The following is a 230686-nucleotide window of genomic DNA, read 5'->3' as shown; positions in this document are numbered from 1 at the left end:
ATCGCCGGCAAAGACAAGGGTAAGCGCGGTAAGGTGCTTAAGGTTCTCGCTGACAACCGTCTGGTTGTTGGTGGTCTGAACCTGGTTAAGCGTCATACCAAGCCTAACCCGATGTCGGGCGTACAGGGCGGTATCGTCGAGAAAGAAGCGCCACTGCACGCTTCCAACGTCGCCATTTTCAACGGCGAAACCAACAAGGCTGACCGCGTTGGTTTCAAAGTAGAAGACGGCAAAAAAATTCGTGTCTTCAAGTCGACCCAAAAAGCGGTTGATGCTTGAACACTGCTAGGTAGAAGACCATGGCACGACTACAAGAGATTTACCGGAAGGAAATCGCTCCGAAACTTAAGGATGAACTTAAGCTTTCGAACGTGATGGAAGTTCCGCGCGTTACCAAAATCACCCTGAACATGGGTCTGGGCGAAGCGATCGGCGACAAAAAAGTCATCGAGCACGCTGTTGCTGACCTGGAAAAGATCACCGGCCAGAAAGTCGTTGTGACCTACGCTCGGAAATCCATCGCTGGCTTTAAAGTCCGTGAAGGTTGGCCGATCGGCGTCAAAGTGACACTGCGCCGTGAGCGTATGTACGAGTTCCTGGATCGTCTGCTGTCGATCTCCCTGCCTCGGGTTCGCGACTTCCGCGGCCTGAATGCCAAGTCCTTCGACGGTCGTGGCAACTACAGCATGGGCGTGAAAGAGCAGATCATCTTCCCGGAAATCGACTACGACAAGATCGATGCTCTCCGCGGTCTGGACATTACCCTGACCACCACTGCCAAGAACGATGATGAAGGCCGCGCTCTGCTGCGTGCTTTCAAATTCCCGTTCCGCAACTGATTGGAGTAGGAAAATGGCCAAGAAGAGCATGAAAAACCGTGAGCTGAAGCGTCAGCTCACCGTTGCCAAGTACGCCACCAAGCGTGCAGCGCTGAAAGCTATCATCGTCGATCTGAACGCAAGTCCAGAAGCGCGTTGGGAGGCTACCGTAGCTCTGCAGAAGCAGCCACGTGACGCAAGCGCTTCGCGCATGCGTAACCGCTGCCGCCTGACTGGTCGTCCGCACGGCGTTTACCGCAAGTTCGGCCTCGGCCGTAACAAGCTGCGTGAAGCTGCAATGCGTGGTGACGTACCAGGTCTGGTTAAAGCCAGCTGGTAATAGCTATCAAAGTCGCGGTGTTCGGGGTCGCAAGATCCTGACCACCGGTGGCCTTGAACATGAATCAAGCCCCTTTTGGGGCTTGATTCATTTCTGGGGTGTGTCTAGAATGACCGGCTCGCCTGAGCCCGTGTTTTTTGCCCGGAATTTCTCGGCGACAAGCTGTAGCCGCAAGGCTCATTTTTTTTGTATCAGGAGCGTCTAGCCCATGAGTATGCAGGACCCGTTAGCGGACATGCTAACTCGAATCCGTAATGCCCAGATGGCTGAAAAGTCCGTCGTAAGCATGCCGTCTTCCACGCTGAAGGTGGCTGTAGCAAAAGTCCTGAAGGACGAAGGTTACATCGCGGGTTATCAGATCAGCAGCGAAACCAAGCCACTGCTGTCCATCGAGCTGAAATACTTCGAAGGCCGTCCGGTCATCGAGGAAGTGAAGCGCGTTAGCCGTCCAGGCCTGCGTCAGTACAAGTCCGTTGAAGATCTGCCGAAAGTTCGTGGCGGTCTCGGCGTGTCTATCGTCTCCACCAACAAAGGTGTGATGACTGATCGTGCTGCGCGCGCTGCCGGTGTCGGCGGCGAAGTTCTTTGCACTGTGTTCTAAGGGGGGATAAGCATGTCTCGCGTCGCTAAGAACCCCGTTAAGCTGCCAGCTGGTGTTGAAGTTAAATTCGCCGGCCAACAGCTTTCGGTGAAGGGTGCCAAGGGCACTCTCGAACTGAACGTACACTCGTCCGTTGAAATTGTTCAGGAAGCTGGTGAGCTGCGTTTCGCTGCTCGCAATGGCGACCAACAAACTCGCGCAATGGCCGGTACCACTCGTGCGTTGGTAAACAACATGGTCCAAGGCGTAAGCCAAGGCTTCGAGCGCAAGCTCCAGCTGGTCGGTGTTGGTTACAAGGCACAAGCAAAAGGCACAGTGCTGAACTTGGCCCTTGGCTTCTCGCATCCAGTGGACTACGAGCTGCCGGAAGGCATCACCGCTGAGACTCCTAGCCAGACCGATATCCTGATCAAGGGCATCGACAAGCAGCTGGTAGGTCAAGTGGCCGCTGAGATCCGCGACTTCCGTCCGCCAGAGCCTTACAAAGGTAAAGGTGTGCGCTACGCGGACGAAGTCGTCCGTCGTAAAGAAGCCAAGAAGAAGTAGGGCATAGCAAATGACCGACAAAAAAGTTACTCGACTGCGTCGCGCTCGCAAAGCACGCCTGAAAATGCACGAACTCGAAGTCGTGCGTCTCTGCGTGTTCCGCTCTTCGCAGCACATCTACGCCCAGGTCATTTCGGCCGACGGCAACAAGGTCCTGGCAAGTGCCTCGACTTTGGATAAAGAACTGCGTGATGGCGCCACTGGCAACATCGACGCGGCCACTAAGGTTGGCCAGCTGGTCGCTACGCGTGCAAAAGCCGCTGGCGTCTCGCAGGTGGCTTTCGACCGCTCTGGCTTCAAGTACCACGGCCGCGTCAAGGCGCTGGCTGATGCTGCTCGTGAAGCTGGGCTGGAGTTCTAAGTTATGTCAAATAACGACCAAAAGCGCGACGAAGGCTACATTGAGAAGCTGGTTCAAGTTAACCGCGTAGCCAAAACCGTAAAAGGCGGCCGTATCTTCACTTTCACCGCGTTGACCGTGGTTGGTGATGGTAAAGGTCGCGTTGGCTTCGGCCGTGGCAAGTCGCGTGAAGTGCCTGCTGCGATCCAGAAGGCAATGGAAGCTGCTCGCCGCAACATGATCCAAGTTGATTTGAACGGCACCACCCTGCAGTACGCAATGAAGTCCGCTCACGGCGCTTCGAAGGTGTACATGCAGCCTGCTTCTGAAGGTACCGGTATCATCGCTGGCGGCGCTATGCGTGCTGTCCTCGAGGTTGCTGGCGTTCAGAACGTTCTGGCCAAGTGCTACGGCTCGACTAACCCAGTAAACGTGGTTCACGCCACTTTCAAGGGTTTGAAAGCAATGCAGTCCCCTGAATCCATTGCCGCCAAGCGTGGCAAAAGCGTCCAGGAGATCATCTGATCATGGCTACCGTTAAAGTAACGCTGATCAAAAGCATGACCGGCCGTATCCCTAACCACAAACTGTGCGTTAAGGGTCTGGGTCTGCGTCGCATCGGTCACACTGTAGAAGTCCAGGATACTCCCGAGAACCGCGGGATGATCAACAAGGCTTACTACATGCTGCGTGTCGAGGGTTAATCGATGAAACTCAATGATCTGAGTCCAGCGCCGGGTTCCCGTCGCGAAAAGCATCGTCCGGGCCGTGGTATCGGTAGTGGTTTGGGTAAGACTGGTGGCCGTGGTCACAAAGGTCAGACTTCCCGCTCCGGTGGCACCATTGCTCCAGGCTTTGAAGGCGGTCAACAGCCGCTGCATCGTCGCCTGCCAAAGTTCGGTTTCGTATCCCTGAAGGCCATGGATCGCGCAGAAGTGCGTCTGTCCGAGCTGGCTAAAGTGGAAGGCGACATCGTCACCGTGCAGTCCCTGAAAGATGCCAACGTGATTAACCAAAACGTACAGCGTGTGAAAATCATGCTGTCCGGCGAAGTTACTCGCGCTGTGACTATCAAGGGCATCGCAGCCACCAAAGGTGCGCGTGCGGCTATCGAAGCAGCTGGCGGCAAGTTCGAGGAATAAATGGCTAAGCAAGGTGCTCTCTCTGCGCTCGGCAAAGGCGGTATGTCTGAACTCTGGGCTCGTCTGCGTTTTCTGTTCTTGGCGATTATCGTCTACCGAATAGGCGCACACATCCCGGTTCCAGGTATTAACCCTGACCGACTCGCAGACCTGTTTCGACAGAATGAGGGGACCATTCTTAGCTTGTTCAACATGTTTTCCGGCGGCGCGCTGGAACGGATGAGCATCTTTGCACTGGGGATCATGCCGTACATCTCGGCATCGATCATCATGCAGCTGATGACCGCCGTCAGCCCGCAGCTGGAGCAGTTGAAGAAGGAAGGTGAAGCTGGCCGTCGCAAGATCAGCCAGTACACCCGCTACGGCACTGTCGTTCTAGCTCTTGTTCAGGCCATCGGCATGTCCGTTGGCCTGGCGGGGCAGGGCGTTGCGTTCACTGGTGACTTTGGCTTCCATTTCGTCGCGGTATCCACTTTTGTGGCTGGTGCGATGTTCATGATGTGGCTGGGTGAGCAGATTACTGAGCGTGGTGTTGGCAACGGTATCTCGATGTTGATTTTCGCAGGTATCGTCGCCGGTCTTCCGAGAGCGATCGGGCAGTCTTTCGAGTCTGCGCGTCAGGGTGATATCAACATTTTTGCCCTGGTTGCCATCGGTTTGCTGGCAGTAGCGATTATCGGTTTTGTGGTGTTCATTGAGCGTGGCCAGCGTCGTATTGCTGTTCACTATGCCAAGCGTCAGCAGGGCCGCAAGGTGTTTGCTGCGCAGACTAGCCACTTGCCGCTGAAAGTGAATATGGCAGGCGTTATTCCTGCTATTTTCGCGAGCAGCATTTTGCTGTTCCCGGCTTCGTTGGGTGCCTGGTTCGGTCAGTCTGAAGGTATGGGCTGGTTGCAGGACATCTCGCAGTCGATCGCTCCTGGTCAGCCGTTGAATATTCTGCTGTTTAGTGCAGGGATTATTTTCTTCTGCTTCTTCTATACGGCGTTGATGTTCAATCCGAAAGACGTAGCGGAAAACCTGAAGAAGTCCGGTGCCTTTATTCCGGGCATCCGTCCAGGTGAGCAGTCTGCGCGCTACATTGATGGCGTTCTGACCCGCTTGACCATGTTCGGTGCTCTATATATGACGGCCGTCTGCCTGTTGCCCCAGTTCCTGGTGGTTGCAGCAAACGTTCCGTTCTACCTTGGCGGGACCTCGTTGCTGATCGTGGTCGTGGTTGTTATGGACTTTATGTCGCAAGTACAATCGCACCTCGTTTCGCACCAGTACGAATCCCTGATGAAGAAAGCCAACCTGAAGGGTTACGGCAGCGGCATGCTGCGCTGACCCATAAGGTTCGAGGAGTTGGTGATGAAAGTTCGTGCATCGGTGAAAAAGCTGTGCCGTAACTGCAAGATTATTCGCCGCGAAGGTGTTGTTCGAGTAATTTGCAGCGCGGAACCGCGTCACAAACAGCGCCAAGGCTGAGTGTGATTGTGCTTCAAGCCCAGCAGCTAGTGCGCTGCTGGGTTGATTATTTGTTATTACAGCGATATTATCTCGCGCCCTATTTCTTGGCTTCCGGGGCGTAGGTAGCTGTCAATTGGAGTCCCACTGAATGGCCCGTATTGCAGGCGTTAACATTCCAGATAACAAGCATACTGTTATCTCGCTGACCTACATCTATGGTGTTGGTCGCACGACTGCGCAGAAAATCTGTGCAGAGACTGGGGTCAACCCAGCCGCAAAGATCAAGGATCTGAGCGACGAGCAAATTGAACAGCTGCGTGGCGAAGTGGCGAAGTTCACCACTGAAGGTGACCTGCGTCGCGAAATCAACATGAAAATCAAACGCTTGATGGATCTGGGCTGCTACCGCGGTCTGCGCCATCGTCGTGGTCTTCCAGTGCGCGGTCAGCGTACCAAGACCAACGCGCGTACTCGCAAAGGTCCGCGTAAGCCGATCCGCAAGTAATCGCACCAGCGAATCGACAGGAATTTAGTCATGGCAAAACCTGCTGCTCGTCCTCGTAAAAAGATTAAAAAGACAGTGGTTGATGGCATCGCCCACATCCACGCGTCTTTCAACAACACCATCGTGACCATCACCGACCGTCAAGGTAACGCTCTTTCCTGGGCAACCTCCGGTGGTTCGGGTTTCCGCGGTTCCCGCAAGTCCACCCCGTTCGCTGCTCAAGTAGCTGCTGAGCGTGCTGGTCAAGCTGCGCTGGAATATGGCCTGAAAAACCTCGACGTTAACGTCAAGGGCCCAGGTCCAGGTCGTGAATCCGCAGTCCGCGCTTTGAACGGCTGTGGCTACAAGATCGCCAGCATCACCGACGTGACGCCAATCCCGCATAACGGGTGCCGTCCGCCGAAGAAGCGCCGCGTGTAATCCAGGAGATTGTAAAGAATGGCTCGTTACATTGGTCCAAAATGCAAACTGGCTCGTCGCGAAGGCACCGATCTCTTCCTGAAGAGCGGCGTGCGCGCTATCGAATCCAAGTGCAACATCGAAGCAGCACCTGGTATCCACGGCCAGCGCCGCGGTCGCCAGTCCGACTACGGCACCCAACTGCGTGAAAAGCAGAAGGTCCGTCGTATCTACGGCGTTCTCGAGCGTCAATTCAGCGGCTACTACAAAGAAGCTGCTGGCAAGAAGGGTGCAACCGGTGAAAACCTGCTGCAGCTGCTCGAATGCCGTCTGGACAACGTTGTATACCGTATGGGCTTCGGTTCGACTCGTGCCGAATCCCGTCAGCTGGTATCGCACAAGTCGATCAGCGTAAACGGTCAGACCGTTAACGTTCCGTCCTACCAGGTTCGTGCTGGTGACGTGGTTGCTGTTCGCGAGAAAGCAAAAAACCAACTTCGCATTGTCCAAGCTCTCGATCTGTGTGCCCAGCGTGGCCGCGTAGAATGGGTAGAAGTAGACACTGAGAAGAAGTCGGGCGTTTTCAAGAACGTTCCAGCTCGCAGTGATCTGTCCGCCGACATCAACGAAAGCCTGATTGTCGAGCTCTACTCCAAGTAAGGGCTAGAAAATAGGTGCATCCATGCAGATTTCGGTAAATGAGTTCCTGACACCCCGCCATATTGATGTGCAGGTTGTCAGTCCAACCCGCGCCAAGATCACCCTCGAGCCTCTCGAGCGTGGTTTTGGCCACACCCTGGGCAACGCGCTGCGCCGCATCCTGTTGTCCTCAATGCCCGGCTGTGCAGTAGTCGAGGCCGAGATTGACGGTGTGCTCCACGAGTACAGCGCCATCGAAGGTGTACAGGAAGACGTAATTGAAATCCTGTTGAACCTTAAAGGTCTGGCTATCAAGCTGCACGGCCGTGACGAAGTTACGCTGACCTTGTCGAAGAAGGGTTCGGGGGTGGTTACCGCTGCCGATATTCAGCTGGATCATGATGTCGAGATCGTTAACCCCGATCACGTAATCGCTAACCTGGCGTCTAACGGCGCCCTGAACATGAAGCTCGTAGTAGCTCGTGGTCGTGGTTATGAACCGGCAGACTCGCGTCAGAGCGATGAAGACGAAAGCCGCAGCATCGGTCGCTTGCAGCTTGACTCTTCGTTCAGCCCGGTTCGCCGTATCGCATACGTGGTGGAAAACGCCCGTGTCGAGCAGCGTACCAACCTGGACAAGCTGGTTATTGATCTGGAAACCAACGGTACCCTGGATCCTGAAGAGGCTATCCGTCGTGCTGCAACCATCCTGCAACAGCAGTTGGCTGCGTTCGTCGACCTCAAGGGTGACAGTGAGCCAGTGGTAATCGAGCAGGAAGACGAGATCGATCCGATCCTGCTTCGCCCGGTTGACGATCTGGAACTGACTGTACGTTCGGCTAACTGCCTTAAGGCGGAAAACATTTACTACATCGGCGACCTGATTCAGCGTACCGAAGTAGAACTGTTGAAGACTCCGAACCTTGGCAAGAAATCCTTGACTGAAATCAAGGACGTTCTGGCCTCCCGCGGTCTGTCCCTCGGCATGCGCCTCGACAACTGGCCGCCTGCAAGTCTTAAGAAGGACGACAAGGCGACTGCCTGATCGTCGTAATCACCGAACGTTGTGTTTGGTAAGGAATGAACCATGCGTCATCGTAAAAGTGGTCGTCACCTGAGCCGCACCAGCTCGCACCGCAAGGCCATGTTCCAAAACATGGCGGTGTCGCTGTTCGAGCACGAGCTGATCAAAACTACACTGCCGAAAGCTAAAGAACTGCGCCGCGTTGCTGAGCCGCTGATCACTTTGGCCAAGACAGACAGCCTGGCTAACCGCCGTCTGGCTTTCGACCGTACTCGTTCGAAAGCTATCGTTGGTAAGCTCTTCAACGACCTGGGCAAGCGTTACGCTACCCGTGAGGGTGGCTACCTGCGCATCCTCAAGTGCGGTTTCCGCGCTGGCGACAACGCGCCTATGGCGTACGTCGAGTTGGTTGATCGTGCTGTCGGCGGTGAAGCTGTATCCGCTGAGTAAGACGTCAAATACAAAGAACCGGGCCTAGTGCCCGGTTTTTTGTGTCTGCTGTATTAGAAAATTTCTATCGATAGCAATCATTTAATGCATTTGATGCTGTCATCTTGATGGTCGATACTCCTCGTCAGCCGATTAGCCGGCAGTTCCAAGACTGACAGAGGAAGATTGAGCATGAGCCAAAACAAAACGCTTACCACCGCAAGTGGCGCTCCAGTCGCCGATAACCAGAATTCCCGTTCTGCTGGCCCTCGTGGCCCGCTGCTGCTCGATGATTTTCATCTGATCGAGAAGCTTGCCCACTTCAACCGTGAAAACATTCCTGAGCGTCGCGTACACGCCAAGGGCTCGGGTGCCTACGGCACTTTCACTGTGACCCGCGACATTACCGAATACACCAGCGCCAAGCTTTTCGAGTCCGTGGGTAAGCAGACTCCTACTTTCCTGCGGTTCTCCACCGTAGGTGGCGAGCGTGGTTCGGCTGATACCGAACGCGACCCGCGCGGTTTTGCCCTGAAGTTCTATACCGAAGAAGGTAACTGGGACATCGTCGGCAACAACACGCCTGTGTTCTTCATTCGCGATCCACTGAAGTTTCCCGACTTTATCCACACCCAGAAACGTCTGCCGCAGAGCAACCTGAAGAGCGGCCAGGCTATGTGGGACTTCTGGTCACACTCTCCCGAGGCGCTGCACCAGGTCACCATCCTGTTCTCGGATCGCGGGATTCCGGACGGCTATCGTCATATGCACGGCTTCGGTAGCCACACCTACAGCTTGATCAACGCCAAGGGCGAGCGTCACTGGGTGAAATGGCACTACAAGACCCGGCAGGGCATCAAGAACCTGGCACCGGCCGAGGCTGCCCGCCTGGCGGGTACCGATCCGGATTACGCCCAACGTGACCTGTTCAACGCGATCGAACGCGGCGACTTCCCGAAATGGAGCGTATGCATTCAGATCATGACCGAGGCTGAGGCGGCCGCTCACTACGAGAACCCGTTCGACGTGACCAAGACCTGGTCGCAGAAGGAGTTCCCGCTGATCGAGGTCGGTGAGCTGGAGTTGAACCGCAACCCGCTGAACTACTTCGCAGAAGTCGAGCAGGCTGCCTTTGGTCCTAGCAACATGGTTCCAGGCGTCGGCCTGTCGCCGGACCGCATGCTGCAAGGCCGCGTATTCGCTTACGCCGACGCTCATCGCTATCGTGTCGGCACCAACCACCAGCAACTGCCGGTCAATGCCCCGCGCAGCCCGGTGAACAGCTACCAGCGCGACGGCTCTATGGCCTTTGGCAGCAATGGTGGCGCGGCGCCGAACTATGAGCCGAACAGCTACGCCGATGCGCCGAAGCAGGCTCCTCGCTACGCGGAGCCGGCGCTGGCCCTCAGCGGTGCGGCGGACCGTTACGATCACCGCGAAGACACCGACTACTACAGCCATGCGGGCGCTCTGTTCCGCCTGATGAATGATCAGCAGCAAGCCCTGTTGATCAACAACATCGCCGGCGCAATGGCGGGTGTCAGCTCGGACGTGGTCCAGCGTCAACTGCAGCATTTCTTCAAGGCTGACCCGGCTTATGGAGAAGGAATCGCAAAGGCGTTGGGCGTACAGCTTAACTAAGTCTAAACGAGAAGCAGAACCGCCCTCATTTGGGCGGTTTTTGCGTTTTTTCGGCTACTTTTCTCTGAAAATCTTCACTTTGTTAGCGTTTTTACAGTGACCTGCAAGTCAGCTTGGTTCAAAATACAGACTTTCAAGCAGGGAGATGTAGGGCGATGCAAGGTCACCCGGACGTAATCGATTACCTCAACACGTTGCTGACGGGCGAACTGGCGGCGCGTGACCAATATTTCATCCACTCGCGTATGTATGAGGACTGGGGCTTCAGCAAGCTCTACGAGCGCATCAATCACGAGATGGAAGAAGAGACTCAACATGCCGATGCATTGATGCGTCGCATCCTGATGCTCGAGGGCACGCCACGCATGCGCCCTGACGATCTGGATATCGGTACCACCGTGCCGGACATGTTCGCCGCCGACCTGCGCCTGGAGTACAAGGTCCGCGCTGCACTGTGCAAAGGCATCGAACTGTGCGAGAAGCACAAGGACTATGTCAGCCGCGACATCTTGCGTGTGCAGTTGGCCGATACCGAAGAAGACCATACCTACTGGCTGGAAAAGCAGTTGGGGCTGATCAAGTCGATTGGTCTGGAAAACTACCTGCAGTCGCAGTTCTGATGTTCTAGCCCGCGTCTGCAGGCAAATGCGGGACTGACGAGCACAAAAAAGCCCCTGCCATTTCACAATGGCCGGGGCTTTTTCATTGGGCTCAGGCCCGGTCGCGGGTCAGCAGTGGCTTGAGGTAGTAGCCGGTATGGGATTGCGGCATTTCTGCCAGTTGCTCCGGCGTACCTTCGGCAATGATCTGTCCGCCCTTGGAACCGCCTTCCGGCCCCAGGTCCACCAGCCAGTCGGCGGTCTTGATCACGTCCAGGTTGTGCTCGATCACCACCACGGTGTTGCCGTGGTCACGCAGACGATGCAGAACGTCCAGCAACTGTTGGATATCGGCAAAGTGCAGGCCGGTGGTCGGTTCGTCGAGGATGTAGAGGGTCTTGCCGGTGTCACGCTTGGACAGCTCGCGAGACAGCTTGACCCGCTGCGCCTCACCGCCGGACAAGGTCGTCGCCGACTGCCCCAGCTTGATGTAGGAAAGCCCCACGTCCATCAGCGTCTGCAGCTTGCGCGCCAGCGCCGGCACCGGGTCGAAGAACTCCCGCGCTTCCTCGATGGTCATTTCCAGGACCTCGTGGATGCTCTTGCCCTTGTACTTGATCTCAAGGGTTTCGCGATTGTAGCGCTTGCTCTTGCACACATCGCACGGCACGTAGATGTCCGGCAGGAAGTGCATTTCCACCTTGATCAGGCCGTCGCCCTGGCAGGCTTCGCAGCGTCCGCCCTTGACGTTGAAGGAGAAGCGGCCCGGACCGTAGCCGCGCGAGCGCGATTCGGGTACCCCGGCAAACAGTTCGCGGATCGGCGTGAACAGCCCGGTGTAGGTCGCCGGGTTGGAGCGCGGGGTGCGACCGATCGGGCTTTGATCGATATCCACCACCTTGTCCAGGTGCTGCAGGCCATTGATGCTGTCGTGCGCAGCGGCTTCCAGCGTGGTCGCGCCGTTCAGCGCCGTGGCGCTGAGGGGGAACAGGGTGTTGTTGATCAGGGTCGACTTGCCCGAGCCGGAGACACCGGTCACGCAGGTCAGCAGGCCGATCGGAATCTCCAGATCGACGTTGCGCAAGTTGTTGCCGCGAGCCCCTTTTAGGGACAGTGAAAGCTTTTTGTTACGCGGCGTACGCTTGGCCGGCACGGCGATTTTCACGCGCCCTGACAGGTATTTGCCGGTCAGCGAGTCGGGATGGGACATCACCTCGTCGGGAGTGCCCTCGGCGACGATCTGTCCGCCATGCACGCCAGCGCCCGGGCCGATGTCCACCACATAGTCGGCCAGGCGAATGGCGTCCTCGTCGTGTTCGACCACGATCACCGTATTGCCGATATCCCGCAGGTGTTTCAGGGTGCCCAGCAAGCGATCGTTGTCGCGCTGGTGCAGGCCGATGGAGGGTTCGTCGAGGATGTACATCACCCCCACCAGGCCGGCGCCGATCTGGCTGGCCAGACGAATACGCTGCGCTTCGCCGCCGGACAGGGTATCGGCGCTGCGATCCAGGGTCAGGTAATCCAGGCCGACATTGACCAGGAACTGCAGGCGCTCGCGGATTTCCTTGAGGATCTTGTCGGCAATCTCGCCACGGCGTCCGGTTAGCGACAGGGTGCCGAAGTAATCGGTGGCATCGCCGATCGGCAGACTGGTAACGGCCGGCAACGTCTTCTCGCCGACCCACACGTGGCGGGCTTCGCGACGCAGGCGGGTGCCGCGGCAATCCGGGCACGGCTGGGTGCTGAGGAACTTGGCCAGCTCCTCACGCACGGTGGCCGACTCGGTCTCGCGGTAGCGGCGTTCCAGGTTCGGCACTATGCCTTCGAACGGGTGGGAGCGTTTGACGATATCGCCACGATCGTTGAGGTACTTGAAGTCGACGTTCTGCGTGCCGCTGCCGTTGAGAATGACCTTCTGCTGGTCGGCCGGCAGCTGGTTGAACGGTACTTCCAGGCTGAAGCCGTAATGCGATGCCAGCGAGCCAAGCATCTGGAAGTAATAGACGTTGCGCCTGTCCCAGCCGCGAATCGCCCCTTCGGCCAGGGTCAGCTCGCCATTGACCAGGCGCTTGATGTCGAAGAACTGCTTGACCCCCAGGCCATCGCAGGTCGGGCAGGCACCGGCCGGGTTGTTGAAGGAGAACAGCTTGGGTTCCAGTTCGCTGATGGCATGGCCACAGATCGGGCAGGCGAAGCGCGCGGAAAAGATGATTTCTTCACCGGGTTCGTCGTCCATCGGCGCCACCAGGGCGATACCGTCGGCCAGCTTCAGCGCGGTCTCGAAGGACTCGGCCAGACGCTGCTGCAGGTCGGCGCGGACCTTGAAGCGGTCGACCACCACATCGATCGAGTGCTTCTTCTGTTTATCCAGCTTCGGCAGCTCATCCAGCTCGTAGAGCTTGCCGTTGACACGGGCGCGGACGAAGCCCTGGGCGCGCAGTTCCTCGAAGACCGACAGGTGCTCGCCCTTGCGCTCGCGAATCACCGGCGCCAGCAGCATCAGCTTGCTGCCTTCCGGCTGGGCCAGCACCAGGTCGACCATCTGGCTGACGGTCTGAGCTTCCAGCGGGATGTCGTGATCCGGGCAGCGTGGCGTACCCACGCGCGCATACAGCAGGCGCAGGTAGTCGTAGATCTCGGTGATGGTGCCCACGGTGGAGCGCGGGTTGTGCGAGGTGGATTTCTGCTCGATGGAAATTGCCGGCGACAAACCTTCGATGGTGTCGACGTCGGGTTTTTCCATCATCGACAGGAATTGCCGGGCATAGGCCGACAGCGACTCGACATAACGGCGCTGCCCTTCGGCGTACAGCGTATCGAACGCCAGGGACGATTTGCCGGATCCGGACAGGCCGGTGATGACGATCAGTTTGTCCCGTGGCAGGGTCAGGTCGATGTTCTTCAGGTTGTGGGTTCGGGCCCCACGAATCAGGATCTTGTCCAAAGTGGCCTCGCTCGGCGGGCGTCGAAAACGTAGGAGTATAAGGGCAAATACTGGATGGATGCACACTATCAAATGAGGTCTGTGCAGCCGTAGATGAAACCTGCGCGGCAAAGCGTCGCCATATACCCCGTCAATCGATCGGACTGGTAGAATCGCCGCCGGTTCACACGAGGTTTTTCCATGCATGATCCCCACAGCGAGCGCATGAGTGGCGCCGAGACCCGCGCGGCAAGCGGTCTGGCCCTGGTGTTCGCCTTCCGTATGCTTGGCATGTTCATGGTGTTGCCGGTCCTGGCGACCTATGGGATGGACCTGGCGGGAGCGACCCCGGCCCTGATTGGATTGGCGATCGGCGCTTACGGCCTGACCCAGGCGATTTTCCAGATCCCGTTCGGGATCATTTCCGACCGCATCGGCCGTCGTCCGGTGATTTACCTGGGGCTGATCGTCTTTGCCCTGGGCAGTGTGCTGGCGGCCAACGCCGATTCGATCTGGGGCGTGATCGCCGGGCGCATCCTGCAGGGCGCCGGGGCGATTTCCGCGGCGGTCATGGCGCTGTTGTCGGACCTGACCCGCGAGCAGCACCGGACCAAGGCCATGGCCATGATCGGCATGACCATCGGCCTGTCCTTTGCCGTGGCCATGGTGGCCGGCCCGCTGATGACCCGCGCTTTCGGCTTGCCCGGGCTGTTTTTCGCCACCGGCGGCATGGCGTTGCTGGGCATTTTCATCGTCGCCTTCATGGTGCCGCACTCGACCGGCCCGTTGCAGCACCGCGAATCCGGGGTCGCGCGCCAGGCCCTGTTGCCGACGCTCAAGCACCCGGACCTGCTGCGCCTGGATCTTGGTATCTTCGTGTTGCACGCGATGCTGATGTCGAGCTTCGTCGCCTTGCCGCTGGCCCTGGTGGAAAAAGCCGGCCTGCCCAAGGAACAGCACTGGTGGGTCTACCTCACCGCGCTGTTGATCTCCTTCTTCGCCATGATCCCGTTCATCATCTACGGCGAGAAGAAACGCAAAATGAAACGAGTTCTGCTGGGCGCGGTCAGTACGCTGCTGCTCACCGAGCTATTCTTCTGGGAGTTCGGCGACAGCCTGCAGGCGCTGGTGATCGGCACGGTGGTGTTCTTCACCGCGTTCAACCTGCTGGAAGCTTCGCTGCCGTCGCTGATCAGCAAGGTTTCACCGGCCGGCGGCAAGGGCACGGCCATGGGGGTCTACTCCACCAGCCAGTTCCTCGGTTCGGCGCTGGGCGGCATTCTCGGCGGCTGGTTGTTCCAGCATGGCGGTTTGTCGGTTGTATTCCTGGGTTGCGCAGGGTTGGCTGCACTCTGGCTGGCCTTTGCTGTTACCATGCGCGAACCACCTTACGTGACGAGCCTGCGCTTGCCGTTATCGCCCGAAGCGATCCGCGAAGCCGGTCTGGTCGAGCGCCTGAAGGCCGTTGTTGGGGTAACAGATGCAGTGATGGTGGCCGAAGAAGCCGCCATTTACATCAAATTGGACACCGAATTATTGGATCGCGCGACCCTCGAGCAGCTGGTCAACCCAGCCCGATCGGCGTGCGAAGCCTAGGAGAACGTTATGGCCCGTGGGGTTAACAAAGTCATATTGGTCGGCACTTGCGGCCAGGATCCTGAAGTTCGCTACCTGCCTAACGGTAACGCCGTGACCAACCTGAGTCTGGCCACCAGCGAACAATGGACCGACAAGCAGACCGGCCAGAAGGTCGAGAAGACCGAGTGGCACCGTGTGTCGATGTTCGGCAAGGTTGCGGAAATCGCCGGTGAGTACCTGCGCAAAGGTTCGCAGGTCTACATCGAAGGCAAGCTGCAGACCCGCGAGTGGGAAAAAGACGGCATCAAGCGTTACACCACTGAAATCATCGTCGACATGCAGGGCACCATGCAGCTGCTGGGCGGCCGTCCTCAGGGCGACCAGGGCCAGGGCATGGGCAACTCCGCGCCACGTCCGCAGCAGTCGCGTCCGCAGCCTTCGCAGGCGCCACAACGCGAATCGCGTCCAGCGCCTCAGCAGTCCTCGCCGCAGCCGGCGCAGAACTTCAATGACAGCTTCGATGACGATATTCCGTTCTAAGAGAGCCCTCTTGGCAACGGCATGAAGAAAGCCCGTAGCGCGTAAACGCTACGGGCTTTTTGCTTTCCATCTATCGCGAATTCGGTGCTGGGGACGAGGTCCCCAGCAAGGTGCTGCCTGGCAGAGTCAACGGCTGCCCGCCAGAAACTCATCGGTGGACACCAGGCTGGCGTAGGCGAACCCCAGGGACGACATGAACGCGGCATGCACCTGGGCCGCCGGCACTACCACACCATTGAATTCGAGGTCGCGGGTGGCACAGGCGTCATGGATCACCGTGACGTCGTAACCCAGGTCGGCGGCGGCGCGGGTGACGCCGTCGATGCACATGTGGCTCATGCTGCCGACCACCACCAGTTGTTCGATGCCGTGCTGGTCAAGAATGGCCTTGAGCTCGGTTTCGCGGAACGAGTTGACGAAGTGCTTGAGCACCACCGGCTCGTCGGCGCGGTTGCTGACCTTCGGATGCAGTTGCGCGCCGCTGGAGCCGGGGGTGAAGAACGGTGCGCTGTCGGAGGTGAATTCGTGGCGGATGTGCACCACCTGCTGGCCGCTGTCGCGGAAGGCCTGGATCAGCCGCGCGGCGTTGTCGGCGGCGGCTTCGGCGCCGACCAGGGGCCACTTGCCGTTGGGGAAGTAGTCGTTCTGGATATCGACTACGATGAGCGCTTGCTTGGCCATGGGTGTTTCCTCTGAAGTAGTGGTTGGCTGTGGAGTCCAGTATTGGCTCCGGCGGGCCGGTCGAGGATTGGCCGCACCGACAATAGAAGGGGGAAAACTGACAATGGGTATGGAAAGCGCAGTCGCCGAACTGGGCGTGCTGATCTATCCCGGCGCACAGATGGCCGCGGTGCATGGCTTGACCGACCTGTTCGAGGTCGCCAACCGCATTGCCGCCGAACAGCGCAGCACACAGTTGCCGCTGCTGCGCATCAGCCACTGGCAGGCCCAGGCCGACCAGGCGCCCGTACGGGTGTACGACAGTCACTCGGGTGCTGACGGTCCATTGCTGGCGGTGCTGATCCCACCCTCGGTGGCCGGTTTTTCCCAGGCGCAGGCACCGCAGGCGCTGATCCAATGGCTGCGCCAGCAGCATGCCAATGGCGCGACCCTGGGCGGGGTCTGTGTCGGTTCGATCCTGCTGGCCGAAAGCGGCCTGCTCGACGGCCGCAGCGCCACCACTCACTGGAGCTCGGCGAAGCAGTTCGCCGAGCGCTACCCGAACATCCGCCTGAACGCCGACAAGCCGATCGTCGACGACGGCGACCTGATCACCACCGCCGGCCTGATGGCCTGGTCCGAGCTGGGGCTGCGCATGGTCGACCGCCTGCTGGGCCCGAGCATCGCCAGCGGCACCGCGCGTTTCCTGGTGATCGAACACAGCGACAGCGCCAGCCAGTGCGGCAGTAACTTCGCGCCGATCCTAGGCCATGGCGACGCGGCGATCCTCAAGGTGCAGCACTGGCTGCAGGCCAATGGCGCGGTGGACGTTTCCCTCGCCGTCATGGCACAGCAGGCCGGGCTGGAGGAGCGCACCTTCCTGCGGCGCTTTCGGACCGCAACCGGGCTCAAACCCACCGAATATTGCCAGCACTTGCGGGTAGGCAAGGCACGGGAAATGCTCGAGTTCACCAACGGCACCATCGACCATATCGCCTGGACGGTCGGTTACCAGGACCCGGGGGCGTTCCGCGCCACCTTCAAGAAGATCACCGGGCTTGCGCCCAGCGAGTATCGCGCGCGTTTCGGCGTGACACCGCCGGCGCGGGCCGGGCAGGGCTGACCCCGCGGGTCGTGCAAAATACCGGGCGTCGCCGGCCGATCGTGCAAAATAAAACAGGCGCAATGCCAGCAGCGATGGCCTGGAGCGCTTATTCCATGGGGGCATTCGGCTTCCCCCTGGCCTTGGCGTGATCCCTGCACCCTGTCTTGTACATTCATCACGCCGATGACGAAGGGGGACGCATGACCCCGACGCAACGCAAGAAACGGGTGGTCGCCCACTCGGTCCATCCGGGGGCCTCGCAGCATGTCGTGGAGACCAATCGCGCGCTGGCTCGCTGGCTGGCGCAAATCCTCGGGTTGCAGTTCGCCGGTGACTACGACCCGCTCGTGCATGGCCAGGACGAGCTGTACCTGTTGCCGACGCAGACCATCGTCGGCCCCGCCGCGGCCCGGCAATTGCGGCTCAAGGGGCCGGACGACCTGTGGGGCGGGTATGTCGAGCATGACTTTATCTGCACCAAGGCCATTACCCATGGTCTGTTGAACAGGAACGCCGTGGCCCCGCCGGGCTGGGCGCCGCTGTTCTCCCAGCGGGTGCGCAATGTGGTGCTGGACGGCCTGAGCGTGTTTTCCCTGAATGACGCCCGGCCAGCGGCCAGTCATTTGCTTTACAGCGGGCCGATCCGCATGAAACCGATCCATGCCTGCGCCGGTCGCGGCCAGCAGGTGATCGAGAGCCTGGAGCGCTTCGACGAGATGCTGGCGCAACCGGACGTCGCCCGGCAGTTCAATCAAGGCGTGGTCCTGGAGCAGGATCTGCAACAGGTGGCCACCTACAGCGTCGGCCAGTCCTTTATCGCCGGCCACGTCCTCAGTTACTGCGGCCAGCAGTACCTGACCGAAGACTCCGACAGCGAGCAGGTCTACGGCGGTTCCGAGCTGTTGGTGGTGCAGGGTGGCTACCCTGAGTTGCTGGCGCTGCAACTGCCGCAGCAAGTGCGCCTGGCGGTGCAACAGGCGCGGGTTTTCGACGCCGCCGCCGATGAGGCCTATCCCCGATTCTTCGCCTCCCGGCGCAACTACGACATCGCCCAGGGCCTGGACGCCGAAGGCCGGCAGCGCAGCGGCGTACTCGAACAATCGTGGCGCATGGGCGGTGCCAGCAGCGCCGAAGTGGCGGCTTTGCAGGCCTTTATCGATCATCCGGACATGCGCGCGATTCGTGTGTCCGCGGTGGAAACCTATGTCGACCGGCCCTTGCCGGCCGATGCCATCGAGGTCTATCGCGGGCCCGCGGAACACAGTGACTTTCTTCTCAAATATGTAACGGTCCAATCCTATGACGGCTAGAAGCGAAAGCATTCAAATCGACATCGATGACGAGCAGATGCGCGGGACTTTCCTCAGCCCCAAGTCGAAAGTCCCTGGCGTACTGTTTGTCCACGGCTGGGGTGGGAGCCAGGAGCGCGACCTGGACCGCGCCCGCGGCATCGCCGGGCTGGGTTGCGTGTGCCTGACCTTCGACCTGCGGGGCCATGCCGGCAGCGGCATCCCGCTGAACCGGGTGACCCGCGAAGACAACCTGCGCGACCTGTTGGCGGCCTATGACCGCCTGCTGGCCCATCCGGCTCTCGACACCTCGGCGATTGCAGTGGTGGGCACCAGTTATGGCGGCTACCTGGCGAGCATCCTGACCTCGCTGCGACCGGTGCGCTGGCTGGCATTGCGGGTGCCGGCGCTGTACCGCGACGAAGCCTGGAACAGCCCCAAGCGTGACCTGGACAAGGCCGACCTGCTGGATTACCGCAGCAGACTGGTGCGTGCCGACAGCAACCGGGCGCTGCATGCCTGTTCGACGTTCACCGGGGATGTGCTGCTGGTGGAATCGGAAAACGACGAGCATGTGCCCCACGCCACGTTCATGAGCTACCGCGCGGCCTGCCAGCAGACCCATTCCATGACCCACCGGATCATCGACGGCGCTGACCATGCCCTGAGCGATCCCGTGTCGCAGCAGGCCTACACCTCGATCCTGGTGGACTGGATCACGGAAATGGTGGTGGGAGAACGCTTGAGCATCATTCAGTCGCGATAGTCGCAAGCGCTGGTTGAATGAGGCGCGCAAGCTCGCTCCTGGAGAGGAACGCGCGCGTGCGCGATAGCCTCAGCTGCCTTTGCGCGGATTCTTCTCCACGCGCAACGCCTTGGCCCTGGCCTCCACCACCAGGTACATCAGCAGCGCGATCAGCAGCGGCAGGATGAAGTAGATCGCCCGGTAGGCGATCAACCCGGCCAGCAGGCTGCCGCGGGACACCTCATGTTGCAGCAGGGCGATAAACACCGCCTCCAACACCCCGAGCCCCGCCGGAATATGGGTGATGACCCCGGCGATGCTGCTGATCAGCAGCACCCCGAGCACCACCGGATAATCGAGCTTGCTGGGCAGCAGGGTAAAGATCACCGCTGCCATCAGCGACCAGTTGAGTGCGCCCAGGGCCAGTTGCAGCAAGGCCATGTGCAACGAGGGCAAGTTGATCTCGACCCCGTGTATCGACCACTCGCGCCGTCGGGAAAACCGACAGGCCGCCAGGTAACCCACACCCAGCACCAGCAGCAGGACGCCCACCCCCTGCAACGCGCCGTTGCTGAGTTGCCAGCCGGGCGGCAACTTCATCAGGCCACTGGCGAATACCGCGCCGGCCAGGGCCATGTAGCCGAACCAGTTGGTGGCCAGGCTCAGGCCGAGGATCTTGGCGATATTGCCGGTGCTCACCCCGAGCCTGGAATACAGCCGGTAGCGCATGGCGATCCCGCCGACCCAGGCGCTGAGGTTGAGGTTGAAGGCGTAGCTGATGACCCCCACCGGCAGGATCTGCCGCCAGCCGAGGTTCTGCCGGATGTAGGTGCGACCGATCAGGTCGAAGCAGGCATAGACCAGGAAGCTGGCCAGGGTCAGGCCCGCGGCGATGACCAGGGTGCGCACCTTGAAGTCGGCCAGGGTGCCGAGCACTTCGCTCCAGTCGATGCGCCGGGCCAGCAGGGTGAACAGCACGATCAACAGCAGGAAGAAGGCGATGGTCAGCGGTTTCTTCAGGCGTTGCCAGCGCGACCGGGAGTGCGACGCGGCGGGCGTCGAGCCATGGGCGTCAGTGCGGCTCATGGGGCGACTCCCGCGGGGTGGCGGCCTGGCCGAAGGGTTTCAATTGTGGCTTGTGGGCGGGCAGCCAGCCGGACCAGGCCGGGAAGTGACGCAGGATGTGAAACACCAGGAAACCCACGGTCAGGCGCCACAAGCGGCCGCGCCCGGAGCCCTTGGCCGGCATGGCCTGGCAGTGGTCGCGACTGAGCCGGTCGAGGCGCTCGAACAGGTCGCGATTGAATGCGCGGTCGCGGATCAGCACATTGGCCTCCAGGTTCAGCGACAGGCTCAGCGGGTCGAGATTGCTCGAGCCCACGGTGCTCCAGTCGTCGTCCACCAGCGCCACCTTGCCGTGCAGTGGCCGTTCGCAATATTCGTAGATGGTCACGCCGTCCTTGAGCAGGTAGTCATAGAGCATGCGTGCCGCCAGCCTGGCCACCAGCATGTCCGGCTCGCCCTGCAGGATCAGCCGCACCTCGACGCCACGGCGCGCGGCGTTGCGGATCTCGCGCAGCAGCCGATAGCCGGGGAAGAAGTAGGCATTGGCGATCACCACCCGCTGGCGGGCCCCGCGCAGCACCAGGCGGTAGACCTCTTCGATATCGCTGCGGTGCTGGCGGTTGTCGCGATAGACCAGGCGCACCTGGCCGTCATGGTCGGTCAGGGCCAGCTCCGCGCGGCGCTGCCGGCGGCGTTGCCACCAGTAGCGGGCGCGGGCCGGGCGGTCGCCTTGCAGCAGGGCGAAATGGTGGATATCCACCACCGCCGGCCCCTGGATCTCTACCGAGTAATCCTGCTTGGCCTGGGGGCCGAAATCGGCCAGGTGATCGGCGGAGAAATTAATCCCGCCGACAAAGGCAATGGCGCCGTCGACCACCACGATCTTGCGATGCAGGCGGCGGAACCAGTTGGTGCGCACCCCGAAAATCGGCTGCGCCGGGTCGAATATCTGCAAGCGCACCCCGGCGTTGCTCATGGCGGCAAGGAACTCGGTGCTCAATTCGCCGCAACCGAAGCCGTCCAGGCTGACGATGACCCGCACGCCACGCTGTGCAGCCTCGATCAGGATACGGTGCAGCTCGTGGCCGACCTTGTCCTCGAAGAGGATGAAGGTCTCCAGCAGGATCTCGTTCTGCGCCTGGCGCAGCACTTCGAACACCCGGGGAAAATACGCCTCGCCATTCTCCAGCAGCACCACCCGGTTGTTGCTGTGCCAACCGTATTCGAGGTCCATCCGTAGCGGTTCGTGGGCCAGCCCCGCGTCAGGCGGGTGGTCCACCGTGGTTTTTTCCAGGGGCATGTCGTTCATAACTCGACCTCGACCGACAGCGGTGCGTGATCGGAGAGATGGGACCAGGGATGGGTGTCCAGTACCTGGGGCCGGTGGATTTTCAGGTGACGCACGTAGATCCGGTCCAGCCGCAGCAGCGGCAGGCGCGCGGGGAAGCTGCGCGCCGGTTTGCCGTGCTGGCTGACAAAGGCCTCCTGCAAGCCACTGGGGGCGAGCTGTGCACCGGCGCGCAGCCGCCAGTCGTTGAAGTCGCCGGCGACGATCAAGGGCGCGTCGGCGGGAAGCTCGGCGATCAGTTGCAGCAGCAGATCCAGCTGTTGCTGGCGATGGCTTTCGCGCAATCCCAGGTGCACGCAAATGGCGTGCACTTCCAGGGCATCGCCGGGCAGGCGCAGCACGCAATGCAACAGGCCGCGGCTCTCGTGCCCGGACAGGGAGATGTCGAGGTTGTCGTAGCGAATGATCTGGAATTTCGAGAGCAACGCATTGCCGTGGTCGCCGGCCGGGTACACCGCATTGCGTCCATAGGCGAACTGCGGCCAGATGCTGTCGGCGAGGAATTCGTATTGCGGCATGCTCGGCCAATTGTTGTAGCGCTGCGGGTGCTGGTCGTGGGCGCCGTGCACCTCCTGCAGGAACACCACGTCGGCGGCCACGCTGCGCACCGCCTCGCGCAGCTCGGGCAGGATGAAGCGCCGGTTCAGGGCGGTGAAACCCTTGTGGGTATTCACCGTCAGCACCGTGAAGCGGCGCGCGGCGGCGAGCCCGATCGCGGGCGGTATCGGGTTGTTGGCCGACTCGTCATGGCTCATGGCAGCACCCCGGGCGCGGCAGGCTCGCCGGGCGCCGTCGCCAGTGCCACGCCGTGCTGGCGCAGCAGATGAGTGAATTCGGGCACGGCAAAGCTTGCGTGGCGAATTTCCACGGCATGGCGCATGGCTTTTTTGCCGTAGGCCTTGGTGCTGGCGTGGCCGTTGAGGCGTGGTTCGTGCTGGCGGGCGAGGGTGGCGGCCTGTTCGGTATCGGCGGGCAGTTGCTGAAGAAAGGCGCCGAACAGCTCGGCGTCGAACTGAAAACTTGGCGGAAACTGCCACAGGATCGGCCCGAGCTTGTTCTTGAGCTCCAGCACGCCCGAGGCGAAGAAGTGGGCGATCGGCTTGTGCACATCCCGCAGCCGCAGGATATGGGCGATGTAGCGCGGCGTCTTGACGCTGAACACGAAGTCCTTGGGCGTATCGGCATACCAGTCGGCATAACGCTCGGGGGGCTGCAGCGCGTAGAACGAACCGTTGATTTCGATGCTGTTGACTGCGCGCGAAGCGAATTGCAGCTCGCGCTTGTGCGTCAGCCCCTCGGGGTAGAAATCTCCACGCCAGGGCTTGTAGCGCCAGCCGGAAATACCGATATGAATCGCCGCCATGTCCGCTCCCGTCTTGGGGCCTTCGAACCACCTCTGTCTTTTGATGACTGCCCGGCTGACGGGAAAGTTTCGACCTTCCTACGGACGGTGTTTTCGATCCTCTAGGAGCCGACCCTGTAGAAGCGCAGCTTGCGCGCGAAGAACGACAACGCGGTGGAGCAGGCATTGCGCGGCGTGGCGTTCGCGGGCAAGCCTCGCTCCTACAGGGGAGCCAATCGTTTAACTGATCGGCATTAGCCGGCCAGGGCTGCGCTTTTCTGGTTGGGGCCTGCTGGTGGGCTCAGTGCCCGACCACCACCCGGCTCGACCCCTCGGCCGGCTCGGCGTATACCGGGCCGAGGCGATCCAGGCGGCCGCTCCAGGCGGTCAGGGCCAGGGCGGCCAGTACCACCAGGCCACCGATCCAGGCGGTGTGGATCAGCCCCAGGTGGGCGACGATCAGGCCGCCGCCCCAGGCGCCGCCGGCGATGCCGAGGTTGAAGGCGGCGATGTTCAGGCCCGAGGCCACGTCTACCGCTTGCGGGGTGTGGTGTTCGGCCTGGCGCACCACGTAGACCTGCAGGCCCGGTACGTTGCCGAAGGCCACGGCGCCCCACACCAGTACGGTGGCCAGCGCCAGCCACGGGTTGCCGGCGGTGAAGGTGAGCAGGAACAGCACGCCGGCCAGCAGGGCGAAGATGATCTTCAAGGCGCTGATCGGGCCGCGCTTGTCCGCCAGCTTGCCGCCCCAGATGTTGCCTACGGCGACCGAGAGGCCGTAGACCAGCAGCACCAGGCTGACGGTGCTGGCGCTGAAGCCGGAAATGCCCTGGAGAATCGGCGCGAGGAAGGTGAAGGCGATGAACGAGCCGCCGTAGCCCACCGCGGTCATGGCGTACACCAGCAGCAGGCGCGGTTGTTTCAGCACTTGCAGTTGTTGCAGCAAGGACGCTGGTTTGCTGTGAGCGATGTTTTTCGGCACGTAGACCAGGCTGCCGATAAAGGCGATCACACCCAGGGCGGATACCGCGAGGAAGGTTTCGCGCCAGCCGAAATGCTGGCCGATAAAGGTCCCCAGCGGCACGCCGGTGACCAGGGCCACCGTCAGGCCGGTGAACATGATGGCAATCGCGCTGGCGGCTTTTTCCTTGGGCACCAGGCTGGTGGCGATGGTCGAGCCGATGGAGAAGAACACGCCATGGGCCAGGCCGGTGACGATTCGCGCCAGGACCAGGGATTCATAGCTGGGCGCTTGCCAGGCCAGCAGGTTGCCGAGGGTGAACAGCACCATCAGCGACAGCAGCAACAGCTTGCGCGGGACCTTGCCGGTCAGCGCGGTGAGCACCGGCGCGCCGACGGCGACACCCAGGGCGTACAGGCTGACCAGCAGCCCGGCGGACGGCAGGCTGACGCCAAGGTCGGCGCCGATGGTGGGTAACAGGCCAACGATGACGAACTCAGTCGTCCCGATGGCGAAGGCGCTGAGGGTCAGCGCGAGCAAGGCAATGGGCATGGCTGCAACTCCGGTGGATTTGACAATGGAGCGCAGTGTCCGGATTTGAATCGTGCGGAAAAATAGCGGTTCCGGTATTTGATATTTGACCTGAAGGCAAATATCGAGCTGAGCGCGATCACTGCGCTTCTGTAGGAGCGAAGCTTGCTCGCGATAAGGCCGACGCGATGCACCAGGCCGCCCGCGGCCCGATATCAGTGGCGAATCAACCGGGTCCGCAGCTCAAGGCTGGCCTGCGGCTCAAGGTCCAGCCAGACATGCGCTTTGCCGGCGATCTCGGCGGCCGCGGGCAGGCCGTCGCGGTACACCAGCCGGTTGCCGGCCAGGGCCGGAACCTTCGGCCCGGGCAGCAAGGTGCCGGCGAGGTTCAGCGGGTCGACGCCACACACCGCGATCAGGCTGCCATCCAGCGGGCGGCGGCGCACTTCGCGCAACAGGGCGATGGCCTCGGGCAGGGCGAACTGCTCGCCGGCCAGGCCGCTGACAAAACGCCCGCCGCGAATTTCGCCGCGGGCCTCCAGCCGATGGAAGGTGCGCAACAGTTCGCGCCAGCTCGGCAGCCAGTCGGCCTCGCGCTCCAGCAGGCGCCAGAACACCACGCCATAACGCCGCAACAGGGTCATGGCGATGTGTTCCAGGGTGGCCGGTGGGGTTGCCTGCCCATGACTGTCGACGCCCTCCGGTACTGGCGACGGACGCCGTAGCAGGGCCCAGCGCCCCGCATCGTCCATGCCGCCGACCACGGCCCCGCGCCCGCGTCGGCCGCTGCGGGCCAGACGCTTGCTGGCCGGGGTGATCAAGGCGCGCAGGCCGGCAAAACTGTCGGCATTCACCCACCCTGCGGCCACCAGTTCCTGCAGGGCGATCTCCAGCTCGGTGCGCAGGACATGGGCTTCATGCTGCAGTTCATCGAAGAACAAGGCGCCGTGCTGGCTCAGGGCCTCATGGACCTTCTGCGCCTTGGGTGACAGCGCGCTGCTGTCGGGCTGTGCGCCCAGCCCGCTCCACAGCGCGACCTGGTTGCGCGGCAGCAGCACGATCGGCGTATTGCGCAGGGTCGCGCTGGCGGTTTTGTGCGGCGCGCTGAGCCGGCTCCAGACCACCTTGCCGTTGCGGCACAGCTCATCCAGCCAGGTGGCGGAGTAATCCTTGATCCGCGCCGGCAGCAGGTCGCTGTCCCAGGCGCCGGCCGCGGCGGCATAGCCTTCGAACTGGGCGACCGTCTGCGCCAGCATGGCACTGCCCTGGCCCAGGGTGGCGCTGGACAGGTGCTGCCAGTCGAACAGAAAACGCATCAGGTCCTGCAGCGACACCGGTTCGATTTCCCGACGCAGGCGTTTGACGGTGTAGCGATGAATCCGCGCCAGCAGATGCCGTTCGCACCATTCCTCCCGGGCCTCGCCGGGGCTGAAGCGGCCGCGCAGCACATAACCTTCGCCTTCCAGCTGCGCCAGGACCTGGGTGACCTCGCTGGCGCTCAGGCCCAGGGGCATGGCGATGCTCTCCAGCGGCAACGGGCCGAAGCCACTGAGCCGGGCTCGAATCACTTCGACCACCGCTTCATCGCGCTGCCATCGCTCATCGAAGCCGGGCGGCGCCTCGAGGAGCGGTTGCAGCAGCGCCTGTGGATAAATCGCCCGCAGGCAGCCCAGGCGCTCGATGGCCAGCCACAGGGCTTGTCCGCCGCCGATCTGCAAGCGGCTGGCGCGCCCGCTGTCCGCCAGGGTTTGCAGCCAGTCGGTCCACCGCGGGTTGGCCTGGACTTCGTCCTCGCCGATACAGGCCAGGCTCATCAGCGCTTCATGCATTTCGTCCGGGTTGCCGGGGGCGGGCCAGGCTTCCTCGCGCACCGACTGGATGGCCTCGGCGTCCAGGGCGCCGAGGTCGTCGCTGGACTCGGGGTCGCTCCAGCGGCGGCTGAGCACGGCCTGGGTGCGGCGCTCTTCCAGCGGTGCGTCGTCGAGGAAGGTGTAGGGCCGGGCGCTGAGGATTTCCGCGGCCAGGGGCGAGGGCGCCGGCAGGTCGCGGCTGATCAGGCGCAGCTCGCCGCGCTCCATGCGCCGCAACAGCGTCAGCCAGCCCTCGCTGTCCATGGCTTCGTGCAGGCAGTCGTCGAGGGTCTGTTCCACCAGCGGGTGATCGGGAATCTGCCGCTCGCCGGCGAGGTTCTCCAGGCAGGCGATCTGGTCGGGAAACACGCTGGCGATCAGGTCTTCGCTTTTCATCCGCTGGATCTGCGGCGCTACCTTGCGCCCGCCGACAAAGCGCGGCAGCGCCAGGGCCACCCCGGCATTCCAGCGCCAGCGCACGCCGAACAGCGGCGCCTCCAGCACGGCCTGGACCAGGATGTGTTCGGCGCTGTTGCTGTGCAGGTAACGCCAGACGTCGTCGAGCTCGAAACTGTGGCCGGTGGACAGCGACAGCACGATGGCGTCTTCGCTGGCGGCGGCCTGCAATTCGAAGTTGAAGGTGCGGCAGAAGCGCTTGCGCAGCGCCAGGCCCCAGGCGCGGTTGATCCGGCTGCCGAACGGCGTGTGGATGATCAGTTGGGTGCCGCCGGACTCATCGAAAAAACGCTCCATGATCAGCGTGTCCTGGGACGGCAGCGCGCCCAGGCTCTGGCGTGCGCGGGCCAGGTAGTCGACCAGTTGTTCGGCGCTGGCGGCGTCCAGGCCCAGGCTGTCGCCCAGCCAGTCGAGGGCGGGCTGTAGTTGGCCGGGGGGGGCGCCGAGCAACTCGTCGAGCCGGGCCAGCAGGCGCGCCACGGCAAATGACAGTTCGGCGCTGCGCCCGGGGGCTTCGCCGAGCCAGAACGGAATGGTCGGCGGCTGGCCGTGGGCGTCCTCGACCCGCACCCGGCCGGTTTCCACCCGCAGGATGCGGTACGAGGTATTGCCCAGCTGGAACACATCGCCGGCGATGCTTTCCACCGCGAAGTCTTCGTTGACGCTGCCGATATTCAGCGCCTGGGGCTCCAACAGCACGCTGTAGTCGGCGTTGTCGGGGATGGTGCCGCCACTGGTCACTGCCGTCAGCTGGCTGCCCCGCCGACCGCGCAGGCTGCGGTTGACGGCGTCGCGATGCAGATAAGCGCTGCGCATGCCCTGACGCCCGTTGTAACCCTCGGCGAGCATGCGCAGCAGCGCCTGGAAATGTCCTTCGTCGAGGTCGCTGTAGGGCGAGGCGCGACGGATCATTTCCAGCAGCGGCTGCTCCTGCCATTCTTGGTTGCTGACTTCGGCGACGATCTGCTGCGCCAGCACATCCAGCGGCGCCCTGGGGATCTGCAGGGTGTCGAGTTCGCCGCGATGCACGCAGTCGAGCAGGGCGGCGCATTCGATCAGGTCGTCGCGGGTCAGGGCGAACAGGCGGCCCTTGGGCGTGCCGCCGACCTGGTGCCCGGAGCGCCCAACCCTTTGCAGAAAGGCCGAGATCGAACGCGGCGAGCCGATCTGGCACACCAGGTCGACATCGCCGATATCGATGCCCAGCTCCAGCGAGGCGGTGGCGATCAGTATTTGCAGGTCGCCGCGCTTGAGACGCTGTTCGGCGTCCAGGCGAAACTCCTTGGCCAGGCTGCCATGGTGGGCGGCCACCGCGTCCTTGCCCAGGCGTTCGCTGAGGTGGCGGCTCAGGCGTTCGGCCAGGCGCCGGGTGTTGACGAACACCAGGGTGGTACGGTGCTCCCGCGCCAGTTCGGCGATACGTTCGTAGACCCGTTCCCAGACGTCGTTGGCCATCACCGCCGACAGCGGCACGGGCGGCACTTCGATGGCCAGGTCCCGGGGGCGAGCGTGGCCGATGTCGACGATCTCGCAGGGGCGTTCATGGCCGACCAGGAAACGCGACACCGCTTCGATGGGTTTCTGCGTGGCCGACAGGCCGATGCGCGTCAGCGGCTCGGCGCAGAGCGCTTGCAGGCGCTCCAGGCTCAACGCCAGATGGCTGCCGCGTTTGCTGGCGGCGATGGCGTGGATCTCGTCGACTATCACCGTGCGCGTGCTGGCCAGCATCTGCCGGCCGGAGGCCGAGCCCAGCAGCACATACAGCGATTCGGGGGTGGTCACCAGGATGTGCGGCGCGCTTTTGCGCATGGCGCTGCGGTCTTTCTGCGGGGTGTCGCCGGTGCGCACCGCGGTGCTGATGCGCAGTTGCGGCAGGCCCATGCGTTCGAGTTGCGCGGTGATCCCGGCCAGCGGGTCCTGCAGGTTGATCTGGATATCGTTGCTCAAAGCCTTGAGTGGCGAGACGTAGACCACCAGGGTCTGTTCCGGCAGCGTGCCGCCGTTTTCCAGGCCACGATGAACCAGCTCGTCGATCACCGCGAGGAAGGCGGTCAGGGTCTTGCCCGAGCCGGTGGGCGCGGCGATCAGCGTCGAGCGGCGCTGGCGGATCAGCGGCCAGGCCCGGGCCTGGGCGGCGGTCGCCGCCGGGAAGCAGCTGTCGAACCAGGCGCTGACCGCGGGATGAAAACCCGGCAGGGCGTTGGCGGGGATCTGGGGAAGGTTCATGCACAACGTTATGCGACCGCCGGAGTGAAGTTGCAAGCCTGCCTTGTCGCCGCTGGCGGCAGCAGCCCTGAAGGGCTGTGTGCTTTGTTGCTCTACACTTTCTCAGTGACGGTTGCGCCGGAAACCCGCAAAATGCAACGATTCTGAGCAATATTCATGGCCAAACCCGCGGGTCTGGCCGATTCAAACCATCGTTCCGAACAGATTGGGCCTGCTGACTCTATGCGAATGCGCCTTATGTTACTGGGCGGCGGAAATGCCCTTGGGCAGGCGCTGATTCGCCTCGGTGCGGAGGAAGACATCGGTTTCCTCGCCCCCCGTCCGCCGCAAGACGGCTGGGATGCCGCGAGCCTGACGCAACTGCTCGACGACACCCGCCCGGATGCCTTGATCAACCTTGCGTACTACTTCGACTGGTTCCAGGCGGAGAGTGTCCCCGAGGCACGCCTGGCTGGCCAGGAACGGGCGGTCGAGCGGCTTTCCGAGCTGTGCCAGCATCACAACATCATTCTTCTGCAGCCTTCCAGCTACCGGGTGTTCGACGGTTCGCGGGCCACCGCCTACAGCGAAAAGGACGAACCGGTACCGCTGGGCCTGCGTGGCCAGGCCTTGTGGCGGATCGAGCAAAATGTGCGCGCCACCTGCCCGCAGCATGTGCTGCTGCGTTTCGGCTGGCTGCTGGACGATAGCGCCGAAGGCACCCTGGGGCGTTTCCTGGCCCGTGCCGAGCAACCCGAAGAGCTGCTGCTGGCCGACGACCGTCGGGGCAACCCGACGCCAGTGGACGATGCCGCCCGGGTGATCATCTCCGTGCTCAAGCAACTCGATTGCGCCGCGCCGCTGTGGGGCACTTACCACTACGCCGGCCATGAGGCGACCACGCCGCTGGCGCTGGGCCAGGCGATCCTCACCGAGGCCCGCAGCCTGCATCCGCTGGCCATCGAAGCGCCGACCGCCCAGGCCCACGCCGCCCGGCCGGACGCTGCCGAAGAACCGCAGCACGCGGTGCTGGCCTGCAAAAAAATTCTGCACACCTTCGGGATCAAGCCTCGCGCCTGGCGCGCGGCACTCCCGGCTCTACTGGATAGGTTTTATCGTCATGGCTGATGGCCCAATCTTGATCACCGGCGGTGCCGGCTTCATCGGTTCGCACCTGACCGACGCTTTGCTCGCCAAGGGCTACTCGGTGCGGATCCTCGACGATCTGTCCACGGGTAAACCCGGCAACCTGCCGCTGGATAACCCGCGGGTCGAACTGATCCAAGGCGACGTCGCCGACGCGGCCCTGGTGGCGCGGGCCATGAGCGGCTGCCAGGCGGTGGCGCACCTGGCGGCGGTCGCTTCGGTACAGGCTTCGGTGGACGACCCGGTGCGTACCCACCAGAGCAACTTCATCGGCACCCTCAACGTCTGCGAAGCCATGCGCCAGGCCGGCGTCAAGCGCGTGCTGTTTGCTTCCAGCGCGGCGGTTTATGGCAACAACGGCGAGGGCGAATCGATCGACGAAGACACGCCCAAGGCACCACTGACGCCCTATGCGTCGGACAAGCTGGCCAGCGAGTACTACTTCGATTTCTATCGCCGCCAGCACGGGCTGGAGCCGGCGATCTTCCGCTTCTTCAACATCTTCGGGCCGCGCCAGGATCCATCCTCGCCGTACTCCGGGGTCATCAGCATCTTTTGCGAGCGCGCGCAGAAAGGCCTGCCGATCACCGTATTTGGCGATGGCGAGCAAACCCGTGACTTCATGTATGTCGAAGACCTAGTGGACGTGCTGGTGCAGTCCCTGGAAACACCGCAACTGGAAGTCGGCGCGGTCAATGTCGGCCTGAACCAGGCCACTACCCTCAAGCAGTTGCTCGAGGTCCTGGGCGAGGTGGTAGGGCAGTTGCCACCGATCAGCTACGGCCCGGCGCGCTCCGGGGACATTCGCCATTCGCGGGCGAACAACCAGCGCCTGTTGCAGCGCTTCAAGCTCCCCGAACCGACGCCGATGAGCGTCGGGCTGGCACGTTTGCTGGGCCGCTGAGCTTTCCCCAGCGATGAAAAAAGGCGCCTTTGCAGGCGCCTTTTTTTGTCTGGCCGATTTAGAACTTGTAGCCCAGGCCGACCATGTAGACCCATGGATCGACGTCCACGTCGACCTTGGCCCGGGTGCCGCCGGCGACCGCGTTGTTGTTCACGTAGGCGGTGGTGTCGATGTCGACGTAGCGCACCTGGGCGTTGATCATCACGTTGTCGGTCAGCATGTAGTCGGCACCGACCTGCCAGGCCAGGCCCCAGGAGTTCTTCGCCCGGAAGTTGTCGAAACCGGCGGCGCTGGCGCGGCTGCCGACGTGCTCGTCATAGATCCAGGTGTAGTTGATGCCGGCACCGACGTAAGGCTGGAAGGCGGCCTTGTGGTCCAGCGGGTAGTACACGACGCTCAGGGTCGGCGGCAGGTGCTTGAGAGTACCGAGCTTGCCGTTGGCGGCGTCCAGCGAGGTGCCCTTGAGCTTGACGTCATGCTCGAACGGGGTGGCCGCGAGCAGTTCGATACCGACGTTGTTGGTCAGCATGTAGGCGAAGTTCAGGCCCAGCTGGGTGTCGCTGCTCATGGTCGCCTTGCCGCCGAGGTTGGCACCGGCCAATGGACCGCGGTCGACCTTGACGTCACCGCTGTCGGCTTTCGGATTGACGGTGATGGCACCGGCGCGAACGATGATGTCGCCGGCTTCGTGGGCGTGGGCGATCGGGGCGGCGAGCGCGAGCGCGAACAGGGAGGCGCTGAGCAGGGACTTGTGCATGGGAGCTCCAAAGGACGATTCGAGTTGGCTAGGTCCAATGGTAAGGATCGTCAAGGAACAGGCTTTGACTCAGCTCAATGAAAACCGGATCAGCGTGGAGGCAGTGGAACTGCGGGTGTTGTGTACGCTGTGCAACTGATCGCGGGCAAACGTGCGGCTACAGGGAACTGTGCTGTTTTGTGGGCGCAGGCTTGCTTGCGATGAGGTCATGAATGGCACTGCGAAAAACGCGGTTTCACTCCTGCAATTCGTACATGTAAATTTTCTCTGCCTCCATCTGGTAACCCGCGTCGGCGATGTCGCTGGTGGACGCCTTGACCTGCATCGGCCCCTCGATCCAGTACGGCTGATACAGCTCGTCGAGCTTCACGCCGACGGCGCTTTTCACATGCACTATCTGGTTCGACGGCGGTGGCGGCACGTGGATGCAGGCGCCGAAATACGGCACCAGCAGAAACTCCGTGGTGCGGCCTTCCTCGCTGACTTCCAGCGGCACGATGTAGCCGGGCAGACGCACCGACAGGCCGTCCAGGCTCTGCACCACCGGAGCGTTGGGCATGTCCTGCTTGGCTGCCGGGGCGGACTCGGCGGCCAGGGCATCGCTCATCTGCGACAGGTCGTGCAGCGGCTGCATGTTCGGCACCTCCGCCGGCGCGTCCGGCGGAATCATTTCCGACCAGGCCAGGTCACGGGGTTCGGCGGCCCATAGCGGCAGGGCGACCAGCATCAACAGCGCAAGCAGGGCACGGGGCATGCCGGAGCTCCTCATAACCAGAAGTTCCTCATAAACGGATGGACAGGCCATCGGCCAGCGATTGTCGGTAGGCGCGCCAGGCCGGCACGCTGCCCATCAGCAGGGCGGCGATCAGGATACCGCCGAGCAGCGTCCACTCATACTCGCTTGGCCAGGACAGCGGCAGGTACAGGCCGTAGCTCGACTGCACATAACCCTGGGCCAGGGCGATGCCCAGGTACAGCAGGCCCAGCCCGGCGAGCACACCGGACAGCGCCAGGGCGAAGGCTTCCAGCACCAGCAAGGTCGCAATATGCCAAGGCCGGGCGCCGACCGAACGCAGGATCGCCATCTCCCGGCGGCGCTCGTTGAGGCTGGTGAGGATCGCCGTGAGCATGCCGATCAGGCCGGTCAGCACCACGAACAGCGACACCACGAACAAGGCCTTTTCCGCGGTGCCCATCAGGCTCCACAGCTCCTGCAGGGCGACCCCGGGCAAGATCGCCAGCATCGGTTCGCCGCGGTATTCATTGATCTCGCGCTGCACCGCGAAGGTGGCGATCTTGCTGTTCAGGCCAAGCATGAAGGCAGTGATCGCTTGCGGCGTCAGATCCATGTTGCGCGCCTGGTCGGCGCTGATGCGGCCGCTGCCCTGGGCCGGCACGCCGTTGTGCCAGTCGATATGGATCGCCTCCATGCCACCGAGGCTGATGTGCAGCGTGCGGTCCACCGGGGTGCCGGTGCGCTTGAGGATGCCGACCACGGTGAAGGGTTTGTCGTCATGCTTGACCAGGCTGATGGCCGCCACGCCGTGGGCCAGCACCAGCTTGTCGCCGAGCTTGTAATGCAGGGCCTCGGCGACTTCGGCGCCCAGCACCACTTCGAACGGATCGCTGGCGAACTCGCGGCCGCTGGCCAGTTGCAGGTTCTGCTGGTGGCCGTACTGGTAATGCTCGAAGTAGGCCGCGGTGGTGCCCATCACCCGGTAGCCGCGATGGGAGTCGCCGAGGGAAATCGGGATCGCCCATTTCACTTTCGGGCTGTTGGCGAAGTGCTCGAAGCTGTCCCAGCGAATGTTGTTGGTGGCGTTGCCGATGCGGAACACCGAGTACAGCAGCAGGTTCACCGAACCGGAGCGGGCGCCGACGATCAGGTCGGTACCGCTGATGGTGCTGGCGAAGCTGGCGCGGGCTTCGGTGCGCACCCGTTCCACCGCCAGCAGCAGGCAGACCGACAGGGCGATGGCGAAGGCGGTGAGGATCGCGGTGAAGCGGCGGTTAGCCAGGCTGGCCATGGCTAGACGGAACAGATACATCTCAGACCTCCGCGGGCGTGGCGGCGCGATTGAGTTCGGCCAGCGACAGGTTGCGATCGAACAGCGGCGCCAGGCTCTGGTCGTGGCTGACGAACAGCAGGCTGGCCGCGGCCTCGCGGCATTCGGCGAACAACAGGCGGATAAAGGCTTCGCGGGCGTCGTAGTCCAGTGCCGAGGTGGGTTCGTCGGCGATCACCAGTTCCGGTTGGCCGATCAGCGCGCGGGCGGCGGCGACCCGTTGTTGCTGGCCGATGGACAGCGAGTCGGCGCGACGGCCGAGCAGGCCGGGGTCTTTAAGCCCCAGGTGGGCGAGCAGGGTGGCCGCTGCCTGGTCGACACTGCCGTGGCGCTGTACGGCGCGGCTGGCGCGCAATTTGGAAAAGTGGCAGGGCAACTCGACGTTTTCGCGTACCGAGAGAAACGGCAGCAGGTTGAACTGCTGGAAGATGTAGCCGGTGTGATCGACCCGGAAGCGGTCGCGGGCGCCGGCGGAGAGTTCGGTCAGCTCCTGGCCCAGCAGGCGGATGCTGCCGCGGCCGGGTTTCTGCACACCGCCGAGCAGGCCGAGCAGGGTGGTCTTGCCGCTGCCGCTGGGGCCCTTGAGGAACAGCGTTTCACCCGCTTCCAGGCGAAAGGCCGGGATATCCAGCAACTGCGGATGGCCGGGCCAGCTGAAGCCCAGGTCGGACAGTTCGATAAGTGCTTGGGTCATGTTGGGCCGATCATGGAGTGAGTTTTGTAGCCGCTGCCGAAGGCTGCGATAAGGTCCGCAGGACCTTGCGAAAACCTCAAGAGCAACGACCCCTTCGGGCTCGATCGCAGCCTGCGGCAGCGGCTACAGGAGTTGCGGTCAGAATTTCAGGCTGGCGGCCTTGGAGGTCGCTTCCACGCCTTGCTGGCCACTTGGCGAGATGAGTTGTACCTGAATTTTCTGAGTGGCGGGGAAGGTCTTGAACACGTCGGCCAGGTCCAGGTTCTTCAGCGCACCCGGCGTGGCACAGGTGAACTGGTAGTGCGCATGGATCTCGCTGTGTTCGTGATGATGCTCGTGGCCGCCGGCATTCTTCGCGTCGTCATGGTCTTCGTCGTGATCCTCGGGCTTGTCGCCGAACAGCGGGCTTTCCAGTTCCTGTTGCGCCACCACGCAACCGGCGGCGGGCGGCAGGCTGAACAGCGCCAGCGGTTTTTCCAGCTGGGCGCGCACGGCGGCGACCTTGGCCTTGTCCGCGTCGGTGCTGGCGGCGTGCTCGAAGCCCACCAGGTTCATCGCCGGGCTTTCCAGTTCCAGCTCCAGGGTCTGACCGTCCAGCGCGGCGTTCAGGCGGGCCACGCCATGCTCGTGAGCACCGAGGCTGCCGTGCTCATGGTCGTGGTCGTGTTTTTCGGCCGCGTGAGCGATGGCCAGGGGCAACAGAGCGAACGGCAGGGCGAGCAGCAGACGACGCATGGCAAGTCTCCGGGAGCGAACATGAAAATAATGTTATGTAATCTTATAACGAAAGTGGCGTGAGTTTGACCGTCTGCTTGGCGTTGCGCAAGACGCATGGGAGCATGCTCGTCAGAAATTTTCGGGAGCAGAGCGATGGTGCGGATTCGTGGAAGCATCGGCGAATGGCCGGTGGATTTGACCCTGGAACTGGACGAGGCCGACTGGGATCAGTTGAGTGCCCGGCTGGGGACGCCGTTGCAGGCGGCCAAAGCCGAAAGCGGCGCGCCTGTGGCCAAGCCGGCGAGTCAGGACGATGCGCTGTGGCAGATCACCCAGGACCTGCTGCGCAAGGCCGGGCAATTGAGCGGCCCGGATCTTTTGGAGCAACTGGAAGGCCTGACCGGCAGCGCCGCGGCGGGCAAGCGGCTATTGGTGCGTTTGCGCCACAGCGCACAGGTCAAGGTGGTGAGCGGCGGTGATACGCCGCTCTACAGCTGGATCGAGTAGGCGAGGGCTGCGCCGGCTTGCGATAAACCGGCGCGGCTATCAGCTATGAATCAGTACAGCGCGGCGAACAGCTTGCGACGGTAGGTGGTCACCAGCGGGTGGTCGTTGCCCAGCAGCTCGAACACTTGCAGCAAGGTCTTGTGCGGCAGGCCTTCGTTGTAGCTGCGGTTGCGGATGAACAACTTGAGCAGGGCATCCAGCGCCGCGTCGTACTGCTGGCGCGCCAGTTGCTGGATGGCCAGCTGATACACCGCCTCGTCATCCTGCGGGTCCTGCGCCAGGCGGCTTTTCAGCTCGGCGCTGTCCGGCAGGTCGGCAGCCTGCTTGAGGAAGGTGATCTGCGCCTTGGCCCCGGCCAGCGCCGCCTTGTGTTCATCGCCGGTGACTGCGTCGAGTACGGTCTGGGCTTCGCCCAGTTCGCCGCGTTCGGCCAGGCAGCGGGCGTAGAGGATCAATGCCTTGGCGTTGCTGTTGTCTTCGCCCAGCAGCACTTTGAGCGTGGCTTCGGCATCGGCGATGCGCCCTTCGGCGAACAGCGCTTCAGCCAGCTCCAGCGGGTCGGCGGCCTTGGGCGGCGGCATCTGCACATGGGGTTCGAGCATGGCGCGCACCGCGGATTCCGGTTGCGCCCCGGCAAAACCGTCCACCGGCTGGCCGTCCTTGAACAGCACCACGGTCGGCAGGCTGCGAATGCCGAAGCGGGCAACGATGTCCTGCTCGATATCGCAGTTGACCTTGGCCAGCAGCAGTTCGCCCTGATAGCTCTCGGCGATCTGTTGCAGCATCGGCATCAGCGCCTTGCAGGGCGCGCACCATTCGGCCCAGAAATCCACCAGCACCGGCTTGTGGAACGAGTTCTCGATCACCGACTGGTCGAAGTCGGCGGTGCTGGCGTCGAAAATGTACGGCGTGTCCTGACTCATGGGGGATCTCGAAGAACGTGAATGGGCCAACTATAAGGCTTGGCGGGGGGCGGCTGAAAGCGGGGTATCGGGTGGCCGGTAGATTGTTTCCCGGGCAAGCCTCGCTCCTGCAGATGCTGCTGGACGTTGCTCGATAGAGCACAAGGTGATTTGTCCTTCATCAATCGCGCTGCGCGTGATACAGGCTCACTTCGCGGAACTCCCAGGGCTCGGCCAGATCCGGTAGGGTCAGGGCGTGGAGCATTTCCAGGCGTTGGTACAGCGGATGTTGGAAGTCCTTGACCCGGGAGTCCGCCACCAGTGCCTGGCGTCCGCGGCTAAGGAATTCATCCAGCAGCGGCAGGTTGGCGCGGTCGTAGAGCACGTCGGCTACCAGGATCAGGTCGAAGCGATCCGCTTGCGCGAAAAAGTCCGTGGAGTAACCCAGTTCAACCCCGTTGAGCGCCGCATTCGCCTTGCAGGCGGCAATGGCCAGCGGGTCGAGGTCGCAGGCCACCACTTCCAGCGCGCCGGCTTTCAGCGCCGCGATACCGGCCACGCCGGAGCCGGCGCCGAAATCCAGGACCCGCTTGCCTTGCACCCACTGCGGATGCTCGGCCAGATAGCGTGCCAGGGCCAGGCCGCTGGCCCAGCAGAAACTCCAGTACGGCGGTTCGTGGAGAATTCGCTGGGTTTCTTCCGGGGTGAAGGCGCGGTCCATGTTGTCGGCATCGATCAACCACAGCTTCAGCTCGGTGTCCGGCAGTTCGCAGGCCACCAGTTGGGCGTCGCCCAGCAGTTCGCTCAGGGCGCGTTGCAGGTCGAGCGGTGGGGTCATGGTGCTTTGACGAATTGCAGCTGGCCCACGGCCTGGGTGGTCGGCTGGGTGATGAGTTGCGCCGGCAGGTGCAGGATCAACTGGCCGGACTGGCTGGCACGGCCGCGCAGTTCAACGCGGGCGCCTACCGGGAAGACATCGGGATTGAAGCGAAGGCGAAACGGCAGGACCTTGTTGTTGCCGATCAGGTTGCTGCTGGCCAGCAAACGTTGCGGCCGGCCGCGCTCGTCGATCACCAGCAGCGCCAGTTCCACCTCGGCACCGCCTGGTACGCCCTGCAGGGTGCCGCTCAGTTCACGCTGATAGGCCGGCAGAGGGCCGAGGTCAGTGGATTCCTGGGCTTTTTTCACACTCTGCTGGGGCGGCACGGTGGAGGCGGCCGGTTTAGGGGCGTCGCTGCTGCAAGCGACCAGCAGGCTGAAAAGGCTGAGCAAAACGAGCGGTCGTAGTGGCATGCGAAGCTCCAACAAGGCGAAATTCCATGTGCAAAACATAATAGTCGGTCTGTATACCGTAAAGGCTATGGCTTGTCTTGCCAGTGGGATGCGCTACCATGGCCCTCCCTTTTTTTGTTGCCTGCCACCATGCACTGTCCCTTCTGCGGTGCCAACGACACCAAGGTCATCGACTCGCGTCTGGTCGCCGAAGGCGAACAGGTGCGCCGCCGGCGTGAATGCCTGGCCTGCGGTGAACGTTTCACCACTTTCGAAACCGCCGAACTGGTGTTGCCGCGCCTGATCAAGACTGACGGCAGCCGCCAGCCCTTCGACGAAGAAAAACTCCGCGCTGGCATGCAGCGTGCCCTGGAAAAGCGCCCGGTCAGCGTCGAGCGCCTGGAAGCCGCGCTGGTGCATATCAAGCACAAGCTGCGCGCCACCGGCGAGCGCGAGGTCAAGTCCCTGGTCGTCGGCGAACTGGTGATGGCCGAGCTGCAAAAGCTCGATGAAGTGGCCTATATCCGCTTCGCCTCGGTCTACCGGCGCTTCCAGGATCTCAACGAATTCCGCGAAGAGATCGACCGTCTCGCCCGCGAGCCGGGCAAAGAATGAACACCTCCAGCGAACAGGCGGTACTCGACGCCCACTATATGGCGCGTGCGCTGGAGCTGGCCGCAAAAGGCCGCTTCAGCACTCATCCCAACCCCCGAGTCGGTTGCGTGATCGTGCGCGACGGCCAGGTCGTCGGCGAGGGCTGGCATGTGCGGGCCGGCGAGCCCCATGCCGAAGTCCACGCCCTGCGTGCCGCCGGTGCCAACGCCCGCGGCGCCACCGCTTACGTGACCCTCGAACCCTGCAGCCATCACGGCCGTACGCCGCCGTGCGCCGATGCCCTGGTGGATGCCGGCGTGGCGCGGGTCGTGGCGGCGATGCAGGACCCCAACCCGGAAGTCGCCGGCCGTGGCCTGCAGCGCCTGGCCCAGGCCGGCATCGCTACCCACAGCGGGGTGATGGAGCAGCAAGCCCGTGCCCTCAACCAGGGTTTCCTCAAGCGCATGGAGCACGGCTTGCCGTTCGTGCGGGTCAAGCTGGCCATGAGCCTGGACGGGCGCACCGCCATGGCCAGTGGCGAAAGCCAGTGGATCACCGGCCCCGCCGCGCGTTCCGCGGTGCAGCGTCTGCGGGCCCAGGCCAGCGTGGTGTTGACCGGTGCCGACACGGTGCTGGCGGACAATGCCCGGCTGACGGTGCGGGCCGAGGAGCTGGGGCTGGATGCGGAACAGACCGCCCTGGCCATGAGCCGTCCACCCTTGCGCGTGTTGATCGACGGCCGTTTGCGGGTGCCGCTCGATGCGCCGTTCTTCAAGGCGGGGCCGGCGCTGGTCGCCACCTGCGCGGCGGTGGAAGAACAGTATGCCAACGGTCCGGAATGCCTGATCGTGCCGGGCGCCGATGGCCAGGTGGACCTGCGTCGGCTGTTGGGCGAGCTGGCTGCCCGCGGCGTCAACGAGGTGCTGGTGGAAGCCGGCCCGCGCCTGGCGGGGGCGTTCGCCCAGCAAGGTTTGGTGGACGAGTACCAGATCTTTGTCGCCGGCAAGTTCCTCGGCTCTACGGCCCGGCCGCTGCTCGACTGGCCGCTGGCGCAGATGAGCGAGGCGCCGCGGCTGAAAATCATTGAAATGCGCGCCGTAGGCGATGACTGGCGAGTCATTGCCATTCCTCTGCCAGCAGCGAGCGTATAATTTCGGGCCTTCGCCACGCGGCGACCCTGTTCTCGAGGAGGACTCCATGTTTACAGGCATCATCGAATCCATCGGCAGCATCCGTGCATTGACCCCCAAGGGTGGCGATGTGCGGGTGTATGTGGAAACCGGCAAGCTCGACCTGGGCGACGTGAAGCTGGGCGACAGCATTGCGGTGAACGGCGTCTGCCTGACCGCGGTGGAACTGCCGGGCGACGGCTTCTGGGCCGACGTCAGCCGCGAGACCCTGGACTGCACCGCTTTCCATCAGTTGAAGGCCGGCAGCCGGGTCAACCTGGAAAAGGCCCTGACCCCGACCACCCGCCTGGGCGGTCACCTGGTCAGCGGCCATGTCGACGGCGTCGGCGAAGTGGTGGCCCGGGAAGAAAATGCCCGCGCCATCCAGTTCCGCATCCGCGCGCCCAAGGACCTGGCCAAGTACATCGCGCACAAGGGCTCGATCACCGTCGATGGCACCAGCCTGACGGTCAACGCGGTCAATGGCGCCGAGTTCGAGCTGACCATCGTCCCGCACACGCTGGCCGAAACCATCATGGCCGACTACCGGCCGGGTCGGCAGGTCAACCTCGAAGTCGACCTGCTGGCGCGCTACCTGGAGCGCCTGCTGCTGGGCGACAAGGCCGCGGAGCCTTCGAGCGGTGGCATCACCGAAAGTTTTCTGGCCGCTAACGGCTACCTCAAATCCTGACTCAAGGGGGTGCCGCGTGGCGCTCAACAGCATCGAAGAACTGGTTGAAGACATCCGCCAAGGCAAGATGGTCATCCTCATGGATGACGAAGACCGCGAGAACGAAGGCGACCTGATCATGGCCGCCGAGTGCTGCAAGGCCGAACACATCAACTTCATGGCCAAGCACGCCCGCGGCCTGATCTGCATGCCGATGAGCCGCGAGCGTTGCGAGCTGCTCAAGCTGCCTTTGATGGCGCCGCGCAACGGTTCCGGGTTTGGCACCAAGTTCACCGTTTCCATCGAGGCCACCACCGGCGTGACCACCGGCATCTCCGCCGCCGACCGCGCACGCACGGTGCAGGCTGCCGCCGCCAAGGACGCCAAGGCCGAAGACATTGTCAGCCCGGGCCACATCTTCCCGCTGATGGCTCAGCCGGGTGGCACCCTGGCTCGCGCCGGCCACACCGAAGCCGCCTGCGACCTGGCGCGCATGGCCGGTTTCGAGCCGAGCGGGGTGATCTGCGAAGTGATGAACGACGACGGCACCATGTCCCGTCGCGCCGAGCTGGAAGCCTTCGCCGCCGAACACAACATCAAGATCGGCACCATCGCCGACCTGATTCACTACCGGATGATCCACGAACGTACCGTTCAGCGGATTGCCGAGCAGCCGCTGGACAGCGAATTGGGCCAGTTCAACCTGGTGACCTACCGTGATTCGGTGGAAGGCGACGTGCACATGGCGCTGACCCTGGGCAACATCTGCGCCGAAGAACCGACCCTGGTTCGCGTGCACAACATGGACCCGTTGCGCGACCTGCTGATGGTCAAGCAGCCTGGCCGCTGGAGCCTGCGGGCCGCCATGGCCACGGTGGCCGAGGCCGGCAGCGGCGTGGTGCTGTTGCTGGGCCACCCGCTGGACGGCGACGTGCTGCTGGCGCATATCCGCGAAACGGCCGAGCACGTGCCTGCGAAAAAACCGACCACCTACAGCATCGTCGGTGCCGGTTCGCAGATCCTGCGCGACCTGGGTGTACGCAAAATGCGCCTGATGAGCGCGCCGATGAAATTTAATGCGATATCCGGTTTCGACCTGGAAGTTGTAGAATACGTGCCCTCCGAATAAAAGCCGGTTGTTGCGGGCTTGAAATTCGCGGTTCAAATATCACTAGTGAGCGCGTAGTGAACGCGCTCCGGCTCTTTAAGAGATTTGTCGAATGACCCTGAAGACCATCGAAGGTACCTTCATCGCCCCCAAAGGCCGCTATGCCCTGGTGGTCGGCCGTTTCAACAGCTTCGTCGTCGAAAGCCTGGTCAGCGGCGCCGTTGACGCCCTGGTCCGTCACGGCGTGAGCGAAAGCGACATCACCGTGATTCGTGCCCCTGGCGCCTTCGAGATTCCGCTGGTTGCGCAGAAAGTCGCGCAGAAGGGCGAGTTCGCGGCGATCATCGCCCTGGGCGCGGTCATTCGTGGCGGCACTCCGCACTTCGAATACGTGGCGGGCGAATGCACCAAGGGCCTGGCCCAGGTGTCCATGGAGTTCGGCGTACCGGTCGCCTTTGGCGTGCTGACCGTCGACTCGATCGAGCAAGCCATCGAACGTTCCGGCACCAAGGCCGGCAACAAAGGTGCTGAAGCTGCCTTGTCCGCTCTGGAAATGGTCAGCCTGCTGGCGCAGTTGGAGGCCAAGTGATTAGCGACGATAGCGATCGTTTCAACCCGCGTGATCCGAAACCTGCGGACGCTGGCAAGCCATCCAAGAGCGCCAAGCGTCGCGAAGCCCGTCAGCTCGCGACCCAGGCGCTGTACCAATGGCACATGGCCAAGCACTCGCTGAACGAGATCGAAGCGCAGTTCCGGGTCGACAACGATTTCACCGACATCGACGGTGCCTACTTCCGTGAGATCCTGCACGGCGTTCCGGCCAACAAGAATGAGATCGACAACGCTCTCACCCCTTGCCTGGACCTCACCATCGAAGAGCTGGACCCGGTCGAACTGGCGGTTTTGCGCCTGTCCACCTGGGAACTGCTCAAGCGCGTCGACGTGCCGTACCGCGTTGTGATCAACGAAGGTATCGAACTGGCCAAAGTCTTCGGTTCCACCGACGGCCACAAGTTCGTCAACGGCGTACTCGACAAGCTGGCCCCGCGTCTGCGTGAAGCTGAAGTGAAGGCATTCAAGCGCTGATCCGCGCTTGCAGCTGCCATGGGCGAGTTTGAGCTGATCCGTAACTTCTTCGCTGCCGCGCCTTGTGCGCAGGGCGGCGAGGGCGTTGCACTGGGGATTGGCGACGACTGCGCCTTGCTGGCTGTTCCCCCTGGCGAACAGTTGGCGATTTCCACCGACACCCTGGTGGCCGGTGTGCATTTCGCAGATCCCTGCGACCCTTTCCTGCTCGGCCAGCGCTCGCTGGCGGTGGCGGTCAGCGACCTGGCGGCCATGGGCGCCGCGCCTGTCGCCTTCACCCTTGCCCTGACCCTGCCGACGGTTGACGCCGATTGGCTGCAAGCCTATGCCAACGGCCTGAGCGCCATGGCGCAGAGCTGCGGCGTGCGCCTGGTAGGCGGTGACACCACCCGCGGCCCGTTGACCCTGACCATGACCGTGTTCGGTCGCGTGCCCGCCGGCCAGGCCCTGACCCGCAGTGGTGCCCGTCCGGGCGACCTGCTGTGTGTCGGCGGCGAGCTGGGCAATGGCGCCGGGGCCTTGCCCCTGGTGCTCGGACAACGCAGCGCCGAGCCGGTGATCGCCGAGCCTTTGCTGGCCCACTACTGGTCGCCGCAACCGCAACTGGCCCTGGGCCAGGCGCTGCGCGGCAAGGCTACCGCGGCCATGGATATCTCCGATGGCCTGTTGGCCGACTGCGGGCACATTGCTGCCGCTTCAGCTGTCGGCTTGCTGATCGAAAGTGAAAAACTGCCGATGTCCCGGGCGTTGTTGAGCTTTCTCGGTGAGAATGGCGCCCGCTCGGCGGCACTCAGCGGCGGTGACGATTACGTGCTGGTCTTCACCTTGCCCGAAGCCGAGCTGGCGCCGCTGCTCGCCGCCGGCTGGCCGGTGCATGTGCTGGGCCGGGTCGTGGCCGGGCAGGGCGTGGTGCTGCTGGATGCCGAGGGGCGGGACATCACCCCGAACACTCGGGGCTATCAACATTTTCGGGAGACACCGTGACAGATCATCCCAAACAGGTTCCGGCAGAGTTCGTGCCACCCTCCGTCTGGCGTAATCCCTGGCATTTTCTGGCCTTCGGCTTCGGTTCGGGCACCTTGCCCAAGGCTCCGGGTACCTGGGGCTCGCTGGTGGCGCTACCGTTCATCCCGCTGTGGCAGATGCTGCCGGACTGGGGTTACTGGCTGATGCTCGGCATCACCATGCTGTTCGGCTTCTGGCTGTGCGGCAAGGTGGCCGACGACCTGCGGGTGCATGACCACGAAGGCATCGTCTGGGACGAAATGGTCGGCATGTGGATCACCCTGTGGCTGGTGCCGGAAGGCTGGCAGTGGTTGCTGGCGGGTTTCCTGATGTTCCGCTTCTTCGACATTCTCAAGCCCTGGCCGATTTGCTGGATCGACCGGCATGTGCACGGCGGTATCGGGATCATGCTCGACGACGTGCTGGCCGGTGTCTTCGCCTGGTTGGCGATGCAGGGGCTGGTGTGGTGTTTTACCTGAGGAATCAGCCATGCCGGCCGCTCGCGTTCTGCTGGTAACGCTCTGTGTCTTGACCGCCAGCCTGGTCCGGGCCGCCGAGCCGGCGGCGCTTCCCGGCGAAATCCGGGTGGCCAGCGAGGAGTGGGACAGCTACACCCAGGCCGATGGCCAGGGCATGGCCTGGGATATCCTGCGCGAGGTCTTCGAGACCCAGGGCGTGAAGCTCGACATGCGCAGCGTGCCGTACACCCGCTCGGTCGGGCTGGTGCAGCGGCGTGAAGTCGACGCCCTGGTCGGTTCCTATCGGGACGAAACCGATGGCGCCCTGTATCCGCGCTGGAATTACGACACCGACCATATCTACAGCCTGGGCCTGGCGACGAACCCGCCGCCGACCCTGGCCACGCTCGGCAACTATCGCCTGGTCTGGGTACGCGGCTATCGCTACCAGGACTACTTGCCCAATATTCAGCGTTTCAATGAGATCCGCCGGCGTGTCGGTATCTTGCCGATGCTCCAGCAAGGTCGCGCCGACTTCTATATCGATGCCCTGACCGAGGTCGATGTTGTCCTGTCCCAGGCCGGGGACCGCTCGCAGTTCCGGCGCAGCCATTTGGCCGAACTGCCACTGTTCCTGGGGTTTGCCAACAATGAACGTGGGCGGGTGCTGTGCGCGCTGTTCGATCGGCGGATGGCCGAGTTGGTGAAAAATGGCCGTTTGCGCCCGATTTTCCAGCGCTGGCAGCAGCCCTATCCGTTCGATACCGGGCGCCCGCCTGAAGACCGTTGATCTAACTTCTCGATCTTTATGTCCGATAATTCAGCCTAAGCGTCTGTCGGAAGCTGCTGTTACAATGCCGCCTCTGCGAATCTCCAGTCCCATACAGATCAGGAGCACAACGGTGCCCGTCGTTTTTGTTGCCGCTTCCAAGCTGCCTACCCCTTTTGCGCAATTCACCATGCACGGTTTTCTCGATGAAGCCACCGGCCGCGAGCACGTCGTGCTCAGCCTGGGTGATATTGCCGATGGTGCTCCGGTGCTCGGCCGGTTGCACTCCGAATGCCTGACCGGCGATGCCCTGTTCAGCCAGCGCTGCGACTGCGGTTCGCAACTGGAAGCCGCCCTGCAGGCGATCGCCCGCGAAGGCCGTGGCGTGCTCCTGTACCTGCGTCAGGAAGGCCGCGGCATTGGCCTGCTCAACAAGATCCGCGCCTATGAGTTGCAGGATGGCGGCGCCGACACCGTGGAAGCCAACGAGCGCCTGGGCTTTGCCGCCGACCAGCGTGACTACGCCATGTGCCTGCCGATGCTCGAGCACCTGGGGGTGAAATCCCTGCGGCTGATGACCAACAACCCGCGCAAGGTCAAGGCCCTGACCGAGATGGGCATAGTCGTTGCCGAGCGCGTGCCGCTGCATACCGGCCACAACCCGCACAACAAACTCTACCTGGCCACCAAGGCCAGCAAGCTCGACCACATGATGGGCAACGAGCACCAGGGCGAGGTAGACCGGGCGTGACCCGCGGTCAGGTCCGGCGGCGCCTGGCCGTCAGCTGGTGGCAATACCTGGCGCTGGCGCTGCTGCCGCTGTTCGTGATCAATCTGGTGTTTGGCCAGGGCGAGCCGTTGCTGCCGATCCTGGCGATGCCGTTTTTCATCGCTGGAGTGGCCTCGATGTTTGTCAGCCTGCGTTTTTTCGGCGGCTACAAACGGGCCCTGATCGCCACCCATAAAGCCCTCGATACCCCTGAAGAGCCAGCGGCCTGGATCGAGCTGGCGGCCCGTCGTCGCGCGGCGTTTCTGGCCGCGGCCCTGCCGGCCTGGGTCGGTGCCCTGGCGGTGTTCGTCGGCCTGGAAGCGGTGCCGCTGATCCTCCTGGCGCTGTCCACCGCGGTGCTGTTCTACCTCTACCGCATCCCGCGTCAGCTCGCTTGATGCACCGCTGGCTGGCAGTCCTGCTGCTGGCCCTCGCAGGCCCGGCGCTGGCCGTGGAGCGCGTGGTCAGCCTCGCGCCTTCGCTATCGGAAATCGTCGTCGAACTGGATTCCGCCGACCTGCTGGTCGGTGTGCTCGACGCCGGCGAGCGCCCCCCTCAATTGCACAACCTGCCGTCGGTGGGCCGTTATGGCCAGCTGGACATGGAGCGGCTGCTCAGCCTCAGGCCGGATCTGCTCCTGCTCTGGCCCGGCAGCGTCGGCCCGGCCCAGCGCGAGCAGCTCGCTCGCCTGGGTATCCCGACCCTGGTGGCCGAACCCCACAGCCTCGACCAGCTCACCACTCAAATTGCAACCATCGCCGCCCGACTAGGGCGCCCACAACGCGGCCTGGAGCGTGCCAGCGAGTTGCGGCAGCAACTGGCCGGCCTGCGTCAGCGTTATGCCCGCAGTGCGCCGATGGCGGTGTTTTATCAGGTCTGGGACCAGCCGCTGTACACCGTGGGCGGCGGGCAAATCATCAGTGATGCCTTGAGTGTGTGCGGCGCGCGCAATGTGTTTGCCGACTTGCCGCTGCCAGCGCCCCAGGTCAGCGTCGAGTCGGTGTTGCAGCGCAACCCTGAAGTGATTTTGGCCAGCACCCAGGCGCAACTTGACGCCTGGAAAGCCTGGCCGCAATTGAAGGCGGTGGCGCAAGGCAGGTTGTTGCTGATCAGCGATAAAGGCCTGGAGCGGCCGAGCGGGCAGATGATCGCTGCGACGGCCAAGCTCTGTGAGTTGCTTGATTCTGAGTAGCTGCGGCTAGCGCATCGCGGGCAAGCCTCGCTCCTACAGAAAAATGTGCAATCCCCGTGTAGGAGCGAGGCTTGCCCGCGATAGCGTTCTTACAGGACCGACCTGACTAAAGCTCCGGCGTCCAGGTCACCCCGAACATCCAGGCCCGGCCTTGCTCCCGATACCCGTACTGCGCGCCGTCATGGCTGTACAGCACCCGGCTGTAGGACTTGTCGAGCAGATTGTCGACCTTCAGTTCCAGCCGGACTTCGCGATTCAGCGCCCAGCTGCTGCGCAAGCCCAGCAGGGCATAGCCGCCGAGGCGTTGCTGATTGGCCAGGTCGTCATAGCTGCTGCTCACTGCTTGCCAGCTGGCGCCGAGGCCCAGGCGGTCGAACTGCCGATCCAGGTCCAGGCTCAAGGTGCGCCGGGCACGACGGGCCAGGGTGTGGCCGGTGTCGCGGTCGCGGGGATCGATGATCGCCAGCCCCAGATTGCTCTGCCAGCCGAACAACTCCTGCTGCAGCGTCGCCTCGAAGCCGTTGATGCGTGCCGAGGCGACGTTCTGCGGGCGCGAATTGCTGCCGAAGATAATCGCGTCTTCCAGGTCGGTGCGGTACAGCGAGGTCTCCAGGCGAGTGCTCTCGCTCAACTGGCTGCGCCATTGCAATTCGTAGCTTTTCGAGGTCTCGGGCTTGAGGTCAGGGTTGCTGAAGTCGGGGTAATACAGGTCGTTGAAGGTCGGGGCGCGAAAGCCTTCGCTGTAGGTCAGCAGGACATCGTTATCTGCATTCAACGGCAGGGTGAGGGTGCCGCTCCAGCTGTTCTGGCCGCCGAACTGCTGGTTCTGGTCGCGACGCAGGCCCAGTTCGGTGGAGAAACTGTCGGCCTTGAAGCGATGCTGGACAAAGGCCGCGCGGTTCCAGCGGCTGTCTTCGGCGAAGGCGGTACTGCTGTTGACCCGGTCTTGGTACCAGTCGCCGCCGACGATCAGGCTGTTGCGTTCGTCGAGGGTCAGGTCGTTCTGCCAGTTGACCGAGTCGCGGTAGGTGTTGAACACCGTGCGTTCGTCGCTGAGCTTGTCGAAGGTCTTCTCGCGGTTTTCGCTGTGGCCCAGCTCCAGGCGCGACTTCCAGACGTCGTTGATACGCCCGTCGACATAGCTGCTGAAGCTGCTGACCGCGAATTCGCTGTAGGGCTTCTGGGGGAGGCTCTCGAAGGCGCTGCCATTGAAATACGAACGCCCGAAGGGGTTGTCGAACTCGCTTTTACCGCGGTTATCCAGCAGGTTCAGACCGGCTTCCCAGTCGTCGTTGAAGGCGTGGCTCAGGCTCAGGCTGAGGGACTGGTTGCGGTAGGCGTCATTGTCGCGATCGCTGGCATAGGACTCATGGGTGCGATTGCTCCCGACCGTGTCGTCGAGGCTGGCGCCCAGGCTGAAGCGGGTCTGCTGGTCGCCGCCGGACAGGCCGATGCTGCGCTCCCAGGTCTGGTGGCTGCCGACCCCCAGGTGCAGGCGGGGTTGCAGGCCCTGCTCGGCGCTGCGCCGGGTGAAGATCTGGATCACCCCGCCGATGGCGTCGCTGCCGTAGATCACCGAGCGGGAGCCGCGCAGCACTTCCACCCGCTCGATCTGCTGGATATTCAGATGCTGCAGGTTGCTGTCGCCGGAGCTCGAGCTGCCGATGCGCTGGCCATCCACCAGTACCAGGGTCTGCGCCGACGAAGTGCCGCGGATATAGATCCCCGGCACGCTGCCCCGGCCGCCGCTCTGCGCCACTTGCACACCAGGCACCCGTTGCAGCAGGTCGGTGACGCTGGAGGGTTGCAGGCGGTCAATGTCGTCGCGGGTGAATACGGTGTTGGCGGCGCTGCTGTCGTTGCGTGCCTCTACCTGGCGGTTGGCGCTGATCAGCGTGTCGGGCAGCTTGAGGGCCTGTTCGCGGTCGAGAGTGTCGGCCAGCAGTTGGCCGGTGGGCAGCAGGACAAGGGGCAGGACGAGGAGGGCGGGTTTCATCGGCAATCCGTGGCGCTTGGCGAGCGAGGCGGGAGCGGGGGGATAACTCCTGTAGCCGCTGCCGAAGGCTGCGATCGGCCCCGAAGGGGCCGTCGCTTTTAAGGCTTACAGGTTACAGGCCGAGCCGTTGCAGGCGTGCCCGTACGGCGGCTTCGATACCGGCTTCGTCCAGGCCGCATTCGGCCAGCATCTGCGCCGGCTTGGCGTGTTCGACGTAGAGATCCGGCAGGCCCAGGTGCAGGATCGGCTTGAGGATCGCCTCGCGCGCCAGGAACTCGCCGACCGCGCCACCGGCGCCGCCCATGATGGCGTTCTCTTCGATAGTCACCAGCAGTTCGTGGCTGGCGGCGATTTCGCATACCAGGGCTTCATCCAGCGGCTTGACGAAACGCATGTCGACCACAGTGGCATCCAGCTTGTCGGCGACTTTCAGCGCCTCGGCCAGTTGCACGCCGAATACCAGCAGGGCGACCTTGCTGCCTTGGCGACGGACCACGCCCTTGCCGATCTCGATCGGCTGCAGGTCCTTTTCGATGGTGGCGTTCGGGCCGGTACCGCGTGGATAACGCACGGCGGCCGGGCCGTTGTACAGGTGGCCGGTGCTGAGCATCTTGCGCAGCTCGTTCTCGTCGCTTGGGGTCATCACCAGCATGCCGGGGATGCAACGCAGGAACGACAGGTCGAAGCTGCCGGCGTGGGTCGGGCCGTCTTCGCCCACCAGGCCGGCACGGTCGATGGCGAACAGCACGTCGAGGTTCTGCACCGCTACGTCATGCACCAGCTGGTCGTAGCCGCGCTGCAGGAAGGTCGAATAGATCGCCACCACCGGCTTGGCGCCTTCGCAGGCCATGCCGGCCGCCAGGGTCACGGCGTGCTGCTCGGCAATCGCCACGTCGAAGTAGCGCAGCGGGAAGCGCTCGCTGAAGGCCACCAGGTCCGAGCCTTCCTTCATCGCCGGGGTAATGCCCACCAGGCGCGGGTCGGCAGCGGCCATGTCGCACAGCCATTCGCCGAACACCCCGGAGTACTTCGGCCCACCGGCCTTTTTCGGCGCGGCGGCAGGGCTGTCCAGAGGGTCGAGCTTGGTGATGGCGTGGTAGCCGATCGGGTCGACTTCCGCCGGGGCGAAACCCTTGCCCTTCTTGGTCACCACGTGCAGGAACTGCGGGCCCTTGAGGTCGCGCATGTTGCGCAGGGTGGCGATCAGGGTCGGCAGGTCGTGGCCGTCGATCGGACCGATGTAGTTCCAGCCCAGCTCTTCGAACAGGGTGCCGGGAACCAGCATGCCTTTTGCGTATTCTTCGGTGCGGCGGGCGATTTCCCAGGCGCCGGGCAGGCGCGACAGCACCTTCTTGCTGCCTTCGCGCATGCTGGCGTAGGTGCGGCTGGAAAGAATTTTGGCCAGGTAATTGGACAGGCCGCCGACGTTGCGCGAGATCGACATGTCGTTGTCGTTGAGGATCACCAGCATGTTGGCGTCCACTTCCGGCGCGTGGTTCAGCGCCTCGAAGGCCATGCCCGCGGTCAGGGCGCCGTCGCCGATTACCGCGATGGCCTTGCGCTCGCTGTTCTGCAGGCGGGCGGCAATGGCCATGCCCAGCGCCGCGCTGATCGAGGTGCTGGAGTGGCCGACGCCAAAGGTGTCGTACTCGCTCTCGGAACGCCGCGGGAAGGCGGCCAGGCCGTCCTTCTGGCGCAGGCTGGCCATGCGCTCGCGACGACCGGTGAGGATCTTGTGCGGATAAGCCTGATGACCCACGTCCCACACCAGGCGGTCGTCCGGCGTGTCGAAGACGTAATGCAGCGCGATGGTCAGCTCGATGACGCCCAGGCCGGCACCGAAATGCCCACCGGTCTGGCCGACCGTATAGAGCAATTCCAGGCGCAACTCATCGGCCAGGGTTTCCAGCTCGGCTTCGCCTAACCGGCGCAGGCCGTCCGGCGTGTTGGCACGGTCGAGCAGGGGCGTGGTCGGGCGCTTGCGGGGAATCTCATGAAACGTCGTGGGCATCAGGCGAATCGTTATAGGTATAAAAGAGGCGGCAGTTTACCTTATGCATCGCAAGCTGCCCACGCAGAGCGCGGAACTTGGCCGATATGCGGTCTGCCGCGCCGGGGTCGATCAGCTGCGTCGTTCGACGATATAACGCGCCAGCTCCCGCAGGGGCTCGGCGTCCGCGTCAAAGGGTCGCAGTGCGTGCAGGGCCTGATCGCGCAGTTCCAGGGCATAGGCCTTGGCCGCTTCCAGGCCGAGCAGGGCCGGGTAGGTCGGTTTGTCCCGGGCGATGTCGGCACCCTGGCGTTTGCCGAGGGTCTCGGTATCGCTTTCCACGTCGAGAATATCGTCCTGCACCTGGAACGCCAGGCCGATGGCCTGGGCGTAGGTCTGTAGGGACTTGAGCTCGTCTTTTTCGGCCCGGCCGCTGGCCAGGGCGCCGAGCTTGACGCTGGCCTCGATCAGCGCGCCGGTCTTGTGCCGGTGCATGTATTCCAGGGCTTTCTGGTCGAGCTTGAGGCCCACCGAACCGAGGTCGATGGCCTGGCCACCGACCATGCCCGCCGGGCCCGCCGCCAGCGCCAGGGCGCTGACCATCCGCAGGCGGATCTCGGCGCTCGAATCGCTCAGGCGCGGGTCGAGCAGGGCGCTGAAGGCCAGGCTCTGCAACCCGTCGCCGGCGAGAATCGCGCAGGCTTCATCGAAGGCTTTGTGGGTAGTTGGCTGGCCGCGACGCAGGTCGTCGTCGTCCATCGCCGGTAGATCGTCGTGCACCAGGGAATAGGCGTGGATCAGCTCCACCGCGCAGGCCGCGCCGTTGGCCTGTTCTGGCCGTGCACCGAGGGCTTCGCAGGCGGCGTAGGCCAGCAGCGGACGCACGCGCTTGCCGCCGTTCATCACGCTGTAGCGCATGGCCTGGTAAAGACGGGCCAGCTCCGGGCTTGGCGCGTGGAACAGGGTTTCCAGTGCAGCATTGACCCGGGCCTGGCTGCTGGCCTGATAGGCCGCGATCATTCTGGTTGTTCCGCGTCGAAGGGTTCTTCGGCCAGCTCGCCATCGCGCTCCAGCAGGATCTGCACCTTCTGCTCGGCCTGGGCCAGGGCCGCCTGGCAATCGCGGGTCAGGCCGATGCCTTGCTCGAAGGCGGTCAACGAGTCTTCCAGCGACAGCTCGCCGTTCTCCAGACGCTCGACCAGCGTTTGCAGGTCGGCGAGGGATTGTTCGAAATCTAAGGCAGCTTTTTTGCGGGCCATGGCGGCTATCCCGGTTGACGTTAAACCGGCGCGACACTAGCAGACATGGGGTTTTGGGGCAAATGAGCGGCGGTTGCCGAACGGCTCGGCAGGGCGATTTTCTGCCCTGGGTCAGGGGCCGGTTGCGCGGGTCGACCTTCTGTCGCCATTTCTTGCTTTACGACAAGGAAAGTTGCGCGCACTTGCCTTGCAATGCCCCATCGTTGATTGGCAAGGAGAAGCTGCAATGAGTGTTTTTCGAAGTGTATTGGGGGCCTGGGTGCTGCTTGGCAGTTGTGCCAGCAGCCTGGTTCTGGCCGGTGGCGCAGAGGGTTTACAGCGGGTGCAGGTCGAGCTGGTTGCACCGCCGCTGGTTCATCCTCATGAGCAAGTGGTCAACGGGCCGCCCAAGGTGGTGCAGTTCCGCATGAGTATCGAAGAGAAAAAAATGGTCATCGACGACCAGGGCACCACGCTCCAGGCCATGACCTTCAACGGGTCCATGCCTGGCCCGACGCTGGTGGTGCATGAGGGTGACTATGTGGAGCTGACACTGGTCAATCCCGCGACCAACAGCATGCCCCATAACGTCGACTTTCATGCGGCCACCGGCGCCCTGGGCGGAGCGGGCCTGACCCAGGTGGTGCCGGGGCAGGAAGTGGTGCTGCGTTTCAAGGCTGATCGCAGCGGTACCTTTGTCTACCATTGCGCGCCGCAAGGCATGGTGCCGTGGCATGTGGTGTCGGGCATGAACGGCGCACTGATGGTGCTGCCCCGTGACGGTCTGCGCGATCCTCAGGGCAAGCCCCTGCATTACGACCGCGTCTACACCATAGGCGAATCCGACCTGTATATCCCCAAGGACAAGAACGGCCACTACAAGGACTACCCGGACCTGGCGTCCAGCTACCAGGACACCCGTGCGGTCATGCGCACCCTGACTCCGAGCCACGTGGTGTTCAACGGCCGTGTCGGCGCCCTGACCGGTGCCAACGCGCTGACCTCCAAGGTCGGTGAAAGCGTGCTGTTCCTCCATTCCCAAGCCAACCGCGACAGCCGTCCGCACCTGATTGGCGGCCATGGCGACTGGGTCTGGACCACCGGCAAATTCGCCAACCCGCCGCAACGCAACATGGAAACCTGGTTTATCCCCGGCGGCTCCGCGGTCGCGGCGCTGTACACCTTCAAGCAGCCGGGTACCTACGTGTACCTCAGCCACAACCTGATCGAGGCCATGGAACTGGGGGCCCTGGCCCAGATCAAGGTGGAAGGGCAGTGGGACGATGACCTGATGACCCAGGTGAAAGCGCCGGGGCCGATCGTCGAGAGCAAGTAATAGGTGGACGGGCGGGGATATTGCTCGGATCTTGAACATTTCGTAAAAGTCCGTAATATCCTCGCCATGCTCATCGACCAAATCAAAGCCCTGGCCAGCGACATCCGTATGCAGATGCTCGAATGGCTGAAGGACCCGGAAGGCAACTTCCCGCCCCAGGGGCATGACGCGCCGAAAGAAATCGGCATCTGCATGACTCACCTGCAGCACAAGGCCGCGCTTTCGGCGTCCAGCACGTCCAGCCATCTGGCGATCCTGCAGCAGGCCGGGCTGGTCGAGGCCACGCGTATCGGCAAATGGACTTACTTTCGCCGTAACGAAGCGGCCATTGCTGCTTTTGCCGAGCAACTGAAGCGCGAACTCTGAGTTTTTTTACTTGAACATTTCGTTATTTTTCGAAATGAAAAGGCAACCCAGGAGGATCTGTTCATGAAAGCAATCTACGTACAACCCGGTGGTGGCTACGATAAAGTAGTGGTCGGCGAGGCTCCGGCCGCGGCGCCACAAGCGGGCGAAATCACCGTGCGCCTGCGCGCCAGCTCCCTCAACTACCACGACTTCGCGGTGGTCAGCGGCATGTGGGGGCCGACTGAGTCGCGGATCCCGATGGCCGATGGCGCCGGTGAAGTGGTAGCGGTGGGCGAGGGTGTCAGTGAATTCGCCATCGGCGACTCGGTGGTCAGCACCTTCTTCCCCGAATGGCTGGACGGCCGGCCCAATGTCATAGGTTTTGCCACGGTGCCGGGTGATGGCCTGGATGGTTACGCCCGGGAAGTCGTCACCGCCCGCGCCACCGCCTTCACCCGTGCGCCCAGGGGCTGGAGCCACGCCGAAGCAGCGACCCTTACTACCGCCGGCCTTACCGCCTGGCGCGCGCTGGTGGACGACGGCCGCGTAACTGCCGGCGATACCGTGCTGGTGCAAGGCACCGGCGGCGTGTCGATCTTCGCCCTGCAATTCGCCAAGATGCTCGGCGCTACCGTGATCGCCACTTCGTCCAGCGATGCCAAGCTGGAACGGCTGAAAGCCCTCGGCGCCGATCACCTGATCAACTACCGCCAGGACCCGACCTGGGGCGAGACCGTACAGAAGCTCACCGCCGGCCGTGGCGTCGACCATGTGATCGAAGTCGGCGGCCCCTCCACCCTGGAGCAGTCGATGATCGCCGCGCGGGCCGGTGGCCATATCTCGGTGATCGGCATCCTGACCGGGGTTGCCGGCGAGTTCCCGATCGTCACCGCGCTGGTCAAGCAACTGCGTCTGCAAGGCGTGCTGGTGGGTAGCCGCCGGCAGCAGCAGGACATGGTCCGCGCGATCGACGCCAACGGCATGCATCCGATCCTCGACAAGCACTTCGCCCTGGACGCGATGGTCGATGCCTTCCGCTACCAGGAAAGCAACCAGCACTTCGGCAAGATCATTCTCGATATCTGATCCTGCCTGGCCGGCTACCGCGGATCACTCACTCTGATCCGTGGTGGCCAGCACCTCGTTGATCTTCCAGCAGCCTTTGTCCTTGACCAGCAGCAGGTCGACGATCTGCGTGGTGTCCGGCGTGTTGCCCAGGGTCACCGACTCACGCGCCGAGGTGCCTTGCACCTGCGGTTCGCTGACCTTGATCTGGGTCAGCCACTCATCCATGTAGTCCTGGGTCTTGAGAAAGTAGTCCTCTTCCAGACCCTCGGGGCTGCTCATCTGCTTCTTGATCCGTTCGATCAGCGTTTGCGTGACGTACTGCTGCAGGTGCGGCAGGTCATCGGTGATCGGGTCTTTTTCGTTGCTGAAACTCTGCAGGTACCAGTTGTAGAAGGCCTCGGCCACTGGCTTGGGCGAGCTGGCGCAGTCGGCGAGCGCGAGGGGTTGATGGAAAGCCGCGGCGAGGAGCAGCAGGGGGAACAGCTTTCTCATGGGGACGTCCTTACAGGAGTTAAGACATTGAACCGTTGAGACATCAGATTTATGACCGAGTGCTCGATTTCAACACGCTGTGGGCCGGATCGCTATCGGCCTGTGCGCTGGCAGCGCTTTGCAATACAAATACGCTTTCAAATACTGTAGTCTTGAAACTACAGTTGCGGGATGATCGAGATCAAACAGACCGCGACCTTTATGGAGTGGGAAAACAGGCTCAAGGATTCCAGAGCCAGGGCGTTGATTGCTGCGCGGATTTTTCGCCTGGCCAACGGTCTTGCCGGGGACGTGTCCCCGGTGGGCGAAGGCGTCAGTGAGTTGCGCATCCATTACGGGCCGGGCTACCGGGTTTACTTCCAGCAGCGCGGCTTGCAACTCGTCATCCTGTTGTGCGGCGGCGACAAGAGTCGCCAGAGCCGCGATATCGAACTGGCCAAATACCTGGCCCGTCGTTGGAGTCGATCATGAACGAACCGCTATTCGACTATGACCCCGCCACGGCCTTGCGCGACCCGCAAGCCATCGCCCTGTTCATGGCGGACGCCTTCGAAACCGGCGATGCCGGCTATATCGCCAAAGCCCTGGGTGTGGTGGCGCGGGCCAAGGGCATGACTGAGCTGGCCCATGAAACCGGGCTGTCCCGCGAGCAGCTGTATCGCTCGTTCAGCGACAAGGGCAACCCGACCCTGAAGACCCTGCTGGCGGTGATGCGTGCACTGGGGTTGGACATGACGGCGCGGGTGCATGGGGCGTCTTGATGGCTGGGCCGAGCCGCCAATGTCGGGGGGGCGGTCCTGCCTAACACGCCTGGCGGGAATTCATGGAGCACGGGGCGAATGAGCTTCGCCCCGTTCCAGCGTTCGCCGATTTTTAACGCCCCGCGCCAGCCTCGGCCGGCCGGTTAGTGTCGAGCAACGCGCTCACTACGGCATTGGCCATCTCCACAGAGTGGATCATCGACCAGATCAGCCCGCGCTCCACACCGCTGGCGCGTTCGCTGATCTCGTCGCTGACCTGTACCGCGCAATCCAGTAGCAGCGACACATGCACCAAGGCCTCTTCGGCGCTGACGCCGGGGCGGTGGCTTTCAGGTTGCCGAGGATTGAGGTTTCAGCTGTATTCGCGGCCAGGGCCAGGCGGATGCGCTGGGTGGCGAGATCGTGTTCGGGGGTTCTGAATTGCCCGGGCAGGGGCGGATCGGGAACAAGCTTTTTCATGGTGCATCTCCAACGTGAGTGGAGCTGCCAGATGTCGCTGCTAAACGATGGGGTGGCAGCTGTACGCAGGTTAGCAGGCCGGTCACATTGGAAAACCGACGCATCCGAAGATGCCCTGCGCACAGCCACCATGACAGGCAGAATAAAAAATCTACCGACCGGTGACATCGATGCGCCCGATGTGATGTTTCGAGCTGCTAAACCCGATCACTGAATAAGCAGTGACAGGCCGAGCCTAGACAGCAGGTTTCACAGGCGCAAGCGGGTGGGAGTTTCTAGGAAAAGTCGCTCAATAGAAAGCGAAGAACCTTACTTTTGCCGGGGCAGAAACGGGGGCCGATGACCTGTCCGGTCCCATCGGGTTACGCATTGAACAGGGTTTTCCAGGCATTAAAAAGCCGGCTTGTGGCCGGCTTCTCGGGGACTGGCTTGGTTCATTTTTGGTAAACCGCACCAGCCTGCAAAACGTACACCCAGCTCTTGCGGCTGGCTGTGGGACTTGGCGAGAAAATCATCTGCCGCGTCGGGCGGATCTGACCGGTTGAACAGGTCGATGCGCAAAGGTGGGGCGCAGCATACTGATATTCGAAGAGAATTCCCAGCGCAAAGCGTTAGCCGGAGCCTGTGACGAGGGTGAAAAGCAGAGGCGTTTTGTATCGGAGGGTGTGATTGGCGGGGGATGGAGTGTTGTTCTGGGGAGATCGCGGGCAAGCCTCGCTCCTACGGGGAGGGCATTCGACAGGCATAAAAAAGCCCCGGGTCAGCAGGGCTTTTTCTTGAAGCTTGGCGCTGGAAGCTTGCAGCTGCTTAGCCTTTGTAGGCGGCAACCGACTTCGTGATCGCGGCGCGGGCGGCGTCGGCGCCGTCCCAGCCTTCGATCTTCACCCATTTGCCTTTTTCGAGATCTTTGTAGTTCGCGAAGAAGTGCTCGATCTGCTGAATCAGCAGTGGCGGCAGGTCGGTGTACTCCTTCACGTCGACATACAGCTGGGACAGCTTGTCGTGTGGTACAGCGATGACTTTGGCATCGCCGCCGCCGTCGTCGGTCATGTTCAGGATGCCGACCGGACGGGCGCGGATGACCGAGCCTGGAGCCACCGGGTAAGGGGTCACGACCAGCACGTCGAGGGGGTCGCCGTCGTCGGCCAGGGTGTTCGGGATGTAGCCGTAGTTGGCCGGGTAGAACATCGGGGTGGCCATGAAACGGTCAACGAACAGGCAATCGCTGTCTTTGTCGATTTCGTATTTGATCGGCGCGTGGTTGGCCGGAATCTCGATTGCGACGTAGATGTCGTTCGGCAGGTCTTTGCCAGCCGGAATCTTGCTGTAGCTCATTGGGCGATGCCCCCGTTAGTTGACCAAAATGTCTTGGCCGGATTGACCAAAAAGTGGCGGCGATTATAGGCATATTCCAAGGGCTATGCCACGTACCGAAGGACGTATGGACGCCTTGGGCCAAACGCCGCGAACCCTGTGCAGGAGCCGTCGGTCGACGCTCGATTGCTTGCGAAAAGAAGAGTCGCCGCAGCCTGTTTAGTTCAGAGACACCCGTCAGGATCAGCGATTATTTCGCCAGCGGGCGCGTTCCGGCAGGACGCCTCAGTGTTGCTGGTAGTTCGGGTCGCTGGCCTGCAATTGCTGGAGCCGGGCCAGGGGATTCTGCCGGTAAAACAGCTGCAGTTGCTGGTAGACCTTCGGATAGGCCTCGTGCAGCAGATCCGGGGCGCTGAAGAAGTATTCGCTGGTGACGGCGAAGAATTCCGCGGGGTTTTCCGCGGCGTAAGGGTCGATGGCGGTTTCGGCGTCCGGGTTGTGGTCGAGCTGGCGGTTGAGGTCGTCGTAGGCCGCCTGCATCACCTGCGCCCAGTCGCTGATGCGCATGTCGCTGTGCAGCGGCGGCAGGCCGTTGGCGTCGCCGTTGAGCATGTCCAGCTTGTGCGCCAGCTCGTGGATCACCAGGTTGTAGGCTTCCCAGCCGCCGCTGGCGAGCACGCCGGGCCAGGCCAGGATGATCGGGCCCTGTTGCCAGGCTTCGCCGCTGTGTTCGCCGTCCCATTCATGTTCGACGCCACTGGCATCGCGATGGCGCTGGGGGCTGAGGAAGTCGTCGGGGTAGAGGACGATTTCGTGGAAGCCCTGGTACCAGTTCAAATCCCCCAGGTGCAATAGCGGCAACTGGGCCTGGGCGGCCAGCAGCAGGCGTTCGAACTGGTGCAACTCGACCCCGGGCAGGGCGCTCAGGTGCTTGTCGTCGAGAAACAGGACGCTGGTTTCCCGCAACCACTGATCCTCGGCATCGCTCAGGCCGTCGAGAAAGGGCAGGTGCTGGCGCACCCGTTGCCACATTTCATCGGCAACCGGGTGCTTGGCCAGCCGGCGGCGGCGCCAGGCACTGAGGGGCCACATAGCGATTAGTGGCTTTCAGCCTTTGCCGCCGAGCGGCCCAGGCGGCTGCGCACCACGCCGATGATCATCGGCACCAGCGACAGCAGGATGATGCCCACCACCAGCAGCGACAGGTTTTTCTTGATGAATGGCACGTTGCCGAAGAAGTAGCCCAGGGTCACCAGGCCGCCGACCCACAGGATGGTGCCGGCCACGCTGAAGGCGAAGAAGCGCGGATACGGCATCTTGGCCACGCCGGCGACGAAGGGGGCGAAGGTACGGATGATCGGCAGGAAACGCGCCAGGGTCACGGTTTTGCCGCCGTGCCGGTCGTAGAAGTCGTGGGTTTTTTGCAGGTAGTCGCGGCGGAAGATCTTCGAGTTCGGGTTGCTGAACAGTCGTTCGCCCACCGTTCGCCCGATGATGTAGTTGGTGCTGTCGCCGAGGATCGCCGCCAGCATCAGCAGGCCGCCGAGCAGCACCGGGTCCATGGCGCCACCGGCGGCGACCGCGCCGGCGATGAACAGCAGGGAGTCGCCAGGCAGGAACGGCGTCACCACCAGGCCGGTCTCGCAGAAAATCACCAGGAACAGGATGGCGTAGATCCATGGCCCGTAGTTGGTCACCAACATGTCGAGGTAAACGTCGAGATGGAGGATGAGGTCGATCGGGTTGAAATCCATTGGGGCACCTGTGGTGACGGCCTGACTCTGCGGGCCTGTGCGATGACTGGGGCAAAAAACTTACAGCTGGCGCAGATTCATCTTACGCCCCGAAAAGGTCGGCATTATAAGACCTGATAGGTGAAATGGGCGTTGAGTTTGTAGCGAGGGATGTCTTGACGGCGCTGGCTGGCCAAAGGCGAAAGATCGTGGCCTTCGGCAGCGTCTTCCCAGGCGCTGTCGAAGGTTGTGATCGGGCGGTTGCAGAGGGGTTTAGTCGTCGCTGATCGGCAATATGTAGTTCTTGAACTCGGTATCTTCGCGAAAACCGATGGATTCATAGGTTTTCTGTGCCACTTCGTTGTCACTGCTGGTGGAGACACGCATGCGTACGGCCTGGGTGTCCTTGGCCATTTTCTTCGCGGTGCGGATCAGGTTGTCGGCCACCAGTTGTCGGCGAGCGTCTTCGGCGACGTAGATATCGTTGAGGATCCACACGCGCTTCAGGGACAGGGAGGAAAAGCTGGGGTAGAGCTGACAGAAACCGAGGAGTTTCTTATCGTCATCGTCGGGCAGGGCCAGGTAGATCACCGATTCCTTGCGGCGCAGGCGCTTTTCCAGGAAGGCCCGGGACGAGTCCGGAAAAGGCAGGGCGCCATAGAACTCGCGGTATTTGACGAACAGGGGGGTCAACAGATCCAGGTGTTCGAGGGTCGCTTGAGTAATCCGCATGAGTTGTCCTCAACTTCGAATGGATACGACGGCAAACGGTTCATTACTCGGGCAGCCGTGTTTCGATGCTGCCTAAAGCCTGGAAAAAGCGCAATCGTCTCGAAAAGTCATGGCTTTGCAGGCCCCAGCAGGAAATTGCCCTTGGTGGTGTCGGGCGAGTCGCTGTCCAGGGTGTTCACCTGGGCCTCGTCTTTCAGGTTGACCCCCGAAAGCTGCCGCCTGCAGGCCTCGCGCATCAGGTACAGCAAGCGGTGGGCCGCCATGCCGTAGCTCAGGCCCTCCAGGCGCACGTTGGAAATGCAGTTGCGATAGGCATCGGTGAGCCCGACCTTCGGGTTGTAGGTGAAATATAGCCCCAGGCTGTCCGGTGAGCTGAGGCCCGGGCGTTCGCCGATCAGGATCACGGTCATTTTCGCCCCGAGCAGCTCGCCGATTTCGTCGGCCACCGCCACCCGGCCCTGTTCCACGAGGATTACCGGCGACAGCGACCAGCCTTCGGCCGCGGTCTGTTCTTCAAAACGGGCGAGAAGCGGCAGGGTATGGCGATGCACCGCCAGCGCCGACAAACCGTCCGCCACGACCACCGCCAGATCCACCCCGCCCGGATTGGCGGATGCGTGATCGCGCAGGGCCTGGGCCGAATCGTCGCTGAGCTTGCGCCCCAGGTCCGGGCGTTGCAGGTAGCTGTGACGATCGCTGGCGGCGCTGTGCAGCAGCAGGCTGTCGCGGCCGCGTTCGGCCAGTTGGCTGCTCAGCCCGGCATGGTCGAAGGGCAGGTGCACCGCATCGCGGGCCTGGGCGTGGGCGAACTGGAAGTCCAGCTGGGCGCCGGTGGGCAGGCTGGTGCCGGTGCGGCCCAGGGCGATACGCGCCGGGGTCAGGCGGCGCAGCTCCAGCCAGGGGTTCTGGCTGTCGGTCGGATGTTTGTCCATGAGCCTGTCCTTACTGAAGCTGTGCCAGTGCCTGGCGGAAGGCCGGCGGCAGGTTGTGGCCGAACTGCACCTTGCCGTCGGGCTGGGTGAAGATGCCGGTTTTCGCCAGCCACTGCTCGAACTCCGGCGCCGGTTTCAGGCCCAGGGTCTGGCGGGCGTAGAGCGCGTCGTGAAAGGAGGTGGTCTGGTAATTGAGCATGATGTCGTCGGAGCCGGGGATGCCCATGATGAAGTTGATCCCGGCCACGCCCAGCAGGGTCAGCAGGGTGTCCATGTCGTCCTGGTCGGCTTCGGCGTGGTTGGTGTAGCAGATGTCGCACCCCATGGGCACGCCCAGCAGCTTGCCGCAGAAATGGTCTTCCAGGCCGGCGCGGATGATCTGCTTGCCGTTGTACAGGTACTCCGGGCCGATGAAGCCGACCACGGTGTTCACCAGGAACGGCTTGAAGTGCCGGGCCACGGCATAGGCGCGGGTTTCGCAGGTCTGCTGGTCGACGCCGAAGTGGGCGTTGGCCGACAGCGCGCTGCCCTGGCCGGTCTCGAAATACATCAGGTTCTGCCCCAGGGTGCCGCGCTTGAGGCTCAGGCCGGCCTCGTAGCCTTCCTGCAACACATTGAGGTTGATGCCGAAACTGGCGTTGGCCGCCTCGGTGCCGGCGATCGACTGGAACACCAGGTCCAGCGGCACGCCACGGTTGATCGCCTCGATGGAGGTGGTGACGTGGGTCAGCACGCAGGCCTGGGTGGGAATTTCATAACGCTGGATGATGGCGTCGAGCATTTCCAGCAGGGCGCAGATCGAGGCGATGCTGTCGGTGGCCGGGTTGATGCCGATCATGGCGTCGCCGTTGCCGTAGAGCAGGCCGTCGAGAATGCTCGCGGCGATGCCCGCCGGTTCGTCGGTCGGGTGGTTGGGCTGCAGGCGGGTTGACAGGCGCCCGCGCAGGCCCAGGGTGCCGCGGAACTGGGTGACCACGCGGATCTTCTGCGCCACCAGCACCAGGTCCTGGACACGCATGATCTTCGACACGGCAGCGGCCATTTCCGGGGTCAGCCCGGGTGCCAGGGCGCGCAGGCTCTGTTCGTCGGCGGCGTCGCTGAGCAGCCAGTCGCGAAAGCCGCCGACCGTGAGGTGGCTGACGGTGGCGAAGGCGGCCTTGTCGTGGGTGTCGATGATCAACCGGGTGACTTCATCGGTCTCGTAGGGAATCAGCGCTTCTTCGAGGAAATGCTTGAGCGGAATATCCGCCAGGGTCATTTGCGCGGCGACCCGCTCGCCGTCGTTGAGGGCGGCGACGCCGGCCAGGAAGTCCCCGGAACGCGCCGGGCTGGCCTTGGCCATGACCTCCTTGAGGCTGTCGAAGCGGTAGGTCTGGGCGCCGACGGTGTGGGCGAAACTTGCCATACAGGTTCTCCGTGACGACGCAGGGACGTGGCCCCCGCGTCGAGGTTTTCGGCGGTTAGTGCAAGGCTTCTTCAGCTTTCTGAATGGCCGCGAATTCTTCTTCGGGCGTGCCTGCTACCAAGTGATGCCGACTGTAGAAAGCAAAGTAAGCAATTAATACTCCATAGATGATCGCGGCGCCAATGACCACCCGCGGATCCACCAGGAAGCCCGCCACCACGGCGATGCAGGCCAGTACCAGGGCCACGCCGGAGGTGAAGATGCCGCCCGGGGTGCGGTACGGACGATCCATTTTGGGGCGGCGGATGCGCAGGGTGATGTGCGCGGCCATCATCAGCACGTAGGAGATGGTGGCGCCGAACACCGCCACCAGGATCAGCAGGTCGCCCTGGCCGGTCAGCGACAGGCCGAAACCGATGATGCCGGGGATCACCAGCGCCAGGACCGGCGCCTTGCTCTTGTTGGTTTCCGACAGCTTGCGCGGCAGGTAACCCGCGCGGGACAGGGCGAAAATCTGCCGCGAGTAGGCGTAGATGATCGAGAAGAAGCTGGCGATCAAGCCGGCCAGGCCCACCAGGTTGACGAAGCTGCCCATCCAGGTCGAGCCGCCGTAGGCCTTGGCCAGGGCTTCCACCAGCGGGTTGCCGGAGGTCAGCAGGGCGTTGGCACCCGCGCCACCGGGGCCGATCACCAGGATCAGCAGGGCGAAGCTCAGCAGCACCAGCATGGCGCCGATCAGGCCGCGGGGCAGGTCGCGCTTGGGGTTCTTGGTTTCTTCCGCGGCCAGCGGGACCCCTTCGACCGCCAGGAAGAACCAGATGGCGTAGGGAATCGCCGCCCACACACCGACATAACCGAACGGCAGGAAGCTGCTGGCGCCCACGGCCTCGGTGACCGGGATATCCAGCAGGTTGGCCACCGAGAAGTGCGGCACCATCGCCACCAGGAATACGCCCAGGGCGATGGCGGCCACGGCAGTGATGATAAACATCAGCTTCAGTGCCTCGCCGACCCCGAAGATATGGATGGCGATGAACACGATGTAGAACGCCAGGTAGATCATCCAGCCGCCGATGCCGAACAGCGATTGGCAATAGGCGCCGATAAACACCGCGATCGCCGCCGGGGCGATCGCATATTCGATGAGGATCGCGGTGCCGGTGAGGAAGCCACCCCAGGGGCCGAAGGCGCTGCGGGCGAAACCGTAGCCACCGCCAGCGGTGGGGATCATCGAGGACAGCTCGGCCAGGGAAAAGCACATGCACAGGTACATGGTGGCCATCAGCAGGGTGGCGAGGAACATGCCGCCCCAGCCGCCCTGGGCCAGGCCGAAGTTCCAGCCTGCGTAGTCGCCGGAGATGACGTAGGCCACGCCCAGGCCCACCAGCAGGACCCAGCCTGCCGCGCCTTTTTTCAGTTCGCGTTGTTGGAAATAGTCGGAGCCGACTTTTTCAAAGTCGACCGAAGAGCCAGCCGACTGCACGCCGGTATGTTCGCTAGGCATAAGGGTTCACCTGTTCTTATTGTTGTGCCCGGTCGGCAGACCGGATCGGTGTTGCAAGGCGATGGAGTGTTCTGCCTTGAGGTCGTCATCGCGAGCTTGCGCGAGCGGCCCCCAAGGGTGAAACCGCGTTGGCGGCTTCACCCTTGTCCCTGGCGTTGCTGGTTTTTAGAAGAAGCCCAGCGGGTTGATGTCGTAGCTCACCAGCAGGTTTTTGGTCTGCTGGTAGTGGTCGAGCATCATCTTGTGGGTTTCACGGCCGACGCCGGACTTCTTGTAACCGCCGAACGCCGCGTGGGCGGGGTACAGGTGGTAGCAGTTGGTCCACACACGACCGGCCTTGATCGCCCGGCCCATGCGGTAGGCGCGGTTGATGTCGCGGGTCCAGAGGCCGGCGCCAAGGCCGAACTCGGTGTCGTTGGCAATCGCCAGGGCTTCGGCTTCGTCCTTGAAGGTGGTGATGCTCACCACCGGGCCGAAGATTTCTTCCTGGAACACACGCATCTTGTTGTTGCCCTTGAGCAGGGTCGGCTGGATGTAATAACCGCTGGCCAGGTTGCCCTCGAGTTTCTCCACCTTGCCGCCGGTCAGCAGCTGCGCGCCTTCGCCCTTGGCGATTTCCAGGTACGAGAGGATCTTGTCGAACTGCTGCTCGGACGCCTGGGCGCCGACCATGGTGTCGGTGTCCAGCGGGTCGCCGCGCTTGATCTGCTCGACCTTTTTCATCACCACTTGCATGAACTCGTCGTAGATCGACTCTTCCACCAGGGCGCGCGACGGGCAGGTGCAGACTTCGCCCTGGTTGAAGAACGCCAGCACCAGGCCTTCGGCGGCCTTTTCGATGAAGCTCGGTTCGGCCTGCATGATGTCGGCGAAGAAGATGTTCGGCGACTTGCCGCCCAGTTCCACGGTAGACGGGATGATGTTCTCGGCGGCGCATTTCATGATGTGCGAGCCCACCGGCGTCGAACCGGTGAAGGCGATCTTGGCGATGCGCTTGCTGGTGGCCAGGGCTTCGCCGGCTTCTTTGCCGAAGCCTTGCACCACGTTGAGCACGCCCGGCGGCAGCAGGTCGCCGATCAGTTCCATCAGCACGCAGATGCCCAGCGGGGTCTGCTCGGCCGGCTTGAGTACCACGCAGTTGCCGGCGGCCAGGGCCGGGGCGAGTTTCCAGGCGGCCATCAACAGCGGAAAGTTCCACGGGATGATCTGCCCGACCACGCCCAGCGGTTCGTGAATGTGATAGGCCACGGTGTTGCCGTCGATTTCCGCGGCGCTGCCTTCCTGGGCCCGCAGGCAGCCAGCGAAGTAGCGGAAGTGGTCGGCGGCCAGGGGGATGTCTGCGTTGAGGGTTTCCCGCACGGCCTTGCCGTTGTCCCAGGTTTCGGTGATGGCCAGCAGTTCGAGGTTCTGCTCGATGCGGTCGGCGATTTTCAGCAGGATCAGCGAGCGGGCCTGTGCCGAGGTGGCACCCCAGGCATCGGCGGCGGCATGGGCGGCGTCCAGGGCTTTCTCGATGTCTTCGGCGGTGGAACGCGGGAATTCGGCGATCGGTTGGCCGTTTACTGGCGAGGTATTGGTGAAGTACTGACCTTTGACAGGCGCGACGAATTCGCCGCCGATGTAGTTACCGTATTTGCTCTTGAACGAAACGATAGCGCCTTCAGTACCGGGGTGTGCATAACGCATGGTGGGTATCTCCTGGCTTTTGTGCTTATAAGGGAGGACGCGCTGTTGCGCTTGTAAAAGCGTAGAGCAAAGCCCGGGCCACTGCGTTGCGGGCCAGGAAAATCAAGGGTTTACGAATGTTTCAGCGGCTGCGTACCGGGCGTATGTGGCAGTTGTGGCACAGGCCGGGTGACACTTTGTACCGCTTGTGGCACAGCCTGTGACTCATTGGTCGAAGCAGCATTGCAATGCATCCATGGCTGGAGGATGCTGGTGGGCCGCGAGGATCTGAAGAACTCTTCTGTAGCCGCTGCCGCAGGCTGCGAACGACCGCGAAGCGGGCGCTGCTCTTCAGATCGCGGAAGCCCCTGCGGGGCTTGGCGCAGCCTGCGGCAGCGGCTACAGGTGGGTGCCTTCTGAGCAGTCAGCGCAGCAGGAGAACAATAAGAAATGCACAGCAATCACCTCACCCGGCACGCCCAGCAAGTGCTGACCGTGACCCAAGGCAAGGCCCATCTGCAGGGGCCCGGCAGCGATCCTTCCATCGCCCGCTCCTGGCTGCGTTGCCTGGAGGACTATCACCTCGACCCGGCCCTGAGCATGGCGCCCACCGTGCTCGAGCACGGACGTCTGCTGGAAAGCCGCGAACGCCTGCAGCAGGTGCTGCAGATCGCCGGCAACGAGATGACCAGCCTGCACCAGCAGCTGTCCGGCGCCGGCCATGCGGTGCTGCTGACCGACGCCCGCGGGGTGATCCTCAACTGTGTCACCGCGCCCGCCGAGCGCAAGATTTTCGAACGCGCCGGGCTCTGGCTCGGCGCCGACTGGAGCGAGGCCTGCGAGGGCACCAACGGTATTGGCACCTGCCTGGTGGAGCGCCAGTCCCTGACCATCCACCAGGACGAACATTTCCGTGGCCGCCATACCGGCCTGACTTGCTCGGCCAGCCCGGTGTTCGACCCTCACGGTGAACTGCTGGCGGTGCTCGACGTTTCCTCGGCGCGCCCGGATGTGTCGCGCCAGAGCCAGTTCCACACCATGGCCCTGGTCAACCTCTCGGCGAAGATGATCGAGAGCTGCTATTTCCTGCGTTATTTCGACAATCAATGGCTGCTGCGTTTTCACCTGCAGGCCGAGTCCGTCGGCTTGTTCAGCGAAGGCTTGCTGGCATTCGACGGGGAAGGTCGGATCAGCGCGGTGAACCAGAGCGCCTTGAACCTGCTGGGGCATATTCGCGGCGGCTTGCTGGGCAAGCCGGTGGAAGCCTTTTTCGACTGCTCGCTGGACGAGTTGCTGGGCCGCGCCAGTGTCAATGCCAGCGCCAGCTGGCCGCTGCGCACCTGTGATGGGCGGCATCTGTTCGCGGTGTTGCGTGGCCAGCCGCGCAGCGTGCCGCAACCGCTGCCGCCGAGGGCGGTGCTGGAGCGTCCGCGCCTGCCCGAGATCTGTCTGGGCGATGCGGCCCTGCAAGACGACTTCCGCAAATCCTTGCGCGTGTTCGAGCGCGATGTGCCGCTGTTGATCAACGGCGAAACCGGCTCCGGCAAGGAGGCGTTCGCCAAGGCGGTGCACCATGCCAGCCAGCGGGCGGAGAAAGCCTTCGTTGCCTTGAACTGCGCGGCCATTCCCGAAAGCCTGATCGAAAGCGAGCTGTTCGGTTATCGCGGCGGCACCTTCACCGGGGCACGCAAGGAAGGCATGCGCGGCAAGTTGCAGCAGGCCGATGGCGGCACGCTGTTCCTCGATGAAATCGGCGATATGCCGCTGGCCTTGCAGACCCGCCTGTTGCGGGTGCTGGAAGACCGCATGGTGGTGCCTATCGGCGGCGAGCCGCAGGCGGTCAACGTACGCATCATCAGCGCCACTCACCGGGACCTGCTGGAGCGGGTGCGGGATGGCAGCTTCCGCGAGGATTTGTATTACCGGCTCAATGGCCTGGAAATCGCCCTGCCGGCGCTGCGCGAGCGCAGCGACAAATCCCAGCTGCTGGATTTTCTCCTGGCGCAAGAGGCCGGCGACCAGCAGGTCTCGCTCGACGGCCCGGCACGCCAGGCCCTGCTGGACTTCCACTGGCCAGGCAACGTGCGGCAACTGCGCAACGTATTGCGCACCCTGGCGGCGCTCTGCGACGACGGACGCATCGGCCTGGAGGATGTGCCGGCGATGATTCGCCAGGGCCGCCCGGCACCGGTGCCGGCAGCTGTCGAGGAGGCGGGCGGATACCCGTTGGACGATGCCGAACGCCTGGCCTTGCTCAATGTGCTGGAACAACAGCGCTGGCATATGACCCACACCGCCGAGCAGTTGGGGGTGAGCCGCAATACCCTCTATAGAAAGCTGCGCAAGCATGGGATCGCTCGCTAGGCGCGGCACCGGGTTATCGTTCATCGCGAGCAATCGAGCGTCGACCGGCTGCTCCTACAGAAAATGCGCATTCCTCTGTAGGAGCGAAGCTTGCTCGCGATAGGCGGCGCAGCCGCCGATACATCGGTAACCGCGGTCCAAGGCTCCAGCCGCGTTCGAGCGATTCCCCGTCAAAAGCCCCACAGAACTCGTCACAGCCTCCGGCAGCGACAACCGCGTGTTCCCCCATCAGCTAAAGAGTGCGATTTGCAGCCCTCTACGCTAACCTGCCTCGATGTTTTACGAGGCCTTCTATGCACATTCATATTCTCGGTATTTGCGGCACCTTCATGGGCTCGATGGCGGTTCTGGCCAAAGAACTGGGCCATCATGTCACCGGCTCCGATGCCAACGTCTACCCGCCGATGAGCACCCAGCTCGAAGCCCAGGGCATCGAGTTGACCCAGGGCTACGACCCGGCCCAGCTTGACCCGGCACCGGACCTGGTGGTGATCGGCAATGCCATGTCCCGCGGCAACCCGGCGGTGGAATATGTGCTGAACAAGGGCTTGCCCTATGTTTCCGGCCCGCAATGGCTGGCCGACCATGTGCTGCAAGGCCGTTGGGTGCTGGCGGTGGCCGGCACGCATGGCAAGACCACCACCAGCAGCATGCTGGCCTGGGTGCTGGAGCATGCGGGCATGAGCCCGGGCTTCCTGATCGGTGGCGTGCCGCAGAATTTCTCGGTGTCGGCCCGCCTGGGCGGCACACCGTTCTTTGTGATCGAGGCCGATGAATACGACAGCGCCTTCTTCGACAAGCGCTCGAAGTTCGTGCACTACCGTCCGCGCACGGCGATCCTGAACAATCTCGAGTTCGATCACGCGGACATCTTTCCCGATCTGCCGGCGATCGAGCGGCAGTTCCACCACTTGGTGCGGACCATCCCGAGCGAAGGCCTGGTCATCCACCCGACCACCGAGCCGGCCCTGCAACGGGTGATCGACATGGGCTGCTGGACCCCGGTGCAAACCACCGGCGCGGGCGGCCAATGGCAGGTCAAGCTGCTCAGCGAAGACGGCTCGAAGTTCGAAGTGATGTTCGAAGGCGAGGCCCAAGGTGTGGTCGAGTGGGACCTGACCGGCCAGCACAACGTCGCCAACGCCCTGGCCACCCTGGCCGCGGCGCGCCATGTCGGTGTGGTGCCGTCCATGGGCATCGCTGCGCTGAGCGCGTTCAAGAGTGTCAAGCGGCGGATGGAGAAGGTGGCTGAAGTCCATGGCATCACCATCTACGACGACTTCGCTCACCACCCGACCGCCATCGCCACCACCCTGGACGGCTTGCGCAAGCGCATCGGCGATGCGCCATTGATCGCTATCATCGAGCCGCGCTCCAACTCCATGAAGCTCGGCGCCCACCGTGACGGGCTGCCGGAAAGCGTCAACCAGGCCGATCAGGTGGTCTGGTACGCGCCGGCCAATCTCGGCTGGGACCTGGGCGCCACCGCCGCGCTGTGCAGCGTGCCGTCGATTGTCAGCGACTCCCTGGAAGGCATCATCGAGCGGGTGAAGAGCCAGGCCAAGCCGGGCACCCACGTGGTGATCATGAGCAACGGCGGCTTCGGCGGCCTGCACGGCAAGTTGGCCGAGGCACTGCGATGAACAACGGTCCGGAACGCATCACCCTGGCGATGACCGGCGCTTCGGGCGCCCAGTACGGCCTGCGCCTGCTCGATTGCCTGGTGCGCGAAGATCGTGAAGTGCACTTCCTGATCTCCAAGGCCGCGCAGTTGGTGATGGCGACCGAGACCGACGTGACCCTGCCATCCAAGCCGCAGACCATGCAGGCCTTCCTCACCGAGTACACCGGTGCGGCAGCCGGGCAGATCCGCGTGTATGGCAAGGAAGACTGGATGTCGCCGGTGGCCTCGGGCTCCGGTTCGCCGGCGGCGATGGTGGTGGTGCCTTGTTCCACCGGTACCTTGTCGGCCATCGCCACGGGCGCCTGCAACAACTTGATCGAGCGGGCGGCGGACGTCACCCTGAAGGAACGCCGCCAGTTGATCCTGGTACCGCGCGAGGCGCCTTACTCGAGCATCCACCTGGAAAACATGCTCAAGCTGTCGAACATGGGCGTGACCATTCTGCCGGCTTCTCCGGGTTTCTATCACCAGCCGCAGACCATCGACGACCTGGTGGATTTTGTCGTGGCGCGGATTCTCAACCTGTTGAACATCCCGCAAGACATGCTGCCGCGGTGGGGCGAGCATCACCTGAGCAGCGATGAGTAAGTCGCTGCTGATCCTGCTGGTCGCCCTGCAACTGGGCGGCTGCGCCACGGCACGCACGCTGAACGCGGCCAAGCCGGGCGCACCGGTGGTGTATTCCGGGACGCGCCTGGATCTGTATGTGATGCAGGGCGGTTGTTGCCCGATGGATCGCTTCGGTGCCGAAGCGCCGAGCTATCCGGGTGTCGATCTGCCGGCCAGCGCCTTGCTCGACACGCTGCTGTTGCCGCTGTCGGTGCTGACGGTATTGGGGGTTGGTTTCCAGGCTACAGGCGGGTTGTAACGACCTTGTAGCCGCTGCCGAAGGCGGCGATCGGTCGCGTAGCGGCCGTAGAGGCGGGCTGCGCGTCGGTGCGGCAAATCGCGTCGTCAGGATTGCGCCTGCTGCGCAGTCGATCGCAGCCTGCGGCAGCGGCTACAGGCGCGATCCATGGCGTTTATTTACCCAGCTTGCGCAATTCGTCGGACTCGACGATCCGCACGCCATCCTGCTCTTCCAGCGCCAGGCGCCACATGGCCCGGGCCAGATGGCAGGCTTCGATGCCGTGGTATTTGCCGGGAATCAGCTTGGACAGCGGGCCGGCCAGCTGTTCGGCGAGACGCGGTTCGATGCGTTCGCCAAGCAGCAGCGACGGCCGGCAAATAGTCAGTTGCGGCCAGTCCTGGGCCTTCAGCGCCTGTTCCATTTCGCCTTTGACCCGGTTGTAGAAAATCGAGGATTTCGCGTCCGCGCCCAGGGCGCTGATCACCACCAGGTGCCGCGCACCCATCTCCCGCGCGCGTTTGCCGAAGGCCACCACCAGGTCCAGGTCGACGGCGCGGAATGCCTGTTCGGAGCCGGCTTTCTTGATAGTGGTGCCCAGGCAACAGAACGCCAGGTCCACCCGGCCGCTGAGCTGCGGCAGGAGTACCGCCGGCTCGCCGACCGGGTTTTCCAGGCGCGGATGTTCGCTCAAGGGGCGCCGGCTGGGCGCCAGTACGCGGGTTACCGTGGGTTCGTTGAGCAGGCGGTCGAGCAAGTGCTCGCCAGTCAGGCCGGTCGCGCCGGCGAGCAAGATATGCTGAGGCGTCAAGTACATAATGTTTCCCCCTTGATACTGTTCCAGCTTAGTTGCTCTTTGCTTCCTTGCTGTCATTGGCGGCGCTTTGCAGCGCCTTTCGTGCTTGTTGCTTGCGCAGATGCTGCCAGTGCGCCAAGACCCCCTTGGGCGCCCAGATCTGCGGTTCGGAGGCTTCGAAGTTGTCCGCCAGTTCACGTTCGGCCACGGTCGCCCTGGCCAGCTTGAAGGCCTGTTCCAGGTCGTCGGTCTGGTTCAGCGCCTGGGCGAACAGGGCGTCGCCGAAGTAGGTGAAGTCGGCTTCTTCCGAGCAGCCGAACGATACGCGGTCGGCCTGCGAAGCGGTCATGATCAGAGTCCGCTCATCCTTGAGCGCGGGAATGAACCCGCCGGAATAACAGGCCGAGATCACGATGATCTTGTCGCGGTTTTTCAGTGGCGCCAGCACCGCGGCCAACTCGTCGGCCGGCAGGTCGGCCAGCTCCAGGCGTGGCTGGTCGAGCACCAGTTCGTGTTCGCTGGTGCCGTGGCTGGTCAGGTAGAGAAACAACAGGTCTTCCGGGCCGCTGCGTTCGGCCAGGACCTGTACCGCGCGCCGCAGGTTTTCCCGGGTGGCCATGGGCCGGCTGTCGAGGCGGTCGCGGTGGTTGACCAGGCGGATCTGCCCGTAGGCGCCGAAGCGGGTGGCGAGCATGTTGCTGACATAGTCGGCCTCGCGCAGAAACACGCTTTGCTTGCCATCGCCGGCCAGCGTCAGGCTGTAGAGCTCGATGGCGGGGGTCGACGCCGGCACCGCGCTGAGGGCGTCGTCGAGCAGGCGGCCCTGGGCCAGCAGGCCGGTCTCCAGTGGGTCGGGCAACAGTCGGCCGTCGGCATCGCGAACCCGCAGGCCATTGATCCAGTCGCCGCTTTGCACGGAGCCATCGCGCAGCACCAGCACGCCGTGGCCCTGGTAGTTGTCGCCTTCGAAGCCGCCGATATAGAAGCTGCCGTCGCTGAGGTTCAGGCGGCCCTGGCCGCTGAAGCGCCAGTCGCTGAAACGGCCGATGTAGTGGCTGCCGTCGACGCCAATCAGCTCTCCCTTGCCACTGAGGGCGCCCTCCTTGAACTGGCCGATCCAGACATCGCCGTCGGCGTTTTCGTAGCGGCCCTTGCCGCTGAGCTGGTTCTGTTTGAAGCCGCCGACGTAGAGGTCGCCCTCGGCGCTGCTGAAGGTGCCGTTGCCTTCCAGCTGGCCATCGACGAAGTGGCCGCTGAACTGGTTGCCGCTGGCATCGCTGCGCTGGCCTTCGCCGTTGGGTTTGCCACGAGAGAACTGGCCCTGGTACTGGCTGCCGTCTTCCAGTTCGAGACGGCCGAGCCCGGAATACAGGTCGGACTTGAATTCGCCGCGGTAGGTCATGCCGCGTTCCTTGAGGGTGCCTTCACCGTCGCGCCGGCCCAGTTTGAAACCGCCGGTGTAGCTGCTGTCCTTGGTGGTCAGGCTGCCCTGGCCGTGGAACAGGCCCTGCTGGAATTGACCGCGGTAGACCTCGCCGTCGCTGCCGTGCCATTCGCCCTGGCCGTGCCACTGGCCGCTGTCGAACTGGCCGGCATACCAGCTGCCGTTGGGGTAGTCGATGCGCCCTTGTCCCTGCAGCAACCCGTTGACCACATCGCCGCGGTAGCGGCCACCGTCCGGCAGACGGGCGTCGGGAGGCAGCAGCGATTCGCCGTCTCCACATGCGGTGAGCAACAGGGTCAGAGCCAGGGGTACAAGTGGGTGCATAGCGGGATCCGGATAATTAGGGGACCGAGTATGCCGTAGCAACGAGGCTTATATATAGAGAGGCTGCGCGAAACAGCGTGAGCTGTTTCGCATCAGGAAGGTTTCAGACAAAGCAGAGGGACAAGGGCTCGGCAATGTAGGCTGGTTTTTCCTGGCCTTCGATTTCCAGTGTGGCGGTGGCCTTGAGCAGCCATTGGCCGGGTTTCTTCTCGGTGACGTCCACCAGGTCGACCTTGAGGCGGACCCTGGAATCGACCTTGACCGGCTGGATGAAGCGCACGCTGTCCAGGCCGTAGTTGACCGCCATCTTCAGCCCCACGGGCAGGATCAGGATGTCTTCCATCAGTTTCGGGATCAGCGACAGCGACAGGAAACCGTGGGCGATGGTGCCGCCGAACGGCGTCTGGGCGGCTTTCACCGGGTCGACGTGGATGAACTGGAAGTCACCCGTGGCTTCGGCGAACAGGTTGATACGCTGCTGATCGATGGTGAGCCATTCGGAACGTCCTAGTTCCTTTCCGACATAATCTTTGAGCTCTGCAACAGGAACATACGGCATTGAGACTCTCCTTGGGTTCATCGGTTTTATCGTTCTAAAGGGGCGGGGGACGTACCCCCTGACCACCCACTGTAGATCATCATGGGGGTTTGCTCCGGTCAACCTTCCATGCTTTTGGCGAATGCCGGTGCATAGCGTTCGCGTGCTTATAATGCCCGGCGTTTTTTCGGGGGGGATGAGAGATGTTGTTACGCGGTCTGACATGGCTGGTGCTGTTTCAATTGCTCGGCACGGCGATCAATCATCTGTTCCTGCCGATCCTGCCGGGGCCGATTGTCGGCCTGCTGTTGCTGCTGATCTTCCTGGTGGCGCGCGGCGAGGTGGGCGAGCCGCTGAACCTGGCCGCCTCCAGCCTCCTGCGTTATCTGCCGCTGTTGCTGGTGCCGCCCGCGGTGGGCGTGATGGTGTACGCGGCGGATATCGCCGCGGACTTCTGGGCGATAGTCGGCGCGCTGGTGTTGTCGCTGGTGATCTCCATGGCCTTCGTCGGCGTGCTGATGCAGCGGCTGGTCAAGTGCCACGGACATCGGGAGGGCGGCCAATGATGTTCGATTGGCAGGGCGCCTGGGCGTCGGTGATCCACCATCCATTATTCGGCATCGGCATTACCCTGGGCGCCTATCAACTGGTGCTCGCGGCCTTCGAGAAAACCCGCTGGATCTTTCTGCAACCGGTGCTGGTCTCCATGTTGCTGGTGATCGGCGTGCTGCTGAGCTGTGGCCTGAGCTACGCCGAGTACCGCAAGAGCACGGAGATCCTCAGTATTCTCCTGGGCCCGGCCACGGTGGCGCTGGCCGTACCGCTGTACCTCAACCTGCGGCGGATTCGACAGTTGTTCTGGCCGATATTTACTACGCTGGTGATTGGAGGGGTGGTCGCCACCGGCCTGGGCGTATTGCTGGGATGGTGGTTCGGTGCCGAGAACATGATCCTGATGACCATGGCGCCGAAATCGGTGACCTCGCCGATCGCCATGCTGGTGGCCGAACAGATTGGCGGTGTCGCAGCGCTGGCCGCGGTATTCGTATTGATCACCGGGGTGATCGGGGCGATTTTCGGTCCGGCCATCCTCAACCGCCTGCAGGTGCATAGCCCGGAAGCCCGGGGCATGGCGCTGGGCATGACGGCTCACGCGGTGGGCACTTCGGTGGCCTTGCAGGAAAGTGATGAGTGCGGTGCTTTCGCGGCGCTGGCGATGAGTCTGATGGGTGTGGCCACGGCGGTTTTCCTGCCGTTGGCGGTGTCGTTGGTGGTTTAAGGAAACCTGTATGAGCCTGGCGCTTTTCCCGCTGAACACGGTGCTGTTCCCCGACTGCATTCTCGACTTGCAGATTTTCGAGGCGCGCTACCTGGACATGATCGGTCGCTGCATGAAACAGGGCAGCGGCTTCGGCGTGGTGTGCATCCTCGAAGGCGAAGAGGTGGGCATCGCCCCGGAAGGTTTTGCGCGGGTGGGCTGTGAAGCGCTGATCACCGACTTCCATCAGCAGGACAACGGCCTGCTGGGGATTCGGGTCAAGGGCGGGCGGCGTTTTCGGGTGCTGAGCAGCGAAGTGCAGCGCGATCAGTTGCGGGTGGCTGAAGTCGAGTGGCTGGACGAGGCGCCGGAGCGGCCGCTGCAGGATGAAGACGGGGACCTGATCGCCTTGCTCAAGGCGCTGGCCGAACACCCGATGGTCGAAGCCCTGAACATGGGCACCGAAGCCACTGGCCAGCAGTCGCTGGCCAACCAGCTGGCCTACCTGTTGCCGTTCTCCGAGCTGGACAAGATCGACCTGCTGCAACTGGACGATCCGCAGCAACGCCTGGATGCGATCCAGGCCTTGCTGGACGAGTTGCAGGGCGAACTGTTCGCCTGATCCTGATCCTGATCCTGATCCTGATCCTGATCCTGATCCTGATCCTGATCCTGATCCTGATCCTGTAGCCGCTGCCGCAGGCTGCGATCGCCCACACAGTGGGCGCAGATCGAAACCGCTGAAGGCCTTCGGTCTATCGCAGCCTGCGGCGGCTACAGGGGCGTTCGCTCTATCTAGTAGGCATAACGCAGCATGGCGTGGGGTAGATGCCTGACTGCTTCGAAGCCGAACAACGCGATCAGCGCCGGCAAGACCAGCCACCAGATCTTGGCCGGCATGGGTTCCAGCGGGGTCTGGCGCTGGGCGACCCACAAGCTGGCGGCGCACACGCAGGCGGCAAGCATGGCGCCGGCAAGGATGTCGGAGGGCCAATGCGCGCCCAGGTAAATCCGTGACACGGCAATCGCGGCCGCCGGCAGGCAGCCCAGCAGCAGCCAGGTCAGGCGCATGCGCGGCGGCTGGCCGCGGCCGGCGAGCACCGCCAGGGTCAGGAACAGGGCGAACGAGCCGGAGCTGTGGCCGCTGGGCATGCTGTAGCTGGTCAGTGGGTCGGTCAGGACTTCCGGGCGTACCCGGGCGAAGAACAGCTTGGTACCGGTGTTGGCCAGTGCGGTACACAACAGCGTGGCGCCCGCGAAAATCGCCTGCCGCCATTGCCGGGCAACCAGCAACAGCAGGGTGACCAGGGCGCTGGCGAACAGCATGGTGCGGAATTCGCCGAACTGGGTGAGCACCACCATCACCTCGTCCATCGCCGGGCTGCGGTGCTCCTGGACCAGCGCCATCAGGCCCTGGTCGAAATGGTTCAAGTAGGGGTAACCGATGAACAGCCCCGCCAGGATCGCCAGGCTGAGGCCGGCCACCAGCGGGCTGGCCTTGCGATGGCGGCGCACTGTGCTGTTGATGCTCAGGCCCAGCAGCACGGCGATGCTGGCGGCGACTATTCCCGCTTGCGGCCAGAAACCTTCAGGCAAGGGCAGGCGGATCGCCGCGCCCGTGGCCCAGCCCGGCAGCAGGTAGGCGACTGTCCAACCGGCCGCGGCCAGCAGGCTGACGGCGAAAAAGCGCGGGAACGACATGTCGAACATCCCGGCGACCATCGGCAGCATGGGCCGCAAGGGGCCGATAAAACGCCCGACCAACAGGCTGGCGATGCCATACCGCTGGAAATAGGCTTCGGCGCCGTTGATCCATTCCGGGTGATGGCGCAGGCCTGGCAGGCGGCGGATATTCTGGTGAAAACGCCGGCCCAGCAGATAAGACACCACGTCCCCAAGCAAACCGCCAAAGAACCCCAGCGCCAGGGTCTCACCCAGGGACAGTGCGCCGCTGCCGGCCATCACTGCAATGGCGAACAGCAGCACGGTGCCGGGTACGATCAGGCCAGCAATCGCCAGGCATTCGACGCAGGCGACGATGAACACGGCTGCCGCCAGCCATTGGGGGTTCATCGTCAGCCAGCCGGTTATTCCATCGAGCCATTGGCCCATAGGTTTTCAACTCCGGTTATTCGGTGGTTCAACTGTAGAAACGGGCTTGCTCGCGATCAGGTCGTCCGAGGGCGCGCCGGCTCCTGCGAAAGGGATCAATCGAGCAGTAAATAGTCGCGACCTTCGACCTGCCCGCGACGTAGCGGGTTCCGGGTGCAGTAGGGGGCGTAGGCGGCATCGACAAAGCGGTACATCAAGTGTTCGTCGCGGCCGTGGGGAATGCCCAGGCGAGTGGTCTGGATGATGCTGGCGACGGGCGTGCCGACATCTTCGACGAACAGCACTTCATGGTCGAAGCGCTTGGCATCCCATACCGGGACTTTCAGACCCAGCGCCTTGCACAGCAGGGTCTGGCCGGCGCAGAGCTTTTGCGAGGGGCGCGGCCGACCGCTGGCATCGGGATTGTTCAGGAGCATCTGCGCCAGGCTGGCGGGGCCGGAGACTTCGTCGACCCAGGGGTAGGCCGACTTGATCAGCACTGCGTTGCCCGGGCCCTGGGCGCTGAAGTTCAGCGAATCGCCGCCACGGGCGTAGTACATATAGATGTGGCCACCGTCCAGAAACAAAGCCTTACGCTTTTCTGTGTAGCCGAGGGAGGCATGGCTGCCTTTTTCCTCGCAGTAATAGGCTTCTGTTTCGATAATGCGCGCCGACAGCCACAGATCGCCGACCCGATGGCGGATGATTTTGCCGAGCAGTTCACGGGCCAGGACCTGGGCGTCTCGATCGAAAAAGCGGTCGGGCAGGGCCTTGGGCAGCGTCGGAGTGGACAGAATGGACATGGTAGCCAGGAGCGATGACGGGAATTGGGTCGGAATGATATCAATTCCAGGCTTAATTCAGGCTGAACGAGAGGTATTTGCCGTCCATTTCGACCATCCGCCCGTGACCGCTGTCCGTGGACCGGCGCGACAGCTATAATCAGCCGCTTTCCTCTTTGCCAAGACCACAGCAGACCATGACTGAGTCCGTTCTTGACTACATGACCCGTTTGGGTCGCGCTGCCCGCGAGGCTTCTCGGGTAATCGCCCGTGCCACCACTGCGCAGAAAAACCGCGCATTGCTGGCGGCTGCCGATGCATTGGACGCTGCTCGCCCCGAGCTGAGCGCAGCCAATGAGCAGGACCTGGCCAACGGCCGGGCCAATGGTCTGGAACCTGCATTGCTCGATCGTCTGGCGCTGACTCCGGTGCGTATCGACGAAATGATCGAAGGCCTGCGTCAGGTGGCCAAGCTGCCTGACCCCATCGGTGAAATCCGCGATATGCGCTACCTGCCTTCGGGCATCCAGGTCGGCAAGATGCGCGTGCCCCTGGGCGTGATCGGCATCATCTACGAGTCGCGTCCCAACGTGACCATCGATGCGGCCAGCCTGTGCCTGAAGTCCGGCAACGCCACCATCCTGCGTGGCGGCTCCGAGGCGATCAATTCCAACCGTGCTATCGCCACCTGCATCCAGCAAGGGCTGGCGGTGGCCGGCCTGCCGGCGCAAGTGGTGCAGGTGGTGGAAACCACCGACCGCGCGGCCGTTGGCGCGCTGATCACCATGCCCGAATTCGTCGACGTGATCGTGCCGCGTGGCGGCAAGAGCCTGATCGAGCGGGTCAGCCGCGACGCCAAGGTGCCGGTGATCAAGCACCTGGACGGCGTCTGCCATGTGTTCATCGACGTGGCGGCCGACCTGGACAAGGCGATTCGCATCGCCGACAACGCCAAGACCCAGCGCTACGCACCCTGCAACACCATGGAGACCCTGCTGGTCCACGCCGGTATTGCCGAGCGCGTACTGCCGCCGCTGGCGGCGATCTATCGCGACAAGCAGGTCGAGCTGCGCGGTTGCCCGCGTACCCGTGCCTTGCTGGGCGACGATGTGATCGAGGCCACCGAAGAAGACTGGCGCACCGAATACACCGCGCCGATCCTGTCGATCCTGGTGGTCGACAGCCTGGACGCGGCCATCGAGCACATCAACACCTACGGTTCGCACCACACCGACGCCATCGTCACCGAGAACTTCACCGACGCCCGGCGTTTCCTCAACGAGGTGGACTCCAGCTCGGTGATGGTCAATGCCTCGACCCGGTTTGCCGACGGTTTCGAATATGGCTTGGGCGCGGAGATCGGTATTTCCACCGACAAGCTGCACGCCCGTGGTCCGGTCGGCCTGGAAGGGCTGACCAGCGAGAAATATGTCGTCTTCGGCGACGGTCATGTGCGCACTTGATGAGCAAACGTATCGGTCTGCTGGGCGGTACCTTCGACCCCGTGCACATCGGTCACCTGCGCAGTGCGCTGGAGGTGGCCGATTCGCTGGGGCTCGATGAGCTGCGCCTGACCCCCAGCGCGCGGCCGCCGCATCGCGATGCACCGCAGGTGTCGGCGCTGGACCGTCTGGCGATGGTCGAGTGTGCGGTGGCGGGCGTTTCACCCCTGGTGGTGGACGATCGTGAGCTGAAACGGGACAAACCGTCCTACACCCTAGACACCCTGGAACAGATGCGGGCCGAGATGGCCGCGGATGACCAGTTGTTCCTGTTGCTGGGCTGGGACGCTTTTTGCGGCCTGCCTACCTGGCATCGCTGGGAAGAGTTGCTCCAGCATTGCCACATCCTGGTGCTGCAACGCCCGGATGCCGACAGCGAGCCGCCGGATGCATTGCGCAACCTGCTGGCGGCGCGCTCGGTGAGCGATCCCCTGGCCCTGCAAGGGCCCGGAGGACACATTGCATTCGTCTGGCAGACACCGCTCGCGGTGTCTGCCACCCAGATCCGTCAACTGCTGGCCAGCGGTAAGTCGGTACGTTTCCTGGTGCCTGATGCGGTCCTGGCCTATATCGATGCCCACGGTCTTTACCGTGGGCCGAACTGAAGGCGCGCTGCCGGCTGATGCCGTGCAACGCGCCACACATACGAGCTGAACGAGTTTTATATGACTAACCAAGTAATGAAAGGCGAAGATCTGGTCAAGGTGGCAGTCGCCGCGCTGGAAGACGTCAAGGCCCAGGACGTCCTGGTGATCGATGTTCGCGAAAAGCAGAGCATCACCGACTACATGATCATCGCCACCGGTACTTCCAACCGCCAGATCGGCGCGATGCTGGAAAAGGTCCGCGAGATGGTCAAGGCCCAGGGCGTCAAGCCGCTGGGTGAAGAAGGCAAGGGCGACAGCGACTGGGTGCTGCTGGACCTGGACGACGTGATCGTGCACATGATGACCGCCTCCGCGCGCCAGTTCTACGACCTGGAGCGTCTGTGGCAGGGCGCCGAGCAGAGCCGTGCGGCCGATGGCAAGCACCACAGCCCGGAGCACACCCATGAGCACTTCACCAAGCTCAACAAAGACCAGCAATAAGGGACGGCTGTGCGCCTGCGTCTGATCGCTGTCGGTTCACGCATGCCCAAGTGGGTGGAAGAGGGGTGGCACGAGTATGCCAAGCGTCTGCCATCCGAGCTGGCGCTGGAACTGGTGGAAATACCGCTCAATACCCGTGGCAAGAACGCCGATGTGGCCCGTTTCATCCGTCAGGAAGGCGAGGCCATGCTGGCCAAGGTCGGCCCGAACGAGCGGATCGTCACCCTCGAGGTCCACGGCAAGCCCTGGAGCACCGAGCAACTGGCGGTGGAGCTGGATCGCTGGCGCCTCGACTCGCGTACCGTGAATTTCATGGTCGGCGGCCCCGAGGGGCTGGCGCCGGAAGTCTGCGCGCGGGCGGATCAGCGCTGGTCGCTGTCGCCGCTGACCTTGCCGCACCCGCTGGTACGGATCCTGATCGGTGAACAGCTGTATCGCGCCTGGACAGTCCTGTCCGGGCACCCTTATCACAAATAGTCCGCGCCCCTAATGTCCCAGCCGATCCGTATCAAGGACCACGAAAAAGACGCCCGTCTGGTGCGTGGCCGGGTCGTGTTCGGGGCTATTGCCGTGGTCTGCCTGATCGGGGTGCTGATCGCGCGGCTGTATTACCTGCAGGTGATCCAGTACGACTATCACTCGACCCTGTCGGAAAACAACCGGGTTCATGTCCAGCCGATTCCGCCGACCCGCGGCCTGATCTTCGACCGTAATGGCGTGGTGGTGGCCGACAACCGGCCGAGCTTCAGCCTGAGCATGACCCGCGAGCGTTCCGGTGACTGGCGCCAGGTGCTCGATGTCATTGTCGAGGTGCTGGAGCTGACGCCGGAAGACCGGGTCCTGTTCGAAAAACGCATGAAACAGGGGCGTCGGCCGTTCGAGCCGGTGCCGATCCTGTTCGAGCTCAACGAAGAGCAGATCGCCCGGATCGCGGTCAACCAGTTCCGCCTGCCTGGGGTGGAAGTGGTGGCGCAGTTGGTCCGTCATTACCCCCAGGGCGCGCACTTCGCGCACTCGGTGGGCTACATGGGGCGGATCAACGAGAAAGAGCTGAAGACCCTGGACCCGGTGAACTACAGCGGCACCCACCACATCGGCAAGACCGGTATCGAGCGCTTCTACGAGCCCGAGCTGCACGGCCAGGTGGGTTACGAAGAGGTCGAGACCAACGCTCGCGGCCGTGTGTTGCGGGTGCTCAAGCGTACCGACCCGATTCCCGGCAAGGACATTGTCCTGAGCCTGGACATCAAGCTGCAGGAAGCTGCGGAGGCAGCATTGGGCGGCCGGCGTGGCGCGGTGGTCGCGCTGGACCCTCGCACCGGGGAAGTGCTGGCCATGGTCAGCCAGCCGAGCTTCGATCCGAACCTGTTCGTCACCGGCATCAGCTTCAAGGCCTATGCCGAGCTGCGCGACTCCATCGATCGCCCACTGTTCAACCGGGTACTGCGCGGCCTGTATCCGCCGGGCTCGACCATCAAGCCGGCGGTGGCGATTGCCGGTCTCGACTCCGGGGTGGTGACGGCCTCCACGCGGGTCTATGACCCGGGCTACTACCAACTGCCCAACTACGATCACAAGTACCGTAACTGGAACCGCAGCGGTGACGGTTACGTCGACCTCGACACCGCGATCATGCGGTCCAACGACACCTACTTCTATGACCTGGCCCACAAACTGGGGATCGATCGGTTGTCGGCCTACATGAACAAGTTCGGGATCGGCCAGAAGGTCTCGCTGGACATGTTCGAGGAGTCGCCGGGCCTGATGCCGTCGCGGGAATGGAAGCGTGCCACCCGTCGCCAGGCCTGGTTCCCGGGCGAGACGCTGATTCTCGGGATCGGCCAGGGTTACATGCAGTCCACCCCGTTGCAGTTGGCCCAGGCCACGGCGCTGGTGGCGAACAAGGGTAAATGGAACCGTCCGCACCTGGCCAAGACCATCGAGGGCGAAAAGCCGGTGGATGAAAACCCGATGCCGGACATCATCCTGCGCGATCCGTCGGACTGGACAAAGGTCAATCACGGCATGCAGCAGGTGATGCACGGCGCCCGCGGTACGGCGCGCAAGGCAGCCATCGGCTCGCAATACCGGATCGCCGGCAAGAGTGGTACGGCCCAGGTGGTCGCGATCAAGCAGGGCGAGAAGTACGACCGCTCCAAGGTCCAGGAACGCCATCGCGACCACGCCCTGTTCGTCGGTTTTGCGCCGGCGGAAAACCCGAAAATCGTGGTCTCGGTCATGGTCGAGAACGGCGAGTCCGGTTCTGGCGTGGCGGCCCCGGTGGTGCGCCAGGTGATGGACGCCTGGCTCCTCGGCCCGGATGGCCTGCTCAAGCCTGAGTTTGCCGGCCCTATCAGTGCGGAGGCTACGGCCCGTGAAGAGTAATTTCGATCGCATCCTGTCCAGCGAGGATGTGATGCGTCGCCGGGCGACGTTGCTGCAGCGCATGCACATCGACGGCCCATTGCTGATCCTGCTGCTGACCCTGGCGGCCGGCAGCCTGTTCGTCCTGTATTCGGCCAGCGGCAAGAGCTGGGACCTGCTGGGCAAGCAGGCGACCTCGTTCGGCATCGGCCTGGTGTCGATGATCGTCATTGCCCAGCTCGAGCCCCGATTCATGGCGCGCTGGGTGCCGCTGGCCTATGTGTTCGGCGTGATACTGCTGGTGGTGGTGGATGTCATGGGCCACAACGCCATGGGCGCCACCCGCTGGATCAACATCCCCGGGGTGATTCGCTTCCAGCCCTCGGAATTCATGAAGATCATCATGCCGGCGACCATCGCCTGGTACCTGGCCAAGCGCACCTTGCCGCCGCAGCTCAAGCATGTGGGCATCAGCCTGGTCCTGATCGGTATTCCGTTCATTCTGATCGTGCGCCAGCCGGACCTCGGGACCTCGCTGCTGATTCTCGCCGGTGGCGCCTTCGTGCTGTTCATGGGCGGGCTGCGCTGGCGCTGGATTCTCAGCGTGCTGGCTGCCGCGGTACCGGTGGCGATCGCCATGTGGTTCTTCATCATGCACGACTACCAGAAGCAGCGGATCCTGACCTTCCTCGACCCGGAAAGCGATCCATTGGGCACTGGCTGGAACATCATTCAGTCCAAGGCGGCCATCGGCTCCGGCGGCGTCTTCGGCAAGGGCTGGCTGCTCGGTACTCAGTCCCATCTGGACTTTTTGCCCGAGAGCCACACCGACTTTATTATCGCGGTCATGGGCGAAGAGTTCGGCCTGGTGGGCATTTGCGCCCTGCTGCTGATCTATCTGCTGCTGATAGGTCGTGGGCTGGTGATCACCGCCCAGGCGCAGACGCTGTTCGGCAAATTGCTCGCCGGCGCCCTGACCATGACGTTTTTTGTTTACGTTTTCGTCAACATCGGTATGGTCAGTGGCCTGTTGCCGGTCGTGGGGGTGCCGTTGCCGTTCATTAGCTACGGAGGAACTTCGCTGGTGACGCTGCTGTCAGCGTTTGGGGTTTTGATGTCGATCCATACCCATCGTAAGTGGATCGCGCAGGTTTGAATAAGGTGAAGAATTCAATGCAAGTAATGCGTGGCTGGACCGCTCGGTATGCGCCGTGGGTCGGTCTGGTAGGCATCCTTGGTGCGGCGCAGGAAGCGCTGGCCGGCGGCGAATACGAAGGTTCCCCCCAAGTAGCCGAATTCGTGGGCGAAATGACTCGCGACTATGGCTTTGCGGGCGAACAGCTGATGGGCGTGTTTCGCGAGGCCGAGCGCAAGCAGTCGATCCTCGACGCCATTTCCCGGCCCGCCGAGCGGGTCAAGCAGTGGAAAGAATACCGGCCGATGTTCATCACCGACGCGCGTATCGCCCGCGGTGTGGACTTCTGGCGCCAGCACGAAGCGGTACTGGCCCGTGCCGAGCAGGAATACGGCGTGCCAGCCCAGGTGATCGTGTCGATCATCGGCGTCGAAACCTTCTTCGGGCGCAACACCGGCAATTATCGGGTGATCGATGCACTGTCGACTTTGGGCTTCGATTACCCGCCACGTGCCGAGTTCTTCCGCAAGGAATTGCGCGAGTTCCTGCTGTTGGCCCGTGAAGAACAGGTCGACCCGCTGACCCTGAAAGGCTCCTACGCGGGAGCCATGGGCTTGCCACAGTTCATGCCGAGCAGTTTTCGCGCCTATGCTGTGGACTTCGACGGCGATGGCCACATCAATATCTGGACCAATCCGGACGATGCCATCGGCAGCGTCGCCAGTTATTTCAAGCGTCACGGCTGGGAGGCCGGGCAGCCGGTGGTCAGCCGGGCCGAAGTGCGTGGCGATCAGGTCGACGAAGGCCTGACCACCGGTATCGAACCAACGAAAACCGTCGGGGAGTTGCGGGCGCTGGGCTGGTCGAGTCATGATGCGCTGCGCGATGATATGCCGGTCACGGCTTTCCGCCTGGAAGGTGACAATGGCCCCGAATACTGGATGGGCCTGAAGAATTTCTACGCGATCACGCGTTATAACCGCAGCGTGATGTACGCCATGGCCGTACATCAGCTCTCTGAACAGCTGGTCCAAGCACGGGGCGTCAAGTAATGCTGGCATCGCCAAACCGCAAACCCCTGAAGCTGGTGGCTCTTGCCGCGTTGTCCTTGCTGGTGGTCAGTTGTTCGTCAACCCAGGCGCCGAAACAGAAAGGCCCGACGACGGCCGTACGTTCAACGCCGGGCCTGGACATCAACCGTGCCCACAAAGACGGCGCACCCTGGTGGGACGTCGATGTATCGCGCATCCCCGACGCCACGCCGACCCTGCACACCGGCCCGTACAAGGCCAACCCTTATACGGTGCTGGGCAAGACCTATTTCCCGATGGCCGAATCCAAGCGTTATGTCGCTTCGGGCACGGCTTCCTGGTACGGCACCAAGTTCCACGGGCAGAACACCGCCAATGGCGAGGTGTATGACCTGTATGGCATGAGTGCCGCGCACAAGACCCTGCCATTGCCGAGTTATGTCCGGGTGACCAACCTGGATAACCACAAAAGCGTGATCCTGCGGGTCAACGACCGTGGGCCATTCTATTCGGACCGGATCATCGATTTGTCCTACGCCGCGGCCAAGAAGCTCGGTTATGCCGAGATCGGCACCGCCCGGGTCAAGGTCGAGGGTATCGACCCGCAGGAATGGTGGGCCCAGCGCGGTCGGCCGGCACCCTTGATGCTCAATGAGCCGAAAGCCGCGCCAGTGATGACGGCGTCCACGGGGACCGTCGAGCAATGGACGCCACCTGCACAGCAGCACGCCGCGGCCGTTGTGCCGGTGCAGCTGGATGCAAAAAAAAACGCTTCTGCGCAAGCCTCTGGCCAGTATCTGCAGGTGGGCGCCTTCGCCAACCCGGACGCTGCCGAGCTCCTGCGCTCGAAGCTGAGCGGGATGGTGAGCGCTCCGGTGTTCATCAGCTCGATCGTGCGCAATCAACAGACCCTGCACCGGGTGCGCCTGGGGCCGATCGGCTCGCCGGGTGAGATCCAGCAAGTGCAGAACAGTGTCCGGCTGGCCAATCTGGGGCAGCCGAGCCTGGTAACTGCCGAGTAATCGGACATTGATTCATGGTTCGCCTGCGGTATTTGGGGGGTGAACCCAGGTTGTTGGCTCGTCGTACAACAAAAGCCCGGCAAGGGTCAGTGAGTGAACAACTGAACACGCGACAGCCCTTTAGAAGGCTGTCTGAATAGTTTTGTCCGCGAGGACAAGTTTCCATTAGCAATTTCGAGAGACGGATGAACATCACCACCTTTGCCAAACGCCTGTGTCTGCTTGTCCCGCTGATCATCACGCCTGCCGCCTGGGCGGTAGAAGTGATGCCGTCGCCACCGCAGCTGGCCGCCAAGTCCTATGTGCTCATGGATGCCAGCAGCGGTAACGTGCTGGTGGAGAACAACGGTGACCAGCGCCTGCCGCCAGCCAGCCTGACCAAGCTGATGACGGCCTACATCGCGACCCTGGAAATCCGTCGCGGCCAGATCGGCGAGAACGACCCGGTGACCGTCAGCGAGAACGCCTGGCGTACCGGCGGTTCGCGGATGTTCATCAAGGTCGGCTCGCAGGTCACTGTCAGCGACCTGTTGCACGGCATCATCATTCAGTCGGGTAACGACGCCAGCGTCGCGGTTGCCGAGCACATTGCCGGCAGCGAAGACGCCTTTGCCGACATGATGAACAAGACCGCCGGCGATCTGGGCATGAGCAACAGCCACTTCATGAACCCGACCGGCCTGCCGAACCCCGAGCACTACTCGTCGGCGCACGACATGGCGGTGCTGGCTCGCGCCATCATTCACGAAGACCCGGCTCACTACGCGATCTACTCGCAGAAAGAGTTCTTCTGGAACGGCATCAAGCAACCTAACCGCAACCTGTTGCTGTGGCGCGACAAGACCGTCGACGGCCTGAAAACCGGTCACACCGACGAAGCCGGCTACTGTATGGTGTCCTCGGCCGTGCGTGACGGCATGCGCCTGATCGCCGTGGTGTTCGGTACCAACAGCGAGCAGGCTCGCGCGGCCGAAACCCAGAAGCTGCTGACCTACGGTTTCCGCTTCTTCGAAACCCAGACCTTCTACCAGAAGGGCACCGAGCTGGCTCAGGCCCCTGTCTGGAAAGGCACCACCTCCCAGATCAAGGCCGGCCTGGCCCAGGACCTGACCATGACCATGCCAAAAGGCCAGCTGAAAAAGCTCGCTGCCAGCATGACCATGAATCCACAATTGATCGCGCCTATCGCCAAGGGCGACGTGATCGGTAAAGTCGAAGTGAAACTGGACGACAAGGTGGTGCACAGCGCCGATCTGATCGCTCTGGACGCGGTCGACGAAGGTGGTATCTTCCGCCGCATGTGGGATAGCATCCGTCTATTCTTCTACGGCTTGTTCAACTGATATTGTCGACCCGCGCGGCCCTCGCTCTGAAATAGAGCGGGGGCCGCGTCCGTCGCCACGGCTTACGAGGCCGTTACGCCATGACAGACACCGAAGTAAAGGCGCCAAAGATCGAATTCCCCTGCGCGGATTACCCGATTAAGGTGATCGGCGACACCGGCGTGGGTTTCAAGGACAAAATCATCGCGATCCTTGAAAAACACGCGACCGTTGACCACAAGACCCTGGCCGAGCGCCAGAGCACCAACGGCAAGTACACGACCATCCAGTTGCACATCGTCGCCACCGGTCAAGAACAGCTGTACGACATCAACAGCGAGCTGCGGGCCACCGGCTTCGTGCACATGGTGCTGTGATGCCTCAAACGCTGGGCTTTCGCGAGCTCGGCCAGATGGCCTACGAGCCGGTCTGGCAGGCCATGCAACGCTTTACCAACGAACGCGGCACCAACGCTCCCGATGAAGTCTGGCTGGTGCAGCATCCGCCGGTCTTTACCCAGGGCCAGGCGGGCAAGGCCGAACACCTGTTGCTTCCCGGGGATATCCCGGTGGTGCAGGTCGACCGGGGTGGCCAGGTGACCTATCACGGTCCTGGCCAACTGGTGGCTTATCTGCTGCTGGACGTTCGTCGCCTGGGTTTTGGCGTGCGCGACCTGGTCAGCCGGATGGAGCAGTGCCTGGTCGAGCTGCTGACCAGCTACGGCGTGACCGCGGCGGCCAAGCCGGATGCCCCCGGCGTTTACGTCGATGGCGCGAAAATCGCCTCCCTGGGCCTGCGGATCCGCCATGGTTGTTCCTTTCATGGCCTGGCCTTGAACGTGGACATGGATCTGCAGCCGTTTCGACGGATTAACCCCTGTGGCTATGCCGGGCTGGCAATGACCCAGCTGAGCGACCACACAGGACCGATTGAATTTGCCGAGGTAAGTGCCCGGCTGCGTGCGCAGCTCGTCAAACACCTCGACTATGCTGAGCAGACGACCCTAACGGGCGGAATCGACTGATATGACTACTGCGCAAGACGCTGTGCAAACCCTGATCCCGACGCTGGATGTTTCCGAGCGCCCGGCCCGTGCGAAAGTTGAAACCGGCGTTAAATTGCGCGGTGCCGAGAAAGTCGCGCGTATCCCGGTGAAGATCATCCCGACCACCGAACTGCCGAAGAAACCGGACTGGATTCGCGTGCGTATTCCGGTTTCCCCGGAAGTCGACCGGATCAAGCAATTGCTGCGCAAGCACAAATTGCACAGCGTCTGCGAAGAAGCCTCCTGCCCGAACCTGGGTGAGTGCTTCTCCGGCGGTACCGCGACCTTCATGATCATGGGCGACATCTGCACCCGTCGCTGCCCGTTCTGCGACGTCGGTCACGGCCGTCCGAAGCCTCTGGACGTCGATGAACCGATGAATCTGGCGGTGGCCATCGCCGACCTGCGCCTGAAGTACGTGGTGATCACTTCGGTGGACCGCGACGACCTGCGCGACGGCGGTGCCCAGCACTTTGCCGACTGCATCCGCGAAATCCGCAAGCTGTCGCCGAACGTGCAGCTGGAAACACTGGTCCCGGACTACCGTGGCCGCATGGACGTAGCGCTGGAAATCACCGCTGCCGAGCCGCCGGATGTGTTCAACCACAACCTGGAAACCGTGCCGCGCCTGTACAAGGCCGCGCGCCCGGGTTCGGACTACCAGTGGTCGCTGACCCTGCTGCAGAAGTTCAAGCAGCTGGTGCCGCACGTACCGACCAAGTCTGGCCTGATGCTGGGCCTGGGCGAGACCGACGACGAAGTCATCGAGGTCATGAAGCGCATGCGCGAGCACGACATCGACATGCTGACCCTCGGCCAGTACCTGCAACCGTCCCGCAGCCACTTGCCGGTGCAGCGTTTCGTGCACCCGGACACCTTCGCCTGGTTCGCCGAGGAAGGTTACAAGATGGGCTTCAAGAACGTCGCCTCGGGCCCGCTGGTACGTTCCTCCTACCACGCCGACGAGCAGGCGAAGCTGGCCAAAGAAGGCCTGGTCTCCTGATGTAATACGCCCGCAAGGTCTTTTCCTTGCGGGCGTCATCTTCCGTTACGCCTGCGTCTCCCTCCCTTCATAGACTTTTCCTGCAAGCGCCGTGGCGTTTCGGCACTTCTGTTTGCCCGCTTTCATGTCTACTGTGCACTAGAGAATCCACACAGGGAGAACCACTGGATGACCCGCCAACCGACTGATGTCCTTTGTACGCAACGGCCAGTGCCGGCGCTGCCTTCGCAAGGGCTGATCGGCTTGATTGCACCCGCCGGGCCCGCGGCCCTGGACACCGAGCAAGCCGCCCGCTGGATGCGCGCTCGAGGTTATTCGCTGCGGATTTATCCTGGGGTCCAACAGAAGGACGGCTATCTGGCCGGTAGCGACGAGGTCCGCCTGAACGACCTGCACGCCGCTTTCGCCGATGACGATGTCGATACCATCCTGTGCCTGCGGGGCGGCTATGGCAGCCCACGCTTGCTCGACCGGATCGATTACGACCTGCTACGCCGCCATGCCAAGCCGTTTGTCGGCTACAGTGACATCACCGCGCTGCATCTGGCCATCAATCGTCATGCGGGTTTCGTGACCTTTCACGGGCCGATGCTCAATGCCGACTTGTTGGGTGACAAGCAGCCACCTACCGAGTCCTCGCTGTTCAGCCTGCTCCGGGGGCAGTTGAAGGCTGGCAGCCTGCTGCCGCATCCGGCGGCTTATCCCTTGACCACCGTCGAGCCTGGCATCGCCTGCGGCCAGTTGTTGGGGGGCAACCTGTCGTTGATCGCCACGACCATGGGCACGCCATACGAGATCAATGGCGACGGCATCATTCTGTTTATCGAAGACATCAACGAGCCGCTGTACCGGATCGACCGTCTGCTGACGCATCTGCGTCTGGCGGGCAAGCTCGACAGGCTTCGCGGGGTGCTGGTGGGGGATGTGGCAGGAGTGGAGCCCCAGGCGCTTGCCGGACTGCTCAAGCAGACCTTCGAACCCTTGCGCATTCCTGTTCTGGCTGGATGGCGCAGTGGCCACTGCGATCCGAACCTGACCCTGCCGATGGGGGCGATGGTCAGGCTGGATGCGGGGGAGAAGCAATTGATCCTGGAGCAGGACGTGGTATTCGGCTGATCAGCCCGTGCTCGCTGCCCTTGTGGGAGCGAGCTTGCTCAACTATGGCGCCCCTATGATTCGGCGCGCAGGCCTGGTTCAACGCGAGCGCAGGCTCTCCAGCAGCTTGTGGGTCGGATAGCCGTCGGCAGGCCAGCCCAGCGATTGTTGGGCGCTGCGAATCGCCTTGCGGGTATTGGCGCCGATAATGCCATCCGGGTTGCCGGCATCGTAATTGTTGGCACTGAGCAGGCTCTGCAGCTCGATGCGCTCGGAGCGGCTGAGGGGCATGTCGTCCTTCGGCCAGACGCCGTTGATCAGGCCTGAACCGTTGAAGCGTTGTGACAGCAGGTTCACCGCCAGGGCATAGGACGAGGAGTTGTTGTACTTCAGAACGGCGCGGAAGTTGTCGAGGATCAGGAACGCCGGACCGCGATAACCCGCCGGCAACAGCAAGGCTGCCGAAAGCTGCTCGGCGCCGGCCGGAACGCTGGCGCCGTTGGGCAGCTGCATGCCCAGGCGCAGCCATTCGGCTACCGGTTTGCGGATCGCGCCATCCGCCAGCGCATAGTCGAAGCCGTTCGCCAGCTGCACTTCGAAACCCCATGGCTGGCCCTTCTGCCAGCCGGAGCTTTGCAGATAGTGCGCGGTCGAGGCCAGGGCGTCGGCCGGGCTGTTCCAGATGTCGCGGCGGCCATCGCCGTCGAAGTCCACGGCATGGGTGTTGTAGGTGGTCGGGATGAACTGGGTCTGCCCCATCGCGCCGGCCCAGGAGCCGAGCATCTTCTCGGGCTGGATGTCGCCGTGCTGGAGAATCTGCAGGGCGGCCAGCAGCTGGCTGTTGGCAAAGGCCGGACGGCGACCTTCGTAGGCCAGGGTCGCGAGGGAACGGATGACCGATTTGTTGCCCTGGAACTCACCGAAGTTGCTTTCCATACCCCAGACCGCCACCAGGGCCTGGCGATCGACGCCATAACGCTGTTCGATCTGCTGCAGGATGTCGGCGTACTGATTGAGCAGTGCCTGGCCCTTGCGCACGCGCAGCGGCGACAGGGCACCGTCCAGGTATTCCCACACCGGCCGGGTGAATTCCGGCTGGCTGCGGTCGGCCTTGATCACGCCCATGTCCGGGGTGATGCCGGCGAATGCACGGTCGAAAAGATCGGCGCGGATCCCGGCGTTCAGGGCTTCGACACGGAAGCCTGCCTGCCATTGGGCAAAGGTCTGGGTTGGCTGGATGTCCAGGTTGTCGACGGCCAGTGGAGCGACAGTTGCAGGCGCGGCGAGAGGGGCGGCTTGAATGCTTTGGAGTGGCTGGGCATCGGCGGCGGTGGGTTTTTCCGCGCAGGCGACGAGCAGGGCAAGGCTGGAGGCAGCGATCAGTTGGCGCAGGTGCCAACGACGGGAAAGACAAAAGGGCATGCACAGGTCCAGAGAATACGAATCAGATACAGACCTTATCACGCCGGCGGGGTTCTCTGCTTTATGCAGCCAGAAAGTAAGAAGCCTCCCAGCTTTTAGACTGGAAGGCTTCGCGGCGGTAGCTGCCTTTGCCCTTGGCGGGTCGTTCCTGACGGCTGCGGAACAGTGGCTGGGCGATGATGGATTTGGCCTTGTTGGGGCCATGCTTGGATGGCTTGCTCATTTTCGGTTCTCGCTTGAGGTGGGTTTGCGCGGCAGATGATCGGCCAGCTTGACCCGGCTGTCCAGCCCTGTGATGCGTAGGGTTTTTTCAGCAAACCTCACGGATTCCCCCATTCCCTGTAGGAACGAGCCTTGCTTCTGTAAGACGTTGGGGTTACTCGGCTGGGAGAGGCAGGCGTTGCCCGGCCATCAACAGCGACAGGCGGCTCAGGCTGCTCCAGGGCGAACCGGCGGCCTGCCCCTTGATCTGCGCATCGATACGCTGGGCGTCGAGCAGCAATTGCGCCCAGCGCGGCGCGGAATAGCGCTGCAGGGCCTTGCTCATCAGCGGCTTGCGTTTGTCCCAGACGGGCGGACGGGCCTGGCTGAACACTTTATCCAGCGGAGTGCCCTGGCTGTACTGCAGCGACATGTTGGCCAGCGCCCGCAATTCCCGGGACAGTGCCCAGAGAATCACCGGCGGCTCGACACCTTCGCCGCGCAGGCCTTCGAGCATGCGCAGGGCATGCGCGGCCTCGCCATTGAGGATGGCGTCCACCAGCCCGAAAACATCGAAGCGCGCACTGTCGGCGACTGCCGCTTGCACGGTTTCCACCGTGATCTGGCCACCCTCGGCCATCAGCTTGAGCTTTTCGATTTCCTGGGCCGCGGCCAGCAGATTGCCTTCTACCCGGGCCGCAATGAGTTCCACGGCGTCCTGGCTGGCGGAAAGCCCGGCCTGGGACAGGCGTTGGCGAATCCACTGCGGCAACTGGTTGGCATCCACCGGCCAGATCTGGATGAACTGGGTCTGCTCGCCATCGATCAGGGCCTTACCCCACTTGGTCTTTTGCGCGCTGCCATCGAGCTTGGGCAGGCTGATCAGCAGCAGGGTGTCTTCGGCCGGCCGTGAGCAGTATTCGATGAAGGCCGCGGCGCCTTTATCTCCGGGCTTGCCCGAAGGCAGGCGCAGTTCCAGCAGGCGTTTTTCGGCGAACAACGACATGCTCGCGCCGGCTTGCAGCAGCGTTCCCCAATCGAAATTGGCGTCGGCGCTGAATACCTGGCGTTCATCGAAGCCTTGCTGGCGGGCGGCGGTGCGAATGGCGTCGGCGGCTTCCTGGCACAGCAACGGGTCGTCGCCACTGATGACATAGACCGGTGCGAGCGTGCCTTGCAGGTGTTTGCCGAGTTGAGCGGGGGCGAGTTTCATAAGGAAGGGCAAGCGGGGCGCTTGCGCGCCCCACGAGACTTACTGGTTCGGCAGCTGCATGGGCGACTGTTGCGGGGTTTCCGCCTCAGCCTTCTGCGCGGCTTCCAGCGCCTCGGCTTCGGCCTTGGCGCGGGCATCCGCGGTCTGCTGCAGTTGATCCAGCTGGGTCGGGGTCAGCAGTTGCAGGCGCAGCATCATGTTCTGCACCAGGTCGCGACGCATTTCCTTACGCACTTCCAGCGACTCCTGGTCGGAACCCACCAGGTTGTTGCCGTCGTGGATGTAGACCTTCTGCACTTGCAGCTTGTCGCTGAGCAGGGTCAGGTTGTTCTGGCCCTGGATCTCGTAGTTCAGCACGGTGGTCATTTCATATTCGGCCGAACGACCGGCACCGGCGTAGCTGAGGCTGCGCTGGGATTCCTGCTCGCGGATCAGCACCAGCTTGTAGGGCGCACCGGCGTAGACCTTGACGCCACTGCTCTGCAGAACCTGGCGCAGCTGGGTCACGGTTTCGCCGTAAGCGTTACGGGCGCTCAGGTCGAGTTCCTTGATCGCCAGTTCGGTGGTGCCGGTACCGCGCAGCTGAAAGCCGCAGGCGCTCAGCAGTACGGCCAGGCCCATCACCAGGAGGTTGCGTTTGATCATCTTGTTGCTCCCCTTGAAACCATGTGGGCCGACAGGGCGGCCCTGGAGGTTTTATTCGGCGTCAGCCTTGGGCTGACGCCTGATCCAATTAGCTAGCGACGATATTGACCAGCTTGCCAGGCACGACGATCACTTTACGAATCGTCAGGCCTTCGGTGAAGCGCAGCACGTTCTCGTTGCTCCGGGCGGCGGCTTCGATCTCTTCACGGCTGGCGCTGGCCGGCATTTCGATCTGGCCACGCAGTTTGCCATTCACTTGAATGACCAACTGCAGGCTGTCCTGAACCAGGGCGTTCTCATCCAGCACCGGCCAGCCGGCGTCGATAATGGCGCCGCTGCGACCCAGCTGGCTCCACAGCTCGTGGCTGATGTGAGGGGTGATCGGCGCCAGCAGCAGGGCCACGGTTTCCAGGCCTTCCTGCAACAGGGCTCGGTCCTGCGGAGTAGCTTGCGGTGCTTTTTCCAGCACGTTCATCAGCGTCATGACCTGAGCGATGGCGGTGTTGAATTTGTGGTTCTGGCCGACGTCCTGGCTGGCTTGCTTGATCGCCAGGTGGATGGCACGACGAATGACTTTCTGTTCGTCGTTCAGCGAACCCAGCTCCAGTGTTCCCGGCAGGCCCTGGGCTACGTGAGCTTGAGCCAGGCGCCAGACGCGCTTGAGGAAGCGATGGGCACCCTCGACGCCGGAGTCGGACCATTCCAGGCTCATGTCAGGCGGCGAAGCGAACATCATGAACAGGCGGCAGGTGTCCGCGCCGTACTGTTCGATCATCGACTGAGGGTCGACGCCGTTGTTCTTCGACTTGGCCATCTTCTCGGTGCCGCCGATTTCCACCGGCAGGCCGTCGCTGATCAGCTTGGCGCCGACGATCTTGGCCTTGCTGTCACGCTCCAGCTCGACATCGGCCGGGTTGTACCAGGTGTAGGCACCGTTGGCTTCGCGGCGGTAGTAGGTCTCGGCGACCACCATGCCTTGCGTCAGCAGGTTCTTGAACGGCTCGTTGGAACTGACCAGGCCCTCGTCGCGCATCAGCTTGTGGAAGAAGCGGGCATAGAGCAGGTGCAGGATCGCGTGTTCGATACCGCCGATGTACTGGTCCACCGGCAGCCAGTGGTTGGCCGCTGCCGGGTCGACCAGGCCACCCTCGTATTTTGGCGAGGCATAGCGGGCGTAGTACCAGGAGGACTCGACGAAGGTGTCCATGGTGTCGGTTTCACGCTTGGCAGGCTTGCCGCATTTCGGGCAGCTGCATTCGTAGAACTCGGGCATGCGCGCCAGTGGCGAACCGGCGCCGTCCGGCACCACGTCTTCCGGCAGCACTACCGGCAGTTGGTCTTGCGGTACCGGCACATCACCACAGCTGTCGCAGTGGATGATCGGGATCGGGCAGCCCCAGTAGCGCTGGCGGCTGATGCCCCAGTCGCGCAGGCGGAACTGGGTGCGGGATTGGCCGAGGTTTTTCTTCAGCAGGGCGACTTCGATGGCATCGAAGGCACCGGCAAAATCCAGGCCGTTGAACTCGCCGGAGTTGATCAGTTCGCCGTGCTCGCCGTAGGCGTCCTGCCAAGGCGCTGGCGTTTCGTCGCCAGCGCTGGTGCGCACCACGTTCTTGATCGGCAGGTTGTACTTGGTGGCGAATTCGTAGTCGCGCTCGTCATGTGCCGGAACGGCCATTACCGCGCCATCGCCGTAGTGCATCAGCACATAGTTGGCGACCCATACCGGGAGTTTTTCACCGGTCAGCGGGTGTTCGACGAACAGCGAAGTCGGCAGGCCTTTCTTCTCTTGAGTGGCGATGTCGGCTTCGGCGACGCTGCCGCCCTTGCACTCGGCGATAAAGGCTTGCAGCGCCGGGTCGTTCTGCGCTGCCAGGGTGGCCAGCGGGTGCTCGGCAGCCACGGCGACGTAGGTCGCGCCCATCAGGGTGTCAGGGCGGGTGGTGAAGACTTTCAGTGCGCCCGCTTCGCCAATGGAGGCCTGGTCGTAGGGGAATTGCACTTCCATGCCACGGGATTTGCCGATCCAGTTGCGTTGCATGGTCTTGACCTGCTCGGGCCAGCCCGGCAGTTCGTCGAGACTCTCCAGCAGCTCATCCGCGTAGGCGGTGATCTTGAAGTAGTACATCGGGATTTCGCGTTTTTCGATCAGCGCGCCGGAACGCCAGCCGCGACCGTCGATCACCTGTTCGTTGGCCAGGACGGTCTGGTCGACCGGGTCCCAGTTCACGGTGCCGTTCTTGCGGTAGATCACGCCTTTTTCGAACAGACGAGTGAACAGCCACTGTTCCCAGCGGTAGTAGTCCGGCTTGCAGGTCGTGACCTCGCGGGACCAGTCCACCGCCAGGCCCAGGCTGCGCAGCTGGGACTTCATGTAGGCGATGTTTTCGTAGGTCCACTTGGCCGGTGCGACGTTGTTCTTCATCGCGGCGTTTTCCGCCGGCATGCCGAAGGCGTCCCAACCCATGGGTTGCAGTACGTTCTTGCCTTGCATGCGCTGGTAGCGAGAGATCACGTCGCCGATGGTGTAGTTACGCACGTGCCCCATGTGTAGCTTGCCGCTGGGGTAAGGGAACATCGACAGGCAGTAGTAAGTTTCCTTGCCTGGCTGTTCACTGACTTCAAAGGACTTTTGCTCATCCCAGAACGACTGGGCGGCGGCTTCGATTTCACGGGGCTGATAGTGTTCGTGCATGGCTACTTTTGAACTGAATAGGGGTGGCCTAATCCTCTTCAATGCAACGTTGGGCGGTGATGACGCCAGATATGGCGTTTTCGCTACCCAGTCGAGCTGGAAGTGGAGTTACAGGAAGCGCCGTAGCATACATGACCGCGCTCTACCGAGGGAAACCCTGATTACGCGCCGTGGGCCGTTGGTCGCGGCACCCTGCCGGTTTCGGCAGTGCGGCTAAGCTCAAAAAGGGGGAGTGATTCTTACTTTCATGAGGTGAGTGGATGGTTGAGTCGCAGCGAAAAGTTACAAAACCCGAGTTGTACGAACGATTGATAGATCGTCTGGCTTTGGCCTTGGATACAGCGAAAACAGCAGGGAGCTTGCGTAATGAGCGTCCTGCGGAGTTGGAGTTGCGGGGCCTGAGTCACGCCGAGCTCGAGGTGATCAAAGCCTATTTGGATCGTAGCGAGCGTGAGACGCAATTGAGCGTGCTCGAATGCCTGAGGCACGAAGTGACTCCACATTCGGCCAAGGTCATCTGGTTGAAAGACAAGGTGCCCGTCGGGGATGCGGTAAAGGTCCGATCCCTGCAGTTCAAGTGAGTCTGCGCAGCCCATGCGGGCATCTGCGCAGCGTCAACGCCGCGTACCTTGTGCGTGAAATCTGTTTCGTATCTGTTGTCGCTTTGCTTTTACCCACTTAGGCTTCGAGCATCTTTGGAGATGCTCGATGCCTTTTCGTTATTTCGTCAAACAACTACTCCTGCCGCCAGGCCTTCTGTTGCTGCTGCTTCTGCTTGCCTGGTGGTTTCGCCGCTCGAGGCCGCGATTGGCCGGTGTGTGTTTTGCTCTCGGCCTGGGCGGGTTCTGGTTGATGAGCCTGCCTGTGATGGTGGAGTGGGGCGCCAGCGCCCTGGAAAGTGAACCGGCGCTGACGCAAAGCCAGTGGTCGACCCTGGCCAAACAGGCCGATGCGATTGTGGTGCTGGGGTCGGGGCGTGAACGTGGCGATCCGGCCTGGGGTTCCGACCAGCCGACCGGTGTTGGCCTGGAGCGCCAACGCTATGCGGCGCGCCTGGCCAAGGCTTCCGGGCTGCCGATCCTGACCAGCGGTGGCCTGCACTACGGCACGCCGCCAACGGAAGCCGCGCTGATGGCCGAGTCGTTGCTGAACGACTTCGACGTGACGGTGCGCTGGCAGGAAGGGCGTAGCCGCACGACCTGGGAAAACGCCCAATTCACCGCGCAAGTGCTGGAGCCGCAAGGCGTCAAGCGTGTGGTGCTGGTCACCCAGGCCTGGCATATGCAGCGGGCTGTCTGGAGTTTCGAACAGGCAGGATTCACCGTGGTGCCGGCACCCGTGGGGTTCCTCGGGGTGGATAACGCCAGGCCGCTGGGTGGCTGGATGCCGGAGTTCAAGTCGATCTGGCAGAGCGGCCAGTTGTTGAACGAGGCGGTGGGGCTGGTGGGCTACAAGTTGTTTTATCGTGGAGAGGACTAGGTTCATCTCGAGCCTGCTCCTGCTGGAATCGCAAATTCCCACCAGGAGCAGCCGCTCGACGTTCGATGGCCCGCGATAAGGTCAGACGGTCTTGGCGATCCGGCTGGCCAGAAGGGCCCAGCCGAACAGCAGGACGCTCAGGATGATCAGGGGCCACGAGCGCCACTGCAGGTAAGGCGTCAGGTTGCGCATCGGCACCACTTCGCCATAGAGAATGCCGCGTTCGAACTGCGGAATCTGCACGGTGATCTTGCCGAATGGATCGATCAGGCCGGTCACCCCGTTGTTGGTGGCGCGGATCATCCAGCGGCCGGCTTCCAAAGCTCGCATCTGGGCCATCTGCAAGTGCTGCAACGGGCCGATCGAAGTGCCGAACCAGGTGTCGTTGCTGATGGTCAGCAGCAGGTCGCTGCGGGCTGACAGGCTGGCGGCGAATTCCGGGTAAACCACCTCGTAGCAGATGAACGGCGCGATCTGGTAACCCTTGGCTTGCAGTAAAGGCTGGTCGGCGGGGCCGCGGGCGAAGTCCGACATGGGCAGGTCGAAGAACGCAATCAGGCCGCGCAGCAAGTCCTGCAGGGGCACGTACTCACCGAATGGCACGAGCTTCTGCTTGAGGTACTCGCCATCGCCTTCGCCGACCACGGTAATGCCGTTGAAGTAGCGTTTCTGATGGTGCACTTCCTGGCGGATCGGTACGCCGGTGATCAGCGCCGAATGCCGGTCGGCGGCGAAATTGCCCATCATGTTCAGATAACCTTCGGCCGACTCCTTGAGCACGGGCACCGCGGTTTCCGGCCACACCAGCAGATCCACGCGCTTGGAACTGAAACTCATGTCGCGGTACAGCGCCAGCTGGGAGTTGAGTTGCGCAGGGTCCCATTTCAGGCTCTGTTCGATATTGCCCTGGATCGCCGCCACGGTCAGCGGCTCGCCCGACGGGCTGGTCCAGGCATGTCCCTTGAGCGCGATACCGATCACCCAGGGGGCGACCAGCAGCACCAGGCCGGCGGCGATAAACCCCTTGCGCCCGGCACGGATCAGACCGGGCAGGTTGTAGAGCAGGGCGGCGGTCAGCGCCAGGGCAAAGGAGATCAGCCACATGCCGCCCAGAGGGGCCAGGCCGGCCAGCGGGCCGTCGAGTTGGCTGTAGCCGGAATAGAGCCAGGGGAAGCCCGTCAGGAACCAGCCGCGGAAGGCTTCCTGGCCCACCCAAAGGGCGGCGAAGGCCAGGGCATCGGCGAGAGGGGCTTCATTGCGACGCAGCCAACGCGCCCAGAGCCAGGCCGGCAGGGCGAAAAAGAAGGCGATGGCGGCAATGAAGGCCAGCATCAGTAAACCGGCCAGCAGCACCGAGGCGCCGCCGTAGGTATGGATGCTGACGTAGATCCAACTGGTGCCGGCGGCAAACAGGCCGAAACCGAAACACCAGCCGCGCCACAGCGCCTGACGCGGGCTCAGCTCGCGCAGGCCGGCATAAAAGAAGCCGACCGCCAGCAGTGCCAGCGGCCAGATGTCGTACGGCGCCAGGGCCAGGGTGGTGATTGCGCCAGCCGCCATGGCTAGCAGGTTACCGGGCCAGCCGGGGCGGGTTAAGCGCAGCATGTCGATCCTTAGCGGGGGATAGGCGTTAGTCGCAGCAGATGAATCCGACGGCTGTCGGCGTTCAGGATACGGAAGCGATAGGCACCGATTTCGGTGATTTCGTTACGTTTAGGCAGGTGCCCGAACGCGCTCATCACCAGGCCGCCGACGGTGTCGAACTCGTCGTCGGAGAACTCGCTGTCGAAGAACTCGTTGAAGTTCTCGATCGGCGTCAACGCCTTGATCAGGAAATCGCCGCTCGGCAGGGGCTTGATGTAGCTGTCTTCCTCGACGTCGTGCTCGTCTTCGATGTCGCCGACGATCTGTTCCAGCACGTCTTCGATGGTCACCAGGCCTGCCACGCCGCCGTATTCGTCGATGACGATGGCCATGTGATTGTGGTTGGCGCGGAATTCGCGCAGCAGCACGTTCAGGCGCTTGGATTCGGGAACGAAGGTCGCCGGACGCAGCAGGTCCTTGATGTTGAAGCTGTCGCCGTTCTCCTTGAGGATCAGCGGCAGCAGGTCCTTGGCCAGCAGGACGCCCATGACGTCGTCATGGCTTTCGCCGATCACCGGATAACGCGAGTGCGCGGAATCGAGGACGGACGGCAGGAATTCGCGGGGAGTCTGGGTCGCCTTGATGCTGATCATCTGTGAGCGCGGAACCATGATGTCCCGTACCTGCAGGTCAGCGACCTGGATGGCGCCTTCGACGATGGCCAGCGCTTCGCTGTCCAGCAACTTGTTCTGATGGGCTTCGCGCAGCAGCTCCAGCAGCTCCTGGCGGTTTTTCGGCTCATGGGCAAAAGCCTGGGTCAGTTTACCCAGCCACGACTTTTGCCCGCTGCTCGATCGGTCTTCGCTCATAGCGATTACTCTAAATCCTTGGTTGTTACAGATGGATGTTCTTCGGTTTCGTCGTCCGCATAAGGGTCGGGATGACCCAGTTCTGCAAGCAACGTTCGTTCCAGTGCTTCCATTTCTTCGGCTTCGTCGTCATCTATATGGTCGTAACCCAATAGATGCAAGCAGCCGTGAATCACCAGATGGGCCCAGTGGGCCTGGAGGTCCTTGCCTTGTTCGGCGGCTTCGCGCTCGACCACTTCGACGCAGATCACCAGGTCGCCGAGCAATGGAATGTCCAGCAGCTCGTCCGGCACGTCGGCGGGGAACGACAGGACGTTGGTGGCGTAGTCCTTCTGCCGCCAGGTGCGGTTCAGTTCGCGGCCTTCGGGTTCGTCCACCAGGCGGATGGTCAGTTCCGAGTCGGCGGTGCGCTGGCGCAGGGCCAGCTCACACCATTGGCGGAACAGGGCTTCACTGGGAGCAGGCTTGTCGCTTGCCAGTTGCAGATCAAGCTCAAGCATCGTGGCGATTGCCTTTTTCCGCGGCGGACTGGGCGGACTCGTCGGCCACGCGCTGCTCGAAGCGCTCATAGGCTTCGACGATGCGTTGCACCAGCGGATGGCGCACCACGTCCTTGGGCATGAAGTGGGTGAAGCTGATGCCCGGGACGTCCTTGAGGACGTTGATCACATGGGCCAGGCCGGACTTGGTGCCCTTGGGCAGGTCGACCTGGGTGATGTCGCCCGTGATCACGGCGGTGGAGCCGAAGCCGATCCGGGTCAGGAACATCTTCATCTGTTCGACGGTGGTGTTTTGGCTTTCGTCGAGAATGATGAAGCTGTTGTTCAGCGTACGGCCTCGCATATACGCCAGCGGCGCAATCTCGATGACCTGGCGCTCGATCAGCTTGGCCACGTGTTCGAAGCCGAGCATTTCATACAGTGCGTCATACAACGGGCGCAGGTACGGGTCGATCTTCTGGGCCAGGTCGCCCGGCAGGAAGCCGAGTTTCTCACCGGCTTCGACCGCCGGACGCACCAGCAGGATGCGCCGTACCTGCTCGCGCTCCAGTGCATCTACCGCACAGGCCACGGCCAGGTAGGTCTTGCCGGTACCGGCCGGGCCGATGCCGAAGTTGATGTCGTTGCCGAGGATTTCCTTGACGTAGCGCTGCTGATTCAAGCCGCGGGGGCGAATCATGCCTTTTTTGGTGCGCAGGGCCACGGCCGCTTCGGCGACAGGGTGATTGTCCAGTTCTTCGACGGCGGATTCCTGGAGGAAGAGGTGCACCATGTCCGGCGACAGCTCGGTACCCTTGGTTTCCCGGTACAGGCGGCGCAAGAGGTTTTCCGCGGAGGTGGTGTGCTTGGGTTCGCCGATCAGTTCGAACTGATTGCCGCGGTTGCGGATCTCGATGGTCAGGCGCTGCTCGATCAAGCGCAAATGCTCGTCGAATTGCCCGCACAGATTGGCGAAGCGGCGAGCCTCAAAGGGCTCGAGGATGAAACGATGTGGTTCTATGGGTGCGTTCAAGGTCGTTTTTTAGCCGCCCAACGGCAATAAGGGATGAATTCAAGGATAACGCCAGCGGCCTGGGTGCGAAAGCTCTTATACAAAGCAATGTCTTTCGCCACATTTTCCTTGGAAGCCGGCTTCCCGGCGATGGCGGGCCCGAGGCCGCTACCGCTGGTCAGCCAGCATCGGCAGGAGATTATTGCAGCAGCGATCCGCGCAGCGAGTGAGGCTGGGCCGAGTCGATGTGCACATCGGCAAACTGGCCGATCAGCGTCGGGTTGTCACAGCGGAAATTGACGATGCGGTTGTTCTCGGTCCGCCCTTGCAGTTCGCCCGGGTCTTTCTTCGAGTAGTCGGTGACGAGGATGCGCTGGATCGAACCGACCATTTGTCGGCTGATTTCGAATCCTTGCTGATTCAGCCGATGTTGCAGCGCGTTCAGGCGTTCCTTTTTCAACTCTTCCGGGGTGTCGTCCGCCAGGTCGGCCGCCGGGGTGCCCGGGCGCTGGCTGTAGACGAACGAGTAGGAGAAGTCGAAGCCGACGTCTTCGATCAGCTTCATGGTCTGTTCGAAGTCTTTTTCGGTCTCGCCGGGGAAGCCGACGATGAAGTCCGAGCTGATGCAGATGCCCGGCACGGCGGCGCGCAGTTTGCGCAGCTTGGATTTGTATTCCAGCGCCGTATGGTTGCGCTTCATGGCTGCGAGAATCCGGTCGGAACCCGATTGCACCGGCAAGTGCAGGTGTTTCACCAGTTCCGGCACTTCGGCGTGGGCCTGGATCAGGCTGTCGGAGAATTCCAGCGGATGGGAGGTGGTATAGCGGATGCGCTCGATGCCATCGATCGCCGCGACCACACGGATCAGTTCGGCGAGGTCGGCCAGGCGGCCGTCGTGGGTCTGGCCACGGTAACCGTTGACGTTCTGCCCCAGCAGAGTGACTTCGCGCACGCCGTTTTCCGCCAGGTGGATGATCTCGCAGATCACGTCGTCGAACGGCCGGCTGACTTCCTCGCCACGGGTGTAGGGCACCACACAGAAGGTGCAGTACTTGCTGCAGCCTTCCATCACCGAGACATAGGCACTCGGGCCATCGATGCGCGGCTCTGGCAGGTGGTCGAATTTCTCGATTTCCGGGAACGAGACGTCGACCTGCGGCAGCTTGCTGCTGCGGGCAGCATCGATCATTTCCGGCAGGCGGTGCAGGGTCTGCGGGCCGAAGACCACGTCGACATAGGGCGCGCGATCGCGGATGGCCGCGCCTTCCTGGCTGGCCACGCAACCGCCGACGGCGATGACCATGTCCGGGTTGGCCAGCTTCAGCTCGCGCCAGCGACCCAGTTGGGAATACACCCGGTCCTGGGCTCGTTCGCGGATCGAGCAGGTGTTGAGCAGGATGACGTCCGCGTCTTCGGCGCGGGCGGTGACTTCCAGGGCCTGGTGTTCACCCAGCAGATCGACCATGCGCGAGCTGTCGTACTCGTTCATCTGGCAACCGTGGGTTTCTATGTAGAGCTTCTTGGCCATGGACGGAGTCATCACGTGATTCAAAGAACCGCGCATTATAGGGAACATGGCCTGAGGTTCCTACCGCTGCGCGTCCGGTGGCTATGCTATAGTTCGCGCCCTCTTTTATATCCCCCGATGTGTTACCCGCCCACCATGACCAAACGTGAAGCTCCAATCTACAAGGTGATTTTCCTCAACCAGGGACAGGTGTTCGAAATGTACGCCAAGCAGATCTATCAAAGTGATCTGTGGGGTTTCCTGGAGGTGGAAGAGTTCGTCTTTGGCGAGCGCACGCAAGTGGTCGTCGATCCGAGCGAAGAGAAGCTCAAGGCCCAGTTCGAAGGCGTGGTACGCAGCTTTGTGCCGATGCATTCGATCGTGCGTATCGACGAGGTCGAGCGCCTGGGTACACCGAAGATCAGCGAGGCGCGTGGCGTGAGCAACGTCATGCCGTTTCCGATGCCGATGCCTGAGAAGTAAGGGCTGTATCGAGTGTGCTATCGCGAGCAAGCTTGCTCGCGATGTCATCAAGGCAGGGGTGAGAAGGGCGAACGCCCGTCGGCGCTCTGCAATTCCATCAGGTATTTGCGGAAAATCTGCCCCAGCACCTGGGTGGCGACTTCCAGCTCGTCGCGCTGCATGTGCTCGGCCACTTCGTCAGCCGTGTCCAGTGCCTCTTCGGCGCCATTGACTGCCGCCATCTTCAGCACGATATAGGCCTGAACGTTGTTGGCCGGTACGCCTTCGCCGCGAAAGAACATGGTGCCGAGTTTGAATTGCGCCTGGGCGTGGCCTTGCAGCGAGGCCTTTTCAAAGTAGCTCAGGGCCTGATTGAGATCGCGCGGGGTATTTTTACCTTCGTAGTAGAACTCGCCCAACTCGTATTGCGCTTGCGCATCCCCTTCGTCAGCCGCCTTCTGGCAGACCGCCAGGGCCTCGGACAGATCCTGTGACTGAGTATTGAGGGTGCAGCGACCCATCGCTGGGATCAACAACGAGTTGCCGCCTGCTTGTGCATGCGCGAGCAGGGGCTGAAGGAGCAACAGGCAGCCCAGTGCAAGGGCGCGGCCGGTGCGGTTCATGGGAATCGACTTACCTCTGAAGGGCGCGCGGACCCATCGAGGGATCCAATAAGCGCGCATTATGAAATAAGCAGGGCCAACCTTACAAAGTCTTTACTCGTTTTTCTGCTGCGCGGGCGCGATATCCGCCGCTTTCGGGGCTGTTTCGGGAGTTGGGGCGCGAATGCAGCGTAAAACCGGCGTCAGCAAGTGTGGCGCCGGTTTGGCGGGGAAGGTTACTTCAGGGCAGCGAAAGCGCGTTCGGCCGCGTCCAGGGTCAGTTTCAGCTCGGCGTCGCCGTGGGCGATCGAGGTGAAGCCGGCTTCGAAGGCACTCGGGGCCAGGTAGACACCGCCTTCGAGCATCAGGTGGAAGAAGCGTTTGAACAGATTGGCATCGCTGGCCATCACATCGTCGAACGTGACGATATCGTCGGCGCCGCTGAAATACAGGCCGAACATGCCGCCCGCCTGGGTGGTCACGAACGGGATACCGGCGGCGTCAGCGCGTTGCTGCAGGCCGTCGAGCAGGCGGCTGGTGTAGTCGCTCAGCTCGGCGTGGAAGCCCGGACGGCTGATCAGGCGCAGAGTAGTCAGGCCGGCGGCCATGGCCAGCGGGTTGCCCGACAGGGTGCCGGCCTGGTAGACCGGGCCCAGCGGCGCGATGTGTTCCATGATCTGGCGTTTACCGCCGAAGCAACCCACCGGCATGCCGCCGCCGATGATCTTGCCGAAGGTGGACAGGTCCGGGGTCACCCCGTAGTGCGCCTGGGCACCGCCCAGGGCGACGCGGAAACCGGTCATCACTTCGTCGAAGATCAGCACCACGCCGTGCTTGTCGCACAGGCTGCGCAGGCCTTCGAGGAAGCCCGGGGCCGGTGGCACGCAGTTCATGTTGCCGGCCACCGGCTCGACGATGATGCAGGCCACTTCCTGGCCGACCTCGGCGAGCATCTTCTCGACCGCGTCGATGTCGTTGAACGGCAGGGTCAGGGTGTGTTTGGCGAAAGCCGCCGGTACGCCGGCCGAGCTGGGCACGCCCTGGGTCAGCGCGCCAGAGCCAGCCTTGACCAGCAGGCTGTCGGAGTGGCCGTGGTAGCAGCCTTCGAACTTGATGATGCTGTCGCGGCCGGTGAAACCGCGGGCCAGGCGGATCGCGCTCATAGTCGCTTCGGTGCCGGAGCTGACCATGCGCACCATTTCCATGGACGGCACGATGGAGCAGACCAGATCGGCCATTTCGGTTTCCATGGCGGTCGGGGCGCCGTAGGACAGACCGTGTTCCAGCTGCTTGCGCACCGCGTCCAGCACATCCGGATGGCTGTGGCCAAGGATCATCGGCCCCCAGGAACCGACGTAGTCCACATAACGCTTGTCGTCTTCGTCGGTGACGTAGGCGCCTTCGGCGTGTTTGAAGAACAGCGGCGTGCCGCCCACGCTCTTGAACGCACGCACGGGCGAGTTCACGCCGCCGGGGATGTGTTTCTGGGCATTGGCAAACAGGGTTTCGGAACGAGACATGATCGGACTCTCGAAAATCAGCGGTTAGAAGAGGGCGTTGAAGGAGCGGGCGCGGCGGGTCACTTCCTGGGCGCTGTCGGCGCCGAACAGGCCATGGACCACGGCCAGCAGGTCGACGCCATGGGCGACCAACGGCGCGGCGTTCTCCAGGGTGATGCCGCCGATCGCGCAGATCGGCAGGTGTAGCCGGGCGCGGGCCTGGTCCAGCAGCTCCAGGTTGGCCGTCGGCGCGCCGGGCTTGGTGTTGGAATTGAAGAAGCGACCGAAGGCGACATAGCTGGCGCCTTCCTTGGCGGCTTGCTCGGCCAGCTCCAGCTGGGCGTGGCAGGTCGAGCCGATGATCGCCTGGCGGCCGAGCAGGGCACGGGCCGGAGTCAGCGGGCCATCGGTCTGGCCCAGGTGTACGCCGACACCGATGCGCGCGGCCAATTCGGCGTCGTCATTGATGATCAGTTGCGTCTTGTAGCGCTCGCACAAGCTGTGCAGGGCTTCGGCTTCGCGCAGGCGGCGGGCCTCGTCGCTGCTCTTGTCGCGGTATTGCAGGAGGGTCACGCCACCGTCGAGCGCCGCCTCCACGTACTGCAGGAATTTGCCGGCCAACAGTTGGCTGTCGGTAATGGCATACAGACCACGTAGTTTCATCGAGCGAGCCTCATGGCTTACGAGCAGAAGTCCAGCGGCAGGCGGCGCGGTACGAACTGGCCTTGGCCCAGTTGCTCGGCGTCGCGCAGGGTGCGCCAGGTGTAATCGAGGGCCGACTTCACGGCGCTGGCCAGGTTTTCGCCCTGGGCCAGACGTCCGGCCAGGGCGCTGGCCAGGGTGCAACCGGAACCGTGATAACTGCCCGGCAGCCGCTGGCAGGTGTAGGTGTGACGGCTGCCGTCGCGGCTGTACAGGCGATTATGCACTTCATGCTCGTCGCCATGGCCGCCAGTGATCAGCAGGTGTTTGACGAACGGCAGGAGCTTTTCCGCGCACTGGTCCGCAGTGCCTTCGGGCAACTCGGCGAGGATTCGTGCTTCCGGAAGGTTCGGGGTGGCGATGGTCGCCAGTGGCAGCAGGCGTTCACGCATGGCGTAACCGACCTCGTCCTTGCCCAGGCGTCCGCCGCCGCCGGCGCGCAATACCGGGTCGCAGACCATCGGCAGGTGCGGATGCGCCTGCAACAGCTCGACCACGGTGTCGACCATTTCCAGCGAGCCGAGCATGCCCAGCTTGACCGCGGCGACCGTGGAGTCGTTGAGTACGGCGTTGGCCTGGGCCAGCACCCACTCGCGATCCAGCACACGGAAGTCGCTGACGTTGACCGTATCCTGCACGGTCAGCGCGGTCACGGCGGGAGCTGCATGACAACCCTGGGCGAGCAGGGCTTCGATATCTGCCTGCAGGCCGGCGCCACCACTGGGGTCGTGGCCGGAGAGACAGAGGACAACGGGGCGAGAGCTGTAGATATTCATGGTGCGCGAGCTTACCACCAAACGTCTTTTTTGCACGGCTCCTCGCGTGTCGGCCGGGGCTGGTTTTTCCGCCTTGCCGACAAGTTGACCGAGGCAACAGCTCTAGATCAATTGATAGCGCTGAAACGCCCGTTCTAGAGCCTTTAAACTAAAACTTTTCATGGTGTTCTTTGGCCATCAACGGCTATGCTAGAGTGGATCCAAACCAATAACAGGTCATGCCGGTTTTACGTCTACTCAAAGGGAAATGGGGGGCTTCCTGACACAACCGGACAGGCCACGCTGGGGCTTTATGCGCTATTTGCTGATGTTGCTGTTGAGCTTGCCGATGCTGGCTGGCGCGGTCGAGTTCGACGAGTTCACCCAAAGCCTGCCCTTGGGGCGGGTGATGCAGGTGTTTGAAGACGCGAGTGGTCAGGCAACGATCGCGGATGTCAGCGCAGCGGCGATGGCCGGCAGTTTCAAGACCCATGACAAGGCCACCCTCAACGCCGGTTACTCCCGCTCGGCATTCTGGCTGAAAATCCACCTCAGCTACCGTCCCGCCAACCCTTCCATACGACACACCTGGCTGCTGGAGCTGGCCTATCCGCCGCTCGATCATCTGGAACTGTATGTGCCCGATGAAACCGGGGGCTACCGTCTGGCCCAGCGCACCGGCGATGCCTTGCCGTTCGACAGCCGGCAGATCCGCCAGAACAATTACCTGTTCGACCTGAGCTTCGCGCCCTACGAGCAAAAGACCCTGTTCCTGCGCCTGCAGAGCCAGGGCTCGGTCCAGGCGCCGGTGACGCTCTGGTCCAGCACGGCGTACCTGGAAGCGCAGCCGGTGCGCCTGTATGTACTCGGCCTGATCTACGGTGTGCTGCTGGGGATGCTGGTCTACAACCTGTTCATTTACCTGAGCGTGCGCGACACCAGTTACCTCTATTACATCCTCTACATCGCCTCGTTCGGGCTGTACCAACTGTCGGTGAACGGCGCCGCGGTGGAGTACTTCTGGCCGGACAACCCGTGGTGGGCCAACGCGGCAACGCCATTTTTCATCGGCGCGGCGGCCCTGTTCGGCAGCCAGTTCGCCCGCAGTTTCCTGCAGACCGCCAGCCACAGCCGCTGGGTCGATCGCCTGCTGCTGGTGCTGATCCTGTGCAGTGCCGTGGTGGTGGCCCTGTCGCTGATGACCAGCTACGCCCTGGCGTTGCGTCTGGCCACGGCCCTGGCGCTGATCTTTACCGTGGTGATCTTCGTCTCCGGCATCGTCGCCTGGTGCCGCGGCATGCGCGTGGCGCGCTACTTCATCATCGCCTGGTCGGCGTTCCTGGTGGGCGGGATCATCAATACCCTGATGGTGCTGGGCTATCTGCCGAACATGTTCCTGACCATGTATTCCAGCCAGATCGGTTCGGCCATCGAGGTGGCGCTGTTGTCGCTGGCCCTGGCCGACCGCATCAACTCGATGCGCGAGCAGCAGGCGCAGACCCTGTTCGATGCCGGGCAGAAGCTCGAAGTGCTCAACCAGCAGCTGGCCCACAGCAACCGGCTCAAGGATGAGTTCCTCGCCACCCTGACCCACGAACTGCGCACGCCGATGAATGGGGTGATCGGTTCCCTGGAGCTGATGCAGACCGTCGATCTCGATCCGGAGCTGGAGCAATACCAGCAGACTGCCGCCGGTTCGGCCCGGGACATGATGCGCATGGTCAATGGCATCCTGACCCTGACCGAGCTGCAGGCCGGCAAGCTCAGCGCCCAGCACGAGACTTTCAGCCTGCGTTCGCTGCTCGATGCCTTGCTGGGCCAGTTTTGCGCCAACGCCTCGGCCAAGGGGCTGGGCTTCGATGTCGACCTGGCCGCCGGGTTGCCCGATCGGCTGCTGGGCGATCGCGGCAAGTTGAGCCAGTGCCTGGAGTGCCTGCTGGACAATGCCATCAAGTTCACCCGGGTGGGTGGCCTGGTCCTGCGAGTGACTGGCAAGCCGGTGGCAGCCGGGCGGGTGGCGATGACCTTCGCGGTGATCGACACCGGCATCGGTTTCGTCAACCTCGATGAGGCCTCGTTGTACCAGCGCTTCTTCCAGCTCGATGGATCGATGACCCGTGAGTACGGCGGACTGGGCGTGGGGCTGGCGATCTGTCGGCAACTGGTGGATCTGCTGGGCGGCCATCTGACCCATGAATCGGAGCCGGGGCGTGGCAGCTGTTTCCGCCTGGAGGTGACCTTCGAGGTGGACGGCGAGCAGCCGATGGCCTCCCAGCCGGCCCTGCGGGTCCGCGCCGTCCGGCGCATGCCGCAGGATTGCAGTGTGCTGCTGGTGGACGACAACAGCATCAATCAACTGGTGATCCGCGGCATGTTGCTCAAGCTGGGTTATCAGGTACGCACGGCCGAGAACGCTCGCGGGGCGCTGGCGTTGTTGCGCCGGGAGTCGGTGGATGCGGTATTGCTCGATTGCCAGATCGAGCAGGCCGAGGCGCTCAAACTATGCGACCAGGTGCATGGCATGCCGGGTTGCGCCGGCTTGCCGGTGCTGCTGGTGTCGGCCTCGGCACATGGTCTGGATGCTGAGCGCTGCCTGCTCGATTACCTCTCTTGGCCGGTGAAATTCGAAGAGTTGCAAAGCGTTCTGGCGCGTCGGGTACTGGCCTCGGAACAGGGCGAAAGCGCCGGCATTTAGGCGGGTATGCCACTTTGTTCGGTGGGGAGGGGGTGCTTAACTGAGGTTCTGGCACACCCCTCAAGGAGCCCCGACATGAACCTGCATCAGTTCGCCGAGACCCACGAAGTCACCAACCAGCCACCTTCCCTGGACGGTACCAACCTCTATCGAATCGATCTGCCGTTGCAGGAGTGGGCACGGCGTTTCGGCGCCGGCTGGGCCGAATCGCGGATCGACGCCTACGGTGCCCTGGCCGGTGGGCCGCTGATGGAAGCGGGGTTCCTGGCCAACCAGAACAAGCCGGTGTTCACCAGCCATGACCGTTACGGGCATCGCCTCGACCTGGTGGAGTTTCATCCGGCGTATCACGAGCTGATGCGCACCGCCATCGAGCACGGCCTGACGTCCTTGCCCTGGGCTCATCCGCAATCCGGGGCGCATGTCGCCCGCGCCGCCATGACCTATTTGCACAGCCAGGCCGAGGCCGGCAGCGGTTGCCCGCTGACCATGACCTTCGCCTGTGTGCCGGCGCTGAAGCTGCAGCCGGATCTCGCCGAACAATGGCTGCCGAAAGTCCTCGCCACCGAATATGACCCGCGCAATGTCGGCATGGCCCACAAGGCCGGCGTCACCATCGGTATGGCGATGACCGAGAAACAAGGCGGTACCGATGTGCGCGCCAACACCACCAAGGCGTATCCGGTGGGTGCTACGGGGCCGGGGCAGGCTTATGAACTGGTGGGCCACAAATGGTTCTGTTCGGCGCCGATGTGCGACGCCTTCCTGACCCTGGCCCAGACCGAAAAAGGCCTGACCTGCTTCCTGTTGCCTCGCCATCGTCCGGATGACAGCCGCAACCAGTTCTATATCCAGCGCCTGAAAAACAAGCTCGGCAATTGCTCCAATGCCTCCAGCGAAGTGGAGTTCCGTGGGGCCCTGGCGTGGATGATCGGTGAAGAAGGGCGCGGTGTGCCGACCATCATCGAGATGGTGGCCATGACCCGCTTCGATTGCATGGTCGGCTCCAGCTCGCTGATGCGCCAGGCGCTGACCCAGGCCGCCCATCATTGTGCCCATCGGCTGGTGGGCGGGCGTGTACTCAGCGAGCAACCCTTGATGCAGAACGTACTGGCCGACCTGGCGCTGGAAAGCGAGGCGGCGCTGGCCTTGAGCCTGCGCATGGGCCGCGCGCTGGACAACCTGGATGACCCGCAAGAAGCCATGTTCTCGCGACTGGTGACGGCGGTGGGCAAGTACTGGATCTGCAAGCGGGCCCCGGCAATGATCAACGAGGCCGCCGAGTGCATGGGCGGCGCCGGTTATGTCGAGGAGAGCATTCTGCCGCGGCTGTACCGCGAAGCGCCGGTCAACTCGACCTGGGAAGGTTCCGGCAACGTGCAGTGCCTGGATGTGCTGCGCGCCTTGTCCAAGGAGCCGGGCGTGCTCGATGCGTTGTTCGCCGAGCTGGGCGATGGCCATGGCGACAGGCGCCTGGCCGCGCATATCGCCAACCTGAAAGGCGCCTTCCAGGACACCGACGACATTCAGTACCGCGCCCGCCAGCTGACCGAGGACATCGCCCTGGGCCTGCAGGCCAAGCTGCTGCTGGAAGCCGGCAACGCGGCGGTCAGCGATGCCTTTATCGCCAGTCGCCTGGGTTCGGCGGGAAGGGTCTACGGCACCTTGCCGCGAGGGCTGGATGTGGAAGCGATAGTCGCGCGCTCCACCCCGACAGGCTTCTGACTGGTTTGTTGTAGGAGCGAGCTTGCTCGCGATAAATAGTCCAGGCTACCGATCGGCTGGGGCCTGAAAGATCTTTCGCGAGCAAGCTCGCTCCTACGCATATTCCGCTGTTCCCGTGAGACGGCGTTGCAGGCAAGATGAAGGCCTGCAAGATCAGAACACAGGATGCTTACCGTGACCGAAGCTTTTATTGTCGTTCAAACCGCCGAGCAAGCCGTGGACCGGCTTGCCGCTTTGCATGAGCGGGCCACCACGTCGCTGAGCCAGGCGCTCAAGCGTTACCTCAAGGATCGTGTCGAACCGGACGCCGAACAACGCGCGCTGTTTCGTTACCCGGAATTGCGCCTGACTTATCTCTGTCAGGGCGAAGTCCCGCAGACCACCCGGGCCTACGCCAAGGTCCAGTTGCCGGGCACCTACAGCGTCACGGTCACCCATCCCGCCGCCTTCCGTAAGTACCTGCTGGAACAGCTGGTGCCATTGATGCACGACTTCACCGTGACCGTGGAAGTGGGCGTCAGCGAGCAGAACATCCCGTATCCGTACGTGGTCGAGCAGGGCGATGAGCTGGCCGGTTCCGGCGTCACCGCCGCGGTGCTGGCGCGGGTGTTCCCCAGCACCGACCTGTCCGCCGCCACCGATGGCATCGCCGACGGGCTGTACGATTGGGAAAACACCCATCCGCTGCCCCTGGCGCTGTTCGATGCCGCGCGGGTGGATTTCTCCCTGCGCCGCCTGGTGCACTACACCGGCAGCGACTGGCGCCATGTGCAGCCATGGATCCTGCTGACCAACTACCACCGCTATGTCGACCAGTTCATCACCCACGGCCTGGAGCAACTGCGCAGCGATCCGCGGTTCGTGCGCATGGTCCTGCCGGGCAATGTGATCATCGAGAAGGGCATGGATCACGGCGAAGCCTCGTCGATCGCCGCCGGGGTGGTCTGGCACCGCTACCAGATGCCGGCTTATCACCTGCAGGCCAGCGACGGCCACGGCGTGACCCTGGTGAACATTGGCGTCGGCCCGTCCAATGCCAAGAACATCACTGACCATTTGGCGGTATTGCGTCCGCACTGCTGGCTGATGATCGGCCACTGCGGCGGCCTGCGGCAGTCGCAGACCATCGGCGACTACGTGCTGGCCCATGCCTACATGCGTCGCGACGGCATTCTCGATCGCGTGGTGCCGCCGAACATTCCGATTCCGGCCCTGGCCGAAGTGCAGTTGGCGTTGCAGCAGGCCGCCGCCAACGTCACCGGCGAGAAGGGCGACGACCTGAAAAAACGCCTGCGCACCGGCACCGTGCTGACCTACGACGACCGTAACTGGGAATTGCGCTGGGCCCAGGAGCGTCCGCTGATCAACCTGTCCCGCGCCGTGGCGGTGGACATGGAAAGCGGCACCATCGCCGCCCAGGGGTATCGCCTGCGGGTGCCATACGGCACCTTGCTGTGTGTCTCGGACAAGCCGCTGCACAGCGAAATCAAGCTGCCGGGTTCGGCCAACGCCTTTTATGAGCGCGCGGTCAGCCAGCACCTGAAGATCGGTATCGCCGCGGTGGACCTGCTGCGTACCGAGCTCAACTCGCTGCACTCGCGCAAGCTGCGCAGCTTCGACGAGCCGCCGTTCCGCTGATCGCGGGATGGTCATTTAACGGTCGGGCCACTAGCATGGTCGGCCCTGACCGTTAGATGCTCTTTTCGCCATGTCTCGTCCTCCTCGTCCCGCTTCCCGCCGCCCTGGCGTGAAGAGTCCTTCGTCGTCTTCCGCGCCGCGCCGTGTTGCCAAGGCACCACCGGCCGAGCCAAAGCTGATCCTGTTCAACAAACCCTTTGATGTGCTGACCCAGTTCAGCGACGGCGAAGGGCGGTCGACCCTCAAGGACTTTATCGCGATCCCCGGCATCTACCCGGCCGGGCGCCTGGACCGCGACAGCGAAGGCTTGCTGCTGCTGACCAACGACGGCCAGTTGCAGGCGCGCATCGCCGACCCCAGGCACAAACTGGCCAAGACCTATTGGGTGCAGGTGGAAGGAGAGCCCACGGCCGAGCAATTGCAGCGTCTGCGTGATGGCGTGGAATTGAATGACGGCATGACCCTGCCAGCCGAAGCCCGGCAGTTGGAAGAGCCGCAACTGTGGCCGCGCAACCCGCCGGTGCGCTTTCGCAAGAGCGTGCCCACCAGTTGGCTGGAATTGATCATTCGTGAAGGGCGCAATCGCCAGGTGCGGCGCATGACCGCGGCCGTGGGGTTGCCGACATTGCGCCTGGTGCGGGTCAGGATCGGCGACTGGACGATCGAAGGGCTCGACCAGGGCCAGTGGAAGGAGGTTCCGGCGCGCTTATAAGGCGCCGGATTCGATCAGGCCGATCACCACGCTCTTGATAATGAACGCGGCCACGCCCAGGCCCAGGACGAAGAACAGGATGAACGAGCCGAAGCGTCCGGCCTTGGACTTCTTCGCCAGATCCCAGACGATGAAGGCCATGAAAATGATCAGGATGGTCACCAGGCCGGTCATCATCCACTCTTCGAATACTGCAGGATCCATCGAACATCTCCAGCGCGGGCAAGGCTAAAAGGCGGGGGCGAGTATACGCCAAGGGGCCGCGACCGGGCATTGATCCAGGTGCGCTTCGTCGTCACAGGCTCCGCATGTCCTTGTAGGAGCGAGCTTGCTCGCGATAAATATTCCAGGCCATACATCGGTTGCGGCCGGACATTTCTATCGCGAGCAAGCTCGCTCCTACAGAAGAGATAGCGCTCAGTTGCGCAGGTGAGTCAGCGGCAGTTCGGTGCTGTTGAGCACCTGATTGAGCACGAAGCTGGAGCGTACGCTGGTCACGCCGTCGATGCGGGTCAGATGGCCGAGCAGCAGTTTCTGGTAGTGATCCATGTCCGGCACCACCACCTTGAGCTGGTAGTCGGCGTCCATCCCGGTCACCAGGCTGCATTCGAGGACCTGCGGCAGGCTGCGGATCGCCGCCTCGAAGTTCTCGAAACGCTCGGGGGTGTGGCGATCCATGCCGATCAGTACGTAGGCGGTCAGGCTCAGGCCGAGCATCTTGCGGTCCAGCAGGGCGACCTGGCGGGAAATGTAGCCGTCATCTTCCAGTTGCTTGACCCGACGCGAACACGGCGAAGGCGACAGGCCGATACGTTCGGCCAGTTCCTGATTGGAGATTCGGGCGTCGCGCTGCAATTCCGCCAAAATGCTGAGGTCGTATCGGTCGAGTTTGCTCATGGAACAGGCCTTTTTAATAACTATTGCGCAATATTATCTATTCTGAGTTAAAAATTGCGCAAGTAATGTTTGTTGGAGCAATCTTCGCAATCCTCTGTCGGCGCGCCAGGCCTATTCTTATCACCAGAATCACTGCCCGGACATAGAGTCCACTGCGGCCCGCCGAATCAGGCCTGCCGCGGCCGCCAATCCCACAGGGTTGAGCCGGCCCCCGGGCTACACACTGTCCAGAAGACGGCGTGAGGTGAGCCGGCGCCATAAGCGTCGAGCACGGACGAAATTCTCAAAGGGGGACCGACGGGTCCCCCTTTTTTATTGCCTGCGCGCCAGGAAATATCCCGTGGCGCCTCAATAAATAAGTGTTGCGACTGATAACCTGTGGCAGAACCGGCCTGGGCTTTTCCAGTCTTATCTACAGGCCCCCATCCGTAGTGAGGAATAGCATGAAATCGCGCATCTGGCGTTTGGCAGGTGTTGGTTTGCTGTGTGTGAGCGTCAGTGCACAGGTGCTCGCCGATGACCGCGATAACCGCAATGACGGTCGCGGTGGCCCCGATGGCGGCCAGCGCGGTGGCGAGGGGCACTCGGGCAAGGGGCAGGGACGCGGCGAAAACCAGCCGCCGCGCCCGCAGACTGAAATCATTCGCGGCGACAACAGCCAGCAGTTCGAGCGCAACGTCGAGAACGGGCGCTGGCAGAACCACGGGCCGAATGATGAAGGGCGGGGACGACCGGCACAGCCGTCCGCCAACCTGCCGATCCAGGGCCGCCCCGATACCGTCCGCCAGACCCAGGAACCGCGCCAGGGTTATTACCAGGACATTCCGCGCCGCAACGACTACAACCCGCATTGGCAGGCCGGCGGGCCGGGCTCGCGTCCCTACGACTATCGCTGGCCGGGCCGTCCGGAGGGTCGTGGCAATGGCTGGGGACCAGGCCCGCAATATCGGCCGGGTTATGTGATCGATCGTTTTCCGGACCGGCATTACCGTGTGCCTTATCGCGGCCGGGACTATTACTTCTCCGGTGGCTATTGGTACCGCCCAGAGGGGCCGCGTTACGTTGTGGTGCGCCCACCCTACGGGATTCGCGTGGCCTACCTGCCGGACTACGCGCGCGAGGTGTGGATCGGCAGCGCGCTGTTCTTCCTGGCCGCGGGCGCCTACTACAGCTACGAGGCCAGTACCCAGCAGTACGTAGTGGTCGAGCCGCCGGTGGCCAGCCCGCCGCCGCAGGCCAGCAATGATTACAACGTGCTGGCCTACCCGGTCAGCGGACAGAGCCCGCAGCAGATCAATCAGGACCGCTACGACTGTTATCGCTGGGCGGTGCAGCAGAGCGGCTTCGACCCGGCGGCGATGACCTATCCCCCGGCGCCGCAGGTGGTCCAGACCTACCGCCAGGCCCAGGGCGGTTGCTTGAGCTCGCGCGGCTATCAGGTGACTTACTGAGCCCGGGCGGCGAGCACCGCTTCCTGCGGGTCGGCGTGCACCAGCACCTCGGCCCGCGGATAGGCCGCATGGATCGCCTCGGCGGCCTGATCGCTGATGCCGTGGGCCACCGACAGGGTCAGCTCCCCCGGTAATTCCAGATGCAGTTGCACGAACCAGTGGTTGCCGGAAATCCGCGTGCGCAGGTCATGGGCGCCGAGTACCCCGGGCACGGCGCATACCAGCTCCAGCATGTGCTGGCTGACCTCGGGCGGCAGTTCCTCATCCATCAGCACCGCCACGCTTTCCCGAGCGATCTGGATCGCGCTCCACAGGATGTAGACGGCAATCGCCAGGCCGAACCAGGCGTCCAGTTGCTGCCAGCCGAAACTGGCCAGCACCAGCGCCAGCAGGATGCTGCCATTGAGCAGCAGGTCGGAGCGATAGTGCAGCGAATCGGCGCGTACCGCGGTGGAGCCGGTTTCGCGGATCACCCGGTATTGCACCATCAGCAGCGCCACGGTCAGCGCCAGCGACAACAGCATCACGCCGATACCGATCCAGGGCGCGCCCAGCGGTTCGGGGTTCTGCAGGCGTTCGACGGCCTGTACCCCAATCAGCACCGCGCTCACCGCGATGAACAGCGCCTGGGCCATGCCCGACAACGATTCGGCCTTGCCGTGGCCGTAGCGGTGGTCTTCGTCGGCCGGGCGCAGGGCGTAATGCACGGCCAGCAGGTTGAGGAACGACGCGGCGCCATCGAGCAGCGAGTCGGTGAGGCCGGCCAGCAGGCTGACCGAGCCGCTCAGCCACCAGGCGATGGCCTTGGCCACGATCAGGATACTGGCCACCGCCAGCGAGGCGCGGGTGGCCAGGCGCAACAGGCGTGCGTGTTCCGGGCTACTGCTCATACAAGGCTTGTTCCTTCAAGAAACGCGAGGGTCAGGCTGCCGGTTGCAGACCGTACAGGGCCAGTTGCTGCGCGCTGCCCTTGTGCTGGATCAGGCGTGGATCGTCCAGAGGGAAGCTGCGGCCCAGCTCGCTTTCGAGGATAGCCTGCAACTTGTGGTTATCGACCTGGCCGTCGGCGCCTATGGCTTGCTGCAGCTTGTGCGGGTCGACCTGCGCGGTCTTGCCCGGTTCCAGGTAGATGGCGCCGGTGGCGAAGTCGACGCCAAAGGCGATCAGCCCCGGGATCACATAAAACAGCAGGCCCACGGCGTCGAGCACGGCTACCAGCGGGTCGATCTTGCCGTCGATCTGGCCGCGCCGGTCGGGGAAGAAGATCGAGCCGCAGGCGGTGAGCTGAGTCAGCAGGGTGGCAACCAGGACGCCGCCGATGATGCGGAAAGGAATACGCATGTAAATCTCCTGAACAGACACGAAAGAGCAAGGCTGAAGCGTTGCCGGTATGAATTCAGACCGTGATTAACGCCAGGCAGTTCGCCGTTATACTCGCGCCTCTGTTTGGGAGCCAGTATGAATTCTTTGCCAATTGATGAAGTTTTACCCGCCCTGCGTGAAGCCCTGGCGACACGCCACGAGGCCGTGCTCGAAGCACCGCCCGGCGCCGGTAAGACCACCCGTGTGCCTTTGGCCCTGTTGAACGAACCCTGGCTGGCCGGACAACGCATTCTCATGCTCGAACCGCGGCGCCTGGCGGCGCGGGCGGCGGCCGAGCGGCTGGCCAGCGAACTGGGGGAAAAGGTCGGCGAAACGGTGGGCTACCGTATCCGTCTGGATAGCAAGGTCGGCCCGAACACCCGCATCGAGGTGGTTACCGAGGGGATCCTGACCCGCCGCCTGCAGGACGATCCGGCGCTGGAAGGCGTCGGCCTGCTGATCTTCGACGAATTCCACGTTTTGCCATTTACACCAAAATTGCTCTAAATCTTGTCAGAAAATGAATGACCTTTGCTCATTCTCATCTAGAACAGCACATGTGCATGTTTCAGCTCGGATCTCTGTGGGCGAATGGGTCGCTGCTTTGTCCCCCAGTGAGTAACTCGATCAGTTCTGTTGACGTTGCTCGTGCTCGTTCGCTACCCCTTTATACTGCTGCATCAGACTGGAAGACCCCATGAATCAACTCCCCATTGATGCTGCCTTGCCGTTGTTACGTGCCGCACTTTCCGAGCGTAACGAGGCTGTTCTCGAAGCACCTCCTGGAGCGGGGAAGACCACGCGCGTCCCCCTCGCATTGTTGAGCGAATCATGGCTAGGCGAGCAGATGATTCTGATGCTTGAGCCTAGACGTCTAGCTGCTCGAGCCGCTGCAGAGCGCTTGGCAAGTGAGCTTGGTGAGCGGGTAGGAGAGACTGTAGGCTACCGCATTCGGTTGGAGAGCAAGGTAGGGCCTTACACGCGGATCGAGGTCGTAACCGAAGGGATTCTGTCCCGTCGGTTGCAAGAGGACCCAGCGCTCGAAGGCGTCGGGATGGTCATCTTCGATGAGTTTCACTTGAGAACATTGGAGGCCGATCTCGCACTCGCGTTGTGCCTGAATGGACGCGAGCTTCTGAGAGAGGAAGGCAAGCCTCTCAAGATTCTACTGATGTCAGCCACGCTTGAAGGTGAGCGTCTTTCTAAGCTTTTAGATGATGCTCCCATCGTGACAAGTGAAGGTTACATGTACCCGGTTTCGATGATTTGGGGTAAGCCTTTTCAATCAGGTGAGTCTGTCGAACCCCGAGTCGTGCAGATCTGCCGGCAGGCCCTCGCTGAACAGTGCGGGAGCATCCTGGTATTCCTTCCCGGCCAGGCCGAGATTCGCCGAGTTCACGAACAGTTGAAAGAGCACCTAAATGGACGCAGCGAAGTAATGCTGTGTCCCCTCCACGGCGAGCTTGAGTTATCGGCTCAGCGTGCGGCAATCGAGCCAGCCCCAGCAGGAATGCGAAAGGTGGTTTTGGCCACTAATATCGCTGAGACCAGTCTGACCATCGACGGTGTGCGTGTGGTGGTGGACGCAGGCCTGGCTCGAGTCCCTCGCTTCGATCCGGTCAGCGGCATGATTCGCCTTGATACACAGCGGGTCTCACGCGCAGCCGCTATGCAGCGCGCCGGCCGGGCAGGGCGTCTCGAACCGGGTGTCTGCTACCGTCTCTGGTCTGAGGCGCAACACGATCAACTTGCTGCCTTCGATGTGGCAGAAATCCTCCAGGCAGATCTTTCGGGGCTGGCCCTGCAGCTTGCTCGTTGGGGCGTTGAGCCTGGAGACCTTGCATGGCTTGATGCACCGCCAGTAGCGGCATTTGCACAGGCGCGTGATCTGCTGAGCTGCCTCGGTGCGTTGGATGAACGTGGAGTCATCACTGCTCACGGCCAAGCGATGGCCGAGCTGCCAGCGCATCCTAGAATTGCCCACCTGCTGCTCCGGGGACAAGAATTCGATCTAGGTAACCTTGCCTGTGATATTGCAGTCTTGTTGAGTGAGAAAGGTATCCTTCGTGGTGCCGGCGCCGATCTTCACGACCATCTTGCAGCGATGGCCAACGAGTCTTCTTTGAGGGTGAGTCGAGGTGCAACTCAGCGCGCTCGCCAACTGGCAAGACAGTTCCGAAGCTTCCTGCGAGGTCCTGCTTCAAAAGCGGTAGCTGATCCGGACGACCCTCGTTGGCTTGGCGCGCTCTTGGCTTTCGCATACCCAGACCGAGTGGCCCGTCAGCGTCGTGCTGGAGGGGCTGACTACAGACTGGCGAATGGTCGTGCCGCGCAGTTCGGTGAGCCTGACACTCTGATGAAAGAACCCTGGCTGGTGATCGCCGATCTTGGCAGCCGCCAAGGGCAACGTGAAGAGCGTATCTACCTGGCAGCTGCGCTTGATCCTGTGCTCTTTGACACAGTACTTGCCGAGCAGGTAAATCAGCGTGACGAGATTGAGTGGGATGAGCGTGAAGGTGTCCTCAAGGCTGAGAGGCAATATCGTGTGGGGGAGTTGGTACTCAGCCGCACTACGTTACCTGGAGTCGATGAAGAGATACGCTCCAAGGCTATGACCCGCCTGGTTCGACGCAAGGGCATCGAGCTGCTTCCGTGGACTCCAGAGTTACGCCAATGGCAGGCACGAGTTGCACTTCTTCGTCGGTTGGATATCGAGCGGCAAGGCCATAGTGAGTGGCCCGACCTCTCCGATGCGGCACTCCTAGATACCCTGGGAGAATGGTTGGCGCCGCACCTGGGAAAGGTGAGCCGCCTTAGCCATTTTGCCAGTTTAGACCTGCAGAGCATCCTTCTGGGGTTGCTGCCCTGGCCGCTGCCACCGCGTCTGGATGAGCTGGCACCAAAAACACTGCGTGTGCCTTCAGGCTCGTGCATTGGCATCGACTACTCAGAACATCCACCCGTACTCGCGGTGCGGTTGCAGGAGTTGTTTGGACTGGCAGAAACGCCGCGTGTTGCTAATGGGCGGCAGGGTGTGCTGCTGCACCTGCTGTCTCCGGCGCGCCGACCAGTGCAGGTCACCCAAGATCTGGCCAGCTTCTGGGCTAACACTTACACCGAAGTGAAGAAAGATCTAAAGGGCAGATATCCGAAACACTGGTGGCCCGATGACCCCTTACATGCTGAGCCTACAGCTCGGGCAAAGCCAAGGAAATGATGTTAACGCCTATGCACCGGTCACGGCATCTCCTGGAGGAAGGGGCTATAAATACTTCATCATATGTTATGAGTGAACTTTGAGTGGGGCGTTATCTGTTGGTTATGTTGGTATCGTTCGCCCCGAAGGGGGAATCGGTCGGCTGAAAACAACAGCGCAACTTGGTGGTTGTCTAATACCTGCGCAATGCCTTGAAACATCGCTCACGAGAGAGTTCAGCTCATTGCAGCAGTATCAGCTTGACGGGAAGTTGTTGGGAGTCGGTTTTGTAGGGGGATGTCTAGCCAATATCCGCTACAGGCATTCAACCACTCAAAGAAGTCGGCTGCTGGAGTTGGTTTGGCAATGAGGTAACCCTGCACCTCATGGCAACCCAAGCTATCCAGTAACTCACAGACGGTAGGGTTTTCTACCCCTTCGGCAACGAGCCGCAGTTGCAGAGCCAGACCAAGCTGAATGATGGCTTTAACGATTTCTCGTTGCTTGGAGTCGTGTAGTTGAGCGACAAACGATCGGTCGATCTTCAGTTCGTCGACCGGCATCCTCGAAAGATAGGAGAGCGATGAATAGCCTGTGCCAAAGTCATCTATCGACAGCGTAAAACCTAACTGGCGCAACTGTAACATTGATGCCAGGCACTGCTCTGGATTGCGCATGGCACAAGACTCTGTGATCTCCATGCAAAACCAGGCGGCTTGCGCCCCAGTTTGCTTGAGCAACCCCTCGACCTGCTGGGGAAAGTTCGGCGACTCTAGATCCTGCATACTTAAGTTGACGCTGATCCGGATTTTCTGGAGTTGTGTTTGAGCACAACTCAACAGCATGCATTTACGCAATAGCCAGAGGCTAAGTGCACAGACTTTGCCAGCCCTTTCAATGACCGGTAGGAAAGCGTTCGGAGCCAGTAAGCCAAAGCGTGGATGCAACCAGCGCACCAGGGCTTCGGCACCGACGACTCTACCGTCGACGAGCGTCACTTTGGGTTGTAAAAAAACTCTTAACTCTTCCTTGGCTATGGCTGTATCGAAGTCGTCCAAAAGCACCATCGCCTGTTGGCGCTCCTGTTCCTTATCCTGGAGCACACGGCAATAAGTCTGGCTGCAATCATCCAGGACAGTCTCGGCAGTATCGTGTAACTCCTGAGTCACGGAGTTATGCTTTGGAGATTCGAATATCACTCTCTCATTACCAATCGCTACACCTGAGGAGGGCAGTTGGGTAACTACTGGTTTGATCTGTACCACCATAGCCTCAATCGCGCCGGACGCGTGTCGACTGTCAGCAGTACGTTGCACTCTGTTTTTTAATCGGCGGGAGATCGGCAGTAATAACGGGGCATCGTCTCCCAGTTGCTTAGTGCACACGGCGTCTAGCCCCTCAAGATGCTCCACCAGACAACGGAACAGCGGTAGCTGATCCTTGATCGAAATATTTTCGTCCAGCACCTGTTCAAGGCGCGACACCAACCAGCTGAGGGCTGCGGAACGGCTTCGAGTCTTGCTCGGATGGATCTCTGCCCAGTGGTTTTCGCATAGGTAATGCAGCAGGCTGAGCCCGGCTAGTAATCCCTGAAAAGACTCTCGTTGGTACAGCGCCCAAGTCAGCCATGCACCGACACGTAGATCCTTGGACTGACGCAGCAGGGCTTCACTATTCTCAATGATCTTCTGCCAGTCGATCTGATCGTCTTTGTGCTTGGGCTGCCCTTTGCTCAGCTCGCTTTCTAGCGCTTCGTATTCGCTTGAAAAGCGAACATCCTTGCCCGCAAAGCTCTCTTTAGAAGCAGAGTAATTGGCGAGTTCAAGATAATGCACAGAAAGTCTGCTTGAGTAGGGCATCCACAGCCTCATTTCAATGGCGCTCTGGGACGTTTTTGACATTGCGGGGGGGCTGGGGCGAATCAAAGATGCAATGTAAGGGACGCATCCAGCCGAGCGTCACATGGCACCCGTCGCAATCCTCATGAGCGGTCACTGCAGGTCACCCACCGTATATGTATTGTGCGTCAGAGATCTCCTTGTACCAGATGAGGGAGATTCAAAACTTGAACAATATTGAACAGCTTCAATCTCCTGTTTTTTTGAAAGGGGAAATTTGAACAATTCTGTCGAATTTCTTTTTGCCCTGAATCCTTATGAGACATTGCACAGCAATGGAATTTGGCTGTGCCAGCGGACCTCTGTGGCGGTCCGTTTTTTACAGGCAATGTTGATTTAACTGCCGCTGTTCTGTTGGCCGTTATTTCAATGTCGAGTTCTCGGCTTTGTCTTTCGATGGATCGAATATGAATTTCTTATCGCCACGGGGCCGACTTTTTCTGGGGCTGTCACTGTTGGGGCTCAGTGCTCAAGGCAGTGTGTATGCGGCGTCCACCCCGGGTGAAACCGACCTGATCCGTCAACGCCAGAACCTTCTGCTCGAAGAACAGCGTCGGCGTCTGGAGGAACTCAAGGAGTTGCCCGGCAAAGAGGTCGCTCCCACCGTACCGACTGCCCCGGTCGATACGCGTTGTTTCCCGATCAAGAGCATCGAACTCAAGGACGCTGATAGCCTTTCTGCCAGCGAGCAGGAACACCTGCTCAAGCCCTATATCGGCCAGTGCCTGGGCGTCGGTCAGCTCAATGAGCTGCTCAAAGTCATCACCGATCACTACATCGAGAAAGGCCTGGTGACCAGTCGTGCCTATCTGCCGGAGCAGGATCTGTCCGACGGTCATCTGAAAATAATCGTGGTCGAGGGGCGGCTTGAGGGGGTGAGGGGTGCAGCCGACAACCAACTGTCCGAGCGCGAGCTGGCCATGGCCTTTCCCGGCAAGGTCGGCGCACTGGTCAACCTGCGGGAGATCGAGCAGGCGATCGACCAGCTCAATCGCTTGCCTTCCAATCAGGCGCAAATGGAATTGTCCCGGGCCAGGAGCTTGGAGGCAGTGAGGTTCTGGTCAAGAACACGCCACAAAAGCCTTGGCGTGCCAGTTTGTCGCGCAATAACGACGGGCAGAAAAGCACCGGCGAGCAGCAGTGGAACACCGGTTTTGAATGGGACAGCCCACTGGGCCTGGCGGATCAACTGATCCTGCATGGGGGCCATGACGCGATCAGCGATCACCAGAAAACCTCGAAGAACGCGATGCTCTATTACAACGTTCCCTGGGGCTGGTGGAACTTCAGTTACACCTACAGCCAGAGCGAGTACCGCGCCCTGGCCCAGGCCAACGGCTTCGACTTCAAGCAGACCGGCGATAGCCAGAATCACCAGTTGCGTGCCGAGCGCGTGATCCACCGCGATGCGGTGAGCAAGACCTCGCTCAATGCTGGCCTGGCTTATTTGCGCACCAACAATTTCATCGAAGACAGCAAGCTCGAACTGAGCAGTAACCGTATCAGCGAGGCCCAGTTCGGCATCAACCACGGTCGGCGCATCGGCAGCGCCTTCGTCAACCTTGATCTGGGGATGCAGAACGGTATTGGCGCCTTCGATGCCCAGAGCAATGGCCATCCCGGCCCCGGCGAGCCGGATGCGCGCTACCGCAAATACACCGCCACCCTGAGCTATCTGCAGCCGTTCACGTTGTGGGGCGAATCCTTCAGTTTCACCAGCCTGATGACCGGCCAACGCAGCGAGGATGTGCTGTTCAGCCCGCAGCGTTTGAGCCTAGGTGGTTCATCGTCGGTGCGCGGCTACAAGGATCAAACCCTCACCGGCGACAGCGGCGGTTACTGGCGCAACGACCTGCGCTGGAGCCGGCCGGTGACCCTTGGCTGGTTGCGCCCGGTGTTTGGCGAGTACGGCGCCAGTGTGGGCTATGACCAGGGCGTGATCCGCAATGACCGTTACAACGACAACGTGCATGGCCGGGTGTCCAGCAACTCGCTGGAGCTGTTTGCCCGGGGGCAGTACGTGTCGACCCGCGTGACCTTCGCCCATTCCCTGGAACGCCCGAACGTGATCACTGAGCGCGAAGCGCCGATCTATTTCAGCCTGGATTTCTTTCTTTGATTGAAGCTTTTTCGAGGCCTTCGACATGTACGCTCGCCACCTTGCTCTGCTGGCTCGCCAGCCTTCTGCCGCCCTGAATACCCACGAGCACTTCTGCGGCCTGTCCAAGCGTGGCCTGGCGTTCATTCTGGCCAACGCCATGTTCTGGCAACCGCTGTGGGCCCAGGCGGACGGCATCGTGGTCAGCGCGCCGGGCACCAGCCTGGGCCAGGCGGGCAACGGCGTACCTATCGTCAATATCGCCGCGCCTAACGGCAGTGGCCTGTCGCATAACCAGTTCAAGGATTACAACGTCGGTAGCAACGGCGTCATTCTCAATAACGCCGCGGTCCGCACTCAGGACACACAACTGGGCGGCATCATCCTCGGTAACCCGAACCTCAAGGGCGCTGCGGCACAAACCATTCTCAACGAAGTCAACGGCGGTAGCCCCAGCCAACTGCGCGGTTACACGGAGGTGGCCGGCCAGTCGGCCCATGTCATCGTCGCCAACCCCTACGGCATCAGCTGCAACGGCTGTGGCTTTATCAACACCCCGAAAGCCACCTTGACCACCGGTAAACCGGTGATCGAGAACGGCCAGCTCAGCCGCTATCAGGTCGATCAAGGCCAGGTGGTGATTGAGGGAAGCGGGATCGATGCCAGTAACATCGACAGCTTCGAAATCATCACCCGCAGCGCCCAGATCAACGCGCAGATCAACGCCAAGCATCTGGCGGTGATCGCTGGTGCCAACGACGTTGACGCCACTACCCTGAACGCCACCGCCCGCGCCGCCAACCCGGCGGACGCTCCACAATTGGCGATCGACTCCAGCGCTCTGGGCGGCATGTACGCTGGGGCAATCAAACTGGTGGGTACCGAGGCGGGTGTTGGGGTGAAGCTGGCCGGTAATCTCGCGGCCAGCGGCGGTGATATCCAGATCGATGCCAACGGGCGATTGAGCATGGCGCAGGCCGCCGCGACAGGGGCCATCGCCGTCAAGGCCGCCAGTGTGGACGTGCAAGGACCGGTGTATGCCGGCACCACCCTGGACGTTAATAGCCGGGGCGACCTCAACAGCCAGAAAACCTTGGCCGCCCGCGACCGTATCAGCCTTTCCAGCGGTGGTCAGCTGACCAACCACGACATCGTCGAGGCCGGGGTCAACGCCGACAACAGCCGTAACAGCAGTGGCGACCTCTACGTCACCACACAGGTGCTCAACAACAGCGGCACCAGCCTGATTGCCAGTCGCAACCTGACCGTCAGCGCGACTCAAGCCCTGAACAATCAGGGTGGCACCTTGAGCGCCAAACAAGCGGCGACGATCAGCACCGGCACCCTGGATAACCAGAACCAAGGTAGGGTGCTGAGTACCGGCAGCCTGAACGTCAACGCCAACCAGCTGCTCAATGCCCAAGGCGGCCTGGTGACCAGCAGTGGCCCGTTGAGCGCGACCATCGGCCAGCTGAACAACCGCAGTGGCGAGTTCTCCAGCCTGGACGCCATGGCCCTGAATGTCGCCAGTCTGGATAACGTGGCAGGCTTGGTCTCGACTGGAAAAAGCCTGAGCCTGACCGCCAGCGGCGCGATCAACAATCAGAATGGTCAGCTCACCAGCCAGGAGGCACTCGACCTCAAGGCCGGTGCGCTGGACAACAGTGCCGCGGGGCGTGTTGCCAGTAACCAGGCAATGACCGTGCAGGTCGATCAGGCTCTGGTCAATGCCAAGGGCGTGATCGCGGCCGGTACGTTGGACCTGCGCAGCATGATGCTGGATAACCGCGAAGGCCTGCTCAGCAGCCGTGGCGAAGCGAAGGTGATGGTGGCCGGGGCTTTTCAGAACCAGGCCGGCATCCTGATCGGGGACGGTAATACCCAACTGAGCGCCGCTCGCCTGGATAACAGCGGCGGGCAGATCTCCAGCAAAAAAGACCTTACTGCGCACCTTGCCGACAGCAGCAATCAAAACGGTTCGCTGGTTGCCGAAGGTACGCTCAAGCTCGACGGCACTACCCTGGATAACCGCCAAAACGGCCTGGTCGGCGCCACACAAGGCGTCGAACTCAAGGTCGGCAGTGTCGATAACCGTGGCGGCGAAGTCTCGAGCAAAGGCACAGTCAGCCTGAGCGGCCAGCAGCTGGATAACAGCGATGGCGGCCGGGTGACGGCGGGCACCAATCTGACGTTGGCGGTGGATCAGGTGCTGAACCGCAATCAGGGGCAGCTCAGCGCCCAGACCGGTTTGAGCCTCCTGGGCCAACGTCTGGACAACAGCGGTGGCAGCCTGCTCAGCCAACAGGGTGTCGATATCAAGCTCAGCGGCGATGCTGACAACCGTCAAGGTCTGATCAGCAGTGAAGGCGTGCTGAGCGTACAGGCGGCGAATCTCGACAATCGCCTGGGCAGTCTGTCCAGTGCAGGCCCCTTATCGGTAACGACACAGCAGGCGGTGAATAACCAGGGCGGTCAACTGGTCACCGATGGCACCCTGGAGGTGCGCAGTGCCAGCCTGGACAACAGCCAGAAGGGCACCCTCAGCAGCCTGGGGGCCCTGAAGATCAGCACCGGCGCGCTCGACAATAGTCACTCCGGTACGGTCAGCACCCGTGACACCCTGGAGATCAGTGCCGGACAGCTGACCAACCAGGACGGTGGGAGCCTCAGCAGCAGCAAAGCGCTGACGGCCAAGGTCAGCGGCCTGGATCAGCAAGGTGGCCAACTCGTCAGTGAAACCTCGGTGGACCTGGACCTGAATCATGGCCAGTTGAACAACCAGGGCGGCCTGATCAATGCGCCGCTGCTGATGCTGAACAACCTCAAGGGAGTGAATAACCAGGGCGGGGAAATCTCCAGCGCCCAGGCCTTCACCCTGGCTGCCGAAAGTCTGGACAACAGCAATGGCAAGCTGCTGAGCAACCAGGCCCTGACCCTGCGCATCGAACAGGTCCTGAACAACCTCACCGGCCTGATTGCTGCCCAGTCCATCGATGGCCGTGCCGCCAGCCTGGACAACAGCGGCGGCACCCTGACCAGTCGCAGTGACTTGCTGCTGAACGTTGCAGGCCAGCTCAGCAACCAGAACGACGGGCTGATCAATGCCACCAACACCCTGACCCTCAACAGTACGGGTTTGAACAACCAGCAGGGTTCGCTGCTGGGCAGTGCCATTGCCATCGACCTCGGCCAGTCCACCGGTGACCTGAACAACAGTGCCGGGCTGATCACCACCGCCGGTTCGCTGACCATCACGCACCTGCGTGACCTGAACAACCAGGATGGCGAAATCTCCAGCACGCAAAGCCTGGACCTGACCGGCCGTACCCTGGATAACAGCCGCGGTAAGCTGATCAGCAACCAGTTGCTGACCCTCAATGGCGGCAGCCTGATCAACCAGGGCGGCCTGATCTCCGGCTGGCAAGGCCTGATCGTCAAAGGCAACGACCTGGATAACCGCAACAGCGGCACCCTTTCCAGCCGTGATGGCGACCTTGATATCGAGCTGAGCAATCAACTGCTCAACAGTGGCTCCGGCGCCCTGGTCAGCCAAAAACAACTGACCGTCAAGGCCGCCAGCCTCGACAACAGCGCCCAGGGCATTGTCTCCAGCGGCGGCGAGCAAGCCCTGGTCGTCGACGGCGAGCTTAACAACGCCCAGGGCGGCCTGATCGACAGTGGCACAGCCCTCGACGTGCAGGCGCAGACCCTGAATAACAGCGGCGGCGCCATTCAGGCGCAGCAGCAGATCAGCATCACTGGCAGTGCTCTCGATAACAGCGCCGGCACCCTGAGCGGCAATGGCGCGGTCACTCTGGATCTGCTCGGCGCCTTGACCAATACCAACGGCAAGCTCGCCAGCGGCGACACGTTGCTGATCAAGCGCTCCAGCCGGATCGACAACCAAGGCGGTCAACTGGCCAGCCAGGGTTTGCTCACCCTGTTGACCGGCACCCTGGATAACCGCAATCGCGGCACGGTGGCGGCGTCCCAGGCGCTATCGCTGACGGCTACGGACGCGGTGCAGAACAGTGGCGATGGCCTGATCTACAGCCAGAGCGCCGATCTTTCCCTTAAGGCTGACAGCCTCGATAACGCCAAGGGCGCTATCCAGAGTCAGACCGGTCTGAGCCTCGACGTCGCAGGGGATATCGACAACCAGAGCGGTAAGGTCATTGCCCAGACCGGCGATGTCAGCCTCAAGGCCAACATGATCGATAACCGCGGTGGCGTCCTGGCCAGTCTCCAGGGTGCCCTCGAAGCCCGCACCGTTGGTGTACTGCGCAATGGCTACGACCTGAACAACAACCGCCAGGGTGGCATCGTCCAGGCCCAGAGTTTGAACCTCACCACCGGCAGGATTGATAACAATGGCGGACGTATCTCCGCGCAAACTGGCGATGCCGTGGTCACCACCGGCGACTTCGACAACCGCGATGGCGGCCTGTATGGCAAAGGCGCGCTCAAGGTCACGGGCAACAACTTCGACAACAGCGGCGAGGTGCGTGGCCAAGTGGCCGCAGGCCTGATCGACCTCAACCTCAGCGGTGCCCTGAACAACCAAAAAGGCATTATCGAAAGCGACAGTACTCTGAAAGTACTCGCCGCCAGTGTGGACAACCAGAATGGCCAACTGCGGGCCCTGGGCACGGGCGGTACGACCGAGTTCCAGATCGGGGGGCTGTTCGATAACCGCAATGGCACCCTGGAAACCGCCAACCAGGATTTTGAGTTCCAGGCCGGTAGTTTTGAGAACGCCGGCGGTACCGTGCTGCATGTCGGCGCAGGCACCTTCGACATCGCCATGGCCAACCTCAATAACGCCAGCGGTAGCCTGATCACCCGCGGCAGCCTGACGGTCGACCAGGACAGCTGGAGCAACAGCAGCGTGATCCAGGCCGGGCAATTGACGGTCAAGGTCAACAACCTCACCCAGACTGCCGACGGCCAGTTGCTGGCCTCTGACCACTTCACCGGCAGCGGCGTCAACTGGAACACTGCGGGCTTGATCGCCAGTGACGGCAGCTTCGACCTGAGCCTGGCGGGCAGCCTGAACGGCAGCGGTCGTATCAGCAGCCTGGGGGCCATGAACCTCGCGCTTGGGCAACTTGACCTCGGCAGCACCGCCAGCCTGGCCGGCGGTGGCGATACCACCGTGAAGGTCAGTGGCTTGCTCAACAACTCGGGGCGCCTGACCTCGGCCGCCGATCTCACCCTGAGCGCTGCGAGTGTCAACAACTACGGCACCCTGGGCAGTGCGCAGCAGCTCACCCTGACTACCGGGGCGCTGCTCAATGACCATGCGCTGATCTTCAGCGGCGGCGATATGAGCCTGCGGCTGGATTCGCTGAACAACAGCTACGCCGATATCTACAGCCTGGGCAACCTGAGCATTGACCGTGACGGCCAGGGCGGGTTGGCCAGCAGCATTCTCAATAGCTCTGCGAACCTTCAGAGCGACGGCAATATGAGCCTGGCGGCGAGTACGATCCAGAACGTCCGCGCCATCCTCACCACCAGCAACCCAGGCATTTACACCGCCAGGATTAGCGAAATCGCCTGTATCGAAGGCGTCAACGCCGGCGACTGCGGCGGCAAGCGTAACCACGTCTGGGAGCTTGTCCAGCGCGACAAATTCGAGGTCACCGAGGCCAGTGCCGCGTCCAGCATCACCTCCGGCGGCAACCTGAACATCCAGGGTGGCGACCTGCTGAACCAGAGCAGCACCATCGCCACCGCGGGCAACCTGGTGGCTACGGTCAACAACCTGACCAACAGCGGCATCGAAACCGGGGAAACCGAAACCACGCGGGTATTCATCTCAGAGCGGACGAGTAACGCTGGACGCTGGTACGACGCGGCCGATGCTGTCACCGACAAATACTGGTTCGAGAGCCCGGGTTACACCCCTGATGATCTGGGTGGCTTGCAGGCCGCTATCAGCCGCTTTATCGGGATAGCTGAATCCGAGCTGACAGGACTCGGCAAGACGCAAACACTGGCCACCAGCGATCAAAGCTACGCCGCGGTGATCCAAGCGGGCGGCGGGGTGAACATCCAGGCGCAGAACAACATCGACAACAGCGTGGTTCGTCCTGGCTACACCTATGTCGGCAGCGGCACCAAAACCGATACCGGCGCCTCGGGCGCGAGCGGTGCAAGTGGCTACTCGACCCGCATCACCCTCAACCAGCAATTACCACCAGACCTGGCCCAGCAACAGGTCAACCCGCTGAGCCTGCCAGGGTTCAGCCTGCCGACTGGGCAGAATGGATTGTTCCGTCTGAGTGGGGAAACCAGCAGCACCCCGGCACAGCGAGCCGCAAAGCTGGGCCATGAGCGGTGCGGCCATCAGCATCGCGCAACGTCAGCAAGGCTTGCCGGGCAGCGAGGGACAGGCTGTTCAGTCAGGCGATGCCGCCGCTGCCGCCGCCGGCTCGATCACCGCCGCCGGGGGACAACGCATCAGTCGCGTGCAAGGCCTGCCCGACACGGCTGGCCGCGCCAACCCGAACAAATACCTGATCGAAACCAACCCGGCCCTCACCGACCTCAGGCAGTTCATGAGTTCGGACTACCTGCTGTCCAACCTGGGCTACAACCCGGATGAGAGCTGGAAACGCCTGGGCGATGGTTTCTATGAACAACGGCTGATCCAGCAGGCCGTGGTGGCTCGCACCGGCCAGCGTTTCCTCGATGGCCAGACTTCCGACGAGGCGTTGTTCAAGTACCTGATGGACAACGCCCTCAAGAGCCAGCAGCAGCTCAACCTGGCGGTCGGCGTCAGTCTGACCGCGGAACAGGTCGCGGCCCTGACCCATGACATCGTCTGGATGGAAACCGCCGAAGTCAACGGCGAGCAGGTGCTGGTGCCGGTGCTGTACCTGGCCCAGGCCAACAACCGTCTGGCGCCCAATGGCGCGCTGATTGCCGGTAGTGATGTCAACCTGATCGCGGGCCAGGACCTGCACAACGTCGGCACCCTTCGCGCCAGGGCCAACCTGTCGGCCCAGGTCGGTCAGAACCTGGTCAACAGCGGCCTGGTGGAGGCCGGCAAACGCCTGGACCTGCTGGCCGGCAACAACCTGACCAACAAAGCGGGCGGCATCATCGCCGGACGCGACGTCAGCCTGACCAGCGTCAACGGCGACCTGCTTAACGAGCGCACGGTCACCACCCACGAGAGCAGCAGTGGTTATCGCAGCGAACGCACCGACTTCGTCGACAGCGCCGCGCGCATCGAGGCGGCCAACAACCTGAGCCTCACTGCCGGGCGCGACGTCAACAACGTCGGTGGCGTGCTGAAAAGCGGCGCCGACACCACGATCAAGGCAGGGCGGGATGTCAACATCGCCTCCGCCGAGCAGATCGTCAGCGGTCAACGCGGTGCTCACCGCGATCAAACCATCACCCAGTACGGCTCCACCCTCGAAGCGGGCCGCGATCTGACGGTCAGTGCCGGTCGTGATATCAGTGCGATTGCCAGCCAGATCGAGGCCAAGCGCGATATCGCCCTCGCGGCCACCGAGAACCTGACCCTGGCCTCGGCAGCGGATGAGCAGCATTCCTACAACAAGACCAAGAAGGTCACCAGCCAGGAGGACCATGTCAGTCAGGTGGCCACCACGGTGACGGCGGGCGGCGACGTCACCCTCAGTGCGGGCAAGGACATGGCATTGGTTGCCAGTCGGGTTACGGCGGGTGATGACGCGTACCTGGTCGCGGGCGAAAAACTCGAACTGTTGGCCGCGCAAGACAGCGACTACTCGCTGTACGACATGAAGAAAAAGGGCAGTTGGGGCAGCAAGAAAACCCAGCGCGATGAAGTCACCGATGTGAAAAACATCGGCAGTGAAATCAAGACCGAGGGGGACCTGACCCTCCAGAGTGGCGGGGATCAGAAGTACCAGGCGGCGAAGCTGGAGAGCGGCAAGGACCTGGCCCTTATCAGCGGTGGGGCGATCACCTTTGAAGCGGTTAAGGACCTGCATCAGGAAAACCACGAGAAGAGCAAAGGCGATCTGGCCTGGAACTCCGCGTCCGGCAAAGGCACCACCGACGAGACCCTGCGGCAGACCGAAATTGTCGCTCAAGGGAAGTTGGCTATCCAGGCCGTAGATGGCTTGAAGATCGATATCAAGCAGATCGATCAACAGACCGTTAGCCAGACCATCGACAGCATGGTGCAGGCTGATCCCAATCTGGCTTGGCTGAAAGAGGCCGAAGCTCGTGGCGACGTAAACTGGCAGCTGGTCAAGGAACTGCACGACTCCTTCAAGTACAGCAACTCAGGCTTGGGTGTCGGCGCTCAACTGGCCATCGCCATCGTCATGGCGGCATTTGTCGGTCCCGCTGCTATGGGGGCATTGGGAGGGGCTGGAGCAGGCACAGCCATGGCCGCAGGAGGGGCGGCGGTTGCCACCGGAGCCGCGACCAATGCTTCGATCAGCCTGATCAATAACAAGGGCAATCTCGGTGACGTCATTAAAGACGTGACCTCCAGCGATGCGCTTAAGGGTTATGCCATCTCCGGCGTTACGGCGGGCCTTACCACGGGCTATTTCGATACCTGGACTGGCACCACCACCGACCCGATCACTGGCAAGATCACCACCAACCTGAGTACCTGGAAAGGGATTGGTCAGTTTGCGGCCAAGCAGGGTTTACAAAATGGCACGTCGACGGCGCTGGGCAAGATCATGGGCCAAGGCGGCGACCTAGGCGATGCCTTGCAAAGCACGCTGTTTAATACCTTGGCGGCTGCCAGCTTCAACGCCGTGGGTGACTATACCAAGGATCTCTATGCCGACGGCAGCCTGCAAAAAATCGCCATTCACGCCATGGTCGGAGGTCTCCTAGCCCAAGTCAACGGCGGTGATTTCAGGACCGGTGCCTTGGCAGCCGGTGCCAACGAAGCGATGGTCGATCAACTCAATACTTTGGTGAGTGGTGACCCAAGTCTGCTGAACATGAGTTCGCAGTTGGTGGGAATGTTGGCAGCGGCCACGCAGCAGGATGCCGACATCGACGACCTGAACACCGGGAAGTGGGTGGCGGAAAACGCCACCCAGTACAACTACCTGAATCACGATCAACTCGCGGAAGCTGCCAAGGAACTGCGGGCCTGTGCCGATGCCACCTGTCGCGAAGCGCTGGTAGCGCGTTATAAGGACCTGAGTTTTGCTCAGGACCTGGAAGCCGCAGCAGCGTGCTCAGCCAGTCCAGCAAGTTGCGCGGCTTACTCCAAAGAAGTGGCCAACACCATGGCCAATCTGGATGATATTTACCAGACCTTAGGGGATGGTCCGACTCAAGAGTGGGAAGCTCTGCGGCAGTCCAACCTGGGCTTCCAGGACATGCTCGCGACGTTCACCGCCGGGCATACCTCGGCGTCAATTGCTGAGGCGATGCAGCAAAAATGGGGATTGTCGGACGAGGAAACCAAGGTTGTTGCTGAGAATCTGGTACTGGTGGCAGCGGGTAGTGTCGCCGCGACTGCTGCTAAAAAGGCGCTGTCTACTTTAAAAGCAAAAAGTGATGAGGCTGCAAAAGCAACTGGCGCGGTCGAAGAAACGGCTGGCTCGATTAAGAATGTCAATCCGGGCTTTCCTGAAGCTGGTCGAACTCATAACTGCGTGAACTGTTCAATTGCGACTGATGCAACTCTGGCTGGAAATCCAGCTTCGGCGCTTCCGATAAAATCAACAGATGGCGTTTCAATTACAGTACTGGAAAAGCAGTTTGGTACAAGATTTGTATCGGTCTCATCTGCGGATAATATTTCTCAGAAAATGATTGATATTGGCTCAGGCGCGCGAGGTGTTGTGTATGGATCGTATGGTCCTGGTCAGCCTGGTCATGTGTTCAATGTCGTAAACCAGAATGGTACTATCAGATTCTTAGATGGGCAGACAGGCAAGGCTGCCGATCTTAGTAAGTTTACATCGTTTAAGTTTTTGAGGACTAACTAGTGATAACTTTTGAAGAGTCCCTGGAGATGATCAGTAATCACTTGAGTAAATCTCCAATGCCGATGGTGATAACATACTCTGAAGGGTTTCCTGATGGGTGGCTGTTTTGCTTCAACTCTAAACAGTATGTTGAGACAGGTGATTTCTCATTTCAACTGGTTGGGAATGGGCCGATTTTTGTTGATAAAGATACCGGCGAACTGCATTTTTTTGGCACGGCATTGCCGCCAAAGGAGTATGTGGAAGAGTACTCTTTGAGGAAGCGTAATAAGAAATAACATAGGTAATTGCTGAAAAAGGTACTGATCAGGCTCTACGGGAAGTAGAGGTTAGCTCTGGTAGTAAGGGAGCATGGACTAGGCTCTGTACGAAAAGTAATGTCGCAAACACTGCATGGCACAAGCCAGTGAGACCATTGCCGCATAACTTTTCGCGAGTTTGTCGAAGCGCGTCACGATGCGGCGATTTTCCTTCAGCCACCCGAACATGCGCTCGATGATGTTGCGCTGCCGGTACTTGGGGCGATCAAAGAGTCTTGGCAAGCCCGGCTTCGGCTTGCGTTTCATGCTGCGCAGCGGGATTACCGGCTGCATCCGGTAACGATCACAGTAGCGGCGCAGGGCTTCGGCGTCATAGCCCTTGTCGGCCAGCAACCATCGGCAGCGCTTACGGGGGCGACCGCGCAGGCTTGGGATGCAAGCCTCATCCAGCAGCGGCTGGGCATAAGCGATATCACTGGCTTGCCCGCCTGATAGTAGAAAGCGCAGCGGCACGCCATTGACATCGCACAACATGTGAATTTTGGTCGTCAGGCCGCCCCGACTGCGCCCGAGTGCATGGTCTTGCGGTTCTTCAGGCCCCCTTTTTTCCCGGCGCCTGATGAGGCCCGGGTTGCACGAACGGCAGTGGAGTCGATCATCCAGGTTTCCAAGTCGATCAGGCCTTGCTCGTTCAACCGGATGTGAAGTCGTTTGAGCATCTGGTCGAAAACCCCACGATTACGCCAGTCGCGAAACCGTTGATATACCGTTGACCACGGGCCGAAGTGTTCGGGCATGTCACGCCAGGCCGCTCCTGAACAGAGCACCCAGAGCACGCCGTTGAGCATCAGCCGATCATCTGCCCGTGGGCGTCCGTTGCGGCGGGTTTCACTGAAGATGTCTGCAACCAGATCCCAGGCTGCGTCGGGGGAGTTCGTACCGTTTGGCCATCGTGGGCTCCTGCCTTTGATGGACGCGGACTCTACTGATTCCTGACGTTTGTGGGAGTCAAATGAGTTTCGGCAGATTTCGTACAGAGCCTAGGATTGAAACGGCAGTAACGCGTCGTTTCACCACAATGCAAATGTATAGTCGACGTTCACTCGCAGCTCATTGTCATCACGGTGAGTAGCGCCAGGACCGAAATCATTTCGGTACCAAGCGTGTCTTACTCGGAGTGCCACATCCTTGAAGGTACCGCTCTGGATGACATAGGAAAGCTCGACGTCTTTTTCCGACTCTTTTAGATTACCGCTGCCAAGGTTCGGAAGATCAATGCTATCCCCGCTGACGTAACGCAACATACCTTTCAGTCCCGGGACGCCAACCCCAACGAAGTCATAGTCGTACTTGACCTGCCAGCTTCTCTCTTGAGGGTTTAGGAACTCCGAGCTTAGGGTGCCTTCGGTTATCACCAGAGGCTCGGTACCAAAGAGAGAGGGCATAGCGGTATCGCCGGTCAGCTGCATGTAGCCAACGCCGAGACGATGCACGCCGAGCTGGTAGGTCAGCATCAAAGCAGTATTGCGGTTGTCTACTTTCCCAGCTTTTGCTGATCCATTGTCTTTGGAGTCATAGAAGCGGAAGTCGGAGGTGAGCCGCCCTGGGCCCAGCTCACGGTTGTCCACGAAACCGAGGTAGTTCTTGTCGTAGATGTCTTCAAGCTCTGCGTAGTAGTACTTGAGCGTGAGGTTTTTCGACCAGGCGTAATCGCCGCCAAGGAAATAAAATGCATCAGACTCCGCTGCTCCGTTGAAGCGTCCGTTTGGAGCTGAAACTCGCATCTTTTGGTAGTCAGTCGAGTCCCGCAGGTTGATTCGGTCCAACCACCCCGCGTGCAACGACAGATCGGTGATGTCTTGCGAGCGCAGGTAAGTGCCGCGGAAGGTTTGTGGTAGCAGCCGTGTTGGACTTGCGAACGCGATCGGCAAGAACGTGCTCACGGTTCCGTACTGCAACTCAGTCTTGGAAACCTTGACCTTCGCTGTCAGCCCTAGCTCGGAGTAATCCTTAGCGGGCTCTTTTGTGGAGGCGGAGAACGGCAAAAGGCCAGTGCCTACGCGGTCTGGTGAGGAATCCAGGCGCAAACCCATCATGGCTTGAGCATCCAGTCCGAAGCCGACCACGCCCTCGGTGAAGCCCGAGTTGAAATTGACGATGAAGCCCTGAGCCCACTCCCGTATTGCAGCTTGCGGAGTCTCGTTGATGTAGTTGCGATCGAAGTAGTAGTTGCGCAGCGTTACCTTGGCTTTCGAATCTTCCACGAAGCCGGCCGCCTGGAGTGAAGCAGCATGTGCAGCCAGCAGCCCTGCGAATGCAATTTTTTTTGATTTGCTCATGTCGTGTCTTCTTTCTTGTTTTTGTGATGACGCAATGTCGGTCAAACCACCGAGGGGCTCAGCTCAGGGCGTTTCTTCAGCGACGAGAGATAAAGCAGCGAGATAGCCGCCAGAACGATGCCTGGCGCCGAGGCCAACATCACACCGCCCGCACCGGCCCCCAGGACCATCATCTTTCCTACGACGAGTGGACCGGTCATGGCACCAACACGACCGACTGCGAGTGCTGCACCTGTTCCGGTAGCCCGGCCATTGGCGGGATAGAACTGAGGAGCAAGGGCGTAAAGCACGCACTGGCCACCCGTTGTGAAGATGCCGGCCAAGAATCCTGCACCGATCATGGTCGGAAGTGAGGCCGCCACGGTGAGGCAGGCCAAGGAAATCAGAATGCCCCCATAAACCAGTGCCGACATGGCCCAGATAGGCAGGCGATCCATGGCAACGCCGAGCATTAACGTACCCACCGCAGCGCCGAGCTGCATGGCCAACACGACGATGCTTGCCTCGCTCGGTTTGAACCCCTGTCCAATAAGGATGCTTGGCAGCCAGTTGATCAGGATGTAGGTGACCATCAGTGTGAAGAAGAAGCTGACCCACAGGAGCAGGGTTTTCTTCAGCGCACCGCCTTCAACCAAGATGGCTTTGGTGGAGGGAACTTCGATAGTTGAAGCAACTGAAATTGCTTGCTTGTATACGTCAGGCAGGAAGAGAAGCAGCAAGGGAACGATGACCAGAGGAACGACGCCGCCGACGTAGAAGACGAGCTTCCAGCCAGCCCCGAAATCCAGCAGACCAATGGCGGCTGCCAACGCGGCCCCCAGCGGTACACCGCAATACATCAAGCTGACTGCCGTACCTTGCATGCGCTCACCAGCGGCTTCAGAAGCGAGTGCGATCAGGTTGGGCAACGATGCACCCAGGCCCACGCCTGTCAGGAACCGGGCGAACAACAACGCGCCGAAGCTCCAGGCAACCGTAGTGACGAGGGAGAAGATGCCGAACAGTGCAACAGAGACGATGAGCACGTTCTTCCGGCCGTAGCGATCAGCCAGGCGACCGCCAACGAAAGCACCAGGGAGCATGCCAAGGACGCCAACGCTGAAGACCCAGCCCATTTCTAGCTTATCCAAGCTGTAGTCGGCAGACATGCCGTGAGCCGCAATCCCAGGGGCTTGGAGATCCAAGCCTTCCATCAGTGCAACGAGGAAGCAAAGCGCGATGGTGATGAAAAGTTTGGTTTTATCAGTTTTGTCAGTCATAGCGACCCCCTCTGAAGCCCTTTGGAAGGTCTTCAGAAAACACGTGATTGTGGTTTTAGTAACACCAGTGATGTGGAGCTAAATCAGCTCAGTAATCACTCAAGAAAGAGTGAGTAGGTGGGCTGATCACTGCGTGTTAGAAGCTGCTGCGAGTAGGGAATCTGCGAGGCATTCATGTTGGTGAGCTCTCTTATTGTTTTGTCATAGACCCCCTCCCTGACGGGAGGGGATTGCTGCAGACCGCTTGCGTGGAGCTGTCTGCGAACCTCAGCGCTTCAGCAAATCCAATGCGACGTCGACGATCATGTCTTCCTGGCCACCGACCATGCGGCGTTTGCCAAGCTCGACCAAGATGTCTACTGCTTTGATGCCGTAGCGAGCAGCTGCAACTTCTGTATGGCGAAGGAAGCTCGAATAAACGCCGGCGTAGCCGAGCGCGAGAGTCTCTCGGTCAACCCGTACCGGGCGATCTTGGAGTGGGCGAACCAGGTCATCTGCTGCGTCCATCAGGGCGTACAGGTCAGTGCCGTGGTTCCAGCCCAGCTTGTCTGCGGCTGCAATGAAAACTTCCAGTGGTGCATTACCAGCACCGGCGCCCATGCCCGACAGGCTCGCGTCGATGCGGTCACAGCCTTCCTCGACGGCAACGATCGAGTTGGCTACGCCGAGACTCAGGTTGTGGTGCGCGTGGATACCGGTATGAGTGGCCGGATCGAGCACCGCTTTCACTGCGCGGAAGCGCGCACGAATGTCATCCATGTTCATCGCGCCGCCTGAGTCGACGACGTAAATGCAGGTGGCACCGTAGCTTTCCATCAGTTTTGCCTGCTGCGCGAGCCCTTCCGGGGTCTGCATGTGGCTCATCATCAAGAAGCCAACCGTGTCCATGCCGAGCTCACGGGCGTATTCGATGTGCTGCTTGGAGACGTCTGCTTCGGTGCAATGGGTGGCGACTCGGACAACGCGAGCGCCTACGGTATAGGCAGCTTTGAGGTCGTGCAGAGTACCGATGCCTGGGAGCAGCAACGTTGCTATCTTGGCGTGCTTCACTGCGTCGGCGGCAGCTTCGATCCATTCGATATCGGTGTGTGCGCCAAAGCCGTAGTTGAAGCTGGAGCCTTGAAGGCCATCACCATGGGCCACCTCGATCGAATCGACCTTGGCGGCATCCAGCGCGCGAGCGATTGCCTGGACCTGATCCAGTGAGTACTGGTGACGAATGGCGTGCATACCATCACGCAGGGTCACGTCCGAGATGTAGAGCTTTTTACCGTTCATATCTGCGCTCCTCAGGCTTGGCTCATCGACTGTGCCATGCGCTCGGCGGTAGCCAACGCAGCAGAAGTCATGATGTCGAGATTGCCTGCGTACGCTGGCAAGTAATGGGCAGCACCCTCGACCTCAAGGAAAACAGAGGTCTTCAGTCCACTGAACTTGCTCTGACCAGGAATGTTCAGCGGGGCAGATTCAGGGATTACTTCAAACTGCACTTTCTGCTTAAGGCGGTAGCCAGGGACATACGCATTCACTGCGGCAACCATTTCTTCAATGGAGGCCTCAACCTGATCCTGGTCAGCTGCTTCAGACAACACATAGACGGTGTCGCGCATCATCAGTGGAGGCTCAGCCGGGTTCATGATGATGATGGCTTTACCTTTAGCTGCCCCGCCGATCACTTCGATGGCTTTCGAGGTGGTCTCGGTGAATTCGTCGATGTTCGCCCGGGTGCCAGGGCCCGCCGATTTGGAGGCGATCGATGCGACGATCTCTGCGTAATGCACTTTAGCAACACGCGATACTGCAGCGACCATCGGAATAGTTGCCTGCCCACCGCACGTAACCATGTTCAGGTTCTGCGCGTTGACGTGTTCTTCGAGGTTAACCACCGGCACGCAGTAAGGGCCGATAGCTGCCGGAGTAAGGTCGATCACACGGATGCCGGGTTTGCACTCACGCAGCATGGCGTCGTTTTTGACGTGAGCACCGGCACTGGTTGCATCGAAGACGAAATCGATGTCAGCAAACTCTGGCATTTTGACCAGGCCAGCGACACCTTCGTGAGTGGTAGCCACGCCCATTCGGCCTGCGCGGGCCAGACCATCAGAAGCAGGGTCGATACCAACCATCACGGCCATTTCCAGGTGCTTGGAATTGCGCAGGATCTTGATCATCAAATCGGTGCCGATGTTTCCGGAGCCGACGATGGCGACTTTGCGTTTTGTAGTCATTTCTAGATCTCCATCACTCGACACTGAACGACACGCCGACGCGGCCAAGGCCTTCGATTTCGGCTTCAAAATGATCACCTGGGCTTACGCCAACCATCGGCCCCAAGGCACCTGTGAGGATGATGTCGCCTGCTTTGAGAGGCTCACCAAACTCAGCCATTGTGCGAGCGAGCCAAACGGCTGCATTCAGCGGATTACCCAGGCACTCGGCACCACTACCGGAGCTCACGACCTCACCGTTTTTGGAGAGCCGCATCGTTGCGCCGCGCAGGTCTAGCCCATCAATGCGCTGTGCAGGGCCGCCGAGTACAAAGCACCCGCTTGAAGCGTTGTCAGCCACGGTGTCGGTGAACTTGATGTTCCAGCCCTCAATGCGGCTGCCGACAATTTCAAGCGCCGGGAGAACCCAGCCAGTTGCCGCGATGACATCTGCGAAGGTTGTGGAAGCGCTAGGCAGGTCGCGTTCCAGCACCAGAGCAATTTCAGCCTCGATCTTGGGCTGCAGAACACGCTCGAACGGAACCACTTCGTTGTCGCCATACGCCATGTCCGCAAACAGGCAACCGAAGTCCGGCTGGTCTACACCCAGCTGGGCTTGGACCTTGGGGTTGGTCAATCCGATCTTGCGGCCAACCAGGCGTTGTCCATTGGCGATGGCGTAGGCTTGGTTCAGGCGTTGAATCGCATAGGCACTTTCCACGTTTGTGGCGCCGATCACGTCACGCAGTGGTCCAACAGGCTCGCCCTTTCCTTCAGCTCTGCGCAGATCAGCCGCCAAGCGCTCAAGGGTCTCTTGTGTGATGTTCATCGTGACCTCGATCAGTGGGTGAGGAAGTCGAGAACCAAGCGGTTGAACGTGTCCGCGTGTTCCCATTGGGCCCAGTGGCCGCATTTGTTGAAGACATGCAGTTGAGAGTTGGGAATGCCGGCAACCAGGCGCAGGCCGGTGTCCATCGGGACAAAGCGGTCATTGCGCCCCCAAACTACGAGGGTCTCGGCCTGAATCTCGCCGAGGCGATGGCCGAAGTCAGGGAACTGCTTGAGGTTCGCAGCGAGGCTCGCGGTAAAGTTTTCGAGGTGGTCCTTACGAGCTAGCATGTTGTCCAGGCGCGCTTGGAACAGTTCTTCGGTGAGGTCGCTGGTGTCGTAGACGAAGATGTTCATCATCTTCTTGAGGTTTTCGATGGTTGGCTCGCGGTACAGGCCGTTGAGCAATTTGATGCCTTCAGTTGGCATTGATACGAAAGGGCTGACCCCACCGGTGCCACCGCCCATAAGCACGAGCTTCCCTACGCGCTCAGGCCAGGTCAGGGTGAAAGCTACGGCGGTATGGCCGCCCATGGAGTTGCCGAGCAGGTGCACCTTGTTCAGGTCCAGCTTATCGACCAACCCTTTCAGAACACGGGCGTTAAGATCGGAGCGAGAGCCGGTGCTGACGATCGAATCACTTTTGCTCCAGCCAGGGCAGTCCATGAGGATGACCCGGAAACCAGCCTCTACCAGTGGCTCGATGTTGCGATTGAAGTTGGCCCAGCCGCTAGCACCAGGGCCAGAACCATGCAGCATGACAACCGTTTCTTTGCCTTCACCGCAGTCGTTGTAATGAATATTCAGATCCAGCTCGCCGTCTTGGATGCGAACGAATTTGCTGCTGTCTTTTTCAGTAATTGCAGTCACGATTGAGTCTCCGTGAAGGTGTGTTAGCGCTGAGAGTGCGCACTGATAGAGCCGAAGCCTGCGATCCACTCTGGGATCTCTCGGTAGTAGCGATCTGTCGCGGTGTATGCGCCGTGGGCAGCGAGCGCTGAGAACGCTGCGACCCAGGCCTTGACCTCATGCGTGGATTTACCGGCCAACTCGGAAAGATGTGCATTGGGGAGGTGATCTAGGTCGCTCAACATGCCTTGCTCCACAACGTCGAGGAAGTACTGATCCCACTCGGGATTCAGCGGATGCAGGGTGTTCTGGTCTTCGACAAACCGCTCAGCTGCGGTGACGACTCGTTGAGTGCGAGCGGTGCGCTCGTCTTCTGGCAGATTGCGGCCACTGCCCATGAGCCGATCAGCCATTCGAGCATCGACTTTGGCTAGCTCTGGAACTGGCGGTTGGTGTGAAAGGCCGCCCGATCCCAGGAACAGCGCCCGCTTGTTCAAAGTGCGGGTGAATCGACCGACCGCATCACCCATCAATCTGACTCGCTCGAAGGTAGGCAGAGGCGGGGCCACGCAGTTCATGAAGATCGGCAAGACCGGATACTTGTCCAAGCCGCCGAGAAGGAATTCGAGCGGTTGAGCGAAGCCGTGGTCGACCTGCATGCGATACGAAACAGGCATGTCGATGCCATTGCTCAGCAGAGATTCAGCACAAGCTTCAGCGATGGATTTGGGGACAGACAGGGTGCCGGCGAGCGAGCCAAAATCGCCGATGGCTTCTGCCGCCATGCCCAGGCAGAAAGGGGGCATGACATCGTAGAAGAAGCCGTTGTAATGGTCTGGAGCGAAAAGCACCACGAGCTCAGGATCGAAAGCGGCGATGCGTGCACGGGCGGCGCGGATCACCTCATCCACTTCATCAAGCACGTTCTTGGGCGGATCGAAATACCCAATGAGGGGCGTGTGCGATAGGCAATGCAGGTAAGCATTCATCGATACGAACCTTTACGTCGTGCCCCAGTGCAGGCCGCCTCGCACTGGGACGGCATGAGCGCTTTCCTTAATGCCTAACGGCAGAGGGGCAACGCCATGCAGGTAGATTTGTTTTTGTCTGGCTAATAATCATGCACGCTAGAGTGCTAGCATGCAAGCTTAGAGGTGCCCGCTCATCGTCGGATGGATTCACGCTTTGGGAGTGGGTCGCGACGGATGACGAAGCGATTGGTGCAAAAATCTGGTTTACTATCCGAAATGCTAGTATGCAAGCCAGTTAGCGAAACGCGCAATCAGTCCTAGGAAAACCACACCGATGCAAGTGGCAAACAAGAAGACCGCTATCTATCAGCACATTTTGGAACGCCTACTGAATCGTAGATATGCGTTCGGTGAAAAAATCCTGGTAAAGGAAATCAGCGAGGAAACTGGTGTCAGTCGTCAGCCAATCATGACCGCACTCAACAGCCTTCAGGAAAGAGGCTTTGTTGTGATCACTGCCCAGGTTGGATGTGAGGTTGTGCACCCTACACGTTTGGAAGTTGATGATTTTTACCAAATGTTTGCCAACAACGAAGCGCTTATCGCAGGGCTTGCTGCTGAACGTGGCTCCCCTGATGATGTGCTGCGTATGTCCGAGATCAACGACAAAATCAGAAGCATCAATCCAGCTCACAGCGATGCTGCCTACAGCTATCAAACTTTGAACATCGAATTCCACCGCGTGCTGCACTCAATGGCGAAATCGCCAATACTCTCGGCACGCCAAATAGCAAATTTTGATCTGTCCGACTTTTTCATCGTGCAGACCTGTGGCTTCCAAGTGCACTTGGGCGCTGTTACTGATGAGCATGATGAGATTCTTGCAGCGCTGAAAACCAGAAACAAAAAGGCTGCAGCCAATGCGGCTGCGAGCCATATTTACAGTGTGGCGAAGGATGTCGTATCTAAAATGCCTGAGGATGCGAAGCTAGCCTCATAACGGGAAGGAGAACTCAAGCCATACCGAGTCGCCTTTGGGGCCGTTCTTGACCGCGGTCTCACGCATCCACTTGAGCACGACGCCTGACTTCTGATCAAACGCATAGAGGATCTGGGGGGCAACCGCGAATTTACTCAGCCGGTTCCCATCATCGAGGTCACCATGGTCGTAGCGATCATCGGTGACCTGCTTGGTGTAATACCCCACCAAACCCAGCTGAATCTTGGGATTCGACTGCAGCCTGTAGCCGAGCAGATAGTCGACGTTGAGCACGTTGCTCGAGCGATAGTCGGTGTCGTGGTTCTTCGCATTGATAGTGAAGGTCGGTGCAATCGAGATCTCCCAGTTAGGATGGGGAAACCAGGTCAGGTCGAATTCCTGAGTATAGCTCGCATTGCCTGTCGGGCTATTCGCTAACTTATTACCGTCATAGTTTCCCAATGGGACGAAGGCACTGAATCCCGTCAGCAAGTGCAAGTTTTTGGAAGGCGAGTAGCCGACATACAGAGGGGTCAGGTATAGCTGCCTGAAACCGGAGTCAGTATCGCTATTTCCGAATGCCTCAACTTTGATCTTGTTCGCTGAACCGATGATTCCGCTGCTGAGAGTAACGCCACTATCGAATTTCACGTCCCATGTGTGCACCACTCGAATAGCTTGAACAAAGTTCTCCAAACTGAATCCGGGGACAGAGGATTTGCCGCTGTTATCTTTAAAGCTATCCGCCTTGTAGTAGGCGGTATAACTGTACAAAGAGGTTTCACCTAGGGGAGGCAAGATTGCGGGAAGAACGGTCTGTACGCCTAGCGGCCAAACGGTATCCCCATTTTCAGTACCGTAACATAGCGAAAAAACGAGCAAAGAGTATCCGAGCGCGCTGGCAAAGCCAGCGCGTGTTACATAACTTTTCATTGTTATTATCCTATGTATTTATTACCGCTGGGTGTGGGCACGAATCAGGACGAATGTAACCAGCGCAGGTTCGGTCCCAGGGTTTCGCCAAGCATGGATATTGCCTTGCTGCACCACGATGTCTCCGCTCGCGAGCTCCCTGATCTGGTCGTCGTCCAGTTCGAGAACGAGAGGACCCTTGACCACAATGCCGTAGTCGACTGTCGGAGAGGCGTGCATACCTGGTCGCTCAGGGTCGAAGCACCCATACAGTCCAAGCAGGTGGCGTTGCTGCTCAGCATGAGCCTCCTCGGGATTGAAATCTGAGGACTGGAAGATTGAGTCAGGCGGGAAGCTCACCGCCAGACACTTAGTTTCTCCAGGCTGAGGCAGCAGTGAAGAGGTGGCTTGAATTGGGTCGTCAAATGCTTCAGGAACTCCGATGGCAGCGAGCAGGTTTACGTACACGACGAGAATGCCCGACTGGTCAGCCAGACCACCCCTGACGGTGCAGAAACGCAAAAAGCCTACGATGAAAAAGGCCGGTTGATTGCCGAGAAAGACCCGCTTGGCGCGGTCACCGAATATCAATACAACGAAGCCGGGCGCCTGGTCGCAATCATCCCACCCGAAGACGAACCCACCACCTACCAGCACCACAACGGCTTTGTACGAGTGGTCCGTCGGGGCAAGGCCACCTGGAAATACCAGCGCAACCTCCAGGGCGACATCACCCAACAGACCGACCCACACGGCAACCAAACCCACTACCGCTACGACCGCCAGGGCCGCCTGCTGGAAATCACCCACCCTGATGGCAGCCGCCATCAACTGGGCTGGAACGGCCTCGGCCAACTGCTGGAAGAGCGCCTGCCCGACGGCGGTCAGCGCAAATACCGCTATGACGCCCTCGGCCGGCAGATCACCCGCCAGGATGAAAGCGGCGCCATTACCCAGTACCAATGGGATGCCGCCAACCGCCTGGCGCAGATCACCCTGCCCGGCGGCGCGACCCGCGCCTTCAGCTACAACGCCTACGGCAAAGTCACCGCCGAGCGCGACGAACTGGGCCGCGTCACCCGCTACGAATACGCCGACAACCTGCACCTGGTCAGTCGCCGCATCAACCCGGACGGCAGCCAGCTGCGTTATCGCTACGACAACGCACGCCTACTGCTGACCGATATCGAAAACGAGCGCGGCGAGCAGTACCACCTGGATTACTACGCCAACGGCCTGATCCAGCAGGAAACCGGCTTCGACGGGCGCAGCACCGCCTATGCCTACGACCTCAATGGCAAACTGCTGAAGAAAGCCGAATTCGGCGACGACGGCAGCGAGCGGGTCACCGAGTACCAGCGCGACGCCGCTGGCCGCCTGCTGGTGAAAACCCTGGCCGATGGCGAAGAAGTTCACTACCGCTACGACGCCCTCGGGCGCCTGGTGAATGTCGACGACGGCCACTGGCCGCTGGCTTACGAATACGACCTGCAAGACCGCCTGATCACCGAACACCAAGGCTGGGGCACCCTGCGCTACGAGTACGACAAACTCGGCCAGCTCAGCCACTGCCGCCTGCCGGACGGCAGCAAGCTCGACTACCGGCACGCACCCGGCGGGCAACTGAGCAGCATCGACCTCAACGGCTCGCGCCTGACCAGTCACCAGTTCAACGCCGGCCGCGAACAGCAACGCCAGCAGGGCCTGCTGCTCAGCCAGTACCAGTACGACGAACAAGGCCGCCTGCAAGCCCACAGCGTCAGCCAGCAACAGCACGGCCAGCATCGCAACCTGTTCCGCCGCGCCTATGCCTACGACGCCAACGGCAACCTCGCCGGCATCGACGACAGCCGCAAGGGTCCAGTGATGAGCGAGTGTCTGAATGGCTGAGTGAGTTTTCCAGGCCTGCCAGTTGGCCCTCGATGACCAAAGAAATTCGCCACCCTAAAAACGACAATATGAAGGTATGGTCGGTAACACATCTCAAATACTGTCCTGTGTGTTTGGCAGAGGCCGCTTACTGGCGTGAATCTTGGGGGCTTGCACTTGTTACGACGTGCTCAATACACAAGGTCGGGCTTCAGTATCAATGCTCGAACTGCCTGCTGAGGATCGGTTCAAGTGCCCTGCTCACCCAAAGCTGCGGTTGCTGTGGGCATTCACTCATTGAAACAAACACTTCAGCCCCGGTTGCCGATGAGCAGCGTTTATGGATTACAAAATTACTGGAAGATCGTTTGTTGATGAATGGACGCTCATATAGGAAGGAGTTTGAACTCCTATCCTATGAACAGCTGCACATTTTAGCCATGCGCATTGGAGTGAGGAGCGCTCATCGGGAATCTCGTAAGCCTATGAAGCTAGCGGCAACTGCTTCGCTTGAAATAGCTCCTGCTTTGGCCCAAGCAGCTGGCCAAGTATTGATGAACTGGCCTCAGGGGTTTCAAGATTTATTGAGTGACCTCAGGGCTGAACGGGAAAGAGGATCAAGCTGGAAATTGCCTACTGCGTTCGGGCCAATATATAGAGATATTTACAACGAGCTGAGTGAGCCGTGCTTTGATTTTCTTCGTGCTGAATTTGAAAGTTACGTTATCCAGGAGTGGGATGCTCCGTTAGCAAGAAGAAATCGCAATTTGAGCGCTATTGCCTTGCGTCAGTATCGATGGGTTTCTTTAAAGGAAGCCTCTAAAATCACGAAGTTGCCAGCGTCTTTTTTGCGTAGGATGCAAATATCCGAGGAGCTTGATGTTCGAACTTTTACTTACGGCAGTGGAAAAGTCACAACGGTCGTAAATATCGATCACGTCCGTCAACTGTCGCCTCGCATGCGCGACCCGCTTAATTTAAAAGAGACCGCCCATTTGCTTTGTATTAGCGAGGACAGGGTTCGTCAGCTCTTAAATGCGGGAATACTCAAGACTATTGGCCAGGTTCCTCACCGTGGCGAAAAATGGTTTATCGATTTTGATTCAATTAGCTCACTCATTCCAAGGAGTTTCGGAGGCGAGCCCGGTTTAGGTTTCGTTAGCGTTTCCTATTTCGCCAAGCATTACCTGCCTACAACTGAGGGGTTTCCCGCGTTGATGAGGGCGATACAGTCTGGTGAGGTACCGGCCGTTTGTGTGGGAAATGATAAGAGATTTTGCATTGGGAAATGGTTGATAAACCCAATCGAAGTCAAGCATCTCAATGAAGAGATACCTCAAATGGCGGGGCATGCAGCGCAAATATCGGTCGTCGATGCTGCAAAGCTGCTTGGGGTTAAACAGGAAGTGGGTTACGCCTTGGTACGCTTAGGTTTGCTACGTAGCGTGACGGTTGAATGTGGTAGGCGGGTAGCTAGGATGGTCCGTTCCAACGCAATAAACCGCTTCAATAAAAACTATATCCTCGCCCCTGAAATGCTGACTGCGATGGGGACGACATCTTGTAAGTACGTGCGAGAGTACTTGCGGAGAAATGGTTTCAAGCCTGTAGCAGGCCCAACACTTGTGAGCGCTCAGTGTCGGCAATATGTGTGGAAAAGAAGCAAAAGACTTCTCGATTGCTTGGATTTGGCAGCAGAGGATTAGGTAATCGTTAGTCGCCGTTTAGATATACTCATGTGATAGTTTGTCCCACCCATTCACTCAAGGAGATCTCAATGTCCCGTTTGGCAGAATATCGAAAGCTCGAACAGCAACTGGCCAGTCAGCTGGCTGAGCTCGAATCAATGAAAAGCGATTCAGGCCTGAAAAAGGAAATGGAGTTTGAGAGCAAGCTTCGTGCATTGCTTGGCAAATACGGCTTCAGTTTGAAGAATGTCATCAGCATCCTTGATCCTGAAGCAGGTCGCCGTATCCCTGTTGCTGCTGTGCCAAAAGTAGCCCGCAAAGCTCGCGATGTGAAAATCTACAAGAATCCGAATTCGGGCGAGCTGATCGAAACCAAAGGCGGCAACCATCGTCAGCTGAAAGAGTGGAAAAACGAGTTTGGTGCAGACGTTGTCGAGTCGTGGCGCACTCAGTAAGCAGGTAACGCTATCCTCAGCCTTTCAAGCAGTACTGCATCCATACCCCTCTTTTGAGGGGTATTTTTATTTGCGCACGGCGTCAGCCGCCATGGCCAGATCGCTGATTGACATGCCAGTACAACTCACTGCTTCAGTGATAGGTCTGCTTGCCCCGCCGGATCACCTGTTCATTCTGAAATATTGCTCATCGCGTTAGTTCAGGTGGTTTTCCAACGCTTGGAACCCGCTCGGGAGACATAAGTTTCAAACGCAAAAATCTTTAAAAACAATGCATTTGGCGAGTTCAAGGTCATGCACGGAAGGCATGCTTGAGTCGTACACCCAAAGCGCTAATTCCCCCCTAATCTCTTTGACTTTGATGTTTTGCTTAGCGGGGGAATTTGAACAATTCTGTCGATTTTCTTTTTACCCCGAATCCTTATGAGACATTGCACAGCAATGGAATTTGGCTGTGCCAGCGGGCCTCTGTGAGGGTCCGTTTTTTACAGGCAATGTTGATTTAACTGCCGCTGTTCTGTTGGCCGTTATTTCAATGTCGAGTTCTCGGCTTTGTCTTTCGATGGATCGAATATGAATTTCTTATCGCCACGGGGCCGACTTTTTCTGGGGCTGTCACTGTTGGGGCTCAGTGCTCAAGGCAGTGTGTATGCGGCGTCCACCCCGGGTGAAACCGACCTGATCCGTCAACGCCAGAACCTCCTGCTCGAAGAACAGCGTCGGCGTCTGGAGGAACTCAAGGAGTTGCCCGGCAAAGAGGTCGCTCCCACCGTACCGACTGCCCCGGTCGATACGCGTTGTTTCCCGATCAAGAGCATCGAACTCAAGGACGCTGATAGCCTTTCTGCCAGCGAGCAGGAACACCTGCTCAAGCCCTATATCGGCCAGTGCCTGGGCGTCGGTCAGCTCAATGAGCTGCTCAAAGTCATCACCGATCACTACATCGAGAAAGGCCTGGTGACCAGTCGTGCCTATCTGCCGGAGCAGGATCTGTCCGACGGTCATCTGAAAATAATCGTGGTCGAGGGGCGGCTTGAGGGGGTGAGGGGTGCAGCCGACAACCAACTGTCCGAGCGCGAGCTGGCCATGGCCTTTCCCGGCAAGGTCGGCGCACTGGTCAACCTGCGGGAGATCGAGCAGGCGATCGACCAGCTCAATCGCTTGCCTTCCAATCAGGCGCAAATGGAATTGTCCCCGGGCCAGGAGCTTGGAGGCAGTGAGGTTCTGGTCAAGAACACGCCACAAAAGCCTTGGCGTGCCAGTTTGTCGCGAAATAACGACGGGCAAAAAAGTACGGGCGAGCAACAGTGGGACACCGGTTTTGAGTGGGACAGCCCACTGGGCCTGGCGGATCAACTGATCCTGCATGGTGGCCATGACGCGATCAGCGATCACCAGAAAACCTCGAAGAACGCGATGCTCTATTACAACGTTCCCTGGGGGTGTCTGGATATCAGGCTTGGCAGGGAGCCCAAGCATTGGAGTCCGGCGCGCAGGCAGGCAGTTTTGTCGGTATTGCCTTGTCTCTGGGGACTCAAAAATCCAGTTCCAAGCAGCTTCAGGAACAAAGCGTCAGTCAAGGTAGCAGCCTGACAGCAGGTAATAACTTGAATGTAATCGCCACCGGCAACGGCCAGCCGGGGTCCACAACAGGTGATATATCGATCGTCGGCAGTAAGCTGCAGGCCGGGAACGATGTTGTGTTGGCAGCTGCCAACGACATCGATATGCGCGCGGGTGCCAATACGCAAAAACTCGATGGCTCCAACACGAGTGGTGGTGGAGCTATTGGTATCAGTTTGAGCGTCGGTTCCAGCGGGGCGGGGCTCAGTATCTTTGCCAATGCCAATAGCGGTGTGGGCAAGGAGAAAGGTAATGGCACAACATGGACAGAAACCACCGTCAATGCAGGTAATCAGCTGACCTTGAACAGCGGTCGGGATACTACGCTGGAAGGAGCGCAAGCCAATGCGCAAAAAGTGGTTGCCAATATCGGCCGCAATTTGACCCTTAGCAGTTTGTAAGATACTGATCGTTTCGACTCCAAACAGACCAATGTCAGTGGCGGTGCGAGTTTCACCTTTGGCAGCATGACGGGCAGCGCTTCGCTCAGCGTCAGTCAGGACAAGATCAAATCGAATTTCGACAGTGTGCAAGAACAAACGGGACTGTTCGCAGGTAAGGATGGATACCAGATAAATGTAGGGGAGCACACTCAGCTTAATGGTGCCGTTATTGCAAGTACCGCCAGCACTGACAAGAACAAGTTGAACACGGGCTCTTTGGGATGGACGGATATTGGCAACAAAGCTGATTTCAGCAGCCAGCATCAAAGCGTTAGCGGTGGCACTGGCGGTGATCTGGGGTCAACGTTCATGGGGAACATGGGTAGCCTGTTGCTCGTTGGTGCGAACAACAATGGGCATGACAGCTCCACTACCTACTCAGCGGTTTCGGGAGGCGAAATCACCATTCGTGATAAGCCAAAACAACAGCAGGATCTTGCGACACTGAGCCGTGATGTCGAGCATGCTAGTAATGCCTTGAGCCCGATCTTTGATAAGGAAAAAGAGCAGAAGCGTTTGCGTCAGGCACAACTGATCGGAGAGATCGGTAACCAGTCGATGGACATTATCCGGACTCAAGGAGCAATCGAGGCCAGCAAGGCAGCTCAGTCCCAATTGACTGAGGAGCAAAGAAACATGCCGGGTGCCAATCCCAATGCCTCGTATGAAGATCGTCAGAAATATATCGCAGTGCTTCAGGCAACCGATGCTTACAAGAAAACCATGGCGTCATATGGCACAGGTAGCAGCCTGCAACAGGCTGCGCAGGCTGTGACTGCCGCAGTTCAAGGTTTGGCAGGGGGCAATCTGGGGCAGGCTTTGATGGGCGCTTCTGCACCCTATCTTGCAGAAACCATAAAGAAGATGACTCAGGGTAACGAGGAGGCTCGCATCATGGCTCACGCTGTATTAGGGGCCGTGTCAGCTAGCGTCCAGGCTGGTAATGCAGGTGCTGGTGCGGCCGGTGCTGCGGTTGCCGCTGCAGGGACGGAGGCCATTATGCAGGCTTTGTATGGCACTAAAGATGTGAGCAGTCTGAGCGAGACTCAAAAGCAGACAGTTTCAGCGTTGATGACATTAGCGGGTGGAATCTCTGGCGCTGTAGTCGGTGGTGATAGTGCGTCTACCTTGGCGGGTGCACAAAGTGGGAAGAACGCCACCGAAAACAACGATATGTTCAGCCTGCCTCCTGGTTTGATGGAGTATGGCCAAGCTGCGACATCTCTGGCTCAGTTCGGTGTCACTCGTGGTGACTCAAACGAGGTGATAGCTGAGGCTCAACGAGCGTTGGTGGAAGGGCGAGGTTTTGAGGGGCCTGAACCCGTCAAAGGGCTCATTCAGGCTTGGACGATAATGATGGCAGGTCCGTTGAGTGCCGCTGAACTTTCGGTGGGGGCGGCTGGTATGGTTCTAGGGGCTGCTATTTCGGGGGAGCGAATGTCAGTTACCAACTGAGCAAGGGAGAACTTTTCAGTTACACCGATGCTTTCATTGCTTCCGTTGTCGGTGGGTTGACGCAAGGTAAAGGTTTTGTAGTGACGCAAGGGGTCAGTTTAAGCGGTTCGTATGCAGGAAGCCTGATTAAAGGGGAGGATCCGGTTTATCCGATGCTGGGCACATTTGTTGGTACTGCTATTGGGTTTAAGGGTGGTCACAATGCTCAGTGAGCAACTAAAGCCCATTATTGGAAAGAGCGATTCTGATCTTGTGGGCGGAACGATAGGGTCTTATGCGTCTGAGGCTTCGGGAGATAAGATACAGTCATTGGGTGATAAAAAATGAATGGGCTTTTAATGTGGATTTATAAGATTTTTTTGTGGGTTTTGGGTTGTGTTGCGTTGTTTTTTTTAGCCGGCTTGGCCGCTAATTTTATAGGTGCTATAGCTGGTTATAATAAATATGGAGTTTGGGATTTTGGTATTAATGACTTGGTTTCTTCACTGAGGGGGGCTGTTTTTTATGGGGTTCCAGTCGCCGTAGGGGGGGGTGGGGCTATCGATCTTGGAAAGATACAAAAAGAACAAGGCTGGTAAAGGATGAAGAATGGTATTTGGTGAGGTATTGGATTGCCCGTTATTATTTATACCAAAGTCTGCTCTTGTAGTTTTCGTTCGGCTACATTCAGTAGAACTATTGTATGGTTCAGACCCTGTAAAATTTTCCAATAACTGCGCCGTAGCCTGAATGCGGTAAACCGCTTCGTCATCCTGTACGTCTAATGATGTCTGAGTTTCTATAAGTAATAAAGGGAGGCTTTCCAGTTCCACAGATGCTTTCATTTTTCTCGATGACAAGGAGGTGGGCTCTGAGATGGGTTACAACCGCGGCAACCAATACATTTATTTCTACGTGACGCCGGGTCAGCATGTGATCAGTTCCAAGGCGGAAAACTGGGCGGATATGACCGTTACGGCTAAGTCTGGTGAGATTATTTATCTCAAGCAGGAAGTCGAAGTGGGTGTGGTAATGGCGCGTAACAGTTTGAAGGCGTTGAGCGACGTAGAAGGCCGTTATCTGGTTAAGGACGCATCGCTGGGGACGGTGACAAAAGAGAGTAAATGAACTTGAGAATATCGAGGACTCAGGCTCTCGATTCCAATGGATTTGCAGCAAAGAAAATGTGAGGCCAGTAAGTCATATCTCTGGAGTGAGTCTCTATAAAAGTCAGTCTGAGATGATTGCTGGTTTTGAAACGGAAAGTTAAACAACGCTGAGGGGGCAGGCCATTGGGTACTTATAGGCAACGACTTGTTGTGTTCAAGAATATTTCCATACTGCTCATATTCATACCAATCCTACTCGTAGTCGGTGCAGCCGTAGCCTCTAATCCAATTTCACCCTGGTGGTTGGGTTTTTCTGTGGTTGGCCTCGCAATATGGCTGATGATTAGTAGTGTCATTGCACGTCGAATGGAAAGGATTCTTTCGAAGCATCGCTCTGATAGCCTCTGATGTAAATTACAGACTTTCAGGTCGGCTGACTGCGGCGTTGTGATGGGTGCGGTCGATAAGATTATGTAGCAAAAACTTGAACAATTTTGAATTTTTTATTTTGGCCGTGAGTGGCTGTGAGATATTGCACATTAAGTGGGTTTGGCAGTGCCATTAGGTCGTGTCGACATTGATCGCGGCCACTGTTCTAATAGGCCGTTATTGTAGTTTTGGTTTTATTGTCTTTATCTTTCGATGGGTTGAGCATGAATATTTTTTGCGATATTGCCGGTTTGGGGGATTTTACACAGTATAGATGTTGCGTCCGCTTCTAGTAAGTCGGCCTGAAACGTAAATGCTCGAACGATAACTGAAGGTGTTGGTTTGAAAGAGCTCGCAGCTTTCATAGCGACTTCATGAACCGCCAATAATTATAATCATGACAATATGGGCGTGGCAGTGCTAGCTACTAAAAAACAGTTTCGTCGTGAGTTTCCTTATATAGTAAAAGAAGGAAACTCCACGCTGCATCTAAATAACACACCTAGAATGAGGATGTCTCGAGCACTGTTTGGGCTAATCTGTCGTCGACGCCTCATGAAAATAAAACGAATTAGCGCATCTGTAACCATTGGTAGTGCATCATTGTTCGTCAAAGCCCAAGCGCTTGATAGCATCAAAGCTAGATTTCGTGTAACGCTTGGGATATCCAAACGTGATGGTGAGTTCGACTGGCCTGTTGAAGAACTATTGAACATGGTTGAGGCAAGCCGCCGTGGAGCAGATGTCCCTTCATTGATAGGGTTTGGCTACAAGAAGTCTTATCTAGGGCTCATTGAAGAGTTCTTTATCATCACTCAATTTCTCGAAGGTTTTATCGATGGTGTTCAATGGCTTAAACGTGATCCGGGACAGGTAGAGGCTCTGATTAAAGCGTCTTTCGGATTGTTGCGAACTCTTCATGAAAAACGCATCACGCATATGGATTTTTGGGTCGCAAATGTCATGCTTTCCCAACAGTGTGATCTTTCTACGAAAGCGATCGATCTAGAGAATTGTTTTCATAGTGAGCCGCAGTACCTAAGTGAAACGCTGGGATTCCAGTTCGGTTTTTTCTATCATCGAGAAATTTACCGTTTTATCACGGAAGCTCGATACGATAGATTGGTTGAGGAAGCACTCTGCGAGTATGAGAACTTGATTTTTGAAAAATTTGAGGTCTTTTATAACGCCAGCAAACATATGAAGATTGGTCGCAAAGAGCGGAGGCGTATATTTCTTAATGGAATCTTGGATTTGAATTGAGCTTAATCAAGCTCAATAATTCGGGCCGATTACATTATCTATGCTTGACTCCATGAGTAACAATCATAACGATTTCTTCAAGGGTCGAACCCTATTAGTGGTCTGTACCGGAACTGGTGGACAGGTAATTAAGACTGCTCGCATCGCGTCACTCTAACTCCATCTGGCTGAGATAACGCTTGACAGGGAGGAACTGACCGAATTCAAGGTGTCCACATTCCATGGAGTGTGGACACTTCTCATTTCGGATCAGGGAAAAGGTCAAGTCCTTTTTTCGTTTTGTAGTGGCCTAATGAAGTCTGATGCTTATTAGGCTAGAAATGCCGGTTAAGGTCTCTACTCAGACTATGATGAGGACATTGAGTGTTTCGGTCTCGCCTGCTGTCGGTTGGCCGGCTTTTACGATGCGATGCGAATACCCGTCGCACCGTAGCGGCGGATAAGGTTTTGATCGACCTCAGCTACGAAGCGATCGGGACGCACTCCGAGCAATGTCGAAGTGAGCCGCTGCACGGCCTCGACATTCCCGGCTCTGAGCGTCTGAGTTTTAACCAGTTGCACAGTCAATAGGAGGTTCGTTGGCTCTAGGAAATCAAGAATCAATTTTTGCTGAGTCCCAAGCTCTCGCTCTATAACTGAGATCGCCCCAAGTTCTCGGAATATCGCCTCAGTTTCGTCCAGCTCAACCTTAGATAGGCGCTTTTTGGTAGGGATTGCTTCGACTCGATGTAGAAAAGCGTAAAGCTTTTCCTGGTAGTTTTGGGCGTCCAAGTCCAGCCAAAGGCCTAGCCCTTTGATGAACCCACAGATGTGCGGATACCACCGACGTTCAATAGTTTCCGGACAGCGGTTGGCGCTATGCGCGCCCCTCGACACCGTCACTTTGGTCGGTAAGCCTGTATAAGCCAAACGATCAAAATGGCCCCACTCAGGGCATCGGCGTTGAGTTACTACGAGCGCTGCTGGGGTCTGCGAATTTCTTCAGTTTGGCGGCCAAATCGCGGTGGGCAGGCAATCGATCCCCCGGATCCAGTTGGCTTTCAAGGATATCGTCGGCAAGCGCGGATATCAGGTGATCTACCGCGCAGGCCGAACTATCCACGAGTCCGGAGGGGCAGGGAGAGGTCTGGTGCATGGGGTTTTCGGATGAAAGTGTGGCGTGACACTATATTTATTTACCATAAGTGTCTCGTTCTCTATGCTCTGGATTCAACTGCATCTCAGGGCCAACTCCATGAATTACGATTTTGTGCAGGTCGATGCCTTCACTCGGCAGCCCCTCTACGGCAACCCCGCCGCGGTTGTTTTTGACGCTGATGATCTCGCAGCGGAAACCATGCAGAAGATCGCACGCGAGATGAACCTTTCAGAAACCGTCTTCATTCTCAAGCCGACGACAGCGGATGCTGACTATCGAGTGCGTATTTTCACGCCAATGAACGAGCTACCCTTTGCCGGGCATCCAACGGTTGCCGCGGCGCATTCGGTACTCGCCCGTTATTCGGACCTGGCCACGTCAGACCTGTTGCGCCAGGAGTGCGGTATCGGGATCGTTCCGGTTGAGATATTGCGCTCATCTTCAACGACCTTGCTGCGCATGACTCAGGCAGCCCCGCAATACCGTGACACGTCGCTCTCTCGCGAAACCGTCGCGAAAATGCTTGGCTGTGCCGAGTCCGACTTGGCCGACAGCCCGTTCCAGGTGGTATCGACCGGGGTGCCGTGGCTGATAGTGGAACTGGCCCGATTCGCAGCGATTTCGACTCTGGAGACCGACCAGGGGTTGATTGCTCGTGAGTGCAAAGCAGTGCGGGCTGCAGGCCTGACGGTATTCGTCGAGCGTGGCGAGACTAAAGGCGCTCGTATTCGAGTGCGCACTTTCGCACCAGGCGAGGGCGTCGCCGAAGATCCGGTGTGCGGATCGGGAAATGGCTCGGTGGCAGCGTACATCGCCCGTCATAAACATGCGGAAGAAGCATCCGGCCGTTATGTTGCCGAACAAGGAATTGAAATTGGCCGTGATGGCGAGGTGCATGCTTCGTGGTCACGCGTTGGCGAAAAGCTCGAGGTACGCATCGGTGGTGAAGCCGCTGTAGCTGCCAGCGGTCAGTTGCATCTGTAGTCCATGAACTTCTGCTTGGAGTGTGAGGCTGTTCACCCGAGCAAGGTTTATTTTTTCCACTTTATCCAACGTAGGTTGTCACGAGATGGTCTCCACTTCGAATCTGGGCTCGGATTGAAAACAACATAGTTTGTCCTCCGGGCGTTGAAACTATCAGGCGCCCCAGAGCGGTTCGGTTCGTAGACGCTGATAGGTCGTAGGTAAGCGTTGGCCAGATTGGCAGCGTTAGAGGTCGTAATGCTGGCTGTGCTGTTGCTGGTGGACGGCCGTCGTTTCCTAGATGGCCAGACTTCGGACGAGGAATTGTTCAAGTACCTGATGGACAATGCCCTTCAGAGCCAGCAGCAGTCCAATCTAACTGTTGGCATCAGCTTGATCGTGGAGCCGGTCGCTATCCTGACCCACGATATCGTCTGGATGGAAACTGCAGAAGTGTTGATCGCTAGGCAAGACCTGCACAATGTCGGCACCTAGTGCGCTACCGCCAACCTGTCCGCTCAGGTGACGGTCTCATTGCTGATCATGATGTCAGCCTGACCAGCGCCCACAGCGACCTGCTCAATGAATGCAGCGTCTCTACCCTTCCACGCAAGCAGCAGTTCCCGACGCGAGTTTCGTTGTCTGGCCGCACAACACTAGACGTGGCGCAGTCTGCGAGGCGGTCGGCCGAGGTGACACGCTATAGCGGTAAAAAAATTACCCGACACGGGTTATGATCCTGCCAACGGTACGCCCAAGACCACCTGGCCAACAGATGGTGGCTGCCACCCCGCTTTAGAGCGCCATCCTAATCAAATCCGGGCCATTTTAATGACATTACTAAAAGCAAGAATTGAGGCTACGAATAACAAATTGGCCGAGATGAAAGCAGCTCGCAAGGTCGCTGACAAAGAGCGCAGACAGAGTTACAAGCAAAGCAAGGCTGATCGTGCGCGCATGACCGTTTTGGTCGGAGAAGCTGTATTGCAGCGTGTGGAGTGTGGAGATTGGGATGAGGCCGATTTTAAGCAGATGATGGATGAAAGCGTTAGACGGCCAGCGGATCGAGCGCTTTTTGATCTTGAATGACTGACCTGGGTCGGTTGTGGGATACACCAACCCGGTGCGACTACCCCTCATTCGATACGCCAAAGCCCCTGACAGTTCAGTTTCTATACTCAGCAGCATGGGATCTTGAGTCAATAAACTGATGCTGATCAGTGATGAGTCTCCTACGGAATGGAGCCATCTTGGCACACTATTGAGTGGAGGCTTGCTCAGCGCCAATCTGGAAGGGGCGCATGGAAATTCAGCTAGTGAGACAAATCCCTCACGTTACAATTACCACCCCGTTAGCAATTGCGATGCTGACAGCGCGTACAGGTCAACTTCAGTCTGTTGTGTCTTACATTGATTTGATCAGGTTGTACCTCCCGTCATTGTTAAACCACTGTTGCTTTTGGCCGCGCCTCTCTATCTCTGTCCAATCCATCTAGGCCGGGTGACGCTTACTCGAGTTTCCGCGGCGCCTGCTGCCGGTTCTGACCTTTAGCTGTGTCAATCTGGCGCCGCAGTTCATCGCTAAGAGCCAAGACTGGAGTTGAGACGCTCGCTGCAAAATCATCCGATAAGAAAAACCGATACCCGCTTAAGGATTTCCCAGAGGCGGGACAGGCATCTGTGGCTTTAGAGTCCTACCCAACGATTGACTGTTAGGCAGGTTCTGTTTCGCATCGATTAACAGGTCTGTCGGAATTTCTACAAAAATAAGAAGGTGAAAAGCATGAGTAACGAAACGGTCGACATCAAAGCGTGGATCGACAACCGGCCGGTCGCCAGATATCAGTGGCTCATCATGAGCCTGTGTTTTTTCATTGTTCTGTTCGATGGCTTCGACGTCGCGGTCATGGGGTTTATTGCCCCTTCGCTGATTCACGAGTGGGGGCTGTCCAAAGCGGCGTTTGGCCCGGTGATGAGCGCTGGCATGATCGGTCTGGCCATCGGTGCTTTGACGGCTGGCCCGTACGCCGACCGCTTGGGGCGGAAGAAGGTGTTGCTATTTGCCGTGACTGGTTTCAGCGTCCTGAGCCTCGCCTGTGCATTCGCTCGCAATCCCTACGAACTGGCGGGGCTGCGGCTGTTGACTGGCGTGGCGCTGGGTGCAGCGCTGCCCAACACCACCACGCTGCTGTCCGAATACTTGCCCGAGCGCAATCGCTCTCTATTCATCACCCTCATGTTCACCGGCTTCAACATGGGGTCGGGGATGGGTGGTTTACTCGCTGCCTGGTTGATCCCGCATCACGGTTGGCAATCGGTGCTACTCGTCGGCGGGATCCTGCCACTGTTGCTGCTGCCGTTTCTTTGGCTGCTGTTACCCGAGTCGGCACGTTTTCTGGCGGCTCGTAAAGCGCCTGCCAGCCAGATCGCCAAGGTGCTGAACAAGCTGGGCGGGACTTTCTCGGCTACTACCCAATTCATGATTGCCGAACCCCAGACTCAGCACAAAACTCCGGTGCGCATGTTGTTCACCGAATCTTATCGTTTTGGCACGCTCGCGCTCTGGTTGACCTACTTCATGGGGTTGCTGGTGATCTACCTGGCGATGGGCTGGATGCCGACCCTGTTGCGCGACGGCGGCCTATCCATCGAACGGGCGGCCACCATCACCGGTTTGTTCCAGATTGGCGGCACCGCTGGGGCGATAGTGGTCGGTTGGGCCATGGACCGGCGCAATCCAAACGCCGTCATTGCTACCTCATACGCCCTGGGTGGCGCCTTTATTTTGCTGTTGGGGGCGTTCAGTCTGGAGTCTAGCCTGCTGGCCTTTGGCGTAGTGGGGGCGGGCTTCTGCATGAGTGGTGCGCAAACCGGTCTCAACGCCTTTGCTCCGGGCTACTACCCAACCGATTTCCGCGCTACCGGTGTGAGCTGGATGCTCGGTATCGGTCGCTTCGGGGCTATCGTTGGTTCATTGATCGGCGGTGCGGTGCTCAGCCTGGGGTTAGGCTTGCCGTTGCTCTTCGCCTTGCTGGGGCTGCCGGCCTTCATCGCTGCGTTAGCAATATTGGCTAATGGTCATGCGCGGCGTCGAGTCAGCCAGACGTTGCTGGCGCAATAATTTTTCGAACAAAGGAACTTGTCATGGCACGTATCATCGGTGGCCTTGCTGTATCCCACACTCCTACCATCGGCTTTGCGGTCGATCACGATAAACAGAATGAAGCTGCCTGGGCGCCGATTTTCGAAGGTTTTGAACCGATCAAAGTCTGGTTGAAGGAGCAGCAACCCGATGTGTTGTTTTACATCTTCAACGACCACGTGACGTCGTTTTTCTTCGACCACTATGGCGCGTTTTCCCTCGGTGTCGACGAGCATTATGAGGTCGCCGACGAGGGCGGTAATCCACGCTCGTTGCCCTCGGTCGGCGGGCATATGGCGCTGTCGCGGCATATTGGCGAAAGCCTGATGGCCGATGAGTTCGATATGAGTTTTTTCCGCGACAAACCGCTAGACCATGGTTTCTTCTCGCCGATGTCAGCGCTGTTGCCTTGTGAGCCGGATTGGCCGGTGGAAATCGTGCCGTTACAGGTCGGTGTGCTGCAGTTCCCCGTTCCCAGCGCATTGCGTTGCTACAAACTGGGGTTGGCCCTGCGCCGGGCCATCGAAAGCTACCCTGAGGACCTGAGGGTCGCTATCGTTGCCACCGGCGGCGTGTCCCATCAGGTGCATGGTGAACGTTGCGGTTTCAATAACCCACAGTGGGACGAGCAGTTTCTGAATCTGCTGGTCAACGACCCGGTAAGACTCACCGAAATGACCCTGGCCGAGTATGCCACGCTGGGCGGGCTGGAGGGGGCGGAGGTGATCACCTGGCTGATTATGCGCGGCGCGTTGTCGGCCACAGTGAAGAAACTCCATCAGGACTATTACTTGCCGTCGATGACCGGCATCGCCACCTTGCTCTTGGAGAATCAGGATCGGCCGGTTCCTGCTGAAGTCAACGCACGTCACTTGCAACACATGCAGCAGCAGTTGGCTGGTATCGAGAAACTGGAAGGGACATATCCGTTCACCCTGGAGCGCAGTGCCAAGGGTTACCGCCTGAACAAGTTTCTGCACCGCATGATCGAACCGCAATGGCGTCAACGTTTTCTCGATACACCGGAAGCGCTGTTCGATGAAAGCGGATTGAGCGATGAGGAACGGGATCTACTGCGGCGTCGTGATTGGCGCGGGCTGATCCACTACGGGGCGATATTTTTCGTACTGGAAAAGCTTGCAGCGGTACTAGGGATTCCCAATCTGCAGGTTTACGCGGCAATGCGTGGACAGAGCCTGGAGGAATTCATGAAAACCAGAAACCAACAGGTGCTCTACTCGGTGGCGGGCAAAGCCCCTCGCTGAACAAACACGCTGACAGCCTCGCGGCTCATCTTGGGCCGCCATCGCAAGGACCTCGTTTGACTTCACTGTGCCCGACACTTATGGGCGCAGCGGATATTTTTATCCAAAAAACGGAAAACAATAACAATGAAAATTACCGTCAATCATCGAATTGCTTACACGCTGGTGTCTACCATCGGAGCTATTGCTTGCGCATTACCTCTGGAGGGCATGGCTGCAGGTTTTGTCGAAAATGCCAGCGCCAACCTGAATCTTCGCAACTTCTACATCAACCGCAACTTCACCAACCCGGCTTACACGCAGAGTAAGGCTGAGGAGTGGACCCAGAGCTTTATTCTCGATATGAGGTCCGGTTTCACCCTGGGGGCGGTGGGTTTCGGTGCGGACGCATTGGGCATCTACTCGGTCAAGCTCGACGGCGGTAAGGGTACCAGCGGCACGCAACTATTACCGGTTGATGGCGACGGACATCCTGCCGATGACTTCGGTCGTCTGGCGTTGGCCGGGAAAATGAAAGTGGGAAAAACAGAACTGAAAGTTGGTGAGTGGATGCCGGTGCTGCCGATTCTGCGCTCCGATGATGGCCGCTCATTGCCGCAAACCTTCCAGGGCGGGCAGATCACCTCGCAGGATATTGAAGGCCTGAGCTTGTACGGCGGACAGTTCCGGCAGAATAGTCCGCGCAACGATTCGAGTATGGAAAACATGTTCATGCAGGGCAAAACGGCGTTCACCTCTGATCGTTTCAACTTCATCGGGGGTGAATACAGCTTCAACGAAAAACGTACGCTGATCGGTGTGTGGAGCGCCGAGCTCAAAGACATTTACCAGCAACAGTACCTGCAACTCGTTCACAGTCAGCCGTTGGGTGCCTGGACCCTCAGTGCCAACCTGGGCTATTTCTGGGGGCGCGAAGACGGCAGCGCCCGCGCTGGAGACTTGGACAACCGCACCTTCTCGGGGTTGCTCTCGGCCCGCTATGGCGGCAATACCTTCTACGCCGGCTTGCAGAAACTCAGCGGTGATGATGTGTGGATGCGAGTCAATGGTACTAGCGGCGGTACCCTGGCCAATGACAGCTACAACAATAGTTACGACAATGCTCGGGAGAAATCCTGGCAACTGCGCCATGACTACAACTTTGCCGCCCTCGGTATGCCCGGCCTGACCCTGATGAACCGCTACATCAGCGGTGACAACGTGCATACGGCCATGGTCAGCGACGGCAAGGAATGGGGGCGTGAGTCCGAGCTGGCTTACACGGTGCAAAGCGGCACCTTCAAGAACCTGAGTATGCGCCTGCGCAATTCCAGTATTCGCCGCGACTACAGCAGCAACGAGTTCGACGAAAATCGCCTGATCGTCAGCTATCCCGTCAGCCTGTTCTGAATCTTTAGCAATCTAGGCGGCTGCTTGCTCACGGATCACCTGGCGAATCATGTCCATCAAGACTTGCGCCACCGGTGAGTGCAGGCAGCCGTTGCGGTAGGTCAGGCCAATAGCCCGGGTGGTCTGTTGCAGGACCAGTGGTAGGATACACAGCTCGCCGGAGGCAATTTCCTGTTCCAATTGATGAGCAGACACTGCCGCAAGCATGTCCGAGCGAAGCAACAATCCACGAATGATCGCCAAGTCGCCGCTTTCCACCACGGGTCGAGGCGCCGCGATACCGAATCCGGCAAAGCAGTCATCGAGCATCTCACGGGCCGGTGAGCCGGCACGAGGCAGTACCCATTGGGCTGAGCTGAGTTGAGCATGGGGGACTGCTTTCGCAATGAAGGGGTGATTTCGCCGTGCCAGCATCACCATTTCTTCGGTGAGTAGCGACTCCCCGACCAGATCACTGGCATAGGCTGCTGAGCGCAAGGCGCCGAAAATGAAATCCACATCGCCGGCACGCAGCTCGGTGGCAAGCAGATCGAACGGGCTTTCATTGGTGATCACCTGGATACCCGGATGTTCAGCCATCATGCGCACGATAGCTTCGGGCAATATACGTGTTCGGCCTAGGGGCAGGGCGCCGACATGCACCACACCTTGCAGTTTGCCACGTAGGGCAGTGATATCCGTTTTGATATGGCGTAGCTCATTCAATGCTCGACGAATCGGGAACAGAATCTCACGGCTCGCAGGGGTTGGCTGCAATCCGCGAGGCGTACGCTCGAAGAGCGTTTGGCCACACCCACTTTCCAGCACCTTGAGAGTCGAGCTGACGGCGGGCTGACTCAGGCCCAGAAGGTTGGCCACGGTCTGCATGTGGTGTGTTTCACAGAGTTTTACGAACACTTGCAAGCGCCTGACTTGCAATAGATAGAGCGGCTCAACGGTCTGCTTGTTCCCTCCAGTCAATAGCTTCGGTACGGTTTCAAGTTCTGCCAGCACACGCCTTGCTCGGGGCAACAAGTGTCCGCCAAAGTCGGTCAATCGCATGCCGTTGGCATGCCGCTCGAACAAAGGCACATTTAGCCGGGACTCCAGCTCGGAAATCGCCCGGGTCACCACCGATTGAGCCCGATACAGCGCCACAGAGGCCTTGGAAACACTCTCATGATCGGCCACCCGGACGAAGGCTCGCACGTGCATCAGGCTGGGAAGTTCACTGGATTCCATGGGGCTCAGGCTCTGCAGGTTCGTGGTCCAGCTGGATTAGGTCGCTACCTTGTGGAGTGACAATAAAAAAAACGCATACCTATAACACTCTAACGCATTACTCCGACTGCGGGGCATGGTGCGATGCTCTTTCGAAACGCAGGAGGAGCACCCGCAATGATCGAGTCACCTAAAAACGCGCTGGTCGTCAGCGCACATTCTGCCGATTTCGTCTGGCGTGCTGGCGGTGCCATCGCGCTGCATGCGCAGCAGGGTTACAACGTGCACATTGTCTGCCTGTCGTTCGGCGAGCGCGGCGAATCCGCCAAGCTGTGGCGCAAAGGCGAGATGAGCGAAGACACAGTCAAAGCTGCGCGTCGCGAAGAGGCCCAGGCCGCAGCGGATATTCTGGGCGCCAGCGTCGAGTTCTTCGACATCGGCGATTACCCGATGCGCGTCGATAAGGAAACCCTGTTCCGTTTGGCCGATGTATTTCGTCGGGTCCAACCCGAATTCGTCCTCAGCCACTCGCTGAAAGACCCTTACAACTACGACCACCCGCTGGCCATGAACCTGACGCAGGAGGCACGCATCATTGCCCAGGCCGAAGGCTACAAACCGGGTGAGAAAATTGTCGGTGCACCGCCGGTGTACAGCTTCGAACCGCATCAGCCCGAACAATGTGAATGGTGTCCCAACGTGCTGCTGGACATCACCGATGTCTGGGACAAGAAGTACGCGGCCATCCAGTGCATGGCCGGCCAGGAACATCTGTGGGAGTACTACACTCGTGTTGCCCTGCAGCGCGGCGTGCAAGCCAAACGCAACGTTGGTATCACTTCCACCCGCAACATCGTTTACGGCGAGGGCTACCAGAGCATTTTCCCACGGGTCACGGAGAACCTGGCATGAGTGAACTCATTGGCAAAACCGGCATCGTCGTGTGCAACATCCCCAGGGCCGAGGCTGCCCTGGTCGATGAGCTGAAGCGCTTCGGTGTAGCGACGATTCATGAAGCACAGGGACGAAAAGGTCTGCTGGCATCCTCTATCACGCCGATTCAGCAGGGGACGGCCATTAGCGGCACGGCAGTTACTGTGCTGGTCGCGCCGGGTGATAACTGGATGTTCCATGTTGCCGTGGAGCAATGCCGTCCGGGCGATATTCTTATAGTAGCCCCCAGTTCACCCTGCACCGATGGTTACTTCGGTGACCTGCTGGCGACTTCGCTCAAGGCTCATGGGGTGCGTGCTCTGGTGATTGACGCGGGTGTGCGTGACACCCACACCCTGCGTGAGATGGGCTTCCCGGTCTGGTCTCGGGCAATCAGTGCCCAGGGCACGATCAAGGAAACCCTCGGCTCGGTCAACCTACCGCTGGTGTGTGGCGGTCAGCTGGTCCATCCGGGCGATGTGGTGGTAGCCGATGATGACGGTGTGGTCGTTGTGCGTCGCAGCGAAGTCCCGCAAGTCGTCGAAGCCAGCCGCGCACGCGCCGATCTGGAAGAGCAGAAAGCCCTGCGCCTGGCCAAGGGGGATTTGGGCCTCGACATTTACAACATGCGCTCGCGTCTGGCTGAAAAGGGTTTGCGCTATGTCGACAGTCTCGACGAGCTCGGAGACTGACATGCAGCAGACACGTATTCCCTGCCTGTTGATGCGCGGGGGCACCTCGAAAGGGGCCTACTTCCTTGCCCGCGACTTGCCTGAGCAACCGGCGCTTCGAGATCGGGTGTTGCTGGCGGTCATGGGCTCGCCGGACGCGCGTCAGATCGATGGCATTGGTGGCGGTGATTCGCTGACCAGCAAGGTCGCGATCATCAAACCTTCCGCGCGCACCGGGGCCGATATCGATTACCTGTTCGCGCAAGTGCTGGTCGAAGAACCGCGGGTCGATTACGGGCAGAACTGCGGCAATATCCTGGCCGGCGTAGGCCCGTTTGCCATAGAATGCGGACTGGTGACAGTGAAGGGCGATGTCACTTCCGTGCGGATTTTCATGGAAAACACCGGGCAGATCGCGGTGGCTCATGTACCCACGCCCAATGGTGCCGTCCACTATTCGGGTGATGCCCGGATCGATGGGGTGCCAGGGCACGCCGCGCCGTTGATCATCGAGTTCGAGGATATCGCCGGCTCCAGTTGCGGTGCGCTGCTACCGACCGGCAACGCGCACGATATTTTCGATGGTGTTGAAGTGACCTGTGTCGACAACGGCATGCCGGTCGTTCTAATCCGCGCTGAAGAACTCGGCTGCAGCGGCTACGAAGCCCCTGAGCAACTGGATGCCGACAGCGAACTTAAGGTCCGACTCGAATCGATCCGCTTACAAGCCGGACCATGCATGAATCTGGGCGACGTAAGCCAACGTAACGTGCCCAAAATGTGTTTGATTGCTCGCGCACGAGCAGGTGGGGCACTCAGCACACGGACCTTAATTCCACATCGTTGCCATACCAGCATCGGTGTGTTCGGCGCGATCAGTGTGGCGGCTGCATGCCTGATCGAGGGAAGCGTAACGACGAACCTGGCCTGTGTTGGTGAGGGTGAAGTGAAGCGGCTGTCGGTTGAGCATCCGACGGGAGAGTTTACCGTGGAGCTGCATCTACAAGATGGTCAACTCACGGGTTGTGGGCTGATTCGCACGGCTCGGTTGTTGTTCGATGGGGTTGTGTGTGTGCCGAATAGTCTCTGGGGTGGTAGACCGGACTAAGAAAGTTGAATGCTCTTCATGACTCGTTTGCGTTCGACGGTAAATGCCAGACACCTATCAATGGCGGTGTGCTTTTTTGGAAGCGACGTACGCCACAGTAAAAAGATGTGCACCTTGAGGTGCACATCTTTTACTCACGCAGCGCGATGTTCCATAGCTGGCTTAGCGGTGTTACGTGGCTTTCTTAATGCGAGCCTCGCTGGCTGAGAAGATCCAGGGCAACATCAACAATCATGTCTTCCTGGCCGCCGACCATGCGCCGCTTGCCCAGCTCGACCAGGATGTCCAGAGTCTTGAGGTCGTATTTGGCGGCAGCAACTTCGGCGTGGCGCAGGAAGCTGGAGTAGACCCCGGCGTAACCCAGGGCCAGGGTTTCGCGGTCGACCCGCACCGGCCGGTCCTGCAAGGGGCGGACGAGGTCGTCGGCGGCATCCATCAGGGTGTAGAGGTCGGTGCCGTGGTTCCAGCCCAGGCGCTCGGCGGCGGCGATGAACACCTCCAGCGGCGCGTTGCCAGCGCCGGCACCCATGCCGGCCAGGCTGGCGTCGACACGGTCGCAACCTTCCTCGACGGCGGCTATGGAGTTGGCCACCCCCAGGCTGAGGTTGTGGTGGGCGTGCATGCCGGTCTCGGTTTCCGCCTTGAGCACGGCCTTGAACGCACGAAACCGCTCGCGGATGTCCTGCATGTTCATCGCGCCGCCGGAGTCGGCCATGTATACGCACGTGGCGCCATAGCTCTCCATCAGTTTGGCTTGGGCGGCCAACTGCTCGGCCGGAATCATGTGGCTCATCATCAGGAAACCGACGGTATCCATGCCCTGCTCGCGGGCGTATTCGATGTGCTGTTTCGAGACGTCGGCCTCGGTGCAGTGGGTGGCAACGCGCACCACTCGGGCGCCGGCGTGGTAGGCCGCTTTCAGGTCGTGCACGGTGCCGATGCCGGGTAGCAGCAGGGTGGCGATTTTCGCGTGCTGGACGACATCGGCGGCGGCTTCGATCCACTCCAGGTCGGTATGGGCGGCAAAGCCGTAGTTAAAACTGGAACCTTGCAGGCCGTCGCCGTGGGCGACTTCAATCGAGTCGACCCTGGCTTTGTCCAGAGCGCGGGCGATGTCCTGCACGTTCTGCAGCGAATACTGGTGGCGAATTGCGTGACTGCCATCGCGCAGGGTCACGTCGGAGATGTAGAGTTTTTTGCCGGGATTGAAAGTCATGTCGGTCTCCTCAGGCGTTGAGCATCGACTGCGCCATGCGCTCGGCGGTGGCCAAGGCAGCGGAGGTCATGATGTCGAGGTTGCCGGCGTAAGCCGGCAGGTAATGGGCGGCGCCTTCGACTTCGAGGAACACCGAGGTCTTGAGGCCGGAGAACTTGCCGAGGCCAGGAATGTTCAGCGGCGCGTCGACGGGAATCACGTCGAACTGGACTTTCTGCTTCAGGCGATAGCCCGGCACATAGGCCTGTACGGCGGCAGCCATCTTGACGATGGAAGCCTCGACCTTAGCTTGGTCGGCTGCTTCGGACAGCACGAATACCGTGTCGCGCATCATCAGCGGCGGCTCGGCTGGGTTCATGACGATGATCGCCTTGCCCCTGGCCGCGCCGCCCACTGCTTCGATGGCCTTGGAGGTAGTTTCGGTGAATTCGTCGATATTGGCGCGGGTTCCCGGACCCGCGGATTTGCTGGCGATCGAAGCGACGATCTCGGCGTAATGCACCTTAGCCACGCGGGATACCGCCGCGACCATTGGGATGGTCGCCTGGCCTCCGCAGGTGACCATATTCACGTTCGGCCGGTTGAGGTTTTGTTCCAGGTTGACTACCGGGATGCAGTACGGGCCGATGGCCGCCGGGGTCAGGTCGATCAGGCGGATACCAGGATCGAGCGCGCGCAGGAAGGCATCGTTCTTCACATGGGAACCGGCCGAGGTGGCGTCGAAGACGAAATCGATATCCTTGAATACGTCCATACGGGCCAGGCCTTCGACGCCTTCATGGGTGGTGGCGACGCCCATGCGCTGAGCACGGGCGAGGCCATCGGAAGCCGGGTCGATCCCGACCATGACTGCCATTTCCAGATACTTGGCGTTGCGCAGGATTTTGATCATCAGGTCGGTGCCGATATTGCCAGAGCCGATAATGGCGACCTTGAGTTTGGTTTCGCTCATGGGTGCAATCTCACAGGCTGGCCGGGTCGTTAAGACCCGGCAGGGAAGGGAAGACGGATCAGACGAAGTGGCAACTGACTTCGCCAAGACGAGTCAGGCGCAGATGCAGACGGTCCCCTGCCACCACAGGCGTCATTGGTCCGAGGGCCCCGGACAGCAGCACGTCACCGGCCTGCAAGGGGCGGCCCATTTGCGCCATGGTGCGCGCCAGCCACAGGCAAGCATCCACGGGGTTGCCCAGACAAGCGGCGCCAACGCCGATCGATGCTATGGCACCGTTCTTCTCCAGCAGCATCCCCTCCAGCCGCAGGTCCAGCGCGGACAGGCGAGTGGGCTGTTTTCCCAGGACGTAGAGCGCGGATGAGGCGTTGTCGGCCACCGTGTCGGCTAGGGTGATGTTCCAGTTCTCGATGGCTGAGTCGACGATTTCCAAGGCCGGAACCACATAATCCACAGCCCGCAGAAGCTCGGCCAAGGTGGTGTCTAGATGGGGAAGATCGCATCCCAGAACAAAAGCGATTTCTCCTTCGGCTTTGGGCTGAATCAACTGGCTGCTCTGAATATGACCGCCGTCCACTATTTCCATATCGGCGAACAACATGCCGAAATCAGGCTGGTCGACCCCCAGTTGCTGCTGCACGGCGGCGGAGGTCAACCCGACTTTGCGGCCCGTCAGACGACGTCCTTGGGCCAGGGCTAGATTGGTATTGATCTCCTGCACGGCATAAGCACCAGTCAGGGTATCGACGCCGAAGGTATCTGATATCCGCGCGCAGGGTTTGCGCTGCTGGCGGGCAACAGACAGGGCCGCTGCGGCTAATTGCAGTTGCGGCAAAGAAAACAGATTCATGCGCTTTTCCTCAAGGCGGCAGGGAAGTTGGCTACGGTTTCAAGGCTCGGCGCCCACTGCAGCTGGAATTTGAGTTCAGTGATCGCAAGGTCCAGGTCGTCGGCCTCGACCATGGCGAAGGTGAATTTGTCTGGACGTACCACTGCAATGGCTCCCGAGGAGAATCCTGAATGCTTGAACCAGGCGAGCATTTCGCCGTGCACGTCCTCGACCTCTATCAGCTCATTGGTATTGGCGCGCTCGACGTTCGCGCCTTGTGGGCGAGTTCCGAATTCGAAGAGGGTCGCGTAGCAAACGCCTTGAGCATCCAGCAGCTTTCTGGAGGCGGCCGATAGGTGCGCCCGCGGATCGATATTCAATCCGATAAGGGCAAAGTCTTCGCCTAGCAAGTTGTCGAGTAGTACCCGTTTGCCTTTGAAAGTACGCACCTCGGGTTGCGGGATCATCCTGCCTTCAGGGGAGTGTCGGTGCTTGCGCGGCATCCCTAGATAGCTGTCGGTGACATAGGTGGGGGCTGGCTTGAAGCGTCCCTCCCGAACGTAACGCCCTAAAAATGGCGTTACCAGGACAGTTTTGACTAGCAGATTGCGTAACCTGCTGGTAACCGGGTTAGACATTGAGACAAAGTCTTTCATCTGCACCGAGATGTCGATCATCGCCTTGGCGTGATGAAAACGTTCGCTGCCATAAGTGTCGAGCAGGCGGTCGCTAGCACGCCCCTTGATCACTGCATCGAGTTTCCAGGCTAGGTTGTAGGCATCGCGCACCCCGGAACTCATGCCCTGACCCATGAACTGCGGGGTCATATGGGCGGCGTCACCGGCAATGAACACCCGCCCCTTGCGCCAGTCTTTGGCCACCAGGGCGTTGAAGGTGTAGACCAGTTTGCGCTTGACCACGAACTTGTCCGGATCGACGTAGCGGCTGATCAGGTTGCGCACCACCTGCGGGTCTTCCATCTGCTCCTTGGTCTGGCCGGGCATCAGCATGAACTCGAAGCGATGGAAACGCCCGGGTTGCGGGCAGCAGACGGTCGGGCACTCGGGGTCGCAGATGAAGCTGAAGTAAGGCAGGTGGCGCAAGGCGTCTTCGCCTTCCTTCATCTCCAGGTCGACCACCAGCCAAGGCTCGGGAAAGTTCTTGCCGCTCATGCCGATGCCCAGGGCCTCGCGCACGGTACTGCGGCCGCCGTCGGCGCCGATCAGGTAGCGACCACGCACGATTTGCGGGTCTGGTTCGACCGAGGTTTCGCTGCGGGCGTCGTTGCCATCATTGAAGCGAAAGCTGCTGGTGGCCTGGTGGGTCACTGTGACGCCATGGTCATCCTGCTCGAACTGGGTGAGTTCGCGGCCCCGAGCGATGCGCACGTTAGGGTAGCGCACGAGCAGATCGCTCAGGGTGGTTTCCAGCCAGGGCTGGTACAGGAAGTTGATGATCGGCCAGCCGTAAGGGCGGTCGAGGCGCCAGTACTGGCCCAACACCTGACCATTGGCGAGGATCCACTGCGCGGGTGTATCCACCTGCATATCAACCGCCAGGTCGTCAGCAACTCCGGCGGCCTGCATGACACGCATGCACTCATCATCGGTGTAGACGGCACGGGCGTTACCATAGAACGTCGGTTCGCGCTCAAGCACCAGTACCGACAAACCACGTTTGCCCAGCAGATGCGCCAGGGTCGCACCGGTCGGGCCGAGGCCGGAAATGATCACATCGACAGTCGGTGTATGGTCGTTCTTGTTATTCATGACGATACCTCTCTTACAGCGGTGAATACTCGGGCTTGAGCAGCGAGCGCAGGCCCTGGACAAAACTGCCTAGGTTGGTGGTGAACGAGTTCCAGGCGCCGGTTTTCTGTGGGCGGTGGCCCCAGAGACTGATGCCCTGATAAGAAGTGGTCTGCCATTGTGCTTCGTCGATCACCAGGGCGTTCCAGCCCAGCTCCAGTTCAAAGCCGCTGGGGCTCATCACGTAAAAGGACTGCTCGCGGTCATTAGGGTGTTCGCCGATTTCATGGGCCATCTCGAAACCCAGTTTTCGGCAGCGTAAAAAGGCATCGGTGAGTTCGCCGACCGAACAGGTCAGCAGGTTCATGTGCTGGATACGGGTGCGGATCGGATCCATTGGCAGGCCACGCAAGCGCGCGATGGCGATGGAGTGATGACGTTCGTTGACCCGGAAGAAATCGATGTCCAGCGTCAGCCCGGCGATGCGTTCGACGATGTGGTCGCTGGCCCGCGCATCGAGGATGTCCTCCCAGAAACGACGCATCTGCTGCGGTTTGCGCGAGGTGATCGCCAGATGCCCCATGCCGGCCGGACCAGTGATGAAACCGGCATTGAGCATCTCCAGCGGCTGGTCGGTGAGCAGCGGCTCCCAGAACAGCTCGACGGCCATACGCTTGGGGCCGACCACCCGCCAGAACCGCTTCACCCCGCGATGGGCCGCTTCGTGTGGATCGCTGATCTGGGCCTCTATACCCAAGCACTGCAAGCGTTGCAGGACCTCGTCCAGAGTTGCCTGATCGCGCAACTGCCAGCCCACGGCGACGAAATCCTCCTGGCCTCCGCGCTGGATGATGATTCGCCGCTGGTGGTCATCCATGCGAAAAGCCAGGGTCTGTTCATCGGCGCAGGCCAGGTGCAGGCCGATACCGTCCTGGAGCAGCGAGCGCCATTGCTCCAGGCGATTGGACTCGATCAGTGCATAACCCATGCTACTGGCCCCGAAGATGTCCGGGGCTGCTCTGTTCGCCATCGCTTGATTCTCCATGGCGGCTGTTCAACGGGTAGAGCGGCTGGCGAGAAACGCTGCAGTCACTGCGTTGAACTCGTCTGCACGCTCCCACTGAACCCAGTGCCCGGTCTTGCTGAACAGATAGAGATTGCAATCGGGCATGCGGCTGCGTAGGGCTTCGCCGCCGCTGGGGCGGTTGACCTTATCTTCGCTGCCCCAGAGCACCAGGGTCGGTACCTGGCAGCTTTTCAGGCGCGGATCGCGAGTGAAGTCCCAGCGACGGAAGTTGGGAATGCCCTGGGGCCGGCGCAGGGGCGGAGCGGCGACCACCTGTGGATCGATGCTGGCCTGGTAGCGTTCCTGGATCATCGCATCGCTGACTTGGCTGTCGTCATAGACCAGATATTCACGGATAAAGCGGGTGATTTTGGCCAAGCTCGGACCTTCGCCCGTGTAGTAATCGAGCAGTAATTTGAGGCCAGGAGTAGGCAGGCTACGGGTGGTGTTGACGCCGCCGGGGCCCATCAATACCAGTGCCGACACTCGGCCTGGAGCGTCCAGGGCCATGCGCAGGGCACAGGCGCCCCCCAATGAGTTGCCGACCAGATGAGCGCTGTTGATGTTCAGGCTGTCCAGCAAGCCCAGCATGGCCCCGGCTAGATCGCCGAACGGGTCTTTACGATCGACACCTTTGGTCGATTGGCCATAGCCAGGCATGTCGGCGACGATCACTCGGAACTGTTGGGCCAGCGCTTCGATGTTTCGCGAATAATTGGATAGGCCGGAAGCTCCGGCGCCGCCACCGTGCAGCATCAGCAATGGGTGGCCGGAGCCCATTTCACTGATGAAAATCTTTCGGCGACCCACTTGCACCATCCGGGAGGTCAGGGCAGGGAGAGGTTCTTTATTGTTCATTGTCAGCTCCTGGCGTAAGTCACTTCGACCCACCGGTGGGTTTGTGCTTTTTGCCGATGCTATCACTAGAGATTAAAAATGAACAATAGTGTTTAATTTGATTCTGGGCGAGAGCAAGCCATGGGCGGGCCCGTCCAGGGTTTCCGGCGGGCAATGGGAGTTTTTTCTATAGGAGCGCAGCTTGTGCGTGATGCACGATTGCGCGGTGAGTCATGCACCCCGCGTCGCGTTGGGGCGATCGTGGGCGGCCTCGGTCCTGTGGAGAATGGGGAAGGGTGGGGTCAGGCAGGCAGTGCGGGCAATTCCAGGGTGGCGATGACGCGTGCCTCTTCAGCGGGTACGCCCAGCGCCCTGAGCACGAACTCGGCCATGTCGGAGCCGGCGTCGCGCCAAGTCTTGTGGCCTTGCAGCACCAAAACGGTGGCGGTCAGGATGCTGCCGCCGATCATGGCCATCACCGAGGCCAATTGTTCCTGGCGGAAGCTGTACTGCTTGGCCGTCAGACCGCCGAGTACATCGTGCATCGGTGGGCCGCTCCACATCTGCTGCAAAGTGGCATTACTGGCGGCGTAACGTACGATGAAGCCGCCCCAGTGTGGCTCCTCATGGGCCCGGCGGATATACAGGCGGATAGCGTTGGCCAGACGCACGGTTGGTTGCAGGTTCGGGCCAGCGCTGCGGGCTACCCTGTCGTTCATTTCGGCGCTGAGCTGGGTGGCCACATCCTCGAACAACGACTCGACCGAGGCGAGGTTGTTATAGATCGTGCCGCGGGCCACGCCCGCGATCTGCGCGAGCTCGCTGACATTGACCTCTTCGACGCTTTTCTCGGCGAACAGCCGGATGGCGGCCTCGTGGATGCGTTTTTGCACGGGACTCAGCTTCAAGGGATGCACTCCAGAAAGGAACGAGGACCGTATTGAACAATTTCGTTCAAAATAAAGCAAATCAGTGTTGCTCGTTGATTGACATGATTGAATAACAGTGTTCAATATTGATCTCGAAAGTTATTTCGTCATGCCCGCCACGCCGAGCGCCAGGTTTTTGCGCAGGGACTGCAGTCACTCGGTCGAAGCCCAGTCAAGAGAGTCAGCATGTCTATCAAGCAAGGCCGTATCGATGTCCATCACCACATCATTCCGCCCGCGTTTGTCGAAGCGATGGACGCCAGGGGGTTGCACAAGGTGGCCGGTGCGCCGTTGCCGGCGTGGACGCCGGAGAAATCCATCGAAGTGATGGACATGAACGGGATCGAGCGGGCAATCACCTCACTGTCTGCCCCGGGCGTGCATTTTGGCGACGGGGTCCGGCAGGCCGGAGAACTGGCCCAGCGCTGCAACGAATTCGCCGCGCAGATGCGTTCGCGCTATCCCAGCCGGTTTGGCAATTTCGCGGTGCTGCCGATGCCGTTCACCGAGGCAGCCTGTAGCGAAGCGGTGTATGCGTTGGATGTGCTCAAGGCCGAGGGCATTGTGCTGCTGGGCAGCACCGACGGGGTCTTCCTGGGCGATCCGCGGTTCGACGAACTGATGGCCGAACTCGACCGCCGCAGGACCGTGGTGCTGGTGCACCCCAACATGCACCAGAGCAGCGAGAACATTGGTCTGCAGACTCCGGGTTTTCTTATCGAGTTCCTCTGCGACACCACACGCGCCGCCGTCAACCTGATCCTCGGCGGGGCCATGGAGCGTTATCCCGGCATCCGCTGGATACTTGCCCATTCCGGCGGCTTCCTGCCGTTCGTAGCCTGGCGCGTGTCGCTGGCCAACGCCTTGCCGGAGTTCCAGCAGCATGCGCCGCAGGGCGTCATGACCTATATCCGGCGCTTCTACTACGACACCGCCTTGTCGCCGTCGCGCTACTCCATGGCGGCGCTCAAGGAGCTGGTGGAGCCGTCGCACATTCTCTTCGGCAGCGATTTTCCCTTCGCACCGGCACCCGCCACCGCCCTGCAATGCCAGACCCTGGACGGCTCGGACCTGTGGTTGCCGTCGATCCAGCACGGGATCAACCGCGGCCATGCCCTGAGCCTTTTCCCGCAGTTCCGGAAGGCGGATGAAGTCGTCACGCCGGCGCCCATCTACCAGGGCGAATCTTTCGCACAACGCTTGCGGCGCAGCCTGACCCGACCGGTCGGCGCCCTGGCGGAGCGCCTGCGCAAGCGTTGAATCGCCCCTAATCAGGGCAATGCCGAATCTGATCGAACCTGTGTTCATCAGCGTGATCCGGACGACCTCCGGTGCTTAAACAAAAATAATAAGAGCCATATCCATGACAATAAGAAATCAGCTTTGCCTGCTGGGGCTTTGCCTCACCTCCACTCAACTCTTGGCCAACGGCCTGCAGATCAACGAACAGAGCATCAGTTCGGAAGGCAAGGCCTATTCCGGCCGAGCCTCGGACGTTCAGGACGCGACCATCGTCTACGGCAACCCCGCGGGCATGTCGAAACTGGCCGGCGAGCACGTCAGCGGCGGTCTCAGTTTCATCAGCGTCAATTCGCGCATCAGCGGGGTCGACACCCCGGTGGCGGGCACTTCTCGTGGCGACATGGTGCCCGACCCCATAGTCGTACCGTCGGCGTTCTATACCCGGCAACTGAACCAGGACTGGCATGTCGGCTTCGGTGTCTACGCGCCCTTTGGCGGCAGTACCGATTACGAAAGCAGCTTCCAAGGGCGCTATCGCAGTTCGCGAACCCAGGTCAAAGTGGTGACCTTGCAACCGACCCTGAGCTACCGCATCAACGATCGGCTGGCGGTGGGCTTCGGGCCAACCATCAACCGCATCGACGGTCTGCTCGAAAGCAAGATCGACAACCGCGCGGTGGGCGGGCAGGGCGACGGGACCGTCAAGGTCACGGGTGACGACACTGCGCTGGGCTTCAATCTGGGCATCCTGTTCGATCCGTTCGACGACCTGACGCTGGGCCTGACCTACCACTCGAGGGTCAAGTACAACCTCAAGGGCACGACCCGGGTGACCGGCGCCAACGGCCTGCTGGCACCGATCCCGGCGCTGGGCCTGCCGGGGCTCAATGGTAAATATGACGCAAGCTTGGACTTCACCACCCCCGAGACTGTCGATGCCTCGCTGACCTGGCGCGTCAATGAGCGCCTGGACTTCTCCGCTGGTGCGCTGTGGAGCCGATGGAGCCGGGTACCCGAGCTGAGAGTCCTGAACAGTAGCGTGCCGCAGGCCTATGGCGCCTTCGATAGCATTGTCGAAACCCTGAAATGGCGCGACACCTGGTCGTTTTCCACCGGCGCGTCCTATCGCCTCAATAAGCAATGGAAGGTTCGCGCAGGCATTGCCTACGAACCGACGCCCATGCCCAATCAATACACCACAACCCGTGCACCTTCGGGCGACCGCAAGATCTTCACCCTGGGTCTGAACTGGCAGATGACCGACCGGACCTCACTGGACCTGGGGTATGGCTACATCCACGAGGATGCGGTCAAGGTGTCCCAGGCCACCTCCCAAGGTGGTTTGCGTCCAGCCTACAGCTCCACCTACCACAACAGCGTCAACGGTCTTGGGTTACAGATGAACTACAGTTTTTGATCTGTCAGGCCCTACAGTATTGGGCCTACCTGGAAGCCGCAGTCTTCTGCCCACGATCATGCAAAAAGACCAGAGTTATTCTGGTCTGGCTTCTTTCTTCATGAATTAATGCTTGGAGCTTTATTCAACTGTGCAGCTTTCGCTAAATTTCCAGAGCTGTGCTGCGAATTCATGAATTCAGCAACGGTAGATGGCTTTATTTGTTTGTCGTTTTCGTAGTACAGGCCCGATTCGCCAGTTAGTTGATTAGTGGTTGCGCAGTGAAGTATTACCTTGGCTCCTTCTTTCGGAATTTTAAGCAAGAACTTCAGTAGCCAGTGCAGCGGCCGGGGCAGCGTTCGCCAAACTTCAGTACCAATCATTCCTGGATGTACTGCATACGGGGTGCTCAAAAGCAAGATCGATAACGGTGTGGTGGGCGGGCGACGGGGCTGTTGAAGTCATGGGCGACGACATAACGTTAGGTTTCATTCTGTTCGATATGTTCGATGACCTGACGCTGCGCCTGACCTACCACTCGAAGGTCGATTGCATCCTCAGGGGCAAGAGCAAGGTGAGTAGTGCCAATGGGTTGCTGGCACCGATCCCGGTGCTGGGTATGGTGCAACGAGCCTGGACTTCACCATGCCCGAAACCGTTGATGCCTTGGTGACTTGGTGTTTCAACGAGCGCCTGGGCTTTTCCGTTGGCGTGTCGCGGGGCCGGCCGCCCGAGCTGAAAGTGCTGAATCGTGACGTGCTGCAAGTTTAGGATCGGGGAGCCTCCAGATATTTTCTAAAGCGCTCGAATCCTCAGTCTGGATATGCCAGCGTTATGGTCTGTCTAGCTCAACGAGTTGATTTTGAGAAGTTATAGAGTGAGGCCATCGACGCGAAATCAGTGCCAGCGATTTCAGAAGATTGAACGTTGGGAGCTCAGGTGCCAGGTTAGCGGTCGTCAGTGAGAACTCGCTCCGTCTGACGTGTAAGTCGAGGCAGGAGACTATGAGGCTGGCATTTCAATTGGATGGCTATTCGGTAGAGCTTTTCGATGGTGAGATTTACCTCTCCGCGCTCGATTCTACCCATGTAGCTACGATCAATCTCGCAGGCGTGAGCTAGCGCATCTTGAGACATTCCCTCTGCCCCCCTCCGTTCGCGGATATTCTGCCCGAGAACCTTCGCTAACTGCTGCATAACTGCCTCGACTTGCACGAGGCGGAACTATCGGTCGTTTACTGATAAAGGCGCGACGGACTATAATCCGCATTTTGTTTGATGGTTAGCATTCCTGGGTGCCTGTATGAAATCTGCGATATTTAAACTAGACAGGCGCATTTTTGGGCTGCTCCAGGATGGAGACTTTCAACGGTTCACGATTCGCATGCTGCGCGATGCGTACGCTAAACAGTTGGGTAAAGCCGGCGGTGGATCAGGTGAGCTGTGGCGATACATTTATGATCAGATTGTTCGACTGAAGCGCGTTGGATGGATTCGGCAAGATGAGATCCGCCGAAAACGTGACCAGCTCTACTATGTGCTGGGGGCACCTGATTCGGTTGCCCTGGTACTCGTTGACGGCAGCTTCCAGAGTACACAGCCTTGTACTGCAACTTCGCCTGAGGAGAGGTCGGGGCAGCCAGGTTCTCCAACCCAACTAACCTCTGCCCAGCGGCTAGAGATACTTGCCAAAGAGATTCGCTTGGACATGCTTTGCTCCCTGGGTGAAGCAGAACGTTACAAGCAACTGTTCACTGAGATGCCGCAGTTGAGATTACGAGTCGAGCACGACTACATCGAGGCGCGGGATCGAAGCTCTCGACTCCTCGGCCATCTGCGGGCGGTGGAGAAGACGCTGAAATTGTTGGCGGCAGCATGAGTGCTCTGCGTAACTGGCAGAGCGAAAGCGTTGAAGCTGCGCTGCAGCAATATCGGTCTTCGCAGCACTTCTTTTGCCAAGCCACTCCAGGCGCTGGTAAGAGTCGAATGGCGGCAGAGGTCGCTAGACGACTGCTCTCCATGGGCGAGATTGACCTCATTCTATGTTTCGCCCCCTCATGCCAGGTGGTGGAAGGACTGGCGAAGACATTCGCCAGTGTTATGGGGAGGCGCTTTGATGGGCGGTTGGGGGCTGTCGGTCTTTCTTCCACATATCAAGCAATGGAGCACCAGGATGCCTCGTTTTGGCGTTTGCTTGATGAGTATAAAGTGCTCGCCGTCTTCGATGAGATTCATCATTGTGCCGGGCATGACCCTTTGCTGAGCAACGCCTGGGGACAGGTCATACTGCAACGGATACAGGATCAAGCTGCATTCACTCTCGCTCTTTCCGGAACGCCCTGGAGATCAGACGCGCGAGCTATTGCGCTTGCTCGCTACTCAGATCCCGAGGGGCGCTTGATCTGTGATTACCGTTACGGGCTTAAGGAAGCGATAGCTGACCGGGTATGTCGCTCCCCACGAATCGTTTTGATCGACAACAATGCCGTTCGGCTGACCGAGTTGGTCGATAACAATCCATCGGTGACAGTCTTTCCAAGCATCGCACAATTGCTGAGCGAATCGCCCGTCACCTTTGAAGAGTTGCTTGCGCATGACGACACCGTTAGGCAGGTTGTGGAGCTGGGGTGTCGTCGATTGGACATCATTCGTTCTAGCGTGCCGGACGCCGCCGGTCTGGTTGTCGCGACGAATGTCTCCCATGCCAATCAGGTTGCGGCAGTGCTAAGGGCCCGAGGCGAGGAGTGCCGTGTAGTGACTAACCGTACGCCCGGCGCGCAAGAGTTGATCAACAGTTTTCGACAGGGCGAAGGTCGCTGGATCGTTGCTGTCGGGATGATCAGTGAAGGGACTGATATACCTCGACTTCAGGTCTGCTGCTACTTGAGCAGGATCAGGACTGAACTGCACTATCGACAGGTCCTAGGTCGGGTGCTTAGACGACAGGGCAACGTCGATTCAGAGGCGTGGCTTTACGTGCTTGCTGAGCCTTCTCTACTACAATTCTCGCAGCGAGTGGCCGAGGATCTGCCAGAAGATTTGGCGGTACTGGACCGCGCCCAGCTAGCTAGTGTCGGACCCATGGATTGTGCGGTTGGGGAGAACTACGAAGGCGAGATTGGGGGCGGTCTATTTGAGATTACGGTGAAGCGATCTCGAGGGTTGGCTGATGATGAGCTGCTGGTCATTGAATCCTTAGAACGTGAGCAGACGTACAGGATGGAACTGACATCTGGGTTTCGGACGGAGATACTTTCCGTTTATTAGGCGAAAATGCTTATCCCTGCTGACTGGTATTTGAGGACGATGACTGTATTGCGGCGTGTGGAGATTGGGGGGGGGAGGGGGCGGCTGACTTTAAGCAGACGATGGATGAAAGCGTTAGACGGCCAACGGATCGAGCACTTTGATCTTGAATGACTGGCCTGAGACTGAGTAAAGGGCGGTTATTGGATATCACCAATCTGATGGAGCTACCGCCCCTCGGTACGCCAAAGCCTCAGACAGTTCAGTATTCCTGCATGGGTACAACAACAGCAACAGGTGCGTAGTGTTGGCTCACAATAGCCTATCATCAGATACGCTACAGATCAGTTTCAGGGAAGAGCATGTCCCTGAACTCACGCGGAAACATGGTTAGGCACCGTTCGAATCTGTGGAGTATTAAGTTCTTTGAAAAAAGAGCTTGAACGTAGTTCCCACTCCAAGTGAACTGGTGCACTCAATGCAAGCATTATGACGTTGCATGACACTATTGACAAAAGCCATGCCCAACCCGTAGCCGTTTCCGCGTTTGCTGTCTTTGCCAAACTGGCGGAATTCATCGAACAGATGTGGCAAATCCTCTTCGGAAATACCTTGTCCCTCATCTCGGATGGTTAGAACAATTGTTGTATCTTCCGGCATAAGCTCAATATTAATCACAGTGTCCCGTTCGCTGTATTTCACTGCATTTTCCAGCAGGTTGAAGATTGCACGGTTTAGTAGTTCTTGGGATCCATTTGTCAGGCAGGTTTCGTCATCGATAAATGAATGTTGGATCCGAATATTTTTGTGTTGGGCTAAAGCCCAAACCTGATCTATTGCATCAAGTACAATGGCCCCTATGAATACTGGCTCGAATATCAATGGCTTGGTTTTGGCTTCGTCTAATTGCATAAAACCATCGGTAAGGCTCAGGGTCCGTTGAACTTGTTGTTCTATATGCCGGCGAAGCTCATCGATAGACATAGGTTCTCTAGTTTTCTGCTGCATTTTCAGAAGTGCCAGAATGGCAGACTGAGGAGCCCGTAGATCATGAGATAGAAAGCGCAGCATACGACTTCGTTGCTCTTGGGCCAGGTACTCCACTGTAAAGTCGAGCAAAACTATCAGCCAGCCAATGTGTTCACCTTCTTCGGTATCCAGAGGCGCCAACTGTATTTTGAAACTGCGCCCAGCGGGAGTGTGGATGATCTGCTCGGCAAGCCGTTCCACTGAGAACTCCTGAGTCCAAGGGGGAATATGTAAGGGCGCAAACGGATCGGGCTGTGGCTTAAGGTCGCGTAGGATCTGGAAGATATCCTGGCCAATCAGAAGTGAAGAGGAGTCGTCGGATTTCCCTTCCAGAGTAATGGCATTTAGATTGGCTAATCGTACTTGACCTTTCAAGTCGGTGACGAAGATCGCCAATGGTAGGCTGTCTAGGCTTTGTGCGATAAAGCGTTGCGAGTCACGAATATGAGTGATCATCGACTCCAGTGCTAGAGCTCGTCCGACCAGTTCATCTCCGTGAAAAACTGGCTTGGGCAGAGCAGGTACTCCTTTAAGTTCGGGCTGCATGCGGTTTAGTTTTACATCGAAATAATCCACGAGGGCATTGAGCCGTCTCCAACTCCAGAACATATAGGCTATTAGGATACCTGCTAGGCTGGCCCCGGGAGGTGACCACCAACCTAGAGCTAGAAATATCATCGATAGCACCAGCCGGACGGCTATTATCCCCCAGCAGGCAAGAAAGGCATTGCGCAGGCAGAGGGTTGGAAGTATGAAAAGCACGACCAATACTGAAATGATTGAGAGGCTGATGTTTATCCATGTTGGTATCGTCTTAATCAGAGAGTGATGAAGAAAGCCGTTCATTAAATGAGCTTGAAGAATGATTCCCGGCATGTTGCCGCTCGAAGCCGATAGTGGAGTTGGGTAGCGCTCACCAAGTCCCGAAGCGGTGACTCCAACCAGAATAATACGGTTGCGTAGCAATTCATCTGGTACCTCACCAGTTAATACGCTGGAGAATGAGACAGAGGGCACCGAAGAAGGTTTTTTGCTGAAAGGGATAAATACTTTATTCCATCCGAACCATTGTTCTCCCAATTTATTGGCGCAGCAGATCTCAGATAATTTTGGTTGCTGAGCTGTTGTAAAAGTTGCTGCATAAGCCTCCCAAGTCAGTAGGTTGAGTTGCCCTTTGGCATTACCCTCCGTCAGGTAAACTTGGCGAACGACACCATCGACTTCGATTGGGACGTAAATGTGGCCGACGGCCTTAGCACCCTCGGCTACCGGTTTGATTGGAGGCATAAAATGTGGCTGTAGGTTTGCGGGCAGATTAGCCTCCTGCAGGGTGGGAACGACCACACTGCCAACTTTGGCCATTGCTGCTCCCAAATGCCGGTCAGTCTCGGGGTTGGAGTCTGGCTCAGTGAAAATCACATCGTAGAGCACAACTTTTGGTGTCAACGGAGCCAGTTTTTCCAGTAGTTCGGTATGAATGTCTCTGGGCCAGGGCCAGCGTCCAATGGCCTTGATGCTGGCATCATCAATGGTGATCAACAGGATGCGGGAGTCTAAAGGAGGAGGGATAAAGGGGATCAGTTTGTCGTAAATGAACCGGTCCAGTGGCCATTGAGGAGGCGCTGATAGGTAGCCTACAACTGGTAGCAGCAGTAGGGCGACAATGATTCCCTCCTGGAATAGTTTTCGAGTCAACAACTGAATACTGAGCACGATAAGTGGAAGCCTTGGTCAATGATTAAAAGCGCACTCGAATACGAGCGCCTTCAGTCTCGCCACGCTTGACGAATACAGTTAGGCCAGTAGCCCGTAGGGCCTTGTACTCACGAGCAATCAACCCCAGGTCGGTATTCAGAGTCGAAATCGCTGTAAATCGGGACCGCTCCACTATCAGCTACGGCGCTCCGATCGATACCTCTCGGAACGGACCGCCGGCTAAGTTGGACTCGGCACAACCAAGCATTTTCGCTACGGTTTCGCGAGACAGTGGTGTGTCGCGGTATTGCGGGCTGCCAGAGTCAGCAGCAAGGTCATTGAAGATGAGCGCAATACTTCGACCGGAACGATTCCGATGCAGCACTCCTGGCGCAATAGGTCTAACGTGTCCAAGCTCGGACCGGATAACGGGCGAGCACCGAATGTGCCGTGGCAGCCGTTGGATACTTGGCAAAAGGCAGTTCGTTCATTGGCGTGAAAATACGCACTCAATAATCAGCATCCGTTGTCGCCGGTTTGAGGATGAAAACGGTTTCTGAAAGGTTCATCTCGCGCGCGATCTTCTGCATGGTTCCGGTGCGAAATCATCAGCATCGAAAACGACCGCGACGGGGTTGCCGTAGAGGGGAGGCCGAGTGAAGGCGTCGACCTGGACAAAATCGTAATTCATGGGGGGTTGGCATCTGTAATGCTGTTGAATCCAGAGCATAGGGCTTGAGACGCTTCTGGTAAATAAATATAGTGTCACGTCACACTTTTGCGCGGAGACTTTATGCACCTGACCTCTCCCTGGGTCCCCAGACTCGCGGATAGCTCGGCCTCCCCGGTGGATCGCCTGGTGTCTGCGCTTGCCGATGACATCCTTGAAGGCCAACTGGATACGGGGGATCGATTGCCTGCCCACCGCGATTTGGCCGACAGGCTGAGAATTGGCGTGGGTACGGTGACTAAGGCGTATAAGGTCCTTGAGCGCCGTGGGCTGGTGCGCAGCGTAAAGGGCAGCGGCATGTTCGTCGCCTTGGCCCAGACGCGCCGGGGGCCGCTTATTGACCTATCCCGAAACGCGCCTCCCATGGTGATGACCACGCGTTTGCTGACCCGAACACTCATGGCAATAGCTAGGCGCGTCGACTCTGGATTGTTCAATGACTATCCACCCATAGGTGGCCATGACGAACATCGGCGCTTGTTAGCGAGATGGTTTGCGGGGCTAGGCATGGATACGGATCCACAGCATCTGCTGTTGACCGGTGGCGCTCATCACTCGGTGTCTCTTGCTCTATCGGCGATATGCAATCCAAGTGGCACACTTTTCACCGAAGCACAGACCTACCCGGGAGTGATTGCCCTCGCCCGACATCAACGCATTCCAATCGTCGGCGTCCCTATGGATGGAGAAGGTATCGTTCCAGAAGCTCTGGATCAGTTGCTGGCTGTCAGGCAGCCAGGCCCGGCTGTGTTGTATGTGACCCCTACCATGCAAAATCCGACAACTGCGACGATGGGTTTGGTGCGGCGCCAGGACATCGTTGCAGTGTGCCGTCGTCACGACATCATGATCATCGAGGATGATGTCTATACCCTGTTCGCCAACCCTGAGCTTCCGCCTCTGGCCATGCTCGCTCCCGAGCGGACGTTTTATGCCAACAGCATGTCCAAGACGTTGAACCCGACATTGAGGATTGGTGGCCTAATCGCTCCTGCAACGATGTTCGCGCAGACTGAGGAGGCATTGCGGGCAACGGCGATTATGGTCTCCCCACTCAGTTGTGCGGTCATGGAGCAATGGTTGACCGATGGTACGGCCGAGACGATCAGCCAAGCGATTCAGGATGAATCGAAGCGGCGTGTTGCGCTGGCTCTTTCGATACTAGGCGACAGGATGCAGGCACCAGATCAACGTGGCTATCACGTGTGGCTGCCTATGTCGACTCATGAGGCGCTGCAGCTGGAGCATGAGGCCAAGGGGCTGGGCATACTGATCACCCCACCCGCTTCCACCGCAGCCAATCCGGGGCCGTCAGCAAACAGTGGGGTTCGTTTATGTCTTGGCGCACCGCCAATTGCTGATTTGCGCACGGCATTGTCCTCTATTGCAAGGCTCCAACCAGGAATGCCATCGACAATCTAGCCCTATGGGTGGCTCCTTCTAGCGAGTCCTTAAAACTTGGGCAGATCTGAGAGCTGGCTTTTTTCCAAAGATGAAGCCACTGCGTACATTCTGCGCAAGGCCTCTCAGGTAGGGGGCGGTGAGGTCATCCGGTCATCAATATTCTTGATTCTGAAGTAGGTTGTCATATCCCTGCCGTTGCACCAAAGACAGCCCGCAAAGCTCGTGGTGTGAAGATCTACAAGAACCCGAACTCGGGTGAACTGGTCGAAACCAAAGGCGGCAACCATCGTCAGTTGAAAGAATGGAAAAGCGAGTTTGGTGCAGACGTTGTTGAGCTGTAGCGCATTCAGTAAGGCCAACTTGATTACAAGAGGCCTATGTGGTTAATGCCGGCCAGTTAAACCACTCCTCTGACCTTTGACCGCAAAAAGTCCAAACCCGAGACCTGAATTTGCGTCGGATTTTTCACTGCGAGGGAAAGCAAAATGCTGGATAATTCGAGATAAAATCTGAAATAAACTTATAGTTCTTTATTTTGCTTGTGTCTGTTTTTATGTTGAGGTGGGTCTTTTTTCTTGTCGATGGTGGCGGTTTTTGGTGGTGTCCTTGCTTCAATAGGCAAGCCAAGCACGGGGATGTTTGTTTTTTGGCCATTACGAACAGGAATTCGCGCAAGAGTGTTGGCTAATTTGGCAGTGGAAAGAGGCTTGCTTAGTATGCCTAAACAGCGGAATTCAGGTGTGTTGGTTTCGTAAATAATATCCTGGCAATAATTGGTTGAATGAGTTTCACCGATTAGCAAGAAGTAGCGCGCTAGCTTTTTTTTGGCTATCTCCAGAATCAGCATATTCAGTTCAACTTCATTTAGATTGGCGCTGAATAGGATTACGTCGAAGGGTCTTCGGGTGCTCATCAAGGTGATTAAGGCTTCCAGGCAATTTAGTGCGGGGGAGCTATTGAAGTACCCGGCTTGTCCAAGTTTGCTCAATGTCTCCATAAGCTGGAATGACCAATTGTCGACAACTAGAATGCGAAGATTGCTTTTTGCAGTCTCTACCGACTCTGACTCTTCATCAATAAACTGATTTTGCATTCAGTCTCCTCGCTCTTCCGGGATCTGAGCTCACCTCATCCAGTATCAGGAGGGAAGCTAGGATGAGCTTGTGTATCTAAATTGAAACATGTCTGAAAAAATATCTGAAAACTGGCGCAGATAAACTATCTTAGTTAAAATTCAGTGTGGTCTCGTGGTTTAGTGACAGTTGTTCACAGTGCATTGGTGCGTTTATAGCGCTACCTATGCCATAAGTTGATGTTACTCTGCTGACTGGAGCTCCCCTATGCGCATTGCTATTCTTGATGACGAACCGATGGAGCTTGAACTCTTGCAGGATGCGCTCGGTTCCTACAGCTTGCATGATGGCTCTTTGCTGTCGTGTACGGCTTTCTCCAATAGCTCGGAGCTATTGCGCCGGCTCAAGCGAGAAACCTTTGACCTAATTATCCTTGACTGGCAAATCCCCGAAATTAGCGGGCTACAGGTGTTGCTGTGGATCAAAGAACATCTCAAGCCAGCACCGCCAGTGATCATGCTGACCTCGCGCGCTGCCGAGCGTGATGTGGTTCAGGCTCTTAATGCGGGAGCTGATGAGTACATCAGCAAACCGTTTCGTCAGGCCGAACTTTTGGCTCGTTTGAATAACGTACTGCGTCATTGCCAAGGGAAGAGGGCTTATGATGAACGAGTGTTAATCTTTGGCAACATTCGTTTTGATATTCACGAGTTACAGGTCAGGGTCAGTGATGTACCTGTTGCATTGACGCTTCGAGAGTTCAATCTAGCATTGCTACTGTTCAAGAATCAGGGGCGCCCATTGTCTCGCGATTATCTGTATGAGCATTTATGGGCGAGGGGGGAAATGCTGTCTTCGCGTACTCTGGACACCCATATCTATCGGATTCGTAATAAGTTAAAGCTGACATCCGAACATGGTTGGGTATTGAGTAATGTCTACGGCTACGGTTACCGTCTTGAGGCGTTGGGTGCGCAAGATATAGAGGAGTCATGACGACGAGAGAAGGAAATTTAATCGTCTATCACTTGAACCTTGATTCGGTGATTGGGTTGCCGGCAGTCAATCAGCTCCGGTGCGGTGTTGGTACCGGGGCAATTGACTACGGGGCAGCGCTACTTTTTCTCTGAACAACAATCAGTTCCTGCCTGGTGCCTGATTGTTTTAGTACTTCAGATACGGCCGCGACGTTAGTTTTTCATGGGCCTGTGGTGGCCCGCGACATGCCTGCTATGGGGGGGGCTTAGGGAAAATATAGTGTCGCATTACCCAGCGGTTCTTCGGGGTGGGGTGCTGTTGTGCGTCAATCTCGACCAGCGCTTGACAGGTTATATCCTGGCCATTTTCGTGATAGCTAAATGCATAGACTGGGCCTGTTGTACTCTTGAAGAGCACTGGCAATGGAGATAGTCGTTCAGCGACAGTTCTTTAGCTCGAATGTGGGAGTTGATCGGTTGATTCGAGCGGGCAGTGATCGCCAAGGCCTCCAGCGGAATCGGAAAAGACTGAGTTGCAGGAGGCTTTATAGTTTAGAAGCATCATGATTTATGAAGGTAAATCTGAGTGGGCTTGAGTTTTTATCGCTCTCGAAGAGCTTCCTGTGTCTTGTTGAGTGGTTTCATTAAATAGGAAAGTACAGTCTTCTCACCGGTATGGATATCGACTGTTGCGATCATTCCGGGGACAATGGGGAGTTCTTTATTTGTCTTGCTTAATAGTGAGTCGGTATCGGTAATTATATAAACTCGATAATAATAAACGTCGCGGTGAACATCGTCCTGAAGTGTGTCGGGGGAGATGAGGGTAACTTTTCCTGGTAGACCACCGTAAATGGAATAGTCATAGGCTGAGATCTTCACGGTGGCTGCCTGTCCCGGATGAATGTAGGCAATGTCCCGAGGAGCGATCCTCGTTTCGACTTGTAGGCGTTCATCCAGAGGCACGATACGCATTAATTGACCGTTAGGCGGAATCACTCCTCCCACGGTGTTGACTTCAATGTCCTTGATAACACCGCGGACTGGAGAGGTAAAAGTGAGACGAGTCAATGAGTCATTTCGCCCTCGGGTCACCGATTGCTGAGCTTCAATCTCGGCATTAGCCTTGGCTAGCTCTTCTCTAGCCTTGACCAAGTATTGAGTTTGAGTGTCTGTATATTTGTTTTGCAGTTCATTAAGTTGTCGTTTCAGGCGCAGTACTTCCACGGTGCTGGCGGCGCCGCGGGTCACTAAAGGTGTGGTCAGTTGTAGTTCGCTGCGGATTAGTCGCATGGCTTCATTCAGGCCGGAGAGAGATTTTTCCAAACTTTCGCGTCGGGATTGAAAAAGTGCTGTTTCGGCCTTGACCAAGTCCGGCTCCTCGAGAACCTCTTGGGGAAACTGCAGAGGTATATTATTAACCTCGGCCATCAATCGAGCGGAGGTTGCTTGGGCTGCGCGACTACGTGATGCACTTTCCTCGACCGCTGATTCGATACGGGTTGGATCTAGTTGGGCTAATACTTCTCCCTTTTCAACGATGCTGCCTTCCTGAACATACAAGCTGGCCAAGACCCCACCTTCCAGTGACTTAATCACCTGCTCCTTGGAGGAGGCTATGACCTTGCCGGTACCGGTGGAGACTTCATCGAGTTTGAAATACCAAGCCCAAGCGGTGAAGGTAAAAAGCGCCAGGGTCAGACTCCAGACCAGTCGGGAAGCCCCGGGTAGCTCTTTTTCGGACAGGCCAAAGCCATCCACTTGTTGAGTGTCTGGCGCGTGTTGGGGTTTCTTGGGCGGTTCAGTTGTCTGGGGTTTTGCAATCAAGGTGTGGGGCATGGCGGTAGCTTCACTTACAAAATGAGGAGGGAGGATGGATCTACTTTCGTTGGTCAAACTGCGAAAGCACCTGTTCTTTGGTGCCATCCATGACGATGCGTCCGCCTTCGATCACCAGAACGCGATCTACCCACTTCAAAACTGCCAAGCGGTGTGTTGCTACCAATAAAGTGCGACCTTCCAGCCAGGGGATCAGGTGGTTCAGTACTTGTTGTTCGCTGACGTCGTCCAATGAAGCTGTTGGCTCATCCAGCAGGATGGTATTGGGGTCACGGATGATGGTTCGAGCCAACAATAGCGCCTGTTTCTGCCCGCCGGAGAGTCCGAAGCCACCTTCCATAATTTGATAGTCCAGGCCGCTTTCCTGGGCTTGAACCAGGGCTAGAGCGCCACTCAAGGATAATGCTTGGAGTATTTCGCTATCGGTTGCCATCGGTCGGCCGAGGGTCAGGTTGTCTCGTAGACTGCCGAAGAACAGATGCGAGTTCTGGGTCAGTAAACCCACATCCCGTCTTACATCTGCTGGATCTATTAAAGCCATCTCCAGCCCATCAAGCTTGATCGACCCACGCTGAGGCATGTGCATGCCTGCCAGCAGTTGCAGCAAAGTGGATTTACCCGCGCCATTTCGACCTAGAATTGCGATGCGTTCACCAGGCTGAATGTTCAAGTGCTTAATATCCAGCGCTGGAGCTTTGTCTTTCTCTCCATATTGAAATTGCACGCCGCTCAAGGCGAACTGACCACGGATCAGTGGGCGGTGCAATAGCTTGGAGCGTTCAGGTTGGTCCACCGGGCGCTTCATTAGCTCATCCAGCCCCTTGCGCGCAATTTTGGCTTGTTGCCAGCGAGCAAACACGCTTGAGATCTGCGCTAGGGGGGCCATCATTCGCGAAGCGAGAATCGAGGAGCCCACCAACGCACCGGTAGTCATGTCGCCGCTCATGACCAAGTAGCAACCGCCCAGCAGCACGGCGGCATAAACTAGGCTTTGCAGCTCTTGCGTCCATGTCATCAGTAGGTTGGTAATGTGGCGTTGTTTGATAGAAATATCCGCCGAGACAGCGTGTAACTGGTTCCATTGGTTCTGGAAACGCGGCTCGGCTCGTAACAGTTTGATGTCTTCAATGCCTTGTACTGCTTCCACCAGCACCGCGTTACGCAGTGCTGATTCGCGCATGCCCTCACTGGACAGGCGGGCCAGCGGTTTCTGCGCTAGAAAGCCCGGCAGGATCAGTAAAGGTAAGGCGCCCAGTGCGATGTACATCAATGGACCGCCGGTCATGTACAGGATTGCTAGAAACAACAATACGAACGGTAGGTCCGTGATTGCACTGATAGTGGTCGAGGTAATCAGCTCGCGCACCTGTTCTAGTTCGCGTATTTGAGAAATAAAGGTGCCGGTGGATTTTGATCTGACATCGTTGCGTAGGCGCAGCGCATGACCAAAGACCAGATCAGTGATCTTCAGGTCGGCACGTTTGCCAATCAGGTCGGCGATACGCGAACGTGACATGCGTAGAATGAACTCGAAACTGATGGCTAGCAGGACACCCAGAAACAAGACCCACAAGGTGGGGCCGGACTGAGCTGGGATGACACGGTCATATACCTGCATGGAAAAGATCACGCCGGCTAGGGCCAAGATGTTGGTTGCCATTGCTGCCAGCGCTACATCGCCATAGCGTTTCCAGTCGCGTAGGACAATGCTCCAGAACCAGTTGGGTTGATAGGGCTTAATGTAGTCGTCGACCCGGGCGTCGGGAACTGACGACTCTGGGCGTAGGATCGCGACCCGTACGGCGCGCTCGCGCAGTTGGGCGATGGTCAGATTGATAAACAGACCTTGCTCGCCGCTTTTGAGTACGCTCACGTTACCGGTGGTATCGGCTTTGTCGATGATCGCAACTTGTCCGTCATTGAGCTCCACGGCTAGCGGCAGGCGCCAAGGGTCGAGCGCAGCGTCGGAAAATGCCTCGAAGCGCAGTATTAGGCCCATTTGTGCAGCCATGCGCTGTAGGACAACGTTAGGGGCATTGCCGTGCTCCCACGCCAAAGAAACTCGGATCGATTCTTCGGATACGCCCATTCGGTAGTGTTTTGCAATGTTGAGCATTGCCTCTAACCAGGGCTGATATTGGGCGGCGATACTCATTGCTGAATCTCTATCTGGTGAATGGATGTATTGTTCAAGCCATAGGCTTCTCGGTTGTATCCGGCGGCACTGATATAGGTAATCAAACCCCGCCAGAAGTCGTGTCGTGTGATTTCCTGGTCCGCGGCAGCCTGATACACCTCCTGCTCGGCGTTGAGCAGGTCGAGTACCGAGCGGGTACCTACACTGTATTGGTCTCTATAGAGTGCACGGGTCTCCGCCATGCTCGCCATGCGCTGGCCGAGAATGCCCAGTCGCATGCGAGTACCGATGGCTTGTTCGCGAGCGCGCAGCAGGGTGTCTTCTGCTGTTAGTCGAGCTTCGTTGATGTTCGACTCTGCGCGGTCGATAGCGGCGGTAGCGCTACGGATCTGTGCTGAAACGGCCCCTCCCTGATATAGCAGCATGGAGCCGGTAAGCATCAAGGTGTTGTAGCTGCCATGTTCTTCGCCATTGCTCGGGTTGGTTCCGGTAATCGCCTGATTGGCTGAGGCTTCCAGAGTAATGGTCGGATAGCGCTGGGCCTTGGCATTTTCCAGTTGCCCATAGGCGGATTTGCGATCCGCTTCGGCGGCCAGGATGTCAGGTAGGATTGCGTAGTCGGGTGGGGTGTCTAGTCGTGCTGAGCGCTCCAGGTCCGCAGGTAGATCGGCCACCGCAGAAGGAAGGGGGTTGCCAATCAGCGTCGATAACCGTGCACGCCATTGTCCCAGCAACGTCGTTACTTGCTGGACGTTGGCTTGGGCACTCTGTAGCCGGGTGCTGGCCTGCACATAGTCAGATTGTGAGGTCAGGCCGGAGTCGGCTCGCAGCTTGACCATTTCCAACACCTCTTGAACTGCCTTGACCTGGTCCATGGCGATTTTCAATAGGCTTTGCTGGCGATGAACTTCCAGCATGCTCTCGGCGGTTTGTTCGGCAATTGTGTCAATCTGTTTGAGTAGAAGCGCCTGTTGTTTGAATACCTGGCCTTCAGCCTGAGTGACCGAACCACCGACCTTGCCGAAGTCGTACAGCATTTGTGAGGCCGATAGGCTTGCCACTTGGCCGTTGCCGTAGATATTCACTCGTCCGGAGTTCATCCCGGCGCTGATTTTTGGGTAATAGCCGGCTTTGGCAATATCGACCTGACCTTCCTGCTCTGTAATAGCCGATGCGGCTGAAATGATCGACGGATGAAGATTGACTGCGATGCCCACCGCTTCGCGCAGATCAAGAGTGTTGCGGGTAAACAGCGGGGACGTGAGCGTGCCTGGGCCTGCTTTACTTCCCAGCTCATCAGCTAGGCGTTGCGAGCTCAAGTCCTGCATCAGAGCTGGTTTTTCTTCTGAAAGCCAAGGCAGATTCAGTTCTCCAGATCGGGCAGGGGGGATGGATATCGGGATTATTAATATGCCAAACAGCAAGCCGCGTGATCTGAACATGTGTTTCAACGTTCCTGATTAATAAATATCCGGTCCAAGACCGCTTGTTTGAGCATGGGATGGTTATGCATCAAATGCAGTAGATAAGGTTTTTAATGGGCGATAGAGCTTGAGCGAATATTATTTTGTAAGAGGTGATTAGCTGTGAGCTAGTGATGTGCGGAAGTCTCGATTTCTTATCGATACTGTTTAAGCTTTTTACATGCTGTACCTATAAAAGATATCACTTGGAAAAGACGGTTTTTGAAATTTTTGTCAATTGTTCACATTTCGCTGCTGCTTCCTCCTTACTTTGATGTAAAGGATTGCGGGTCTGTTTTTGCTTGATTCTTGGTGGTGGAAATTTGACGTCAAAATAAGTGCATTTGTTTCGAAAGTTTTGAAGTTCTGGTTGTTTTGGTCTTGTTGTGGGCGATGTCATTTTGAGGTCATTAAGTCTATTGGTCTTATCGATCGCAAGGCAGGCTTGGGTTCTTGCTTTGCTGTTTTATTTTGAGTTGTGAACAATTCTGACGCGTGATGGGGCGTTGCAGAAATGTCGGTATTTTGTAGGGAACCCTACTTTACGCCTGCGTCTGATGCCTTGAGGTTCTACTTATGGAAAGCTTGATTACAGTTGTTGCTAAAGCCACGCATGAGGAAGTGTCGGTCGCAGGTCTTGAGTTGGCTCTGCAATCCCCTTCGGTCGTCTGTTTGGCAGTCAAGCGTTCCGACATAAAAAGTGTTGAGCGCCAAGGGGATATGCTCATTATTGCTTTGGTGTCAGGCGCTGTTATCAAGATTCATGGTTTTTTCCCTGATCAGGGGCCTCTACAAAATGACCTGGTACTGCAGGATGATCATCGCTTCTGGCTGATGGAGTTTTCGGAAAACGGCCAGATGTTTGATCAATTTGTGGCGATCGACTCCATTGAGCCACTGCTGGTCAATGAGCACTTTGATCTTTCCATGTTGGCCTGGGTGCTGGGTGGTGTGGCGTTGCTGGGGGGCGCGTCTGGTGGTGGTGGTGGTGGTGGTGGTGGTGGTGGTGTGTCTCAAGACTCTACGGCGCCGAACGTGCCGAGCGTGACGGTGGCGACCAATGCCGATGGCAGCGTGACCGTGACGGGTTCGACTGAACCTGGTAGCACCGTTACCGTGACCTACCCGGATGGCACCACCGGTACGGTGGTGGCTGCGGCGGATGGCAGCTACAGCATCACCTCGCCAGTGGATCAACCGAGCGGTAACGTCACTGCCAATGCCACCGATGCGGCGGGCAACGTGAGTGGCGACACCGTAGTGGCGTACAGCGATACCACGGCGCCGGAGACCCCGAGCGTAACTGTTGCGACCAATGCCGATGGCAGCGTGACCGTGACGGGTTCGACTGAACCTGGTAGCACCGTTACCGTGACCTACCCGGATGGCACCACCGGTACGGTGGTGGCTGCGACGGATGGCAGCTACAGCATCACCTCGCCAGTGGATCAACCGAGCGGTAACGTCACTGCCAATGCCACCGATGCGGCGGGCAATGTGAGTGGCGACACCGTAGTGGCGTACAGCGACACCACGGCGCCGGAGACCCCGAGCGTAACTGTTGCGACCAATGCCGATGGCAGCGTGACCGTGACGGGTTCGACTGAACCTGGTAGCACCGTTACCGTGACCTACCCGGATGGCACCACCGGTACGGTGGTGGCCGCGACGGATGGCAGCTACAGCATCACCTCGCCAGTGGATCAACCGAGCGGTAATGTCACTGCCAATGCCACCGATGCGGCGGGCAATGTGAGTGGCGACACCGTAGTGGCGTACAGCGACACCACGGCGCCGGAGACCCCGAGCGTAACTGTTGCGACCAATGCCGATGGCAGCGTGACCGTGACGGGTTCGACTGAACCTGGTAGCACGGTTACCGTGACCTACCCGGATGGCACCACCGGTACGGTGGTGGCCGCGACGGATGGCAGCTACAGCATCACCTCGCCAGTGGATCAACCGAGCGGTAATGTCACTGCCAATGCCACCGATGCGGCGGGCAATGTGAGTGGCGACACCGTAGTGGCGTACAGCGACACCACGGCGCCGGAGACCCCGAGCGTAACTGTTGCGACCAATGCCGATGGCAGCGTGACCGTGACGGGTTCGACTGAACCTGGTAGCACCGTTACCGTGACCTACCCGGATGGCACCACCGGTACGGTGGTGGCCGCGACGGATGGCAGCTACAGCATCACCTCGCCAGTGGATCAACCGAGCGGTAACGTCACCGCCAATACCACCGATGCGGCGGGCAACGTGAGTGGCGACACCGTGGTGGCGTACAGCGACACCACGGCGCCGGAGACCCGAGCGTGACGGTGGCGACCAATGCTGATGGCAGCGTGACCGTGACGGGTTCGACTGAACCTGGTAGCACGGTTACCGTGACCTACCCGGATGGCACCACCGGTACGGTGGTGGCCGCGACGGATGGCAGCTACAGCATCACCTCGCCAGTGGATCAACCGAGCGGTAACGTCACCGCCAATACCACCGATGCGGCGGGCAACGTGAGTGGCGACACCGTAGTGGCCTACAGCGACACCACGGCGCCGGAGACCCCGAGCGTGTCGGTGGCGACCAATGCCGATGGCAGCGTGACCGTGACGGGTTCGACTGAACCTGGTAGCACGGTTACCGTGACCTACCCGGATGGCACCACCGGTACGGCGGTGGCCGCGACGGATGGCAGCTACAGCATCACCTCGCCGGTGGATCAACCGAGCGGTAATGTCACCGCCAATGCCACCGATGCGGCCGGCAACGTGAGTGGTGACACCGTAGTGGCGTATAGCGAGACCACGGCGCCGGAGACCCCGAGCGTGTCGGTGGCGACCAATGCCGATGGCAGCGTGGTGGTCAGCGGCAGTGCAGAGCCAAACAGCACCGTTACCGTGACCTACCCGGATGGCACCACCGGTACGGTGGTGGCCGCGACGGATGGCAGCTACAGCATCACCTCGCCGGTGGATCAACCGAGCGGTAATGTCACCGCCAATGCCACCGATGCGGCGGGCAACGTGAGTGGCGACACCGTAGTGGCGTACAGCGACACCACGGCGCCGGAGACCCCGAGCGTGACGGTGGCGACCAATGCCGATGGCAGCGTGACCGTGACGGGTTCGACTGAACCTGGTAGCACGGTTACCGTGACCTACCCGGATGGCACCACCGGTACGGTGGTGGCCGCGACGGATGGCAGCTACAGCATCACCTCGCCAGTGGATCAACCGAGCGGTAATGTCACTGCCAATGCCACCGATGCGGCGGGCAACGTGAGTGGCGACACCGTAGTGGCCTACAGCGATACCACGGCGCCGGAGACCCCGAGCGTGACGGTGGCGACCAATGCTGATGGCAGCGTGACCGTGACGGGTTCGACTGAACCTGGTAGCACGGTTACCGTGACCTACCCGGATGGCACCACCGGTACGGTGGTGGCTGCGGCGGATGGCAGCTACAGCATCACCTCGCCAGAGGATCAACCGAGCGGTAACGTCACTGCCAATGCCACCGATGCGGCGGGCAACGTGAGTGGCGACACCGTAGTGGCCTACAGCGATACCACGGCGCCGGAGGCTCCGAGCGTGTCGGTGGCGACCAATGCCGATGGCAGCGTGGTGGTCAGCGGCAGTGCAGAGCCAAACAGCACCGTTACCGTGACCTACCCGGATGGCACCACCGGTACGGTGGTGGCTGCGGCGGATGGCAGCTACAGCATCACCTCGCCGGTGGATCAACCGAGCGGTAACGTCACTGCCAATGCCACCGATGCGGCCGGCAACACCAGTGCCGACACCGTGGTGGCCTACACCGATACCACGGCGCCGGAGACCCCGAGCGTGACGGTGGCGACCAATGCTGATGGCAGCGTGACCGTGACGGGTTCGACTGAACCTGGTAGCACGGTTACCGTGACCTACCCGGATGGCACCACCGGTACGGTGGTGGCTGCGGCGGATGGCAGCTACAGCATCACCTCGCCAGAGGATCAACCGAGCGGTAACGTCACTGCCAATGCCACCGATGCGGCGGGCAACGTGAGTGGCGACACCGTAGTGGCCTACAGCGATACCACGGCGCCGGAGGCTCCGAGCGTAACGGTGGCGACCAATGCCGATGGCAGCGTGGTGGTCAGCGGCAGTGCAGAGCCAAACAGCACCGTTACCGTGACCTACCCGGATGGCACCACCGGTACGGTGGTGGCTGCGGCGGATGGCAGCTACAGCATCACCTCGCCGGTGGATCAACCGAGCGGTAACGTCACCGCCAATACCACCGATGCGGCCGGCAACACCAGTGCCGACACCGTGGTGGCCTACACCGATACCACGGCGCCGGAGGCTCCGAGCGTGTCGGTGGCGACCAATGCTGATGGCAGCGTGACCGTGACGGGTTCGACTGAACCTGGTAGCACGGTTACCGTGACCTACCCGGATGGCACCACCGGTACGGTGGTGGCTGCGGCGGATGGCAGCTACAGCATCACCTCGCCAGAGGATCAACCGAGCGGTAATGTCACTGCCAATGCCACCGATGCGGCGGGCAACGTGAGTGGCGACACCGTAGTGGCCTACAGCGATACCACGGCGCCGGAGACCCCGAGCGTGACGGTGGCGACCAATGCTGATGGCAGCGTGACCGTGACGGGTTCGACTGAACCTGGTAGCACGGTTACCGTGACCTACCCGGATGGCACCACCGGTACGGTGGTGGCTGCGGCGGATGGCAGCTACAGCATCACCTCGCCAGAGGATCAACCGAGCGGTAATGTCACTGCCAATGCCACCGATGCGGCGGGCAACGTGAGTGGCGACACCGTAGTGGCCTACAGCGATACCACGGCGCCGGAGGCTCCGAGCGTAACGGTGGCGACCAATGCTGATGGCAGCGTGACCGTGACGGGTTCGACTGAACCTGGTAGCACGGTTACCGTGACCTACCCGGATGGCACCACCGGTACGGTGGTGGCCGCGACGGATGGCAGCTACAGCATCACCTCGCCAGAGGATCAACCGAGCGGTAACGTCACTGCCAATGCCACCGATGCGGCGGGCAACGTGAGTGGCGACACCGTAGTGGCGTACAGCGACACCACGGCGCCGGAGACCCCGAGCGTGACGGTGGCGACCAATGCCGATGGCAGCGTGACCGTGACGGGTTCGACTGAACCTGGTAGCACGGTTACCGTGACCTACCCGGATGGCACCACCGGTACGGTGGTGGCTGCGGCGGATGGCAGCTACAGCATCACCTCGCCAGAGGATCAACCGAGCGGTAATGTCACTGCCAATGCCACCGATGCGGCGGGCAACGTGAGTGGCGACACCGTAGTGGCGTACAGCGACACCACGGCGCCGGAGGCTCCGAGCGTAACGGTGGCGACCAATGCTGATGGCAGCGTGACCGTGACGGGTTCGACTGAACCTGGTAGCACGGTTACCGTGACCTACCCGGATGGCACCACCGGTACGGTGGTGGCTGCGGCGGATGGCAGCTACAGCATCACCTCGCCAGAGGATCAACCGAGCGGTAACGTCACTGCCAATGCCACCGATGCGGCGGGCAACGTGAGTGGCGACACCGTAGTGGCCTACAGCGATACCACGGCGCCGGAGGCTCCGAGCGTAACGGTGGCGACCAATGCCGATGGCAGCGTGGTGGTCAGCGGCAGTGCAGAGCCAAACAGCACCGTTACCGTGACCTACCCGGATGGCACCACCGGTACGGTGGTGGCTGCGGCGGATGGCAGCTACAGCATCACCTCGCCGGTGGATCAACCGAGCGGTAACGTCACCGCCAATACCACCGATGCGGCGGGCAACGTGAGTGGCGACACCGTAGTGGCCTACAGCGATACCACGGCGCCGGAGGCTCCGAGCGTAACGGTGGCGACCAATGCCGATGGCAGCGTGGTGGTCAGCGGCAGTGCAGAGCCAAACAGCACGGTTACCGTGACCTACCCGGATGGCACCACCGGTACGGTGGTGGCTGCGGCGGATGGCAGCTACAGCATCACCTCGCCAGAGGATCAACCGAGCGGTAACGTCACTGCCAATGCCACCGATGCGGCGGGCAACGTGAGTGGCGACACCGTAGTGGCCTACAGCGATACCACGGCGCCGGAGGCTCCGAGCGTGTCGGTGGCGACCAATGCCGATGGCAGCGTGGTGGTCAGCGGCAGTGCAGAGCCAAACAGCACGGTTACCGTGACCTACCCGGATGGCACCACCGGTACGGTGGTGGCTGCGGCGGATGGCAGCTACAGCATCACCTCGCCGGTGGATCAACCGAGCGGTAACGTCACTGCCAATGCCACCGATGCGGCGGGCAACGTGAGTGGCGACACCGTAGTGGCCTACAGCGATACCACGGCGCCGGAGACCCCGAGCGTGACGGTGGCGACCAATGCTGATGGCAGCGTGACCGTGACGGGTTCGACTGAACCTGGTAGCACGGTTACCGTGACCTACCCGGATGGCACCACCGGTACGGTGGTGGCTGCGGCGGATGGCAGCTACAGCATCACCTCGCCGGTGGATCAACCGAGCGGTAACGTCACTGCCAATGCCACCGATGCGGCGGGCAACGTGAGTGGCGACACCGTAGTGGCCTACAGCGATACCACGGCGCCGGAGACCCCGAGCGTGACGGTGGCGACCAATGCTGATGGCAGCGTGACCGTGACGGGTTCGACTGAACCTGGTAGCACGGTTACCGTGACCTACCCGGATGGCACCACCGGTACGGTGGTGGCTGCGGCGGATGGCAGCTACAGCATCACCTCGCCAGAGGATCAACCGAGCGGTAACGTCACTGCCAATGCCACCGATGCGGCGGGCAACGTGAGTGGCGACACCGTAGTGGCCTACAGCGATACCACGGCGCCGGAGGCTCCGAGCGTGTCGGTGGCGACCAATGCCGATGGCAGCGTGGTGGTCAGCGGCAGTGCAGAGCCAAACAGCACCGTTACCGTGACCTACCCGGATGGCACCACCGGTACGGTGGTGGCTGCGGCGGATGGCAGCTACAGCATCACCTCGCCGGTGGATCAACCGAGCGGTAACGTCACTGCCAATGCCACCGATGCGGCGGGCAACGTGAGTGGCGACACCGTAGTGGCCTACAGCGATACCACGGCGCCGGAGACCCCGAGCGTGACGGTGGCGACCAATGCTGATGGCAGCGTGACCGTGACGGGTTCGACTGAACCTGGTAGCACGGTTACCGTGACCTACCCGGATGGCACCACCGGTACGGTGGTGGCTGCGGCGGATGGCAGCTACAGCATCACCTCGCCGGTGGATCAACCGAGCGGTAACGTCACTGCCAATGCCACCGATGCGGCGGGCAACGTGAGTGGCGACACCGTAGTGGCCTACAGCGATACCACGGCGCCGGAGACCCCGAGCGTGACGGTGGCGACCAATGCTGATGGCAGCGTGACCGTGACGGGTTCGACTGAACCTGGTAGCACGGTTACCGTGACCTACCCGGATGGCACCACCGGTACGGTGGTGGCTGCGGCGGATGGCAGCTACAGCATCACCTCGCCGGTGGATCAACCGAGCGGTAACGTCACTGCCAATGCCACCGATGCGGCGGGCAACGTGAGTGGCGACACCGTAGTGGCCTACAGCGATACCACGGCGCCGGAGACCCCGAGCGTGACGGTGGCGACCAATGCTGATGGCAGCGTGACCGTGACGGGTTCGACTGAACCTGGTAGCACGGTTACCGTGACCTACCCGGATGGCACCACCGGTACGGTGGTGGCTGCGGCGGATGGCAGCTACAGCATCACCTCGCCAGAGGATCAACCGAGCGGTAACGTCACTGCCAATGCCACCGATGCGGCGGGCAACGTGAGTGGCGACACCGTAGTGGCCTACAGCGATACCACGGCGCCGGAGGCTCCGAGCGTGTCGGTGGCGACCAATGCCGATGGCAGCGTGGTGGTCAGCGGCAGTGCAGAGCCAAACAGCACCGTTACCGTGACCTACCCGGATGGCACCACCGGTACGGTGGTGGCTGCGGCGGATGGCAGCTACAGCATCACCTCGCCGGTGGATCAACCGAGCGGTAACGTCACTGCCAATGCCACCGATGCGGCGGGCAACGTGAGTGGCGACACCGTAGTGGCCTACAGCGATACCACGGCGCCGGAGACCCCGAGCGTGACGGTGGCGACCAATGCTGATGGCAGCGTGACCGTGACGGGTTCGACTGAACCTGGTAGCACGGTTACCGTGACCTACCCGGATGGCACCACCGGTACGGTGGTGGCTGCGGCGGATGGCAGCTACAGCATCACCTCGCCGGTGGATCAACCGAGCGGTAACGTCACTGCCAATGCCACCGATGCGGCGGGCAACGTGAGTGGCGACACCGTAGTGGCCTACAGCGATACCACGGCGCCGGAGACCCCGAGCGTGACGGTGGCGACCAATGCTGATGGCAGCGTGACCGTGACGGGTTCGACTGAACCTGGTAGCACGGTTACCGTGACCTACCCGGATGGCACCACCGGTACGGTGGTGGCTGCGGCGGATGGCAGCTACAGCATCACCTCGCCAGAGGATCAACCGAGCGGTAACGTCACTGCCAATGCCACCGATGCGGCGGGCAACGTGAGTGGCGACACCGTAGTGGCCTACAGCGATACCACGGCGCCGGAGGCTCCGAGCGTGTCGGTGGCGACCAATGCCGATGGCAGCGTGGTGGTCAGCGGCAGTGCAGAGCCAAACAGCACCGTTACCGTGACCTACCCGGATGGCACCACCGGTACGGTGGTGGCTGCGGCGGATGGCAGCTACAGCATCACCTCGCCGGTGGATCAACCGAGCGGTAACGTCACTGCCAATGCCACCGATGCGGCGGGCAACGTGAGTGGCGACACCGTAGTGGCCTACAGCGATACCACGGCGCCGGAGGCTCCGAGCGTAACGGTGGCGACCAATGCCGATGGCAGCGTGGTGGTCAGCGGCAGTGCAGAGCCAAACAGCACCGTTACCGTGACCTACCCGGATGGCACCACCGGTACGGTGGTGGCTGCGGCGGATGGCAGCTACAGTATCACCTCGCCGGTGGATCAACCGAGCGGTAACGTCACCGCCAATACCACCGATGCGGCCGGCAACACCAGTGCCAACACCGTGGTGGCCTACACCGATACCACGGCGCCGGAGGCTCCGAGCGTGTCGGTGGCGACCAATGCTGATGGCAGCGTGACCGTGACGGGTTCGACTGAACCTGGTAGCACGGTTACCGTGACCTACCCGGATGGCACCACCGGTACGGTGGTGGCTGCGGCGGATGGCAGCTACAGCATCACCTCGCCAGAGGATCAACCGAGCGGTAATGTCACTGCCAATGCCACCGATGCGGCGGGCAACGTGAGTGGCGACACCGTAGTGGCCTACAGCGATACCACGGCGCCGGAGACCCCGAGCGTGACGGTGGCGACCAATGCTGATGGCAGCGTGACCGTGACGGGTTCGACTGAACCTGGTAGCACGGTTACCGTGACCTACCCGGATGGCACCACCGGTACGGTGGTGGCTGCGGCGGATGGCAGCTACAGCATCACCTCGCCAGAGGATCAACCGAGCGGTAACGTCACTGCCAATGCCACCGATGCGGCGGGCAACGTGAGTGGCGACACCGTAGTGGCCTACAGCGATACCACGGCGCCGGAGGCTCCGAGCGTAACGGTGGCGACCAATGCCGATGGCAGCGTGGTGGTCAGCGGCAGTGCAGAGCCAAACAGCACCGTTACCGTGACCTACCCGGATGGCACCACCGGTACGGTGGTGGCTGCGGCGGATGGCAGCTACAGCATCACCTCGCCGGTGGATCAACCGAGCGGTAACGTCACTGCCAATGCCACCGATGCGGCGGGCAACGTGAGTGGCGACACCGTAGTGGCCTACAGCGATACCACGGCGCCGGAGGCTCCGAGCGTGTCGGTGGCGACCAATGCCGATGGCAGCGTGGTGGTCAGCGGCAGTGCAGAGCCAAACAGCACGGTTACCGTGACCTACCCGGATGGCACCACCGGTACGGTGGTGGCTGCGGCGGATGGCAGCTACAGCATCACCTCGCCAGAGGATCAACCGAGCGGTAACGTCACTGCCAATGCCACCGATGCGGCGGGCAACGTGAGTGGCGACACCGTAGTGGCCTACAGCGATACCACGGCGCCGGAGGCTCCGAGCGTGTCGGTGGCGACCAATGCCGATGGCAGCGTGGTGGTCAGCGGCAGTGCAGAGCCAAACAGCACCGTTACCGTGACCTACCCGGATGGCACCACCGATACGGTGGTGGCTGCGGCGGATGGCAGCTACAGCATCACCTCGCCAGAGGATCAACCGAGCGGTAACGTCACTGCCAATGCCACCGATGCGGCGGGCAACGTGAGTGGCGACACCGTAGTGGCGTACAGCGATACCACGGCGCCGGAGGCTCCGAGCGTAACGGTGGCGACCAATGCTGATGGCAGCGTGACCGTGACGGGTTCGACTGAACCTGGTAGCACGGTTACCGTGACCTACCCGGATGGCACCACCGGTACGGTGGTGGCCGCGACGGATGGCAGCTACAGCATCACCTCGCCAGAGGATCAACCGAGCGGTAACGTCACTGCCAATGCCACCGATGCGGCGGGCAACGTGAGTGGCGACACCGTAGTGGCCTACAGCGATACCACGGCGCCGGAGGCTCCGAGCGTAACGGTGGCGACCAATGCCGATGGCAGCGTGACCGTGACGGGTTCGACTGAACCTGGTAGCACGGTTACCGTGACCTACCCGGATGGCACCACCGGTACGGTGGTGGCTGCGGCGGATGGCAGCTACAGCATCACCTCGCCAGAGGATCAACCGAGCGGTAACGTCACTGCCAATGCCACCGATGCGGCGGGCAACGTGAGTGGCGACACCGTAGTGGCGTACAGCGACACCACGGCGCCGGAGGCTCCGAGCGTAACGGTGGCGACCAATGCTGATGGCAGCGTGACCGTGACGGGTTCGACTGAACCTGGTAGCACGGTTACCGTGACCTACCCGGATGGCACCACCGGTACGGTGGTGGCTGCGGCGGATGGCAGCTACAGCATCACCTCGCCGGTGGATCAACCGAGCGGTAACGTCACTGCCAATGCCACCGATGCGGCCGGCAACACCAGTGCCGACACCGTGGTGGCCTACACCGATACCACGGCGCCGGAGACCCCGAGCGTGACGGTGGCGACCAATGCTGATGGCAGCGTGACCGTGACGGGTTCGACTGAACCTGGTAGCACGGTTACCGTGACCTACCCGGATGGCACCACCGGTACGGTGGTGGCTGCGGCGGATGGCAGCTACAGCATCACCTCGCCAGAGGATCAACCGAGCGGTAACGTCACTGCCAATGCCACCGATGCGGCGGGCAACGTGAGTGGCGACACCGTAGTGGCCTACAGCGATACCACGGCGCCGGAGGCTCCGAGCGTAACGGTGGCGACCAATGCCGATGGCAGCGTGGTGGTCAGCGGCAGTGCAGAGCCAAACAGCACCGTTACCGTGACCTACCCGGATGGCACCACCGGTACGGTGGTGGCTGCGGCGGATGGCAGCTACAGTATCACCTCGCCGGTGGATCAACCGAGCGGTAACGTCACCGCCAATACCACCGATGCGGCCGGCAACACCAGTGCCAACACCGTGGTGGCCTACACCGATACCACGGCGCCGGAGGCTCCGAGCGTGTCGGTGGCGACCAATGCTGATGGCAGCGTGACCGTGACGGGTTCGACTGAACCTGGTAGCACGGTTACCGTGACCTACCCGGATGGCACCACCGGTACGGTGGTGGCTGCGGCGGATGGCAGCTACAGCATCACCTCGCCAGAGGATCAACCGAGCGGTAATGTCACTGCCAATGCCACCGATGCGGCGGGCAACGTGAGTGGCGACACCGTAGTGGCCTACAGCGATACCACGGCGCCGGAGACCCCGAGCGTGACGGTGGCGACCAATGCTGATGGCAGCGTGACCGTGACGGGTTCGACTGAACCTGGTAGCACGGTTACCGTGACCTACCCGGATGGCACCACCGGTACGGTGGTGGCTGCGGCGGATGGCAGCTACAGCATCACCTCGCCAGAGGATCAACCGAGCGGTAATGTCACTGCCAATGCCACCGATGCGGCGGGCAACGTGAGTGGCGACACCGTAGTGGCCTACAGCGATACCACGGCGCCGGAGGCTCCGAGCGTAACGGTGGCGACCAATGCTGATGGCAGCGTGACCGTGACGGGTTCGACTGAACCTGGTAGCACGGTTACCGTGACCTACCCGGATGGCACCACCGGTACGGTGGTGGCCGCGACGGATGGCAGCTACAGCATCACCTCGCCAGAGGATCAACCGAGCGGTAACGTCACTGCCAATGCCACCGATGCGGCGGGCAACGTGAGTGGCGACACCGTAGTGGCGTACAGCGACACCACGGCGCCGGAGACCCCGAGCGTGACGGTGGCGACCAATGCCGATGGCAGCGTGACCGTGACGGGTTCGACTGAACCTGGTAGCACGGTTACCGTGACCTACCCGGATGGCACCACCGGTACGGTGGTGGCTGCGGCGGATGGCAGCTACAGCATCACCTCGCCAGAGGATCAACCGAGCGGTAACGTCACTGCCAATGCCACCGATGCGGCGGGCAACGTGAGTGGCGACACCGTAGTGGCCTACAGCGATACCACGGCGCCGGAGGCTCCGAGCGTGTCGGTGGCGACCAATGCCGATGGCAGCGTGGTGGTCAGCGGCAGTGCAGAGCCAAACAGCACGGTTACCGTGACCTACCCGGATGGCACCACCGGTACGGTGGTGGCTGCGGCGGATGGCAGCTACAGCATCACCTCGCCGGTGGATCAACCGAGCGGTAACGTCACTGCCAATGCCACCGATGCGGCGGGCAACGTGAGTGGCGACACCGTAGTGGCCTACAGCGATACCACGGCGCCGGAGGCTCCGAGCGTAACGGTGGCGACCAATGCCGATGGCAGCGTGGTGGTCAGCGGCAGTGCAGAGCCAAACAGCACCGTTACCGTGACCTACCCGGATGGCACCACCGGTACGGTGGTGGCTGCGGCGGATGGCAGCTACAGTATCACCTCGCCGGTGGATCAACCGAGCGGTAACGTCACCGCCAATACCACCGATGCGGCCGGCAACACCAGTGCCAACACCGTGGTGGCCTACACCGATACCACGGCGCCGGAGGCTCCGAGCGTGTCGGTGGCGACCAATGCTGATGGCAGCGTGACCGTGACGGGTTCGACTGAACCTGGTAGCACGGTTACCGTGACCTACCCGGATGGCACCACCGGTACGGTGGTGGCTGCGGCGGATGGCAGCTACAGCATCACCTCGCCAGAGGATCAACCGAGCGGTAATGTCACTGCCAATGCCACCGATGCGGCGGGCAACGTGAGTGGCGACACCGTAGTGGCCTACAGCGATACCACGGCGCCGGAGACCCCGAGCGTGACGGTGGCGACCAATGCTGATGGCAGCGTGACCGTGACGGGTTCGACTGAACCTGGTAGCACCGTTACCGTGACCTACCCGGATGGCACCACCGGTACGGTGGTGGCCGCGACGGATGGCAGCTACAGCATCACCTCGCCAGAGGATCAACCGAGCGGTAACGTCACTGCCAATGCCACCGATGCGGCGGGCAACGTGAGTGGCGACACCGTAGTGGCCTACAGCGATACCACGGCGCCGGAGGCTCCGAGCGTAACGGTGGCGACCAATGCCGATGGCAGCGTGGTGGTCAGCGGCAGTGCAGAGCCAAACAGCACCGTTACCGTGACCTACCCGGATGGCACCACCGGTACGGTGGTGGCTGCGGCGGATGGCAGCTACAGTATCACCTCGCAGGTGGATCAACCGAGCGGTAACGTCACCGCCAATACCACCGATGCGGCCGGCAACACCAGTGCCAACACCGTGGTGGCCTACACCGATACCACGGCGCCGGAGGCTCCGAGCGTGTCGGTGGCGACCAATGCTGATGGCAGCGTGACCGTGACGGGTTCGACTGAACCTGGTAGCACGGTTACCGTGACCTACCCGGATGGCACCACCGGTACGGTGGTGGCTGCGGCGGATGGCAGCTACAGCATCACCTCGCCAGAGGATCAACCGAGCGGTAATGTCACTGCCAATGCCACCGATGCGGCGGGCAACGTGAGTGGCGACACCGTAGTGGCCTACAGCGATACCACGGCGCCGGAGACCCCGAGCGTGACGGTGGCGACCAATGCTGATGGCAGCGTGACCGTGACGGGTTCGACTGAACCTGGTAGCACCGTTACCGTGACCTACCCGGATGGCACCACCGGTACGGTGGTGGCCGCGACGGATGGCAGCTACAGCATCACCTCGCCAGAGGATCAACCGAGCGGTAACGTCACTGCCAATGCCACCGATGCGGCGGGCAACGTGAGTGGCGACACCGTAGTGGCCTACAGCGATACCACGGCGCCGGAGGCTCCGAGCGTGTCGGTGGCGACCAATGCTGATGGCAGCGTGACCGTGACGGGTTCGACTGAACCTGGTAGCACGGTTACCGTGACCTACCCGGATGGCACCACCGGTACGGTGGTGGCTGCGGCGGATGGCAGCTACAGCATCACCTCGCCAGAGGATCAACCGAGCGGTAATGTCACTGCCAATGCCACCGATGCGGCGGGCAACGTGAGTGGCGACACCGTAGTGGCCTACAGCGATACCACGGCGCCGGAGGCTCCGAGCGTAACGGTGGCGACCAATGCTGATGGCAGCGTGACCGTGACGGGTTCGACTGAACCTGGTAGCACGGTTACCGTGACCTACCCGGATGGCACCACCGGTACGGTGGTGGCCGCGACGGATGGCAGCTACAGCATCACCTCGCCGGTGGATCAACCGAGCGGTAATGTCACCGCCAATGCCACCGATGCGGCGGGCAACGTGAGTGGCGACACCGTAGTGGCGTACAGCGACACCACGGCGCCGGAGACCCCGAGCGTGACGGTGGCGACCAATGCCGATGGCAGCGTGACCGTGACGGGTTCGACTGAACCTGGTAGCACGGTTACCGTGACCTACCCGGATGGCACCACCGGTACGGTGGTGGCCGCGACGGATGGCAGCTACAGCATCACCTCGCCAGTGGATCAACCGAGCGGTAATGTCACTGCCAATGCCACCGATGCGGCGGGCAACGTGAGTGGCGACACCGTAGTGGCCTACAGCGATACCACGGCGCCGGAGACCCCGAGCGTGACGGTGGCGACCAATGCTGATGGCAGCGTGACCGTGACGGGTTCGACTGAACCTGGTAGCACGGTTACCGTGACCTACCCGGATGGCACCACCGGTACGGTGGTGGCTGCGGCGGATGGCAGCTACAGCATCACCTCGCCAGAGGATCAACCGAGCGGTAACGTCACTGCCAATGCCACCGATGCGGCGGGCAACGTGAGTGGCGACACCGTAGTGGCCTACAGCGATACCACGGCGCCGGAGGCTCCGAGCGTGTCGGTGGCGACCAATGCCGATGGCAGCGTGGTGGTCAGCGGCAGTGCAGAGCCAAACAGCACCGTTACCGTGACCTACCCGGATGGCACCACCGGTACGGTGGTGGCTGCGGCGGATGGCAGCTACAGCATCACCTCGCCGGTGGATCAACCGAGCGGTAACGTCACTGCCAATGCCACCGATGCGGCCGGCAACACCAGTGCCGACACCGTGGTGGCCTACACCGATACCACGGCGCCGGAGACCCCGAGCGTGACGGTGGCGACCAATGCTGATGGCAGCGTGACCGTGACGGGTTCGACTGAACCTGGTAGCACGGTTACCGTGACCTACCCGGATGGCACCACCGGTACGGTGGTGGCTGCGGCGGATGGCAGCTACAGCATCACCTCGCCAGAGGATCAACCGAGCGGTAACGTCACTGCCAATGCCACCGATGCGGCGGGCAACGTGAGTGGCGACACCGTAGTGGCCTACAGCGATACCACGGCGCCGGAGGCTCCGAGCGTAACGGTGGCGACCAATGCCGATGGCAGCGTGGTGGTCAGCGGCAGTGCAGAGCCAAACAGCACCGTTACCGTGACCTACCCGGATGGCACCACCGGTACGGTGGTGGCTGCGGCGGATGGCAGCTACAGCATCACCTCGCCGGTGGATCAACCGAGCGGTAACGTCACCGCCAATACCACCGATGCGGCCGGCAACACCAGTGCCGACACCGTGGTGGCCTACACCGATACCACGGCGCCGGAGGCTCCGAGCGTGTCGGTGGCGACCAATGCTGATGGCAGCGTGACCGTGACGGGTTCGACTGAACCTGGTAGCACCGTTACCGTGACCTACCCGGATGGCACCACCGGTACGGTGGTGGCCGCGACGGATGGCAGCTACAGCATCACCTCGCCAGAGGATCAACCGAGCGGTAATGTCACTGCCAATGCCACCGATGCGGCGGGCAACGTGAGTGGCGACACCGTAGTGGCCTACAGCGATACCACGGCGCCGGAGACCCCGAGCGTGACGGTGGCGACCAATGCTGATGGCAGCGTGACCGTGACGGGTTCGACTGAACCTGGTAGCACGGTTACCGTGACCTACCCGGATGGCACCACCGGTACGGTGGTGGCTGCGGCGGATGGCAGCTACAGCATCACCTCGCCAGAGGATCAACCGAGCGGTAATGTCACTGCCAATGCCACCGATGCGGCGGGCAACGTGAGTGGCGACACCGTAGTGGCCTACAGCGATACCACGGCGCCGGAGGCTCCGAGCGTAACGGTGGCGACCAATGCCGATGGCAGCGTGGTGGTCAGCGGCAGTGCAGAGCCAAACAGCACCGTTACCGTGACCTACCCGGATGGCACCACCGGTACGGTGGTGGCTGCGGCGGATGGCAGCTACAGCATCACCTCGCCGGTGGATCAACCGAGCGGTAACGTCACTGCCAATGCCACCGATGCGGCCGGCAACACCAGTGCCGACACCGTGGTGGCCTACACCGATACCACGGCGCCGGAGACCCCGAGCGTGACGGTGGCGACCAATGCTGATGGCAGCGTGACCGTGACGGGTTCGACTGAACCTGGTAGCACGGTTACCGTGACCTACCCGGATGGCACCACCGGTACGGTGGTGGCTGCGGCGGATGGCAGCTACAGCATCACCTCGCCAGAGGATCAACCGAGCGGTAACGTCACTGCCAATGCCACCGATGCGGCGGGCAACGTGAGTGGCGACACCGTAGTGGCCTACAGCGATACCACGGCGCCGGAGGCTCCGAGCGTAACGGTGGCGACCAATGCCGATGGCAGCGTGGTGGTCAGCGGCAGTGCAGAGCCAAACAGCACCGTTACCGTGACCTACCCGGATGGCACCACCGGTACGGTGGTGGCTGCGGCGGATGGCAGCTACAGCATCACCTCGCCAGAGGATCAACCGAGCGGTAACGTCACTGCCAATGCCACCGATGCGGCGGGCAACGTGAGTGGCGACACCGTAGTGGCCTACAGCGATACCACGGCGCCGGAGGCTCCGAGCGTGTCGGTGGCGACCAATGCCGATGGCAGCGTGGTGGTCAGCGGCAGTGCAGAGCCAAACAGCACGGTTACCGTGACCTACCCGGATGGCACCACCGGTACGGTGGTGGCTGCGGCGGATGGCAGCTACAGCATCACCTCGCCGGTGGATCAACCGAGCGGTAACGTCACTGCCAATGCCACCGATGCGGCGGGCAACGTGAGTGGCGACACCGTAGTGGCCTACAGCGATACCACGGCGCCAACGGTAACCACCAGCATCACCAGCTACACCGACAACCAGGGCACCGATCAGGGCAGCTACGCCAGTGGCACCACGACCGACGACACCACGCCGGTGCTCAACGGCAGCCTCAGCGCGGCGCTGAGCAGCGGGGAGGTGGTACGGATCTACGAAGGCAGCACGCTGCTGGGGACCGCAACGGTGACGGGCACCACCTGGACCTTCGCCACGTCGACGCTGGTCAATGGCAGCAGCCATACCTACACCGCGGTAGTGAGCGATGCGGCAGGTAACGAAGGCAGCGTGTCGTCGGACTTTACGCTGACGATCGACACCACAGCGCCAACGGTAACCACCAGCATCACCAGCTACACCGACAACCAGGGCACCGATCAGGGCAGCTACGCCAGTGGCACCACGACCGACGACACCACGCCGGTGCTCAACGGCAGCCTCAGCGCGGCGCTGAGCAGCGGGGAGGTGGTACGGATCTACGAAGGCAGCACGCTGCTGGGGACCGCAACGGTGACGGGCACCACCTGGACCTTCGCCACGTCGACGCTGGTCAATGGCAGCAGCCATACCTACACCGCGGTAGTGAGCGATGCGGCAGGTAACGAAGGCAGTGTGTCGTCGGGCTTTACGCTGACGATCGATACCACGGCGCCAACGGTAACCACCAGCATCACCAGCTACACCGACAACCAGGGCACCAATCAGGGCAGCTACGCCAGTGGCACCACGACCGACGACACCACGCCGGTGCTCAACGGCAGCCTCAGCGCGGCGCTGAGCAGCGGGGAGGTGGTACGGATCTACGAAGGCAGCACGCTGCTGGGGACCGCGACGGTGACGGGCACCACCTGGACCTTCGCCACGTCGACACTGGTCGACGGCAGCAGTCATGCCTACACCGCGGTAGTGAGCGATGCGGCAGGTAACGAAGGCAGTGTGTCGTCGGGCTTTACGCTGACGATCGACACCACGGCGCCAACGGTAACCACCAGCATCACCAGCTACACCGACAACCAGGGCACCGATCAGGGCAGCTACGCCAGTGGCACCACGACCGACGACACCACGCCGGTGCTCAACGGCAGCCTCAGCGCGGCGCTGAGCAGCGGGGAGGTGGTACGGATCTACGAAGGCAGCACGCTGCTGGGGACCGCGACGGTGACGGGCACCACCTGGACCTTCGCCACGTCGACACTGGTCGACGGCAGCAGCCATACCTACACCGCGGTAGTGAGCGATGCGGCAGGTAACGAAGGCAGCGTGTCGTCGGGCTTTACGCTGACGATCGACACCACGGCGCCAACGGTAACCACCAGCATCACCAGCTACACCGACAACCAGGGCACCAATCAGGGCAGCTACGCCAGTGGCACCACGACCGACGACACCACGCCGGTGCTCAACGGCAGCCTCAGCGCGGCGCTGAGCAGCGGGGAGGTGGTACGGATCTACGAAGGCAGCACGCTGCTGGGGACCGCAACGGTGACGGGCACTACCTGGACCTTCGCCACGTCGACGCTGGTCAATGGCAGCAGCCATACCTACACCGCGGTAGTGAGCGATGCGGCAGGTAACGAAGGCAGTGTGTCGTCGGGCTTTACGCTGACGATCGATACCACGGCGCCAACGGTAACCACCAGCATCACCAGCTACACCGACAACCAGGGCACCAATCAGGGCAGCTACGCCAGTGGCACCACGACCGACGACACCACGCCGGTGCTCAACGGCAGCCTCAGCGCGGCGCTGAGCAGCGGGGAGGTGGTACGGATCTACGAAGGCAGCACGCTGCTGGGGACCGCGACGGTGACGGGCACCACCTGGACCTTCGCCACGTCGACACTGGTCGACGGCAGCAGCCATACCTACACCGCGGTAGTGAGCGATGCGGCAGGTAACGAAGGCAGCGTGTCGTCGGGCTTTACGCTGACGATCGACACCACGGCGCCAACGGTAACCACCAGCATCACCAGCTACACCGACAACCAGGGCACCAATCAGGGCAGCTACGCCAGTGGCACCACGACCGACGACACCACGCCGGTGCTCAACGGCAGCCTCAGCGCGGCGCTGAGCAGCGGGGAGGTGGTACGGATCTACGAAGGCAGCACGCTGCTGGGGACCGCAACGGTGACGGGCACTACCTGGACCTTCGCCACGTCGACGCTGGTCAATGGCAGCAGCCATACCTACACCGCGGTAGTGAGCGATGCGGCAGGTAACGAAGGCAGTGTGTCGTCGGGCTTTACGCTGACGATCGATACCACGGCGCCAACGGTAACCACCAGCATCACCAGCTACACCGACAACCAGGGCACCAATCAGGGCAGCTACGCCAGTGGCACCACGACCGACGACACCACGCCGGTGCTCAACGGCAGCCTCAGCGCGGCGCTGAGCAGCGGGGAGGTGGTACGGATCTACGAAGGCAGCACGCTGCTGGGGACCGCGACGGTGACGGGCACCACCTGGACCTTCGCCACGTCGACACTGGTCGACGGCAGCAGCCATACCTACACCGCGGTAGTGAGCGATGCGGCAGGTAACGAAGGCAGCGTGTCGTCGGGCTTTACGCTGACGATCGACACCACGGCGCCAACGGTAACCACCAGCATCACCAGCTACACCGACAACCAGGGCACCGATCAGGGCAGCTACGCCAGTGGCACCACGACCGACGACACCACGCCGGTGCTCAACGGCAGCCTCAGCGCGGCGCTGAGCAGCGGGGAGGTGGTACGGATCTACGAAGGCAGCACGCTGCTGGGGACCGCAACGGTGACGGGCACCACCTGGACCTTCGCCACGTCGACGCTGGTCAATGGCAGCAGCCATACCTACACCGCGGTAGTGAGCGATGCGGCAGGTAACGAAGGCAGCGTGTCGTCGGACTTTACGCTGACGATCGACACCACAGCGCCAACGGTAACCACCAGCATCACCAGCTACACCGACAACCAGGGCACCAATCAGGGCAGCTACGCCAGTGGCACCACGACCGACGACACCACGCCGGTGCTCAACGGCAGCCTCAGCGCGGCGCTGAGCAGCGGGGAGGTGGTACGGATCTACGAAGGCAGCACGCTGCTGGGGACCGCAACGGTGACGGGCACTACCTGGACCTTCGCCACGTCGACGCTGGTCAATGGCAGCAGCCATACCTACACCGCGGTAGTGAGCGATGCGGCAGGTAACGAAGGCAGCGTGTCGTCGGGCTTTACGCTGACGATCGATACCACGGCGCCAACGGTAACCACCAGCATCACCAGCTATACCGACAACCAGGGCACCAATCAGGGCAGCTACGCCAGTGGCACCACGACCGACGACACCACGCCGGTGCTCAACGGCAGCCTCAGCGCGGCGCTGAGCAGCGGGGAGGTGGTACGGATCTACGAAGGCAGCACGCTGCTGGGGACCGCAACGGTGACGGGCACTACCTGGACCTTCGCCACGTCGACGCTGGTCAATGGCAGCAGCCATACCTACACCGCGGTAGTGAGCGATGCGGCAGGTAACGAAGGCAGCGTGTCGTCGGGCTTTACGCTGACGATCGACACCACGGCGCCAACGGTAACCACCAGCATCACCAGCTACACCGACAACCAGGGCACCAATCAGGGCAGCTACGCCAGTGGCACCACGACCGACGACACCACGCCGGTGCTCAACGGCAGCCTCAGCGCAGCGCTGAGCAGCGGGGAGGTGGTACGGATCTACGAAGGCAGCACGCTGCTGGGGACCGCGACGGTGACGGGCACCACCTGGACCTTCGCCACGTCGACGCTGGTCAATGGCAGCAGCCATACCTACACCGCGGTAGTGAGCGATGCGGCAGGTAACGAAGGCAGCGTGTCGTCGGGCTTTACGCTGACGATCGACACCACGGCGCCAACGGTAACCACCAGCATCACCAGCTACACCGACAACCAGGGCAGCAATCAGGGCAGCTACGCCAGTGGCACCACGACCGACGACACCACGCCGGTGCTCAACGGCAGCCTCAGCGCGGCGCTGAGCAGCGGGGAGGTGGTACGGATCTACGAAGGCAGCACGCTGCTGGGGACCGCAACGGTGACGGGCACTACCTGGACCTTCGCCACGTCGACGCTGGTCAATGGCAGCAGCCATACCTACACCGCGGTAGTGAGCGATGCGGCAGGTAACGAAGGCAGTGTGTCGTCGGGCTTTACGCTGACGATCGATACCACGGCGCCAACGGTAACCACCAGCATCACCAGCTACACCGACAACCTGGGCGCCACTCAGGGCAGCTATGCCAGCGGCACCACGACCGACGACACCACGCCGGTGCTCAACGGCAGCCTCAGCGCGGCGCTGAGCAGCGGGGAGGTGGTACGGATCTACGAAGGCAGCACGCTGCTGGGGACCGCGACGGTGACGGGCACTACCTGGACATTTGCGACGCCAACCCTGTACATCGGAACTAGCCACACCTATAAGGCGTTGGTGGCTGATGCGGCAGGTAACGAAGGCACAGTCTCGGCGACCTTCACATTGTCTGTGGATGCTACGGCTACGGTAACCACGTTCCTTACCGACACCTCAGGTTCGATTAGCGGTAGCTACTCGACGAACGATAATGCGGTGAATACCGACCGAATCACACGCGATAGCACCCCCATGTTGAGTGGTAGTATCAGTCGTGCTTTGCAGGCTGATGAAGTCGTACAGATCAGCCTCAATGGCGGCAGCACCTGGGTCGTTGTGGAAAGTACCGATGGGGCGACCACTTGGAGCTACAGTCCGGCAGCTTACACCGCTAGTGCAACTGTGACTGCTCAGGTACGCATTCAGAATGAGGTAAGTGCCACCTACGGTACTGCAACCACCAGCACCTATACCATCGACCTAGCTGCGCCGGCTCTAGGGCTAACATCTCCGGACTTCTCTAATGCGGCAACAGTGGATTCTGATGGTGATAAGGTCATTCTCGCCAGCGCTGCGCCAACCTTTAGCAGCACCATTGATGGAACCGTAGAGGTAGGTGCAACCATCGCTTTAATCAACGACGTCAACAACGATGGGGTTTATACCGAAGGTGTCGACATTGTTCTGACGTCGACAACCGCTTCTGCAACTGGTACCTGGACGTTGTCTCCGACGCTGACGGCGGGTGAATACCATCTGGGTTACGTACTGTGGGACGCGGCGGGCAATCGCTCGCGTCTGACCGCGACCACCCAGGTGGATGTGGTCAGCACCCTGGACCATTTAGCTGTGACCGCCAGCGCATTTGGTACCAACACAACCTCCGGCTACGGAGGCAGTATGATACTCAACTCCGCCGGTTTGTGGACCTTTGTCGGCGACCAGGCCGTGTACAGCAGCACAGCCATCGGGACCTACAACACCACCGCATTGGTTCAATCCTCTACAGGCTCTGGTGCTATCTCCGGCTATGCGTTCCTAGACTACAACCTTGACGGTTACATCGACATATTGGCCAGCAACGAATCCGCAGACAGGTATATACCACTTTGGACCGGCAATGCTTCTGGGTATACCGCGTCGGTAATCACTCTCCCCTATACGGGGGCCCAGAATAGTTCCGGCAGCCCTATAGTAATTGACATGGACGGCGATGGTTACCTTGATGCGGTTGTGGGTACTCTAAACTGGTCGGGGCCTTTCCTTAAGAACAACGGCGGTACATCCTGGACCGCTTACGGCTACTTTGTTAACACCGGCACCGGTACAGCGGCAAGTCTCCAGAATCTAACTATTGACAAAGACCTTTCGGGGGTCGATCTCAATAACGACGGCAAGGTCGATCTGCTTGTACACACGTTTTCCGATATCAACGGTAATGCTGGTACTGATAATGGGTTGGGTGTTGTGATCAATGATGGCAGTAGTAGCACTACGGGGGCCAATTGGACCTATACGCAATGGATCGATAATGTCTTCTATGCTGGCTATAAGTCTACTGATGACTCTACATCGATGACATGGGCGGACTTCAACGGCGATGGTTGGCTTGATATGTACATCAACCAGACAGACGTTGCGACCACGGCTGCTAGTAGAATCTACCTGAACTCCTCGGGAACGATGCCCTCTACGGGGGTTGCCATTGCCAGTGATACATTGGCGGGGGAGGCATCGGTGGCCGTGGACTGGAATGGTGATGGCAAGATGGACGTAATCGAGGCTGACTACGGTACGGGACAGATCAACCTCTACATCAACAAGGGCTCCGTCACTACAGGCAGTTGGACCACCAATACGCTGCTCACGGCTGCCAGCGGCGGAGACAACGTTCTAGCTTCGCTGACCGCCGCCGACTACGACTGGGACGGTGACATCGACCTGCTGATAGGACAAAACGCGGGTACTGCAACACAGCTTATTACTAATACCAATCAGACAACGGATGGCACGGCATTACACCTGAGGATCCTGAATGCTGAGGGTTTCAATATCTATTACGGTAATACGGTGCAGGTCTACAATTCTGCAGGCACGCTGGTTTCGACACAGATCATCAACCCTCAGTCTGGGGCGTGGGTCGAAGACAGCTCCGGCCTGATCAACATCTATGGGTTGGACTCGTCGGAAACTTACACTGTCAAGCTATTGGCCAGTACGGGGACTACGTCCGACACTTATTCTTGGAGCGTGAGCACAGACGATGCGACGGATGCCAGGATACTGACCACTACTGAAGTGACGGCGGCAGCGTCGACCACGTTGATCGGTACTGGTTATGACGATACCTATATGGTGGTCAATGTCACTGGCGGTACGACCGTCTTCAACGGGGGGGGCGGCTGGAGCGATCCGGTACTTGCCGGCGAAACCACATCCTGGAGTGTAACCGGCGGCATGGACATTGTAGATTTCGGCAGTGCCACCAGCGCGCTGACGGTGAACTTGAATACTGGCAGTATTTCGGGCTGGGGTACTTTGACTTCGATCAGTAACGTAGAGGGAGTTCGAGGCAGTTCATTGGCTGACACCATTACTGGCAGTTCTGCGGACAACATCATCGAGGGCCGTGGTGGCAATGATACGTTGGTGCTGGGTACCGGTGGCAACGATCGGTTGGTTTACAACAACATCAACTCTTCTGACACTGCTACTGGTGGTAATGGCAGCGATACGGTGACAGGATTCACCGTCGGCAACCTTGGCAGTAGCTCCAGCACTAATGCTGACATCATCGATCTGAGCGGGTTGCTACAGGGCTACACCGGCACAGCCTATGTGTACCAAGAAAGCAGTGGCACTTATGTGCTCGATAGCGCCTCCGCTTCGTTGAATAACTATTTAAAGGTCACGACGAGTGGTAGCGATACCCTTATATCGGTCGATACCAGTGGGGCCGCTAGCTTCACTACAGTATTGGTGACACTGCAGAGTGTACAGACCGATCTGGCGACCTTATTGGCTAATAATCAATTGACGGTGGTTTGAAGTTGGTAAAGGTTTACCGTTAAATAGTGGATGAGAAGGGGGCAAGGATGCGCCCTTTTTTGTTGGTGTGTCCCGTCCTCCGTTTTTTCGGCGATTACCGGGGAGATATATCTCTGGGGTATCTTAGGAGAGGGTGTTGCGAACATGAAGTTGGAAGAGTTGTCCGGTTTGACCGGCTGTGGATAAAAACTGATGAGAAAATAAAGAATGAATTGAGAAGAAAAGGTTGATTTGTCCCAACAGCTGGACACAGCTTTCCGTATATTCGCTCGGCAGGATGTTGCCACTACGGTATTTCAGGACCTAGCCACAGAAGCGGATGTTTCCACGGGTACAATCTATAACTACTTCCGCACTCGGGAAGAACTCGCTGAAGCGGTGGGTATCTACCTGGCCAGCGAGCTTTCCGAAGCAATCACGCAACTGAGCGTTGGGGTCACCAGCGGGGCGCAACGTCTTGCCATCGGTGTGCGTATGTTTGTCCTCCGGGCACAGGCCGATTTGCAATGGGCCAATGCCCTCGCGCGCCTGATTCATTTCGATCGCGCCATGCATGTTCAGCTGACACAACACGTCCTGGAGGACTTGCGCGCCGGCGCTGAAGAAGGTGTCTTCCAGTACGAGGATGAAGACATAGCGTTGGACGTGGTCATCTCATGCGCCACCGGAGCTATTCGCGCCGTAATGGAAGGACGTGCGGTGGGGGAACATGACGTGAGAGTTACTGAGATGGTGCTGCGTGCCCTGGGCGCAACACCAGCAAAAGCGAAGAAGATCGCCGCCATGCCCCTCCCTTAGTCTGGGAACTGTACTTCTAGCACCAACCAGCGTGCGTGCTCGCGGCACTCCGATTTCAGTACAAAGACTTATACTTTCGTGTTCAATTCTGGTTATTGATGTAAAATTACGACGTCCGCGAAGCTTCTATGTGCTTCGGAGCAAAGAGAGCTTTTTTCCTGATACCAGAGCCAAAGGATGTCGTTGATGTCGCAAAAGTCATTGCAGCATGTAGTGATTTACGGCGGAGGGATGGCGGGCGCTATCCTCGCAAAGCAACTGGCTAGCTTTGCCCGGATCACCTTGGTGGACCCGAATGAGTACTTCGAGGTTCCTATGTCAGCTCCCAGAAGCCTCGTTCTGCCAGCATTTGCTGACCAGGCGATTATCCCTTTCAAAAAAGCTCTACCAGGCGTAACTCACATCCGAGGCAGTCTCATCGAACTGGATGCTGATAAGGGAACAATTCAGCTGAGCAGCGGCGGGCAGATGCACATCAAGGGAGCCGTTGATGTCCTCGCCACAGGGAGCACATTCAGCAACCCACTAATGCGCGCGAGCAACAGCACTGTTGAGGAGAGAAAGAGCTTCTACCAGCGTTACAGCCAGTGCATCGAGAAAGCAGGCCATGTCCTCATTGTGGGTGGTGGGCCAATCGGCGTTGAGATCGCTGGCGAAATCTCTGAGAACTATCCCGGTAAGAAGCTCACCATTGTGGAGCGCGGAGCACGCATCCTGAGCAGCACTTCAAAGGCCGCCAGCGAGGTAGCCACAAAAGAGCTTCGAGCTCGCGGGGTGGAGATCTTGACCAACGAGACGTTGCAGCGCAACGTGGTGATTGAAGCCGACGTCTTCTCCACTGCGGGAGTCGTTCACACTGCCTCGGGCAAGAAGATCCTGTACGACTTCATTATCTGGTGCACTGGCGGGAAACCTAACACGGATTACATGCGTCCCAAGCTGTGCCATACCTTGAATGAAAAGGGTCAAATCAAGGTAGATCCCTATCTAGCCGTGACGGGTATGAAAAATACCTTCGCCCTAGGTGACATCACCGATCTGGATGAAAATAAAATGGCTTGGCATGTCGCCAAGCAAGTGGAGCATGCCGCCCATAATATTCGGCAACTGCTATCCGGGTACGCTGATCACAAGAGCCTGAAAACCCATCGAGCTCAGACAGGAAATCCGATGATGGCTGTTACGCTAGGAAGCCGCAAAGGCGTTCTGCATTTACCGCTTGTGGGGGTAATCAAGTGCTCCCTGATTACTCGTGCGGCAAAGGCAGGGCACATGTTAGTGCCAAAGTACAGGAAGGAACTCGGCCTTCCCAAGCAAGGGTGAGAAACAATTCGGGACTCCAACCGGCCCTGCAATGGGCCGGTAAGTAGATCGATAATTACCCTTTCATCTTCAGCATAATGTAGCGCTTCAGCCAACGAGGCATGACGTTTAGCATCGCGCCCACGATAGTGTAGAAGCCAGGCGCATGGAATACAGTGCCATTCTCGGCAGCCTTCAGAGCCTTGTTCGCCACTTCATAGGCGGTCATCCATACGAAGGATGGGACATCCTGTACCTTACTCTGCATCCCAGCGCGCTCCTGGAATTCAGTCCTAGTGAAGCCCGGGTGCACTGTGGTAACGGTGATACCGGTTCCACGCAGCTCCTCGTGCAGCGACTCACCGAAACTGGTAACGAAGGCCTTGGTGCCAGCGTACGTGGCCATATTCGGTTCCGGCACCACAGCGGACAGCGAAGAAATGTTAAGGATCTTGCCTTGGCGGCGGGGCACCATCTGGACCAGAGCAGCGTGGGTCAACCGCATGAGCGCAACGATGTTGACGCTCACCTGCTGCTGTTCTTTCTCCAACGGGAGCTCGTGATACTTGCCCACAGTACCAATGCCTGCACTGTTCACCAGCAGATCGATGGGCGAGTTGAAGCTGCGTGCACGATTTTCGAGAGCCTGAAGTTGGGTCGGATCCGAGAGGTCAACAGCCAGCACTTCGACCTTCACGCCGTACTGCGCATTGTAGGTCTTCGCCTATTCTTCGAGGGCTTTTTTGTTCCGAGCCACCAGAATCAGGTTCGTACCTCGCGATGCGAGAATACGAGCGATTTCCTGACCGATGCCCGTCGATGCCCCGGTAACCAACGCGGTGCCCCAATTTGCTAGAGCTGCTTGTGCCGTTTGGATTCTCTGTCGGTACTTTTGTAGATTTGATGGCGACGTTGTCAGTCCCAGGTGATGGGCTGGGGAACACTGTTGAGATTGCACGCATAACCGCTGCATTCGGCCAAAAGCAAACCTTCAATATGCCTACGAGAATAGGGGCGATTCAATTTGGACTACCCCCGCTCCGGTAGACATTTCCCGACCTCATAATGAGGCACGTTCAAATGCCTCAGGACTGACACCGCCCAAGTAACTGTGGCGGCGGGTTCGGTTGTAAAACACTTAGATGTAATCGAACACATCAGCGCGATCATCCTGCCTGGTGCTGTAGATCTTCCGCTTGATCCGCTCTCGCTTCAGCGATTGCATTCGACCTGATCATTAGGTTGTACCGCTTGACTGGCAGAAAGTGGCCAGATTTTTGTTCGAGTTCCGTCCGCTGCGCGAAAAAACTACACCTCAGTGCCCTGATCACCAGAGCGATGCGGTCGCCCCCTAAACGGGTTGCTGCCGCCCTGCAGGTCTTGGAAATCTGTGCTGCGCGCTAATGCCTGCAGCGCCGCCAGCAGCAGAGCGGGTGGATTGACCATACGACGCTGTGTCAAATCCAGCCACCCGCCAGTGGATGTTACGCGAGCGGCAAGTTTACCCTTGCGGAAGAATTCGTTGCGCAGACGCATCTGGCTACCGTCTTCGGATAAACCGGCCAAGCACAGCGTACACTCCACTGAATCCAGCAGATGGAATTCGCGGAAATATTCAATCTGGTCATTAATCACCACGGGACCTATACCCAAGCGGCGAAACTCGCTCACGGGAAATCCCTGGCCAGCAAAATACGTCATGCGGACATCCACGGCCTTGTCAAGATAAGCGGTATTGCGCATATGCGAATTGAAATCCATATCGCCCCAGCCGGCGATTAGAGTCTGCTTGAACATTGTACTTCTCCGGGAAAATTACCTTTCAAGTGCGGGGGCAGGGTTTGGCGCATAACGTTGGTTTCAGGGGCCGGCTTTAGCCGGTCCCGAGCGAGTGACTTGAGCCATTTGTTAGGGATGAAGACGTCAGGATGTGGACCGGGGCGACGCCTTGGATAGCGGGTGATCTAAGCTATGCCCGAGTATAGCGACAAGGCCACTCGGGCACGGCGATTCCGGCCAGGGTATTGATAGTGCGCCGCGCCAGCACTTCCCGTAGCGCCGGTGTCACTATATGGCGGTGCACATCGATCCTGCCCGCAGTCATAGCGGCTGCGATGGCGGCCTCGCTCTCTTCGACGCTGATGGTCGGGCGCATCTGAGCGCTCTCCGGAACGGAACGCATGCCTGAAGCGAGCACGCCCGCCCCACCAGAGCGCCAGCTCCCACTACGAATGTACGACGATTCATGACCACCTCTTGTTCTTGAAATACCGGGCCCCGTCTCGGCTCAGCGATTGCGCATGCTTTCGCCCAGGGACGCCATCGGGCCGGTCGCGGCCCGCTTGATTCGCTCGGCATGGATTCGCCCTCGAAAATCGGCTGGGCGGTCATCACCTCATCGGTGTGGCGGTTCTGCGGGAACAGGTTGAGCGCATGCCCACGACTGATGCCGTACTGGACCTGCTCCGCGAACAAGTCCGACTCAGCCAGCGTACGGCATTGCAGCGCGGTGATAGGCGCGGGAGCGAAGGGGAAATCGCTGCCGAAGAGAATGTGTGACGGTTCGACCAACTCCTTAAGTGCCGCCATGGAGTAGCGCGAAGGCGATAGCGCGGTGTCGAAGTAGAAGCGCTTTATAAAGTGCAATATGCGTTCAGGCGCATCGCTTTGCGCCTTCGGGATGGCGCTAGAGGCCACGCGCCCGGCCACGAACGGCAGGAAACCGCCGGCATGGGCGAGGATCCAGCGGATGTTGGGGTACGTCTCCAGAGTGCCGCAGAGGATCAGATTGACCGCAGCCCTGGTGGTGTCGCAGAGGAACTCAATAAGAAAGCCCGGCATATTCAACCCGATGTTCTCACTGGTCGCATGCAGGTTGGGGTGCACGAAGACGGTCCAACTCGCTCATCAGTTCGTCGAACTTGGCATCGCCTAGGAAGTAGTCGTCCGTGCTGCCCAACAGCACCAGGCCGTCGGCTTTCAGCACATCCAGCGCGTAAATAGCCTCGGCGCAAGCCGCCTCGGTGAAAGGCATGGGCAGTACGGCGAAGAAGCCGAAACGCCCCGGATAACGCACGGCCATATCGGCGGAAAACTCGTTATAGCGCCGTGCGAGCTCGCTTGCCTGCATCACGCCATCGCCCAAATGCACGCCAGGCGCGGAAAGCGAGGTAATAGCCGTCTGGATACCATTGGCGTCCATCACCGCAATGGATTTCTCGGCATTCCATTTTGGCAGTGGTGCCCCTGCAACCTTGTTGATGCTCTTGGCTTGCATGGCTTCGACGAAGGCTGGAGGTATTACGTGATGGTGGACGTCGATGCGCCCTTGCTTGATGGACATGGTGGTACTCACCTCAGTGACGGCGTTGAGCTGCACCCTCGATGAGCCAGCCCCAACGGATACACAACAACTCAATGATGAACACCATTGCTCACCCAAGTCAACGCACGGTTACCAATTTCAGACCATCTGCCGGCGTTTGAAAGGCTGAAACAATCCTGACAAACGGTATTAAACCCCGTGATAGAGAGCCTGAATGACGCACGAATACGAGTTGTTCTGAAATCTACACGTGAACCATATTGATTCCATGTGAGCACTAGCGTTCACTTTGACCATTCGCCTCAATCCAAGGTTTATCCCGTGAGCGCCATTCAGAAACGCATCCATGAAGCCGCCTTGCGGCTCTTCGCCGAGAAACAGATCGCCGACGTGAACATCAGCGAACTGGCCCAGGCAGCTGGCCTGGCCCGCAACACCATCTACAAGAATCTCGATTCGATCAATTCGGTGTTCGAAATCGTCGCCAGCGAACTGGCGGCCGAGATGAACGAGCGGGTCGACAAGAGCGCGGCACCGGGTCTCGACCCCGCCCAGCGCACAGCCAACGGCATCCGCTTCTACATCCGCCGCGCCCATGAAGAACCTCACTGGGGCAGTTTCCTGGTGCGCTACGCGGCCTCCCATGCCTCGATGCAGAAGCTCTGGGAAGGTCCACCGGTACGCGATGTTCTGGCCGGCCTCAGCAGCCAGCGCTACAGCTTTCGCCAGGAACAGCTGATGTCGGTGATCGGTATGCTGGCCGGCTCTGTGCTGGGCGCCATCAGCCTGGTGCTGCAGGGCCACAAGACCTGGCGCGATGCGGGAGCAGATACGGCCGAACTGGTGCTGCGCGCACTCGGCGTGCCACCTGATGAGGCGAGAGCATTCGCGACCGAGCCGCTGCCGGCGCTGCCTAGCCTGGACTGAAACCCCTAGCTTCATCGAGCGTAGCTCCCGCTGCGCATGGGGAGCCTTTGCCCAAAAAAAGTGGAGAGCAACGATGACCAGGCTTCTCGTTACCGGCTAACCCGCTAGTCCAACACGACGCAGGGGCACTGCCGCCCCTTCGCCCCAACACCTAATCACAGCAATACGGATCTCATTGCCCCCTCGATGACCTGTACGGGTTGGCTCACCCTCAAAAAAGGGCCTGCGTCGTATTACAAAAACAACAAGAGATAATGAAGATGTTCAAGCAACCCCCATGGCAGCCCGCCTGGCTTGCGCAGTCAGCCTTGCCACCTTGTTTTGCGCGCCAGCCCAGGCCATCGATTTCTCTATCGGCGAGATCGATGGACAGTTCGACTCCACCCTGTCCGTAGGTGCCAGCTGGGCCCTGAGAAATCCAGATCCCGACCTGCTTGGCAGCAGTGTCACCGATGACGGTCGGCGCAACTTCAAGAAGAGCGAAACCTTCTCGAAGATCTTCAAGGGCAGCCATGACCTGCAGTTGAGCCACGGCGAGTCGGGCGTATTCCTGCGCGGCAAGTACTGGTATGACTTCGAGCTGAAGGATGAGAGTCGATTGTTCAAGGACATCGACGATAACAACCGTAAAGCGGGCGCCCAATCAAGCGGCATGCAGTTGCTCGACGCCTTCGCCAACGCGCCACCGAGTTCAACGCTGTCACGGCCGAATTCCTCGCCTGTCGCACCCCGGTCTGAGCGCGCACGGAGCCCTTATGAACCAGGACAAATTCGGTGCCAGCAGCATGGGCTACGCCCTGATCGAGTCGAATCGGCTCGACCGTTGGCTGACCTTCCTAAAAGACGGCATCGGTCTGCATCTGCAGCACGCGGATCACGACTGCCTGGGAGCCTGAATTCAGCGCGGTTACCCAAGCACAACCTGCCCTGAGGAAAAGCGCATGACCCCGTACCCCTTGCATCACTTACAGGAAGCAGCGGCGGTACTCGCCATCGCCCGCCAAACCCGCCAACCCTGCGCACGCATCTCCGAGCACTTCGGCATCAGCACACTGTCCAGCGCCTATGCGGTACAGGAGATCAATACCAAGCTGGCGCTGGAACAGGGTCGCCGCCTGGTCGGACGCAAGGTCGGCCTGACCTCCAAAGCTGTGCAACAGCAACTGGGTGTCGATCAGCCCGACTTCGGCATGCTGTTTGCTGATATGGAAATTGTCGATGGTGGCGAGATCGACACCCATGCCCTGATCCAGCCCAAGGCCGAGGGTGAGATTGCCTTCGTCCTGGGCCGCGACCTGACCCGACATGACACCACCTTGGCCGAGCTGATCACTGCCGTGGACTACGTGGTACCGGCTCTGGAGATCGTCGACTCAGCCATCGAAGACTGGAAGATCACCCTGGTCGACACCGTGGCCGACAACGCCTCCTCTGCGCTCTACGTACTGGGTAAGCAGCCGACCAAGCTCTCAGCGCTGGACCTGCGCCTGGAAGGCATGTTGCTGGAGAAGAACGGCCAACAGGCCTCCATCGGCGTCGGCGCCGCCTGCCTGGGCAATCCGCTGGATGCCTGCTTGTGGCTGGCCCGCACCATGGCCGAGGTCGGCCGCCCACTGAAAGCCGGCGATGTGCTGTTGTCCGGCGCGCTCGGCCCCATGACCCCTGTGGTGGCCGGCGACAGCCTGCACCTGCGCCCGACCCGCTTGGGTGAGGTCAGCTGTCGCTTCGTCTGAGTACATTCGGCGGCGCGACAGGTCGCGCCGCCCCCTGGAGAGCGTTACATGAGCATCAACAAAAAACTGAAAGTCGCGATCATTGGCCCGGGCAATATCGGCACCGACCTGATGATCAAGATCATGCGCAACGCCCAGCATCTGGAAATGGGCGCGATGGTCGGTATCGACCCAAGCTCCGACGGCCTGGCCCGTGCTGCACGCCTGGGCGTGGCCACCATCCATGAAGGCGTACAAGGCCTGGTCAACCTGCCGGAGTTCGCCGATATCGACTTCGTCTTCGACGCCACCAGCGCCGGCGCCCATGTGCAGAACGATGCCTTCCTGCGCAGTGTGAAACCGGGCATCCGCCTGATCGACCTGACGCCAGCCGCGATCGGTCCCTACTGCGTGCCGGTGGTCAACCTGGAGCAGAACCTCAGCCAGCTCAACGTCAACATGGTCACCTGCGGCGGCCAGGCCACCATCCCCATGGTCGCCGCCGTATCGCGGGTGGCCAAGGTGCACTACGCCGAGATCATCGCCTCGATCAGCAGCAAATCCGCCGGGCCGGGTACCCGCGCCAACATCGATGAGTTCACCGAAACCACCAGCAAAGCCATCGAAGTGATCGGCGGCGCGACCAAGGGCAAGGCGATCATCATCATGAACCCGGCCGAGCCACCGCTGATGATGCGCGATACGGTGTTTGTGCTGTCGGAGGCTGCCGATCAGGCCGCCGTCGAAGCCTCCATTGAGGAAGTGGCCGCCGCCGTGCAGGCCTATGTGCCGGGCTATCGCCTCAAGCAGAAGGTGCAGTTCGATGTGATCCCCGAGTCCGCACCGCTGATCATCCCCGGCCTGGACCAGTTCAGCGGCCTGAAGACCTCGGTGTTCCTCGAAGTCGAAGGTGCCGCCCACTATCCGGCAGCGCGCTACCCGCTGCCCAGGAGCATTCATGCAAAAGTTCAAACACCACACTTATTCAATTGCTGTCGCTTTGGTGGCGCTGTACGTTGGAGCCGCCGGGGTCGCCAAACTGCTCGGGGTTCAGGCCGTTGCACAGAGCTTCACCACTATGGGGCTACTGCCCGTACTTGTTAAGCGGGCTATCTTAAGCACAGAAAGGAACGGCCAACCTAGTGAGTTGGTTCGCACTGTAGTATGTCTTGTCATCCCGGCGCTGCGCGCAGATTTTTAACCCTTCATCAGTCCGACCGGAAACAAATAAGGCTGAGTCGAAATCGAGACCGCAGAAGGCTAACCGGCACTTGGGGTTCGCTACCCCCAAACATAAGTGGCCGTCATGGCCTAGCCTCCACTCAGACGAGCTCAAAATGAGAGGTGACTATGGGATTGCAATCGTCCAGATTGGCAGTCACTTACTCGTTACGCACGTAAAAAACTTTGAAAAAGTTAAATTAGGTAAGTGACTGATTTATGGAAGATAAACCACATGTAACAGTTAGCAAGGCTCCGGAACCTATGACGCACCTGTTCTTATTGGAATGGTTGGAAACCCGACTTGAGCCGGCATCATGGTTAGCATGGTGCCGTTCTGGCTCAGGTCAGGAGCGCGCGATCTTCATGGCCTCGTTGAACCAGAGCGCTACAGCGAATCGCCCCTGCATGCGGCACTGGCCGGCTTCAAAGGCGCGCAAGATGTCAGTCTCATCCTTGCTCAGCATGACTTTCACTGCATCGCGGCTACGCACCCACAACTGGGTCAGGTCAGGACGTCCATGGACACCATGGTGGAGCCGGAGCTTGCCTTTACGCAGCTCGAAGTAGCTTCCCACTCCGTCTAGGGTGCGGATCTGCATCACGAACGTTTCTTCACCTAACATTTCGCGAAATCGCTCGGAGCGTTTCTGAGCCCGACGGAGCATCGGCATGGAAGCCATGAGGAGCAGGCGCAGCTTCAGTTTCTCGATGAAAGTAGTCATGTTCAGCGAGCTCCTCGCACAATGTTCATCAGTCGATTGCAGTCGTCGGGAGGCGCATCCCCGCGCCAGGCCACATGCTGGTCTGGACGTACCAAGAGGAAGCGACGCTCCATTACCTTGGCCACGTGAGCTTCTTTCACATGGAGAATTTCCAGTGGCACGCGGCACTCCTTCGCTGCTGCACGCAGCGCAGCTACTTCCTCGGCAGAAGTGTCGACGACGATGAGCGTGAAGCAATGGTAAGGGAGCTTGTCGAGGATCGGAGTGCCATCTTCCAAGAACACGTTGGGCAGGTGGGCACCAGACCAAGTGGTGGGCAGATAGTCAACTTCGGGGCAATCCGGCTCCGGCGCGGTGTCGGGGATAATCACCGGCGAGCCGTGGTAGCGATAACCCATCTCAATGCCGAAGGCCTCATACAAGCGCGAAACCTTGGTTTCGAACTCCTTGGCGATGGCAGCACGGGCAACATCGCCCCGAACCCCTTCGTCTACCAGATCGGGGTGAACGCCGAACTGAGCTTCGAAAGCGCCGGCAGCGCACTTCTTGACGTGGTTACGATTACGCAGAGCAATTGGACGACGCTCTGCTTCGTAGCTCTCAAGCAGCTTCGCGCCACCCCAGCCATTGATGCAGGCGGCCAGTTTCCAGCCCAGGTTGTGCGCCTCGGTCACACCAGTGTTCATCCCCAGCCCGCCTGTTGGCATAAACTGGTGAGTCGCATCCCCGGCAATAAAGACACGTTTTCTGCCAAAGCTCTTGGCAACTAGGAACTGCGGCCGCCAAGGCCCAGATTGGATGATTTCGTACTTCAGCTTGCAGCCTAGCGCCCCATCGATAACCGACTCCAGCGTCTCACTCGGGCGCGGTGCAAAGGGTCGATGCAGAACGTAATCGTTGCGGCCGGCGTCGGGCGAAACCAGCAGGCCTGAGTAGCCTTCACGGCACAGCCAGGTATGCCAGTACGGCTGGTTGTTGGGGAACAACGAAGCAATTTCGTCAGAACGCAGATGGATGATGAAGAGCTCACCGACCAGATCCCGAGTACCGTCATAGTCGATGTTGAGCATGTTGCGTACGCGACTGTTGGGGCCATCACAACCGACCAGATACTGAGAAAAGACCTGGATGGCTTCACCAGTGTCGACGTTGTGAGCCATCGTCGTAACACCGGTTGTCCCTTGTTCGAATCCGTAGGTTCGCCAGCCGAAACGAAGCTCGATGTTCGGATCTGCTTTGACTTCAGCGAGCAGAACGGGCTCCAGGTGCATTTGCGCGATGCGCTGCATCGACTCAAGCGGCAGGCTACCGTCAGTGCAGGCACGAATCAGCTTATCGGCCTCGGCTACTGACTTGTAGATGATGTGCCGATCACGCATGACCGTGTAAAACGGCCCGCTCGCGGAGGCCGCGATTGCTGAGTACTGATTCGCTTCCCGTGGATTACCTGCCGCGCGTATTTTTTCCGCCAGCCCAAGCTGACGAAAGATTTCCATGGAGCGGCAGTTCA

The 230686-nt window shown here is 60.4% G+C and carries 186 protein-coding genes and 14 pseudogenes (2 of these 200 only partly in view); 114 read left to right on the top strand and 86 right to left on the bottom strand.

Annotated features, from left to right (window positions below; translation table 11 throughout):
* The 18 genes from rplX to bfr form a co-directional block, all read left to right on the top strand.
* Positions 1-279, top strand: partial view of a 50S ribosomal protein L24 gene (gene rplX, locus PMI20_RS30655; protein WP_003186046.1) — the 3' portion only. The gene continues 36 nt to the left of window position 1, outside the view; 279 of the gene's 315 nt are visible here — the last part of the coding sequence; its start codon lies off the left edge, out of view; its stop codon occupies positions 277-279.
* Between the two features lie 20 nt (positions 280-299).
* Positions 300-839, top strand: a complete 540-nt coding sequence (gene rplE / locus PMI20_RS30650) for a 50S ribosomal protein L5 (protein ID WP_007924186.1) — start codon at positions 300-302, stop codon at positions 837-839.
* 13 nt (positions 840-852) lie between these two features.
* On the top strand, positions 853-1158 hold the full coding sequence (rpsN, locus tag PMI20_RS30645) for a 30S ribosomal protein S14 (protein ID WP_003228726.1): 306 nt from the start codon (positions 853-855) through the stop codon (positions 1156-1158).
* A 208-nt stretch (positions 1159-1366) separates the two neighbouring features.
* Positions 1367-1759, top strand: coding sequence for a 30S ribosomal protein S8 (rpsH, locus tag PMI20_RS30640; protein WP_003228724.1), 393 nt, complete (start codon positions 1367-1369; stop codon positions 1757-1759).
* Positions 1760-1771: 12 nt separating this feature from the next.
* A complete protein-coding gene (rplF, locus tag PMI20_RS30635; RefSeq protein ID WP_007924185.1) occupies positions 1772-2305 on the top strand; it encodes a 50S ribosomal protein L6 in 534 nt (177 codons plus the stop codon).
* A gap of 10 nt (positions 2306-2315) precedes the next feature.
* Positions 2316-2666: a 50S ribosomal protein L18 gene (rplR, locus tag PMI20_RS30630; RefSeq protein ID WP_003186037.1), complete on the top strand. Its 351-nt coding sequence runs from the start codon at positions 2316-2318 to the stop codon at positions 2664-2666.
* Between the two features lie 3 nt (positions 2667-2669).
* Positions 2670-3170, top strand: coding sequence for a 30S ribosomal protein S5 (gene rpsE, locus PMI20_RS30625; RefSeq protein ID WP_007924184.1), 501 nt, complete (start codon positions 2670-2672; stop codon positions 3168-3170).
* A gap of 2 nt (positions 3171-3172) precedes the next feature.
* Positions 3173-3349, top strand: coding sequence for a 50S ribosomal protein L30 (gene rpmD / locus PMI20_RS30620; RefSeq protein WP_003176408.1), 177 nt, complete (start codon positions 3173-3175; stop codon positions 3347-3349).
* 3 nt (positions 3350-3352) lie between these two features.
* Positions 3353-3787, top strand: coding sequence for a 50S ribosomal protein L15 (gene rplO, locus PMI20_RS30615; RefSeq protein ID WP_007924183.1), 435 nt, complete (start codon positions 3353-3355; stop codon positions 3785-3787).
* Positions 3788-5116, top strand: a complete 1329-nt coding sequence (gene secY / locus PMI20_RS30610; protein WP_007924182.1) for a preprotein translocase subunit SecY — start codon at positions 3788-3790, stop codon at positions 5114-5116. It begins immediately after the preceding gene.
* A 24-nt stretch (positions 5117-5140) separates the two neighbouring features.
* A complete protein-coding gene (rpmJ, locus tag PMI20_RS30605) occupies positions 5141-5257 on the top strand; it encodes a 50S ribosomal protein L36 (RefSeq protein WP_002555468.1) in 117 nt (38 codons plus the stop codon).
* A 130-nt stretch (positions 5258-5387) separates the two neighbouring features.
* Positions 5388-5744, top strand: coding sequence for a 30S ribosomal protein S13 (rpsM, locus tag PMI20_RS30600; protein ID WP_009045849.1), 357 nt, complete (start codon positions 5388-5390; stop codon positions 5742-5744).
* 30 nt (positions 5745-5774) lie between these two features.
* Positions 5775-6164 (top strand): 30S ribosomal protein S11, encoded by a 390-nt coding sequence (gene rpsK / locus PMI20_RS30595; RefSeq protein WP_007924177.1) that lies wholly within the window; start codon positions 5775-5777, stop codon positions 6162-6164.
* Positions 6165-6182: 18 nt separating this feature from the next.
* Positions 6183-6803 (top strand): 30S ribosomal protein S4, encoded by a 621-nt coding sequence (gene rpsD, locus PMI20_RS30590; protein WP_003176404.1) that lies wholly within the window; start codon positions 6183-6185, stop codon positions 6801-6803.
* A gap of 22 nt (positions 6804-6825) precedes the next feature.
* On the top strand, positions 6826-7827 hold the full coding sequence (locus tag PMI20_RS30585) for a DNA-directed RNA polymerase subunit alpha (RefSeq protein WP_007924176.1): 1002 nt from the start codon (positions 6826-6828) through the stop codon (positions 7825-7827).
* 42 nt (positions 7828-7869) lie between these two features.
* Entirely contained in the window at positions 7870-8256 is a 387-nt protein-coding gene (rplQ, locus tag PMI20_RS30580) for a 50S ribosomal protein L17 (RefSeq protein ID WP_007924175.1), read from the top strand.
* Between the two features lie 171 nt (positions 8257-8427).
* Positions 8428-9876, top strand: coding sequence for a catalase (locus PMI20_RS30575; RefSeq protein WP_007924174.1), 1449 nt, complete (start codon positions 8428-8430; stop codon positions 9874-9876).
* Between the two features lie 155 nt (positions 9877-10031).
* The gene (gene bfr, locus PMI20_RS30570) at positions 10032-10496 is read left to right on the top strand and encodes a bacterioferritin (RefSeq protein ID WP_007924173.1); all 465 of its coding nucleotides are present in this window, start codon (positions 10032-10034) and stop codon (positions 10494-10496) included.
* Positions 10497-10587: 91 nt separating this feature from the next.
* Here the strand turns inward: bfr and uvrA are convergent, their stop codons facing one another.
* Complete coding sequence (gene uvrA, locus PMI20_RS30565) at positions 10588-13422, bottom strand: excinuclease ABC subunit UvrA (RefSeq protein WP_007924172.1); 2835 nt, start codon at positions 13420-13422, stop codon at positions 10588-10590.
* Positions 13423-13602: 180 nt separating this feature from the next.
* On the opposite strand from uvrA, the gene PMI20_RS30560 reads away from it, so the two are divergent.
* Both PMI20_RS30560 and PMI20_RS30555 read left to right on the top strand, forming a co-directional pair.
* Entirely contained in the window at positions 13603-14997 is a 1395-nt protein-coding gene (locus PMI20_RS30560; protein WP_007924171.1) for an MFS transporter, read from the top strand.
* Positions 14998-15006: 9 nt separating this feature from the next.
* Positions 15007-15519 carry a single-stranded DNA-binding protein gene (locus tag PMI20_RS30555; RefSeq protein WP_007924170.1) on the top strand — a complete coding sequence of 171 codons (513 nt, stop codon included), beginning with the start codon at positions 15007-15009 and terminating at the stop codon, positions 15517-15519.
* Positions 15520-15645: 126 nt separating this feature from the next.
* Here PMI20_RS30555 and PMI20_RS30550 read toward each other — a convergent pair whose 3' ends face one another.
* Complete coding sequence (locus PMI20_RS30550; protein ID WP_007924168.1) at positions 15646-16200, bottom strand: cysteine hydrolase family protein; 555 nt, start codon at positions 16198-16200, stop codon at positions 15646-15648.
* A gap of 103 nt (positions 16201-16303) precedes the next feature.
* On the opposite strand from PMI20_RS30550, the gene PMI20_RS30545 reads away from it, so the two are divergent.
* From PMI20_RS30545 to PMI20_RS30535, 3 genes are all read left to right on the top strand, one after another.
* Positions 16304-17302 carry a GlxA family transcriptional regulator gene (locus PMI20_RS30545; protein WP_007924166.1) on the top strand — a complete coding sequence of 333 codons (999 nt, stop codon included), beginning with the start codon at positions 16304-16306 and terminating at the stop codon, positions 17300-17302.
* Between the two features lie 182 nt (positions 17303-17484).
* On the top strand, positions 17485-18594 hold the full coding sequence (locus PMI20_RS30540) for a DUF3182 family protein (protein WP_007924164.1): 1110 nt from the start codon (positions 17485-17487) through the stop codon (positions 18592-18594).
* Positions 18584-19339 carry an alpha/beta hydrolase family protein gene (locus tag PMI20_RS30535; RefSeq protein ID WP_007924162.1) on the top strand — a complete coding sequence of 252 codons (756 nt, stop codon included), beginning with the start codon at positions 18584-18586 and terminating at the stop codon, positions 19337-19339. The genes PMI20_RS30540 and PMI20_RS30535 overlap by 11 nt, the downstream gene beginning before the upstream one ends.
* 69 nt (positions 19340-19408) lie before the next feature.
* Here the strand turns inward: PMI20_RS30535 and PMI20_RS30530 are convergent, their stop codons facing one another.
* The 6 genes and pseudogenes from PMI20_RS30530 to PMI20_RS30505 form a co-directional block, all read right to left on the bottom strand.
* Entirely contained in the window at positions 19409-20404 is a 996-nt protein-coding gene (locus tag PMI20_RS30530) for a lysylphosphatidylglycerol synthase domain-containing protein (protein ID WP_007924160.1), read from the bottom strand.
* A complete protein-coding gene (gene clsB, locus PMI20_RS30525) occupies positions 20391-21692 on the bottom strand; it encodes a cardiolipin synthase ClsB (protein WP_007924157.1) in 1302 nt (433 codons plus the stop codon). The genes PMI20_RS30530 and clsB overlap by 14 nt, the downstream gene beginning before the upstream one ends.
* On the bottom strand, positions 21689-22486 hold the full coding sequence (locus PMI20_RS30520; RefSeq protein ID WP_007924151.1) for an endonuclease/exonuclease/phosphatase family protein: 798 nt from the start codon (positions 22484-22486) through the stop codon (positions 21689-21691). The genes clsB and PMI20_RS30520 overlap by 4 nt, the downstream gene beginning before the upstream one ends.
* A gap of 32 nt (positions 22487-22518) precedes the next feature.
* Positions 22519-23094, bottom strand: a pseudogene (locus tag PMI20_RS30515) (DUF72 domain-containing protein); the annotation flags it as partial.
* Between the two features lie 280 nt (positions 23095-23374).
* Positions 23375-24586: an MFS transporter gene (locus PMI20_RS30510; RefSeq protein WP_007924147.1), complete on the bottom strand. Its 1212-nt coding sequence runs from the start codon at positions 24584-24586 to the stop codon at positions 23375-23377.
* A 194-nt stretch (positions 24587-24780) separates the two neighbouring features.
* A complete protein-coding gene (locus PMI20_RS30505; RefSeq protein WP_007924146.1) occupies positions 24781-29097 on the bottom strand; it encodes a DEAD/DEAH box helicase in 4317 nt (1438 codons plus the stop codon).
* Between the two features lie 222 nt (positions 29098-29319).
* On the opposite strand from PMI20_RS30505, the gene PMI20_RS30500 reads away from it, so the two are divergent.
* Together PMI20_RS30500 and pgnE are read left to right on the top strand one after the other, a co-directional pair.
* Entirely contained in the window at positions 29320-30204 is an 885-nt protein-coding gene (locus PMI20_RS30500; protein ID WP_037034303.1) for a sugar nucleotide-binding protein, read from the top strand.
* Positions 30197-31126: a UDP-N-acetylglucosamine epimerase PgnE gene (gene pgnE, locus PMI20_RS30495; RefSeq protein WP_007924144.1), complete on the top strand. Its 930-nt coding sequence runs from the start codon at positions 30197-30199 to the stop codon at positions 31124-31126. The genes PMI20_RS30500 and pgnE overlap by 8 nt, the downstream gene beginning before the upstream one ends.
* A 58-nt stretch (positions 31127-31184) precedes the next feature.
* Here the strand turns inward: pgnE and PMI20_RS30490 are convergent, their stop codons facing one another.
* The 5 genes from PMI20_RS30490 to PMI20_RS30470 all read right to left on the bottom strand — a co-directional run bounded on the left by PMI20_RS30490 (position 31185) and on the right by PMI20_RS30470 (position 35378).
* Complete coding sequence (locus tag PMI20_RS30490; protein WP_007924143.1) at positions 31185-31883, bottom strand: OmpW/AlkL family protein; 699 nt, start codon at positions 31881-31883, stop codon at positions 31185-31187.
* 235 nt (positions 31884-32118) lie between these two features.
* Positions 32119-32637: a DUF3299 domain-containing protein gene (locus PMI20_RS30485; RefSeq protein ID WP_007924142.1), complete on the bottom strand. Its 519-nt coding sequence runs from the start codon at positions 32635-32637 to the stop codon at positions 32119-32121.
* Between the two features lie 28 nt (positions 32638-32665).
* On the bottom strand, positions 32666-33931 hold the full coding sequence (locus tag PMI20_RS30480; protein WP_007924141.1) for an ABC transporter permease: 1266 nt from the start codon (positions 33929-33931) through the stop codon (positions 32666-32668).
* A gap of 1 nt (position 33932) precedes the next feature.
* The gene (locus tag PMI20_RS30475; protein WP_007924140.1) at positions 33933-34643 is read right to left on the bottom strand and encodes an ABC transporter ATP-binding protein; all 711 of its coding nucleotides are present in this window, start codon (positions 34641-34643) and stop codon (positions 33933-33935) included.
* A gap of 138 nt (positions 34644-34781) precedes the next feature.
* Positions 34782-35378 (bottom strand): DUF2796 domain-containing protein, encoded by a 597-nt coding sequence (locus PMI20_RS30470; RefSeq protein ID WP_007924139.1) that lies wholly within the window; start codon positions 35376-35378, stop codon positions 34782-34784.
* 135 nt (positions 35379-35513) lie between these two features.
* Between PMI20_RS30470 and PMI20_RS30465 the strand changes: the two genes are divergently transcribed.
* A complete protein-coding gene (locus PMI20_RS30465; protein WP_007924138.1) occupies positions 35514-35867 on the top strand; it encodes a hypothetical protein in 354 nt (117 codons plus the stop codon).
* A 50-nt stretch (positions 35868-35917) separates the two neighbouring features.
* Here PMI20_RS30465 and trxA read toward each other — a convergent pair whose 3' ends face one another.
* From trxA to PMI20_RS30450, 3 genes are all read right to left on the bottom strand, one after another.
* Entirely contained in the window at positions 35918-36790 is an 873-nt protein-coding gene (gene trxA, locus PMI20_RS30460; RefSeq protein WP_007924137.1) for a thioredoxin, read from the bottom strand.
* 160 nt (positions 36791-36950) lie between these two features.
* Positions 36951-37607: a class I SAM-dependent methyltransferase gene (locus PMI20_RS30455; RefSeq protein ID WP_007924136.1), complete on the bottom strand. Its 657-nt coding sequence runs from the start codon at positions 37605-37607 to the stop codon at positions 36951-36953.
* Positions 37604-38062, bottom strand: a complete 459-nt coding sequence (locus PMI20_RS30450; protein ID WP_007924135.1) for a hypothetical protein — start codon at positions 38060-38062, stop codon at positions 37604-37606. The genes PMI20_RS30455 and PMI20_RS30450 overlap by 4 nt, the downstream gene beginning before the upstream one ends.
* Positions 38063-38191: 129 nt before the next feature.
* Here PMI20_RS30450 and nrdR point away from each other — a divergent pair, with 129 nt between their 5' ends.
* The 12 genes from nrdR (at position 38192) to PMI20_RS30390 (ending at position 46861) form a co-directional block, all read left to right on the top strand.
* Positions 38192-38656 carry a transcriptional regulator NrdR gene (gene nrdR / locus PMI20_RS30445; RefSeq protein ID WP_007924133.1) on the top strand — a complete coding sequence of 155 codons (465 nt, stop codon included), beginning with the start codon at positions 38192-38194 and terminating at the stop codon, positions 38654-38656.
* Positions 38653-39786: a bifunctional diaminohydroxyphosphoribosylaminopyrimidine deaminase/5-amino-6-(5-phosphoribosylamino)uracil reductase RibD gene (ribD, locus tag PMI20_RS30440; RefSeq protein WP_007924130.1), complete on the top strand. Its 1134-nt coding sequence runs from the start codon at positions 38653-38655 to the stop codon at positions 39784-39786. The genes nrdR and ribD overlap by 4 nt, the downstream gene beginning before the upstream one ends.
* Positions 39787-39832: 46 nt before the next feature.
* Positions 39833-40495 (top strand): riboflavin synthase, encoded by a 663-nt coding sequence (locus PMI20_RS30435; protein ID WP_007924128.1) that lies wholly within the window; start codon positions 39833-39835, stop codon positions 40493-40495.
* A 16-nt stretch (positions 40496-40511) separates the two neighbouring features.
* Positions 40512-41603 (top strand): bifunctional 3,4-dihydroxy-2-butanone-4-phosphate synthase/GTP cyclohydrolase II, encoded by a 1092-nt coding sequence (ribBA, locus tag PMI20_RS30430; RefSeq protein WP_007924126.1) that lies wholly within the window; start codon positions 40512-40514, stop codon positions 41601-41603.
* A 91-nt stretch (positions 41604-41694) separates the two neighbouring features.
* A complete protein-coding gene (gene ribH / locus PMI20_RS30425) occupies positions 41695-42171 on the top strand; it encodes a 6,7-dimethyl-8-ribityllumazine synthase (RefSeq protein WP_007924117.1) in 477 nt (158 codons plus the stop codon).
* Positions 42168-42668, top strand: a complete 501-nt coding sequence (nusB, locus tag PMI20_RS30420; RefSeq protein ID WP_007924115.1) for a transcription antitermination factor NusB — start codon at positions 42168-42170, stop codon at positions 42666-42668. Before ribH ends, nusB begins: the two co-directional genes overlap by 4 nt.
* An 18-nt stretch (positions 42669-42686) precedes the next feature.
* Entirely contained in the window at positions 42687-43652 is a 966-nt protein-coding gene (thiL, locus tag PMI20_RS30415) for a thiamine-phosphate kinase (protein ID WP_007924114.1), read from the top strand.
* On the top strand, positions 43649-44152 hold the full coding sequence (locus tag PMI20_RS30410) for a phosphatidylglycerophosphatase A family protein (RefSeq protein WP_007924112.1): 504 nt from the start codon (positions 43649-43651) through the stop codon (positions 44150-44152). The genes thiL and PMI20_RS30410 overlap by 4 nt, the downstream gene beginning before the upstream one ends.
* 10 nt (positions 44153-44162) lie before the next feature.
* Positions 44163-44921 (top strand): substrate-binding periplasmic protein, encoded by a 759-nt coding sequence (locus PMI20_RS30405; protein ID WP_007924110.1) that lies wholly within the window; start codon positions 44163-44165, stop codon positions 44919-44921.
* A gap of 112 nt (positions 44922-45033) precedes the next feature.
* The gene (gene ribA, locus PMI20_RS30400; RefSeq protein WP_007924108.1) at positions 45034-45651 is read left to right on the top strand and encodes a GTP cyclohydrolase II; all 618 of its coding nucleotides are present in this window, start codon (positions 45034-45036) and stop codon (positions 45649-45651) included.
* Positions 45648-46067 (top strand): hypothetical protein, encoded by a 420-nt coding sequence (locus tag PMI20_RS30395; protein WP_007924107.1) that lies wholly within the window; start codon positions 45648-45650, stop codon positions 46065-46067. Before ribA ends, PMI20_RS30395 begins: the two co-directional genes overlap by 4 nt.
* Complete coding sequence (locus tag PMI20_RS30390; protein WP_007924106.1) at positions 46067-46861, top strand: cobalamin-binding protein; 795 nt, start codon at positions 46067-46069, stop codon at positions 46859-46861. Before PMI20_RS30395 ends, PMI20_RS30390 begins: the two co-directional genes overlap by 1 nt.
* A gap of 106 nt (positions 46862-46967) precedes the next feature.
* Here the strand turns inward: PMI20_RS30390 and PMI20_RS30385 are convergent, their stop codons facing one another.
* From PMI20_RS30385 to PMI20_RS30370, 4 genes are all read right to left on the bottom strand, one after another.
* Positions 46968-48857: a TonB-dependent receptor domain-containing protein gene (locus tag PMI20_RS30385; RefSeq protein ID WP_007924105.1), complete on the bottom strand. Its 1890-nt coding sequence runs from the start codon at positions 48855-48857 to the stop codon at positions 46968-46970.
* A 112-nt stretch (positions 48858-48969) separates the two neighbouring features.
* On the bottom strand, positions 48970-50868 hold the full coding sequence (gene dxs / locus PMI20_RS30380) for a 1-deoxy-D-xylulose-5-phosphate synthase (RefSeq protein ID WP_007924104.1): 1899 nt from the start codon (positions 50866-50868) through the stop codon (positions 48970-48972).
* Between the two features lie 111 nt (positions 50869-50979).
* Positions 50980-51867: a (2E,6E)-farnesyl diphosphate synthase gene (ispA, locus tag PMI20_RS30375; protein WP_007924103.1), complete on the bottom strand. Its 888-nt coding sequence runs from the start codon at positions 51865-51867 to the stop codon at positions 50980-50982.
* Entirely contained in the window at positions 51864-52106 is a 243-nt protein-coding gene (locus PMI20_RS30370; RefSeq protein ID WP_007924102.1) for an exodeoxyribonuclease VII small subunit, read from the bottom strand. Before PMI20_RS30370 ends, ispA begins: the two co-directional genes overlap by 4 nt.
* Before the next feature lie 226 nt (positions 52107-52332).
* Here PMI20_RS30370 and nirK point away from each other — a divergent pair, with 226 nt between their 5' ends.
* From nirK to PMI20_RS30355, 3 genes are all read left to right on the top strand, one after another.
* Entirely contained in the window at positions 52333-53421 is a 1089-nt protein-coding gene (gene nirK / locus PMI20_RS30365) for a copper-containing nitrite reductase (RefSeq protein ID WP_007924101.1), read from the top strand.
* Positions 53422-53487: 66 nt separating this feature from the next.
* Complete coding sequence (locus PMI20_RS30360) at positions 53488-53787, top strand: ArsR/SmtB family transcription factor (protein ID WP_007924100.1); 300 nt, start codon at positions 53488-53490, stop codon at positions 53785-53787.
* A gap of 63 nt (positions 53788-53850) precedes the next feature.
* On the top strand, positions 53851-54855 hold the full coding sequence (locus tag PMI20_RS30355; protein ID WP_007924099.1) for a zinc-dependent alcohol dehydrogenase family protein: 1005 nt from the start codon (positions 53851-53853) through the stop codon (positions 54853-54855).
* Positions 54856-54879: 24 nt separating this feature from the next.
* Here PMI20_RS30355 and PMI20_RS30350 read toward each other — a convergent pair whose 3' ends face one another.
* The gene (locus PMI20_RS30350) at positions 54880-55329 is read right to left on the bottom strand and encodes a DUF3828 domain-containing protein (RefSeq protein ID WP_007924098.1); all 450 of its coding nucleotides are present in this window, start codon (positions 55327-55329) and stop codon (positions 54880-54882) included.
* Positions 55330-55500: 171 nt separating this feature from the next.
* Between PMI20_RS30350 and PMI20_RS30345 the strand changes: the two genes are divergently transcribed.
* Both PMI20_RS30345 and PMI20_RS30340 read left to right on the top strand, forming a co-directional pair.
* On the top strand, positions 55501-55800 hold the full coding sequence (locus PMI20_RS30345) for a type II toxin-antitoxin system RelE/ParE family toxin (RefSeq protein ID WP_007924097.1): 300 nt from the start codon (positions 55501-55503) through the stop codon (positions 55798-55800).
* Positions 55797-56090, top strand: coding sequence for an addiction module antidote protein (locus PMI20_RS30340; protein WP_007924096.1), 294 nt, complete (start codon positions 55797-55799; stop codon positions 56088-56090). The genes PMI20_RS30345 and PMI20_RS30340 overlap by 4 nt, the downstream gene beginning before the upstream one ends.
* Positions 56091-56202: 112 nt before the next feature.
* Here PMI20_RS30340 and PMI20_RS30335 read toward each other — a convergent pair.
* From PMI20_RS30335 to exaC, 9 genes and pseudogenes are all read right to left on the bottom strand, one after another.
* A pseudogene (locus PMI20_RS30335) lies at positions 56203-56549 on the bottom strand (hypothetical protein).
* Positions 56550-57356: 807 nt separating this feature from the next.
* A complete protein-coding gene (ppa, locus tag PMI20_RS30330) occupies positions 57357-57884 on the bottom strand; it encodes an inorganic diphosphatase (RefSeq protein WP_003228599.1) in 528 nt (175 codons plus the stop codon).
* Between the two features lie 264 nt (positions 57885-58148).
* On the bottom strand, positions 58149-58955 hold the full coding sequence (locus PMI20_RS30325; RefSeq protein WP_007924094.1) for a M90 family metallopeptidase: 807 nt from the start codon (positions 58953-58955) through the stop codon (positions 58149-58151).
* Positions 58956-58960: 5 nt separating this feature from the next.
* Positions 58961-59617, bottom strand: coding sequence for a DedA family protein (locus PMI20_RS30320; RefSeq protein ID WP_007924093.1), 657 nt, complete (start codon positions 59615-59617; stop codon positions 58961-58963).
* 252 nt (positions 59618-59869) lie between these two features.
* Positions 59870-60328 (bottom strand): GNAT family N-acetyltransferase, encoded by a 459-nt coding sequence (locus PMI20_RS30315; protein WP_007924092.1) that lies wholly within the window; start codon positions 60326-60328, stop codon positions 59870-59872.
* Positions 60329-60435: 107 nt separating this feature from the next.
* The gene (gene eutC / locus PMI20_RS30310; RefSeq protein ID WP_007924091.1) at positions 60436-61260 is read right to left on the bottom strand and encodes an ethanolamine ammonia-lyase subunit EutC; all 825 of its coding nucleotides are present in this window, start codon (positions 61258-61260) and stop codon (positions 60436-60438) included.
* A 10-nt stretch (positions 61261-61270) separates the two neighbouring features.
* Positions 61271-62665 carry an ethanolamine ammonia-lyase subunit EutB gene (locus PMI20_RS30305; RefSeq protein WP_007924090.1) on the bottom strand — a complete coding sequence of 465 codons (1395 nt, stop codon included), beginning with the start codon at positions 62663-62665 and terminating at the stop codon, positions 61271-61273.
* A 55-nt stretch (positions 62666-62720) separates the two neighbouring features.
* Positions 62721-64169, bottom strand: a complete 1449-nt coding sequence (gene eat, locus PMI20_RS30300; protein WP_007924089.1) for an ethanolamine permease — start codon at positions 64167-64169, stop codon at positions 62721-62723.
* A gap of 165 nt (positions 64170-64334) precedes the next feature.
* Positions 64335-65855: an acetaldehyde dehydrogenase ExaC gene (gene exaC / locus PMI20_RS30295; RefSeq protein WP_007924088.1), complete on the bottom strand. Its 1521-nt coding sequence runs from the start codon at positions 65853-65855 to the stop codon at positions 64335-64337.
* Between the two features lie 429 nt (positions 65856-66284).
* On the opposite strand from exaC, the gene PMI20_RS30290 reads away from it, so the two are divergent.
* From PMI20_RS30290 to PMI20_RS30275, 4 genes are all read left to right on the top strand, one after another.
* Complete coding sequence (locus PMI20_RS30290) at positions 66285-68198, top strand: sigma-54-dependent Fis family transcriptional regulator (RefSeq protein WP_284170943.1); 1914 nt, start codon at positions 66285-66287, stop codon at positions 68196-68198.
* Between the two features lie 293 nt (positions 68199-68491).
* Entirely contained in the window at positions 68492-69841 is a 1350-nt protein-coding gene (gene mpl, locus PMI20_RS30285; RefSeq protein ID WP_007927128.1) for a UDP-N-acetylmuramate:L-alanyl-gamma-D-glutamyl-meso-diaminopimelate ligase, read from the top strand.
* Positions 69838-70470 (top strand): flavin prenyltransferase UbiX, encoded by a 633-nt coding sequence (ubiX, locus tag PMI20_RS30280; RefSeq protein ID WP_007927126.1) that lies wholly within the window; start codon positions 69838-69840, stop codon positions 70468-70470. The genes mpl and ubiX overlap by 4 nt, the downstream gene beginning before the upstream one ends.
* Positions 70463-70750, top strand: coding sequence for a YceK/YidQ family lipoprotein (locus tag PMI20_RS30275; RefSeq protein ID WP_009051050.1), 288 nt, complete (start codon positions 70463-70465; stop codon positions 70748-70750). The genes ubiX and PMI20_RS30275 overlap by 8 nt, the downstream gene beginning before the upstream one ends.
* 154 nt (positions 70751-70904) lie before the next feature.
* Here the strand turns inward: PMI20_RS30275 and PMI20_RS30270 are convergent, their stop codons facing one another.
* From PMI20_RS30270 to PMI20_RS30260, 3 genes are all read right to left on the bottom strand, one after another.
* Entirely contained in the window at positions 70905-71546 is a 642-nt protein-coding gene (locus tag PMI20_RS30270) for an oxidoreductase (RefSeq protein WP_007927124.1), read from the bottom strand.
* A gap of 28 nt (positions 71547-71574) precedes the next feature.
* A complete protein-coding gene (locus PMI20_RS30265; protein ID WP_007927122.1) occupies positions 71575-73293 on the bottom strand; it encodes a C13 family peptidase in 1719 nt (572 codons plus the stop codon).
* 103 nt (positions 73294-73396) lie between these two features.
* Positions 73397-73852 carry a MaoC family dehydratase gene (locus PMI20_RS30260; protein WP_007927121.1) on the bottom strand — a complete coding sequence of 152 codons (456 nt, stop codon included), beginning with the start codon at positions 73850-73852 and terminating at the stop codon, positions 73397-73399.
* 182 nt (positions 73853-74034) lie between these two features.
* Here PMI20_RS30260 and PMI20_RS30255 point away from each other — a divergent pair, with 182 nt between their 5' ends.
* From PMI20_RS30255 to PMI20_RS30245, 3 genes are read left to right on the top strand one after another with little or no spacing between them, the layout of a single operon-like run.
* Positions 74035-74397 (top strand): CidA/LrgA family protein, encoded by a 363-nt coding sequence (locus PMI20_RS30255; RefSeq protein ID WP_007927119.1) that lies wholly within the window; start codon positions 74035-74037, stop codon positions 74395-74397.
* Positions 74394-75110: an LrgB family protein gene (locus PMI20_RS30250; RefSeq protein ID WP_007927117.1), complete on the top strand. Its 717-nt coding sequence runs from the start codon at positions 74394-74396 to the stop codon at positions 75108-75110. Before PMI20_RS30255 ends, PMI20_RS30250 begins: the two co-directional genes overlap by 4 nt.
* Positions 75111-75120: 10 nt before the next feature.
* Entirely contained in the window at positions 75121-75711 is a 591-nt protein-coding gene (locus PMI20_RS30245; RefSeq protein WP_007927116.1) for an LON peptidase substrate-binding domain-containing protein, read from the top strand.
* 173 nt (positions 75712-75884) lie between these two features.
* Here PMI20_RS30245 and PMI20_RS30240 read toward each other — a convergent pair whose 3' ends face one another.
* Together PMI20_RS30240 and PMI20_RS30235 are read right to left on the bottom strand one after the other, a co-directional pair.
* On the bottom strand, positions 75885-77201 hold the full coding sequence (locus PMI20_RS30240; RefSeq protein ID WP_007927115.1) for a bifunctional DedA family/phosphatase PAP2 family protein: 1317 nt from the start codon (positions 77199-77201) through the stop codon (positions 75885-75887).
* Between the two features lie 95 nt (positions 77202-77296).
* Positions 77297-77983, bottom strand: a complete 687-nt coding sequence (locus PMI20_RS30235) for a DNA-3-methyladenine glycosylase (protein WP_007927114.1) — start codon at positions 77981-77983, stop codon at positions 77297-77299.
* A gap of 176 nt (positions 77984-78159) precedes the next feature.
* Here PMI20_RS30235 and PMI20_RS30230 point away from each other — a divergent pair, with 176 nt between their 5' ends.
* The 13 genes from PMI20_RS30230 to PMI20_RS30170 all read left to right on the top strand — a co-directional run bounded on the left by PMI20_RS30230 (position 78160) and on the right by PMI20_RS30170 (position 90590).
* Positions 78160-79425 (top strand): glutamate-5-semialdehyde dehydrogenase, encoded by a 1266-nt coding sequence (locus PMI20_RS30230; RefSeq protein ID WP_007927113.1) that lies wholly within the window; start codon positions 78160-78162, stop codon positions 79423-79425.
* Positions 79425-80069, top strand: coding sequence for a nicotinate-nucleotide adenylyltransferase (gene nadD, locus PMI20_RS30225; RefSeq protein WP_007927112.1), 645 nt, complete (start codon positions 79425-79427; stop codon positions 80067-80069). Before PMI20_RS30230 ends, nadD begins: the two co-directional genes overlap by 1 nt.
* A gap of 60 nt (positions 80070-80129) precedes the next feature.
* Positions 80130-80552, top strand: a complete 423-nt coding sequence (gene rsfS, locus PMI20_RS30220) for a ribosome silencing factor (protein WP_007927111.1) — start codon at positions 80130-80132, stop codon at positions 80550-80552.
* Positions 80553-80561: 9 nt separating this feature from the next.
* The gene (gene rlmH / locus PMI20_RS30215) at positions 80562-81029 is read left to right on the top strand and encodes a 23S rRNA (pseudouridine(1915)-N(3))-methyltransferase RlmH (RefSeq protein ID WP_003185785.1); all 468 of its coding nucleotides are present in this window, start codon (positions 80562-80564) and stop codon (positions 81027-81029) included.
* A gap of 12 nt (positions 81030-81041) precedes the next feature.
* Entirely contained in the window at positions 81042-82937 is a 1896-nt protein-coding gene (gene mrdA, locus PMI20_RS30210) for a penicillin-binding protein 2 (protein WP_007927109.1), read from the top strand.
* A 31-nt stretch (positions 82938-82968) separates the two neighbouring features.
* The gene (gene rodA, locus PMI20_RS30205; protein WP_051003959.1) at positions 82969-84072 is read left to right on the top strand and encodes a rod shape-determining protein RodA; all 1104 of its coding nucleotides are present in this window, start codon (positions 82969-82971) and stop codon (positions 84070-84072) included.
* 17 nt (positions 84073-84089) lie between these two features.
* Complete coding sequence (gene mltB / locus PMI20_RS30200; RefSeq protein ID WP_009045789.1) at positions 84090-85103, top strand: lytic murein transglycosylase B; 1014 nt, start codon at positions 84090-84092, stop codon at positions 85101-85103.
* A complete protein-coding gene (locus PMI20_RS30195; protein WP_007927105.1) occupies positions 85103-86104 on the top strand; it encodes a septal ring lytic transglycosylase RlpA family protein in 1002 nt (333 codons plus the stop codon). Before mltB ends, PMI20_RS30195 begins: the two co-directional genes overlap by 1 nt.
* A gap of 185 nt (positions 86105-86289) precedes the next feature.
* Positions 86290-87447: a D-alanyl-D-alanine carboxypeptidase family protein gene (locus PMI20_RS30190; protein ID WP_007927104.1), complete on the top strand. Its 1158-nt coding sequence runs from the start codon at positions 86290-86292 to the stop codon at positions 87445-87447.
* Between the two features lie 80 nt (positions 87448-87527).
* Positions 87528-87803, top strand: a complete 276-nt coding sequence (locus tag PMI20_RS30185) for a DUF493 domain-containing protein (protein ID WP_007927103.1) — start codon at positions 87528-87530, stop codon at positions 87801-87803.
* On the top strand, positions 87803-88450 hold the full coding sequence (lipB, locus tag PMI20_RS30180; protein WP_007927102.1) for a lipoyl(octanoyl) transferase LipB: 648 nt from the start codon (positions 87803-87805) through the stop codon (positions 88448-88450). Before PMI20_RS30185 ends, lipB begins: the two co-directional genes overlap by 1 nt.
* A 1-nt stretch (position 88451) precedes the next feature.
* Positions 88452-89474 (top strand): lipoyl synthase, encoded by a 1023-nt coding sequence (gene lipA / locus PMI20_RS30175; protein WP_007927101.1) that lies wholly within the window; start codon positions 88452-88454, stop codon positions 89472-89474.
* A 168-nt stretch (positions 89475-89642) separates the two neighbouring features.
* The gene (locus PMI20_RS30170; protein ID WP_007927095.1) at positions 89643-90590 is read left to right on the top strand and encodes a S66 peptidase family protein; all 948 of its coding nucleotides are present in this window, start codon (positions 89643-89645) and stop codon (positions 90588-90590) included.
* A gap of 78 nt (positions 90591-90668) precedes the next feature.
* Here PMI20_RS30170 and PMI20_RS30165 read toward each other — a convergent pair whose 3' ends face one another.
* The 5 genes from PMI20_RS30165 to leuS form a co-directional block, all read right to left on the bottom strand.
* On the bottom strand, positions 90669-91991 hold the full coding sequence (locus tag PMI20_RS30165) for a lytic murein transglycosylase (protein ID WP_007927094.1): 1323 nt from the start codon (positions 91989-91991) through the stop codon (positions 90669-90671).
* 61 nt (positions 91992-92052) lie between these two features.
* Positions 92053-92214, bottom strand: a complete 162-nt coding sequence (gene arfA, locus PMI20_RS30160) for an alternative ribosome rescue factor ArfA (protein ID WP_007927093.1) — start codon at positions 92212-92214, stop codon at positions 92053-92055.
* A gap of 153 nt (positions 92215-92367) precedes the next feature.
* Positions 92368-93405, bottom strand: a complete 1038-nt coding sequence (gene holA / locus PMI20_RS30155; protein WP_007927092.1) for a DNA polymerase III subunit delta — start codon at positions 93403-93405, stop codon at positions 92368-92370.
* Positions 93406-93444: 39 nt separating this feature from the next.
* Entirely contained in the window at positions 93445-94050 is a 606-nt protein-coding gene (locus PMI20_RS30150; protein WP_007927091.1) for an LPS-assembly lipoprotein LptE, read from the bottom strand.
* Between the two features lie 88 nt (positions 94051-94138).
* Positions 94139-96745: a leucine--tRNA ligase gene (gene leuS, locus PMI20_RS30145; RefSeq protein ID WP_007927090.1), complete on the bottom strand. Its 2607-nt coding sequence runs from the start codon at positions 96743-96745 to the stop codon at positions 94139-94141.
* A 260-nt stretch (positions 96746-97005) separates the two neighbouring features.
* On the opposite strand from leuS, the gene PMI20_RS30140 reads away from it, so the two are divergent.
* Positions 97006-97326 (top strand): hypothetical protein, encoded by a 321-nt coding sequence (locus PMI20_RS30140; RefSeq protein ID WP_007927089.1) that lies wholly within the window; start codon positions 97006-97008, stop codon positions 97324-97326.
* Between the two features lie 127 nt (positions 97327-97453).
* Positions 97454-98224, top strand: a complete 771-nt coding sequence (locus PMI20_RS30135) for a YdcF family protein (RefSeq protein WP_007927088.1) — start codon at positions 97454-97456, stop codon at positions 98222-98224.
* Positions 98225-98305: 81 nt separating this feature from the next.
* On the opposite strand, the gene lnt is transcribed toward PMI20_RS30135, so the two are convergent.
* The 5 genes from lnt to miaB all read right to left on the bottom strand — a co-directional run bounded on the left by lnt (position 98306) and on the right by miaB (position 103696).
* The gene (lnt, locus tag PMI20_RS30130) at positions 98306-99829 is read right to left on the bottom strand and encodes an apolipoprotein N-acyltransferase (protein WP_007927087.1); all 1524 of its coding nucleotides are present in this window, start codon (positions 99827-99829) and stop codon (positions 98306-98308) included.
* Between the two features lie 8 nt (positions 99830-99837).
* Positions 99838-100677, bottom strand: a complete 840-nt coding sequence (locus tag PMI20_RS30125) for a CorC family transporter (protein WP_007927086.1) — start codon at positions 100675-100677, stop codon at positions 99838-99840.
* 5 nt (positions 100678-100682) lie between these two features.
* Entirely contained in the window at positions 100683-101177 is a 495-nt protein-coding gene (gene ybeY / locus PMI20_RS30120; RefSeq protein WP_007927084.1) for an rRNA maturation RNase YbeY, read from the bottom strand.
* Positions 101170-102189, bottom strand: a complete 1020-nt coding sequence (locus PMI20_RS30115) for a PhoH family protein (RefSeq protein ID WP_007927082.1) — start codon at positions 102187-102189, stop codon at positions 101170-101172. The genes ybeY and PMI20_RS30115 overlap by 8 nt, the downstream gene beginning before the upstream one ends.
* A gap of 178 nt (positions 102190-102367) precedes the next feature.
* Positions 102368-103696: a tRNA (N6-isopentenyl adenosine(37)-C2)-methylthiotransferase MiaB gene (gene miaB, locus PMI20_RS30110; protein ID WP_162136173.1), complete on the bottom strand. Its 1329-nt coding sequence runs from the start codon at positions 103694-103696 to the stop codon at positions 102368-102370.
* Between the two features lie 135 nt (positions 103697-103831).
* Between miaB and PMI20_RS30105 the strand changes: the two genes are divergently transcribed.
* Positions 103832-104158 (top strand): DUF1820 family protein, encoded by a 327-nt coding sequence (locus tag PMI20_RS30105; protein ID WP_007927079.1) that lies wholly within the window; start codon positions 103832-103834, stop codon positions 104156-104158.
* A gap of 47 nt (positions 104159-104205) precedes the next feature.
* Here the strand turns inward: PMI20_RS30105 and PMI20_RS30100 are convergent, their stop codons facing one another.
* From PMI20_RS30100 to PMI20_RS30085, 4 genes are all read right to left on the bottom strand, one after another.
* The gene (locus tag PMI20_RS30100) at positions 104206-104760 is read right to left on the bottom strand and encodes a tetratricopeptide repeat protein (protein ID WP_007927077.1); all 555 of its coding nucleotides are present in this window, start codon (positions 104758-104760) and stop codon (positions 104206-104208) included.
* Positions 104761-104975: 215 nt separating this feature from the next.
* Positions 104976-106259 (bottom strand): glutamate-1-semialdehyde 2,1-aminomutase, encoded by a 1284-nt coding sequence (gene hemL, locus PMI20_RS30095; protein ID WP_007927075.1) that lies wholly within the window; start codon positions 106257-106259, stop codon positions 104976-104978.
* Between the two features lie 24 nt (positions 106260-106283).
* Positions 106284-106901 (bottom strand): thiamine phosphate synthase, encoded by a 618-nt coding sequence (gene thiE, locus PMI20_RS30090; RefSeq protein WP_007927072.1) that lies wholly within the window; start codon positions 106899-106901, stop codon positions 106284-106286.
* Between the two features lie 17 nt (positions 106902-106918).
* Positions 106919-107716 carry a hydroxymethylpyrimidine/phosphomethylpyrimidine kinase gene (locus PMI20_RS30085; protein WP_007927070.1) on the bottom strand — a complete coding sequence of 266 codons (798 nt, stop codon included), beginning with the start codon at positions 107714-107716 and terminating at the stop codon, positions 106919-106921.
* A 292-nt stretch (positions 107717-108008) separates the two neighbouring features.
* Here PMI20_RS30085 and PMI20_RS30080 point away from each other — a divergent pair, with 292 nt between their 5' ends.
* The 4 genes from PMI20_RS30080 to PMI20_RS30065 all read left to right on the top strand — a co-directional run bounded on the left by PMI20_RS30080 (position 108009) and on the right by PMI20_RS30065 (position 114465).
* Entirely contained in the window at positions 108009-110390 is a 2382-nt protein-coding gene (locus tag PMI20_RS30080) for a hybrid sensor histidine kinase/response regulator (RefSeq protein WP_037034928.1), read from the top strand.
* Between the two features lie 75 nt (positions 110391-110465).
* Positions 110466-112115: an acyl-CoA dehydrogenase family protein gene (locus PMI20_RS30075; protein WP_007927066.1), complete on the top strand. Its 1650-nt coding sequence runs from the start codon at positions 110466-110468 to the stop codon at positions 112113-112115.
* A gap of 165 nt (positions 112116-112280) precedes the next feature.
* Complete coding sequence (gene amn, locus PMI20_RS30070) at positions 112281-113753, top strand: AMP nucleosidase (RefSeq protein WP_162136172.1); 1473 nt, start codon at positions 112281-112283, stop codon at positions 113751-113753.
* Between the two features lie 70 nt (positions 113754-113823).
* Positions 113824-114465 (top strand): pseudouridine synthase, encoded by a 642-nt coding sequence (locus PMI20_RS30065; RefSeq protein WP_007927062.1) that lies wholly within the window; start codon positions 113824-113826, stop codon positions 114463-114465.
* Here PMI20_RS30065 and PMI20_RS30060 read toward each other — a convergent pair.
* Positions 114460-114669 carry a DUF2788 domain-containing protein gene (locus PMI20_RS30060; RefSeq protein ID WP_007927060.1) on the bottom strand — a complete coding sequence of 70 codons (210 nt, stop codon included), beginning with the start codon at positions 114667-114669 and terminating at the stop codon, positions 114460-114462. The two genes, PMI20_RS30065 and PMI20_RS30060, sit on opposite strands and share 6 nt — an antisense overlap.
* Before the next feature lie 213 nt (positions 114670-114882).
* Positions 114883-115362 carry an Lrp/AsnC family transcriptional regulator gene (locus PMI20_RS30055; RefSeq protein WP_007927059.1) on the bottom strand — a complete coding sequence of 160 codons (480 nt, stop codon included), beginning with the start codon at positions 115360-115362 and terminating at the stop codon, positions 114883-114885.
* 443 nt (positions 115363-115805) lie between these two features.
* Between PMI20_RS30055 and PMI20_RS30050 the strand changes: the two genes are divergently transcribed.
* A complete protein-coding gene (locus PMI20_RS30050; protein ID WP_007927057.1) occupies positions 115806-116813 on the top strand; it encodes a DUF6515 family protein in 1008 nt (335 codons plus the stop codon).
* Here the strand turns inward: PMI20_RS30050 and PMI20_RS30045 are convergent.
* Complete coding sequence (locus PMI20_RS30045) at positions 116807-117703, bottom strand: cation diffusion facilitator family transporter (RefSeq protein WP_007927055.1); 897 nt, start codon at positions 117701-117703, stop codon at positions 116807-116809. The genes PMI20_RS30050 and PMI20_RS30045 overlap by 7 nt on opposite strands.
* Positions 117704-117734: 31 nt before the next feature.
* The gene (gene pmcY, locus PMI20_RS30040) at positions 117735-118154 is read right to left on the bottom strand and encodes a periplasmic Zn2+ metallochaperone PmcY (RefSeq protein ID WP_007927053.1); all 420 of its coding nucleotides are present in this window, start codon (positions 118152-118154) and stop codon (positions 117735-117737) included.
* Positions 118155-118271: 117 nt separating this feature from the next.
* Between pmcY and PMI20_RS30035 the strand changes: the two are divergent.
* Positions 118272-118652, top strand: a pseudogene (locus PMI20_RS30035) (DEAD/DEAH box helicase); the annotation flags it as partial.
* A gap of 220 nt (positions 118653-118872) precedes the next feature.
* Positions 118873-121392 (top strand): ATP-dependent helicase HrpB, encoded by a 2520-nt coding sequence (gene hrpB, locus PMI20_RS30030; RefSeq protein ID WP_007927049.1) that lies wholly within the window; start codon positions 118873-118875, stop codon positions 121390-121392.
* Positions 121393-121739: 347 nt separating this feature from the next.
* On the opposite strand, the pseudogene PMI20_RS30845 reads toward hrpB, so the two are convergent.
* A pseudogene (locus tag PMI20_RS30845) lies at positions 121740-123230 on the bottom strand (type VI secretion system ImpA family N-terminal domain-containing protein); the annotation flags it as partial.
* A gap of 446 nt (positions 123231-123676) precedes the next feature.
* Here PMI20_RS30845 and PMI20_RS30015 point away from each other — a divergent pair.
* The 4 genes and pseudogenes from PMI20_RS30015 (at position 123677) to PMI20_RS30000 (ending at position 135616) form a co-directional block, all read left to right on the top strand.
* Positions 123677-125388 (top strand): annotated as a pseudogene (locus PMI20_RS30015) (ShlB/FhaC/HecB family hemolysin secretion/activation protein).
* A gap of 25 nt (positions 125389-125413) precedes the next feature.
* Positions 125414-131977 (top strand): two-partner secretion domain-containing protein, encoded by a 6564-nt coding sequence (locus PMI20_RS30010; RefSeq protein ID WP_502945113.1) that lies wholly within the window; start codon positions 125414-125416, stop codon positions 131975-131977.
* Positions 131931-135338 carry a DUF637 domain-containing protein gene (locus PMI20_RS30005; RefSeq protein WP_502945125.1) on the top strand — a complete coding sequence of 1136 codons (3408 nt, stop codon included), beginning with the start codon at positions 131931-131933 and terminating at the stop codon, positions 135336-135338. Before PMI20_RS30010 ends, PMI20_RS30005 begins: the two co-directional genes overlap by 47 nt.
* A 26-nt stretch (positions 135339-135364) precedes the next feature.
* Positions 135365-135616 (top strand): YrhB domain-containing protein, encoded by a 252-nt coding sequence (locus tag PMI20_RS30000; protein WP_157173168.1) that lies wholly within the window; start codon positions 135365-135367, stop codon positions 135614-135616.
* Between the two features lie 78 nt (positions 135617-135694).
* Here the strand turns inward: PMI20_RS30000 and PMI20_RS29995 are convergent.
* From PMI20_RS29995 to mhpB, 8 genes and pseudogenes are all read right to left on the bottom strand, one after another.
* A pseudogene (locus tag PMI20_RS29995) lies at positions 135695-136549 on the bottom strand (IS5 family transposase).
* Between the two features lie 119 nt (positions 136550-136668).
* Positions 136669-137937, bottom strand: coding sequence for an OprD family porin (locus PMI20_RS29990; RefSeq protein ID WP_007928939.1), 1269 nt, complete (start codon positions 137935-137937; stop codon positions 136669-136671).
* A 41-nt stretch (positions 137938-137978) separates the two neighbouring features.
* The gene (gene mhpT / locus PMI20_RS29985; protein ID WP_007928937.1) at positions 137979-139196 is read right to left on the bottom strand and encodes a 3-(3-hydroxy-phenyl)propionate transporter MhpT; all 1218 of its coding nucleotides are present in this window, start codon (positions 139194-139196) and stop codon (positions 137979-137981) included.
* Between the two features lie 267 nt (positions 139197-139463).
* Positions 139464-140474 (bottom strand): 4-hydroxy-2-oxovalerate aldolase, encoded by a 1011-nt coding sequence (mhpE, locus tag PMI20_RS29980; protein ID WP_007928935.1) that lies wholly within the window; start codon positions 140472-140474, stop codon positions 139464-139466.
* 11 nt (positions 140475-140485) lie between these two features.
* The gene (locus tag PMI20_RS29975; protein WP_007928933.1) at positions 140486-141424 is read right to left on the bottom strand and encodes an acetaldehyde dehydrogenase (acetylating); all 939 of its coding nucleotides are present in this window, start codon (positions 141422-141424) and stop codon (positions 140486-140488) included.
* A 13-nt stretch (positions 141425-141437) separates the two neighbouring features.
* On the bottom strand, positions 141438-142232 hold the full coding sequence (gene mhpD / locus PMI20_RS29970; RefSeq protein WP_007928930.1) for a 2-keto-4-pentenoate hydratase: 795 nt from the start codon (positions 142230-142232) through the stop codon (positions 141438-141440).
* Between the two features lie 11 nt (positions 142233-142243).
* Positions 142244-143101, bottom strand: coding sequence for an alpha/beta fold hydrolase (locus tag PMI20_RS29965; RefSeq protein ID WP_007928929.1), 858 nt, complete (start codon positions 143099-143101; stop codon positions 142244-142246).
* A 23-nt stretch (positions 143102-143124) separates the two neighbouring features.
* Positions 143125-144069, bottom strand: a complete 945-nt coding sequence (mhpB, locus tag PMI20_RS29960) for a 3-carboxyethylcatechol 2,3-dioxygenase (RefSeq protein ID WP_007928924.1) — start codon at positions 144067-144069, stop codon at positions 143125-143127.
* Positions 144070-144385: 316 nt separating this feature from the next.
* On the opposite strand from mhpB, the gene PMI20_RS29955 reads away from it, so the two are divergent.
* The gene (locus tag PMI20_RS29955; RefSeq protein ID WP_007928922.1) at positions 144386-145051 is read left to right on the top strand and encodes a GntR family transcriptional regulator; all 666 of its coding nucleotides are present in this window, start codon (positions 144386-144388) and stop codon (positions 145049-145051) included.
* Here PMI20_RS29955 and PMI20_RS29950 read toward each other — a convergent pair.
* Positions 145046-145963 (bottom strand): SphA family protein, encoded by a 918-nt coding sequence (locus PMI20_RS29950; RefSeq protein WP_007928920.1) that lies wholly within the window; start codon positions 145961-145963, stop codon positions 145046-145048. The two genes, PMI20_RS29955 and PMI20_RS29950, sit on opposite strands and share 6 nt — an antisense overlap.
* 93 nt (positions 145964-146056) lie before the next feature.
* Between PMI20_RS29950 and PMI20_RS29945 the strand changes: the two genes are divergently transcribed.
* The 10 genes and pseudogenes from PMI20_RS29945 to PMI20_RS29895 all read left to right on the top strand — a co-directional run bounded on the left by PMI20_RS29945 (position 146057) and on the right by PMI20_RS29895 (position 156255).
* Positions 146057-146269 carry a hypothetical protein gene (locus tag PMI20_RS29945; RefSeq protein ID WP_007928918.1) on the top strand — a complete coding sequence of 71 codons (213 nt, stop codon included), beginning with the start codon at positions 146057-146059 and terminating at the stop codon, positions 146267-146269.
* A 108-nt stretch (positions 146270-146377) separates the two neighbouring features.
* Positions 146378-147802, top strand: a pseudogene (locus PMI20_RS29940) (type IV secretion protein Rhs); the annotation flags it as partial.
* Positions 147803-147864: 62 nt separating this feature from the next.
* Positions 147865-149517, top strand: a complete 1653-nt coding sequence (locus PMI20_RS29935; protein ID WP_284170876.1) for a TniQ family protein — start codon at positions 147865-147867, stop codon at positions 149515-149517.
* A 71-nt stretch (positions 149518-149588) separates the two neighbouring features.
* Entirely contained in the window at positions 149589-149954 is a 366-nt protein-coding gene (locus tag PMI20_RS29930; RefSeq protein ID WP_284170874.1) for a histone-like nucleoid-structuring protein, MvaT/MvaU family, read from the top strand.
* Between the two features lie 573 nt (positions 149955-150527).
* Positions 150528-151397 (top strand): annotated as a pseudogene (locus tag PMI20_RS29925) (ShlB/FhaC/HecB family hemolysin secretion/activation protein); the annotation flags it as partial.
* The gene (locus tag PMI20_RS29920; protein WP_284170871.1) at positions 151397-151978 is read left to right on the top strand and encodes a hemagglutinin repeat-containing protein; all 582 of its coding nucleotides are present in this window, start codon (positions 151397-151399) and stop codon (positions 151976-151978) included. The pseudogene PMI20_RS29925 and the gene PMI20_RS29920, both read left to right, overlap by 1 nt.
* Before the next feature lie 66 nt (positions 151979-152044).
* Positions 152045-153475 (top strand): VENN motif pre-toxin domain-containing protein, encoded by a 1431-nt coding sequence (locus tag PMI20_RS29915; protein ID WP_284170869.1) that lies wholly within the window; start codon positions 152045-152047, stop codon positions 153473-153475.
* Positions 153476-153798: 323 nt separating this feature from the next.
* The gene (locus PMI20_RS29910; protein ID WP_157173153.1) at positions 153799-154053 is read left to right on the top strand and encodes a hypothetical protein; all 255 of its coding nucleotides are present in this window, start codon (positions 153799-153801) and stop codon (positions 154051-154053) included.
* 244 nt (positions 154054-154297) lie between these two features.
* Positions 154298-154582: pseudogene (locus PMI20_RS29900) on the top strand (DUF2846 domain-containing protein); the annotation flags it as partial.
* Positions 154583-155403: 821 nt separating this feature from the next.
* A complete protein-coding gene (locus tag PMI20_RS29895; protein ID WP_238543421.1) occupies positions 155404-156255 on the top strand; it encodes a lipopolysaccharide kinase InaA family protein in 852 nt (283 codons plus the stop codon).
* A 399-nt stretch (positions 156256-156654) separates the two neighbouring features.
* Here PMI20_RS29895 and PMI20_RS29890 read toward each other — a convergent pair whose 3' ends face one another.
* Positions 156655-157026: a hypothetical protein gene (locus tag PMI20_RS29890; RefSeq protein WP_037034563.1), complete on the bottom strand. Its 372-nt coding sequence runs from the start codon at positions 157024-157026 to the stop codon at positions 156655-156657.
* Between the two features lie 463 nt (positions 157027-157489).
* Here PMI20_RS29890 and PMI20_RS29880 point away from each other — a divergent pair, with 463 nt between their 5' ends.
* From PMI20_RS29880 to PMI20_RS29855, 6 genes are all read left to right on the top strand, one after another.
* A complete protein-coding gene (locus PMI20_RS29880) occupies positions 157490-158377 on the top strand; it encodes a PhzF family phenazine biosynthesis protein (protein ID WP_007925396.1) in 888 nt (295 codons plus the stop codon).
* A 237-nt stretch (positions 158378-158614) separates the two neighbouring features.
* Positions 158615-158851, top strand: coding sequence for a hypothetical protein (locus PMI20_RS29875; RefSeq protein ID WP_007925389.1), 237 nt, complete (start codon positions 158615-158617; stop codon positions 158849-158851).
* Positions 158852-159187: 336 nt separating this feature from the next.
* Positions 159188-159445, top strand: a complete 258-nt coding sequence (locus PMI20_RS29870) for a hypothetical protein (RefSeq protein ID WP_037034557.1) — start codon at positions 159188-159190, stop codon at positions 159443-159445.
* A 694-nt stretch (positions 159446-160139) separates the two neighbouring features.
* Entirely contained in the window at positions 160140-161477 is a 1338-nt protein-coding gene (locus PMI20_RS29865) for an MFS transporter (RefSeq protein WP_007925387.1), read from the top strand.
* Positions 161478-161500: 23 nt separating this feature from the next.
* Positions 161501-162763: a gallate dioxygenase gene (locus PMI20_RS29860; RefSeq protein WP_007925386.1), complete on the top strand. Its 1263-nt coding sequence runs from the start codon at positions 161501-161503 to the stop codon at positions 162761-162763.
* A gap of 126 nt (positions 162764-162889) precedes the next feature.
* Complete coding sequence (locus PMI20_RS29855) at positions 162890-164152, top strand: OprD family porin (RefSeq protein WP_007925385.1); 1263 nt, start codon at positions 162890-162892, stop codon at positions 164150-164152.
* A gap of 12 nt (positions 164153-164164) precedes the next feature.
* Here PMI20_RS29855 and PMI20_RS29850 read toward each other — a convergent pair whose 3' ends face one another.
* Positions 164165-165373 (bottom strand): LysR family transcriptional regulator, encoded by a 1209-nt coding sequence (locus PMI20_RS29850; RefSeq protein WP_007925384.1) that lies wholly within the window; start codon positions 165371-165373, stop codon positions 164165-164167.
* Between the two features lie 156 nt (positions 165374-165529).
* Between PMI20_RS29850 and galB the strand changes: the two genes are divergently transcribed.
* Genes galB through PMI20_RS29835 form a run of 3 tightly spaced genes read left to right on the top strand, consistent with a single transcriptional unit; the run spans position 165530 to position 168064 of the window.
* Complete coding sequence (gene galB, locus PMI20_RS29845) at positions 165530-166264, top strand: 4-oxalmesaconate hydratase (RefSeq protein ID WP_007925383.1); 735 nt, start codon at positions 165530-165532, stop codon at positions 166262-166264.
* Positions 166261-166977, top strand: a complete 717-nt coding sequence (locus PMI20_RS29840; protein ID WP_007925382.1) for a 4-carboxy-4-hydroxy-2-oxoadipate aldolase/oxaloacetate decarboxylase — start codon at positions 166261-166263, stop codon at positions 166975-166977. The genes galB and PMI20_RS29840 overlap by 4 nt, the downstream gene beginning before the upstream one ends.
* 1 nt (position 166978) lies before the next feature.
* A complete protein-coding gene (locus PMI20_RS29835; RefSeq protein WP_007925381.1) occupies positions 166979-168064 on the top strand; it encodes a 4-oxalomesaconate tautomerase in 1086 nt (361 codons plus the stop codon).
* Between the two features lie 184 nt (positions 168065-168248).
* Here PMI20_RS29835 and dmpG read toward each other — a convergent pair whose 3' ends face one another.
* From dmpG to PMI20_RS29800, 7 genes are all read right to left on the bottom strand, one after another.
* Positions 168249-169280 carry a 4-hydroxy-2-oxovalerate aldolase gene (gene dmpG, locus PMI20_RS29830; RefSeq protein ID WP_007925379.1) on the bottom strand — a complete coding sequence of 344 codons (1032 nt, stop codon included), beginning with the start codon at positions 169278-169280 and terminating at the stop codon, positions 168249-168251.
* Between the two features lie 10 nt (positions 169281-169290).
* On the bottom strand, positions 169291-170232 hold the full coding sequence (locus PMI20_RS29825; protein WP_007925375.1) for an acetaldehyde dehydrogenase (acetylating): 942 nt from the start codon (positions 170230-170232) through the stop codon (positions 169291-169293).
* A 58-nt stretch (positions 170233-170290) separates the two neighbouring features.
* On the bottom strand, positions 170291-171082 hold the full coding sequence (locus tag PMI20_RS29820) for a 2-keto-4-pentenoate hydratase (protein ID WP_007925373.1): 792 nt from the start codon (positions 171080-171082) through the stop codon (positions 170291-170293).
* The gene (mhpA, locus tag PMI20_RS29815; protein ID WP_007925371.1) at positions 171079-172830 is read right to left on the bottom strand and encodes a bifunctional 3-(3-hydroxy-phenyl)propionate/3-hydroxycinnamic acid hydroxylase MhpA; all 1752 of its coding nucleotides are present in this window, start codon (positions 172828-172830) and stop codon (positions 171079-171081) included. Before mhpA ends, PMI20_RS29820 begins: the two co-directional genes overlap by 4 nt.
* Before the next feature lie 13 nt (positions 172831-172843).
* Positions 172844-173839 (bottom strand): VOC family protein, encoded by a 996-nt coding sequence (locus PMI20_RS29810; RefSeq protein ID WP_007925369.1) that lies wholly within the window; start codon positions 173837-173839, stop codon positions 172844-172846.
* Positions 173840-173863: 24 nt separating this feature from the next.
* Positions 173864-174733 (bottom strand): alpha/beta hydrolase, encoded by an 870-nt coding sequence (locus tag PMI20_RS29805; protein WP_007925368.1) that lies wholly within the window; start codon positions 174731-174733, stop codon positions 173864-173866.
* 281 nt (positions 174734-175014) lie between these two features.
* Positions 175015-175620, bottom strand: coding sequence for a TetR/AcrR family transcriptional regulator (locus tag PMI20_RS29800; RefSeq protein ID WP_007925367.1), 606 nt, complete (start codon positions 175618-175620; stop codon positions 175015-175017).
* A gap of 207 nt (positions 175621-175827) precedes the next feature.
* On the opposite strand from PMI20_RS29800, the gene PMI20_RS29795 reads away from it, so the two are divergent.
* The gene (locus PMI20_RS29795; protein WP_007925366.1) at positions 175828-176901 is read left to right on the top strand and encodes an amidohydrolase family protein; all 1074 of its coding nucleotides are present in this window, start codon (positions 175828-175830) and stop codon (positions 176899-176901) included.
* A 103-nt stretch (positions 176902-177004) separates the two neighbouring features.
* Complete coding sequence (locus tag PMI20_RS29790; RefSeq protein ID WP_007925365.1) at positions 177005-178300, top strand: OmpP1/FadL family transporter; 1296 nt, start codon at positions 177005-177007, stop codon at positions 178298-178300.
* Positions 178301-178398: 98 nt separating this feature from the next.
* Here the strand turns inward: PMI20_RS29790 and PMI20_RS29785 are convergent, their stop codons facing one another.
* Positions 178399-178692, bottom strand: coding sequence for a Rossmann-fold NAD(P)-binding domain-containing protein (locus PMI20_RS29785; RefSeq protein WP_157173151.1), 294 nt, complete (start codon positions 178690-178692; stop codon positions 178399-178401).
* A 232-nt stretch (positions 178693-178924) separates the two neighbouring features.
* Between PMI20_RS29785 and PMI20_RS29780 the strand changes: the two genes are divergently transcribed.
* On the top strand, positions 178925-179050 hold the full coding sequence (locus PMI20_RS29780) for a hypothetical protein (protein ID WP_007925363.1): 126 nt from the start codon (positions 178925-178927) through the stop codon (positions 179048-179050).
* 176 nt (positions 179051-179226) lie between these two features.
* Here the strand turns inward: PMI20_RS29780 and PMI20_RS29775 are convergent, their stop codons facing one another.
* The gene (locus tag PMI20_RS29775; RefSeq protein WP_007925362.1) at positions 179227-179475 is read right to left on the bottom strand and encodes a helix-turn-helix domain-containing protein; all 249 of its coding nucleotides are present in this window, start codon (positions 179473-179475) and stop codon (positions 179227-179229) included.
* Between the two features lie 106 nt (positions 179476-179581).
* On the opposite strand from PMI20_RS29775, the gene PMI20_RS29770 reads away from it, so the two are divergent.
* Positions 179582-180157: a VspR family transcription factor gene (locus PMI20_RS29770; RefSeq protein WP_007925361.1), complete on the top strand. Its 576-nt coding sequence runs from the start codon at positions 179582-179584 to the stop codon at positions 180155-180157.
* The gene (locus PMI20_RS29765; protein ID WP_007925358.1) at positions 180154-181545 is read left to right on the top strand and encodes a DEAD/DEAH box helicase; all 1392 of its coding nucleotides are present in this window, start codon (positions 180154-180156) and stop codon (positions 181543-181545) included. The genes PMI20_RS29770 and PMI20_RS29765 overlap by 4 nt, the downstream gene beginning before the upstream one ends.
* 396 nt (positions 181546-181941) lie before the next feature.
* On the opposite strand, the gene PMI20_RS29760 is transcribed toward PMI20_RS29765, so the two are convergent.
* Positions 181942-184266: a CHASE2 domain-containing protein gene (locus tag PMI20_RS29760; RefSeq protein WP_081502434.1), complete on the bottom strand. Its 2325-nt coding sequence runs from the start codon at positions 184264-184266 to the stop codon at positions 181942-181944.
* Between the two features lie 491 nt (positions 184267-184757).
* Entirely contained in the window at positions 184758-184817 is a 60-nt protein-coding gene (locus PMI20_RS29755) for a PhzF family phenazine biosynthesis protein (protein ID WP_238543422.1), read from the bottom strand.
* A gap of 224 nt (positions 184818-185041) precedes the next feature.
* Here PMI20_RS29755 and PMI20_RS29750 point away from each other — a divergent pair, with 224 nt between their 5' ends.
* Both PMI20_RS29750 and PMI20_RS29745 read left to right on the top strand, forming a co-directional pair.
* On the top strand, positions 185042-186400 hold the full coding sequence (locus PMI20_RS29750) for an aminotransferase-like domain-containing protein (protein ID WP_007925354.1): 1359 nt from the start codon (positions 185042-185044) through the stop codon (positions 186398-186400).
* Positions 186401-186531: 131 nt separating this feature from the next.
* Positions 186532-186723 (top strand): annotated as a pseudogene (locus PMI20_RS29745) (histone-like nucleoid-structuring protein, MvaT/MvaU family); the annotation flags it as partial.
* 179 nt (positions 186724-186902) lie between these two features.
* Here PMI20_RS29745 and PMI20_RS29740 read toward each other — a convergent pair.
* Complete coding sequence (locus PMI20_RS29740; RefSeq protein ID WP_007925353.1) at positions 186903-187475, bottom strand: hypothetical protein; 573 nt, start codon at positions 187473-187475, stop codon at positions 186903-186905.
* Positions 187476-187722: 247 nt separating this feature from the next.
* On the opposite strand from PMI20_RS29740, the gene PMI20_RS29735 reads away from it, so the two are divergent.
* On the top strand, positions 187723-188451 hold the full coding sequence (locus PMI20_RS29735) for a response regulator transcription factor (protein ID WP_007925352.1): 729 nt from the start codon (positions 187723-187725) through the stop codon (positions 188449-188451).
* Positions 188452-189032: 581 nt separating this feature from the next.
* Here the strand turns inward: PMI20_RS29735 and PMI20_RS29730 are convergent.
* The 3 genes from PMI20_RS29730 to PMI20_RS29720 are packed head-to-tail and all read right to left on the bottom strand — an operon-like array spanning position 189033 to position 193850.
* A complete protein-coding gene (locus tag PMI20_RS29730) occupies positions 189033-190271 on the bottom strand; it encodes an HlyD family type I secretion periplasmic adaptor subunit (RefSeq protein WP_007925351.1) in 1239 nt (412 codons plus the stop codon).
* Positions 190272-190311: 40 nt separating this feature from the next.
* Complete coding sequence (locus tag PMI20_RS29725; RefSeq protein WP_007925350.1) at positions 190312-192426, bottom strand: type I secretion system permease/ATPase; 2115 nt, start codon at positions 192424-192426, stop codon at positions 190312-190314.
* Positions 192423-193850: a TolC family outer membrane protein gene (locus PMI20_RS29720; protein WP_007925349.1), complete on the bottom strand. Its 1428-nt coding sequence runs from the start codon at positions 193848-193850 to the stop codon at positions 192423-192425. The genes PMI20_RS29725 and PMI20_RS29720 overlap by 4 nt, the downstream gene beginning before the upstream one ends.
* Positions 193851-194447: 597 nt before the next feature.
* Here PMI20_RS29720 and PMI20_RS29715 point away from each other — a divergent pair.
* The 4 genes from PMI20_RS29715 to PMI20_RS29700 all read left to right on the top strand — a co-directional run bounded on the left by PMI20_RS29715 (position 194448) and on the right by PMI20_RS29700 (position 221287).
* On the top strand, positions 194448-196193 hold the full coding sequence (locus PMI20_RS29715) for an Ig-like domain-containing protein (protein WP_502945112.1): 1746 nt from the start codon (positions 194448-194450) through the stop codon (positions 196191-196193).
* Positions 196190-219166: an Ig-like domain-containing protein gene (locus PMI20_RS29710; RefSeq protein WP_284170837.1), complete on the top strand. Its 22977-nt coding sequence runs from the start codon at positions 196190-196192 to the stop codon at positions 219164-219166. The genes PMI20_RS29715 and PMI20_RS29710 overlap by 4 nt, the downstream gene beginning before the upstream one ends.
* Before the next feature lie 231 nt (positions 219167-219397).
* Positions 219398-219964, top strand: a complete 567-nt coding sequence (locus PMI20_RS29705) for a TetR/AcrR family transcriptional regulator (RefSeq protein ID WP_007929177.1) — start codon at positions 219398-219400, stop codon at positions 219962-219964.
* Positions 219965-220150: 186 nt separating this feature from the next.
* Positions 220151-221287, top strand: coding sequence for an NAD(P)/FAD-dependent oxidoreductase (locus tag PMI20_RS29700; RefSeq protein ID WP_007929176.1), 1137 nt, complete (start codon positions 220151-220153; stop codon positions 221285-221287).
* A gap of 55 nt (positions 221288-221342) precedes the next feature.
* Here PMI20_RS29700 and PMI20_RS29695 read toward each other — a convergent pair.
* From PMI20_RS29695 to PMI20_RS29680, 4 genes and pseudogenes are all read right to left on the bottom strand, one after another.
* A pseudogene (locus PMI20_RS29695) lies at positions 221343-222239 on the bottom strand (SDR family NAD(P)-dependent oxidoreductase).
* An 87-nt stretch (positions 222240-222326) separates the two neighbouring features.
* Positions 222327-222485, bottom strand: a pseudogene (locus tag PMI20_RS29690) (IS3 family transposase); the annotation flags it as partial.
* Between the two features lie 89 nt (positions 222486-222574).
* Positions 222575-223063: a thioesterase family protein gene (locus PMI20_RS29685; RefSeq protein ID WP_007929174.1), complete on the bottom strand. Its 489-nt coding sequence runs from the start codon at positions 223061-223063 to the stop codon at positions 222575-222577.
* A gap of 303 nt (positions 223064-223366) precedes the next feature.
* Positions 223367-224543, bottom strand: a pseudogene (locus tag PMI20_RS29680) (amidohydrolase family protein).
* Between the two features lie 369 nt (positions 224544-224912).
* Here PMI20_RS29680 and PMI20_RS29675 point away from each other — a divergent pair.
* The 5 genes and pseudogenes from PMI20_RS29675 to PMI20_RS29655 all read left to right on the top strand — a co-directional run bounded on the left by PMI20_RS29675 (position 224913) and on the right by PMI20_RS29655 (position 228334).
* Positions 224913-225518, top strand: coding sequence for a TetR/AcrR family transcriptional regulator (locus tag PMI20_RS29675; protein ID WP_007929169.1), 606 nt, complete (start codon positions 224913-224915; stop codon positions 225516-225518).
* 277 nt (positions 225519-225795) lie between these two features.
* Positions 225796-226191 (top strand): annotated as a pseudogene (locus PMI20_RS29670) (DUF1302 domain-containing protein); the annotation flags it as partial.
* An 82-nt stretch (positions 226192-226273) separates the two neighbouring features.
* On the top strand, positions 226274-226414 hold the full coding sequence (locus PMI20_RS29665) for a VOC family protein (protein WP_007929168.1): 141 nt from the start codon (positions 226274-226276) through the stop codon (positions 226412-226414).
* A gap of 45 nt (positions 226415-226459) precedes the next feature.
* Positions 226460-227251 (top strand): 2-keto-4-pentenoate hydratase, encoded by a 792-nt coding sequence (locus PMI20_RS29660; RefSeq protein WP_007929167.1) that lies wholly within the window; start codon positions 226460-226462, stop codon positions 227249-227251.
* A 48-nt stretch (positions 227252-227299) separates the two neighbouring features.
* Positions 227300-228334 carry an acetaldehyde dehydrogenase (acetylating) gene (locus PMI20_RS29655; RefSeq protein ID WP_007929165.1) on the top strand — a complete coding sequence of 345 codons (1035 nt, stop codon included), beginning with the start codon at positions 227300-227302 and terminating at the stop codon, positions 228332-228334.
* A 464-nt stretch (positions 228335-228798) separates the two neighbouring features.
* Here PMI20_RS29655 and PMI20_RS29650 read toward each other — a convergent pair whose 3' ends face one another.
* Both PMI20_RS29650 and PMI20_RS29645 read right to left on the bottom strand, forming a co-directional pair.
* A complete protein-coding gene (locus PMI20_RS29650; protein ID WP_007929163.1) occupies positions 228799-229176 on the bottom strand; it encodes a hypothetical protein in 378 nt (125 codons plus the stop codon).
* A gap of 2 nt (positions 229177-229178) precedes the next feature.
* A protein-coding gene (locus PMI20_RS29645) for an FAD-dependent monooxygenase (RefSeq protein ID WP_007929161.1) crosses the window boundary here: on the bottom strand, positions 229179-230686 show its 3' portion. It continues 139 nt past the right edge of the window; only the last 1508 of its 1647 coding nucleotides appear in the window; the start codon falls outside the window, past its right edge; its stop codon occupies positions 229179-229181.

Source organism: Pseudomonas sp. GM17 (genome assembly GCF_000282175.2).
Taxonomy (GTDB): Bacteria; Pseudomonadota; Gammaproteobacteria; order Pseudomonadales; family Pseudomonadaceae; genus Aquipseudomonas; species Aquipseudomonas chlororaphis.
Note: the sequence above shows the minus strand (reverse complement) of the source record. Positions and strands in the feature narration are given on the sequence as shown.

Excerpts from the sequence above, each read along its gene's own strand:
- PMI20_RS30575 (WP_007924174.1), top strand. The coding sequence starts at position 8,428 with ATGAGCCAAAACAAAACGCTTACCACCGCAAGTGGCGCTCCAGTCGCC.
- PMI20_RS29945 (WP_007928918.1), top strand. The coding sequence starts at position 146,057 with ATGGATATTGCCTTGCTGCACCACGATGTCTCCGCTCGCGAGCTCCCT.
- PMI20_RS29975 (WP_007928933.1), bottom strand. The coding sequence starts at position 141,424 with ATGACTACAAAACGCAAAGTCGCCATCGTCGGCTCCGGAAACATCGGC.
- PMI20_RS29795 (WP_007925366.1), top strand. The coding sequence starts at position 175,828 with ATGTCTATCAAGCAAGGCCGTATCGATGTCCATCACCACATCATTCCG.
- mhpE (WP_007928935.1), bottom strand. The coding sequence starts at position 140,474 with ATGAACGGTAAAAAGCTCTACATCTCGGACGTGACCCTGCGTGATGGT.
- rpmJ (WP_002555468.1), top strand. The coding sequence starts at position 5,141 with ATGAAAGTTCGTGCATCGGTGAAAAAGCTGTGCCGTAACTGCAAGATT.
- PMI20_RS29810 (WP_007925369.1), bottom strand. The coding sequence starts at position 173,839 with ATGGCGAACAGAGCAGCCCCGGACATCTTCGGGGCCAGTAGCATGGGT.
- PMI20_RS29790 (WP_007925365.1), top strand. The coding sequence starts at position 177,005 with ATGACAATAAGAAATCAGCTTTGCCTGCTGGGGCTTTGCCTCACCTCC.
- dmpG (WP_007925379.1), bottom strand. The coding sequence starts at position 169,280 with ATGACTTTCAATCCCGGCAAAAAACTCTACATCTCCGACGTGACCCTG.
- rpsM (WP_009045849.1), top strand. The coding sequence starts at position 5,388 with ATGGCCCGTATTGCAGGCGTTAACATTCCAGATAACAAGCATACTGTT.
- PMI20_RS30385 (WP_007924105.1), bottom strand. The coding sequence starts at position 48,857 with ATGAAACCCGCCCTCCTCGTCCTGCCCCTTGTCCTGCTGCCCACCGGC.
- PMI20_RS29660 (WP_007929167.1), top strand. The coding sequence starts at position 226,460 with ATGACCCCGTACCCCTTGCATCACTTACAGGAAGCAGCGGCGGTACTC.
- PMI20_RS29685 (WP_007929174.1), bottom strand. The coding sequence starts at position 223,063 with ATGTTCAAGCAGACTCTAATCGCCGGCTGGGGCGATATGGATTTCAAT.
- PMI20_RS29955 (WP_007928922.1), top strand. The coding sequence starts at position 144,386 with ATGCAAGTGGCAAACAAGAAGACCGCTATCTATCAGCACATTTTGGAA.
- PMI20_RS29935 (WP_284170876.1), top strand. The coding sequence starts at position 147,865 with ATGACCAAAGAAATTCGCCACCCTAAAAACGACAATATGAAGGTATGG.
- mhpB (WP_007928924.1), bottom strand. The coding sequence starts at position 144,069 with ATGAATGCTTACCTGCATTGCCTATCGCACACGCCCCTCATTGGGTAT.
- mrdA (WP_007927109.1), top strand. The coding sequence starts at position 81,042 with ATGTCCCAGCCGATCCGTATCAAGGACCACGAAAAAGACGCCCGTCTG.
- holA (WP_007927092.1), bottom strand. The coding sequence starts at position 93,405 with ATGAAACTCGCCCCCGCTCAACTCGGCAAACACCTGCAAGGCACGCTC.
- PMI20_RS30250 (WP_007927117.1), top strand. The coding sequence starts at position 74,394 with ATGATGTTCGATTGGCAGGGCGCCTGGGCGTCGGTGATCCACCATCCA.
- PMI20_RS29665 (WP_007929168.1), top strand. The coding sequence starts at position 226,274 with ATGAACCAGGACAAATTCGGTGCCAGCAGCATGGGCTACGCCCTGATC.
- PMI20_RS29770 (WP_007925361.1), top strand. The coding sequence starts at position 179,582 with ATGAAATCTGCGATATTTAAACTAGACAGGCGCATTTTTGGGCTGCTC.
- PMI20_RS30260 (WP_007927121.1), bottom strand. The coding sequence starts at position 73,852 with ATGCCGTATGTTCCTGTTGCAGAGCTCAAAGATTATGTCGGAAAGGAA.
- lipB (WP_007927102.1), top strand. The coding sequence starts at position 87,803 with ATGCCTCAAACGCTGGGCTTTCGCGAGCTCGGCCAGATGGCCTACGAG.
- PMI20_RS30325 (WP_007924094.1), bottom strand. The coding sequence starts at position 58,955 with ATGTGGCCCCTCAGTGCCTGGCGCCGCCGCCGGCTGGCCAAGCACCCG.
- PMI20_RS30530 (WP_007924160.1), bottom strand. The coding sequence starts at position 20,404 with ATGAGCCGCACTGACGCCCATGGCTCGACGCCCGCCGCGTCGCACTCC.
- secY (WP_007924182.1), top strand. The coding sequence starts at position 3,788 with ATGGCTAAGCAAGGTGCTCTCTCTGCGCTCGGCAAAGGCGGTATGTCT.
- PMI20_RS30265 (WP_007927122.1), bottom strand. The coding sequence starts at position 73,293 with ATGCACCCACTTGTACCCCTGGCTCTGACCCTGTTGCTCACCGCATGT.
- PMI20_RS29865 (WP_007925387.1), top strand. The coding sequence starts at position 160,140 with ATGAGTAACGAAACGGTCGACATCAAAGCGTGGATCGACAACCGGCCG.
- eat (WP_007924089.1), bottom strand. The coding sequence starts at position 64,169 with ATGCCTAGCGAACATACCGGCGTGCAGTCGGCTGGCTCTTCGGTCGAC.
- PMI20_RS30470 (WP_007924139.1), bottom strand. The coding sequence starts at position 35,378 with ATGCGTCGTCTGCTGCTCGCCCTGCCGTTCGCTCTGTTGCCCCTGGCC.
- PMI20_RS30080 (WP_037034928.1), top strand. The coding sequence starts at position 108,009 with ATGCGCTATTTGCTGATGTTGCTGTTGAGCTTGCCGATGCTGGCTGGC.
- hemL (WP_007927075.1), bottom strand. The coding sequence starts at position 106,259 with ATGTCTCGTTCCGAAACCCTGTTTGCCAATGCCCAGAAACACATCCCC.
- PMI20_RS29735 (WP_007925352.1), top strand. The coding sequence starts at position 187,723 with ATGCGCATTGCTATTCTTGATGACGAACCGATGGAGCTTGAACTCTTG.
- mhpD (WP_007928930.1), bottom strand. The coding sequence starts at position 142,232 with ATGAACATCACACAAGAGACCCTTGAGCGCTTGGCGGCTGATCTGCGC.
- PMI20_RS30490 (WP_007924143.1), bottom strand. The coding sequence starts at position 31,883 with ATGCACAAGTCCCTGCTCAGCGCCTCCCTGTTCGCGCTCGCGCTCGCC.
- rpmD (WP_003176408.1), top strand. The coding sequence starts at position 3,173 with ATGGCTACCGTTAAAGTAACGCTGATCAAAAGCATGACCGGCCGTATC.
- PMI20_RS30305 (WP_007924090.1), bottom strand. The coding sequence starts at position 62,665 with ATGGCAAGTTTCGCCCACACCGTCGGCGCCCAGACCTACCGCTTCGAC.
- PMI20_RS30230 (WP_007927113.1), top strand. The coding sequence starts at position 78,160 with ATGACTGAGTCCGTTCTTGACTACATGACCCGTTTGGGTCGCGCTGCC.
- PMI20_RS30085 (WP_007927070.1), bottom strand. The coding sequence starts at position 107,716 with ATGAATATCTACAGCTCTCGCCCCGTTGTCCTCTGTCTCTCCGGCCAC.
- PMI20_RS30535 (WP_007924162.1), top strand. The coding sequence starts at position 18,584 with ATGACGGCTAGAAGCGAAAGCATTCAAATCGACATCGATGACGAGCAG.
- PMI20_RS29720 (WP_007925349.1), bottom strand. The coding sequence starts at position 193,850 with ATGTTCAGATCACGCGGCTTGCTGTTTGGCATATTAATAATCCCGATA.
- PMI20_RS30240 (WP_007927115.1), bottom strand. The coding sequence starts at position 77,201 with ATGGGCCAATGGCTCGATGGAATAACCGGCTGGCTGACGATGAACCCC.
- dxs (WP_007924104.1), bottom strand. The coding sequence starts at position 50,868 with ATGCCCACGACGTTTCATGAGATTCCCCGCAAGCGCCCGACCACGCCC.
- nirK (WP_007924101.1), top strand. The coding sequence starts at position 52,333 with ATGAGTGTTTTTCGAAGTGTATTGGGGGCCTGGGTGCTGCTTGGCAGT.
- nrdR (WP_007924133.1), top strand. The coding sequence starts at position 38,192 with ATGCACTGTCCCTTCTGCGGTGCCAACGACACCAAGGTCATCGACTCG.
- PMI20_RS30340 (WP_007924096.1), top strand. The coding sequence starts at position 55,797 with ATGAACGAACCGCTATTCGACTATGACCCCGCCACGGCCTTGCGCGAC.
- PMI20_RS30480 (WP_007924141.1), bottom strand. The coding sequence starts at position 33,931 with ATGTATCTGTTCCGTCTAGCCATGGCCAGCCTGGCTAACCGCCGCTTC.
- PMI20_RS30350 (WP_007924098.1), bottom strand. The coding sequence starts at position 55,329 with ATGAGAAAGCTGTTCCCCCTGCTGCTCCTCGCCGCGGCTTTCCATCAA.
- PMI20_RS30235 (WP_007927114.1), bottom strand. The coding sequence starts at position 77,983 with ATGTCCATTCTGTCCACTCCGACGCTGCCCAAGGCCCTGCCCGACCGC.
- PMI20_RS29875 (WP_007925389.1), top strand. The coding sequence starts at position 158,615 with ATGCTGGCTGTGCTGTTGCTGGTGGACGGCCGTCGTTTCCTAGATGGC.
- PMI20_RS29715 (WP_502945112.1), top strand. The coding sequence starts at position 194,448 with ATGGAAAGCTTGATTACAGTTGTTGCTAAAGCCACGCATGAGGAAGTG.
- PMI20_RS29775 (WP_007925362.1), bottom strand. The coding sequence starts at position 179,475 with ATGCAGCAGTTAGCGAAGGTTCTCGGGCAGAATATCCGCGAACGGAGG.
- PMI20_RS29820 (WP_007925373.1), bottom strand. The coding sequence starts at position 171,082 with ATGAATCTGTTTTCTTTGCCGCAACTGCAATTAGCCGCAGCGGCCCTG.
- PMI20_RS30545 (WP_007924166.1), top strand. The coding sequence starts at position 16,304 with ATGGGTATGGAAAGCGCAGTCGCCGAACTGGGCGTGCTGATCTATCCC.
- PMI20_RS30245 (WP_007927116.1), top strand. The coding sequence starts at position 75,121 with ATGAGCCTGGCGCTTTTCCCGCTGAACACGGTGCTGTTCCCCGACTGC.
- PMI20_RS30465 (WP_007924138.1), top strand. The coding sequence starts at position 35,514 with ATGGTGCGGATTCGTGGAAGCATCGGCGAATGGCCGGTGGATTTGACC.
- ppa (WP_003228599.1), bottom strand. The coding sequence starts at position 57,884 with ATGAGCTACAGCAAGATTCCGGCTGGCAAAGACCTGCCGAACGACATC.
- PMI20_RS29910 (WP_157173153.1), top strand. The coding sequence starts at position 153,799 with ATGAATGGGCTTTTAATGTGGATTTATAAGATTTTTTTGTGGGTTTTG.
- PMI20_RS29860 (WP_007925386.1), top strand. The coding sequence starts at position 161,501 with ATGGCACGTATCATCGGTGGCCTTGCTGTATCCCACACTCCTACCATC.
- PMI20_RS30290 (WP_284170943.1), top strand. The coding sequence starts at position 66,285 with ATGCACAGCAATCACCTCACCCGGCACGCCCAGCAAGTGCTGACCGTG.
- miaB (WP_162136173.1), bottom strand. The coding sequence starts at position 103,696 with ATGGCCAAGAAGCTCTACATAGAAACCCACGGTTGCCAGATGAACGAG.
- PMI20_RS29765 (WP_007925358.1), top strand. The coding sequence starts at position 180,154 with ATGAGTGCTCTGCGTAACTGGCAGAGCGAAAGCGTTGAAGCTGCGCTG.
- PMI20_RS29870 (WP_037034557.1), top strand. The coding sequence starts at position 159,188 with ATGACATTACTAAAAGCAAGAATTGAGGCTACGAATAACAAATTGGCC.
- ubiX (WP_007927126.1), top strand. The coding sequence starts at position 69,838 with ATGAACAACGGTCCGGAACGCATCACCCTGGCGATGACCGGCGCTTCG.
- PMI20_RS30075 (WP_007927066.1), top strand. The coding sequence starts at position 110,466 with ATGAACCTGCATCAGTTCGCCGAGACCCACGAAGTCACCAACCAGCCA.
- amn (WP_162136172.1), top strand. The coding sequence starts at position 112,281 with ATGCTTACCGTGACCGAAGCTTTTATTGTCGTTCAAACCGCCGAGCAA.
- rplR (WP_003186037.1), top strand. The coding sequence starts at position 2,316 with ATGACCGACAAAAAAGTTACTCGACTGCGTCGCGCTCGCAAAGCACGC.
- PMI20_RS30450 (WP_007924135.1), bottom strand. The coding sequence starts at position 38,062 with ATGCCACTACGACCGCTCGTTTTGCTCAGCCTTTTCAGCCTGCTGGTC.
- rpsD (WP_003176404.1), top strand. The coding sequence starts at position 6,183 with ATGGCTCGTTACATTGGTCCAAAATGCAAACTGGCTCGTCGCGAAGGC.
- PMI20_RS29840 (WP_007925382.1), top strand. The coding sequence starts at position 166,261 with ATGAGTGAACTCATTGGCAAAACCGGCATCGTCGTGTGCAACATCCCC.
- PMI20_RS29990 (WP_007928939.1), bottom strand. The coding sequence starts at position 137,937 with ATGAGCAAATCAAAAAAAATTGCATTCGCAGGGCTGCTGGCTGCACAT.
- rpsH (WP_003228724.1), top strand. The coding sequence starts at position 1,367 with ATGAGTATGCAGGACCCGTTAGCGGACATGCTAACTCGAATCCGTAAT.
- PMI20_RS30065 (WP_007927062.1), top strand. The coding sequence starts at position 113,824 with ATGTCTCGTCCTCCTCGTCCCGCTTCCCGCCGCCCTGGCGTGAAGAGT.
- PMI20_RS29805 (WP_007925368.1), bottom strand. The coding sequence starts at position 174,733 with ATGAACAATAAAGAACCTCTCCCTGCCCTGACCTCCCGGATGGTGCAA.
- nadD (WP_007927112.1), top strand. The coding sequence starts at position 79,425 with ATGAGCAAACGTATCGGTCTGCTGGGCGGTACCTTCGACCCCGTGCAC.
- PMI20_RS30390 (WP_007924106.1), top strand. The coding sequence starts at position 46,067 with ATGCACCGCTGGCTGGCAGTCCTGCTGCTGGCCCTCGCAGGCCCGGCG.
- galB (WP_007925383.1), top strand. The coding sequence starts at position 165,530 with ATGATCGAGTCACCTAAAAACGCGCTGGTCGTCAGCGCACATTCTGCC.
- PMI20_RS30140 (WP_007927089.1), top strand. The coding sequence starts at position 97,006 with ATGGTTGAGTCGCAGCGAAAAGTTACAAAACCCGAGTTGTACGAACGA.
- PMI20_RS30190 (WP_007927104.1), top strand. The coding sequence starts at position 86,290 with ATGAACATCACCACCTTTGCCAAACGCCTGTGTCTGCTTGTCCCGCTG.
- PMI20_RS30345 (WP_007924097.1), top strand. The coding sequence starts at position 55,501 with ATGATCGAGATCAAACAGACCGCGACCTTTATGGAGTGGGAAAACAGG.
- PMI20_RS30505 (WP_007924146.1), bottom strand. The coding sequence starts at position 29,097 with ATGAACCTTCCCCAGATCCCCGCCAACGCCCTGCCGGGTTTTCATCCC.
- PMI20_RS30360 (WP_007924100.1), top strand. The coding sequence starts at position 53,488 with ATGCTCATCGACCAAATCAAAGCCCTGGCCAGCGACATCCGTATGCAG.
- PMI20_RS30355 (WP_007924099.1), top strand. The coding sequence starts at position 53,851 with ATGAAAGCAATCTACGTACAACCCGGTGGTGGCTACGATAAAGTAGTG.
- PMI20_RS29880 (WP_007925396.1), top strand. The coding sequence starts at position 157,490 with ATGAATTACGATTTTGTGCAGGTCGATGCCTTCACTCGGCAGCCCCTC.
- PMI20_RS30475 (WP_007924140.1), bottom strand. The coding sequence starts at position 34,643 with ATGACCCAAGCACTTATCGAACTGTCCGACCTGGGCTTCAGCTGGCCC.
- PMI20_RS30585 (WP_007924176.1), top strand. The coding sequence starts at position 6,826 with ATGCAGATTTCGGTAAATGAGTTCCTGACACCCCGCCATATTGATGTG.
- PMI20_RS30150 (WP_007927091.1), bottom strand. The coding sequence starts at position 94,050 with ATGATCAAACGCAACCTCCTGGTGATGGGCCTGGCCGTACTGCTGAGC.
- PMI20_RS29725 (WP_007925350.1), bottom strand. The coding sequence starts at position 192,426 with ATGAGTATCGCCGCCCAATATCAGCCCTGGTTAGAGGCAATGCTCAAC.
- PMI20_RS29915 (WP_284170869.1), top strand. The coding sequence starts at position 152,045 with ATGACGGGCAGCGCTTCGCTCAGCGTCAGTCAGGACAAGATCAAATCG.
- PMI20_RS30550 (WP_007924168.1), bottom strand. The coding sequence starts at position 16,200 with ATGGCCAAGCAAGCGCTCATCGTAGTCGATATCCAGAACGACTACTTC.
- PMI20_RS30510 (WP_007924147.1), bottom strand. The coding sequence starts at position 24,586 with ATGCCCATTGCCTTGCTCGCGCTGACCCTCAGCGCCTTCGCCATCGGG.
- rplE (WP_007924186.1), top strand. The coding sequence starts at position 300 with ATGGCACGACTACAAGAGATTTACCGGAAGGAAATCGCTCCGAAACTT.
- PMI20_RS30435 (WP_007924128.1), top strand. The coding sequence starts at position 39,833 with ATGTTTACAGGCATCATCGAATCCATCGGCAGCATCCGTGCATTGACC.
- PMI20_RS30555 (WP_007924170.1), top strand. The coding sequence starts at position 15,007 with ATGGCCCGTGGGGTTAACAAAGTCATATTGGTCGGCACTTGCGGCCAG.
- PMI20_RS30255 (WP_007927119.1), top strand. The coding sequence starts at position 74,035 with ATGTTGTTACGCGGTCTGACATGGCTGGTGCTGTTTCAATTGCTCGGC.
- PMI20_RS30275 (WP_009051050.1), top strand. The coding sequence starts at position 70,463 with ATGAGTAAGTCGCTGCTGATCCTGCTGGTCGCCCTGCAACTGGGCGGC.
- PMI20_RS30045 (WP_007927055.1), bottom strand. The coding sequence starts at position 117,703 with ATGAGCAGTAGCCCGGAACACGCACGCCTGTTGCGCCTGGCCACCCGC.
- mhpA (WP_007925371.1), bottom strand. The coding sequence starts at position 172,830 with ATGAATAACAAGAACGACCATACACCGACTGTCGATGTGATCATTTCC.
- ispA (WP_007924103.1), bottom strand. The coding sequence starts at position 51,867 with ATGATCGCGGCCTATCAGGCCAGCAGCCAGGCCCGGGTCAATGCTGCA.
- exaC (WP_007924088.1), bottom strand. The coding sequence starts at position 65,855 with ATGCGTTATGCACACCCCGGTACTGAAGGCGCTATCGTTTCGTTCAAG.
- PMI20_RS29835 (WP_007925381.1), top strand. The coding sequence starts at position 166,979 with ATGCAGCAGACACGTATTCCCTGCCTGTTGATGCGCGGGGGCACCTCG.
- mltB (WP_009045789.1), top strand. The coding sequence starts at position 84,090 with ATGCAAGTAATGCGTGGCTGGACCGCTCGGTATGCGCCGTGGGTCGGT.
- PMI20_RS30455 (WP_007924136.1), bottom strand. The coding sequence starts at position 37,607 with ATGACCCCACCGCTCGACCTGCAACGCGCCCTGAGCGAACTGCTGGGC.
- trxA (WP_007924137.1), bottom strand. The coding sequence starts at position 36,790 with ATGAGTCAGGACACGCCGTACATTTTCGACGCCAGCACCGCCGACTTC.
- PMI20_RS29650 (WP_007929163.1), bottom strand. The coding sequence starts at position 229,176 with ATGACTACTTTCATCGAGAAACTGAAGCTGCGCCTGCTCCTCATGGCT.
- rpsK (WP_007924177.1), top strand. The coding sequence starts at position 5,775 with ATGGCAAAACCTGCTGCTCGTCCTCGTAAAAAGATTAAAAAGACAGTG.
- PMI20_RS29730 (WP_007925351.1), bottom strand. The coding sequence starts at position 190,271 with ATGCCCCACACCTTGATTGCAAAACCCCAGACAACTGAACCGCCCAAG.
- bfr (WP_007924173.1), top strand. The coding sequence starts at position 10,032 with ATGCAAGGTCACCCGGACGTAATCGATTACCTCAACACGTTGCTGACG.
- ybeY (WP_007927084.1), bottom strand. The coding sequence starts at position 101,177 with ATGCTTGAGCTTGATCTGCAACTGGCAAGCGACAAGCCTGCTCCCAGT.
- PMI20_RS30540 (WP_007924164.1), top strand. The coding sequence starts at position 17,485 with ATGACCCCGACGCAACGCAAGAAACGGGTGGTCGCCCACTCGGTCCAT.
- PMI20_RS30060 (WP_007927060.1), bottom strand. The coding sequence starts at position 114,669 with ATGGATCCTGCAGTATTCGAAGAGTGGATGATGACCGGCCTGGTGACC.
- rpsN (WP_003228726.1), top strand. The coding sequence starts at position 853 with ATGGCCAAGAAGAGCATGAAAAACCGTGAGCTGAAGCGTCAGCTCACC.
- PMI20_RS30105 (WP_007927079.1), top strand. The coding sequence starts at position 103,832 with ATGACCAAACGTGAAGCTCCAATCTACAAGGTGATTTTCCTCAACCAG.
- mhpT (WP_007928937.1), bottom strand. The coding sequence starts at position 139,196 with ATGACTGACAAAACTGATAAAACCAAACTTTTCATCACCATCGCGCTT.
- rplQ (WP_007924175.1), top strand. The coding sequence starts at position 7,870 with ATGCGTCATCGTAAAAGTGGTCGTCACCTGAGCCGCACCAGCTCGCAC.
- PMI20_RS29780 (WP_007925363.1), top strand. The coding sequence starts at position 178,925 with ATGCCCGAAACCGTTGATGCCTTGGTGACTTGGTGTTTCAACGAGCGC.
- thiE (WP_007927072.1), bottom strand. The coding sequence starts at position 106,901 with ATGAAACTACGTGGTCTGTATGCCATTACCGACAGCCAACTGTTGGCC.
- PMI20_RS29700 (WP_007929176.1), top strand. The coding sequence starts at position 220,151 with ATGTCGCAAAAGTCATTGCAGCATGTAGTGATTTACGGCGGAGGGATG.
- eutC (WP_007924091.1), bottom strand. The coding sequence starts at position 61,260 with ATGGACAAACATCCGACCGACAGCCAGAACCCCTGGCTGGAGCTGCGC.
- PMI20_RS30270 (WP_007927124.1), bottom strand. The coding sequence starts at position 71,546 with ATGTACTTGACGCCTCAGCATATCTTGCTCGCCGGCGCGACCGGCCTG.
- PMI20_RS30005 (WP_502945125.1), top strand. The coding sequence starts at position 131,931 with ATGAGTTCGGACTACCTGCTGTCCAACCTGGGCTACAACCCGGATGAG.
- PMI20_RS30370 (WP_007924102.1), bottom strand. The coding sequence starts at position 52,106 with ATGGCCCGCAAAAAAGCTGCCTTAGATTTCGAACAATCCCTCGCCGAC.
- rodA (WP_051003959.1), top strand. The coding sequence starts at position 82,969 with ATGCGTCGCCGGGCGACGTTGCTGCAGCGCATGCACATCGACGGCCCA.
- PMI20_RS29850 (WP_007925384.1), bottom strand. The coding sequence starts at position 165,373 with ATGGAATCCAGTGAACTTCCCAGCCTGATGCACGTGCGAGCCTTCGTC.
- PMI20_RS30100 (WP_007927077.1), bottom strand. The coding sequence starts at position 104,760 with ATGAACCGCACCGGCCGCGCCCTTGCACTGGGCTGCCTGTTGCTCCTT.
- ribD (WP_007924130.1), top strand. The coding sequence starts at position 38,653 with ATGAACACCTCCAGCGAACAGGCGGTACTCGACGCCCACTATATGGCG.
- PMI20_RS30055 (WP_007927059.1), bottom strand. The coding sequence starts at position 115,362 with ATGAGCAAACTCGACCGATACGACCTCAGCATTTTGGCGGAATTGCAG.
- PMI20_RS30170 (WP_007927095.1), top strand. The coding sequence starts at position 89,643 with ATGACCCGCCAACCGACTGATGTCCTTTGTACGCAACGGCCAGTGCCG.
- rplO (WP_007924183.1), top strand. The coding sequence starts at position 3,353 with ATGAAACTCAATGATCTGAGTCCAGCGCCGGGTTCCCGTCGCGAAAAG.
- PMI20_RS30320 (WP_007924093.1), bottom strand. The coding sequence starts at position 59,617 with ATGGATTTCAACCCGATCGACCTCATCCTCCATCTCGACGTTTACCTC.
- PMI20_RS30010 (WP_502945113.1), top strand. The coding sequence starts at position 125,414 with ATGTACGCTCGCCACCTTGCTCTGCTGGCTCGCCAGCCTTCTGCCGCC.
- PMI20_RS29825 (WP_007925375.1), bottom strand. The coding sequence starts at position 170,232 with ATGAGCGAAACCAAACTCAAGGTCGCCATTATCGGCTCTGGCAATATC.
- PMI20_RS30165 (WP_007927094.1), bottom strand. The coding sequence starts at position 91,991 with ATGCCCTTTTGTCTTTCCCGTCGTTGGCACCTGCGCCAACTGATCGCT.
- mpl (WP_007927128.1), top strand. The coding sequence starts at position 68,492 with ATGCACATTCATATTCTCGGTATTTGCGGCACCTTCATGGGCTCGATG.
- arfA (WP_007927093.1), bottom strand. The coding sequence starts at position 92,214 with ATGAGCAAGCCATCCAAGCATGGCCCCAACAAGGCCAAATCCATCATC.
- rplF (WP_007924185.1), top strand. The coding sequence starts at position 1,772 with ATGTCTCGCGTCGCTAAGAACCCCGTTAAGCTGCCAGCTGGTGTTGAA.
- PMI20_RS29750 (WP_007925354.1), top strand. The coding sequence starts at position 185,042 with ATGCACCTGACCTCTCCCTGGGTCCCCAGACTCGCGGATAGCTCGGCC.
- PMI20_RS29950 (WP_007928920.1), bottom strand. The coding sequence starts at position 145,963 with ATGAAAAGTTATGTAACACGCGCTGGCTTTGCCAGCGCGCTCGGATAC.
- PMI20_RS30050 (WP_007927057.1), top strand. The coding sequence starts at position 115,806 with ATGAAATCGCGCATCTGGCGTTTGGCAGGTGTTGGTTTGCTGTGTGTG.
- PMI20_RS30405 (WP_007924110.1), top strand. The coding sequence starts at position 44,163 with ATGCCGGCCGCTCGCGTTCTGCTGGTAACGCTCTGTGTCTTGACCGCC.
- PMI20_RS29740 (WP_007925353.1), bottom strand. The coding sequence starts at position 187,475 with ATGCAAAATCAGTTTATTGATGAAGAGTCAGAGTCGGTAGAGACTGCA.
- PMI20_RS30125 (WP_007927086.1), bottom strand. The coding sequence starts at position 100,677 with ATGAGCGAAGACCGATCGAGCAGCGGGCAAAAGTCGTGGCTGGGTAAA.
- PMI20_RS29655 (WP_007929165.1), top strand. The coding sequence starts at position 227,300 with ATGAGCATCAACAAAAAACTGAAAGTCGCGATCATTGGCCCGGGCAAT.
- hrpB (WP_007927049.1), top strand. The coding sequence starts at position 118,873 with ATGAATCAACTCCCCATTGATGCTGCCTTGCCGTTGTTACGTGCCGCA.
- leuS (WP_007927090.1), bottom strand. The coding sequence starts at position 96,745 with ATGCACGAACACTATCAGCCCCGTGAAATCGAAGCCGCCGCCCAGTCG.
- PMI20_RS30560 (WP_007924171.1), top strand. The coding sequence starts at position 13,603 with ATGCATGATCCCCACAGCGAGCGCATGAGTGGCGCCGAGACCCGCGCG.
- PMI20_RS30185 (WP_007927103.1), top strand. The coding sequence starts at position 87,528 with ATGACAGACACCGAAGTAAAGGCGCCAAAGATCGAATTCCCCTGCGCG.
- PMI20_RS30195 (WP_007927105.1), top strand. The coding sequence starts at position 85,103 with ATGCTGGCATCGCCAAACCGCAAACCCCTGAAGCTGGTGGCTCTTGCC.
- clsB (WP_007924157.1), bottom strand. The coding sequence starts at position 21,692 with ATGAACGACATGCCCCTGGAAAAAACCACGGTGGACCACCCGCCTGAC.
- PMI20_RS30135 (WP_007927088.1), top strand. The coding sequence starts at position 97,454 with ATGCCTTTTCGTTATTTCGTCAAACAACTACTCCTGCCGCCAGGCCTT.
- PMI20_RS30500 (WP_037034303.1), top strand. The coding sequence starts at position 29,320 with ATGCGAATGCGCCTTATGTTACTGGGCGGCGGAAATGCCCTTGGGCAG.
- PMI20_RS30520 (WP_007924151.1), bottom strand. The coding sequence starts at position 22,486 with ATGAGCCATGACGAGTCGGCCAACAACCCGATACCGCCCGCGATCGGG.
- PMI20_RS30315 (WP_007924092.1), bottom strand. The coding sequence starts at position 60,328 with ATGCGGATTACTCAAGCGACCCTCGAACACCTGGATCTGTTGACCCCC.
- rsfS (WP_007927111.1), top strand. The coding sequence starts at position 80,130 with ATGACTAACCAAGTAATGAAAGGCGAAGATCTGGTCAAGGTGGCAGTC.
- lnt (WP_007927087.1), bottom strand. The coding sequence starts at position 99,829 with ATGCTGCGCTTAACCCGCCCCGGCTGGCCCGGTAACCTGCTAGCCATG.
- rpsE (WP_007924184.1), top strand. The coding sequence starts at position 2,670 with ATGTCAAATAACGACCAAAAGCGCGACGAAGGCTACATTGAGAAGCTG.
- PMI20_RS29930 (WP_284170874.1), top strand. The coding sequence starts at position 149,589 with ATGTCCCGTTTGGCAGAATATCGAAAGCTCGAACAGCAACTGGCCAGT.
- pgnE (WP_007924144.1), top strand. The coding sequence starts at position 30,197 with ATGGCTGATGGCCCAATCTTGATCACCGGCGGTGCCGGCTTCATCGGT.
- PMI20_RS29855 (WP_007925385.1), top strand. The coding sequence starts at position 162,890 with ATGAAAATTACCGTCAATCATCGAATTGCTTACACGCTGGTGTCTACC.
- PMI20_RS30485 (WP_007924142.1), bottom strand. The coding sequence starts at position 32,637 with ATGCCCCGTGCCCTGCTTGCGCTGTTGATGCTGGTCGCCCTGCCGCTA.
- PMI20_RS30000 (WP_157173168.1), top strand. The coding sequence starts at position 135,365 with ATGATCAGTAATCACTTGAGTAAATCTCCAATGCCGATGGTGATAACA.
- thiL (WP_007924114.1), top strand. The coding sequence starts at position 42,687 with ATGGGCGAGTTTGAGCTGATCCGTAACTTCTTCGCTGCCGCGCCTTGT.
- pmcY (WP_007927053.1), bottom strand. The coding sequence starts at position 118,154 with ATGCGTATTCCTTTCCGCATCATCGGCGGCGTCCTGGTTGCCACCCTG.
- lipA (WP_007927101.1), top strand. The coding sequence starts at position 88,452 with ATGACTACTGCGCAAGACGCTGTGCAAACCCTGATCCCGACGCTGGAT.
- ribH (WP_007924117.1), top strand. The coding sequence starts at position 41,695 with ATGACCCTGAAGACCATCGAAGGTACCTTCATCGCCCCCAAAGGCCGC.